The 230,686-nt window shown below is 69.5% G+C and carries 208 protein-coding genes, 1 tRNA gene, 1 rRNA gene, 1 pseudogene and 3 riboswitches (1 of these 214 cut by a window edge); of the genes and pseudogenes, 91 read left to right on the top strand and 120 right to left on the bottom strand.

What is annotated here, in order from left to right; all coding sequences use genetic code 11:
- A protein-coding gene (locus ACXVUM_RS16935) for a cobalt-precorrin-6A reductase (RefSeq protein ID WP_458523098.1) crosses the window boundary here: on the top strand, positions 1 to 70 show its final stretch. The gene continues 698 nt to the left of window position 1, outside the view; the window shows 70 of its 768 coding nt (coding positions 699-768); the start codon falls outside the window, past its left edge; its stop codon occupies positions 68 to 70.
- Here ACXVUM_RS16935 and ACXVUM_RS16930 read toward each other — a convergent pair.
- The 3 genes from ACXVUM_RS16930 to cobG form a co-directional block, all read right to left on the bottom strand.
- Positions 21 to 1,550 carry a precorrin-2 C(20)-methyltransferase gene (locus tag ACXVUM_RS16930; protein ID WP_458523097.1) on the bottom strand — a complete coding sequence of 510 codons (1,530 nt, stop codon included), beginning with the start codon at positions 1,548 to 1,550 and terminating at the stop codon, positions 21 to 23. The genes ACXVUM_RS16935 and ACXVUM_RS16930 overlap by 50 nt on opposite strands.
- A complete protein-coding gene (locus ACXVUM_RS16925) occupies positions 1,547 to 2,170 on the bottom strand; it encodes a precorrin-8X methylmutase (RefSeq protein ID WP_458523096.1) in 624 nt (207 codons plus the stop codon). Before ACXVUM_RS16925 ends, ACXVUM_RS16930 begins: the two co-directional genes overlap by 4 nt.
- A 13-nt stretch (positions 2,171 to 2,183) precedes the next feature.
- The gene (gene cobG, locus ACXVUM_RS16920) at positions 2,184 to 3,353 is read right to left on the bottom strand and encodes a precorrin-3B synthase (protein WP_458523095.1); all 1,170 of its coding nucleotides are present in this window, start codon (positions 3,351 to 3,353) and stop codon (positions 2,184 to 2,186) included.
- Positions 3,349 to 3,483: riboswitch (cobalamin riboswitch) on the top strand. (Overlaps the previous gene by 5 nt.)
- A 30-nt stretch (positions 3,484 to 3,513) precedes the next feature.
- Between cobG and cobN the strand changes: the two genes are divergently transcribed.
- The 5 genes from cobN (at position 3,514) to ACXVUM_RS16895 (ending at position 11,814) form a co-directional block, all read left to right on the top strand.
- Entirely contained in the window at positions 3,514 to 7,116 is a 3,603-nt protein-coding gene (cobN, locus tag ACXVUM_RS16915) for a cobaltochelatase subunit CobN (protein ID WP_458523094.1), read from the top strand.
- A 75-nt stretch (positions 7,117 to 7,191) separates the two neighbouring features.
- On the top strand, positions 7,192 to 7,662 hold the full coding sequence (locus ACXVUM_RS16910) for an FxsA family protein (RefSeq protein WP_458523093.1): 471 nt from the start codon (positions 7,192 to 7,194) through the stop codon (positions 7,660 to 7,662).
- A 36-nt stretch (positions 7,663 to 7,698) separates the two neighbouring features.
- The gene (locus ACXVUM_RS16905; protein WP_458523092.1) at positions 7,699 to 9,309 is read left to right on the top strand and encodes an amidohydrolase; all 1,611 of its coding nucleotides are present in this window, start codon (positions 7,699 to 7,701) and stop codon (positions 9,307 to 9,309) included.
- A 104-nt stretch (positions 9,310 to 9,413) separates the two neighbouring features.
- Positions 9,414 to 11,000, top strand: coding sequence for an apolipoprotein N-acyltransferase (gene lnt, locus ACXVUM_RS16900; RefSeq protein ID WP_458523539.1), 1,587 nt, complete (start codon positions 9,414 to 9,416; stop codon positions 10,998 to 11,000).
- Positions 10,981 to 11,814, top strand: a complete 834-nt coding sequence (locus ACXVUM_RS16895) for a polyprenol monophosphomannose synthase (RefSeq protein ID WP_458523091.1) — start codon at positions 10,981 to 10,983, stop codon at positions 11,812 to 11,814. The genes lnt and ACXVUM_RS16895 overlap by 20 nt, the downstream gene beginning before the upstream one ends.
- A gap of 65 nt (positions 11,815 to 11,879) precedes the next feature.
- Here the strand turns inward: ACXVUM_RS16895 and ACXVUM_RS16890 are convergent, their stop codons facing one another.
- On the bottom strand, positions 11,880 to 12,227 hold the full coding sequence (locus ACXVUM_RS16890; protein WP_253648109.1) for an RNA polymerase-binding protein RbpA: 348 nt from the start codon (positions 12,225 to 12,227) through the stop codon (positions 11,880 to 11,882).
- 187 nt (positions 12,228 to 12,414) lie between these two features.
- Between ACXVUM_RS16890 and ACXVUM_RS16885 the strand changes: the two genes are divergently transcribed.
- Positions 12,415 to 12,750: a hypothetical protein gene (locus ACXVUM_RS16885; protein ID WP_458523090.1), complete on the top strand. Its 336-nt coding sequence runs from the start codon at positions 12,415 to 12,417 to the stop codon at positions 12,748 to 12,750.
- Positions 12,751 to 12,760: 10 nt separating this feature from the next.
- On the opposite strand, the gene ACXVUM_RS16880 is transcribed toward ACXVUM_RS16885, so the two are convergent.
- From ACXVUM_RS16880 to ACXVUM_RS16855, 6 genes are read right to left on the bottom strand one after another with little or no spacing between them, the layout of a single operon-like run.
- Complete coding sequence (locus ACXVUM_RS16880) at positions 12,761 to 14,005, bottom strand: TerD family protein (RefSeq protein ID WP_458523089.1); 1,245 nt, start codon at positions 14,003 to 14,005, stop codon at positions 12,761 to 12,763.
- Positions 14,002 to 14,859, bottom strand: coding sequence for an HAD hydrolase family protein (locus tag ACXVUM_RS16875; protein ID WP_458523088.1), 858 nt, complete (start codon positions 14,857 to 14,859; stop codon positions 14,002 to 14,004). The genes ACXVUM_RS16880 and ACXVUM_RS16875 overlap by 4 nt, the downstream gene beginning before the upstream one ends.
- Positions 14,856 to 15,971 (bottom strand): cysteine protease StiP family protein, encoded by a 1,116-nt coding sequence (locus ACXVUM_RS16870; protein ID WP_458523087.1) that lies wholly within the window; start codon positions 15,969 to 15,971, stop codon positions 14,856 to 14,858. The genes ACXVUM_RS16875 and ACXVUM_RS16870 overlap by 4 nt, the downstream gene beginning before the upstream one ends.
- Positions 15,968 to 17,236 (bottom strand): phosphoribosyltransferase family protein, encoded by a 1,269-nt coding sequence (locus tag ACXVUM_RS16865; protein WP_458523086.1) that lies wholly within the window; start codon positions 17,234 to 17,236, stop codon positions 15,968 to 15,970. Before ACXVUM_RS16865 ends, ACXVUM_RS16870 begins: the two co-directional genes overlap by 4 nt.
- Complete coding sequence (locus ACXVUM_RS16860) at positions 17,233 to 18,465, bottom strand: HpcH/HpaI aldolase/citrate lyase family protein (RefSeq protein ID WP_458523085.1); 1,233 nt, start codon at positions 18,463 to 18,465, stop codon at positions 17,233 to 17,235. Before ACXVUM_RS16860 ends, ACXVUM_RS16865 begins: the two co-directional genes overlap by 4 nt.
- Positions 18,462 to 19,667: a hypothetical protein gene (locus ACXVUM_RS16855; protein WP_458523084.1), complete on the bottom strand. Its 1,206-nt coding sequence runs from the start codon at positions 19,665 to 19,667 to the stop codon at positions 18,462 to 18,464. The genes ACXVUM_RS16860 and ACXVUM_RS16855 overlap by 4 nt, the downstream gene beginning before the upstream one ends.
- Positions 19,668 to 19,855: 188 nt before the next feature.
- On the opposite strand from ACXVUM_RS16855, the gene ACXVUM_RS16850 reads away from it, so the two are divergent.
- From ACXVUM_RS16850 to ACXVUM_RS16835, 4 genes are all read left to right on the top strand, one after another.
- Positions 19,856 to 20,431 (top strand): TerD family protein, encoded by a 576-nt coding sequence (locus tag ACXVUM_RS16850; RefSeq protein ID WP_458523083.1) that lies wholly within the window; start codon positions 19,856 to 19,858, stop codon positions 20,429 to 20,431.
- A 95-nt stretch (positions 20,432 to 20,526) separates the two neighbouring features.
- Positions 20,527 to 21,645: a DUF475 domain-containing protein gene (locus ACXVUM_RS16845; RefSeq protein ID WP_458523082.1), complete on the top strand. Its 1,119-nt coding sequence runs from the start codon at positions 20,527 to 20,529 to the stop codon at positions 21,643 to 21,645.
- 21 nt (positions 21,646 to 21,666) lie between these two features.
- Entirely contained in the window at positions 21,667 to 22,779 is a 1,113-nt protein-coding gene (locus tag ACXVUM_RS16840; RefSeq protein ID WP_458523081.1) for a ferredoxin reductase, read from the top strand.
- Between the two features lie 13 nt (positions 22,780 to 22,792).
- Complete coding sequence (locus tag ACXVUM_RS16835; RefSeq protein WP_458523080.1) at positions 22,793 to 23,635, top strand: adenylate/guanylate cyclase domain-containing protein; 843 nt, start codon at positions 22,793 to 22,795, stop codon at positions 23,633 to 23,635.
- A 19-nt stretch (positions 23,636 to 23,654) separates the two neighbouring features.
- Here the strand turns inward: ACXVUM_RS16835 and ACXVUM_RS16830 are convergent, their stop codons facing one another.
- Positions 23,655 to 24,338: a YoaK family protein gene (locus tag ACXVUM_RS16830; protein WP_458523079.1), complete on the bottom strand. Its 684-nt coding sequence runs from the start codon at positions 24,336 to 24,338 to the stop codon at positions 23,655 to 23,657.
- A 176-nt stretch (positions 24,339 to 24,514) separates the two neighbouring features.
- On the opposite strand from ACXVUM_RS16830, the gene ACXVUM_RS16825 reads away from it, so the two are divergent.
- Positions 24,515 to 25,612 carry a glycosyltransferase gene (locus tag ACXVUM_RS16825; RefSeq protein ID WP_458523078.1) on the top strand — a complete coding sequence of 366 codons (1,098 nt, stop codon included), beginning with the start codon at positions 24,515 to 24,517 and terminating at the stop codon, positions 25,610 to 25,612.
- Positions 25,613 to 25,615: 3 nt separating this feature from the next.
- On the opposite strand, the gene ACXVUM_RS16820 is transcribed toward ACXVUM_RS16825, so the two are convergent.
- Entirely contained in the window at positions 25,616 to 26,479 is an 864-nt protein-coding gene (locus ACXVUM_RS16820) for a cyclopropane mycolic acid synthase family methyltransferase (protein ID WP_458523077.1), read from the bottom strand.
- Between the two features lie 162 nt (positions 26,480 to 26,641).
- On the opposite strand from ACXVUM_RS16820, the gene ACXVUM_RS16815 reads away from it, so the two are divergent.
- The 3 genes from ACXVUM_RS16815 to ACXVUM_RS16805 are packed head-to-tail and all read left to right on the top strand — an operon-like array spanning position 26,642 to position 29,028.
- Entirely contained in the window at positions 26,642 to 27,070 is a 429-nt protein-coding gene (locus tag ACXVUM_RS16815) for a type II toxin-antitoxin system Rv0910 family toxin (protein ID WP_458523076.1), read from the top strand.
- A gap of 49 nt (positions 27,071 to 27,119) precedes the next feature.
- The gene (locus ACXVUM_RS16810; RefSeq protein WP_458523075.1) at positions 27,120 to 27,590 is read left to right on the top strand and encodes a nitroreductase family deazaflavin-dependent oxidoreductase; all 471 of its coding nucleotides are present in this window, start codon (positions 27,120 to 27,122) and stop codon (positions 27,588 to 27,590) included.
- 25 nt (positions 27,591 to 27,615) lie between these two features.
- The gene (locus tag ACXVUM_RS16805) at positions 27,616 to 29,028 is read left to right on the top strand and encodes a glucose-6-phosphate dehydrogenase (RefSeq protein WP_458523074.1); all 1,413 of its coding nucleotides are present in this window, start codon (positions 27,616 to 27,618) and stop codon (positions 29,026 to 29,028) included.
- 236 nt (positions 29,029 to 29,264) lie between these two features.
- Here ACXVUM_RS16805 and cynS read toward each other — a convergent pair whose 3' ends face one another.
- From cynS to ACXVUM_RS16785, 4 genes are all read right to left on the bottom strand, one after another.
- Positions 29,265 to 29,717 (bottom strand): cyanase, encoded by a 453-nt coding sequence (cynS, locus tag ACXVUM_RS16800; RefSeq protein ID WP_458523073.1) that lies wholly within the window; start codon positions 29,715 to 29,717, stop codon positions 29,265 to 29,267.
- A 42-nt stretch (positions 29,718 to 29,759) separates the two neighbouring features.
- Complete coding sequence (locus ACXVUM_RS16795; RefSeq protein WP_458523072.1) at positions 29,760 to 31,577, bottom strand: glycoside hydrolase family 15 protein; 1,818 nt, start codon at positions 31,575 to 31,577, stop codon at positions 29,760 to 29,762.
- 65 nt (positions 31,578 to 31,642) lie between these two features.
- A complete protein-coding gene (locus ACXVUM_RS16790; protein WP_458523071.1) occupies positions 31,643 to 32,143 on the bottom strand; it encodes a CoA-binding protein in 501 nt (166 codons plus the stop codon).
- Complete coding sequence (locus tag ACXVUM_RS16785) at positions 32,133 to 33,437, bottom strand: O-acetylhomoserine aminocarboxypropyltransferase/cysteine synthase family protein (RefSeq protein WP_458523070.1); 1,305 nt, start codon at positions 33,435 to 33,437, stop codon at positions 32,133 to 32,135. Before ACXVUM_RS16785 ends, ACXVUM_RS16790 begins: the two co-directional genes overlap by 11 nt.
- A gap of 149 nt (positions 33,438 to 33,586) precedes the next feature.
- Between ACXVUM_RS16785 and ACXVUM_RS16780 the strand changes: the two genes are divergently transcribed.
- The 3 genes from ACXVUM_RS16780 to car all read left to right on the top strand — a co-directional run bounded on the left by ACXVUM_RS16780 (position 33,587) and on the right by car (position 41,890).
- Positions 33,587 to 37,660 (top strand): molybdopterin-dependent oxidoreductase, encoded by a 4,074-nt coding sequence (locus tag ACXVUM_RS16780; protein ID WP_458523069.1) that lies wholly within the window; start codon positions 33,587 to 33,589, stop codon positions 37,658 to 37,660.
- A gap of 61 nt (positions 37,661 to 37,721) precedes the next feature.
- A complete protein-coding gene (locus ACXVUM_RS16775; protein WP_458523068.1) occupies positions 37,722 to 38,126 on the top strand; it encodes a hypothetical protein in 405 nt (134 codons plus the stop codon).
- Between the two features lie 209 nt (positions 38,127 to 38,335).
- Positions 38,336 to 41,890, top strand: a complete 3,555-nt coding sequence (gene car, locus ACXVUM_RS16770; protein ID WP_458523067.1) for a carboxylic acid reductase — start codon at positions 38,336 to 38,338, stop codon at positions 41,888 to 41,890.
- 59 nt (positions 41,891 to 41,949) lie between these two features.
- On the opposite strand, the gene ACXVUM_RS16765 is transcribed toward car, so the two are convergent.
- From ACXVUM_RS16765 to ACXVUM_RS16745, 5 genes are all read right to left on the bottom strand, one after another.
- Complete coding sequence (locus ACXVUM_RS16765) at positions 41,950 to 43,254, bottom strand: cytochrome P450 (protein WP_458523066.1); 1,305 nt, start codon at positions 43,252 to 43,254, stop codon at positions 41,950 to 41,952.
- Positions 43,255 to 43,474: 220 nt separating this feature from the next.
- Complete coding sequence (locus ACXVUM_RS16760) at positions 43,475 to 44,485, bottom strand: fumarylacetoacetate hydrolase family protein (RefSeq protein ID WP_458523065.1); 1,011 nt, start codon at positions 44,483 to 44,485, stop codon at positions 43,475 to 43,477.
- 128 nt (positions 44,486 to 44,613) lie between these two features.
- Positions 44,614 to 44,775 (bottom strand): hypothetical protein, encoded by a 162-nt coding sequence (locus ACXVUM_RS16755; RefSeq protein ID WP_458523064.1) that lies wholly within the window; start codon positions 44,773 to 44,775, stop codon positions 44,614 to 44,616.
- 80 nt (positions 44,776 to 44,855) lie between these two features.
- Positions 44,856 to 45,989: a nitronate monooxygenase gene (locus tag ACXVUM_RS16750; protein WP_458523063.1), complete on the bottom strand. Its 1,134-nt coding sequence runs from the start codon at positions 45,987 to 45,989 to the stop codon at positions 44,856 to 44,858.
- Positions 45,990 to 46,065: 76 nt separating this feature from the next.
- Positions 46,066 to 46,809 carry a dienelactone hydrolase family protein gene (locus ACXVUM_RS16745; protein WP_458523062.1) on the bottom strand — a complete coding sequence of 248 codons (744 nt, stop codon included), beginning with the start codon at positions 46,807 to 46,809 and terminating at the stop codon, positions 46,066 to 46,068.
- 133 nt (positions 46,810 to 46,942) lie between these two features.
- On the opposite strand from ACXVUM_RS16745, the gene ACXVUM_RS16740 reads away from it, so the two are divergent.
- Positions 46,943 to 47,599, top strand: coding sequence for an ANTAR domain-containing protein (locus tag ACXVUM_RS16740; protein WP_458523061.1), 657 nt, complete (start codon positions 46,943 to 46,945; stop codon positions 47,597 to 47,599).
- Positions 47,600 to 47,612: 13 nt separating this feature from the next.
- Here the strand turns inward: ACXVUM_RS16740 and ACXVUM_RS16735 are convergent, their stop codons facing one another.
- Together ACXVUM_RS16735 and ACXVUM_RS16730 are read right to left on the bottom strand one after the other, a co-directional pair.
- A complete protein-coding gene (locus tag ACXVUM_RS16735; RefSeq protein ID WP_458523060.1) occupies positions 47,613 to 49,169 on the bottom strand; it encodes an AMP-binding protein in 1,557 nt (518 codons plus the stop codon).
- A 67-nt stretch (positions 49,170 to 49,236) separates the two neighbouring features.
- Positions 49,237 to 50,157 carry an AurF N-oxygenase family protein gene (locus ACXVUM_RS16730; RefSeq protein WP_458523538.1) on the bottom strand — a complete coding sequence of 307 codons (921 nt, stop codon included), beginning with the start codon at positions 50,155 to 50,157 and terminating at the stop codon, positions 49,237 to 49,239.
- A gap of 131 nt (positions 50,158 to 50,288) precedes the next feature.
- On the opposite strand from ACXVUM_RS16730, the gene ACXVUM_RS16725 reads away from it, so the two are divergent.
- Together ACXVUM_RS16725 and ACXVUM_RS16720 are read left to right on the top strand one after the other, a co-directional pair.
- Positions 50,289 to 51,137 (top strand): sigma factor, encoded by an 849-nt coding sequence (locus tag ACXVUM_RS16725; RefSeq protein WP_458523059.1) that lies wholly within the window; start codon positions 50,289 to 50,291, stop codon positions 51,135 to 51,137.
- Positions 51,131 to 51,763 (top strand): GyrI-like domain-containing protein, encoded by a 633-nt coding sequence (locus tag ACXVUM_RS16720; protein ID WP_458523537.1) that lies wholly within the window; start codon positions 51,131 to 51,133, stop codon positions 51,761 to 51,763. The genes ACXVUM_RS16725 and ACXVUM_RS16720 overlap by 7 nt, the downstream gene beginning before the upstream one ends.
- Positions 51,764 to 51,947: 184 nt before the next feature.
- Here ACXVUM_RS16720 and ACXVUM_RS16715 read toward each other — a convergent pair whose 3' ends face one another.
- The 4 genes from ACXVUM_RS16715 to ACXVUM_RS16700 form a co-directional block, all read right to left on the bottom strand.
- Entirely contained in the window at positions 51,948 to 53,144 is a 1,197-nt protein-coding gene (locus ACXVUM_RS16715; protein WP_458523058.1) for a CoA transferase, read from the bottom strand.
- A 237-nt stretch (positions 53,145 to 53,381) separates the two neighbouring features.
- Positions 53,382 to 54,089, bottom strand: a complete 708-nt coding sequence (locus ACXVUM_RS16710; RefSeq protein WP_458523536.1) for a cutinase family protein — start codon at positions 54,087 to 54,089, stop codon at positions 53,382 to 53,384.
- 101 nt (positions 54,090 to 54,190) lie between these two features.
- Positions 54,191 to 55,666 carry an MFS transporter gene (locus ACXVUM_RS16705; protein WP_458523057.1) on the bottom strand — a complete coding sequence of 492 codons (1,476 nt, stop codon included), beginning with the start codon at positions 55,664 to 55,666 and terminating at the stop codon, positions 54,191 to 54,193.
- 82 nt (positions 55,667 to 55,748) lie between these two features.
- Positions 55,749 to 56,492 carry an aquaporin gene (locus tag ACXVUM_RS16700; protein WP_458523056.1) on the bottom strand — a complete coding sequence of 248 codons (744 nt, stop codon included), beginning with the start codon at positions 56,490 to 56,492 and terminating at the stop codon, positions 55,749 to 55,751.
- A 198-nt stretch (positions 56,493 to 56,690) separates the two neighbouring features.
- On the opposite strand from ACXVUM_RS16700, the gene ACXVUM_RS16695 reads away from it, so the two are divergent.
- Positions 56,691 to 57,152: a nuclear transport factor 2 family protein gene (locus ACXVUM_RS16695; protein WP_458523055.1), complete on the top strand. Its 462-nt coding sequence runs from the start codon at positions 56,691 to 56,693 to the stop codon at positions 57,150 to 57,152.
- Positions 57,153 to 57,252: 100 nt separating this feature from the next.
- A complete protein-coding gene (locus tag ACXVUM_RS16690; RefSeq protein WP_458523054.1) occupies positions 57,253 to 57,717 on the top strand; it encodes an SRPBCC family protein in 465 nt (154 codons plus the stop codon).
- 73 nt (positions 57,718 to 57,790) lie between these two features.
- On the opposite strand, the gene ACXVUM_RS16685 is transcribed toward ACXVUM_RS16690, so the two are convergent.
- Complete coding sequence (locus ACXVUM_RS16685; RefSeq protein WP_458523053.1) at positions 57,791 to 58,087, bottom strand: DUF503 domain-containing protein; 297 nt, start codon at positions 58,085 to 58,087, stop codon at positions 57,791 to 57,793.
- Between the two features lie 183 nt (positions 58,088 to 58,270).
- Between ACXVUM_RS16685 and ACXVUM_RS16680 the strand changes: the two genes are divergently transcribed.
- The 6 genes from ACXVUM_RS16680 (at position 58,271) to ACXVUM_RS16655 (ending at position 63,518) form a co-directional block, all read left to right on the top strand.
- Positions 58,271 to 59,305, top strand: coding sequence for an LLM class flavin-dependent oxidoreductase (locus tag ACXVUM_RS16680; protein ID WP_458523052.1), 1,035 nt, complete (start codon positions 58,271 to 58,273; stop codon positions 59,303 to 59,305).
- Positions 59,306 to 59,328: 23 nt separating this feature from the next.
- Positions 59,329 to 59,877 (top strand): nucleoside kinase, encoded by a 549-nt coding sequence (locus ACXVUM_RS16675; protein WP_458523051.1) that lies wholly within the window; start codon positions 59,329 to 59,331, stop codon positions 59,875 to 59,877.
- A gap of 117 nt (positions 59,878 to 59,994) precedes the next feature.
- On the top strand, positions 59,995 to 60,609 hold the full coding sequence (locus tag ACXVUM_RS16670) for a class I SAM-dependent methyltransferase (RefSeq protein ID WP_458523050.1): 615 nt from the start codon (positions 59,995 to 59,997) through the stop codon (positions 60,607 to 60,609).
- Positions 60,610 to 60,681: 72 nt separating this feature from the next.
- Positions 60,682 to 62,139, top strand: coding sequence for a glutaminase A (gene glsA / locus ACXVUM_RS16665; RefSeq protein ID WP_458523049.1), 1,458 nt, complete (start codon positions 60,682 to 60,684; stop codon positions 62,137 to 62,139).
- Positions 62,140 to 62,285: 146 nt separating this feature from the next.
- The gene (locus ACXVUM_RS16660; protein WP_458523048.1) at positions 62,286 to 62,591 is read left to right on the top strand and encodes a GlsB/YeaQ/YmgE family stress response membrane protein; all 306 of its coding nucleotides are present in this window, start codon (positions 62,286 to 62,288) and stop codon (positions 62,589 to 62,591) included.
- A gap of 231 nt (positions 62,592 to 62,822) precedes the next feature.
- Complete coding sequence (locus ACXVUM_RS16655; RefSeq protein ID WP_458523047.1) at positions 62,823 to 63,518, top strand: hypothetical protein; 696 nt, start codon at positions 62,823 to 62,825, stop codon at positions 63,516 to 63,518.
- 55 nt (positions 63,519 to 63,573) lie between these two features.
- Here the strand turns inward: ACXVUM_RS16655 and ACXVUM_RS16650 are convergent, their stop codons facing one another.
- The 7 genes from ACXVUM_RS16650 to ACXVUM_RS16620 form a co-directional block, all read right to left on the bottom strand.
- Positions 63,574 to 64,620 (bottom strand): Acg family FMN-binding oxidoreductase, encoded by a 1,047-nt coding sequence (locus ACXVUM_RS16650; RefSeq protein WP_458523046.1) that lies wholly within the window; start codon positions 64,618 to 64,620, stop codon positions 63,574 to 63,576.
- Positions 64,617 to 65,639: an Acg family FMN-binding oxidoreductase gene (locus ACXVUM_RS16645; protein ID WP_458523045.1), complete on the bottom strand. Its 1,023-nt coding sequence runs from the start codon at positions 65,637 to 65,639 to the stop codon at positions 64,617 to 64,619. Before ACXVUM_RS16645 ends, ACXVUM_RS16650 begins: the two co-directional genes overlap by 4 nt.
- Entirely contained in the window at positions 65,593 to 66,192 is a 600-nt protein-coding gene (locus ACXVUM_RS16640) for an Rv1733c family protein (protein ID WP_458523044.1), read from the bottom strand. The genes ACXVUM_RS16645 and ACXVUM_RS16640 overlap by 47 nt, the downstream gene beginning before the upstream one ends.
- The gene (locus ACXVUM_RS16635; protein ID WP_458523043.1) at positions 66,192 to 67,061 is read right to left on the bottom strand and encodes a universal stress protein; all 870 of its coding nucleotides are present in this window, start codon (positions 67,059 to 67,061) and stop codon (positions 66,192 to 66,194) included. The genes ACXVUM_RS16640 and ACXVUM_RS16635 overlap by 1 nt, the downstream gene beginning before the upstream one ends.
- On the bottom strand, positions 67,058 to 68,605 hold the full coding sequence (locus ACXVUM_RS16630) for a bifunctional aminoglycoside phosphotransferase/ATP-binding protein (RefSeq protein WP_458523042.1): 1,548 nt from the start codon (positions 68,603 to 68,605) through the stop codon (positions 67,058 to 67,060). Before ACXVUM_RS16630 ends, ACXVUM_RS16635 begins: the two co-directional genes overlap by 4 nt.
- Positions 68,606 to 68,701: 96 nt before the next feature.
- The gene (locus ACXVUM_RS16625; protein ID WP_458523041.1) at positions 68,702 to 70,441 is read right to left on the bottom strand and encodes a sensor histidine kinase; all 1,740 of its coding nucleotides are present in this window, start codon (positions 70,439 to 70,441) and stop codon (positions 68,702 to 68,704) included.
- Positions 70,442 to 70,452: 11 nt separating this feature from the next.
- Positions 70,453 to 71,091, bottom strand: coding sequence for a response regulator (locus ACXVUM_RS16620; RefSeq protein ID WP_458523040.1), 639 nt, complete (start codon positions 71,089 to 71,091; stop codon positions 70,453 to 70,455).
- 173 nt (positions 71,092 to 71,264) lie between these two features.
- Here ACXVUM_RS16620 and ACXVUM_RS16615 point away from each other — a divergent pair, with 173 nt between their 5' ends.
- The 4 genes from ACXVUM_RS16615 to ACXVUM_RS16600 are packed head-to-tail and all read left to right on the top strand — an operon-like array spanning position 71,265 to position 74,725.
- On the top strand, positions 71,265 to 71,768 hold the full coding sequence (locus ACXVUM_RS16615; protein WP_458523039.1) for a hypothetical protein: 504 nt from the start codon (positions 71,265 to 71,267) through the stop codon (positions 71,766 to 71,768).
- Positions 71,768 to 72,763 (top strand): zinc-binding alcohol dehydrogenase family protein, encoded by a 996-nt coding sequence (locus ACXVUM_RS16610; RefSeq protein WP_458523038.1) that lies wholly within the window; start codon positions 71,768 to 71,770, stop codon positions 72,761 to 72,763. The genes ACXVUM_RS16615 and ACXVUM_RS16610 overlap by 1 nt, the downstream gene beginning before the upstream one ends.
- A 40-nt stretch (positions 72,764 to 72,803) precedes the next feature.
- Positions 72,804 to 73,790 carry a universal stress protein gene (locus ACXVUM_RS16605; RefSeq protein WP_458523037.1) on the top strand — a complete coding sequence of 329 codons (987 nt, stop codon included), beginning with the start codon at positions 72,804 to 72,806 and terminating at the stop codon, positions 73,788 to 73,790.
- Positions 73,787 to 74,725 (top strand): universal stress protein, encoded by a 939-nt coding sequence (locus ACXVUM_RS16600; protein ID WP_458523036.1) that lies wholly within the window; start codon positions 73,787 to 73,789, stop codon positions 74,723 to 74,725. Before ACXVUM_RS16605 ends, ACXVUM_RS16600 begins: the two co-directional genes overlap by 4 nt.
- 47 nt (positions 74,726 to 74,772) lie before the next feature.
- Here the strand turns inward: ACXVUM_RS16600 and ACXVUM_RS16595 are convergent, their stop codons facing one another.
- Positions 74,773 to 75,093, bottom strand: a complete 321-nt coding sequence (locus tag ACXVUM_RS16595) for a hypothetical protein (protein WP_458523035.1) — start codon at positions 75,091 to 75,093, stop codon at positions 74,773 to 74,775.
- Between the two features lie 307 nt (positions 75,094 to 75,400).
- On the opposite strand from ACXVUM_RS16595, the gene ACXVUM_RS16590 reads away from it, so the two are divergent.
- A complete protein-coding gene (locus ACXVUM_RS16590) occupies positions 75,401 to 76,411 on the top strand; it encodes an alcohol dehydrogenase catalytic domain-containing protein (protein WP_458523034.1) in 1,011 nt (336 codons plus the stop codon).
- Between the two features lie 93 nt (positions 76,412 to 76,504).
- Here ACXVUM_RS16590 and ACXVUM_RS16585 read toward each other — a convergent pair whose 3' ends face one another.
- From ACXVUM_RS16585 to ACXVUM_RS16575, 3 genes are all read right to left on the bottom strand, one after another.
- The gene (locus ACXVUM_RS16585) at positions 76,505 to 77,542 is read right to left on the bottom strand and encodes an Acg family FMN-binding oxidoreductase (protein ID WP_458523033.1); all 1,038 of its coding nucleotides are present in this window, start codon (positions 77,540 to 77,542) and stop codon (positions 76,505 to 76,507) included.
- Positions 77,535 to 78,449 (bottom strand): universal stress protein, encoded by a 915-nt coding sequence (locus tag ACXVUM_RS16580; RefSeq protein ID WP_458523032.1) that lies wholly within the window; start codon positions 78,447 to 78,449, stop codon positions 77,535 to 77,537. Before ACXVUM_RS16580 ends, ACXVUM_RS16585 begins: the two co-directional genes overlap by 8 nt.
- A 164-nt stretch (positions 78,450 to 78,613) precedes the next feature.
- Positions 78,614 to 79,081 (bottom strand): hypothetical protein, encoded by a 468-nt coding sequence (locus tag ACXVUM_RS16575; RefSeq protein ID WP_458523031.1) that lies wholly within the window; start codon positions 79,079 to 79,081, stop codon positions 78,614 to 78,616.
- 134 nt (positions 79,082 to 79,215) lie between these two features.
- Between ACXVUM_RS16575 and ACXVUM_RS16570 the strand changes: the two genes are divergently transcribed.
- From ACXVUM_RS16570 to ACXVUM_RS16540, 7 genes are all read left to right on the top strand, one after another.
- Positions 79,216 to 79,620: a nuclear transport factor 2 family protein gene (locus ACXVUM_RS16570; protein WP_458523030.1), complete on the top strand. Its 405-nt coding sequence runs from the start codon at positions 79,216 to 79,218 to the stop codon at positions 79,618 to 79,620.
- 22 nt (positions 79,621 to 79,642) lie between these two features.
- Positions 79,643 to 80,338 carry a helix-turn-helix transcriptional regulator gene (locus ACXVUM_RS16565; RefSeq protein WP_458523029.1) on the top strand — a complete coding sequence of 232 codons (696 nt, stop codon included), beginning with the start codon at positions 79,643 to 79,645 and terminating at the stop codon, positions 80,336 to 80,338.
- A 1,082-nt stretch (positions 80,339 to 81,420) separates the two neighbouring features.
- Entirely contained in the window at positions 81,421 to 81,996 is a 576-nt protein-coding gene (locus ACXVUM_RS16560; protein WP_458523028.1) for a DUF6924 domain-containing protein, read from the top strand.
- A 214-nt stretch (positions 81,997 to 82,210) separates the two neighbouring features.
- Complete coding sequence (locus ACXVUM_RS16555; protein WP_458523027.1) at positions 82,211 to 82,849, top strand: SMI1/KNR4 family protein; 639 nt, start codon at positions 82,211 to 82,213, stop codon at positions 82,847 to 82,849.
- A 490-nt stretch (positions 82,850 to 83,339) separates the two neighbouring features.
- On the top strand, positions 83,340 to 83,963 hold the full coding sequence (locus ACXVUM_RS16550; protein WP_458523026.1) for a DUF6461 domain-containing protein: 624 nt from the start codon (positions 83,340 to 83,342) through the stop codon (positions 83,961 to 83,963).
- Positions 83,964 to 84,192: 229 nt separating this feature from the next.
- A complete protein-coding gene (locus ACXVUM_RS16545) occupies positions 84,193 to 84,702 on the top strand; it encodes a hypothetical protein (protein ID WP_458523025.1) in 510 nt (169 codons plus the stop codon).
- A gap of 36 nt (positions 84,703 to 84,738) precedes the next feature.
- Positions 84,739 to 85,290: a hypothetical protein gene (locus ACXVUM_RS16540; protein WP_458523024.1), complete on the top strand. Its 552-nt coding sequence runs from the start codon at positions 84,739 to 84,741 to the stop codon at positions 85,288 to 85,290.
- Between the two features lie 334 nt (positions 85,291 to 85,624).
- Here ACXVUM_RS16540 and ACXVUM_RS16535 read toward each other — a convergent pair whose 3' ends face one another.
- The 6 genes from ACXVUM_RS16535 to ACXVUM_RS16510 all read right to left on the bottom strand — a co-directional run bounded on the left by ACXVUM_RS16535 (position 85,625) and on the right by ACXVUM_RS16510 (position 92,301).
- Positions 85,625 to 86,977 (bottom strand): hypothetical protein, encoded by a 1,353-nt coding sequence (locus ACXVUM_RS16535; RefSeq protein WP_458523023.1) that lies wholly within the window; start codon positions 86,975 to 86,977, stop codon positions 85,625 to 85,627.
- A 137-nt stretch (positions 86,978 to 87,114) separates the two neighbouring features.
- Positions 87,115 to 88,509 (bottom strand): MFS transporter, encoded by a 1,395-nt coding sequence (locus ACXVUM_RS16530; RefSeq protein ID WP_458523022.1) that lies wholly within the window; start codon positions 88,507 to 88,509, stop codon positions 87,115 to 87,117.
- Positions 88,506 to 89,090, bottom strand: a complete 585-nt coding sequence (locus tag ACXVUM_RS16525; protein ID WP_458523021.1) for a TetR/AcrR family transcriptional regulator — start codon at positions 89,088 to 89,090, stop codon at positions 88,506 to 88,508. Before ACXVUM_RS16525 ends, ACXVUM_RS16530 begins: the two co-directional genes overlap by 4 nt.
- Positions 89,091 to 89,264: 174 nt before the next feature.
- Complete coding sequence (locus ACXVUM_RS16520) at positions 89,265 to 89,570, bottom strand: hypothetical protein (RefSeq protein ID WP_458523020.1); 306 nt, start codon at positions 89,568 to 89,570, stop codon at positions 89,265 to 89,267.
- Between the two features lie 151 nt (positions 89,571 to 89,721).
- Positions 89,722 to 90,777, bottom strand: a complete 1,056-nt coding sequence (cydB, locus tag ACXVUM_RS16515; protein ID WP_458523019.1) for a cytochrome d ubiquinol oxidase subunit II — start codon at positions 90,775 to 90,777, stop codon at positions 89,722 to 89,724.
- 18 nt (positions 90,778 to 90,795) lie between these two features.
- The gene (locus tag ACXVUM_RS16510) at positions 90,796 to 92,301 is read right to left on the bottom strand and encodes a cytochrome ubiquinol oxidase subunit I (RefSeq protein WP_458523018.1); all 1,506 of its coding nucleotides are present in this window, start codon (positions 92,299 to 92,301) and stop codon (positions 90,796 to 90,798) included.
- A gap of 234 nt (positions 92,302 to 92,535) precedes the next feature.
- On the opposite strand from ACXVUM_RS16510, the gene ACXVUM_RS16505 reads away from it, so the two are divergent.
- The 6 genes from ACXVUM_RS16505 to ACXVUM_RS16480 all read left to right on the top strand — a co-directional run bounded on the left by ACXVUM_RS16505 (position 92,536) and on the right by ACXVUM_RS16480 (position 99,141).
- A complete protein-coding gene (locus ACXVUM_RS16505) occupies positions 92,536 to 92,976 on the top strand; it encodes a TIGR03618 family F420-dependent PPOX class oxidoreductase (RefSeq protein ID WP_458523017.1) in 441 nt (146 codons plus the stop codon).
- A gap of 234 nt (positions 92,977 to 93,210) precedes the next feature.
- A complete protein-coding gene (locus ACXVUM_RS16500) occupies positions 93,211 to 94,404 on the top strand; it encodes a cytochrome P450 (RefSeq protein ID WP_458523016.1) in 1,194 nt (397 codons plus the stop codon).
- A gap of 52 nt (positions 94,405 to 94,456) precedes the next feature.
- Positions 94,457 to 96,130, top strand: coding sequence for an FAD-dependent oxidoreductase (locus ACXVUM_RS16495; RefSeq protein ID WP_458523015.1), 1,674 nt, complete (start codon positions 94,457 to 94,459; stop codon positions 96,128 to 96,130).
- A gap of 47 nt (positions 96,131 to 96,177) precedes the next feature.
- Positions 96,178 to 96,594: a hypothetical protein gene (locus ACXVUM_RS16490; RefSeq protein WP_458523014.1), complete on the top strand. Its 417-nt coding sequence runs from the start codon at positions 96,178 to 96,180 to the stop codon at positions 96,592 to 96,594.
- 59 nt (positions 96,595 to 96,653) lie between these two features.
- A complete protein-coding gene (locus tag ACXVUM_RS16485; RefSeq protein ID WP_458523535.1) occupies positions 96,654 to 98,540 on the top strand; it encodes an acyl-CoA synthetase in 1,887 nt (628 codons plus the stop codon).
- Between the two features lie 109 nt (positions 98,541 to 98,649).
- Positions 98,650 to 99,141, top strand: a complete 492-nt coding sequence (locus ACXVUM_RS16480; RefSeq protein WP_458523013.1) for a YceI family protein — start codon at positions 98,650 to 98,652, stop codon at positions 99,139 to 99,141.
- Positions 99,142 to 99,149: 8 nt separating this feature from the next.
- On the opposite strand, the gene ACXVUM_RS16475 is transcribed toward ACXVUM_RS16480, so the two are convergent.
- The 3 genes from ACXVUM_RS16475 to ACXVUM_RS16465 form a co-directional block, all read right to left on the bottom strand.
- On the bottom strand, positions 99,150 to 99,659 hold the full coding sequence (locus ACXVUM_RS16475) for a hemerythrin domain-containing protein (protein WP_458523012.1): 510 nt from the start codon (positions 99,657 to 99,659) through the stop codon (positions 99,150 to 99,152).
- Positions 99,660 to 99,796: 137 nt separating this feature from the next.
- Entirely contained in the window at positions 99,797 to 100,207 is a 411-nt protein-coding gene (locus ACXVUM_RS16470) for a hypothetical protein (protein WP_458523011.1), read from the bottom strand.
- Between the two features lie 102 nt (positions 100,208 to 100,309).
- Positions 100,310 to 101,260 (bottom strand): SDR family oxidoreductase, encoded by a 951-nt coding sequence (locus ACXVUM_RS16465; RefSeq protein ID WP_458523010.1) that lies wholly within the window; start codon positions 101,258 to 101,260, stop codon positions 100,310 to 100,312.
- A gap of 186 nt (positions 101,261 to 101,446) precedes the next feature.
- Here ACXVUM_RS16465 and ACXVUM_RS16460 point away from each other — a divergent pair, with 186 nt between their 5' ends.
- Positions 101,447 to 102,280, top strand: a complete 834-nt coding sequence (locus ACXVUM_RS16460; RefSeq protein ID WP_458523009.1) for a helix-turn-helix transcriptional regulator — start codon at positions 101,447 to 101,449, stop codon at positions 102,278 to 102,280.
- Positions 102,281 to 102,316: 36 nt separating this feature from the next.
- Here ACXVUM_RS16460 and ACXVUM_RS16455 read toward each other — a convergent pair whose 3' ends face one another.
- Genes ACXVUM_RS16455 through ACXVUM_RS16445 form a run of 3 tightly spaced genes read right to left on the bottom strand, consistent with a single transcriptional unit; the run spans position 102,317 to position 106,029 of the window.
- Entirely contained in the window at positions 102,317 to 102,583 is a 267-nt protein-coding gene (locus ACXVUM_RS16455) for a hypothetical protein (RefSeq protein WP_458523008.1), read from the bottom strand.
- Positions 102,574 to 104,496, bottom strand: coding sequence for a primary-amine oxidase (locus tag ACXVUM_RS16450; protein WP_458523007.1), 1,923 nt, complete (start codon positions 104,494 to 104,496; stop codon positions 102,574 to 102,576). Before ACXVUM_RS16450 ends, ACXVUM_RS16455 begins: the two co-directional genes overlap by 10 nt.
- Positions 104,497 to 104,541: 45 nt before the next feature.
- The gene (locus tag ACXVUM_RS16445) at positions 104,542 to 106,029 is read right to left on the bottom strand and encodes an APC family permease (RefSeq protein WP_458523006.1); all 1,488 of its coding nucleotides are present in this window, start codon (positions 106,027 to 106,029) and stop codon (positions 104,542 to 104,544) included.
- A 207-nt stretch (positions 106,030 to 106,236) separates the two neighbouring features.
- Between ACXVUM_RS16445 and ACXVUM_RS16440 the strand changes: the two genes are divergently transcribed.
- The 4 genes from ACXVUM_RS16440 to ACXVUM_RS16425 all read left to right on the top strand — a co-directional run bounded on the left by ACXVUM_RS16440 (position 106,237) and on the right by ACXVUM_RS16425 (position 109,720).
- A complete protein-coding gene (locus ACXVUM_RS16440) occupies positions 106,237 to 107,709 on the top strand; it encodes an APC family permease (RefSeq protein WP_458523005.1) in 1,473 nt (490 codons plus the stop codon).
- Positions 107,706 to 108,389: a helix-turn-helix domain-containing protein gene (locus ACXVUM_RS16435; protein WP_458523004.1), complete on the top strand. Its 684-nt coding sequence runs from the start codon at positions 107,706 to 107,708 to the stop codon at positions 108,387 to 108,389. Before ACXVUM_RS16440 ends, ACXVUM_RS16435 begins: the two co-directional genes overlap by 4 nt.
- An 82-nt stretch (positions 108,390 to 108,471) precedes the next feature.
- On the top strand, positions 108,472 to 108,831 hold the full coding sequence (locus ACXVUM_RS16430) for a UBP-type zinc finger domain-containing protein (RefSeq protein ID WP_458523003.1): 360 nt from the start codon (positions 108,472 to 108,474) through the stop codon (positions 108,829 to 108,831).
- Between the two features lie 109 nt (positions 108,832 to 108,940).
- The gene (locus tag ACXVUM_RS16425; protein ID WP_458523002.1) at positions 108,941 to 109,720 is read left to right on the top strand and encodes a sulfite exporter TauE/SafE family protein; all 780 of its coding nucleotides are present in this window, start codon (positions 108,941 to 108,943) and stop codon (positions 109,718 to 109,720) included.
- A gap of 122 nt (positions 109,721 to 109,842) precedes the next feature.
- Here ACXVUM_RS16425 and ACXVUM_RS16420 read toward each other — a convergent pair whose 3' ends face one another.
- Positions 109,843 to 110,325, bottom strand: a complete 483-nt coding sequence (locus ACXVUM_RS16420) for a MarR family winged helix-turn-helix transcriptional regulator (RefSeq protein ID WP_458523001.1) — start codon at positions 110,323 to 110,325, stop codon at positions 109,843 to 109,845.
- 35 nt (positions 110,326 to 110,360) lie between these two features.
- On the opposite strand from ACXVUM_RS16420, the gene ACXVUM_RS16415 reads away from it, so the two are divergent.
- Positions 110,361 to 110,891: a phenolic acid decarboxylase gene (locus tag ACXVUM_RS16415; protein WP_458523000.1), complete on the top strand. Its 531-nt coding sequence runs from the start codon at positions 110,361 to 110,363 to the stop codon at positions 110,889 to 110,891.
- Between the two features lie 29 nt (positions 110,892 to 110,920).
- On the opposite strand, the gene ACXVUM_RS16410 is transcribed toward ACXVUM_RS16415, so the two are convergent.
- Positions 110,921 to 111,616 (bottom strand): TetR/AcrR family transcriptional regulator, encoded by a 696-nt coding sequence (locus ACXVUM_RS16410; RefSeq protein ID WP_458522999.1) that lies wholly within the window; start codon positions 111,614 to 111,616, stop codon positions 110,921 to 110,923.
- A gap of 116 nt (positions 111,617 to 111,732) precedes the next feature.
- On the opposite strand from ACXVUM_RS16410, the gene ACXVUM_RS16405 reads away from it, so the two are divergent.
- The 4 genes from ACXVUM_RS16405 to ACXVUM_RS16390 are packed head-to-tail and all read left to right on the top strand — an operon-like array spanning position 111,733 to position 117,470.
- Positions 111,733 to 112,710 carry a fumarylacetoacetate hydrolase family protein gene (locus tag ACXVUM_RS16405; protein WP_458522998.1) on the top strand — a complete coding sequence of 326 codons (978 nt, stop codon included), beginning with the start codon at positions 111,733 to 111,735 and terminating at the stop codon, positions 112,708 to 112,710.
- Positions 112,707 to 113,333, top strand: coding sequence for a VOC family protein (locus ACXVUM_RS16400; protein WP_458522997.1), 627 nt, complete (start codon positions 112,707 to 112,709; stop codon positions 113,331 to 113,333). Before ACXVUM_RS16405 ends, ACXVUM_RS16400 begins: the two co-directional genes overlap by 4 nt.
- Positions 113,330 to 115,165, top strand: coding sequence for an FAD-dependent monooxygenase (locus ACXVUM_RS16395; protein WP_458522996.1), 1,836 nt, complete (start codon positions 113,330 to 113,332; stop codon positions 115,163 to 115,165). The genes ACXVUM_RS16400 and ACXVUM_RS16395 overlap by 4 nt, the downstream gene beginning before the upstream one ends.
- The gene (locus tag ACXVUM_RS16390) at positions 115,146 to 117,470 is read left to right on the top strand and encodes a transketolase-like TK C-terminal-containing protein (RefSeq protein WP_458522995.1); all 2,325 of its coding nucleotides are present in this window, start codon (positions 115,146 to 115,148) and stop codon (positions 117,468 to 117,470) included. The genes ACXVUM_RS16395 and ACXVUM_RS16390 overlap by 20 nt, the downstream gene beginning before the upstream one ends.
- Here the strand turns inward: ACXVUM_RS16390 and ACXVUM_RS16385 are convergent.
- Positions 117,463 to 118,419, bottom strand: a complete 957-nt coding sequence (locus ACXVUM_RS16385; RefSeq protein ID WP_458522994.1) for an NAD(P)/FAD-dependent oxidoreductase — start codon at positions 118,417 to 118,419, stop codon at positions 117,463 to 117,465. The two genes, ACXVUM_RS16390 and ACXVUM_RS16385, sit on opposite strands and share 8 nt — an antisense overlap.
- Positions 118,420 to 118,526: 107 nt before the next feature.
- On the opposite strand from ACXVUM_RS16385, the gene ACXVUM_RS16380 reads away from it, so the two are divergent.
- Complete coding sequence (locus ACXVUM_RS16380) at positions 118,527 to 119,120, top strand: helix-turn-helix domain-containing protein (protein WP_458522993.1); 594 nt, start codon at positions 118,527 to 118,529, stop codon at positions 119,118 to 119,120.
- On the opposite strand, the gene ACXVUM_RS16375 is transcribed toward ACXVUM_RS16380, so the two are convergent.
- Positions 119,105 to 121,471, bottom strand: coding sequence for an ATP-binding cassette domain-containing protein (locus ACXVUM_RS16375; protein WP_458522992.1), 2,367 nt, complete (start codon positions 121,469 to 121,471; stop codon positions 119,105 to 119,107). The genes ACXVUM_RS16380 and ACXVUM_RS16375 overlap by 16 nt on opposite strands.
- Before the next feature lie 10 nt (positions 121,472 to 121,481).
- Complete coding sequence (locus ACXVUM_RS16370) at positions 121,482 to 122,228, bottom strand: acetoacetate decarboxylase family protein (RefSeq protein WP_458522991.1); 747 nt, start codon at positions 122,226 to 122,228, stop codon at positions 121,482 to 121,484.
- Positions 122,229 to 122,373: 145 nt separating this feature from the next.
- Between ACXVUM_RS16370 and ACXVUM_RS16365 the strand changes: the two genes are divergently transcribed.
- Together ACXVUM_RS16365 and ACXVUM_RS16360 are read left to right on the top strand one after the other, a co-directional pair.
- Entirely contained in the window at positions 122,374 to 123,258 is an 885-nt protein-coding gene (locus tag ACXVUM_RS16365) for a DUF1295 domain-containing protein (protein WP_458522990.1), read from the top strand.
- Positions 123,255 to 124,367 carry an FAD-dependent oxidoreductase gene (locus ACXVUM_RS16360; RefSeq protein ID WP_458522989.1) on the top strand — a complete coding sequence of 371 codons (1,113 nt, stop codon included), beginning with the start codon at positions 123,255 to 123,257 and terminating at the stop codon, positions 124,365 to 124,367. The genes ACXVUM_RS16365 and ACXVUM_RS16360 overlap by 4 nt, the downstream gene beginning before the upstream one ends.
- A gap of 162 nt (positions 124,368 to 124,529) precedes the next feature.
- Here ACXVUM_RS16360 and ACXVUM_RS16355 read toward each other — a convergent pair whose 3' ends face one another.
- Entirely contained in the window at positions 124,530 to 124,949 is a 420-nt protein-coding gene (locus tag ACXVUM_RS16355; RefSeq protein WP_458522988.1) for a VOC family protein, read from the bottom strand.
- A gap of 54 nt (positions 124,950 to 125,003) precedes the next feature.
- Here ACXVUM_RS16355 and ACXVUM_RS16350 point away from each other — a divergent pair, with 54 nt between their 5' ends.
- The gene (locus ACXVUM_RS16350) at positions 125,004 to 126,059 is read left to right on the top strand and encodes a hypothetical protein (protein ID WP_458522987.1); all 1,056 of its coding nucleotides are present in this window, start codon (positions 125,004 to 125,006) and stop codon (positions 126,057 to 126,059) included.
- A 54-nt stretch (positions 126,060 to 126,113) separates the two neighbouring features.
- Here the strand turns inward: ACXVUM_RS16350 and ACXVUM_RS16345 are convergent, their stop codons facing one another.
- The 4 genes from ACXVUM_RS16345 to htpG form a co-directional block, all read right to left on the bottom strand.
- Positions 126,114 to 126,794 (bottom strand): MspA family porin, encoded by a 681-nt coding sequence (locus ACXVUM_RS16345; protein WP_458522986.1) that lies wholly within the window; start codon positions 126,792 to 126,794, stop codon positions 126,114 to 126,116.
- A gap of 42 nt (positions 126,795 to 126,836) precedes the next feature.
- Complete coding sequence (locus tag ACXVUM_RS16340) at positions 126,837 to 127,553, bottom strand: MspA family porin (RefSeq protein ID WP_458522985.1); 717 nt, start codon at positions 127,551 to 127,553, stop codon at positions 126,837 to 126,839.
- A 320-nt stretch (positions 127,554 to 127,873) separates the two neighbouring features.
- The gene (locus tag ACXVUM_RS16335; RefSeq protein WP_458523534.1) at positions 127,874 to 129,151 is read right to left on the bottom strand and encodes an ammonium transporter; all 1,278 of its coding nucleotides are present in this window, start codon (positions 129,149 to 129,151) and stop codon (positions 127,874 to 127,876) included.
- Positions 129,152 to 129,221: 70 nt separating this feature from the next.
- Positions 129,222 to 131,231: a molecular chaperone HtpG gene (gene htpG, locus ACXVUM_RS16330; RefSeq protein WP_458522984.1), complete on the bottom strand. Its 2,010-nt coding sequence runs from the start codon at positions 131,229 to 131,231 to the stop codon at positions 129,222 to 129,224.
- Between the two features lie 167 nt (positions 131,232 to 131,398).
- Between htpG and ACXVUM_RS16325 the strand changes: the two genes are divergently transcribed.
- Complete coding sequence (locus ACXVUM_RS16325) at positions 131,399 to 132,784, top strand: glutamate decarboxylase (RefSeq protein ID WP_458522983.1); 1,386 nt, start codon at positions 131,399 to 131,401, stop codon at positions 132,782 to 132,784.
- Positions 132,785 to 132,893: 109 nt separating this feature from the next.
- Entirely contained in the window at positions 132,894 to 133,652 is a 759-nt protein-coding gene (locus tag ACXVUM_RS16320) for a PIG-L family deacetylase (protein ID WP_458522982.1), read from the top strand.
- On the opposite strand, the gene recD is transcribed toward ACXVUM_RS16320, so the two are convergent.
- From recD to ACXVUM_RS16285, 7 genes are all read right to left on the bottom strand, one after another.
- Complete coding sequence (gene recD / locus ACXVUM_RS16315) at positions 133,649 to 135,472, bottom strand: exodeoxyribonuclease V subunit alpha (protein WP_458522981.1); 1,824 nt, start codon at positions 135,470 to 135,472, stop codon at positions 133,649 to 133,651. The genes ACXVUM_RS16320 and recD overlap by 4 nt on opposite strands.
- Positions 135,469 to 138,825, bottom strand: a complete 3,357-nt coding sequence (locus tag ACXVUM_RS16310; protein ID WP_458522980.1) for a UvrD-helicase domain-containing protein — start codon at positions 138,823 to 138,825, stop codon at positions 135,469 to 135,471. The genes recD and ACXVUM_RS16310 overlap by 4 nt, the downstream gene beginning before the upstream one ends.
- Complete coding sequence (gene recC, locus ACXVUM_RS16305; RefSeq protein WP_458522979.1) at positions 138,822 to 142,130, bottom strand: exodeoxyribonuclease V subunit gamma; 3,309 nt, start codon at positions 142,128 to 142,130, stop codon at positions 138,822 to 138,824. The genes ACXVUM_RS16310 and recC overlap by 4 nt, the downstream gene beginning before the upstream one ends.
- Before the next feature lie 3 nt (positions 142,131 to 142,133).
- A complete protein-coding gene (locus ACXVUM_RS16300) occupies positions 142,134 to 142,598 on the bottom strand; it encodes an acyl-CoA thioesterase (RefSeq protein WP_458522978.1) in 465 nt (154 codons plus the stop codon).
- A 113-nt stretch (positions 142,599 to 142,711) separates the two neighbouring features.
- Positions 142,712 to 143,956: a class I SAM-dependent methyltransferase gene (locus ACXVUM_RS16295; protein ID WP_458522977.1), complete on the bottom strand. Its 1,245-nt coding sequence runs from the start codon at positions 143,954 to 143,956 to the stop codon at positions 142,712 to 142,714.
- The gene (locus ACXVUM_RS16290; RefSeq protein ID WP_458522976.1) at positions 143,953 to 144,720 is read right to left on the bottom strand and encodes a DUF1365 domain-containing protein; all 768 of its coding nucleotides are present in this window, start codon (positions 144,718 to 144,720) and stop codon (positions 143,953 to 143,955) included. Before ACXVUM_RS16290 ends, ACXVUM_RS16295 begins: the two co-directional genes overlap by 4 nt.
- Positions 144,717 to 146,012, bottom strand: coding sequence for an NAD(P)/FAD-dependent oxidoreductase (locus ACXVUM_RS16285; RefSeq protein WP_458522975.1), 1,296 nt, complete (start codon positions 146,010 to 146,012; stop codon positions 144,717 to 144,719). The genes ACXVUM_RS16290 and ACXVUM_RS16285 overlap by 4 nt, the downstream gene beginning before the upstream one ends.
- A gap of 175 nt (positions 146,013 to 146,187) precedes the next feature.
- Here ACXVUM_RS16285 and ACXVUM_RS16280 point away from each other — a divergent pair, with 175 nt between their 5' ends.
- From ACXVUM_RS16280 to ACXVUM_RS16270, 3 genes are all read left to right on the top strand, one after another.
- Entirely contained in the window at positions 146,188 to 147,531 is a 1,344-nt protein-coding gene (locus tag ACXVUM_RS16280) for a TIGR01777 family oxidoreductase (protein ID WP_458522974.1), read from the top strand.
- Positions 147,532 to 147,676: 145 nt separating this feature from the next.
- Positions 147,677 to 148,273: a GNAT family N-acetyltransferase gene (locus ACXVUM_RS16275; protein ID WP_458523533.1), complete on the top strand. Its 597-nt coding sequence runs from the start codon at positions 147,677 to 147,679 to the stop codon at positions 148,271 to 148,273.
- 161 nt (positions 148,274 to 148,434) lie between these two features.
- Positions 148,435 to 149,916: an NAD(P)/FAD-dependent oxidoreductase gene (locus ACXVUM_RS16270; RefSeq protein WP_458522973.1), complete on the top strand. Its 1,482-nt coding sequence runs from the start codon at positions 148,435 to 148,437 to the stop codon at positions 149,914 to 149,916.
- 12 nt (positions 149,917 to 149,928) lie between these two features.
- Here the strand turns inward: ACXVUM_RS16270 and ACXVUM_RS16265 are convergent, their stop codons facing one another.
- The 7 genes from ACXVUM_RS16265 to ACXVUM_RS16235 all read right to left on the bottom strand — a co-directional run bounded on the left by ACXVUM_RS16265 (position 149,929) and on the right by ACXVUM_RS16235 (position 154,881).
- Entirely contained in the window at positions 149,929 to 150,603 is a 675-nt protein-coding gene (locus tag ACXVUM_RS16265; protein WP_458522972.1) for an urease accessory protein UreD, read from the bottom strand.
- A gap of 12 nt (positions 150,604 to 150,615) precedes the next feature.
- A complete protein-coding gene (gene ureG / locus ACXVUM_RS16260; protein ID WP_458522971.1) occupies positions 150,616 to 151,293 on the bottom strand; it encodes an urease accessory protein UreG in 678 nt (225 codons plus the stop codon).
- A 67-nt stretch (positions 151,294 to 151,360) separates the two neighbouring features.
- Complete coding sequence (locus tag ACXVUM_RS16255) at positions 151,361 to 152,017, bottom strand: urease accessory protein UreF (RefSeq protein ID WP_458522970.1); 657 nt, start codon at positions 152,015 to 152,017, stop codon at positions 151,361 to 151,363.
- Positions 152,017 to 153,738: an urease subunit alpha gene (locus ACXVUM_RS16250; protein WP_458522969.1), complete on the bottom strand. Its 1,722-nt coding sequence runs from the start codon at positions 153,736 to 153,738 to the stop codon at positions 152,017 to 152,019. Before ACXVUM_RS16250 ends, ACXVUM_RS16255 begins: the two co-directional genes overlap by 1 nt.
- Positions 153,735 to 154,046 (bottom strand): urease subunit beta, encoded by a 312-nt coding sequence (locus ACXVUM_RS16245; RefSeq protein WP_458522968.1) that lies wholly within the window; start codon positions 154,044 to 154,046, stop codon positions 153,735 to 153,737. Before ACXVUM_RS16245 ends, ACXVUM_RS16250 begins: the two co-directional genes overlap by 4 nt.
- Complete coding sequence (locus tag ACXVUM_RS16240) at positions 154,043 to 154,345, bottom strand: urease subunit gamma (protein WP_458522967.1); 303 nt, start codon at positions 154,343 to 154,345, stop codon at positions 154,043 to 154,045. Before ACXVUM_RS16240 ends, ACXVUM_RS16245 begins: the two co-directional genes overlap by 4 nt.
- A 119-nt stretch (positions 154,346 to 154,464) precedes the next feature.
- The gene (locus ACXVUM_RS16235; RefSeq protein WP_458522966.1) at positions 154,465 to 154,881 is read right to left on the bottom strand and encodes a PaaI family thioesterase; all 417 of its coding nucleotides are present in this window, start codon (positions 154,879 to 154,881) and stop codon (positions 154,465 to 154,467) included.
- 287 nt (positions 154,882 to 155,168) lie between these two features.
- Here ACXVUM_RS16235 and ACXVUM_RS16230 point away from each other — a divergent pair, with 287 nt between their 5' ends.
- The 9 genes from ACXVUM_RS16230 (at position 155,169) to ACXVUM_RS16190 (ending at position 166,377) form a co-directional block, all read left to right on the top strand.
- Positions 155,169 to 155,558 carry a BlaI/MecI/CopY family transcriptional regulator gene (locus tag ACXVUM_RS16230; RefSeq protein WP_458522965.1) on the top strand — a complete coding sequence of 130 codons (390 nt, stop codon included), beginning with the start codon at positions 155,169 to 155,171 and terminating at the stop codon, positions 155,556 to 155,558.
- Positions 155,559 to 155,684: 126 nt separating this feature from the next.
- Positions 155,685 to 156,632 (top strand): M56 family metallopeptidase, encoded by a 948-nt coding sequence (locus ACXVUM_RS16225; protein ID WP_458522964.1) that lies wholly within the window; start codon positions 155,685 to 155,687, stop codon positions 156,630 to 156,632.
- Positions 156,633 to 156,692: 60 nt separating this feature from the next.
- Positions 156,693 to 158,153 carry an NADP-dependent phosphogluconate dehydrogenase gene (gene gndA, locus ACXVUM_RS16220; protein ID WP_458522963.1) on the top strand — a complete coding sequence of 487 codons (1,461 nt, stop codon included), beginning with the start codon at positions 156,693 to 156,695 and terminating at the stop codon, positions 158,151 to 158,153.
- 9 nt (positions 158,154 to 158,162) lie between these two features.
- A complete protein-coding gene (guaB1, locus tag ACXVUM_RS16215; protein WP_458522962.1) occupies positions 158,163 to 159,602 on the top strand; it encodes a GMP reductase in 1,440 nt (479 codons plus the stop codon).
- Positions 159,603 to 159,609: 7 nt separating this feature from the next.
- Positions 159,610 to 161,016, top strand: coding sequence for a hemolysin family protein (locus ACXVUM_RS16210; protein ID WP_458522961.1), 1,407 nt, complete (start codon positions 159,610 to 159,612; stop codon positions 161,014 to 161,016).
- Complete coding sequence (locus ACXVUM_RS16205; protein ID WP_458522960.1) at positions 161,013 to 162,089, top strand: hemolysin family protein; 1,077 nt, start codon at positions 161,013 to 161,015, stop codon at positions 162,087 to 162,089. Before ACXVUM_RS16210 ends, ACXVUM_RS16205 begins: the two co-directional genes overlap by 4 nt.
- On the top strand, positions 162,086 to 162,970 hold the full coding sequence (locus ACXVUM_RS16200) for a 3-methyladenine DNA glycosylase (RefSeq protein ID WP_458522959.1): 885 nt from the start codon (positions 162,086 to 162,088) through the stop codon (positions 162,968 to 162,970). Before ACXVUM_RS16205 ends, ACXVUM_RS16200 begins: the two co-directional genes overlap by 4 nt.
- A 61-nt stretch (positions 162,971 to 163,031) precedes the next feature.
- Positions 163,032 to 165,194, top strand: coding sequence for a malate synthase G (locus ACXVUM_RS16195; protein ID WP_458522958.1), 2,163 nt, complete (start codon positions 163,032 to 163,034; stop codon positions 165,192 to 165,194).
- 10 nt (positions 165,195 to 165,204) lie between these two features.
- Entirely contained in the window at positions 165,205 to 166,377 is a 1,173-nt protein-coding gene (locus ACXVUM_RS16190) for a hypothetical protein (protein ID WP_458522957.1), read from the top strand.
- Between the two features lie 33 nt (positions 166,378 to 166,410).
- On the opposite strand, the gene gcvP is transcribed toward ACXVUM_RS16190, so the two are convergent.
- The 11 genes from gcvP to ACXVUM_RS16135 all read right to left on the bottom strand — a co-directional run bounded on the left by gcvP (position 166,411) and on the right by ACXVUM_RS16135 (position 178,261).
- Entirely contained in the window at positions 166,411 to 169,293 is a 2,883-nt protein-coding gene (gcvP, locus tag ACXVUM_RS16185) for an aminomethyl-transferring glycine dehydrogenase (protein ID WP_458522956.1), read from the bottom strand.
- Between the two features lie 161 nt (positions 169,294 to 169,454).
- Positions 169,455 to 169,554, bottom strand: a riboswitch (glycine riboswitch).
- 14 nt (positions 169,555 to 169,568) lie between these two features.
- A complete protein-coding gene (locus ACXVUM_RS16180) occupies positions 169,569 to 170,210 on the bottom strand; it encodes a MerR family transcriptional regulator (RefSeq protein WP_458522955.1) in 642 nt (213 codons plus the stop codon).
- 291 nt (positions 170,211 to 170,501) lie between these two features.
- Positions 170,502 to 171,002: a bifunctional nuclease family protein gene (locus ACXVUM_RS16175; protein ID WP_458522954.1), complete on the bottom strand. Its 501-nt coding sequence runs from the start codon at positions 171,000 to 171,002 to the stop codon at positions 170,502 to 170,504.
- 127 nt (positions 171,003 to 171,129) lie between these two features.
- Positions 171,130 to 171,813 (bottom strand): transcriptional regulator FtsR, encoded by a 684-nt coding sequence (gene ftsR / locus ACXVUM_RS16170; protein WP_458522953.1) that lies wholly within the window; start codon positions 171,811 to 171,813, stop codon positions 171,130 to 171,132.
- A gap of 81 nt (positions 171,814 to 171,894) precedes the next feature.
- Positions 171,895 to 172,353 carry a glycogen accumulation regulator GarA gene (garA, locus tag ACXVUM_RS16165; RefSeq protein ID WP_458522952.1) on the bottom strand — a complete coding sequence of 153 codons (459 nt, stop codon included), beginning with the start codon at positions 172,351 to 172,353 and terminating at the stop codon, positions 171,895 to 171,897.
- Positions 172,354 to 172,551: 198 nt separating this feature from the next.
- Positions 172,552 to 172,956 carry a glycine cleavage system protein GcvH gene (gene gcvH / locus ACXVUM_RS16160; protein WP_458522951.1) on the bottom strand — a complete coding sequence of 135 codons (405 nt, stop codon included), beginning with the start codon at positions 172,954 to 172,956 and terminating at the stop codon, positions 172,552 to 172,554.
- A 10-nt stretch (positions 172,957 to 172,966) separates the two neighbouring features.
- Positions 172,967 to 173,584, bottom strand: a complete 618-nt coding sequence (locus tag ACXVUM_RS16155; protein WP_458522950.1) for a CDP-alcohol phosphatidyltransferase family protein — start codon at positions 173,582 to 173,584, stop codon at positions 172,967 to 172,969.
- A 36-nt stretch (positions 173,585 to 173,620) separates the two neighbouring features.
- Positions 173,621 to 176,050 (bottom strand): accessory Sec system translocase SecA2, encoded by a 2,430-nt coding sequence (secA2, locus tag ACXVUM_RS16150; protein ID WP_458523532.1) that lies wholly within the window; start codon positions 176,048 to 176,050, stop codon positions 173,621 to 173,623.
- A gap of 137 nt (positions 176,051 to 176,187) precedes the next feature.
- Positions 176,188 to 177,093, bottom strand: a complete 906-nt coding sequence (locus tag ACXVUM_RS16145; protein WP_458522949.1) for an alpha/beta hydrolase — start codon at positions 177,091 to 177,093, stop codon at positions 176,188 to 176,190.
- An 8-nt stretch (positions 177,094 to 177,101) separates the two neighbouring features.
- Positions 177,102 to 177,674: a DUF1990 family protein gene (locus ACXVUM_RS16140; RefSeq protein WP_458522948.1), complete on the bottom strand. Its 573-nt coding sequence runs from the start codon at positions 177,672 to 177,674 to the stop codon at positions 177,102 to 177,104.
- Positions 177,671 to 178,261 carry a mismatch-specific DNA-glycosylase gene (locus tag ACXVUM_RS16135; RefSeq protein ID WP_458523531.1) on the bottom strand — a complete coding sequence of 197 codons (591 nt, stop codon included), beginning with the start codon at positions 178,259 to 178,261 and terminating at the stop codon, positions 177,671 to 177,673. Before ACXVUM_RS16135 ends, ACXVUM_RS16140 begins: the two co-directional genes overlap by 4 nt.
- Before the next feature lie 28 nt (positions 178,262 to 178,289).
- Between ACXVUM_RS16135 and ACXVUM_RS16130 the strand changes: the two genes are divergently transcribed.
- Positions 178,290 to 178,733 (top strand): VOC family protein, encoded by a 444-nt coding sequence (locus ACXVUM_RS16130; RefSeq protein WP_458522947.1) that lies wholly within the window; start codon positions 178,290 to 178,292, stop codon positions 178,731 to 178,733.
- Between the two features lie 8 nt (positions 178,734 to 178,741).
- Here the strand turns inward: ACXVUM_RS16130 and ACXVUM_RS16125 are convergent, their stop codons facing one another.
- From ACXVUM_RS16125 to ACXVUM_RS16105, 5 genes are all read right to left on the bottom strand, one after another.
- Positions 178,742 to 179,899 (bottom strand): endonuclease/exonuclease/phosphatase family protein, encoded by a 1,158-nt coding sequence (locus ACXVUM_RS16125; RefSeq protein ID WP_458522946.1) that lies wholly within the window; start codon positions 179,897 to 179,899, stop codon positions 178,742 to 178,744.
- A gap of 13 nt (positions 179,900 to 179,912) precedes the next feature.
- Positions 179,913 to 180,218: a Dabb family protein gene (locus tag ACXVUM_RS16120; protein WP_458522945.1), complete on the bottom strand. Its 306-nt coding sequence runs from the start codon at positions 180,216 to 180,218 to the stop codon at positions 179,913 to 179,915.
- Between the two features lie 23 nt (positions 180,219 to 180,241).
- The gene (locus ACXVUM_RS16115; protein WP_458522944.1) at positions 180,242 to 180,736 is read right to left on the bottom strand and encodes a phospholipase A2; all 495 of its coding nucleotides are present in this window, start codon (positions 180,734 to 180,736) and stop codon (positions 180,242 to 180,244) included.
- A gap of 74 nt (positions 180,737 to 180,810) precedes the next feature.
- Complete coding sequence (locus ACXVUM_RS16110) at positions 180,811 to 181,818, bottom strand: zinc-dependent alcohol dehydrogenase family protein (protein ID WP_458522943.1); 1,008 nt, start codon at positions 181,816 to 181,818, stop codon at positions 180,811 to 180,813.
- Between the two features lie 28 nt (positions 181,819 to 181,846).
- Positions 181,847 to 182,818, bottom strand: coding sequence for an aldo/keto reductase (locus ACXVUM_RS16105; RefSeq protein WP_458522942.1), 972 nt, complete (start codon positions 182,816 to 182,818; stop codon positions 181,847 to 181,849).
- 85 nt (positions 182,819 to 182,903) lie between these two features.
- Here ACXVUM_RS16105 and ACXVUM_RS16100 point away from each other — a divergent pair, with 85 nt between their 5' ends.
- Both ACXVUM_RS16100 and ACXVUM_RS16095 read left to right on the top strand, forming a co-directional pair.
- Positions 182,904 to 183,278, top strand: a complete 375-nt coding sequence (locus ACXVUM_RS16100; protein WP_458522941.1) for an NTP pyrophosphohydrolase — start codon at positions 182,904 to 182,906, stop codon at positions 183,276 to 183,278.
- 43 nt (positions 183,279 to 183,321) lie between these two features.
- Positions 183,322 to 184,146, top strand: coding sequence for an SDR family oxidoreductase (locus tag ACXVUM_RS16095; RefSeq protein ID WP_458522940.1), 825 nt, complete (start codon positions 183,322 to 183,324; stop codon positions 184,144 to 184,146).
- A gap of 7 nt (positions 184,147 to 184,153) precedes the next feature.
- On the opposite strand, the gene ACXVUM_RS16090 is transcribed toward ACXVUM_RS16095, so the two are convergent.
- Entirely contained in the window at positions 184,154 to 185,698 is a 1,545-nt protein-coding gene (locus ACXVUM_RS16090) for a carboxylesterase/lipase family protein (protein WP_458522939.1), read from the bottom strand.
- Positions 185,699 to 185,720: 22 nt separating this feature from the next.
- The gene (locus tag ACXVUM_RS16085) at positions 185,721 to 187,469 is read right to left on the bottom strand and encodes a DUF3556 domain-containing protein (RefSeq protein WP_458522938.1); all 1,749 of its coding nucleotides are present in this window, start codon (positions 187,467 to 187,469) and stop codon (positions 185,721 to 185,723) included.
- A gap of 141 nt (positions 187,470 to 187,610) precedes the next feature.
- A riboswitch (cobalamin riboswitch) is annotated at positions 187,611 to 187,748 on the top strand.
- A 153-nt stretch (positions 187,749 to 187,901) separates the two neighbouring features.
- Here ACXVUM_RS16085 and ACXVUM_RS16080 point away from each other — a divergent pair.
- From ACXVUM_RS16080 to ACXVUM_RS16070, 3 genes are read left to right on the top strand one after another with little or no spacing between them, the layout of a single operon-like run.
- Positions 187,902 to 188,942 carry a FecCD family ABC transporter permease gene (locus ACXVUM_RS16080; protein ID WP_458522937.1) on the top strand — a complete coding sequence of 347 codons (1,041 nt, stop codon included), beginning with the start codon at positions 187,902 to 187,904 and terminating at the stop codon, positions 188,940 to 188,942.
- The gene (locus ACXVUM_RS16075) at positions 188,939 to 189,721 is read left to right on the top strand and encodes an ABC transporter ATP-binding protein (protein ID WP_458522936.1); all 783 of its coding nucleotides are present in this window, start codon (positions 188,939 to 188,941) and stop codon (positions 189,719 to 189,721) included. The genes ACXVUM_RS16080 and ACXVUM_RS16075 overlap by 4 nt, the downstream gene beginning before the upstream one ends.
- Entirely contained in the window at positions 189,718 to 190,737 is a 1,020-nt protein-coding gene (locus ACXVUM_RS16070; RefSeq protein ID WP_458522935.1) for an ABC transporter substrate-binding protein, read from the top strand. The genes ACXVUM_RS16075 and ACXVUM_RS16070 overlap by 4 nt, the downstream gene beginning before the upstream one ends.
- Here ACXVUM_RS16070 and ACXVUM_RS16065 read toward each other — a convergent pair.
- The 3 genes from ACXVUM_RS16065 to ACXVUM_RS16055 form a co-directional block, all read right to left on the bottom strand.
- The gene (locus ACXVUM_RS16065) at positions 190,734 to 191,756 is read right to left on the bottom strand and encodes an LLM class flavin-dependent oxidoreductase (RefSeq protein ID WP_458522934.1); all 1,023 of its coding nucleotides are present in this window, start codon (positions 191,754 to 191,756) and stop codon (positions 190,734 to 190,736) included. The two genes, ACXVUM_RS16070 and ACXVUM_RS16065, sit on opposite strands and share 4 nt — an antisense overlap.
- A gap of 69 nt (positions 191,757 to 191,825) precedes the next feature.
- Positions 191,826 to 194,216, bottom strand: coding sequence for a Tex family protein (locus ACXVUM_RS16060; RefSeq protein ID WP_458522933.1), 2,391 nt, complete (start codon positions 194,214 to 194,216; stop codon positions 191,826 to 191,828).
- Positions 194,217 to 194,242: 26 nt separating this feature from the next.
- Positions 194,243 to 194,551, bottom strand: a complete 309-nt coding sequence (locus ACXVUM_RS16055) for a hypothetical protein (protein WP_458522932.1) — start codon at positions 194,549 to 194,551, stop codon at positions 194,243 to 194,245.
- A gap of 204 nt (positions 194,552 to 194,755) precedes the next feature.
- On the opposite strand from ACXVUM_RS16055, the gene ACXVUM_RS16050 reads away from it, so the two are divergent.
- Together ACXVUM_RS16050 and ACXVUM_RS16045 are read left to right on the top strand one after the other, a co-directional pair.
- Positions 194,756 to 196,123: an ABC1 kinase family protein gene (locus ACXVUM_RS16050; protein WP_458522931.1), complete on the top strand. Its 1,368-nt coding sequence runs from the start codon at positions 194,756 to 194,758 to the stop codon at positions 196,121 to 196,123.
- 73 nt (positions 196,124 to 196,196) lie between these two features.
- A complete protein-coding gene (locus ACXVUM_RS16045; protein ID WP_458522930.1) occupies positions 196,197 to 196,883 on the top strand; it encodes a DedA family protein in 687 nt (228 codons plus the stop codon).
- 81 nt (positions 196,884 to 196,964) lie between these two features.
- Here the strand turns inward: ACXVUM_RS16045 and ACXVUM_RS16040 are convergent, their stop codons facing one another.
- Positions 196,965 to 198,704, bottom strand: a complete 1,740-nt coding sequence (locus tag ACXVUM_RS16040; protein WP_458522929.1) for an alpha/beta hydrolase — start codon at positions 198,702 to 198,704, stop codon at positions 196,965 to 196,967.
- A 266-nt stretch (positions 198,705 to 198,970) separates the two neighbouring features.
- On the opposite strand from ACXVUM_RS16040, the gene ACXVUM_RS16035 reads away from it, so the two are divergent.
- Positions 198,971 to 199,792 (top strand): Fpg/Nei family DNA glycosylase, encoded by an 822-nt coding sequence (locus tag ACXVUM_RS16035; protein WP_458522928.1) that lies wholly within the window; start codon positions 198,971 to 198,973, stop codon positions 199,790 to 199,792.
- A 54-nt stretch (positions 199,793 to 199,846) separates the two neighbouring features.
- Here the strand turns inward: ACXVUM_RS16035 and ACXVUM_RS16030 are convergent, their stop codons facing one another.
- Complete coding sequence (locus ACXVUM_RS16030; protein ID WP_458522927.1) at positions 199,847 to 201,160, bottom strand: PQQ-dependent sugar dehydrogenase; 1,314 nt, start codon at positions 201,158 to 201,160, stop codon at positions 199,847 to 199,849.
- 191 nt (positions 201,161 to 201,351) lie between these two features.
- On the opposite strand from ACXVUM_RS16030, the gene ACXVUM_RS16025 reads away from it, so the two are divergent.
- The 4 genes from ACXVUM_RS16025 to ACXVUM_RS16010 all read left to right on the top strand — a co-directional run bounded on the left by ACXVUM_RS16025 (position 201,352) and on the right by ACXVUM_RS16010 (position 204,365).
- Positions 201,352 to 202,248, top strand: a complete 897-nt coding sequence (locus ACXVUM_RS16025) for a hypothetical protein (protein WP_458522926.1) — start codon at positions 201,352 to 201,354, stop codon at positions 202,246 to 202,248.
- A gap of 317 nt (positions 202,249 to 202,565) precedes the next feature.
- Complete coding sequence (locus ACXVUM_RS16020) at positions 202,566 to 202,853, top strand: hypothetical protein (protein WP_458522925.1); 288 nt, start codon at positions 202,566 to 202,568, stop codon at positions 202,851 to 202,853.
- A gap of 130 nt (positions 202,854 to 202,983) precedes the next feature.
- Entirely contained in the window at positions 202,984 to 203,604 is a 621-nt protein-coding gene (locus ACXVUM_RS16015) for a hypothetical protein (protein ID WP_458522924.1), read from the top strand.
- Complete coding sequence (locus tag ACXVUM_RS16010; protein ID WP_458522923.1) at positions 203,601 to 204,365, top strand: hypothetical protein; 765 nt, start codon at positions 203,601 to 203,603, stop codon at positions 204,363 to 204,365. Before ACXVUM_RS16015 ends, ACXVUM_RS16010 begins: the two co-directional genes overlap by 4 nt.
- A gap of 81 nt (positions 204,366 to 204,446) precedes the next feature.
- Here the strand turns inward: ACXVUM_RS16010 and ACXVUM_RS16005 are convergent.
- The 19 genes and pseudogenes from ACXVUM_RS16005 to ACXVUM_RS15915 all read right to left on the bottom strand — a co-directional run bounded on the left by ACXVUM_RS16005 (position 204,447) and on the right by ACXVUM_RS15915 (position 225,049).
- Positions 204,447 to 205,425: pseudogene (locus ACXVUM_RS16005) on the bottom strand (IS481 family transposase).
- A gap of 284 nt (positions 205,426 to 205,709) precedes the next feature.
- Positions 205,710 to 207,257 (bottom strand): RNA-directed DNA polymerase, encoded by a 1,548-nt coding sequence (locus ACXVUM_RS16000; protein ID WP_458522922.1) that lies wholly within the window; start codon positions 207,255 to 207,257, stop codon positions 205,710 to 205,712.
- Between the two features lie 106 nt (positions 207,258 to 207,363).
- A tRNA-Pro gene (locus tag ACXVUM_RS15995) sits at positions 207,364 to 207,437 on the bottom strand.
- 71 nt (positions 207,438 to 207,508) lie between these two features.
- The gene (gene der / locus ACXVUM_RS15990) at positions 207,509 to 208,936 is read right to left on the bottom strand and encodes a ribosome biogenesis GTPase Der (RefSeq protein WP_458522921.1); all 1,428 of its coding nucleotides are present in this window, start codon (positions 208,934 to 208,936) and stop codon (positions 207,509 to 207,511) included.
- A complete protein-coding gene (gene cmk / locus ACXVUM_RS15985) occupies positions 208,933 to 209,625 on the bottom strand; it encodes a (d)CMP kinase (protein ID WP_458522920.1) in 693 nt (230 codons plus the stop codon). The genes der and cmk overlap by 4 nt, the downstream gene beginning before the upstream one ends.
- Positions 209,622 to 210,587: a pseudouridine synthase gene (locus ACXVUM_RS15980; protein WP_458522919.1), complete on the bottom strand. Its 966-nt coding sequence runs from the start codon at positions 210,585 to 210,587 to the stop codon at positions 209,622 to 209,624. The genes cmk and ACXVUM_RS15980 overlap by 4 nt, the downstream gene beginning before the upstream one ends.
- Before the next feature lie 21 nt (positions 210,588 to 210,608).
- Entirely contained in the window at positions 210,609 to 211,409 is an 801-nt protein-coding gene (gene scpB / locus ACXVUM_RS15975) for an SMC-Scp complex subunit ScpB (protein WP_458522918.1), read from the bottom strand.
- Positions 211,406 to 212,299 (bottom strand): segregation and condensation protein A, encoded by an 894-nt coding sequence (locus tag ACXVUM_RS15970; protein WP_458522917.1) that lies wholly within the window; start codon positions 212,297 to 212,299, stop codon positions 211,406 to 211,408. The genes scpB and ACXVUM_RS15970 overlap by 4 nt, the downstream gene beginning before the upstream one ends.
- Positions 212,296 to 213,201: a ParA family protein gene (locus ACXVUM_RS15965; protein ID WP_458523530.1), complete on the bottom strand. Its 906-nt coding sequence runs from the start codon at positions 213,199 to 213,201 to the stop codon at positions 212,296 to 212,298. The genes ACXVUM_RS15970 and ACXVUM_RS15965 overlap by 4 nt, the downstream gene beginning before the upstream one ends.
- A gap of 173 nt (positions 213,202 to 213,374) precedes the next feature.
- The gene (gene xerD / locus ACXVUM_RS15960; RefSeq protein ID WP_458522916.1) at positions 213,375 to 214,319 is read right to left on the bottom strand and encodes a site-specific tyrosine recombinase XerD; all 945 of its coding nucleotides are present in this window, start codon (positions 214,317 to 214,319) and stop codon (positions 213,375 to 213,377) included.
- Positions 214,320 to 214,329: 10 nt separating this feature from the next.
- Complete coding sequence (locus ACXVUM_RS15955; protein WP_458522915.1) at positions 214,330 to 214,992, bottom strand: NUDIX domain-containing protein; 663 nt, start codon at positions 214,990 to 214,992, stop codon at positions 214,330 to 214,332.
- Complete coding sequence (locus ACXVUM_RS15950) at positions 214,989 to 216,743, bottom strand: CTP synthase (protein ID WP_458522914.1); 1,755 nt, start codon at positions 216,741 to 216,743, stop codon at positions 214,989 to 214,991. The genes ACXVUM_RS15955 and ACXVUM_RS15950 overlap by 4 nt, the downstream gene beginning before the upstream one ends.
- Positions 216,744 to 216,854: 111 nt before the next feature.
- Positions 216,855 to 217,766, bottom strand: a complete 912-nt coding sequence (locus tag ACXVUM_RS15945; protein WP_458522913.1) for a copper transporter — start codon at positions 217,764 to 217,766, stop codon at positions 216,855 to 216,857.
- Between the two features lie 3 nt (positions 217,767 to 217,769).
- Positions 217,770 to 218,957, bottom strand: a complete 1,188-nt coding sequence (steA, locus tag ACXVUM_RS15940) for a putative cytokinetic ring protein SteA (protein ID WP_458523529.1) — start codon at positions 218,955 to 218,957, stop codon at positions 217,770 to 217,772.
- 107 nt (positions 218,958 to 219,064) lie between these two features.
- Positions 219,065 to 220,831, bottom strand: a complete 1,767-nt coding sequence (gene recN / locus ACXVUM_RS15935) for a DNA repair protein RecN (RefSeq protein ID WP_458522912.1) — start codon at positions 220,829 to 220,831, stop codon at positions 219,065 to 219,067.
- Position 220,832: 1 nt separating this feature from the next.
- Positions 220,833 to 221,798: an NAD kinase gene (locus ACXVUM_RS15930; protein WP_458522911.1), complete on the bottom strand. Its 966-nt coding sequence runs from the start codon at positions 221,796 to 221,798 to the stop codon at positions 220,833 to 220,835.
- On the bottom strand, positions 221,795 to 222,622 hold the full coding sequence (locus ACXVUM_RS15925; RefSeq protein ID WP_458522910.1) for a TlyA family RNA methyltransferase: 828 nt from the start codon (positions 222,620 to 222,622) through the stop codon (positions 221,795 to 221,797). Before ACXVUM_RS15925 ends, ACXVUM_RS15930 begins: the two co-directional genes overlap by 4 nt.
- A 22-nt stretch (positions 222,623 to 222,644) precedes the next feature.
- Complete coding sequence (locus ACXVUM_RS15920; protein WP_458522909.1) at positions 222,645 to 222,932, bottom strand: hypothetical protein; 288 nt, start codon at positions 222,930 to 222,932, stop codon at positions 222,645 to 222,647.
- The gene (locus tag ACXVUM_RS15915; protein ID WP_458522908.1) at positions 222,929 to 225,049 is read right to left on the bottom strand and encodes an HAD-IIA family hydrolase; all 2,121 of its coding nucleotides are present in this window, start codon (positions 225,047 to 225,049) and stop codon (positions 222,929 to 222,931) included. The genes ACXVUM_RS15920 and ACXVUM_RS15915 overlap by 4 nt, the downstream gene beginning before the upstream one ends.
- Before the next feature lie 153 nt (positions 225,050 to 225,202).
- Between ACXVUM_RS15915 and ACXVUM_RS15910 the strand changes: the two genes are divergently transcribed.
- Positions 225,203 to 226,396 (top strand): molybdopterin-dependent oxidoreductase, encoded by a 1,194-nt coding sequence (locus ACXVUM_RS15910; protein ID WP_458522907.1) that lies wholly within the window; start codon positions 225,203 to 225,205, stop codon positions 226,394 to 226,396.
- Positions 226,393 to 226,845, top strand: a complete 453-nt coding sequence (locus ACXVUM_RS15905; RefSeq protein WP_458522906.1) for a hypothetical protein — start codon at positions 226,393 to 226,395, stop codon at positions 226,843 to 226,845. Before ACXVUM_RS15910 ends, ACXVUM_RS15905 begins: the two co-directional genes overlap by 4 nt.
- A gap of 3 nt (positions 226,846 to 226,848) precedes the next feature.
- Here ACXVUM_RS15905 and ACXVUM_RS15900 read toward each other — a convergent pair whose 3' ends face one another.
- Positions 226,849 to 228,156: a GAF domain-containing protein gene (locus ACXVUM_RS15900; RefSeq protein ID WP_458522905.1), complete on the bottom strand. Its 1,308-nt coding sequence runs from the start codon at positions 228,154 to 228,156 to the stop codon at positions 226,849 to 226,851.
- Between the two features lie 132 nt (positions 228,157 to 228,288).
- Between ACXVUM_RS15900 and ACXVUM_RS15895 the strand changes: the two genes are divergently transcribed.
- Entirely contained in the window at positions 228,289 to 230,133 is a 1,845-nt protein-coding gene (locus ACXVUM_RS15895; RefSeq protein ID WP_458522904.1) for a flavin-containing monooxygenase, read from the top strand.
- A gap of 15 nt (positions 230,134 to 230,148) precedes the next feature.
- Here ACXVUM_RS15895 and ACXVUM_RS15890 read toward each other — a convergent pair whose 3' ends face one another.
- A complete protein-coding gene (locus tag ACXVUM_RS15890; RefSeq protein WP_458522903.1) occupies positions 230,149 to 230,499 on the bottom strand; it encodes a hypothetical protein in 351 nt (116 codons plus the stop codon).
- Positions 230,500 to 230,589: 90 nt separating this feature from the next.
- Positions 230,590 to 230,686, bottom strand: a 5S ribosomal RNA gene (rrf, locus tag ACXVUM_RS15885); the annotation flags it as partial.

Genomic DNA, 230,686 nt, shown 5'->3' with positions numbered 1-230,686 from the left:
CGTCTCCACCCCGGCCGACGTCATGCCGGTGCTGGATCGGCTCCTGCGGGGTCGTACCGACGCGAGGTGAACACAGCCTGCCCGGCGGTGCGGTCGACGACCGTGGTGGTCGACGAGCCGATGACGAGCAGGGTGCGCATGTCGACCACGGTCGGGTCCATCGTCCCGGCGGTGGTGACGGTCACCGTCTCCGTGGGGCCGCCGACGTCGCGACCGAGGACGACGACGCGGTCGGGCCCGGCGAGCTCGACGACGATGTCCCGCAGGGCCGAGACCTGCCAGGTCCGTTCCCGCGAGGCGGGGTTGTAGACGGCGATCACGAGGTCGGCGGCCAGTGCGGCGCGAACGCGGTGCTCCACCGTCTCCCAGGACTTGAGCCGGTCCGACAGCGAGAGGACCGCGAAGTCGTGTCCGAGCGGCGCTCCGACCGCGGCGGCGACCGCGCTGGCCGCGGTCACACCCGGCACCACCCGGACGGGTACATGCGACCACATGGGGTCGGCGGCCATCTCGACCACCGCCGACGCCATGGCGAACACGCCGGGGTCTCCCGAGGAGACCACCACCACCTGTCCGCCCCGTGCGGCGAGATCCAGTGCCATACAGGCTCGTTCGGACTCGACCTTGTTGTCGCTGGCATGTACCCGTTGGCCCGGGCGTGCCGTGACACGTCGAAGGTAGGTGGTGTAGCCGACGAGGTCGGTGGCGCGCGCGAGTTCCTCGGTCACCTCGGGTGTCGTCCATCGGTCGGCGCCCGGCCCGAGACCGACGACGACCACCTCGCCGACGGCGACCTCCGGCGGCGCGACCGCAGACGTGGTGACGGCGTTGAGGTCACCGGGCACGACGATCATGGAGAAGTACGGGACCGACGACGGGTCGACGTCGCGGACGGGCAGGACACGCTGCCGGTCCGTCGACGCCCGCTCGACGTACCAGGCCCGGTCCGCGACACCGGCGATCTCCAGCGCCTCGCGCACGGTCTCGAAAGTGCGTCCCAGCTTCATGATCGCGACGGCGTCCGCGTCGCGGAGGCGTCGGACCAGCTCGTCGCGGGGGAGTGTGCCGGGCAGGATGGTCGTGGTCTCGTCGGCCTCGACCCACGGCAGGCCCACGGCGGCGACTGCGGCACTCGGCGAGGTGACACCCGGGATGATCTCGGTGGGGAAGCGGTCGACGAGCCGCTTGTGCATGTGCATGAAGCTCGAGTAGAAGAGCGGATCGCCCTCGGCGAGAAGGGCGACCGACCTCCCCGCCTCCAGGTGCGCCGCGAGCCGGGCGGCGGCGTCGGCGTAGAAGTCGTCGAGGGCCCCGCGGTAGCCACCGGGGTGGTCGGTGGTCTCGGTGGTGACCGGATACCGCAGTTCCTCGCGGAGCTGCCCGTCTCGCAGATACGGCTCGGCGACACCCAGTGCGATCGACTTCCCGTGCTGGGCACAGTGATACGCGACCACGTCGGCCTCGCCGACGATCCGGGCGGCCTTCACCGTGACCAGCTCGCTGTCCCCGGGACCGAGACCGACACCCCAGAGCGTTCCGGGCGCGGTCATTCGACCGGGCTCGCCAGGGCGTTGATCGCGGCCGCGGTGATCGCAGACCCGCCGCGTCGTCCCAGGACGGTGACGTAGTCGAGATCGTCCCGATCGGCGAGCGCGGCAGCCGATTCCGCGGCACCGATGAACCCGACGGGCGCGCCGACGACGACCGCGGGACGGGGCGCCCCGGAATCGATGAGCTCGAGCAGGGCGAACAGCGCGGTGGGCGCGTTCCCGATCGCGACCACCGCCCCCTCGAGCATCGGCTGCCACAGGTGCACCGCCGCCGCGGTGCGGGTGGTCTGGAGTTCGAGGGCCAGATCGGGGGTCCGGGGATCACCCAGGAGGCACACCACGTCGTTGTCGACGGGGAGCCGTCGACGCGTGACCCCGGAGGCGACCATCGTGGCGTCACACAGGATGGGCGCACCCGCCTGCAGCGCGGCACGGGCACGGGTCACGGCGTCGGGGGTGATCCGTACGTCGTCGACGAGATCGACCTGGCCGCACGCGTGGATCATGCGGACGACCACCTTCTCGGTCTCCGCGTCGTACCCGTCGAGCCGGGACTCGCGGCGGATGGTGGCGAACGACTGCCGGTAGATCTCGGCGCCGTCGTGGATGTAGTCGTACATGTCGGGCCTCACCCTAGAGGGGCCCCGACGACGGCTTCTCACCCGTCCGGCGGCGGGTGTAGCCGTCCGGGCCGGCGACGACCCGCAGGTGGGGGCCGTGCGGGCTTCCGCAGCCCCGGTCGCAGCCGACCCAGTGTTCGCGGTCGTCGAGCGAGTCGGGGTCGGCCGACGCCACGTGATCCACCAGGTCGCCCCGGACGTCGGCATGCGAGCGGGAGCAGCCGGGTGCCCCCGCGCAGGCGCTCACCCGCGCCCACGGTGAGGTCGCGTCGTAGATGACGCCCATCGGCGCGAGAACCCTCACCACCGTCTCCGCGACCCCGTCGGCGAGATCACAGACCAGCACCTCGCGGTCGGGGGTGATGACGATCGGGTGGTCGACGGCGGCGAGGAACTCGGCCGTGCGGGCCGGGATCCGGGCGAGTTCGACGACCGCGCCGAGCATCACCGCGCCGTCGTCCTGGTCCATCCAGCCGACCAGCGGGCCGTCGTGCGGGACCACGGGGAGGGGCTCACCGACCGCCGGCCGGGTCGCGTCGTCCACCGATCCGATCAGCACGTCCAGCTCGACGGCGTCGAGGTCGGCGATCCGCCAGCGGTCACCCCGCAGGCCGACGAACCGGCGGGCGACGTCGAGGAGCGCCGCCACCGCCCCGTCCGAGGCGACGAGCCGGCCGGTGCGCACGCCGCCGAGGATCACCTCGACCGTCGACGGGTCGACGGCGAGCACCCCCACGTCCGGACGGTGCGCGAGGACGTCGCCGTGACCGTCGTCGAGTCCGAAGAGGAAGCGACCGGGCAACTGCGCGAGCGCGAGGTCGTCGAGGAGCGCCGTGTCGAGGTCGCGGGCCAGGCCGCGGACGTCGCCGCGACCACCGATACGTCCGGAGAGCGGCGAGACCATCGTGTTGCGCACCCGGTCGTGTGCGCCCGACGGGAGCAGCCCCGCGTCGCGTAGTCCGGCGATGGCCTGGTCGTCGACATCCGCGAGGCCGCGGACCTGGATGTTCGCCCGCCCGGTCAGCTCGAGGTGACCGTCACCGTGGTCCGCCGCGAACTGCGCCAGTGCCTGCATCTGCGGCGGGGTCACCGCACCCCCGGGCAGCCGGATCCGTGCCACGAGACCGTCGGCCGCCGGGTGCGGATCGAGCACGCCGGGGCAGCGGTCGCTCGGTCGGGACATCACTCCAGGCTAGGGTGATGCCATCCGAACGGGTATTCGGGAAGCCGGTGGGACTCCGGCACGGTCGCGCCACTGTGTGATGTCGCCGGACGACATCGAGTCAGACCCCTGCCCGGTCACCGTCGAGCATCGGGCGCGAGAACCCGGTCGGGAGGCTTCGTTGATCGTCCTGCTGTCCACCTCGGACACCGACCTCATCACCGCGAAGGCGTCGGGCGCCGACTATCGGGTCGCCAACCCCGCGCGCCTGCTGCCCGAGTCCGACATCCCGGTGGTGCTCGACGGCGCCGACCTCGTCGTCGTCCGCATCCTCGGTGGTCGTCGCGCCTGGGAGGAGGGCCTCGACGCCGTCCTCGCCCAGGGTCTGCCGACGGTGGTCCTGTCCGGTGAGCAGTTGCCCGACCCCGACCTGATGTCGCTGTCGACGGTGCCGGGCGGCGTCGCCGCGGAGGCGCACAACTACCTCGCTCAGGGCGGTGTCGACAACCTCGTCTCGCTGCACGGCTTCCTCTCCGACACCGTCCTGATGACCGGCGCCGTCTTCGCGCCGCCGACGGTCACCCCGCACTGGGGTGTGCTCGAGCGCCCCGCGTCCGACGACACCCACGACGGCCCGACCGTCGCGGTGCTCTTCTACCGGGCCCAGCATCTCGCCGGGAACGTCGGCTACATCCATGCACTGTGCGATGCGATCGAGGCCCGCGGCGCCCGCTCGTTGCCGATCTTCTGTGCCTCGCTGCGTACCGCACCCGACGACCTGATCGACACCCTCGGTCAGGCCGACGCGCTGGTCGTCACCGTTCTCGCCGCCGGTGGCGCGGTCCCCGCGACCGCCTCGGCGGGGGAGGACGACGACGCCTGGAACATCGAGCGGCTCGCCTCCCTGGACGTGCCGATCCTGCAGGGGCTGTGTCTGACGTCGTCGCGGGCAGCGTGGGACGAGAACGACGACGGACTCTCGCCGCTCGACGTCGCCACCCAGGTCGCCGTCCCGGAGTTCGACGGTCGGATCATCACCGTCCCGTTCTCGTTCAAGGAGTTCGGTGACGACGGCCTGCCCTGGTATGCCCCCGACCACGAACGGTGCGCGCGCGTCGCCGGCATCGCGACGTCCTACGCCCGTCTGCGGTCCACACCGCCGCAGCAGCGGCGGATCGCGATCATGTTGTCCGCGTATCCCACCAAGCACGCGCGCATAGGCAACGCCGTCGGGCTCGACACACCCGCGAGCGTGCTCGCGCTGCTGCGGGCGATGCGCGACGCCGGTTACGACATCGGACCGGAGTCCGGCCCGGACGCCATCCCCGGCCTCGCCGAGAACGACTCGGATGCGCTGATCCACTCCCTGATCGCCGCCGGTGGGCAGGACCCCGACTGGCTCACCGAGGACGCCCTCGCGGCCAATCCCGTCCGTCTGTCGGCGCAGCACTACCGGCCGTGGTTCGACTCCCTCGATCCCGGTTTGCGGGACGCCGTCGCCGAGCACTGGGGCGCGGCACCGGGGCAGCTGTACGTCGACCGCACCGCGAACGCCGACGGCGACGTCGTCATCGCGGCGAAGACCTTCGGCAACGTCGTGCTGATGGTCCAGCCGCCCCGTGGCTTCGGTGAGAACCCGGTCGCGATCTACCACGATCCGGACCTGCCGCCCTCGCATCACTATCTGGCGTGCTATCGCTGGGTAGCCGACCGCGACAACGGGTTCGGCGCCGACGCGGTCGTACATGTCGGCAAGCACGGCAACCTGGAATGGCTGCCCGGCAAGACCCTCGGGATGTCCGCTGCGTGCGGGACCGACGCGGCGATCGGTGATCTGCCGCTGATCTACCCGTTCCTCGTCAACGACCCCGGCGAGGGGACCCAGGCGAAGCGACGTGCACACGCGACCCTCGTCGACCACCTCATCCCGCCGATGGCGCGGGCCGAGAGCTACGGCGACATCGCACGCCTGGAGCAACTGCTCGACGAGCACGCCAACATCTCCACCCTCGACCCGTCGAAGCTGCCCGCGATCCGCCAGCAGATCTGGACGCTGCTGCAGGCGGCGAAGATGGACTCCGACCTCGGCCTCACCGAACGCCCCGACGAGGACGTGTTCGACGACATGCTGCTGCACGTCGACGGCTGGCTCTGTGAGATCAAGGACGTGCAGATCCGCGACGGTCTGCACGTGCTGGGGTCCCCGCCGGCCGACGACGTCGAGGTCGACCTCGTCCTGGCGATGCTGCGCGCCCGACAGCTGTGGGGCGGCACCCGCAGCCTGCCGGGTCTGCGTGAGGCCCTCGGGCTCGCCGAGGGGGAGGCGTCCCGCGACGACACCGACCGCGTCGAGACAGTCGCCCGCGAACTCGTCGCCGCCTGCGGTAAGGCCGACTGGTCCCGGGAGGAGGTCGCGACCGTCGCGGCCGATCACCCCGCCGCCGTCGGTGAGATCCTCGACTTCGCGGCGACCGAGGTGGTGCCGCGACTGCGTCAGACCGACCAGGAGGTGGCGCGCGTCCTGCACGCCCTCGACGGCGGGTTCATCCCCGCCGGACCCAGCGGGTCACCGCTGCGCGGCCTGATCAACGTCCTGCCGACCGGTCGAAACTTCTACTCCGTCGACCCCAAGGCGGTGCCGTCCCGCCTGGCGTGGGAGACCGGTCGCGCCATGGCCGACTCCCTGCTGGAGCGATACCTCGCCGACCACGGCGAGTACCCCCGGTCGGTGGGCCTGTCGGTGTGGGGGACCAGCGCCATGCGCACGTCAGGCGACGACATCGCCGAGGTCCTCGCCCTGATGGGTGTCATGCCGATCTGGGACGAGGCGTCGCGCCGGGTCCGCGACCTCGAGGTGATCGGGCTCGACGAGCTCGGACGCCCTCGCATCGACGTGACCGTCCGCATCTCCGGGTTCTTCCGGGACGCCTTCCCGCACGTGGTGACCATGCTCGACGACGCGGTACAGCTCGTGTCGGACCTCGAGGAGCCCGACGAGCAGAACTTCGTCGCCGCGCACACCCGTGCCGACGTCGCCGACCACGGCGACCACCGTCGGGCCACGACGCGTGTGTTCGGGTCGAAGCCGGGGACCTACGGCGCCGGCCTCCTGCAACTCATCGACTCCAAGCAGTGGCGTACCGACGAGGACATGGCGCAGGTCTACACCGCGTGGGGTGGCTACGCCTACGGACGCGGTCTCGACGGCGTCGCCGCCGTCGACGACATGCGCTCGGCATATCGACGTATCGCGGTGGCCGCGAAGAACACCGACACCCGCGAACACGACATCGCCGACTCCGACGACTACTTCCAGTACCACGGCGGCATGGTGGCCACGGTGCGCGCGCTGACCGGCCGATCGCCGGAGGCCTACATCGGGGACAGCACGCGTCCCGACACCGTGAAGACCCGCACGCTCTCGGAGGAGACGTCCCGCGTCTTCCGTGCGCGTGTCGTCAACCCGCGGTGGATCGCCGCGATGCAGCGCCACGGGTACAAGGGTGCGTTCGAGATGGCGGCCACCGTCGACTACCTGTTCGGCTACGACGCGACCACCGACGTGGTGGCCGACTGGATGTACGAGCAACTCGCGGAGTCCTACGTCTTCGACGAGACCAACCGGGAGTTCATGGCGAAATCCAACCCGTGGGCGCTGCACGGCATCGCCGAGCGTCTGCTCGAGGCGTCCGGACGTGAGATGTGGAAGAACCCCGACCCGGAGACCCTGGGGCGGCTGCAGCAGGTCTTCCTCGAGACCGAAGGCGACATCGAGGGCGGCTGACCGCCGATCGAGCCCGTCCGGGTACGAATTCGTCGACGACGGGAGAAAATCGGGCGTCCCGGTCGTTGGAGGGACATGAAGCTCGCAGTGTTCGTCGGATACCTGGCCGTGGAGATCGCGGCTTTCGTCGGTCTGGTCTGGGCCATCGGATTCTGGTGGACGCTGTTGCTCACCCTGGTCGCGATCGTCGTCGGCTTCGCGTTGCTGAGACGTCAGGGTGCCAAGGTGTTCGCCGATCTGCGTCTCGCGCAGGCGGGGTCCGCGGCATCGGCCCGATCTCTCACCGACGCTGCGCTGCTCGCCTTCGCCACGGTCCTGTTGTTCGTCCCGGGCCTGGTGAGCACGGTCGCGGGGATCCTGCTCCTGCTTCCCCCGGTGCGCGCGGTCGCGCGTCCCGCGGTCGCCGCCGTCGGTGCACGACGGATGGCCCGCGTCGTCGAGCGTTTCGGGCCGATGACCGGCGGCGGGGTCACCGTCGTCGAGGGCGAGGTGGTAGACCCGACCGGTCCCGCCGGCCCGACCGACCCCCGGTACCGCCTGCGCTGACGAACGCCCGGACGTCGCAGGGCAGACTGGTCCCTCGTGGGAACGCAACTGTTCGTCGGGGGGCACGTCTACACGCCCGCGGCCCCGGATGCCACCGCCATCGCGGTCACCGACGGTGTCGTGTCATGGGTGGGTACCGACGACGTCGGACGGGCGCTGCACCCCGGTGTGGACGTCGACGACCTCGGTGGGGCGTTCGTCGCACCGGCGTTCGTGGACTCACACGTCCACCTCACCTCGACCGGTCTGGCACTCGACGGGCTCGACCTCGACGACGCCCGGGACCGTCACGAGTGCCTCGACCGGTTGCGACGGCACGTCGCCACCGTCGACCCCGGTGAACTGGTGTGGGGCCTGGGGTGGGACTCGTCCCGCTGGGCCGACGACACCCCACCGTCGACCGACGAGATCGACGCCGTCGTCGGCGATCGGCCGGTGTATCTCGCGCGCATCGACGAGCACTCCGCCGTCGCGTCGTCGGCGCTGCGGCTCATCGCCGGCGGTCTCGCCGACGCGGCCGGATTCCACCCGCAGCTGCCGCTGACCGCGGAGGCCCACCATCTCGTCCGTGCGGCAGCGCGCGAACTCCTCAGCTCGGGACACCGCAGACGGGCACAGCGCCGGGCCCTCGACGACGCGCTCGCCCACGGTGTCGTGGCCGTCCACGAGAACGGCGGCCCCGACATCAGCGGTCTCAACGACCTCGCCGCTCTGGCCGACCTCGACCATCCGGTCGAGGTGCGCCGCTACTGGGGTCAGGCCGTCACCGATGCCGACGACGCACGATCCCTCCTGCACGCGACCGGTGCGCACGGCCTCGCCGGTGACCTGTTCATCGACGGGGCGATCGGCTCGCACACGGCCTGGCTCTGCGCGCCCTACACCGACGACCCTGCCAACGTCGGCGTCTCCTACCTCGACGACGACGCCGTGCACGCGCACCTGCGGGCGTGCACCGAGGCCGGTGTGCAGGCCGGGTTCCACCTCATCGGCGACGCCGCGACCCGAAGCCTCGTGCGAGCGGTGGACCTCGTCGCCGCGGAGTTCGGCTCGGTGGCGGTGGCCCGGTGCTCGCATCGCGTCGAACACGCCGAGATGGTCGACGCCGAGGGTGCCCGCATCCTCGCGCAGGCCGGGATCACGGCGAGCATGCAACCGCTCTTCGACGCGCTCTGGGGAGGGCCGGGCGAGCTGTACGAGCAGCGCCTCGGCGTACCGCGGGGGACCGAGCTGAACGACTTCGCGGCGCTGGCCCGCGCAGGTGTGGCGCTCGCCTTCAGCTCCGACTCCCCGGTCACCGCCATCGACCCCTGGTCCCAGATCCGAGCGTCGGTGCACCATCACAACCCGCTCAGCGCCGTGTCGCCGCGCGCGGCGTTCGCGGCCTGTACCCGCGGTGGATGGCGTGCCGCCGGGCAGCGCGACCCGATGCTGGGGACACTCGTCCCCGGGGCACCCGCCGACATCGCCATCTGGGAGGTCGGCGACCTCGTGACCGCGGGCTCGGCGGAATCGGTCCAGCGCTGGTCGACCGACCCCCGCTCGCGGACACCTCCACTGCCCGACGTCACCCCGGGCGTCGATCTCCCGACGTGCCTGCGCGTGCTGCGCGGCGGAGTCGAGATCTACCGACGGTCGGGATCGTGACCGCGACGTCCACGCGACCGGAGGCGACGACGCCGCCCGCGTCCCGCCGCCCCGCGGTGACGGTGCTGGTGCGGCTGGCGGCGTCGGCGGCCGGCGGCGTCGCGATGTGGGGAGCGTTCCCGCCCCGCAACCTGTGGTGGCTCGCCATCGTCAGCCTGGCCGCGTTGTACGCGGCCTTGGCCTGCGGTCGACCCCGAGCACGGGTCGGGGCGCTCTGCGGTCTGGTGTTCGGCCTCTGTTTCTGGCTGCCGTTGTTGCCGTGGATCGGTGTCTACGTGGGTCCGCTGCCGTGGATCGCGCTCGCCGTCGCCCTCGCGATCTATTGCGCCGGGTTCGGGGCCCTGGCCACCGTCACGATGCGGCTCCCGCTCGCCCCACTGTGGTTCGGGGTGACGTGGATCGCGGTCGAGTGGGCACGGTCGTCGTTCCCGTTCGGTGGGTTCCCCTGGGGTGCGACAGCTTTCGGTCAGGTCGGCAGTCCGCTGCTGCCCGTCGCGGCACTCGGCGGTGTACCGCTGCTCGGTCTGGCGGTCGCGATGACCGCAGCCGGTCTCGCCGAGATCGTCCGTGCCGTGGTGACCCGCGGTCGCCGTTCGTGGCCGTCGGTGATCCGGATGTCGGCGGCCGCCGCGCTGTGCGCCGTCGCGGGACCCGTCGTCGCGGCCGCGATGTGGCCGTCGGTGCACGCCGCGGACCGGACCGGTCCGGCCTCGTCGCGCATCACCGTGGCAGCCGTGCAGGGCAACGTCCCGCGTCTCGGGCTCGACTTCGCGGCCCAGCGACGCGCCGTGCTCGACAACCATGTCCGGGAGACGCTGCGTCTCGCCGACGCGGTCCGTGCGGGCCGGGTCGCCCGCCCCGACGTCGTCCTGTGGCCGGAGAACGCCTCCGACGTCGACCCGTTGAGCAACGACGACGCGGCGACGGAGATCACGGCAGCCTCCGAGGCGGTCGGGGCGCCGATCCTCGTCGGAACCCTGATCATGAACCCCGACGGCCGACCCACCAACACCGTGCTGACCTGGGACGGCGATCGTGGTCCCGTCGGTCGCTACGACAAGCACATCGTGCAGCCGTTCGGGGAGTACCTGCCGTGGCGGTCGTTCTTCCGTCACTTCTCCTCATACGCCGACCAGGCGGGCAACTTCCGCGCCGGCACGGGGCGGTCGGTACTCGACGTGCCGGTGGCCGGGCGCGCCGCTGCCGTCCCGATCGGCGTGTCGACGTGCTGGGAGATCGCGTTCGACCGCTCACCGCGCTCGGCGGTCGACGAGGGTGCGCAGATGCTCTACGTGCCGACCAACAACGCCACCTTCGGCCGCACGCAGATGACCTACCAGCAGCTCGCGATGTCGCAGGTCCGCGCGGTGGAGCTCGGTCGGAGCGTGGTGGTGGCCGCCACGACCGGGGTCAGCGCGGTCGTCGCACCCGACGGACGCCTCGAGCAGCGCTCGCGGTTCTTCACCCCGGCGGTGCTGTCCGCCGACATCACCCTGCGCACACAGATGACACCGGCCGCGCGGCTGGGGGCCGCGCCGCAGGCGACGATCGTCGTGATCGCGATCGGCGGATTTTTGGTGGCACTCGCCTGCCGTACTAAGTTGGGGAAACGTTTGCGCCGGGCCCCCCGCGCCGACGGCACATCCGGTGCCCACATTGCCGAGGAGATCGATGACACCACGGACCCCTGACACGTCGGAGCCGGCGGACCCGTCGGCATCGGCCGGGGCGCCCGCGACGGTCGGACCCGACGGGTCCGGCGCGCTGGTCATCATCCCGACCTACAACGAACGTGAGAACCTTCCCCTCATCGTCGAGCGCCTGCAGGGCGCGTTGACGGGAGTGCACATCCTCGTCGTCGACGACGGCAGCCCCGACGGCACCGGCCGACTCGCCGACGACCTCGCCGAGGCCGACGGCCGCGACCGACCGGCCACCCGCATCCACGTCATGCACCGCGCGGAGAAGAGCGGCCTGGGTGGTGCGTACATCGCCGGGTTCGGGTGGGGACTGGAGCGCGACTACGCGGTGCTGGTCGAGATGGACGCCGACGGCAGCCACGCGCCCGAGCAACTGCACCGGCTGCTGGAGGGGATCAACGGCGGCAGCGACCTCGTGATCGGCTCGCGGTACGTGCCCGGAGGTGCGCTGGTCAACTGGCCGCTGCGTCGCAAGTTGCTGTCCCAGGGCGCGAACACCTACTCCCGTCTGGCGCTGGGTGTGCAGGTCCGAGACATCACCGCGGGATACCGGGCCTATCGCCGTGAGGTGCTGCAGAAGATCGACCTCGAGTCGGTCGACTCGCACGGCTACTGCTTCCAGATCGACCTCGCGTGGCGCGCGATCCAGGCCGGTTTCCGTGTGTCCGAGGTGCCCATCACCTTCACCGAACGCGAGATCGGTGAGTCGAAGATGAGCGGCGAGGTCATCGGCGAGGCGTTCATGAAGGTCCTCGAGTGGGGGATGGCGCACCGCGTCGAGAAGTTCCGTCGCCGCACACGCTGATCCGATGACGCGAGAAGGGCCCCGGCGTGTGCCGGGGCCCTTCTCGTCGTCTCAGGTGCGGTGTGTCAGCTCGCGGACACACCCCGACGGCGCTGCTTCAGCAGCTCCAGGCGCTCGTTGAGCAGTTCTTCCAACTCGGCCTCACTGCGGCGCTCGAGCAGCATGTCCCAGTGGGTGCGCGGCGGCTTGACCTTCTTCTCCTCGGGCTCGGCGCCCTCGAGGATGGTGCCCTCCATACCGTTCTTGCACGGCCAGGTGGACGGGATCTCCGCGTCGTCGGCGAACGGCACGTCGAAGATCTCGCCGTTGTCGGTGCGGTACTGCACGATGCGACGCGGCGCGAGGTCGTGGTCGCGGTCGGTCTCGTAGCTGACGGCTCCGAGTCGGCTGCCGCGGAGTACTCGATCTGCCATGGGAAGGTCCTTCCTGCGATGTGCTCGTGATGGTGTCGGGGCGGGTGATCGGACGCTCGGGCGTCGGACCCGACGACCCGTCGGGGGTCATCGTGGCCGGACACGACTGTCACAGAGCAGAACAGGGACATACTACGCTTCCGCGCCGTCGCATCCCACCCGGCGCAGCACCGGTATCGTGCGCCCGGTGGAGACACGCACCCGACGTCGCCCGCAGGCCTGCGGATGGTGCGGTCAGCCCGTCCCGGACTCCGGGGTGGGGCGACGGCGGCGCTACTGCAAGCAGTCCTGCCGCCAACGTGCCTACGAGCAGCGATCGGTCACCCAGGGGACCTCGGTTCCCGAGGACGCCCTCATCCTGAGTCGCACCGAGGCGGACGACCTGGTCGACCGGCTGTTCACGCTGCGGTGCGCGGCCGAGGACGTCGCGACCGCCGTCGCCGAGGACGCGCCGCACACCGAACTGGCCCAGCTGTGCGCCGCGTTGCTCGACCGTGCCGCCGAGGCCGAACGCCTGCGCTGACCCTCCGGGATCAGAGGAAGCGTTCCACCTGCTTGGCGGCCTCGCCCGGATGGCGGGCCTGGATTCCGTCGCCGATCGCCTGCAGTGACCAACCGGACTCCGAGCGTGCGACCTTGGCCATCACGATGCCGGTGAACGGCATCCCACCGGCGAGGGTGTAGCGGGCGAGTTCGTGACCGGTCGTCTCGTCGACGAGACGGCAGAACGCGTTCTCGACCTGTTCGAACGTGTGGCCCTGGTAGGAGGTGACCACGAACAGCAGCTGCGTGACCGCCGGCGGGACGCGCGTCAGGTCGACGTCGATCACCTCGTCGTCGCCCTCACCCTCACCGGTCAGGTTGTCGCCGTGGTGTCGGATCGAGCCGTCCTTGCTGACGAGCTGCCCGTAGTACGCCAGATCTCCGAGCCGGGTCCCCGCGTACATCATCGCCGAGGCGTCGAGGTCGATGTTCTGGCCGCGTCCGCCGCCGAACAACCCGCGCTTGGTGACCACGGGGTCCCAGCCCAACCCCATCCGGATGTGTGTGAGTGCGACCCCGCCGTCCTTCTTCAACGAGACCCGCTGGCCCTTGGCCAGGCTCACCGGTCGGTCCTTGCTCAGGCTGACCTCGCCGCTCGATGCCGTCGGCCAGGGCTGCGATCCGTTCGGTGCCGCGGGAGCCGGTGCGGGAGGAGGCGGGGTCGGTGTCGGGGGTGGGGTCGGTGTCGGGGGTGGGGTCGCGGCAGCCGGTCTGGCGGGGGCGGGAGTGGGCGTGGACGCAGGGGTGGGGGCGTCGTCGACGGACACGCCGTGGTCGGTGACCAGCGCCGCGAAGCCACCGGCATATCCCTGACCGACAGCGCGGATCTTCCAGGCGTCGCCGCGGCGGTACACCTCGGCGGCGATGACGATCGACTCGGTCGCCAGACCGTCGATGCGGTACTCGTAGGTCTCCGGCCCCGAGACGATCCGGGTGACCGGCGGGGCGATCGCGCCGAACGTCCCCGCGTCGAGGGTGATCACCGCGCGGATCTGGTCGATGTCGGAGGGGATCGCACCGAGATCGATCCGCAGGCTGCCGCCACCGCCGGGCGTCAGCGTCACGCCGGGCGCCGACGGCTGGTTGTAGAACACGAAGTCGGCGTCGGAGCGGACCTTGCCGGTGGAGGTCACCAGCAGCGCGGAGAGGTCGGCCGCGGCCGCCACCTGCACCGTGATCTCCACACCGGCCGCCGGGAGCGGCCCGTTCTGTCCCTTGGTCAACGCGGTCGTCATCGGTCCCCATCTCGGTCGTCGTCGTCGGCGGGTGGGTGGTGGTCCGTGCGGACGCACGGGTCGGCGCTCCAGGCGAGCAGTGCGGTGACGATCTCCTCGGAGGCCGTCACACCGGCACTGCTCGAAACGGACAACGTCGAATGGTGCCACGAGAGTTCCTCGAGCTCACCGTGGCGCGGTCGGATCGCCCGATGCGCGTGCTCCAGCATGGGCCGGTCGAGTGCACCGTCACCGGCCGCGAACACCCGGTCAGCCGGGACACCGGTCCGTTGCGCGATCTCGGCCACCGCCGACCACTTGGTCACCGCGTCGGGCATCAGGTAGACCTTGCGGCCCTGGCGGGAGACGTTCCAGCCGCCGCTCGACGCCCAGGATCCCCACCGCTCGACGAGGTCGTCGGGTGCGGCCGTCGGGTCGATCACCGCGTAGCAGAACAGGTCGTCGGCGATCCGCGCGCTGCGCAGCCACGTCGGGTCCGCGTCCGCGGTCATCCTGCCGTGGACGACGGCTGTCGGCAGGGCATCGGCGACGGACGCGTCGATCCGGCTGCGCCACGTCGGATCCGGTGTGCCGTCGACGAGGATCTCGCCGCCGTTCGCGGCGACGGCGAACGGCTTCGGGGGGCCGGGCAGCCGCACCCGGTGGTACTGCGTCACGGTCCTGGTGGTCACGGGGACCACGGTGGCGTGGTCGTCGAGGCGCGCGAGCAACTCCACGGTCCTGGGGCTCATGTACGAGATGGACCGTCCGTCCAGGCGTTCGACGCAGAGCAGGTCGGCGGTGGGCGTGCCCGCCGCTGCCGGGGAGAAGATCAGTGTGCGGTCGAGGTCGACGGCGGCGAGCGCGCGCGTCACTGCGTCGACTCCCGGATGAGCCCCACCGCGGCGTAGGCCAGGTCGGGGACGGACTCGACGGGGACGTCGCGCGCGGCGGCGAGGACCAGGATGTGCCGCAGCGCGGGATCCTCGGGGTCGCGGACGAGGACGCGCCACGGCACCCGTCGGAGCAGGACCCTCGTCGTCTCGCCGACCCCGGGCTTGACGAAGTTCACCGACGAGATGCCGTAGCGGTCACGGATGTGTTCCACCGATCGCCACCCGCTGAACGTGGGGGTGCGGTCGGAGCCGCGGACCGCCGCGACCCGGTCGTCGACACCGCCCGCGACCGCGGGGAACCGCGCGGAGACGGTGTCGAGCAGGTGGTTCGACACGTCGTCGGCGGCGAGTTCGCGGTAGAACTTCGCACCGTGGAACGCGCCGGGCGCGAGCAGCCGGTCGTTCAGGACGGTCCGCGACACCAGACCCGACACGGTGGAGTTCAGGCACGCGGATGCGATCAGGAAGTCGTCGCGGGTCCCGAAGGTGCGTACGCAGTGGCCGGGGTCGGCGAGGACGGCCAGATCGGGATCGCATCGCGGACCGCCGGCGCGCGCGAGCTCGTCGAGTGCCGCGGCCAGCTCGCGCGCGATCGCACCCTTGCCCGTCCACCCGTCGACGAACACGATGTCCGACGGCCGGTGTCGCGCCGCGAGCCACCGCACGGCGGCCGCGTCGATGCCGCGGTCGCGGACGATGGACAACGCGAGGTGCGGCAGATCGACCCCGTGGCGGAACCGGGCCCATCGGCGCATCAGGATGCCGATCGGGGTGCCCGCCCGGGCCAACGAGGCGAGCACGATCCGCTCCCCGCGCTCGGCGAGGACGAGATCGGTGACCGTCGCCACCGCCGCCGCGAGAACGTCGGCCGTCTCCTGCAGCACGTCCTCGAACAGGGCGCGGTAGGCGGCGTCGGGCTGGAACTCGTGGGGGAGCGACTCGGCGTAGTGGGCCGTTCCGGCCTGGATGGCCGCCTCCCGCTCGGCGATGTCGGCCTCGAGGTCGACGTCGGACAGATCGGTGAGCAACCAGCCCACCTCGTCGGGGGCGTAGCTGCCGAAACCGGCGCCGCGCAACGGCTCCTGTGTCATCGGCCTGCCGCCGACCGTGCGCGTGCCAGGCCGTCGAACGACGCGCCTCCCGCGACCAGCACCAGCAGGTCGCGCCCGTCGGCGGTGAGGGCGTCCGCGACACCGCCGGGTGCGACGAGCGTCGGGGTGTCGGCGGGCGGGTCCACCACGAGGACCCGCTGGGTCGCGGGATCGTCGGCTGCGGCGTTGTAGAGGTGCCGGGTGCCGTGACGGCCCCGCGCCCGATCGGGTTCCGGCGCGGTGAAACGGAACCCGCGACGCAACGGGTACCCCTCGTGGAGGCTGACGTAGGCGGGGGAGCGGGTCGTGGTCTGCGAGGTCACCGCCATCCCGCGCCGCTCCAGGTCGGCCGCGATGCGCTGCGGCAGGTACATGAACTCCTCGTGACCGATCACGAGAACCGGGCGCGCCGGGTCGAGGTGCTCCGCGACGGCGTCGGCCACGGCGCCTGTCGCACGGTCGAACTCGTCCGCCTCGTCCTCGAGCATCCCGTGGCGCCCGCTGTCGGGGACGTGGGCAGGCCACGGTGTGCCGATGCGGGTGAGGCGTCCCGGCCCGCCCGGATGTGGTGCGGTGCGGGGCGGGTCGGGCAGGTGCGTGACGCGGTCGACGAGGTCTGCCGGGATGATCGCGGATCCGGTTGCCAACGAGACGAACTCGACGCGGACCCCGGCCCGATGGGCCAGCTCGGCGCAGCGTGCACGATCGGCGTCGGTGCGCAGGTCCACCAACGCCGCCACCACCCACGACGACGCGCGGACGGTCGCCTGCAGAGCGGCGACCGCAGCGATCGCGGTGGTGCCCGAGGAGATCTCGTCGTCGACCAGCACACACGGCGCGCCCGGAGGGACGAGTGTGCGGGACGTGGGTTGGACGAGATGGTCGGTGGCGTGCGAGTGGCCCTCGACGAACCGGGCCGTCGTGGGCACGGCCGGTACCGCCCGACGGGTCGACTGGAGGTACACCTGTGCGCGCATCCGACGAGCGACACCGTGGCCCAGGCCGGTCGCGGTCTCGGCGAATCCGAAGACCGCCGGCGAACCCTCGCCCGGGTCGAGCACACCGGCCGCGTGGTCGGCGAGGGCAGCGGCGGCCACGGCGATCCGCGACGGCGAGACGGGGATGTGTTTGCCCAGGACGGTCGACACCCAGAGGTGGGCACGGCGCGGGTTGCGGCGCAGGCCCGGTCGTACGAGGTCGGCAACCGACCACCCGGGCAGCGCGCCGACGGGGGTGACCGTCAGGCCCCGAACCGGGTCGGTCACCGGTCGACCACCGCGGTGAGCACCTCGATGATGCCCACCTCGGGCCGCGTCACGCCGAACGCCTCTGCCCGCAGCAGTGTTCGCACCGCCCAGTTCCGGTGCGGGCGGCGCTCGTTCATCTTGTTGCGATAGCTCGACGCGAGCACGCCACCCTCGACGTCGTCCGTGCCGAACGGGTCGCCGTCCTCGGCCCGCCCGAGCACGGCCAGGGCGTCGACGTACTCCTCGTGACTCACGGTGCTCGTGGCGTTCACGACGTTGACATGCGTGGGGTGGATGACGGTCTTGCCCAGCAGTCCGTTCGCCCGGTCGAGGACGATCTCGCGGAGCATGCCGTCGAGGTCGCGACTGACGAGGTGCCGACGGAACCGCACCGCGTCGAGTTCCTCGAACGGGGTGTTGCGCAACAACGGTCGGAACATGCGCTCGTGGGCGTTGTAGTACTCCCAGACGGGGCCGGTGATGGTGAACCCCGTGCCGTCGTGCCGCCCGAGGACGGTGACGACCTCGGCGATGACCGACGCGACGGGGTGGACGTCGTAGATCGTCAGATCGGGGTCGCGACGGATCCCGAAGGTACCGCTGAGATCGGTCGCCCCGATGCGGACGGCGAGGATCCGCTCGCGGTGCTCGGCGAGGAGGCCCGCGATGCCGGCAAGCTCCTGGGCACGGGTGTCGGGGTGCACCACACGCGCGGACTCGATGATCGGCATCGCGTAGAGCGGCCCGTGCGGGGTCGGTGGGGCGGCGGCGATCCGCTCGAGATGCGCCGGGCCGTTGTCGGTGCCGAACTTCGGGAGGGCGAATCCGCTGAGCGCATCGGCCCCCGCGCCGACACCGGCGAGCACGGCGTCGATCTGCTCGGCCGAGCGCACGCGGACGAAGACCATCGGCGCCCCGGCGGTCTGAGCGAGGTCGTCGAGGGTGGCGATCACAGACGCGAGTCCGGCCGCGACCTCGTCGTCGGGGACCGCGTCCTCCAGATCGAGGACGACCGACGTCGTCCCGGCCTCGGCCGCGCGTGTCACCGACCCGGTGAGGTCCGCACGGACGGCCGGGATGTACAGCGTCGCACCCAGCGCGGCGGCAACCTGGTCACGCGGCCCGCCGAGCGCGACCGGGCGGGGTCGACGGTGGAAGAGACGGTCGCGTTCGGTGTCCCCGAGCAGGGGGAAGTGGGTGACCGTACGCGCCGACGGCACCCGGTCCCGGCGGGCCTCGACGGTCATCGCGCGCCGGACTTGATCTTGGTGACGACGTCGGCGACGAACTCGGCGACGGAGTCCAGTTCCTCGACATAGGCGAGATAGTCGGGATGGCGCCCGGTCAGACCGGCGACCGCGAGGTCGACGCGACGGGCGGCGGCGTCGATCACCGACCCCCAGCGCGGCACCACACGTCGGTCCACCGCGAGGAGCTGCGCGTCGCGGATGGCGAAGCGTGTCCGTTGCTCGACCGCCCCGGGGTCGTCGCGCACCGAGCGCAACAGCTCGAGGCGGTCGGTGACACCGTCGACGTAGGCTTCCGCACGAGCCAGATCCTCACGGGCGGCGGCGATCTCGACGGACGCTGCGTCGGGGTGCGACGCGGCCTTCGCCGCGGCGGCACGGATGTGCTCGTCGGCCACGTCGAGCGCCTCCCGACCGCGACGGTCGTCGCCGACGACGTCCTCGGAGCACGCGGCGGAGAACTCGCGCAGGAGTGCCGAGTACGCATCCGGCAGACGTTCGGCGCGGGTGGCCGCGGCCGATCGTCGTGTCCGGACCGACGCCAGGGCACGGGTCACCTCTCCGGCGCGCCCCGGTGCGCGCTCGATCGCGGTACGCAGCGCCTGGGTCGCGGCGACGAGACGCTCGGTCGCACCGGCCGTCTCGGCGTCGGTGCCCTGCGTGCGCGCCCGGGCGAGCCCGTCGCGGGCGGCCTCGGTGTCGGCGACGGCCGACCGCACCGACGCGTAGTCCTGCGCCTCGGCAGGAAGTCCCGTGACGGCGGCGAGCGCCTCGTCGGCGGACCGGGACGCCTGCGTCGCGCGGGTGGGCACCGCCGCGGCCGCGGACCGCGAGTGCTCGATGGCGGTCGCGTACCGGTCGTAGAAGCTGTCCAGGCGGGTGGCCTGCTCCCGCAGTGCGGCGGTGCACCGGTCGATGTCGACCTGCGACGGCTGCGGGGCCGGTGCCCCGACGTCGGGTTCGGCGCTCAGGCGCAGATAGTCGTCGATGGTGGCGTAGACCTCGTCCCGCACCGGGCCGAAGGCGTCGACGAGGTCGGGGTGCAGGCGGAGAGCGCGGGCGGCGTCGACACCGTCGTCGATCACCGACAGCCGACGGTCGAGATCCAGGAACACCCGCACCATCTCGGCGCGAGCGGCCGCCGCCGGACCATCGGACGGGCCGGCGGTGCGTGCGTCGCGCCGGAACCACCCACTGACCACCCTGCAGATCGTACTGGTGCCCACCCGTGGCACGTCGGGCCGCGCCCGCAGGTCAGTCGGTCGGGTGATGACCCGGATGTCGGGTTCCCGCGTACCGTGGTGGCGTCGATGGGGGTGACCGGAACCGGACACCCCGCCGCACAGTGACCCCGCCCCGGGGGAGTCCCGGACGGCGAGAAAGGACCGACATGGGCGTCAGTTTGAGCAAGGGCGGCAACGTCTCCCTCACCAAGGAGGCACCGAACATGACCGCGGTGACGGTGGGCCTCGGGTGGGACATCCGCACCACCACCGGAGCCGACTTCGACCTCGACGCGAGTGCGATCGCGGTCGGCACCGACAAGAAGGTGCTGTCGGACAAGCACTTCGTCTTCTTCAACAACCTGACGTCCCCGGACGGCTCCATCGAGCACACCGGCGACAACCTCACCGGAGAGGGCGAGGGCGACGACGAGGCCATCAAGGTCAACCTCGCGGCCGTGCCGCCGGAGGTCGACTCGATCGTCTTCCCCGTCTCCATCTACGACGCCGACTCGCGCTCGCAGTCGTTCGGTCAGGTCCGCAACGCGTTCATCCGCGTCGTCGACCAGTCGAACAACTCCGAGATCGCGCGCTACGACCTGTCGGAGGACGCGTCCACCGAGACGGCCATGGTGTTCGGTGAGCTCTACCGCAACGGTTCGGAGTGGAAGTTCCGTGCGGTCGGTCAGGGGTACGCCTCCGGTTTGGCGGGAATCGCCCGCGACTACGGTGTGAACGTCTGACGACCAGCACCACCCAACTCGTCGGCACAGCCCGGGGGAGGCACCGCATCCGGTGTCCCCCGGGCTGTGCCGCGCCATCGGAAAGGCCCACATCCGTGGTAGTCCGCATCTTCGGGATCTCGGTCGCCGTGACCGTCGTGTCCCTCGTCGTGGCGTTCGTCTACGGCAGTTGGGAAGCCGTCGCCCTCTGCGCCATCCTCGGCGTGTTGGAGGTGTCGCTGTCCTTCGACAACGCCGTCATCAACGCCACCGTGTTGGAACGGATGAGCGAGTTCTGGCAGAAGATCTTCCTCACCGTGGGCATCCTGATCGCGGTCTTCGGCATGCGCCTGCTCTTCCCGCTCGTGATCGTCTGGATCACGGCCGGCCTCAACCCCGTCCGCGCCTTCGATCTCGCGATGAACCCGCCGGCGGCGGGGTCGGGGCAGGAGTCCTACGAGCAGATCCTGACCGACGCGCATCCGCAGATCGCGGCGTTCGGCGGGATGTTCCTGTTCATGCTCTTCCTCAACTTCATCCTCTCCGAGCGGGAGACGACCTGGCTGAACTGGCTGGAGAAGCCGCTGCTGGCCGTCGGCCGCCTCGACCAGCTCGCCGTCGTCATCGCCGGGGGCACGCTGGTCCTGGTCGCGGAGTTCCTCGCCGACGACACCCACCGCGCCACCATCCTCATCGCGGGGACGTTGGGCATGATCACCTACATCACCGTCGACGGTCTGGGTTCGCTGTTCCACACCGAACAGATCGACGAGGTCGCGGGAGAGGACGGCGCAGCCGGTGCGACTGCCGCCCGGGGCCCGTCGGCGGCGGTGAAGGCGACCGGGAAGGCCGCGTTCTTCCTGTTCCTCTACCTCGAGGTGCTCGACGCGTCGTTCTCGTTCGACGGAGTCATCGGCGCGTTCGCGATCACCGCGGATCCGATCATCATCGCCCTGGGTCTGGGCTTCATCGGCGCGATGTTCGTCCGGTCGATCACCATCTACCTGGTCCGCACCGGCACGCTCGCGGAGTACCGGTACCTCGAACACGGGGCGCACTGGGCGATCGGTGCGCTGGCCGTCATCCTGTTCGTGTCGATCGAGTACCACATCAACGAGATCATCACCGGCCTCGTCGGTGTCGCCTTCATCGGCGCCGCGTTGATCAGCAGCATCGCGGCGAACCGGCGCGAGAGCGCCGAGGAGCCCACCCCCGACCGGACCCCGGTCGGCTAGGACGACGAGGAGACCGCGACGATGGACCTGCTCAGATGGAGTCGACGTCCGGCCGAAGGGATCGCAGCGACCACCTCGCACGCCCCGGTGATCCGAGGGCTGCTGGCGCGCGCGACGACACCGCTGTTGCCCGACGACTACCTGCACCTGCTGAACCCGTTGTGGTCGGCGCGGGAACTGCGCGGTCGGGTGATCTCGGTCCGCAAGGAGACCGCGGATTCGGCGACGGTCGAGATCGAGACCGGATGGGGCTTCTCGCACGACTATCACGCAGGTCAGTACGTGGGGATCGGGATCCAGATCGGCGGACGCTGGCATTGGCGGTCGTACTCGCTCACGTCGATCGGCACCGCGAAGCACAAGCGGATCACCGTGACGGTGAAGGCCAACCCCGACGGATTCCTGTCGTCGCACCTCGTCGACGGCCTGGCGGAGGGCACCGTCATCCGACTGGCCCCGCCGCGCGGTGACTTCGTCCTGCCGAACCCGCCGCCCGAGCGGCTGCTCTTCATCACCGCAGGAAGCGGGATCACACCGGTGATGGCGATGCTGCGGAGCCTGCGCGACCGCGGCACGCTCCCCGACGTCGTGCACGTCCACTCCGCGCCGACCCGCGACGAGGTGATCTTCGCCGACGAGCTGGACGAGCTCACGCGCACAGCCGACTCGTACACGCTGCACCTGCAGTTGACCCGCGAGATGGGCAAGGTCGATCTCGGGGCACTCGACGAGATCGTGCCCGACTGGCGAGAACGGTCGGCCTGGGCGTGCGGGCCGGTCCGCATGCTCGACGACGTCGAACGCACCTTCGGCGAGGCCGGTGTGGCGGACAACCTGCACATCGAACGATTCGCCATCGACCGCGGCGACGTGCGCGGTGAGGGCGGCACACTCACCTTCACCCGATCGGAGCGCTCCACCGAGATCGACGGCGCCACGACCATCCTCGAGGCGGGTGAATCCCTCGGTGTGGCAATGCCGTTCGGATGCCGGATGGGTATCTGCCAGTCCTGCGTCGTACCGCTCGCGCAGGGACACACGCGGGACCTCCGCTCCGGCGAGGAGCATCGCGAGGGGGAACGCATCCAGACGTGCGTGTCGACCGTGTCCGGCGCATGCGCCATCGATCTGTGACCGGACCACGGCGATGAACGACGACGACCGCGAGGATCGTGCCCGGCGTGCCGGTCGTGTCGTCGTCGACGGTGTGACCCGAGCGCGGGAGTGGGCATCTCGGGTCAACCGGACCGACGCGGTCATCCGGGCCGCCCGCTCGGCACGCACCCGCGCCCCGGGCGACCTGCCGGTCCTGGACTTCTCGCGACCCGCGGCCCGATACAGCGATCGTCTTGCGCGACTCATCGAGTCGGCGGGCGACGACCAGCCCACGGCGGTACGCGAACTGGGTCTCACCGCGGTGCAGATGTGGCAGGCACTCGGCGAACGTCGTCACCCGTCCGGCGGAGCGGAGGTCGACGGTGAGCCGCAGGCGGTCACGATCCTGTTCACCGATCTGGTCAACTTCTCGACGTGGGCGCTGCACGCGGGCGACGACCACGTCCTCGAACTCGTCCGGCGGGTCAACGCGGCGACGACCGAGGTGGTGGGTCGGCGCGGCGGACGCGTCGTCAAGTCGCTCGGCGACGGCGTGATGGCGGTGTTCCGGGACGGCGCCCACGCTATCGAGGCGGCGCACGAGGCCGGTGTCGCGGTCAGCGCCATCGTCGTCGACGGGTATCGGCCCGCTCTGCGTGCCGGACTCCACACCGGGACACCGCGCCGCGACGGCGACGACTACCTCGGTGTCGACGTGAACATCGCGGCCCGGGTGGCCGACGCGGCCGGCGCGGGGGAGGTGCTCGCCACCAGCGCGACGCTCGACGCCACGCGCGCCGACAGGTATGTCACCCGTCGCCGACGGTTCCGCGCCAAGGGGACACCGCGAGACCTCGTGGTGTACGCGGTGGTGCCCCGGTACGACGGCGAGTGACGACGCACACCGATCGATCTCAGCCCAGGATCCCCGCGCGGTCGTCCAGGCGGTAGGTGTAGACGGCTACCGCCCCGCAGATCACGGTGGCGGTCAACAACATCTGGCCACCGGTGATGGTCAGGCCGAGGAGCCCGCCCAACACACCCCCGACGACGAACGACAGGTACAGCACGAAGTAGCCGTTCCACTCCGTGGCCCGGCCGCCGCTGATGTGGCGCTCGATGCCCTGACCGAGCTTGACGAGTGTGCCCGTGACGTAGCTGAGGGGGACCGACACCTCACCCTTCTTGTCGTCACAGAACGACGTGTTCAACGCGCCGATGCCGAACGCGACGAAGAGGATCGGGGTGAAGGTGACGGCGGGGGCGTTGAACCCTGCGGTCCAGAAATCGACACCCGTGGCGATGGCGAGGCTGATGGTGGTCAGCATGGTCGCGCCGTGCGGGTGGCTGACCCATACGTGCCTGCGCAGCAGAGACGCGACCACCACGCCCGCGATGAAGGTGGCGGTGATCAGGATCGCGGCCGTCGCCATCGCCGGACGTCCCACCAGGAAGCCGAGAGCGGCGCGCTCGGCGTTGCCCGTCATGAACGTGACGAAGTATCCCGTCGTCTGGATGAATGCCGCCGCGCCCACCAGGCCGGCCATGGCGGCGAGCACCCAGGACACCACCGCTTCTGGATCCCCGATTGGTTTCATGCCCTCCGAGGTTAGCGACGCATGTCCGATATCGCCGTTTCGTGCGTGTTACATAGGAACTTCTCAGGTGTTGGTTGTGCCACATCACTTTTGGTTCTCCGACAGTTGTGACGACGTTGAGGACGGCGTCACCTGCGCGACACCTCCTGGGCAGCAGCGTGATCGACACTCCCGTCGTGCGCATCACGCAGGTCGCCAACTTCTACGGTCCACGATCCGGGGGTCTGCGCACGGCGGTCGATCAGCTCGGGCATGGTTATGTGCAGCGCGGACACCAGGTCTCGCTCGTCGTCCCCGGTCGACACCCGGCCGAGGAGATGCTGCCGTCGGGCGTGCACCGGATCACGGTCGCCGCGCCCTCGATCCCGGGGACGGGCGGCTACCGGGTCGCCGACCCGCGGCGGGTGACCGATGTCCTGCGCGGACTCCGCCCCGACGTCGTGGAGGTCTCGGATCGCCTGACACTGCGCGGACTCGGACCGTGGGCCCGACGCCGCGGCGCGGTCGCGGTGATGATCTCACACGAGCGGCTCGATCGTCTTCTCGCGCAAGCGATGCCACGCGCGATGGCGAGGGCCGCGGCGGATGTCGCCAACGCACGGTCGGCGGCTGCCTACGACGCGGTGGTGTGCACGACCGGTTTCGCGCGAGCCGAGTTCGACCGCATCGGTGCCCGCAACGTCCACCGCGTGCCCCTGGGTGTCGATCTCGACCTCTTCCACCCCCGGCGACGTGACTCCGCTGCCGGGAGCCGTTGGCGCGGCGTCGACGGGCCGCTGCTGGTGCACTGCGGTCGGCTCTCGGTGGAGAAGCACGTCGAGCGGAGCATCGACGCGTGCGCCGGGCTGCTGGACGCCGGCGTCGACGCACGCCTGGTGATCGCGGGCGACGGACCTCGGCGCCCCGCGCTGGTCCGCCGCGCCGCGGGGCTGCCCGTCGAGTTCACCGGTTTCCTGCGGACGCGCGACGCCGTCGCCGACCTGCTCGCGGCCGCCGACGTGGCGATGGCGCCGGGTCCGCACGAGACGTTCTGCCTGTCCGCGCTGGAGTCGTTGGCGGTCGGGACACCCGTCGTCGCATCACGGACGTCGGCCGTCGCGGAGATCGTGACCGCGGACTGCGGAGCGGTCGCACCGAACACCGCCGAGGCGTTCACCGCGGGCGTCCGGACCGTGCTCGACCTGGCCGGTGCCCGCGGTCGGGCGCGGGCCCGGGCCGAGACGTTCGGGTGGCCTGCAGCGGTCCAGCAGATGCTCGACGTACTCAGCGCCTGACGGTCACTTCTGCAGCGTGAACTGCATGACGTCGATGTAGCCGTTCCGGAAGTAGTCGGCGCAACCGGTCAGGTACTTCATGTAGGTGTCGAACACCTCCCGGCTGGCGATGCGCACCGCGTCGTCCTCCCGCTTCTGGAGCGCCGCGGCCCAGTGGTCGAGGGTGCGGGCGTAGTGCTGCTGCAGCGGCTGGATGCGCTCGACGCTGAAGCCGACGCGGGTGCTCTCACGTTCCACGTCGTGCGGTTCGGGCAGCTGACCGCCGGGGAAGATCTCGTTGGCGATGAAGCGGGCGAACGCCAGGACGTCACGGGTGATGGGCAGGCCCTTCTCCCGGATGACATGCCGGTTGAAGGCGACGATGGTGTGCAACAGCATCACCCCGTCGTCGGGCAGGAGACCGTAGGTCTTCTCGAAGAACGCCGGGTAGCGCTCGGCGCGGAAGTGTTCGAACGCGCCGATGCTGACGATGCGGTCGACGGGCTCGTCGAACTCCTCCCACCCCTGCAGTCGCACTTCCGCGGTGCGACCGGCCGGTGTGGCGGCGGCGAGCGAGGAGTTGACGAGTTCGTACTGGTTCTTGCTCAGTGTCAGGCCGATGACGTCGACGTCGTAGACCTCCATCGCGCGTTTGATGGTGGTTCCCCACCCGCAGCCGATGTCCAGCAGGCGCATCCCCGGCTGCAGTCCGAGCTTGCCCAGCGAGAGGTCGATCTTGGCGTACTGCGCCTGCTCGAGGGTGTAGTCGTCCTCTTTGAAGTAGGCGCAGCTGTACATGCGGGAGGGGTCGAGGAACAGGTCGAAGAAATCGTTGGACAGGTCGTAGTGGGCCTGTACGTCGTCGTAGAACGGATCGAGCTCGGTCATGGGCGACACCTTCCGGTCGGGATCCATCGCGGGTTCGAGGCGTCGCATCGGAAGCGGGACGCAGCGGCCCAACAGTACCCGTGTCACACGTCACAACGATGCGTGGCCTGGGCCTGTGTGGGTACGCCGGTAGCGTCGGCACGACAACGCGGAGGAGCAGTGGTGGCAGATCTGGACGTGACGGTCCGCAGTGATGTGGACCCGGACACGGCGTGGGCGCTCGCGTCCGATCTTCGTCGGTTCGACGAGTGGCTCACCATCTTCGGCGGGTGGCGCTCCGACGTCCCCGACACGATCACGGAGGGGACGACGGTCACGTCGTTGATCCGGGTGAAGGGGTTCCGCAACACCATCACCTGGGAGGTCACGAAGTACGACGAGCCCACGCGCATCGGGCTCGTCGGCAGTGGCCGCGGCGGCGTGCAGATCACGCTCGACCTGACGGTCGGGGCCGACGGCGGCGGGTCGCGGTTCCGCGTCGCCGCCGAGCTCTCGGGAGGGCTGCTGAGCGGGCCGGTGGGTCGGATAGTCGCGAAGGTGATCGAGGGCGATGTGCGCCGGTCGGTCGACAACCTGGCCGCCTTGCGCTGAGAACTCCCGGCGTAGCGTCAGGACCCTGGTACCGCACGGGAGGAACACCATGGGCCTGTTGACCCCACTCGCCGTCCGCATCGGGGCGGTCAGCTGGATGCCGCGGCTGTTGCCGGTGATCGAGAAGACCGACATGCGTCTGCAACAGATCTCGCGCGGTCGTGTGAGCGTGCTCGACGTCGCCGGCCTGCCGAACCTCGTGTTGCGGGTCCCGGGACGCAAGTCGGGGGTCGTGCGGTCGACGCCGCTGCTGTGCGTCCCCCGCTCGGACGACTGGCTGATCGCGGGGTCCTATTTCGGGAATCCGAAGATGCCTGCGTGGGTCCACAACCTGCGGGCGACCGAGACCGCCGAGATCGTGCGCGACGGAACGACCGTCACGGTCCGGTGGCGCGAGCTCGAGGGCGACGAGCGGTCTCGCGCGTGGCAGGCCCTGCTCGAGACCTGGCCCAACTTCCGTCTCTACGAGCAGCGCACCGATCGCCTGATACCGGTCTTCTCGCTCACGGCCGCCGTCTGACCCGGCCGTCTGGCATGGTGGAACCATGCCCGACACCCCCACGGTCTTCGTGTTGTTCGGCGCCACCGGCGATCTCGCCAAGCGGATGGTGCTGCCCGCCTTCTACGAGTTGGAGCGCCGCGGCTTGCTCCCCGAGCGGTGGCGACTCGTCGGCAACGGTCGGGGCCGGCGCACCGACGACGAGTTCCGCGAGCACGTCCGTTCGGCGATCGAGGAGTTCGGCGGCGGCGTCGAGGACTCGTGGGATGCGTTCGCCGCGAACCTGCGGTTCGCGGGCGGAGGGTTCGCCGTCGACGATCCGGGTCAACTGCCCGACGTGATCGACGAGATCCGCAACTCCGACGACCTCGGCGGCGACGACGTCCAGCTGGTCCACTACATCGCCCTGCCGCCGAGCACCTTCACCGCGTACACGCGAGCGTTGGGGGAGCACGGTCTGGCCGAGGGATCGCGGGTGGTCTACGAGAAGCCGTTCGGCACCTCGCAGAAGACCTTCACCGAACTCGACGAGGCGGTGCACGCCGTCTTCGACGAGTCGCAGGTCTATCGGATCGACCATTTCCTGGGCAAGGAGAGCACGCAGAACCTGCACATCCTCCGGTTCGCGAACGGCATGTTCGCGGGGCTGTGGAACCGGGAGCACGTGCAGCAGGTGCAGATCGACGTCCCCGAGACGCTCGACATCGACGACCGCGCCGAGTTCTACGACGCCACCGGCGCCGTGCTCGACATGGTGGTCACCCACCTCTTCCAGGTGGCCGCCGAGGTGGCGATGGAGCCGCCGCTCAGCCTGAAGGCGGACGACCTGCAGTCGGCGCGCGAGTCGGTCATCGCGGCGTTCCGTCCGATCGATCCCGCCGAGGTGGTTCTCGGCCAGTTCGACGGCTACCGCCAGACACAGGGTGTCGCCGACGACTCGACCACGGACACGTTCGTCGCCGCACGCCTCTGGGTCGACACCGACCGGTGGCGCGACGTGCCGTTCGTCCTCCGGACGGGCAAGAAACTCGGCGTCTCCGCGCAGCGGGTGACGTTGGTGTTCCGTCGACCCGAGGACGGGCCGATCACCCACATCCCCGAGGACGGTGCAGCACTCACGTTCGACCTCTCCGGGGACGGCAGCATCGACATCACCATGACGGTGAAGGAACCCGGCCCCGGTGAGGACCTGGCCGTCGCGCACGTCGGCCTGCCGCTCGGGACCGTCGACTCCGACAACGGTGGCGCGCTGTCACCGTATTCGCGGTTGCTGAACGACGTGCTCGACGGCGACCGGTCGCTGTTCACCCGGCCAGACGGTCTCGCCCACGTCTGGACCGTGGCGGCACCGCTGCTCGACGATCCGCCGAAGGTCCAGCCCTATCCCGCCGGCTCCATGGGGCCGGGCGCTGCCGACGAATTGGCTTCTCCCGTCGGGTGGTTCGTCACCGACCACTGACCCCGGACCCGTTCGTTGGGCGGTAGAAACCGTTCGGTGGGCGGTAGGAACCGTTCGGTGGGCGCTGGGGACCAGTCGTCGGTCCCCGGCGCCCGACGACAGGTCCCAGCCGCCCAACAGATGGTTCCAGCCGCCCAACAGACGGTTCCGGGCGCCCAACAGACGGTTTCGGGCGCCCAACAGACGGGGTGCGACGGGCGGCCGGGCCTCTCGGACGCCCCCGATCGAGCGCCGGGTCAGTCGGCGGACACCCAGTCGTAGGGGAGGAATTTCCCGTCGAAGGTGATGACGACGCGGTCGCCGGACGGGTGGGGGCGCTTGTCGACGTCGACGCTGAAGTTGATGGCGCTCATGATCCCGTCGCCGAACTGCTCGTGGATCAACTCCTTCAGAGCCGGACCGTAGACGGCGAGGGCCTCGTACAGCCGATAGATCGTCGGGTCCTGGCTCACCACGTCCCGGTCGGTGCCGCGCACCGGGACGGCGCCGAGCACAGGCACCAGGTCGGTCGACAAGCCGAGCTTCTCCACCAGCACCTCCGCCTCGGGGCGGGGGATCGGGTGCTGGCCCAACAGCGCCGACGTCGTCCACACGACCGGGCGATCGATCGCATCCGCCAACGACTGCCAGGTGAGGCCCAGTTCGACTCGTCGGGCGGCGATGGTCCGGGTCACGTCATCTCGTGTCATGGTCCAGGCTTACCCCAGGACACGCTCCGCCGCGCGTCGTGATCAGTCGCCGAGCTCGCGATCGAGGTTGAAGGCGGCGCTGATGAGGGCGAGGTGGGTGAACGCCTGCGGGAAGTTGCCCAACTGCTCACCGGTGAGGCCCACCTGTTCGGCGTAGAGACCGAGATGGCTGGCGTGGGTGAACATCTTCTCCATCGCCAGACGGGCGTCCGCGCGACGACCCACCCGGGTGAGCGCCTCGACGTACCAGAACGAGCACAGGGAGAACGTTCCCTCGGTACCGCTCAGACCGTCGTCGTGATCGGTGGCGTCGTAGCGGAACACCAGCGAATCGCTCACCAACTGGCCCTCGATGGCCTCCAGCGTCGACAGGAATCGCGGATCGGTGGGGGAGAGGAGCTTCACCGCCGGGATGAGCAGCATCGACGCGTCGAGGCGGTCGGACTCGAAGGTCTGCGTGAACGACTGCCGCTTCTCGTTCCAGCCCTTGGTCATGATCTGGTCGAAGATCTCGTCGCGGGTCTTCATCCATGACCCGACATCGCCGGGCAGTCCACGCTGACGGCTCATCCGGATCATGCGCTCGAAGGCGACCCAGCACATGAGTCGGGAGTAGACGAAGTCCTGCGACTCCGACCGCACCTCCCAGATGCTCTCGTCGGACCGGTCCCAGTTGTCGGTCAGCCAGTCGAGGACGCCGCACAGATCGTTCCAGGCGGTCCACGAGATCCCGGCCCCGTACTTGTTGAACAGGTACACGGAGTCGATCAACTCGCCGTAGATGTCGAGCTGCAGCTGGTTGCTCGCCTCGTTGCCGACGTTGACCGGCGTCGAGCCCCGATACCCCTCCCAGTGCGTCAACGGCTGCTCGGCGGGCGGCGCCTCACCGTCGATGGTGTACATCAGGTGCAACGGACGGCCGTCGTCGTGACCACCGTCGCCGAAGCGACGGGTCAGCCACCCCATGAACGCGGCGGCCTCCTCGTTGAAGCCGAGACGCAACAGCCCGTACAGGGAGAACGCCGCGTCGCGGATCCAGACGTAGCGGTAGTCCCAGTTGCGTTCGCCCCCGATCTGCTCGGGCAGCGCGGTCGTCACCGACGCGACGATGGCGCCCGTCGGCTCGTGCGTCATCAGCTTGAGTGCCAGCGCCGAGCGGTGGACCATCTCGCGCCACCGGCCGCGGTAGTTGGACTGCGCGAGCCACGACTGCCAGAACCGGACGGTTCCGTGGATGAGGTGCTCCGACGCGTCGGACGCGACCTCCTCCTCGGGTACCTCGTCGGCACCGAGGGTGTACGTCGCGGCCTCGCCCACCCCGAGTTGCACCTGGGAGACGACCACCCCGTCGTCGACCTCGAGCGGCACGTCGGCCGCGAGGTACAGCGTCAGATCTCCGCCGGAGAGCGTGACGTGGGTGTCGTCGACGGCCGACATCGTGTGCTCGGCGCGTCCGTAGTCGAACGCGGGGTCGAGGCGCATGGCCATCGTGACGTTCCCGCGCACGCACTCGATCCGTCGGATGATACGGGTCCGGTGCTCGGCGTCCCTCGGCTTCGCCAGCGGCATGAGGTCCTGCACCTCGGCGACGCCGTCCTCGCTCATGAAGCGGGTGACGAGCACGTTGGAATCGGGCAGGTAGAACTGCTTGGTCGAGACCAGTCCGTCGACCATCGACATGTCCCATGACCCGCCCTTGTCCGCGTCCAGCAGCGAGCCGAACACACTCGGCGAATCGAACCGCGGGCAGCAGAACCAGTCGATGCGTCCGTCGACGCCGACGAGTGCCGCGGTACGCAGGTCACCGATGACCCCGTGGTCGGCGATGGGCAGGTACCGGGGCGTGTTGTCGTCGGTCACGCCCCCATCGTGTCACCGCCGCGGGACTGCACCGTCCGGGACACCGCTGACCTGGGCCGATCGCTCTACAGACCGCTGCGACGCCGGGAATCGATGACGCCGGTGTCGAAGCCGGCGAGATGCAGGCCGCCGTGGAAACGCGCGTGCTCGATCTTCACGCACCGGTCCATGACGACGTCGAGACCGGCTTCCTCGGCCCGTCGCGCGACGTCCTCGTGCCACAGACCCAACTGCAGCCACAGGGTCCGGGCACCGACGGCGAGGGTGTCGTCGAGCACCGACGGCAGGTCGTCGTGTCGCCGGAAGACGTCGACCATGTCCGGCACCCCGGGGAGCTCGGCCAGGCTGGGGTACACCGGCGTGCCGTCCACCTCGTCGATGGTCGGGTTCACCAGCCAGACGGTGTAGTCCGATGTCGACGCCAGGTAGCGGTTGACGAAGTAGCTGGCCCGGGCGGGGTTCGCGGACGCACCGACGATGGCGATCGTCCTGGTGCGCAACAGGATCTCGCGTCGGTGAGCCGCCGACGGCCCCTGCCAGGTGCGGGGGGCGGTCTCAGTGGACACCGTCGGCCTCCTGGGTTGCCGCGGTCAGTGCCTGATCCAGATCCCAGAGTATGTCCGCCAGGTCCTCGATCCCCACGCTGATCCGGACCAGGTCGTCGGGTACGCCGGCGGCCTGGAGCTGCTCGGCGGTCAGCTGCCGGTGTGTGGTGCTGCCCGGGTGGATCACCAGGGTGCGGACGTCGCCGATGTTCGCGACATGACTTGCCAGACGGACGTTCTCGACGAACGCGCGGCCGGCGCGATGGCCGCCGTGCACCCGGAACGCGAAGACCGCGCCCGGCCCCGCGGGGAGATACCGCGCGGCCCGCTCGTGGTGCGGGTGACCGGGCAGTCCGGCGTAGGCGACCGACGCGACGCGGGGGTCGGCGTCGAGCCATTCGGCGACCGCCCGGGCGTTGGCGACGTGGGCGTCCATACGCTGCGGCAAGGTCTCCACACCCTGCAACAACTGGAACGCCGAGGTGGGGGACAGGCTGGCACCGAGATCACGGACCTGTTCGCTGCGGACCTTCGTGAGGAAACCGTATTCGCCGAAGTTGCCCCACCAGCTGAGCCCGCCGTACGAGGCGACGGGTTCGGTCATCGCGGGGAATCGCCCGTTGCCCCAGTCGAATCGACCCGATTCCACGATGACACCGCCCAGTGTGGTCCCGTGGCCGCCGAGGAACTTCGTCGCCGAGTGCACGACGACGTCCGCACCGAACTCGATCGGCCTGCAGAGCCAGGGCGTGGCCATCGTGGCGTCGACGACGAGCGGGAGACCGCGTTCGTGGGCCACGGCCGCCAACCCCTCCAGGTCGGCGATCTCCCCGGAAGGATTGCCGATCACCTCGGCGTAGATCAGCTTCGTCCGGTCGGTGACGGCGGCGGCATAGTCGGCCGGGTCGGTCCCGGGGACGAACGTCGTCTCGATCCCGAACCGCCGCAGCGTCACGTCGAGCTGCGTCACGGTCCCGCCGTAGAGGCCAGCGGCGGCGACGACGTGGTCCCCGCTCTCGCACAGGGTCGCGAAGACCGCGAATTCCGCCGACAGGCCGCTCGCCGTGGCCACCGCGCCGATGCCACCGTCGAGGCTGGCGATGCGCTCCTCGAACACCGCCACCGTCGGGTTGCCGATCCTCGAGTAGACGTTGCCGTACTTCTGCAACGCGAAGAGGTCGCCGGCGTCGTCGGCGTCGCTGAACACGTAGCCGGCGGTCTGGTAGATCGGGACGGCACGCGCACCGGTCGTCGGATCGACCCGTGCCCCTGCATGGATGGCCCGGGTTCTCAGCCCGAATGCATGTTCGCTCACCTGCCGAGTTCTACCAGCCGACGGGCAGGCGGGGGTGAGCGGACCGACCGGCGCCTCACGCCCGACGTCGGGGCACGGTGAGGAAAAGGTCACGCCCGACTCACAGCACCGCAACCGCGCGGACCGCGCCGACCGACACAGTGACTGCCATGGTCTCGACGGGTGGCGTGCGATCGGTGTGCGGGTACTGCGGTGTCGGGTGCGGCATCGTCCTGCAGCCGGCCGCGCGTACCGACGCACCGGGCCCCGCTCTCACCGTCGTCGGCGACCGCGACCACACCGCCAACCGTGGCCGGTTGTGCACCAAAGGTGCCACGACGGGGGACATGCTCGCGGCGCCCGGACGGCTGACCACCGCCCTGATCCGCTCCGAGCGTGGCGGTGTCGCGCAGCCCGCCACCGCCGTCGACGCGATCGAGGAGACCGCGACCCGCCTGCGGGCGATCATCGACGAGCACGGCCCGGAGGCGGTCGCCGTGTACGTGTCGGGACAGATGACGACCGAGGCGCAGTACCTGGCCACGAAGTTGGTGAAGGGATGCCTCGGGACCAACGCCATCGAGTCGAACTCGCGCCTGTGCATGGCCAGCGCCGGGACGGGCTACAAGCAGTCGCTGGGCGCCGACGGCCCACCGGGGTCCTACGACGATCTCGATCACGCGGACGTCTTCCTCGTCATCGGCTCGAACATGGCCGACTGCCACCCGATCCTGCATCTGCGGATGCTCGATCGCGCGCGAGCGGGCGCCAAGGTCATCGTGGTGGACCCTCGCCGGACCGCCACCGCGGACAAGGCCGACCTGCATCTGCAGGTGCGCCCGGGATCTGATCTCTGGCTGCTGAACGGCCTGCTGCACCTTCTCGTCGCGGACGGTCACATCGACGAGGACTTCATCGCGGAGTCCACCGAGGGGTGGGCGGACGTGGCGGCGATGGTCGAGGACTGTCCGCCCGAGGTCGTCGCGGCGCGGTGCGGCATCGACGAGGCCGATCTGCGCACCGCGGCGTCGTGGATCGGTGCCGCCGACGAGTGGATGAGCCTGTGGACGATGGGGCTCAACCAGTCGACGCACGGCACGTGGAACACCACGGCCCTGTGCAACCTGCACCTCGCGACCGGCGCCATCTGCCGCACGGGCAGCGGACCGTTCTCGCTCACCGGGCAGCCGAACGCCATGGGCGGCCGCGAGATGGGGTACATGGGTCCGGGGCTGCCCGGGCAGCGATCGGTCCTCGACGCCGACGACCGCGCCACCGTGGAGGACCTGTGGGGCATGCCGCGCGGGTCCATCTCCTCGCGCGTCGGTGCCGGGACGATCGACATGTTCGAGCGGATGGCCGCCGGCGAGATCCGCGCCGCATGGATCATCTGCACCAACCCCGTGGCGAGTGTCGCCAACCGGTCGACCGTCGTCGAGGCCCTGCGCACCGCGGATCTCGTCGTCGTCCAGGACGTCTACGGCGACACCGAGACCACGGAGTTCGCCGACATCGTCCTGCCGGCCGCGATGTGGTCGGAGACCGACGGGGTGATGGTGAACTCGGAGCGATCGGTGACGCTCTGCCGTCCCGCGTCGTCACCGCCAGGGGAGGCGATGCCCGACTGGCAGATCATCGCCGAGGTGGGCCGGCGGCTCGGATTCGGCGAGCACTTCGCCCACGCCGACGCCGAGGCGGTCTTCGACGAGCTCCGGCGATTCCACAACCCGCGTACCGGGTGGGACCTGCGGGGCGTCTCCTACCGACGTCTCGCCGACGGGCCGGTGCAGTGGCCGTGCCCGCCCGATGCCGTTGCGCGCCGGAACCCGATCCGCTACCTCGACCCCGACGCCGCGTCCGCCCACGACCGTCCCCGCCCCACGTTCCCGACACCGAGCGGCCGGGCGCGGTTCCTCGCCCGCCCCGCGATCGACCCCGCCGAGATGCCCGACGACGACCACCCGTTCGTGCTCAACACCGGGCGACTCGCGCATCAGTGGCACACCATGACTAAGACCGGTCGGGTCGCGAAGCTGACCAAGCTCAACCCGGCGCCGTTCGTCGAGATCCATCCGACCGACGCGGCGGAACTCGGGGTGTCGGAGGGTGATCGAGTGGAGATCGCGTCCCGACGGGGACGCGCGGTGCTGCCTGCGACGGTCAGCGACCGTGTGCTGCCCGGCGGGTGCTTCGTGCCGTTCCACTTCGCCGACCGTTTCGCCGCCGACGTGGCCGTCAACGCGGTCACCAACGACGCGGTCGACCCCGATTCGCGGCAACCGGAGTTCAAGGCGTGCGCAGTCCGGCTCACCAGGGTCGGCACGACGACACCCGATCCGGCACCCGCGGCGCCGACGACGGCGACGGTCGACTCCCGGCCCGAGATGCTGACGGGACTGCTCGGACTGTCCTCGACGGCGGGCGCGGCGGGATCCCTCGACACGATCGAGAGCGAGTGGTTGGCCGGATTCGTCGCCGGGCTCAGCTCGCACGGTGTCGCGGTGGGCGAGATCCCGACCGTCCCTGCGACGGCGCCGTTGCGCCCGGCGCTGCGCGCGCGGGTCGACGGCCTGCTCGCGGGGATGTACTCGCGCATGCCGCAGCCCACCGCCGGCGATGCCGACATGACCGACGGCCGGCAGCCCGTGAGCGTGCTCTGGGCGTCGCAGACGGGCACCGCGGAAGAGGTGGTCGACTCGCTGACGGCCCGGTTGTCCACGGCCGGCATCCCGGTGGTGTGCCGGGCGATGGACGACGTCGGGCCGGACCATCTCGCCGAGGTGTCGACCGCGGTGATCGTCAGTTCCACGACCGGCGACGGCGACGCCCCGGACAACGGGGCGACGTTCTGGTCGGCGCTCGCCGAGGCCGACGTCGATCTGTCGGGTCTGCGGTACTCGGTGTTCGCGCTCGGGGATTCGACGTACGCGGACTTCTGCGGGCACGGGCGTCGACTCGACGAGCGCCTCGCCGAGCTCGGGGCGAGCCGGATGGTCGACAGGGTCGACTGCGAGCCGGAGTACGAGGACGCCGCACGGCGGTGGATCGACGCGATCGTCACGACGATCGGGACGACCACCGGGTCGACTGCCGGGCCGGTGGCCGATGACACGTCGTCGACGCGGCGCCGCCACGACCGGACCTCACCGCTCGTCTCGTCGGTGGTCCGCAACCACCGGGTGACGCTCGACGGGTCACGCAAGGACGTGCGCACGGTCGGGGTGGCACTGCCGCCGGGCACCCTCACCTATGAGACCGGTGACGCCCTGGGGGTCTGGCCGCGCAACGGCGATGCGGTGGTCGAGGAGTGGCTCGACCGGACCGGCCTCGACGGGTCGGCGCGCGTCGAGCTCCCGTCGGTCGGCGGCATCGTCCTGCGCGACGCACTCCGCGAGCACCTCGAGATCGCCAAGATCACCCCCGCTCTGATGCGCTTCGTCATCGACCGCACCGGTGACGTCGACCTCGAGGCGATGATGCTGCCCGACAACCGGGAGAACTTCGCGTCGTGGGCGTGGGGCCGGCAGTCGGTCGACCTGCTCGCCGAGCACCCCGTCCGCGCGACGACCGAGGAGTGGCTCGCGGTGCTCACGCCGCTGCGCCCGCGCCTCTACTCGATCTCCTCGAGTCCGCGCGTGCATCCCGACGAGGTGCAGCTGACCGTGTCGGCCGTCCGCTACAACGTCCACGGCACACCACGCCGCGGCGTCTGTTCGACCTATCTCGCCGACCATGCCGGCGAGGACGTGCGGATCTTCGTGCGCCGGTCGTCGTCGTTCCGCCCTCCCGAGGATCCGACGACCCCGCTCGTCATGGTCGGGCCGGGGACCGGCGTCGCACCGTTCCGCGCCTTCCTGCAGGACCGGCAGGCCCGTGGACACACGGGGCCGAACTGGCTGTTCTTCGGCGAGCAGCACGAGGCCACCGACTTCTACTACCGCGACGAACTCGCCGCACTCCGGGACGACGGGGTGCTGACGCGGCTCGACGTCGCGTTCTCCCGTGACCAGTCCGAGAAGGTCTACGTGCAGGACCGCATGCGTGAACACGGCGCCGAGCTGTTCCGCTGGCTCCAGCGTGGTGCGGTGTTCTGTGTGTGCGGCGACGCCGAACGCATGGCCCCCGACGTCCACGACGCCCTCGTGGGGGTGGTCGCCGAGCACGGACGCCTGTCGCCGCAGAGCGCCGAGGCGTACGTGCAGGCTCTCGCCGCGGAGCGGCGCTACCTGCGCGACGTGTACTGATCGCGCAGGTCGGGCCCCTCGACCGCCTCGTCGACGCCACGGCCGACGATACGATCGCCGGGTGACGGTCGTCGGAGCGGTGCTGCTCACGATCGTCGACGTGGCGATCGTCCTCGGTTGGGTCTGGTCGGCGCTGCGCGCATGGCGGGCCCCGGACGATCCCGATCTCGCGTTGGCGATCGAGGCGTCCCGCCACCACGGCGCCGGCACGCGCGACCAGGCCCGCCGCGACGCCGTCGCATGGAAGGCACGTCTGGAGAACCGGGCGGGGTACCCGGCGTTCGGGTCGACCATCCTCAGTGGCATCGCCGTCGGCTTCAGCGGCAACGCGGTCGGCGTCGTCACGACCCGGTTCGACGCGTGGATCGTCGAGGCCCTGATGTTCGTCGTGTCGCCGGCCGTGGCGTTCACCGCCCGGCTCGTGGCCGCGAAACGCATCGAGCGACGTCTCGCCGTGCAGCGCTGAATCGACCGCGAACAGCGGATCACGCACCCGGTCGAAAACGACCAATCGCCCGAAAAGCGCTGCGCCTGACCAGGTGTGATCGCCACCGAGAGCTTCATCACATGTTTGTGGCGAAATATCTTCGGCGGGGTTAGTACTTAGTTGTACTAAGCTCACGACCACGGTGAGCGTCTGGTCTCTGCACCAGGGGAGTGACAGGAGGACGCCTGATGACCGCACACGAAGTCGCCGCCACCGATCGGGACGACACGGGGGATCCGCGCCTCGACGCCGACACAGCGCGTGACGAGCGCACTTCTCAGCGTCGTCGCCGGCTCGAGGAGACAGACGAGCAGTTCCGTGCAGCGGCACCCGATCCGGCACTCGCCGAGCGCATCCTCGCCGATGACCTCCCGCTCGCCCAGGTCGTCGAGGAGATCCTGTCGGCATACGCCGACCGCCCCGCGCTCGGCCGTCGTGCGACCGAGGTCGTCACCGACGCCGACGGTCACGACGCGGTGCGCCTCGTGGAGCGGTTCGACACCGTGTCGTACGGCGAGCTGCGTGATCGCGTGCACGCGGTGGCAGCGGCCTGGCACGCCGACGGGGTGCGGCCCGGCGAGTTCGTCGCCACGCTGGGCTTCACCAGCGTCGACTACACGACGCTCGACCTCGCCTGCATCCGACTCGGACTGGTGACGGTTCCCCTCCAGACCAGTTCCGTGCCGGCGCAGCTCCTGCCCATCCTCGCCGAGACCGAGCCGACCGTCCTCGCCGTCGCCACCGACCATCTCGACGATGTCGTCGAACTCGCCACCTCCGGCCACCGCCCACGCAGGGTGGTCGTCTTCGACCACGACGCTCGCGACGACACGCAGCGCGCCGCGGTGCAACGGGCGCGCTCCGCGCTGACCGACGCCGGCATCGAGGTCGAGACGATCGGGGAGATGCTCGAGCGCGGCTCGTCGCTGCCTGCCGCGCCGCTGTTCGGCAGCGACGGCGCCGACCACGCCGACGACCTCGCGAACCTGATCTACACCTCGGGCAGCACCGGAGCACCCAAGGGTGCGATGTACCCGCTGAGCGGGGTGCGGCGGTTGTGGACCAGATTCTGGTTCGTCGGCGACCCCACACTGCCCAGCATCACCGTCAACTACATGCCGATGAGCCACGTGGCCGGCCGGGCGTTGCTCGCCAAGACCATCGCGACCGGTGGCACCGCGTACTTCGTCGCATCCAGCGACCTGTCCACCCTCATGGACGACATCGCACTCGCCCGTCCCACCGATCTCACGCTGGTCCCGCGTGTGTGCGACATGATCCACCAGCGCTACATCACCGAGCTCGACCGTCGCGGAGACTCCGCCGACGCCGCCGTGAAGCAGATGATCCGGGACGAGCTTCTCGGCGGGCGTGTACTGGCCGCGCTCTGCGGGACCGCGCCCCTCGCACCGGAGATGGCCGAGTTCATCAGTGACTGCCTCGACGTGCACCTCGTCGACGGGTACGGGTCCACCGAGGCCGGTTCGGTCCTCGTCGACGGACACATCACCCGGCCACCGGTGACCGAGTACAAGCTCATCGACGTGCCCGAACTCGGATACCACGTCGACGACGTCCCCCATCCGCGCGGCGAACTGCTGATCAGGTCCGAGTCACTCTTCCCCGGCTACTACAAGCGGCCCGAGACCACCGCCGAGGTGTTCGACGAGGACGGGTTCTACAAGACCGGCGACATCATGGCGGAGCTCGGCCCGGATCACCTCGTCTACCTCGACCGGCGCAAGAACGTGCTGAAGCTGGCCCAGGGCGAGTTCGTCGCGCTGTCGCGGGTGGAGGCGGTGTTCGCGGCCGCCGACACGGTGCGGCAGATCTTCGTCTACGGCAACAGCGCCCGGTCGTTCCTCCTGGCGGTGGTCGTCCCGACCACGGAGGCCGTCGAGGCCGCGGCCGGTGACGATGCGGCGCTGCACGATTCGATCGTGTCCGCCCTCAAGCGGACCGGACGCGCAGCTCAACTCAACTCCTACGAGATCCCGCGCGACGTCCTCGTCGAGCGCACCCCGTTCAGCCGCGAGAACGGACTGCTCTCGGGTGTCGGCAAGGTGCTGCGTCCCAAGCTGATCGAGCACTACGGCGACCGGCTGGAGCAGCTCTACCGCGATCTCGCCGACACCCAGACCGACGAGCTGCGGCAACTCCGCCGCGGTGCCGGTGACCGGCCGGTGGTCGAGACCGTGGGCCGCGCCGCGGCCGCCGTCATCGGCGGCGGGACGAGCGCGCTCGCCCCGGACGCGCGCTTCGCCGACCTCGGTGGGGACTCGTTGTCAGCGTTGAGCTTCTCCACACTGCTCACCGAGATCTTCGACGTCGAGGTGCCCGTCGGCCTCCTGATGAGTGCGGCCACCGACATGCAGGCCCTCGCCGACCACGTCGAGTCCGTGCGATCGGGCGGCGGTACGACACCCACGTTCTCCTCGGTCCACGGATCCGGGGCCACCTCGGTCCGTGCCGCGGACCTGACCCTCGACAAGTTCCTCGACGCGGACCTGCTCGACGGCGCGACGTCCCTGCCCGAGGCCCCGGAACAACCGACCACGGTGCTGCTCACCGGCGCGAACGGCTACCTCGGTCGCTTCCTCTGCCTCGAATGGCTCGAACGGCTCGACGCCGTCGACGGGACGCTCGTCTGCATCGTGCGCGGGCGGGACACCGCCGACGCCCGCCGGCGTCTCGAGTCCGTGTTCGACTCGGGCGACGCAGCGCTGATCGCGCGGTTCGCCGAACTCGCCGACCGACGTCTCGAGGTGCTCGCCGGTGACATCTCCAGCCCGCGACTGGGACTCGACGAGACGACATGGAACCGCCTGGCCGAGGTGGTCGACCGCATCGTGCATCCCGCCGCCCTGGTCAACCACGTCCTGCCCTACGACCAGCTCTTCGCGCCGAACGTCGTCGGCACCGCCGAGGTGATCCGCCTGGCGCTCACCACTCGGCGCAAGCCGGTGACGTACCTGTCCACGGTCGGTGTCGCCGCCGAGGGTGGACCGTCGGTGCTCGACGAGGATCTCGACATCCGCGAGGCGAGCAGCGAACGCGCGGTGCGGGATTCGTACGCCAACGGCTACGGGACCAGCAAGTGGGCGGGCGAGGTGCTGCTGCGCGAGGCCCACGATCTGTGTGAGCTCCCGGTCGGCGTGTTCCGGTCGGACATGATCCTGGCCCACAGCACGTTCACCGGCCAGCTGAACGTGCCCGACGTCTTCTCCCGGCTGCTCCTGACGATCGTCGGGACCGGCCTGGCCCCGGCGACGTTCTACCGCCGTGAGGAGGACGGCTCGCGCGCACGGTCCCACTACGACGGGCTGCCTGCCGATTTCACCGCCCGGGCGATCACCGAACTCGGTGTCGCCGTGGCGAAGGGTTTCGAGACCTTCAACGTCGTCAACCCCCACGACGACGGCATCTCGCTCGACACCGCCGTCGACTGGATGCAGGAGGACGGTGTGGCGATCACGCGCATCGACGACCACGGCGCGTGGGTGGACCGCTTCGAGACGGCCATCCGTGGTCTGCCCGAACGGATCCGTCAGGCATCGGTGGCGCCGGTCATGGACGCATACCGCGAGCCGCTGCCCGCGGAGCTCGGGTCGGCGATCCCGTCGGCGCGTTTCGTCTCCGCCGTCGCCGACGCGCGCCTCGGTGACGACGGCGAGATCCCGCACCTCTCGCACGCACTGATCTCGAAGTATGTGTCCGATCTGCGGACACTGCGTCTGGCCTGATCTGCCGGATGACGCCCCGGGCCGACGATCGTCGGTGCGGGGTGTCGTCGTGCGTCGACTCAGGCGTGTGCGCCGCTGCGTTCGCCCAGGAACACCGGCATGGCCGAATAGCCGTGCAGCACACGGGTCTCGCGGCGCACCGGAGGTCCCGCCTCGCGGATGTCGGGGTAGCGGTCGAAGAGCGCCCGCAGACCCACCTCGGTCTCGGCGCGTGCCAGGGCGGCGCCCAGGCAGTAGTGGCGTCCACCGGAGAACGAGTGGTGCTTGTTCGCGTTGGGCCGGGTCACGTCGAGACGATCCGGGTCGGTGAACACCGCAGGATCGCGGTTCGCGCCGGCGATGACGAGCACGATCAGCTCACCCCGGTCGAACGAGACACCGCCGATCTCGGTGGGGCGCAACGCCGATCGGGCGGTCAACTGAACAGGTGCGCGCAGTCGCAGCATCTCGTCGGCGGCATTGGGCCACAGCGACGGGTCCTCGCGGAGGAGTGCGAGTTGGTCGGGATGTCGGGTGAGCAGATCGATCCCGCTCCCGAGGATGTTGACCGTCGTCTCGAACCCCGCCGCGAGCACCAGGCCCGCGATACCGCGCAGTTCCTCGTCGGTCAGGGACACCCCGTCGTCCGTGGCGGCGATCAACTGGCTCATCAGGTCGTCACCGGGCGAGCGGCGGAGCGTGGCGAGGTGGTCGGCGAGCCACTCGTTGAAGCCCTCGATGCCCTGCTCGACACGACGGAACTGACCCCAGGGGAGCCCCAGATCCAGGCTGGGGGCGGCCAGTTCGCCGAAGTGCAGCACCTGTCCTCGCTCGGACTCGGGTACGCCGAGGATGTCACCGATGACGGTGACCGGGAGCTTGGCGCAGTACTGCTCGACGATGTCGACCGTGCCGGTCGCGCCGTCGAGATCGTCGAGGAGGCGCGCCGTGGTCTGCTCGACGTTGTCCCGCATCGCGGCCACCGCTCGGGCGGTGAACACCGAGGAGACCATCTTGCGGTAGCTGGTGTGCTCCGGGGGCTCGGTCGCCAGCAGTGACGGCGGGCGCAGTGGGTGCAGTGCCGCGGACCGGGTGTGGCGTTCGATCGCGCCGAGCGGACCCGGGAGGCGCGATCCGAGGATGATCGTCCGGAAGTCGTCCGATCGGAGCACCTCGTGCACGATCGCGTGGTCGACGGTGACCGCGGCGAGGCGGCCCTTGGCGACCGGCCCGCGGGCCCGGATGTCGGCGAAGAGTCCGGTCGGGTCCTCCCGGACCCGGGGATCGCCGATGAGGCGTGCCTGCAGGTCACCGGCCGCCGCGGCGCGACCCGCGACCAATCGGAGAAAGCCGTGCATCGCGAACCATCGCAGCATCAGTCGCATCGTCGGATCCCGTCTGTCGTCTCGGGTGAACTCGTCGCGCTGACCGCCATGATGCCCCAGGACGGGCGTGCGTTCATTCGTCGCACGGGCGACACGCGACACCTGCACCATCGCAAGCGAATCGGCGTCCGACGGTTCGTGGTGACTGCCGGGACGTCGGCAAGGTCGAGGTGATCAGAGGCGTCGACGGGCCGGGCGCCGATGGCAGCGGTTCCGGGCGTCACGCCGTGGTCTCGGCGGACGTCGGCGCGCCGACACGGTTGCTGACCGTGCCGATCCGGTCGATCGACAGGGTCACGGTCTGGCCCGGCCGGATCCACCGGTCGATCTCCAGCCCCGACCCCGAGGGCAGGGTGCCGGAGGTGAAGAGCTCACCGGGCCCGATCTGCTCGCCGCGACTCGCCCAGGCCACCCAGTCGGCGGGCGACCAGCGCATGCCCGCGGTGCTCGTCGTCGCCCAGGTCTCCCCGTCGACGACGACGGACCCGGCGAGATCGTCGAGGTGGGGGAGGACCTCGTCGGCGGTCACCACCACGGAACCCATCGCGCTGGCGAAGGTCTTGGTCTTGACGACCGGGCCGAACGAGCTGCGTCGCTGCTCCTCCCACTGCACGTCACGGGCGCTGATGTCGTTGAAGACCACGAACCCGCCGATCGCCGCGACGGCCTGCGCAGGTGTCGCGTCGCAGACGGGTCGGTCGACGATCGCGCCGAACTCCAGTTCGTAGTCGAGGAGGTCGGTGTAGTCGGGCCAGGGCAGGTCCGCGCCGTCGGGCCGGATCGTGCGGTGGTTGCCCGTGTAGTAGACGGGATGATCGGCGAACGCCGGACCGGGGCGCAGCGCCGGGAACGTCCGGCGGCTCAGCGCCTCGTAGGTGCGGATGAACGGCCAGGCCGCCGGGAGGTTGCGGCGGACGAGGCTGTGGGCCGCCTGGACCCAGTGCTCCTCCCAGCCGAGGAAGCAGCGCAGTGACACCGCCTCGACGGGCACCGCAGACGGCGGGTCGACGATCGCCACACCGTCCGCGACCACACGATCGGCAAGACGATCGGCGAGTTCCCGTCCGCGCTCGCGGGCCGCGAGCAGCGCGAGGAGATCCTGCGTGAGTGGACCGCGTGCGGCCGGGTCGACGACTGCCGCGGCGGCGTCGAGGTCGACCCAGGAGCCGCTCGCGGCGTGGTGCACGGCGACCCCCGTCCGGTCCCCGTCCCAGATCCGTCGTACGCGCATCGATCCGCCCTCCACCGCCGGGGGCGAGACCCCGATGACCCGCCCGCACCCCCGAATCTACAGGCGTTGAGGAGTGCGTGACGCGACGACGGGCGGCGTCGGCGACGCCGCCGGTCGATCCCGGTCGATCACTCGTCGTCGATCTCGCCCACGTGGGGGTAGGCGTCGTCGTCGACCTCGACCTCGAACTCCTGCTCCAGGACATCCGCCTCGGCACCCTCCGGCACCGGCTTGTCCGGGACGGCGCCGACAGGCGTCGCACCCGTGTCAGTCACGTCGGGATCGATCATCGATGGGCCTCCTTCCGTCGGACTGCAAGGGAGGCCCAGGGTAACGACCTCCCCGGGGGTCGTCACACCACCGGCCGGGATCAGACCCCCGCACCCGCTGCGTTGATGTCGTCGAGAGTGCTTGTCGCCTCGAGGTATTCCTGTACCCACCGCTCGATCACCGCGGAGGTCTTCTCCACCTTGCGGAACTGACCGACGACCTGCCCGACCGGGTTGAACGCCACGTCGACCGTCTGATCCGGGTACTTGTGCGTGGCGGCCACCGCCATGCCCGACACCATGTACTGCAGCGGCATGCCCAACGGTTCCGGGTTCTCCGGCTTCTCCCAGGCCTCGGTCCAGTCGTTGCGGAGCATCCGGCAGGGCTTGCCGGTGAACGACCGACTGCGCACGGTGTCGCGGCTGGACGCGTCGATGTACGCCTGCTGCTGACGAGCGGTGTTGGCCGACTCCTCGACGATGAGCCACTGCGATCCCGACCAGGCGCCCTGCGCACCGAGCGCGAGTGCGGCGGCGATCTGCTGGCCGCTTCCGATCCCGCCGGCCGCGAGGACCGGGATCGGTGCGACCTCGCGCACCACCTGGGGCCACAGCACGATGGAACCGACCTCGCCGCAGTGGCCGCCACCCTCGCCGCCCTGGGCGATGATGATGTCGATCCCGGCGTCGGCGTGCTTACGTGCCTGATACGGCGACCCACACAGCGCGGCCACCTTGCGGCCGGTGGACTGGATCCGCTGGATCATCTCGGTCGGGGGCGTGCCCAACGCGTTCGCGATGAGTCGGACCTTCTCGTGCTGCAGCGCGATCTCCACCTGCGGGGTCGCGGTCGCCTCGGTCCAGCCGAGGAGTTGCAGGCTGTTGTCGTCGCCCTCGGCCAGCGGGACGCCGTGGTCGGTCAGCAGCGTGCGGCCGAACTCCAGTGTCTCCTTCGGCACCATCGACCGCAGCATCTCGGCGAGCTCGTCGCCGGAGAGGTTCGAGTCCATCCCCTCGTACTTGTTGGGGATGACGATGTCGACGCCGTAGGGGCGATCACCGATGTGGTCGTCGATCCACCGCAGCTCGACCTCGAGTTCCTCCGGGGTGTACCCGACGGCGCCCAACACGCCGAACCCTCCTGCCTTGCTCACCGCGACGACGACGTCACGGCAGTGGGTGAAGGCGAAGATGGGGTACTCGATCCCCAGGGTGTCGCAGAGCGGTGTGTGCACGGTCGTCCTCTCGGGCCGAAAGTTAGAACGTGTTCTAGTTTAGGCCACACCGCCCGTCGGGGGAACCCGGACGCCCTCAGCGCAGGGTGCGGGCGAACAACGCCTCGAGTTCGGTGAACGCGCGTTCGGCTCCCCGCTCCTGGTACATCGAGGTGTCGGGCATCGTGTAGCCGTGCGGGGCGTCGGGGAAGATCTCGTTGCTCGCGGTCAGGCCGGCCTCCGAGAGCGCCCGACCCAACTCGGCGACTGCCTCGGGGGGCATGGACGAGTCGTTGTCGGCGTGGCCGAAGACGAACTCGGCCGAGGCCGACGACAGGCGGCGGTGTGGACTCGACGGGTCGTCGGTGACGAGACCGCCACCGTGGAACCCGGCGGCAGCCGCCACGACGTCGGGGTGTCGGCAGGCGAAGAACGTCGCCATCCGCGCCCCCATGCAGTAACCGACGGTCCCGACAGCCGACCCGGTCACGCCGTCGATGCGCAGCACCGCGTCCCGGTAGGCGTCCAGATCACCACCGAGGTCCTGGTCGAAGAGTGACCGCACGCGTGGCATCGCGGAGGCGAAGAACGCATCCCGCGCACCGTCGACCCGGAGATCGACGTGCGGACGCACGTCGTCGACGGAGCCGTCGCGATAGAACAGGTTCGGCGTGAGCACCACGTATCCCCACGACGCGATGCGATCGGCCATGTCGGTCAGGGCGGGACGGACGCCGATCGCGTCCATGAACAGCACCACCCCCGGTCCGGACCCGGACTGCGGTCGTGCGATGTGGGCCTCGGTGTCCCCGTCACCCGCGGGGATCGTCGTGAGCTGCATACCCCCGACGGTAGCGCCGCCCCCCGGGTGCACGGTGTCGACGGATGCGCCGAACACGATCGGTAAGGTGTTCCCTCGGCGGTAGAGGAGCTCGGCGCCGGTGATCGTTCTCCCGCGCGCGAAGGACCAGCCGTTGGCCGACTCAGCCCCTGTCACATCCGGTGCCCATCCGGACATCCCGCCTGCTGCGGGCGGGTTCCGCTACCTGTTCGACGGCCCCGACTGGCAGCTCACGCCTGAGCTCACGGTGATGCTCGACGGCGGCGCGAGCGCGGACGGTCGGTCCGAGAACCCCTCGGCTGCAGCACCTCTCGCGGACGGCGGCCCGCTCGACGTCGACCACGTCCGTGCGGCGATGGACGCCGTCCGCGCGGACGCACGGGTGAGCGCCTCACGACACCGCATCACCGACCGGTCCGGGCGGGAGCGGCACGTGGTGATGGTCGGGGAGCCACTGCGCTCACGCGACGGCGGTGTCGTCGGGGTGGCCGGCCACGTCGTGGACGTGACGCCCGTGGTCGTCGAGACGCAGGACCGCCTCGATCTCGCGGTGCGCGACTTCGTCGAGCACCGATCGGTCATCGAGCAGGCCAAGGGGATGATGATGCTGGCCTACGGATTCGGTGAGACGCACGCCTACGACGTCCTGGCGTGGCGGTCACAGCACACGAACACGAAGGTCCGGGCCCTGGCCGCCGCGGTGGTCCGCGAGGCGCCCTCGACGGTGTCGCTGGGCGACGCCGACCGGGCGGCGTTCGACCGCATCCTGCTCACCGCGCACGAGAACTGACCGGCCCGACGCCTCAGGACCGCTTCTCGGCGTCACGCAGCGCGTTCTTGCGCACCTTGCCCGTCGAGGTACGTGGCAGCGCATCGGTGAAGACCACCTCCCGAGGAGCCTTGAAGGCGGCGAGCCGGGAGCGGACATGCGCGACGAGGTCGGCCTCCTGGACCGATTCGCCGTCGCGGGTGACGACGAACGCCTTCGGTCGTTCACCCCATTTCTCGTCGGGCACACCGATCACCACGACGTCGGCGACCGCCGGATGTGCGGCGAGAGCCTGCTCGACCTCGATGGTCGAGATGTTCTCGCCACCGGAGATCACGATGTCCTTCGCCCGGTCCACCAGCTGCACGTAGCCGTCGTCGTGCATCACGCCCAGGTCGCCCGAATGGAACCAGCCGCCGGAGAATGCCTCTGCCGTGGCGTCGGGATCGTCGAGATACCCCTTCATGACCCCGTTCCCGCGCATGACGATCTCGCCCATCTCGACCCCGTCGGACTCCACGTCGACGAGGGTCCCGTCCGCGGCGGGCTCGCGCCGTACCACCCGCAGACGGTCGGTGGTGATCATCCCGGCGCCCTGGCGTGCCATCTGCACGTTCAGTTCGTCGCGACCGAGCGCGGACCAGGAGTCCCGCGGTTCGCAGATCGAGTACGGCCCGTAGGTCTCGGTGAGGCCGTAGACGTGGACGAGATCGGCACCGAGGTCACGGATCTGGCCGACAACCGTCGGACTCGGGGGCGCACCGGCGGTCACGACGGTGAGCGGCCGGTCGAGGTGGTGGGCCTCGGGCGCCGTCGCCAGGGTGGTGAGGACGGTCGGCGCGCCGCAGAGGTGGTCGACCCGCTCCCGGTCCACGAGGTCCCAGATCTCCGCACCGCGAACCGCCCGCAGACAGATGTGCACCCCGGCCGCCGCGGTGACCGCCCAGGTGGTGCACCAGCCGTTGCAGTGGAACATCGGCAGCGTCCAGAGGTACCGGGTGTCGTGCGCGAACCCCTGGTGGTGCATCTCGCCGAGTGCGTTGAGGTGTGCACCGCGGTGGGTGTACATCACGCCCTTGGGCCGGCCGGTGGTCCCCGACGTGTAGTTCACGGTGATCGTCGCGGTCTCGTCGGCGACCTCCCAGGCGAACCGCTCGTCACCACCACGCTCGAGGAACGCCTCGTAGCCGCGATCCAGGTCCACGATCTCGGCCACCGGCAGGTCGACGCCCTCCAGGCCGGCCAGCAGGTCGCTGTCGCCGAACATCATTCGCGACGACGAGTGCTCGCAGATGTAGGCGACCTCGGTCGGCGACAGTCGCGTGTTGACCGCGACGAGGACGGCACCCGCGAGCGGCACCCCGTAGTGGGCGACGAGCAGTTCCAGACGATTGGTCGCGAGGAAGGCCACGCGCTCACCCGGGCCGACGCCGGACGCTCGCACCGCGGATGCCATGCGCTGCGCCGCATCGGCGAACTCCCGGTAGGTGATACGGCGGTCGCCGTCGACGACGGCCTCGGAGTCGGGGTGGACCTCGGCGGCGCGTTCCAGGAACCGCAGGGGAGTCAGTGGCGTGTCCAGTCCGGCCATGCGCAGAGGGTAGACGCGAGCGGCCTCGCCGATCGGGGTTTCGTCTCTGCTGCGGCCGCGTGCCACCTCAGAGGAGGTGGCACCGCCGGTAGATCGTCGCGGCCGCCGGGGTGAGGAGGCCGACCTCGTCCAGGAACTGCATCAGATGGACACAACTCCCGCGCAGCATGGCGTGGCGGTGCTCGTTGCCGAGCATCTCCCCGACGGCGCGCCGCTTGTCGAGCCCGGCGTCGGCGAACACCTGCGGCCGGACGAGGTTGATGACGATCATCTCCGCGCCCAGCGCGACCAGGACAGCGCCGGCAGCACGGCGCGCCCGTCCCGCCCCGACCATCGCCTCACGCACCTGCTCCCGCGCGAACCGCATGTGCCGGGACTCCTCGAGGACGTGGATCTCGTTGACCGTCTGCATGAGTGGCAGCACCCGGGGGTCGCCGAGCGACCCTCGCTGCAGGACGTCGAGGATCTCCTCCGCGACGAGGATCCCCGCGTAGGCGACCTCACCGCGGGCGGTGTTCATGAAGACACGGCCCATCCGCGCGACACGCGGGGACGGGCGATACGTCCGCCCGACCAGCCGTTGGGACGCAGCCGAGAACATCAGCGAGTGTCGACACTCGTCGGCGACCTCGGTCATCGCGAACCGGAACTCGGCCGAGTGCGCGGGTACCGCACGCTGGTCGCGCAGGACGAGTTGCTGCAGCATCATCTCGAACCAGACGCCGATGGTCATGACCGACGCGATCTCGTGCCGGGTCAACCGGACCCGCTGCTCGTCGGACATCTCGTCCCAGATGCTCGTCCCGTACAAGGCCGACCATTCCGGACTCAGCCCGTGCAGGACCGGGTCGAGGGGTGCGGTCCAGTCGATCTCGGTCATCGCATTGCGTGACGCCAGCAGGGACGAGTCGACCAGGCGCTGCGAGACCTCGTCCATCCCGGCGTCGACCCTGCTGACATGCCGTTCCCGCTCGACCGTCGTCGACATCGTGACTCCCATCGGTAACCGTGCCATTCGTCGATGTCAGCGTACCGGGTGTGTGTGACTCATGGGAACACCTATCTCCCGCGCGTCGGGACTGTCGCGTCGGGATCCGTCCGCGCTCTACCCTTCTGCCCGTGGACCGGGTGACGGTGTTCGACGCCGAGCGGCCTCGGCTCGTGGCCATCGCGACTCGCGTGCTCGGCGACCCCGACGAGGCACAGGACGTCGTCCAGCAGGCATGGATCCGGGTGCAGGCCACGCCGTCCACGATCGACAACCTGCCCGCGTGGCTGACGACCGTGGTGACGCATCTGTGCATCGACAGGCTCCGCGTCGCGGTCCCCATGCCGATCGCCGAGATCGACGACCGGACCGCGGGCGGCGACCCGGCCGACGAGACCGCACTCGCCGACTCCGTCGGCCACGCCCTACAGGCCGTCCGCACGAACCTCACACCCGGGGAACGGGTCGCGTTCGTCCTGCACGACAGCTTCGGTGTGGGGTTCGACGCCGTGGCGCAGATCCTCGGCACCAGCACGGCCGCCGCACGCAAGGCCGCGTCGCGCGGTCGGAGAAAGGTCACCGCACCCGTCGCCGACCGCCGTACCGACTGGCAGATTGTGGATGCGTTCCTGCACGCCGCCAGGGAGGGGGAGTTCGATCGGCTGCTCGCACTCCTGGCCCCCGGATGCGTGGTCGCCGGCGACGCCGACGCGGTCGCGACGGGCACCCCCGAACGCATCGAGGGCGCGGACGCGGTCGCCGCGATGTTCGACGGCGCAGCACGCTCGGCCCTGGCGGTGTTCATCGGATCCCGGCCGGGGGCAGCGTGGTACCTGCGGGGTGAGCCGAGAGTCGCGTTCGACTTCACCGTCGCCGACGGGGTCGTCACCCGCATCGACTTCCGGGCCGACCCCGCCGTGCTCGCCTCGATCGTCCGTCGCCGCGACGACAGGCCCGCCCCGTCGGTGCGCCGATCGTGACGGCCGCCGACCTGACCCGACAGATCGGGTCGTACTCCGCTCGAAAAGGGATGTTCTCGCTGGTGGAGGTCCCGCCGCTGCGGTACCTCATGATCGACGGCGAGGGCGACCCGAACAGCGCGAGGTCGTATTCCGACGCGGTGGCGACCCTGTATCCGGTGGCCTACACCCTGAAGGCCGACAGCCGGGACGTCCACGGGCGTGATGTCCGCGTGATGCCCCTGGAGGCCCTCTGGTGGGCCGATGATCCGTCGGCCTTCACGACCCGTCGCGACAAGTCACTGTGGCGGTGGACGGTGATGATCGTCGTCCCGCCGTGGCTCGGTGACGACAACGTGACGCGAGCGTCCGCGCGGGTGGCCGAGAAGGGCCGTGGTCCACGGCTGGACGACCTGCGGTGCGAGGTCCTCGACGAGGGCCTGTCGGTGCAGACGCTGCATGTCGGACCCTACGAGGCCGAGGGTCCGGTCCTCGCGCGCATGCACGACGACTTCATCCCCGCTCACGATCTCGAGATGACGGGACGCCATCACGGAATCTATCTCGGCGACCCCCGTCGGGCCGCGCCCGAACGACTGCGCACGATCCTGCGGCAGCCGGTGCGGCGACAACCGGTGCGGCGGTGAGGGTCACCGGGCCGTGCGGACGACAGTGCGCGTCATGCCGTCCTCTCCCGAACTGGTGAGTTGCTCACCGTTGCGCCGGCGTCACCGTGGGATGCCTCGCCGCAACCCCCTGTCCAGGACTCTGCGCAGATCTGGTCACACCGTTCGTCCGGCCCAGCTGTCGCCGTGGTGAAGCGCTGTGCGGTCATCCGGAGTCGGTGACGCGTACGAGGAGCTGTTCGACGCGGCGGTCATCGGCCCCGAGCGCGGCCGCCGGCGGTGTGCGCGCAGGGCGCACGGCCGGCTCGGGTGACCGGACATCAGCGAGGTGGTCGGCGGTCCCGAGAGCTGCGTATCGAGCCGCGACCGTCGCCAACGCGACGTCGATCACCTCCCCGCCACCGCGGGCGAGGCTCTCCGTCACCGCCCGAGCTGCCTCGAGCCCCGTCAGCGGGTCGGCGACGGCATCGGCACAGAACACCGGACCACGCGGACCGGCCGCGACGAGTCCGCCTGCCACGGCGGCGTCGTCGCCGAACCCGACGCGTTCGGGGCGGTCGGGCCCGTGTCCGGTGATGCGCACCCACACCTGTCCCGGACGGGCCGGCACCGACGACGCGTCGAGCCCGAGTCGACGGAGCGCTCGGGGCCGCGATCCCTCGACGACCACGTCGGCGACCTCCAGCAGGTCGCGGACGCGTCGAGCCGATCTCACGAGATCGACCGCCCACGACAGCTTGCCGTGGTTCATCCAGTCGAAGAACCGGATGTCACCACGGCGTGCCCCGTCCGGCCGCGCAGGACTCTCGACCTTGACGACGGTCGCGCCGGCGTCGGCGAGGACACGAGTGCAGAGCGGTCCGGCCCACAGGGAGGAGAGGTCGGCCACCAGCAGGGACCTGCCGAGCGGATCGCGCGATGCCGCGCGACGGCTGACGATCGGCGTCCCGGGTGAGGTCTCGCCGAGTGCCGCGACCGGCAGTCCGAGCTCGACGCCCCGGGCCACCCATTCCGCCGTCGACATGGCGGGGGCTGCGGCAGACAGCGCTGTCCACGTGTCGCCACGATCCAGATCACGGCGCAGGAACGCCGGCACGAGGTCGATGTCGTCCTCGCGTGACAGCGTGAGGGCGACGTGCCCGTCGGCCACCGACAGCAGTCGAGACGCCCCGCCCACGGAGACGGTCCCCGCGCGAGTCCGCTCCGACAGCGCCGCGCGGCCCCCGAGCAGGACCGCGGCATCGTCGACCGTCGCCGTCGGGTCCAGACGAGCCAACACCCGATGTGCCTCGACGAGAACACGGGCGCGGCTGCTGTCCCCGGGGCCGGTCGGGTCCCCGCACAGTGACGCCAGGCCGCACCGTGTCCAGTCCGACGTGGCGCGCTCTGTCGTCGAATCCACCGCACCCGTCCCGATCGGCCACCCTGGCCTGCGGCGACAGCTTAACGGTCGTGGCCGTCCGATCGTGTGTCATCGTCGGCGGCGACATCGGCGTCGCGGAAGCGATCGACGTCCGGGTGGTTTGGCGACACTCGGGTCACGCGATCGTGGCCGCCGTCGCGCCTCGCCTGACATGAACACCCGTTCACTGCATCCCGGTGCGCGGTGGTCGGTACCGCGGCGGTCACCCCTGTGGGCTCAGCGGCGCACGGCGTTCGCGGCGAACGTCGCGCCGCGGATGACATCTCCGTTCAACGCATAGAGCACGTGCACGGGTCCTGGTCCGGCCAGCGGAGCGCCGTTGCAGATGTTGTCGGTCGGGATGCAGTACCGGACGGTGCGCGAGGTGAGTGCCGGCTGGACGACGACCGGCGGGGCGCCGGCGTCGCCGAGGAACCGCGCCGACGGCGGCGCGAACAAGACCACGGCCGCGATCTTGTCGACCAGTGCCGGTGACAGCGGCCGGGGGGTGAAGGTGCGGTACTCCGGCGGCAGGACCACGCTCGGACTGGTGGCGTATCCGGCCACGACGGCGCCCTGGGAGTAGCCGCCGAGCACGACACGCGTGCCCGGGCACGCCGAGGCGAGATAGGCGATCCGGCGCTGCACGTCGTCGACGCCGGTGATCACCGACCGGGCGGTCCCGATGCGGTCGGTGAAGCTCGCCGAGGCGGGGTAGTTGACGCCGTACTGGGCCACCGACTTCCCCGGGAGCTGCGCTCGCAGCGAGGCCAGGAACGCCGTCCCGGTGAGACCGACGGGAGCGGCCGGCTCGGCTGTCCCTCGGGCGAAGATCACCTCGACGTTCGAGCAGGTCGCCGCCGCGGCGGGCGCGGCACCACCGATGACGGCTCCGGTCGCGGCGACTGCCGCGACGACGGACAGGGACGCGAAGAGTCGCTTCATCACTCGAAGGATCCTACGGGAGTTGCCCGCATGGGGGACCGTCTCGACGCCGACCCGATCCCGCAGACCGCCGGTCGGTGGATCGGGTCGGCGTTCTCCCCTCAGATGCCCACGGGGGCCGGATCGGACTCGACGGCCGTTCGTGCGGGCATGGTCTGCGCGACGACGGCGCCGGCGGCGATCAGACCGATCATGAGGACGAAGGACGCTCGATAGCCCCATTCGAGTCCATGGTCCTCCGACACCGAGGTGTAGACGGTCCCGACGACCGCCGCACCGACGGCGACCGCGAGCGCTTGAGCGGTGTTGAAGACCCCCGATGCAGCGCCTGCCAGCCGAACCGGCACGTCGTGCAACACCAGCAGTCCCGCCGACCCGACTATCGCCCCGAAGCCCAGTCCGGCCACCGTCAGCGACACCGCGAACCACACACCCGGGTGCGTCGACCCCTCGGCGACGATCATGAGAACCATCCCGATCACCAGAACGCCTGCCCCGAGGTGCAGGACGTACTTGCCGATACGCGCCGCCAGCACCGTCGCGGCGAGACCGGCGGACACCGGGACGGCGAGGGAGAAGGGGATCCACATCAGTCCGGTGTGCAGCACCGACCACCCGAGCGCGGTCTGGACATGCAGCGACTGCACCAGGAAGTACCCGCCGGTCGGGACCATCAGCAGAGCGAACGCGCCGAGCCCGCGGGCGAAGGAGGGCGAGGTGAACAGTGCGGGCGGGACCATCGGTTCGGCTCCGGAACGGGACACCGCCGCCTGCTGTCGGGCGAACACGGTGAGTCCGACGGCCCCCGCCACCATGACGACGAAACCCCATACCGGCCAGTCGTTGTCCGGACCGAGGGTGATCGGCAGCATGATCGCGACGAGCGATACCGCCAGGAGGAGAGCGGATCCGGCCGTGATCGGCGCGCGCTTCTCCGCTCGCGTCTCCGGGATGAAGAGCAGTGCCGCGACGATCGCCACGGCCGCGAGCGGGACGTTGACGAGGAAGATGGGCCGCCAGCTCAGACCGAACCAGTCCCCACTCGTGATCACCGCACCGAGAACGGGGCCGACGACGGCGGCGAGGCCGATCACCGAGGTGAACATCCCCATCGCCCGGCCCCGCTCGGCCGGGGGATAGAGCACCTGGATGTTGCTCAACACCTGCGGCACCATCAGGGCGGCCGCCGCGCCCTGCGCGAGCCTGAACACGACCAGTTCGGTCGGACCGGACGCGAGTCCACAAGCGAGAGAGGCGATCCCGAAAGCGGCCAGTCCCGCGACGAACACACGCCGACGACCGATGCCGTCACCGAGACGGGCACCGAGGATCAGGCCCACCGCATAGGCGAGGGGATAGCCCGCGACGATCCACTGCAGGCTCGCCGCCGACGCGCCGAGGTCGTCCTGGAGCGTGCGCAGGGCGACGTTCACCACCGTCGCGTCCATCAACTCCATGAACGACGCCGCCAGCAGACAGATCAGGGCCACGGTGCGGACGCGACCTGTGGGGGACACCTGCCGCGTCGCCGACGCGGCAGGCTCCCCTCGGGTGGGATCGAACGAGGTGGTGGTCATCGGGGGTCTCCTCCGTGCGGGCGAGTGGAACTCGAACGCCGATGACGGTAGGGAGCAATGCGGACAGTCGCGGTCCGCTGGTTCAGACCTCCGCGATCACGGGTGTCTCGGGGTGCTCCGATCGACCCGAGGCGATCACGAGGTGCAGCAGCGCTCCCACGACGCCGCCGACGAGCGGGAAGACGATGAACACCCACAGCTGCGACAGTGCTGTGTCGCCCGCCAGCACGGCAGGCCCGAGCGAGCGTGCCGGGTTGACCGACGTCGAGTCGAGACCGATACCGATCAGGTGCGCAACGGTCAGGGTCGCGCCGATCGCGACACCCGCGCCGCCGGGTGTCGCGATCGCATCGGTCGCAGCGAACACGACGAGGACGAGTACGGCGGTGAGGACGATCTCGGCAACGGCGACCGGGAACAATCCGTACCCGCCCGTCGACTCCGAGCCGTATCCATTGGTACCCAGTCCGTCGGTGGTGAGGGAGTACCCCGGTCGTCCGCTCGCGATGACGAGCACGATCGCGGCACCGACCAGCGCCCCCACGACCTGCGCCAGGACGTAGCCGACGGCGACCAGGGGCGAGATCCGTCGTCGGAGCGCCATCGCGAGGGTGACGGCGGGGTTCACGTGGCACCCGGAGACCGGACCGATCGCGTAGACCAGTGCCGCCAGCACGAGACCGAACGCGAGGGCGATGCCGACCGTTCCGACGGTCGTGCCTGCCAGTACAGCCGTTCCGACGCCACCGACGACGAGGACCATGGTCCCGATCCCCTCGGCGACGATCGGGGTGAACGAGCTCTGTCGCGTATGTGTGTCCGGCATGGGGTCGTCTTCTTCCTGTATGTCCGGTCGAAGTCCGGCTCGACGATGTAGTCGTGACGCGGCCGCGATCTACACGTCCCGAGGTCGTGTGACACCCGACACACACCCGCCGCGGGCACGGCGGTCCCGCTCGCGCCATGCCTGCGGGACGGGGAGAATCGGCGGACAACACCGTCGTCGCGTCGTATCGGAGTGGTCATGACCGAGTCCCGTCCGCCCATGCCGCCGTTCGACGTCACCACCGCGGCGACCAAGGTGCAGGCAGCCGAAGACGCCTGGAACACCAGGGATCCCGAGAAGGTCTCGCTCGCGTACACGCCGGATTCCCTGTGGCGCAACCGCGACACGTTCCTGCGCGGTCGCGACGAGATCGTCGAGTTCCTGACCACCAAGTGGGCGCGCGAACAGGACTACGCGTTACGAAAAGGTCTGTGGGCCTTCGGTGACGATCACATCGCCGTGCGCTTCCAGTACGAATGGCACGACGCGGACGGTCGGTGGTGGCGCAGCTACGGCAACGAACTGTGGGAATTCGCGCCGTCAGGTCTGATGAGCCGTCGTGAGGCCTCGATCAACGACGTCCCCATCACAGCGGACGAGCGTCGGATCCTGGGCCCACGCCCGGCGTCCGAGCACGGACTGGACTTTCCCCTCCACTAACGTCGGTCTCGCGAGCCTGCCGGTGCTCGACCGCGTCGACGCGTTCGGCGTTGTCGTGCCGTCATTGCCGATCCGACGATCTTTCGGCAGTGTTGGGGGCATGAGCGACGACACGAAGATCACAGTGGAACGCACCGTCGAAGCACCGGTGGACGCCGTCTTCGACGTCCTGTCCAACCCGGAGCGTCACCAGGAGCTCGACGATTCGGGTTTCATCCGTGGCGTCGACCACGCGGACCGCATCCAGAAGGTCGGGCAGGTCTTCACGATGAACATGTCGGGCGATCACATGGGTGGGGACTACCAGACCGACAATCACGTGACCGGCTTCGCGAAGGACAAACTGGTCGCGTGGAAGACGGCGCCGGCCGGGACCGAGCCCCCCGGGTGGGAGTGGGTCTGGGAACTCGAGTCGCAGGGGCCGAACGAGACTCTCGTGCGCCACACCTACGACTGGTCGAAGGTCACCGACAAGAAGCTCCTGGAGCAGGTCGGCTTCCCACTCGTCTCCGAGGAACAGTTGCAGGCCACCCTCGGCCGTCTCGCCGCCGCCGCGGTCGCCTGACTCCCACCCCGTCCGACGCCCGTCCTCGCCGTCGCGGGGGCGGGCGTCGTCGTCCGTGGCAGAAGTCAGGCGGTCAGATCTCGTCGCCGCGGAGCACCCGTCGACGAACCGAGAGCAGTTGCAGCTCAGGACGACTCGCCGCGTGCCGTTCGAGCTGATCGAGGATGTCGGTGACGTGAGCGCTGTCGGGAGCGACGACCGACGCCGCGATCGCCGCGCGACGGTGGAGATCGAGGTGGTCGACCTCGGCGGCGGACACCGAGAACCGCCGTCTCATCTCCGCCACGATCGGCCGCACCACCGAGCGCTTCTCCTTGAGGGAGTGCACGTCACCGAGCAGGAACTCCGCCTCGATCCATCCGATCCACATCGGTGATCACGCTACGCGGATCCTGCCGCGGTGGAACGGGCGGTCTGCGATGGTGACGCCCCCCGGCCGACCTGTCGGGCGACCGCACCGCCGCCCCGCGGAGAGCACACTCGGAGGTCGGCTGCACCCCAAGGGCAGAATCGGGGCACGCCGCATGCACCACGACGAAACGGATCGAGAACCATGCAGATCGGGATCGACAATTTCGTGTCGGCGGTCGTCGAGTACGACACCGGGCGCGAGATCGGGGCGCGACAGCGCATCGCGCACCTGATGGAGGAGGTGGAGTTCGCGGATCGGTGCGGTGTCGACGTCTACGGGATCGGTGAGCACCATCGTCCTGACTTCTACGACTCGGCCCCGACTGTCCTTCTCGCCGCCGCGGCCGCCCGCACCGAGCGGATTCGTCTGACCAGTGCGGTGTCGGTCCTGTCCGCGGACGACCCGGTCCGTCTGCACCAGCAGTTCGCGACCATCGACCTGATCTCCGGGGGCCGTGCGGAGATGGTCGTCGGACGGGGCTCGTTCACCGAGGCGTTCCCGCTCTTCGGGCTCGACTTCGACGACTACGACTCCTTGTTCGCGAACAAACTCGACCTGATGATGCGCATCCGCGAGAACCCTGCATCGGTCACCTGGGCCGGTCGGCACCGACCACCGCTGCGCGGGATGGGCGTGCACCCGCAACCGATCCAGAGCCCGATCCCGATGTGGCTGGGAGCCGGTGGGAGTCCGGAGTCGTTCGTCCGCGCCGGTCGGCTCGGACTGCCGCTGATGGTCGCGATCATCGGTGGCGAACCGCGCCGCTTCCGCGGTCTCGTCGACCTCTACCGCGAGGCCGGTGCGCAGTCGGGGTTCTCTCCGGACCAGCTGTCCGTCGGGATCCACGCGCCCGGCCTCGTCGCCGACACCGACGACGAGGCCGTCGACGCCGCCTACCCCGGATGGGCAGACCTGTTCGGTCGGATCGGCCGCGAACGCGGGTTCGGTGAACCCGGCCGCGCCGAGTTCGACGCCATGGCCGGCCCGCACGGCGCGATGTTCGTCGGATCGCCGCAGACCGTCGCCGAGAAGATCGTCCGCGTCTCCGACGATCTGGGTGGTCTCGTCCGACTCACGGTGCAGATGACGAACACGAAGCTTCCGCATGACGCGATGCTTCGTGGCATCGAACTCCTGGGTACCGATGTGCGATCTCGGGTCGCGGAGTTCGCCTGACCGACCGTCGAGGGGAGTTCGTCGTGGACAGGTATGTCGTGCTGGTGACAGGCGGCTCGTGCACCGGGAAGAGTGCTGTCGCCGCGGAGTTGCGACGTCGGGGAGCGTCGGTCATCGACGGCGACCGCGACATCGCGTACCAGGGAGATCCCCTCACCGGGAAGCGACTGGCATCCAGTCCGGCCGGCCGGCCGTCGCACTGGAATCACATCTGGGACGTCGAGGCAGCGCGCGAACTCGTCGCGACGGCTGCGCCGGGATGCGTGTACCTGTGTGGCGACGCGCGGAACCTGAACGACCTCGTACCATTCGTAGACGCGGTCGTGGTGCTGCAGATCGACGTGAGGACACTCCGTCGGCGTCTCGATGCCCGGCCGATCGACGAGTTCGGTGCCACACCCGACGAGCGCGAACTCGTCCTGCGCCTGCATGATCGGCCCGGTCGGTGGCCCGACTGTGCGGTCCACGTCGACGCGACGCGGACCGTCGACGCCGTCGTCGACGATCTGGACGCTCTCGTCGCCCGATTCACCGACGACGGGGGCGTCGAGGGCGGGAACCCACACCGCTGACGGGCCGATCTCCGCGCAGGCCGTTCACGGGTGAGGCGATCGAGGTCGGCGGGGACGCCAACCCTAGGATGGGAGCGTCGAGGCCGGCGAGGCGCCTCACGCGTCGGAAAGTGGCACATGGGTTTTCAGCAGTTGCAGGACATCGTCGCCGACGCGCGGTCGCACGGTCAGTACGTCGAGGGGTCGGCCGACGCGACGGAACTCGCGTCCCTGACCGCGCTCGCCGAGCGCCCGGGTGTCCGTCGGGTGGTGGAGATCGGGTTCAACGCCGGCTTCTCGAGTCATGCCTTCCTGAGCGCGTCACCGGAGATCGAGGTGACGTCCTTCGATCTCGGTGAGCACGGCTACGGCGCGCGGGCGAAGGAGCAGATCGACGCGGATTTCCCCGGCCGACACACGCTGATCGTCGGCGACTCGTCGACGACGGTGCCGCAGTTCGCCGATGCACACCCGGGCGAGACGTTCGATCTGATCTTCATCGACGGAGGGCACACCTACGAGGTCGCGGCCGCCGACATCCGCAACATGCGTCGACTGGCCGACGACGCGTCCGTGGTCGTCATCGACGATCTGTTGCCGCACCGCCCATGGGGTGACGGCGTCATCCGCGCCTGGGACGAGGCGACCCGGACCGGACTGGTGGTCCAGACCGGTCTGTTCGCGGACGGGGTCGAGGTCGACGTGGTGGGACCCGACGCCGCGCGTGCATGGGCTGTGGGCCGGTACGTCTGACCATCACGGCGACGACGGCGGGCGTGCCTCGGACGTGCCGTCGAGGCCGACCCCGTCTGCTTGGATCATCTCGTGACATCGGTCGTCGAGCGGTACCTCCAGCGGATCGAGACCGGCTGCGTCTCGCTGGGCGAGGGGAAGGTCGCCGACTACATCCCCGAACTCGCCTCCGTCGATCCCAACACCTTCGCGGTATCCCTCGTCGCCCACGACGGGCACATCTACTCGGTGGGCGACACCACCACCGAGTTCACCATCCAGTCCATCTCCAAGGCGCTGACCTACGCGCTCGCGCTCCGCGACCGCGGAGTCGACGTGGTCGACGACCACATCGGTGTCGAGCCCACCGGGGAGGCGTTCAACGAGATCAGCGTCGACCACACGACACGACGACCGCGGAACCCCATGATCAACGCCGGTGCGCTGACCGCCACGGCCCTGCTGATCCAGCCCGAGCTGATGACCGCACCGCCGGCGACACGGCAGGAATGGGCGCCCCACCTCGACGCCGCGTTCTCCGGCATCCTCGACTTCTACTCCGGGTGCGCGGGTCGCCAGCTGTCGATGGACGAGGCGGTCTACCGATCGGAGATGGCGACGGGTTCACGCAATCGCGCCATCGCATACATGCTGCAGAGCTTCGGGGTCTTCCCGTCGCACCCGCAGGCTGCGGTCGACCTGTACGTCCGGCAGTGCTCGGTGCGCATCACCTCCGACGACCTGGCGGTGATCGGGTCGACGTTCGCCAACGGGGGAGTGAACCCACGGACCGGGCGGCGGATGGTCGACAGTCAGATCGCCCGCCGCGTCCTCAGCGTGATGACGACATGCGGGATGTACGACGGCGCTGGGGACTGGGTCACCACCGTCGGCCTCCCTGCCAAGAGCGGCGTCGGCGGAGGAATTCTGGCGGTTCTCCCGGGCCAGCTGGGTATCGGGGTGTTCTCCCCCCGACTCGACGAGCACGGCAACAGCGTGCGAGGCGTCCGCGCGTGCCGCCTGCTCTCGGAGGATCTCGGTCTGCACATGTTCACCGTCGCGCGGGAGAGTCGCGTGACGATCCGATCGATGTACGACGGCACGGAGCTCGAGGCCGGTGCGCGAACCCGTCCCGACCGCGAGTCGACCCATCTCCGCGCCCATCGGGACCGTATCCGCGTCCTCGAACTCCAGGGCGATCTCACCTTCTCCGGCGTGGAGAGCGTGGTCCGGCGCGTCGAGTCGTTGCGCGACCGCGCCGACGTCGTCCTCTTCGACATGAGACGCGTCGGTGTCGTGGACGGCGTGTCGCGTCGCCTGCTCGTCGCCCTTCTGCGCACCCGCCGACCAGATGGGGCCGGATGGGTCGTCGCCGATCCCGACGGTGTTCTCACCCAGACGCACGAGGGCGACACGACCCCCGATGATGTGCTCGACCGCGACGACGCGTCGATCACGTCGTCGTGGGCGGAGGCGATCGCGCATGCAGAGGACATGCTCCTCCGGAAGGCGGGGGTTGCCGACGCCCGTCGCGGTCCGCGCGGATCGTGATCTCACCGAGTCCGAATTGCCCGGCCCGGTCCGACCCGGGGGAGCCCCACGAGCACCCATACTGAGGTCGAACCGACCGGCACTGCCAACGAGGGAGCACACCGCTTCATCGACGGTTGGATGACCATCTCGGAAGGACGCGTCACATGAGCACCACCGCAGCAGCCATCGAGGTCCTGGCGGAACGTTCCACCACGACCACCAGCGTCGGCGTCATCGGCTACATCATCATCGGCGGACTCGCCGGATGGATCGCGAGCAAGATCATGGGCACCGACAAGCAGATGGGCATCGGGCTCAACATCGTCGTCGGTGTCATCGGGGCCTTCCTCGGTGGGTTCTTGCTCAGCTTCGCCTTCGACACGGCGAGCGGTGGCTGGTTCTTCACCTTCCTCACCGCGTTGTTGGGGGCCGTCATCCTCCTGTGGATCGTCAAACTCGGTCGGCGCTAGCGAGGGATTGCTGCGGTTCGGATCGCGGCGAGACACCACCGCGACACCCCTCCCGTCGGGGTCCCGGCGTGCGCGGCGTGGCAGCGGGAACACACCGATGTGGCGGCGCGGCCAATCCGCGAGGCCCGCGCCGTCGAATGAACCATGACGCCCGCCCACAACGAGCGCGCACGGCGTCACCAGGTCGTGGCGTACTCGCCATGACAGTCGAAACGCTAAGGAACCCGTCTCATGAAGATCTCGTACCGCAAGGCAGTGGTGGCCTCAGCTATCGCCGCCGTGGCAATCCTGCCCGCCGCCGCCTGCTCGAGTGACGACTCGTCGTCCAACTCGGGATCGTCGACGTCCGCCTCCGCACCCGCATCGTCACCCGCAGACAGCACCCCGGCACCGGTCGCGACCGTGCCGAACCTGACCGGCCGTGACACCGCCGTGGCACTGGACTCCGGCTTCCTGGATGCGCTGACCAGCCTGAAGCTGACCCCCGGCGTCGTCGGGCCGGCCAAGCTGGAGAACGGGTCGCTGATCTTCCCGATCACCGGCGGCAACGTGACGTACTACAAGCCCGGATCGATCCAGCCCTACGTTCAGGGCATCATCGACCACAAGGGTGCGGGCTTCTCGCTCACCGGTGGCGGCAAGACCGTCGACATCACCAACCTGACGATCGATCCCGGCACGTCCAAGCTGATGGCCGACGTCAGCGTCGACGGCACGGTGGCCGCCACCCAGGCGGTCGTCTTCGATCTCGACGGCAGCACGCTGAAGCCGCTGCAGACCAATCCGGATGGCACCGCGGTGCTCGAGGGCACCCGCGTGCTGATCTCGCCCACCGCTGCAGGGCTGCTGAACCAGACCTTCAACACCGACGCCGTGAAGGCCGGACTGTTGGTCGGGATCGCGAAGATCACCATCAACACGAACTGACATCCGCTGCCGGCTCTGTCGGCTCCGTGTCACATCGCACCGACGGTCACCGGGTTCACCCCCGGTGGCCGTCGGTCTTTCGTCGTCCCGCTCGTCGATCGGACACATCGGGAGAGCAGGGGATGGAGCGGGTGTCGGTCACGATCTCGTCGACCGGGCGGCGTTCGGTTCGGGGGAGCGCGATCTCGTCGCACGCCGTCCCGACCCGCACAAGGATCTGCGGGACCCACCCGGGCTCGATCACGGCGGCCAGCTCCGCACGGCTCCGCGGTGACTCGGTCAGATGGGACACAGCGCAGGTCGCAGATCCCCACGCGGTCGCCTCGACGAGCAGTGTGGACAGCGCCCTCCCGCAGGCCACGTGGTCGCGGGGGGTGTCGGCCGCCGTCGAGATCGCGACGATCTCCGCGGCGTCGTCGGCACCTGCACCGTGAATCAGCCGCACTGCTGCGGGAAAATCCCGCGCGACAGCGACGTGTTCCGCCTCGACGGAGGTGGGCAGGACCTCTGGCGGTATCCCCACCGCGGACGACTGCGGTGATGCTGTCCACCATGACAACTCGGTGAAGTATCGCCAGTCGTAGGTCCGAGCCAGGTTCGCCCCCCGGGCAGCTCTGCGCACCACCGGCATGTCCGCCGCGTCGAACGTGGTGACCTCGACGTCGCGGTCACTCAGGACGCCACAGACGAAGGGCAGGAACACCTTCCAATCGCGGGGCGGTCCCATCGGCATGCGGTGGGAGTAGCGACGGGCCACTGCCTCGGCGCGCTGCAGATGTGCCTGTGTCACCCCGTCCGCCCGGTCGAGATCGACCGTCGCGACGTGGTCGGGATGGTTCGGGTCGGGCAGAACGGTGACCTGGCTCCGCCACCCGAGTGCGCCGAGCGCGATCTCCAGATGATCGAGAACAGCTCCGACACCGATCAGCCTCTGCCGCCCCGTCGGGTCCGCCTCCGACAGACGGACTGCGGGATCGGCGAACAGGCGAAGCCCGTTGTCGCTCAGCACGAACTGCCAGGGCTGGCTGTTGTGCAGCGATGGTGCGCGGCGCGCGAGGTCGACTGCCTGCCGGATCACCTCGATGTCCGGCCGGGTGGTCATGGCGCGTCGTCGACGACGAGGACCTCGTCGACCGGCCGGCGGGGAGTCCATGCCGGCAGGGATGGATGAGGCGCGGCCCCGACCCGGACGAGGATCTGCGGATGGAGGTGGGGGACGATGCCGTGCTCGGTCATCAGCCGCCGGAGGGTCGAACGTGCCGCGACGTCCTGGATGCCGTGGCTCACAGGGCACGTCGCGAGTCCGAGAACCGTCGCCGACAGGAGGACGACGGACAACGCCTCGCCGCAGCGCAGCCAGTCTGTCGGTGAGTCGCCGCGGGTCGCGAGGACGATCCACTGGGCCTCGTCGGGACGGTCGTCGTGCAGCAGGCCCGGCGGGAACGCCCGGCCACCGGTCGCCGACACGGTCGTCTCGTCGGGGAGCAGCGCAGGCGGCACTCCCTCGTAGGGCCGATCGTGACCCGTCCACCAGTGGATCTCGTTGTGCTGGGCAGCGTCGTAGCGCCGCGACGAGTTGCTCGCATCCGCGATCGCGACCAGGTCGGCGCGTGCGGCCTCGCCGAACACCGCCGGAGTCACGCAATAGGCCGCGCAGAGACGATCGATGTCGCGGATCATCGATGCGATGTGAGCGCGCCGGAATGGACGTCGGTCCGAGCGCCGCCGGTCGGCGGCGCTCGCCAGTGCGATGTCCCGAGGTGTGGCGGGAGCCGCAGTCCGCAGGGTCACCGTCGCGAGGGGAGCGGACGGATCGCCGACGTCACTCCGGACGATGTCGGGTACACATCCGTCGTGACGGATGGCTGTCTCGAGATGGTGCAGTGCGGCACCGCAACTCATGAGGAGTTCGCGCCCCTGGGGATCGGAGTGGAGCACTCGTGCGGCGTCTGCGTGCAGAACGAGCTCGTGTCGCCGGAAGGTGAAGGTCCAGGGCTGCGTGTTGTGCACCGATGGTGCACGGGTCGCGGCCTCGACCCAGTGCCGCACTGGTTCCCAGTCGGTGACCCCGCAGTCACCGAGCGTCGAGCCGGACCATCGACCATTCGCTGTCCCATGCATGGAACCGCCTCCTGTTCGTCATCACCGTGAGCAGGCGCAGAGCGATCGCCCCCACGCCGACGATCCCTGCCGCGGTCACGCACCCGATGAGGATTCCCTGCACCACAGCAGTTCCCGGTCGCGCCGGCGGCGCGGTCGGCTGGTTCGTCTGATCGACCCAGATCGGTCGCACCGTTCCTCGGTGATCGGCGTCGAGGCTCGGGATGTCCTGGGGCACCGGGTGGGTGGAGCCGTCGTCCCACGTCGCGCGGACGGTCGTCGCGTCGTCCGGGGGCGTCGTCAGCACCGTGGCCGCGACGAGGTGCCGTTCGGCGCGCTGGTGCGCGATCGTGTTCTGGGCGCTCGCGTGCGCTGCGTCGCCGGCGGCGAACGCGAACGGCAGCAGCGCGACGATCACGATCGCGACAAGCAGGCGGGCCGCGGACTCCCATCGGTCGACGGACCGCACCAGCGGGTTGCGCGTGAGGTGATGTAGTCGCCACACGCCGAGTTCGGAGGCGACGACGGTGAGGGTCGAGGGACCCCGTCGCCGCGGTCCGGGGGCTGTGTCCATCACGGCACCACCAGTACCGAGCAATCCGCGTGGTGGATCATGTTCTGGCTCACCGAGCCCAGCAGGAGACCGGCGATGGCGCCCCGCCCCCGGGAACCGACCACGAGCATCTGGGCCGTCGACGAGAGGGCCCGCAGTCCGGCGGCTGCGGTGCACATCGTGGAGACTGTCGTGACCGAGACGCCGTGACGGTCGGTGAGGTGTCGGTCCACCCACTGCGCCAGTGTCGCCGACTCACTGTCTTCCAGACCGCGCCAATCGATGACACCCACCGCCGACGCCACCCCGATCGGCGGCTGCCAGAATCGCGCGACGACCAGATCGGTTCCCAGGTCACAGGCCATCTGCAGGGCACGCTCCGCGGCCCGGGCGGAGTTGTCGCTCTGGTCGACGCCGACGACGACCGGGTCGTGGGTCGGTGCCGTGGCATCGCCCTCACGGTGCAGCAACACGGGGGCATGGGAGCGTCGGGTGATGCGGATCGCGTCGCTCCCGACGACGAGGTCGTGGACTGCGCTCGCCCGGCGGCTTCCGAGCACCACCAGTGACGCTGTCTCCGATGCACGGGTGACGACGTCTGCGACGGTGCCCTCCGGCATCGACATCGTCACCTGCACCCCCGGATGGTCACGTCGGACGAGCTGTCGGGCGTCGCGCAGGACCTGACGTCCCCGCTCGTCTCGTTCCTCACGGATGGCCCGGGAGTTCATCACCATCGCCTCACCCAGGTAGAGGTCGAGGGCTGCCACCGCGTGGACGAGGGTGAGGGGGACACAGACACTCGCCGCATGGTGGGCCGCCCAGTGGATCGCGGCGGTCGCGGCGTCGCTGCCGTCGACCCCGACGACGACCGTCTTCTCGTCACTCATCGTCGGACCTCCTGGGTGTCGGGCGCTTCTGTCGCGGGGTGGAGCCGGTGTTCGATGACGTCGACAGCTGCGCGCACCGCAGACCCCGGGAGACCGGAGGTGTCGATCGGGGTCGCCGAATGCCATCGTGGCCACGTTCTGGCCATCGCCGCGTGGACGTCCGTGTCGGCGTCCGATGCGGTGGCCGCCCGGGTCGCCAGTCGTGCCCGCGACATCGATTCCGGCGCCACACATTCCAGTTCGACCAGCAGCGCGCCGGTCTCGTGGGCGAGGTGGCGTGCGCGGATTCGCTCGTCCTCGTCGCGCCAGGTGGCGTCCATCACCACCGACCGCCCCAGGTCGAGGCCGATGTGGGCGCGACGGAACATCACGTCGTAGGTGCGTTCGGTCATCTCCGGCGTGTAGAGACCAGTCGAGAACGCCGCCCTGGCACTGTGCAGGGGATCGAGTCCCGCGAGCTGCTTGCGGACCACGTCGCTGGACAACAGCGTGCAGTGCAGAGCGTCGGCGATCCCCTGCGCCACCGTCGATTTCCCGGTTCCCGGGAGTCCGCCGACGATGACGAGGCGGACCTGGCCGGCGCGGAGGTGGTCCACCGCCTGCGCTGTGTAGGCGCGGGCGTCTGCCGCGGCGGTGACGTCGCCCTGGGCCGATCGGATCGACGCGACCTCCGCACGCACGAAGGCCCGGTAGGCGATGAAGTGGTGGCGCAGCGATGTCGGGGGTGCGTCCCCGGTCTCCTCCTCGTGTGCACGGAGGAACTCCGCCGCGAGGTCCGTGCGACCGTGGTGTTCGAGGTCCATCGCCAGAAAGCAGGCGTCGTCGAGTGCGTCGACATGGCGGAGGCTGTCGTCGAAGTCGAGGCAGTCGAGGATGGTGACGTCGTCTCCGTGACAGAAGATGTCATCCGCGATGAGGTCACCGTGCCCGTCCACGATCATCCCGGCGGCGACGCGTGAGTCGAACAGCGCGGATCGTCCCGTGACGTACGTGTCGGCCAGAGCCGCGACCCGATCGATCGTCTCGCGGTCGATGACGCCAGGGCGACAGGCGCGCGCCGTCGCGATGTTGCGTCGCCATCGGGCGCGGAGCGCCTCGGCACTCCCGGTCGCGCCGGGATCGGCCGGCGCCGGCGTCGTGCGGTGCACCCTCGTCACGATGCGGGCGATCGACCGCATCTGCGATCGGAGATCGGCCCCGGAGCGCGCAAGGGTGCTGAGACGGTCGTCGTCGCTCTGACGACGCATCTGCAGCAGGGGTTCGGGGGTTCCGTCGGCCGCGTCGGCCAAGTACGCGATCCCCACGTACGCGTCGGGTGCGAAGCGTGCGTTGAGCTCCCACTCCCGGTGCAGCGCTGCGTGGCGGCGGCGGGCGGTGGTGAAGTCGAGGAAGCCCATGTCGACGGGCTTCTTGAGCTTGTACGCCGTGTCGCCGAGCAGGATGACACACCCGCTGTGGGTCTCGCGGACCTGCGCCGTCCACGTCAGGGGCGACGGTGCGGCAGGGATCGTCTCGGGTGCCGGTGCCTGCAGAGAGCTGTTCACAGACGTGACATTAGGAAGGCCCGGGACCCGGCACAGCTGTCCGAGGTCACCGCGGCGGGTGACATTCGACCCCTCGGGCCACCGGCGATTCGGCGATCAGATCAGCGGGACGGTCCAGATCAGTTCGGTGCCGCCGCCCTCGTCGGGACGTGTCACGGACAGATTCCCACCGACCTGCGTGGCGCGAGCGCGCAGGTTGCGGAGCCCGTGGTGGCGCTCGCCGTGATCGTCGACGGTGGGATCGATACCGACGCCGTCGTCGCGCACCGACACGATCACCTCGTCGGACACGGTGATCGTCACCACGCCACGCGATCCGCCCGAATGGCGTACCGCGTTGCTGACCGCTTCGCGGACGACGGCGACGACGTTGTCGGCGGTGAGAGGCTCGACTGCGGACAGGGGTCCCGATGCCCGGACACTGAAGTGCATCGGCCCGTCGTCGGCGATCTCCGCCACGGCGGATCGGATCCGTGCCAGAAGACCGTCGCCGCGCACGGGGGACGCGGAATGGAGATCGAAGATGGCGGCGCGGATGTCCTCGATCACGTCCTGCAGGTCGTCGATGACCGTCGACACGCGCGCTGCCGCCTCGGGGCGTGTGATGCTCTGGGTCGTGGCCCGCAGCGACAACCCCGCCGCGAAGATGCGCTGGATGACGTGATCATGCAGATCGCGGGCGATGCGGTCGCGGTCCGCGAGGACGTGGAACTCGTGCTCGCGTGTGCGTGCGGCGTTCAACGACATCGCGAGTGCTGCGTGATCGGCGAAACTGGTGACCAGGTCGGCGAGTTCGCTGTCGAACGGTGTCGCCCCGCGACGTCGCAGTCCGACGAGCACCCCGGAGACGCTGTCGCCTGTCCGCAGCGGCGCGACGAGCGCCGGACCGAACTCCGCCGCCTGCGTGGTGGGGGTGTACTCGAGGGACTCGACGTGCAGTGTGCGGCGTTCTCGCACCGCACGACCCGAGGTCGAGTCGGCCATCGGGATGGTCGCGCCTGTCATCGTGTCGGCGGTCGGGCCCGACGCGACTCGCACGGTCATCGTGCTGTCGTCCCCGTCGTCGAAGAGAGCCACGAACGTCAGGTCGGCGGAGGTCAGTTCACGGACGGCGGTGGTGAGCCGTCGCATCGTGCCCGCGGTCTCGGAGCCGGCCAGCAGATCGGTGAGGAGGTCGCGGGTGGCCTCGATCCAGCGCACGCGCGACTGCAACTGTGCGTAGAGGCGCGCGTTGTCGACGGCTGTACCGGCCGCCGACGCGAGCGCGCGGATGATCGCCACGTCGTCCTCGGTGAACGGGGCACCGTCGGCCTTGTCCGTCAGGTAGATGTTGCCGAAGATCACCCCGCGCACCGCGATGGGCGCACCGAGGAAGGTGGTCATGGGTGGGTGGTTCTCGGGGAAGCCCACCGATGCCGAGTGGTCGGAGATCCGACGCAGTCGGATGATCTCGGGGTGGTCGAGCAGCACACCCAGCACCCCGTCACCGAGCGGGAGGTGGCCGATGCGTTCGCGGGTGGCGTCGTCGATCCCCTCGTGGACGAACGCGCTGAGGCGACCGTCTTCGCCGACCACGCCGAGAGCACCGTAGCGGGCGTCGACGAGGCCCATCGCCGAACGCACGATGGACCGCAAGGTGTCCTGGAGGTCGAGGCCCGAGCTGATCACCAGCATCGACTCGAGGAGACCCGCGAACTGCCGCCGGCTGTCGGAGATCCGCGCGAAGCGATCCTGGACCTCACTCATCAACTCGTCGAGCCGCAGATGCGGCAGGAGGTCGGCGAAGTCGTCGCCGGGGGTGTCCCGGTCGTCGTGATCGGCGGGCGGCGGGGTCATCTGCTCCGGCGTCAGCCTGCACCGTTGAGGCGGGTGGCGAGGACAGCGGCCTGCGTGCGCCGCTCCAGACCGAGCTTCGCCAGCAGCCGAGAGACGTAGTTCTTCACGGTCTTCTCGGCGAGGAACATCCGTTCGGCGATCTGTCGGTTGGTCAGCCCCTCGCCGATGAGATCGAGCAGTGTGCGCTCCTGGTCGGTGAGGGTGTCGACCACCGTCCCGGTCGACGTCTGCTCGTCACGCAGGCGTTGCATCAGCACCGCGGCCGCACGGCTGTCGAGGAGTGACCGGCCCGCACCGACCTCGCTGATGGCGGAGGTCAACTGCATGCCCGTGATGTCCTTGACCACGTAACCGCTCGCGCCGGCGAGGATGGCGTCGAGCATCGCCTGATCCTCGGTGAACGAGGTGAGTATCAGGCACCGGGTGCCGTCGGTTCGCGACAGGATCTCGCGACACAGCTCGATCCCGTTCCCGTCGGGTAGACGGACGTCGAGGACCGCGACGTCGGGCCGGAGCGCAGGGATACGGGCCAGGGCATGCGAGCAATCGCCTGCCTCGCCGATCACCTGCAGGTCCGGGTCGGCATCGATCAGCTCGGTCAGACCGCGACGGACGATCTCGTGGTCGTCGACCAGGAACACCGTGATCATCGGAGGGCACCCACTTCCTCAGCGCAGACAAAGATACCGCCGCTCCCGCGCCGACGGTATCGAGACATCTCATGGTGGGCTGCCGATCGGCCCGTCCGCAGCGGTCGGACGTACCCGGTCGAAGTGACCTTGTGCCCTGCCGGAGCACGAGGGTGTGGACGATCGTCGACCGCATGATGATCTCCGTGCCGGCGCCCGCCGACGACAGCCGCGTCGGTGGCCGGCGCGCGCGGCGTCGACCGGCGGCCACGGCCGGCCAGGGACGTCCGACAGCGCCGTGGAACGTCTGGATGCTGGCCGTGACTACCGGCATCGCCATCGTCGCCGCCGCAGACGGGATCGCGATCATCACGGGGGCCGCTCACCTCGACCCCGCGACCTTGCGTGCCGTTCCCGGGAACAGTCCTGTGCTGCTGGGCATCGGGGTACTCCTGGCCGTGGCGCTCCCGATGGCCTCCGCGGCGTACGCCGTCCATCAGAAGTCGCCGAGCGCGGGTGTCGACGTCGTCGTCGCAGGTGCGGGGCTCATCGGGTGGACCGTCATCATGGTCGAGGCGACCGGGAGCATCGGGTGGTTGCCGGTGCTCGCATTCGTGACCGGCGCACTGGTGGCGCTCGTCGCCGCCGTACACACCTGGTCGGCGCCGCCGTCGACGCTCGACGGGAGCCCCCTCTGATGCGCGCCTGGCGGCTGCGCGGCAGCGGGGGCCGACGCCGGCTGACATCGGGCGTCGAGGCCGATCCGACACCAGGTGAGGGCGAACTGTTGGTGGGTGTCGACGCATGCGGCGTGTGTCGCACCGATCTGCACCTGCTCGACGGAGACCTCCCGCTTCATCGCCACGATGTGGTCCCGGGACACGAGATCGTCGGAACCGTCATCGACGTCGGTGCCGGCGACACCGGGGGATGGTTGCCGGGCGAGCGGGTGGGCGTCCCGTGGCTGCGACACACCTGCGGGGACTGTCGATACTGTCGCTCCGGACGCGAGAACCTCTGTCGCGGATCGCGATACACCTCCTGGGATGCCGACGGGGGTTTCGCGGACATGACAGTGGTCCCGGCCGCGTACGCGCTCCGGCTGCCCGGGGGATACCGGGATACGGAGCTGGCTCCTCTGCTCTGCGCCGGGATCATCGGCCATCGAGCGCTGTCCCGGGCGAATGTGCCCGACGGTGGCCTGCTGGGGATCTACGGTTTCGGCGCGAGCGCGCATCTCACCGCACAGGTGGCGATCGCCCGCGGTGCAACAGTGCACGTCATGACCCGGGACAGGGCCGCCGCCGAACTCGCCGAGGAGATCGGCGCCGAATCCGTCCAGGGGTTCTACGCGACACCCGAGGAACCGCTCGACGCGGCCGTCGTCTTCGCGCCCGTCGGCGACGTCATCCCCCGAGCCCTCGGTGCGATCCGCCCCGGCGGCACCGTCGTCTCGGCGGGGATCCACATGTCGCAGATCCCCGCACTGAACTATCGACGAGACCTGTTCCACGAGAAGGACCTGCGGTCGGTGGAGGCCAACACCCGCGAGGACGCCCACCGTTTCCTGGAGTTCGCCGAGACCCACCGGCTCCGCGTGCACGTGACCGAGTACCCGCTGGACAAGGCAACCGTTGCGCTCGACGACCTCCGGGACGGCGCCGTCACCGGTGCAGCTGTCCTGACCACCTGATCCGTCCGATGCGCCGCCCACAGGAAGCGAGAACCCCGAGATGACACCACCCCGCACGGTCGTCTACGTCGACGAATCCGACGCTGCGCTCCACGCGGTGCGGTGGGCGGCGGACGAAGCCGTCACCGCCGGCACCGACCTGCTCATCGTCGCCGTGTACGACGACGGGCCCTCTCTGCTGTCGTGGACCTTTCCCGACGCCGCGGGCCCGGACATCCTCCGTGCGCTGGAGACCCGGCTGGACACCGCCGAGATCGTCGCCCGGAACTCGGTGGACCCGCTGCTCCGCAACGAATTCGTGGTCGACACAGAGCTGTTCGGGGGCTCGACCGTCGAGGTACTGCTCGAGACGTCACGCACCGCGGAGATGATCGTCGTCCCGACGCCCGGATTCGCCCGCCACGATCCGATGTCGCAGTACGCGCGCGTGCTCACCGAAGCGCTCTGCCCTGTGGTGGTGGTCGACGAGGCGGTGACCACTCCGATGTCACCGTTGGGGGCGGAGGTGGTGGTCGGGGTCGACGGGCTCGCGGCATCCTCCGCCGCGATCGCGCGGGGGTTCGTCGAAGCCGACCGTCGGGGCGCGCTCCTCCACGCCGTACACGTCTGGGACGTCGACCATCGCGCATCGATGTTCGCGCAGGACGCGGAGGCCGGGGCGGATCAGACCGCCGAGCGGGCGGTGCTCGCGGAGAGTCTGGCCGGATATCGGACGGACTTCCCCGATGTCCCCGTGGTGATGTCGACGGTGTACGACGACGCGGTCGAGTGCCTCACCCGGATGTCGATGCGTGCCGACCTCATGATCGTCGGCAGTCGCGCACGCGGCCGCCTCATGACAGCGCTCACCGGGTCGGCCGGACGCGAACTGTCGATGACTGCGGGTTGTCCGCTCATGATCGTCCGACCGATCTCCGACCGGGCACCGGGGGAGTCGCCGACGAGATCGTGGTCGTTGCCCGCTGTGCTCCGCACCTGGCGGGAACGCCGCCACGCCGTCGGCGCCGGGTCGGGTGAGAACCGATGACCCGGACGGAGACCGAGGACCAGCGGGTCTCGGTCGCGCAGGCATCCGAGGACGGCGATCGGACGGGGTGGCCCGTCGTGGTCGGCATCGACGGGTCCGCTGCCGCCGTCGACGCGGCTCAGTGGGCCGCGCAGATTGCCTCGGCAACCGGCACCACCGAACGGCTCGTGCACGCGCTGGTCGTCCCGGAATGGATCGCCGACTTCATCTACACACCTGCTCCGACCGAGGACACGCTCGACCACGAGTTGACCGTCCGCGGCGAGAACCTGTTGGCCGCGGCGGCAGCGGCTGCGTCGGCGACCGCGCCCGACGTCCGCCTCTCGACGCACGTCGTACACGGCTCCGTGAGCGGCACTCTCGCTCACGAGTCACGACACGCGCGCATGGTGGTGGTCGGTGCGCCGCCTGCAGGTGCACCCGCACCGGGGTCGATCGCCGGCAGCATGAACCGCCTGATCCGACAGGCGGGATGTCCGGTCGTGATCCATCGCCGCGGCGCCGGACACGGTGGGGCGGGCTCTGTCGTGGTGGGGGTCGACGGTTCGTCGCACGCTGACGAGGCACTCGGGCGCGCACTCGAGGTGGCACGTCTTCTGCACATGCCGGTTCGCGTTCTCCACGCGTTCCGGGTCTCCGCACTCACCCTGTTGGACGCCAAGGGCGGATTCGTGGACTGGGACAAGATGCAGGCGGCTCGTACCCACTGGCTGGAGCGACACATCGAACCCCTCCGGGTTTCAGCGCCCGACGTGGACGTGTCGGTCGAGTGTGTCGAGGGCAGCGCGGCGAGCGTCTTGGCGTCGGCGGCCTCCGACCGGGACCTGGTGGTCGTGGGTGCGCGAGGACTCAACCGGGCCACCGGGTTGCTCGTCGGTTCGGTCAGTCAGTCGGTCATCCATCACGCGAGATGTTCGGTGATGGTGGTCCCCTGACCCGAGGCCACGCGTTGCGGCCGCGGAGAGCACCCGCGGCCGGGAGTTCACCCGTGGCTCAGACGCATTCCTCGACGAAGGAGGGCGTCATGGTCGACCGGGAGATGGCCACCGTCGGCGGTCAGCTGCACGTAGTCGACGACTTCTGAGCGCGGGTCCGCCATCGGCTGCGTACCGCGCGGTCGCCTCATCACCACGGTCGACGACGGCCACCTGGATCGGATCCCGTCGACGGTCTGAGCGGCGTCGATCACCGCGCCGTGTTCCACCCCCATCGCGGAGACCATCACCACGGTCCCGCCGTCCTCGAGGCGCCACGCCGCGACCGGCAGCTCCCGATCGGCGGTGGTACCGTCCGGTCGCCGCACACGTACGGTGACGGTATCCGAGATCCCCGACAGCAGAACAGGTTGCGACGGGGTGTCCGGTACGCTCACGGTGTCGAACCGGCCGGATTCGGTTGTGTGTCCCTGCATGATGCGCTCCTGGGGTGTGTCGGTGTCGACGATCATGCGGCGCTCGACGAACGTGGTCCAGGGTCGTAGGTCCCTCGTCTCCCGCGAACACTACGAAGGCCTGCCTCCCGGGGACTTTCGACACTGGGGGACCGCTCGGCGACCGAGCATCGTCAGACGGGACCGGCGCTGGGCCGGCACACACACATCAGGAGGTCCGATGCGCGCCGCCGTCGTCACCGAGTTCGGCTCACCACTGCAGGTCGAGGAGGTGCCCGATCCGTCGCCCGGACCCGGCCAGGTCCTCGTACGCATGGAGACCTGCGGGGTCTGCCACACCGACATCCATGCCGCCCATGGTGATTGGCCTGCGAAGCCGACGCCGCCGTTCATCCCCGGCCACGAGGGAGTAGGCATCATCGAGTCCGTGGGCTCGGGAGTCGGTGACGAACGGATCGGGCAGCGGGTCGCGATGCCGTGGCTCGGCTACGCCTGCGGATCCTGCCGCCACTGCGTGTCGGGCTGGGAGACCCTGTGCGAGAGCCAACTCAACACGGGCTACTCGATCGACGGCGGATACGCCGAACTCGCAGTGGCTGCTGCGGATTTCGTGGTTCCGGTACCGGAAGCGGTGTCGTCGATCGATGCGTCGCCGCTGACGTGCGCCGGGGTGACGACCTACAAGGCGGTCGCGGTGGGCGGCGTGGGACCCGCGGACCGGGTCGCCGTCTTCGGGATCGGGGGACTGGGCCACCTCGCCGTCCAGTACGCCCGCATCGCCGGCGGCTTCGTCACCGCTGTCGACGTCGACGACACCAAACTCGCGCTCGCGACCGAGCTCGGGGCGGACCACGTCGTCAACAGCACGCGCACGGACCCGGTGGAGGCCATCACCTCCCGCGGCGGGGCAGATGTGGCGATCGTTCTCGCGGTCGTCCCCGCGGTCTTCGAACAGGCATTCCGATCGCTTCGTCGCGGTGGGCGCCTCATCTGTGTCTCGATGCCCGCCCACGGGGCCTTCCCGGTCCCCATCTTCGAGACCGTGGTCGGCGGGATCACCGTCACCGGCTCGATCGTCGGTACTCGCAACGACCTCCGGGATGTGTTCGATCTGCACGCGGCCGGTCGGACACGGGTCATCGCCGAGACCCGCAAACTCGACGAGATCAACGACTGCTTCGCCGACGTGCTCGCCGGCCGCGTGCCCGCTCGCCTCGTCATCGAGTACTGACTGCACCTGACGCGGTGGCCGACCACGACAATGGTCGGTCACCGCCTCGATGCGACCCCGCGCGCTGCTCGCCTCGAGTGGTCCGGGTGGTGCTCAACTGATGTCGAGCTCTCTCACCACGTCGTCGATCGGTCGGCGTGGTGTGGCCGGGAGCGGTGGTGAGCCCGGAACCGGCCAGCCGAGACGGATCATGACCTGCGGGAACAGCGAGTCGGCGGCGAGTCGGTCGCGAATGACCCGACGGGTGTCACGCACCTCCAGGATCTCGGTCATGACGCATGTCGACAGGCCGTGTGTGGTCGCCTCCAGCAGTACGGAGCCGGCGGCCTCGCCGGCGCGCAGCCTGCTCATGGTGTCGTCGCCCGCGGTGCTGAGCACCAACAGTTCGCCTGCGGCACGATCGTCGGGCGGCGCGCCGGGAACGCGGTGCGCTCCGCCTGTCATCTCGAAGCGTCGCGCCATCAGCGGATCGCTCGTCGCGGTCTGACGGTTCGCGGCAGGGATGCCGTCGTCGCGGCGACGGCCCCGTGTCCACGCCGACAACTCCGCGCGATACTCCTCGTCGCGCGCGTGCCTGTCCGCGGCCAGCCACGCCGCGGCGGCGAGGTCTGCCGACGGTGGCAGCAGGCGCGCGATGACACCCGCGGTACGAGCGGTTCGGACGAATCCGTCGAGGATCGACTCGTGCACCGGCCACGACGAGTATCGCCGGCGATCAGACCTCCGACGAGTGATCGCAGCGGCGAGCGCGGAATCGTGGGTGGTGAGGCGGTGCGGGAGGAACTGCATGGATGCGACGTGGTCCGGCGCAGCCGGATCCGGCAGGCGGTGGACGCGGAGATCCCAGCCCAGGGCACGGAGTGCCACCCGCATGTGTGCCAGGCAGATTCCCAGGCTGACCCAGAGATCTCTGTCGTCTGGATCGGTCACCGGCAGATGGCGTTCGGTGGCACAGAACAGGTGCAGACTCGCATCGCCCACGCGCCACTCCCACGGCTGGCTGTTGTGGATCGATGGTGCCATGGACGCGAGCGCGACTGCTGTACGGACAGTGGAGCGATCGGGGCCGTGCCCGACGAGATCACCGGTGGTGACACGCAGGTCGTCGGGGGTGATCGGCAACTCAGACATGCAGGACGCCCAGTAGCCGGTGTGCGATGGAGTCGACGACTCCGCTCGGGGTGGGCACGATCATGACGGGACACTCCGCCGCGTGGACGATGATCTCCCCGTCGTGGTCGTCGAGATGACGATCGTGACGGCGGTGACGCGAGAGATCCTGGGCCCGAACGACGATCAGCTGCGCGGTCTCCGACGCCGTCACCAGCGCCTTGATGAACGCGGAGGGGTGGACGCGACGCTCGGTCACCGCCGACGGCTCGGTGACCCCGGGCAGGGCACAGATTCGGTCGTGCGCGCCGCGGCCGTGGTCCGCGTCGGCTCTGATCACCAGGAGTGAGGTGTCCCGTGCGACGGCCTCGGCGCACGCGACGGCCTCGTGGTGCTTCTGGTCGCCGACCGGGACGGCCATCACGACCGGCGGGCGGGACAGCGAGGCCCACCGGCGCGGTCGAACGGCGTAGAGGATCGGGCACTTCGTCGCCTCGACCAGTCCCGCCCGCGCCCCGCCCCGTCGACCGGGGTGTTCCTCGTCGACCCCGAGACGGCCGATCACCATGATCTCGGCGTCCGCCGTCATCGCGACGAGAGTGCGGACGAACGGCCCACGATGCTGCTGCACACCGATCGACATCGTCGGATGTCCCTGAGCGCGTGCGACGTCTTGCGCCACCGCCCGTGCCTCGGCGAGGAGCATCTCGGGCCCGACATCGGCGTCATGCAGTCCGCGACGGCGTCCTGTCGGCCCGGCCACCGAGCCATCGGGCCGGATCACCGCGACGAGGTTGAGGTCGGCGCGTCGGAGTGCCGCTTCCTCTGCCGCCCACCGAACCGCGTGGGCGGCGTCGTCGTCCTCGGTGACGATCGCGACGACCGTTCGCGCGGCGGCGATCTCGACGTGCTCTGGCGACTTCGTCATGGGACAAGTCAACTGAAGCGTCGACCGGGCGTCGACGGCCTTTGGTCGCGATGACGAGGGAACTAAGACATCCCTGGCGGTCCGCGGCGGGGGAGCGCTGTTCCTGCGGAGGTCCGCCTGCAGGGAGGTCTGCGGAGTGGGAGCTCGTCGGCGCCCCTGTGGTGCTAGACCACCCCCGTGAAGTCTCCGACCAACAGTCGCAGACCGGTGGCCGTGTTGTTCGCCGGATGGGCATCGGCTTCGGCCTCCTCGGCAGACACCGTCGCGAGCCCGAGATAGACGGTGCCCGTGTTCTCGCCGAGCGAGAGGGTCGCACTCCCTCCCGCGTCGACGGTGGCCAGCACGGTGTGAACCGCGAACCGGCCGGGCACCGTGGAGGCATTCACGGTGACGTCGTGAGCTGCCGCCTGACCGACGTTCTTCACGGTCACGACCACCTCGGATCGTCCGGGGTCGAGCCCGAACCCAGGGATCTCGAGCACTCGAACCGTCGGAAGGGTCACCGTGAGGTCCGGCATCTGGGCCGGCGTCGCCGCCGCAGCGACGGACACGCCTCCGATCGTCGAACACACACAGGCGACGACGGACGTCGCCACACCACGGGCCAGAGCTGTTCGAGAGGTGATCGTCATCGGTGACTCCTGTTCGTCCTGACTTCCTCGGATCACTACCCCTCCCACTGTCGCACAAATGTGCAGTGCTCGGCAGGGGTCGTCTTCAGGAACACCGACACACTGTTGTCGCGGTGGCCGCCGACGCTGGTCTCATGACCACGAACAAGAACACGACGGATACGACCACGGCTGTTGCGGATTCGGCGCTGGCGGTGTGGTTGCAGATGTGGAACAGGGATGGAGAGATCGCTCGTCGGATCTGCAGCGAGGACTTCCGAATCCATTTCCTGGTGTCGGAGCAGGACGGGTCGAATCCGGGGGACGACGTCCGCGGCGCGGACAGCTTCGCCGAGTTCCTGGGCCACTATCACCGGCGCCATCGGGATGTGGTGTTCACCGAGGTGGCGCGAGAAGTGGACGGCGCCCACGGGCGGATGCTGTGGAACATGCAGGTCGGCCAGATCGCCGCGGGCGGGATAGATGTCTTCGACTTCACGGAAGATGGTCTGATCCGTGAGGTGTGGTCGGTGAACGGGACCCGCACGCACCCCATCTGAGACCGGGGGAGGGCGGGACGTCGTGAAGAGAGCCGAACGGTTGTACGCGCTGGTCGATCTGCTCAGGGCTGCGCGGCGGCCGTTGTCGGCTTCTCGGCTCTCGGCGGAGTTCGAGGTGTCGACACGCACGATCGAGCGTGACATCCAGTCGCTGCAGCTCGCCGGGGTGCCTGTCTACGCCGACCACGGGGTGTCAGGTGGGTACTCGATCCTGCGGGAACACTCGCTACCTCCGCTGAACCTGTCGGTGCCCGAGTCGCTGGCCGTGCTCGCGGGCCTGGGACTGCTGGAGAACTCGCCGTACGGAGCGGCCGCGCGACGGGCGCGGGCAAAGATCCTCGCGATCAGTCGTGAGGATCAGCTCGCCCCGGTCGACGAGGCACTGGCGTCGATGTTCGTCATCGATGCCGAGGCGCCGTCCGACGCCGCGGTGTCGCTGATCCCGGAGGCCGTCGCCGCGCGTCGAGTCGTACGGCTGGACTATGCCTCGGAGGGCGACGACGGTGCCCACACCATCCGCGACGTCGAGGCGATGGGCCTGCTGCGGGGCGGCGACTCGTGGATGTTCGTCGGATGGTGCCGTCTGCGCGAGGGGATCCGCGGCTTCCATCTCGACCGCATCCGACACCTGGAGATCACCGGGGAGGTGTTTCCCGAACGCGATCCGGCAGTGCTCGACGCGGATCTGTCGCGCTGGCGCACACGGCGTCTCGGGTGAGGCAAGGAGGCGTCTGCGGGGTTCGTCGAGGTGGTCGTGCGGAACCGTTTCTGCTCGTGGCGGGAGTTCGACCTGATAGACCTCGAAGGCCGTGACGTTCAGAGCGTCGCTGATGCGCCGGTCGAACGGACTCGCCGCTGGGTGTGGGCCGTGCCCTGCGGGGATCGACGTGGCGTCGACGATGACGTGCGACATGAATTCGAAAGTAGCGCCGTTGCGCGAGTATTGCACTCGGATCGATGGTCGCCCACACGCCGGAACCCGATGACCCTGTGGTGGCGGATGGTGGCCCGCGTCCGCGAGAGGGGAGCGCTTCCGGGGCCACCACCCGCCGGCGACCACGCGGGGGACGCGGTCGTTACCGAGTCTAATCTTATTCCAGCCCCATCAGACGAAATGGCGCGTCGAATCGTCGGACCGATTCGGCGCAGCGATGCCACGGAGACCCGGAAGGTGTTTCACTCTCGCACGTGGCTCAAAGCGAAGCACCAGCAGCTCCATCGTTCTTCACAGTCGGCGTCGGCGAGGTACTGCGGCCCGAACCGTTGGCGGCGGCTTGTGCAATATCGGTGCCGTCCCGGACTACTTGACATAATGTATCTTATCGGCGCAGAGCTGGCCGAGTTCAAACTAGGCGAGAGGACTCGTTTCACCATGACAGGACCACGCCGCAGAGCCGTCCTCACAGTTCCCGAAATCGAGTGAGTCGTCGACCAGCTCCGGTTCTGACTGTCCACACTAAGGCCGGTCGGACACCCAGCCAGAACCCAACTACGCCGACCCAACTAGTGCATCAACAGCATCCCGCCCAGCTTCTCTACACACCCGGGCTTATGTGCTCGACGTCAGCCGCGACCGCAATCAACTCCGCTCGATTTTTGGCAGCCGACAGCACCAATATGTCACAGTGACGAATCCATGCGCATACCGACAAGACCTGTCACCCCAACTTCGCCACGATCGCCACGGCCTCAGGCATCAGGCATCAGGCATCAGGCATTTGGTCTTGACCGGAGAACTTCTTTCGCCTTGCCTTAGCCAAGCGTAGGAATACAGCACGTCCGTCCAGTAGCGTTTGGCGTATGCGCCGCGACCCGTACCGAATGCTGATCATGATCAGCATTTGCCTATTAGCGGCCGCACTTACAGCCTGCTCGAGCAACTCCGACAACTCACACCAGCCGGCGCCCAGCAACGCACGCCCGTCATCAATTAGCGGAAAGAACTCTATTTCTAAGCCGCCGCTCCCCGCGGGCGCATCTGTGTTGATTCGGACCGACTTCAGCGACGACCGCGCCTGGGGGCAGGTCGTAGCCGACGCTCAGGCACCGCAGACGCCGAACGGCTTTACTGCGAACTTCATCCCGATCGACAACACTGCCCGGCAAGGGACTACCCCCGAACAGTTTCTAGCGGAGGTAGGGCCTCCCCCGCCCTTCTATGTGTTTCTCGCCGACCGAACCACCATCGAAGACCCAGAGCACCCAATCCTGGCGGTCGACACGGGGCCTCGCGAGACCGGTCACGAGCCAGGCCGCACAGTTCGGGTAATCCCCTCAGAAATGTGGTCGATCGAGAACAACCTAAGCCTCTCCAATCTGGATTTCCGCGACTTCGCCGACCACGCCGGACCGGACGGCGTTTTTCGCGGATTCTGACGGTCAGGCACGCCTCGAATCTGCCGCCACTCTCGCCTGCAGGGGCTCTGACCTGCGCAAATCTTTTCGTCTCAACGTGACACGTCCCAGCACCAGTGAAATGGCACGAGCAGGAATAGATGAGAGATGTTGTCCGCCAGATGTTTTGACGGGTCCTGATCTCGTCCCGCTCCACTTTTGCATGGCACACCCGGGACTTGGGTACGTTCTCTTCATGGGTGTGACTGACGAGTGGCTCGAACTTCTCCGGGTACTGCGGGAAATGTCACCCGAGTCGCTGAGATTCCGCCCACCGGCCACCCAAACCGAAATTGAACACGCGGAAGAGTCAACCACGGGGAACTGGCCAGACGAACTGAAAGAGTTTTTCACTGTCCAGAACGGTCAGGATATGGACGAACGGACGGACCACCCAGGCGAGTTGTTGCCGATGACTGACTTCTTCAGCCTGCCCCGGCTCGAAACCGAGTATCGCAGGCTCTGGCAGTACGGCCAGGACGAGATGACCAACGAAGAATGGCTACGAAGCGAGAACGAGAACTCGCAAGCCGGCGAATTCGCGCACGTCTGGCTGCCCGAGTACATACCTCTCAGCGGTCTCGACTCTTACTACTATTTCATCGACACCCGGCCTGGGTCTCACTCGGGATGCATCCGCTACTGGGCTAAAGACGACGGCGACAACGGGCAGGAGCCGCTGTATACCTCCATCGCCGGAATGCTCGCTGCCGTCCGGCACAGCATCGCCACGGGGTCCCCGCTTCAAAACCAGTGGACCCCTTTCATTGACGACGGTTCTGACGAACCAAACGCCCTCGGCAAGCTCGGCTGGAAGCTCGACCACACGAACTAGCGTCCCGGATCGGAAGCGGCTGGCCCTTACCGCGGCGGTCTCGATACGACCCTGACCCTGAATACGTGGAGGTCAGCTCTTGCACACCCGCGGCACTGAGACACCGCCGAGCAGCCGACCGACGGCAGTGTCTTGCTCCCCCACCGCCGTGACCTGCAGGAACCATTCGTCTCAACGTGACACGTCTCAGTAGCAGTAACCTGAGACGAGTTCAAACTGTAAATGTCGTTGTGCAACAACGTCTTTCGTGCGTCGATAGCTACTTTTCGCCTGGCGGACCGGCCGCGTTGGCCTCGGCCGCCAAGCCACCAAGTCGTTGCTCGACTCACCGCACCCTTCCGCGAAACGATCTGCGGCCACCCGGCCCGTACCAGTGTACGGGAACGCGGCGCGCCAGGAGGCCGCCCCGTTCTTCGATCGCCGTAGGCGGCCCGCGTGCCTCGTACTAGTGTGCAGGAATGCTGGTTTGCGCCGAAGCGAAGTCCCCGCAATGACCACGATCCGGTGGAGTGATTTTGCGTGGGTGCGGGATCCAGGGATGGTGTTCCTCGCCGAGGCCTGCTGTATCTCGGTGATCACCGCCACGACCGTCGAGGCCGTGTTCGATGACTTGCCCCCCACGAGTGAGCGGTTCGAGGCAACCCTGGACGACCTGGACGACCGCATGATGGAAGACGGGATGGCGTTTGGTCTGCTGCAGCACGGTAGCGACGTCATCATGGTCGAACCCAACGGTTATCAGGCCAACCTGCCCGAAGTCATAGGCCCTGTCGCGGCCGGCAGGACTGTCGCGACGTTCTACCGAGGCGGCCATGGCGTCTCCGCATTTCGCTGGTACTCAGACGGTGAGCTCGTCGTCGACATCGAGCCGGGGATCCCTGTACCGCCAACCGAGCTGCCACCCGACCTGTACACCGACATGCAGAGTATCGGTGGATTCCTGTTCGACGACGACAGCGTGGTGTACCCCGACGACCACGACTGGGAGTCGCTGCACACCATGGAGGCCTCACTCGCCCTTATCCAGAAGACGACCGGCCTGCAACTCACGAAAGAGCTGCTGCACGACTCCGTTTATGCCGGAGCGGTATTCAGTCCTGACCCCAGTGATTGAGCGAGCTCGGACCTACACGAAACTATTCGTCCCAACGTGACACGTCTCAGTACCAGTGACCCGGGACGGGTTGACTTGATAAGAGACGTTGCACAACAACGGCTTACACACGATGTAGCGCTTCGCCACGCCAGGCGAGACTGCGACAAAGCTCCCCCGCACCAGCCGGCGCACCCACGTCGGACATCACCAACGACATGTTGGTCGTCCTCGTGTTAGACGAGCCGTCATGAGCAAGTTGTGGCTCCTGGAGGACCTAGAACCGTTCCCGGACCGGCCTGACCCCGGAGAGGTATTCGCACCCACCACGTACTGGGTCGATGCAACCGCCGACATAATCGACCGACAGCCGGTACCAGCCGCCGTGTGTTCTCACATCCCCGCGACGATCAGGCCCGTCGAAGTCGGCAGCGACCAGCTCGAGTGGGTCGCCGATCTCGGTGGCGGATTCACCACACTCCTGCATGGCGACCACATCGCCGGCGATACCGTCTTGTGTGGCTGCTTGATGTGGGACCGCTATCTCTGGGTCGACTTTCGTACCCAGCCCACCGGGCACCTGCGCCTGCTAGACCGGGCAGGCCATGTCACCCAGCACCGCCACCTATCCCCCACAACGCATCTCGGGTGGTTCGACGTGCACTACGACGGACCGCCCACCTATGCCTCGACCGGCGACGTACCTAGCGAATACGAGATTCGCCTCAATGCGCTGGAAGTGGCTGTTCTCCCCACCTAGGCGCGAAGGCGATCCCCGCCATGGTTGAGTGGTCGGATGGTGTTGCAGCTCTCGACTGACCGCTCCCTCGCCGACTGGGTGACCCTGGCCAAAGTGCCGTGGGACGAGTTGACCAAATTCGGGCCACACAACACCTTCGAAGCCCACGCCCGCCTCCGCTACGAACCAGACGAAGGCGAACTTCTACGGCCCGAGATCCCAACACGGCCAGTCGACGAGCGCAGCGACGCCCCAGTCGTAGCCGAACTGTGCGACCTACTCGCAACAGAAACGACAATGCCAGACAAGTGCTTCTTCTGCTTGTGGGACGGCTGGCCCGACATCAACCCCGGCCCCACAACGGTGCACCTCCCCCACCGCAGCTACCACCTATTCACCGGCCCGCTGAGCGACGTCGGCCAGTGGAGCACAAGACCCACCCCATCCATGCCACCGGCCGCGTTCATCTGGCCGGCTGATCACGCCTGGATCATCGCCGCCGACGTCGACCCATCCTGGGCCGGAATCAGCGCCAGCGCCGACACCATCGAACGGTTAGTCGGCCAGACCCAGCTCGACATCGTCCCCGCTGACCCCACCCACTGGTAAAACTGCCACTTCCCCGCCGTGACCTGCAGCGACTATTCGTCTCAACGTGACACATCTCGGTACCAGCAAACTGGGACGAGTTCAAACTAGATGAGAGGACTGCGGTCACTCCCGGACGACGCAGCTTTAGTCGGCGAGAACTGCGGATGCCACACCGACCGATCGGCAACCTCCGCGAAATTGAGGCGGTAGCGGACCTGTGGACCCGTCCTCGGGGTACCTGTGCGCACTGTCCTGAAGGATCCACGCGGGAAGGAAAACCGGGAGCGTGTCACCCGATTGTGTGTCGGTCCGCTTCTGAACTGTGTCGGCCATCATCGCGCGTCGCGCGTCATTAATCCGATCCGCTGACGTCGAGGATCCCCTCGACGGCGTGGGTGCTCGCTGGGTATGCGCAGGTGCCGGCCTTCTCGAAGAGCCAATCGGTTGGGTCGTAGGTGTCTTGGTTGAAGCGACGTCCGACCGCGTCGTAGAGCGGCAACCGGTCACGCAACAGCAACCCCGGGTAGCCGTCATGACGGAAAGTCAGTTCGATGTGGCCGTCGGGCCAGTCCCCCACCCATCTGGCCGACACCTCGGACACGTGCTCACTGAAGCTGGACCCGTCCAACCGGGACACCCAGTGGTCGACATAGGACGCGTGATCCGCCGGGCGGTGCACGAGCGGCCAACGGTGCGCGGACACATCCAGGCCCTCGACGGAGTCGACGACCGTGACGCTGCGGTCGCGAGCATCCCACACCTCGAGCCGAGTGCCGCCACCAGCTTTCGTAAACAGCTTCAGCACGACCCACAGACGTGTGCCCGCCGCAGTAGCCCGCATGACCCAGCCGTCGACCGTCCGGTTCTCCCACGTCAGTTCACCGGTGACGACATCGAAGGCGCGGACCACCATCGCCTCATTCCACCGATCTTCACGTCCCCAGTGCCACCGCAATGTCGTGCTGTCGGCCCGCTTCCGTAGATGTTCAGGGTTGTAGGACTGGTCGGCGTAATGCTGCAGGTAGCTCGTGTCCGTCGGAAGCCACGACGCCGCGTGGTGTTCCCGGTCGAGCGCCGCAGGCGCCGGGTCGTCCAAAGCAACCGTCAGCGTCGATTGCGCCCACGCGACTCGGTATCGGGCCGCACGATCCGTCCCGTCGCCAGTGCCGTCGACCAGGACCCGTTCCCACGGTTGCTGCATCACATAGACGAACAGGACGCCGTGCTCGTGACGAACGTTCCACACCCACCCATCGACGGGAACCAGCGACAAGACACCGTCAAGTCCGATGCGCAGCAACGATGACGTGGGCTCGTATCGCGGCGGAACGTTCGGTGACGTCGACAGGTCGCGAGGCAACTTCGACGGTCGCTTCAGCCACGCTCCGTCGACACCGGCCGCGGCAAGCTCGGCACCCGCCGCATAGCTCACCGACCGCACGCCCTCCAGGTCTATGAGCGCGACCTCATCGCTGTCCCCATTCTGGATCCAGAACCCTTCATTGGTGGCGGCTGTCCGAGGAGGCCGACCACGGGGCTCACCAGGCGTCACCTCCGGCCACGACACCAACCGTTCCGGTTTCATTCCGTCCGGGCTGAACACCGCCGCAACAGGATGGCGAGCATCCCGGACCCACACCCGGCCGCAACTCACCACAACGTCGAACGGGCGGAACGCGTCACGCCCGAGCAAACCCGCGCTCACGCGCCTTTCTCGTAAGTCATGCCGGAACAATAACTCGACTCGACTCGACTCGCCTCAAGGACAGCAAAAACTGCGGCGTTTTCAAGACGGCCTTATGTCGCTGCGTTGGAACAAGTCTCGGTGGTCCAGCGGTGCGCCTAGACTTCCTTCCTCTGCGTTCGCGCCAAGGACGCGCACGCGGCGGTCGCGGTGGCTGCGATGGCGACTCCGACCCATGCGGCGGTGGTGTAGCTGGCGTCGGTGGGGAATGCTGCGGTGGTTCCGGCGGCAAGGGTGAGGCCGCCGACGGCGCTGCCGAGGGAGAATCCGACACTGCGGACGACCTGGTTGACGCTCATCGCGCTCGAGGTCTCCTCGTCGGGTGTGACGGCAAGGATGGTGGCGGGCATGGCGGAAGAGAAGCTGCCGACACCGAATCCGAGGATCGCCATGGCCATCAGCAGTTCGGCGATGGACGTGCGGCTGGTGGCGAACAGGATGAACGCCACGAGCACGATGAGTGCGCTGACCGCGAGAACTGCCGGTGCGCTGAGCTTCTCGCGAAGACGAGGGGTGAGTTTGCCTGCGACGAAGCCCAGCGCGGAGAACGGGACGAGGATCAGTCCGGCGACGAAGGTGGAGAGTCCGAAGCCGTAGCCGGTGGAGCTCGGTGTCTGTGCGTAGCGGGTGATCAGGGTCAGCAGCAGGTACATGCCGATCCCCGCAATGAACATGGCGAGGTTGGCGCCGGCCACGGCGGGATTGCGCAGCAGCCGCAGATCGACGAGCGGGTGGGTGACGCGTCGTTCGACGAGCACCCACGCAGTGAGTTGGACCGCGGCAACGACGGCGAGGGCCACCGCGACCGCGAGATGCTTGGTCCACAGCGTGGTCTCACCGGCCAGGTACAGAATCGCGAGCAGGGCAGGGGCGAGCAACACCGCTCCGGGGAGGTCTACCTGCGCGGACCGACCGGGTGGGGCGGCCGGGATACTGCGCCACGCGGCCGCGAGGGCGAGAATGGTGACCACGACGCCGAGTCCGTAGGCGGCACGCAGTCCGCCCAGGTCGGTCAGCAGCCCCGCCAGCGGGTACCCGACGCCGATCCCGATCGTGGAGGCCACCGAGACGAGCGCGATCGTCGACGACGCCCGGTCGGCGCAGAGGTGGTCGCGCGCAACCCCCATCATCAACGCGGTGAGCCCGAGCCCTACCCCTTGCGCGGCCCTGCCGACCAGAAGCGACCAGAACGGCAGCGGAAGAACCGTGAGGACGCTACCTGCGACCACCACGACCAGCGTCGCCAGAATCGTGGCCCGGCGGTGTGGTCCGGCACCCAGACGACCCAGGACAGGGGTGGCGACGGCCCCGGCGAGCAGGGTGATGGTCAGGGTCCACTGAGCGCTGGCCAGCGAAACGTGCACCGTTGTGGCCACACTGGTGATCAACGGCGCACCCAGGCTGCCGACCGCCGCGACAACCAGAGCGACGAACACCAGCGACGGCACCAACAATCGCGGCGTGACGGCCTCGGCCGGGACGGTTCGACTCATCGGTTCGTCTCACTGGTGATGTGGTCGAACAATCCAGCCTCGATACGGGTCTGCACACCCTTCGCCCACGGGTCGTCGAGGTCGGACACCTCCAGCGCCGCAGCATTGTTCAGCAACATCCCGAACGCCAGGAACGACTTGATCGTGACCGGATCCAGCCCGGTGACGTCGGCGATCGTCTGCCACATGCGCCCGAAACTCTCGCGTACAGCATCACGAACCACTGGATCACCGCATGCCGCGAATCCCTGCAATTGCAGCAGCAACGCGGTGCGGTCACCCAGGAGCTCGTAGTAGCGCGCACCCATCAATCCCAGCGCCGCACGCCCGGTCGACTCCCCCGCCGCCTCCCGCATGCTCTCCGTCAGCCGATCGAACGACGCGGCCATCACCTCGAGGAACAGCGCCTGCTTCGTGCCGAAAATCCGGAACACATACGGCTGAGTGATCCCGGCATCACGAGCGATCGACTCGACCGACGCCCCGTGCAGCCCACTCCGCGCGAACTCCTCCGCTGCGATCGACAGCACCTGCGCTCGCCGCGCCGACCCGCTCATCTTCTGCATGCTCGACCCGCTCACGCTAGTAGTAAGTAACCACTAACAAGTGTAGGGCAGGTGGTCGGCCTCAACCCCTCACCAATGATTCCGGCCGTCGTCAGCCGAGGTGACCGTCCCTGTCGCTGATCGACGACCAGCTCCTCCCCCGGGCAGCCGCAGCAGACGAATCCTGACCCCGGTCGGCCACCGAGACCGTCACGCCCCGGGATGCGTGCGCGGGTGGGCCTTCAGGTACGCAACCCTCCTGCTTCTCGCGATGTCATGCGCGAGCACGGGATCGTGCAGGAGTCGCTTGTCGACGCAGTACAGAGCCACGGCCACCGCGAAGAGGAGCACCGTCGTGCCGGCGATCGCCGCAGCAACGGTGCCGTCACCACTCGCGAAGTTCACCAGCGAGAGTGCCGCGGTGGTGACGCCGGCGAGGACCAGCACATACGCCGCCCACATGGCGACCATGGCGATTCGTGCCTGTACCGCGACCCGACCGAACCTTCTTCTCATCGCTGACCTCCGATGTGAGGGATGACGTGCTGACTTCTCGACCGTATGAATGGTCGACTCTGGTCCGTAGATGCCGAGTTCCCCTCGTGCAAGGACGTTGTGCCTCGTGCGGGTGGACCGAGGTCGACCGGTCGGCGGCCGGTGCCGATCCTCATCGCCGAGCGGGTCTGCGCAGCGGCAAGCCGATGGACTCGGGGATGCTCGACGTCGAGATTCGGTGGCGGAACACCCAGTAGGTCCACGCCTGGTAGCAGATGACCACCGGGACAAGCACGAGTGCCGCCCAGCTCATGACTGTCAGCGTGTAATGCGTCGACGACGCATTGGCGATGGTGAGGTCGAAGGCGCTGTCGGTGCTCGACGGGAGCACCGCCGGCCACAGCGAGCCGAAGAGCATGACGACGACGGCGACGATGGTGAGGCTGGTGCACACGAAGGCCAGCAGTTCGCGATGCAGGACCGTACCCACCGCCGCGGTCACGGCTGCCACCGCAGCGACCACCAGCGCGATCACCGTCCACGCGGCGCCGTGCGCGATCTGTGTCCAGACACCGAAGACGGCAACCACCAGCACCATCGGCACGGCGACCAGCTGGGCGGCCGCCATGGCCGACGTGCGGATCTCGCCACTGGTCTTGAGTGCGAGGAAGGCTGCTCCGTGGGTGAGGAACAGCAGCAGGGTGGCGAGCCCTCCCAGCAACGCGTACGGGTTGAGAAGATCAAGGAAGTCGCCGGTGTACTGGTGGTCGGCGTCGATGGGCAACCCACGCAGCACGTTCGCGAACGCCACGCCCCACAGCAACGCAGGCAACCAGGAGCCGAGGCCGATCCCGATGTCGCACCACCGGCGCCATCGCGGATCGTCGATTTTCCCACGCCACTCGATGGCGACCACCCGGGTGATCAGCCCGAGGAGTATCGCGAGCAGGGGGACGTAGAACGCGCTGAACATCGTTGCGTACCAGCCCGGGAAGGCCGCGAACAACGCCCCTCCCCCGGTCAGCAACCACACCTCGTTCCCGTCCCACACAGGTCCGATGGTGTTGAGCAGGACCCGGCGACGTACGTCCCCTGTCTCGGCGGATTCCTTTCGGGCACGGCCGAGGAACGGCATCAGCATCCCGACCCCGAAGTCGAAACCCTCGAGGAGGAAGTAGCCGGCGAACAGCACGGCGACGACGATGAACCAGACCTCTGCAAGCGTCATCTGTCTCTACCTCTGATCTCAGTAGGCGAACGAAAGGTGTTCGGGTTCATCGCGCGTGGCGCGATCATCCGGTTCGGGCCCGTCACCGGACGGGGGAACCGCGTCGTGCTCCGACGGTCCCTCGGTCGTGTAGCGCCGTATCAGGGTGAACCAGACGACGGCGAGGGCACCGTAGACGGCGGTGAAGGCGATCAGCGACGCGAGCACGAGTCCTGCACTGTGCGTGGAGACGCCTTGCTGCACCGTGAGGTGGAGGTTCTGATCCCCGGTGGGGTTGGGCGCCACCATCCAGGGTTGACGCCCCATCTCCGTGAACACCCATCCGGCACTGTTGGCCAGGAACGGGGTCGGGATCGCCGCGATGGCAAGACGTCCCAGCCATATCGAACTCGGCACACGGCCCCTGCGGGTGAACCAGAGGCCCACCACCGCCAGCAACGTCGACCCGAGGGCCCAGCCGATCATCGCGCGGAAAGCCCAGTAGGTGACGAACAGGTTCGGTCGGTAGTCCCCAGGACCCACCGTCTCGGCGTAGCGCTGCTGCATCTCGGCGACACCCGGCAAGGTCGAGTCGAGGGTGTTGGTCGCCAGGAACGACGTCAGACCGGGCAGTTCGATTACTCGGGTGATGGAGTCGCAATTGTTGTGGGTACCGATCGTCAACACCGAGAACGACGCACCGGTCTCGGTGTGGCAGAGCGACTCGGCCGAGGCCATCTTCATCGGCTGCTGTTCGAACATCAGCTTGCCCTGCACGTCACCGGTGACCGCCAACGCGATACCCGAGACGACGATGACCCACAGCGCGAAGCGGGTGACCGGGCGGAACATCGTGCCGGCCTCGAGCCGCTGGGCCGACGCGAGCGCCGCATCCGACGTCGTCGCCGCTCGACGTGAGGTGCGCACCATCCACCAGATGCCGATCCCCGCGACGAATGTCCCTGCGGTGAGGAAGGACCCGGCGACGGTGTGCGGGAACGCCGCCAACGTCGTGTTGTTGGTCATCAGAGCCCAGAAGTCGGTCAGCTCGGCGCGCTTGGTCTCGGGGTTGTAGCCGGCGCCCACCGGGTGCTGCATCCACGAGTTGGCGGCGATGATGAAGTAGGCGGACGCGTTCACGCCGACGGCGACCAGCCAGATGCACGCGAGGTGCACCTTCTTCGGCAGCCTGCCCCAACCGAAGATCCACAGTCCGAGGAAGGTCGACTCCAGGAAGAACGCGACGAGCCCCTCGAGGGCCAGCGGCGCACCGAACACATCACCGACGAAGCGGCTGTAGGCACTCCAGTTCATGCCGAACTGGAATTCCTGGACGATGCCGGTCGCGACACCGAGCGCGAAATTGATGAGGAACAGCTTCCCGAAGAACTTCGTCGCGCGGTACCACTGCTCGTTGCCGGTGACGGTCCACACCGTCTGCATCATCGCGATCATCGGCGCCAAACCGATCGTCAGCGGGACGAGGATGAAGTGGTAGACCGTCGTGATCCCGAACTGCCAACGCGACACATCGAGCGCGTTCATATGAGCCTCGCCATCGTGGACACACGTCGACATGCGTGCGGGCGTGCTCATTGCGCGCCGGAGTCAGCCTGATCGAAACGGCCGTCGCGCCACATGGACTTTCGTCACCGAACGCCAGGCGAGTGGTCACCTCCGTTCACCGCTGAACGGCGACGCCACTCTGGCACCCTCGATCGCAGGCCCCTGGCGCTGCCGAGCCCCGGCGAACCGCCACGACCCGAAGGAGGACGCGTCATGACCACCCTTGACGAAGCAGCAGCGCTGTCGCGTGACGAGCAGGGCCTGGTGGTGGTGGCGACGCTACGAGCGAACGGCACCATCCAGTCCTCGTTGGTCAACGCCGGCGTCCTCGCCCATCCCGTCACCGGAGAGACCGTCCTGGCCTTCGTCGCGGCGGGCCGCGTCAAGCTGGCCAACCTGCGGGAGCGACCCCAGGTCACCGCCACCTTCCGCAGCGGGTGGCAATGGGCGGCGGTCGAGGGAAGAGCCGAGCTCGCGGGACCGGATGACCCCCGACCATGGTTGGACGCCGACAGGTTGCGAGTGCTTCTCCGAGACATCTTCACTGCAGCGGGCGGCGACCACGACGACTGGGACGAGTACGACCGCGTGATGGCCGAGCAGCGTCGAACGGCGGTACTCATCAGCCCCGACCGCGTCTACAGCAACGGATGATCCTGCGACGGCTTCGGTGTCACGAACCGTTCCTCGACCAGCGCGACCACCGCGTGAACCGTGGTCACCGCTGCACAGTCGGTCGGCTCGTGCCGGCCGCTCACTGACCTCCCCCGTCACACGACGGATCCACACTTGACCCCGCGCGCCTTCGTAGGTGATGATTTCGTCAGTATTGACGACTTCGTTCACAGCTCCACGTCGGTGTGGACTGGTCGTCGGAGGGAGTGACGCATGGCGCCGAGCCTCATCGGTTCGCGATCGACGCATCGCGGAGCACCCGTGGTCGACCTCGATCTGTACGGCGACGAGGTGGTCGACGACGGGCCGGCCGCGTACCGCCGGATCCGCGATGCCGGTCCCGTGGTCTGGTTGCCCCGACACCGGATGTTCGCGATCGGACGTTTCGACGATGTGCGGGCGGTACTCCGAGACGACACGACGTTCCGCAGCGGCAAGGGTGTGGCGGCCAATCCCGTCGCCAACACGCTCGGGCAGTTCACCACCCTGTCCAGCGACGACGACACCCACATGACACGACGCATGATCTTGATGCAGTCGTTGACCTCTCGGGCCATCCGACCCTCGCTGCCGACCTTCGAGCAGGAGGCGGCGGCGACCGTCGACAGACTCCTGGAGCGCCCCGACTTCGACGGTATCGCCGACTTCGCGACACGACTTCCGGTACAGGCGGTCGCCGAACTGGTGGGTCTGAACGTGACCGCCGACCAGATGTTGACGTGGGGGCGCGCCACCTTCGACGGGCTGGGGCCGACGAATCGTCGAGCGACACAGTCCCTTCGAGGGTCGCTGGGGCTGTTCGCCTACACCTTGAAGGTGAGCCGCCGGCACGTCACGCCCGACGGATGGGCCTCGACCATCCTCGATGCCGCGGACCGCGGGGAGATCGGGCGCCTCGAGGCGAAGAACATGATCATCGATTTCGTGGCCCCGAGTCTCGACACCACCATCCTGTCGACCGGACAGCTGCTGTGGAGTCTCGGCACCAACCCGCACATCTGGCAGCAACTCCGCGACGATCCCGAGCTGATCCCGGCCGCGGTGGTCGAGGCGGTCCGGTTGGCGTCGCCGGTGCGTTCGTTCACGCGGTCGGTCGCCGCGCCCACCGACATCGGTGATGTGCACCTGCGTCCCGGCGACCGCGTCGCGGTGGTGTTCGCCGCCGCGAACACCGACGAACGCCAGTTCCATCACCCCGATGAGTTCTCGCTGCTCCGCCAGGGTGGGAACGTCGGATGGGGGCACGGGATGCACACCTGCGTGGGTATGCAGTTGGCCAAGCTCGAGATGCAGACGCTGCTCCGCGCGATGGTGCCGCGCGTCGAATCCATCACCGTCGGTGACGCGGAGAGGTTGCGGAACAACTGTCTGCAGGGCTTCGAGTCGTTCCGCGCCGCGTTCGCGTGACCGAACAGCCGAGGAGATACGCACGGCGTCGTGCGGAGAGGTGTGTCTGCCTGTGTCCCATGTGATCACCCGACCGTGCTGCAACGACGCCAGCTGCGTGACCGTGTGCCCGGTCAACTGCATCCACCCGACCCCGGGCGAGCCGGACTTCGCCACAGCCGAGATGCTCTACATCGACCCGATCGCGTGCATCGACTGCGGCGCCTGCGTCGACGAGTGTCCGGTCGACGCGATCGTCCCGGACGACCTGCTCCCCGCCGACTCCGTGTACCCCGCGATCAACGCGGAGTACTACCGCGGTCGCGAGATCACCCGCGAGTGGACTCCACCACGGCCGGCAGCAACCGTGACCGGGCCTGCGCCGCTACGGGTCGCGGTCGTCGGGGCGGGCCCTGCGGCGTTCTACACCGCCGGCGAACTGCTGCGCCACCGCGATGTGGGCGTCGACATGTTCGACCGGCTCCCCACGCCCCACGGGCTGGTGCGTGCGGGGGTCGCCCCCGACCACGCGTCGACGAAGGGCGTCGAACGGTCGTTCGCCGCCGTCGCCGCGCACGACGGATTCCGCTTCTTCCTGAACGTCGAGGTGGGAACCGACATCACCATCGACGAACTGCGTGAGCGCTACGACGCAGTGGTGATCGCCTGCGGCGCAGCGCGAGACCGGCGGCTCGACATCCCCGGCGAGGACCTGACCGGATCGCTGGCGGTCACCGATGTCGTGGCCTGGTACAACGGGCACCCCGACCACGCCGACGACGTCGTCGACCTCTCCGCCGAATCGGTGATCATCGTCGGCAACGGCAACGTGGCCCTCGACGCAGCGCGGATCCTGCTGACCCACCCGGACGATCTGGCTCGCACCGACATCGCCGACCACGCGCTCGATGTCCTGCGTGCGTCCCGGGTGCGTGAGGTGACCGTGCTCGGCAGACGCGGCCCCGCACACGCCGCGTACACCAATTCCGAGTTCGAGGCGTTCGGGTCCATCACGGGCGTCGACGTGCACATCGACCCTGCCGACCTCATCCTCGACGCAGCCACACATCGCGCCGAGCAGTCCGGGTCGCTGGACCCGACGACGGCGATGAAACTGCACCTCGCCCGTCAGTTCGCCGCGCGTGAGCCGACCGGCGCAGCACGCACCGCGGTGTTCCGATACCTCTTCTCCCCCACCGCGATCACCGGCGGTTCCGGCACCGTGGAGGCGGTGACGTGCGTGCGGAACGCGTACGTCGCCGACGACCCCGCCCGGGTCGCCCCCACCTCGGCCACGGTGATCTTCGGCGCCGGGGCGGTCATCCGGTCGATCGGATACCAGGCACACCCCGTTCCGGGACTGCCGTTCGACGACTCCCGCGCCGTCATCCCCAACGAGCGAGGACGCGTCGTCGACGGCGACGCACCTGTTCCCGGTCTCTATGTCGCCGGGTGGATCAAACGCGGCGCACGCGGTGGGATCGGCGCGAACCGCCAGTGCGGCAGGGAGACCGCGGAGGCGATCCTGAGCGATTGGTCGGAACGTCGCCTGCCGCCCCCGAGCGTGTCCAGTGCAGACACGGAGGCCCTGCTCGACTCACGCGGCACTCGACGCGTCGACGCCGCCGGCTGGGCCGCCATCGACATGCACGAACGCGCCGCGGGCCGCGTCGACGGTCGTCGTCGACGCAAGCTGACCTCCACCGAGGACATGCTCCGGGTCGCGTCCCCGACCGCCACGCCCTGACCGCCGCTCACCGACATCGAACAGCCACACCACATCCCGGGAGAACCATGATCACTGCAGCCCGCTCCTCCTACCTGATCGGTGTCGCGCGCGCCGCGATCGGAGTGGGATACATGATCGCACCGACGCGTGCCCACACCCTTCTCGCCGGCCGCGATGCGCGACTACCCAGCACTCGCGCGGCCAGCCGCACGTTCGGGATCCGAGAGATCTACGTCGGTGGGAGTGTCGTGGCAGCGCAGACGCGGGCCCCACGTGCGGTCCTGCCCCTGTTGATCGCAGGTGTCGTCGTCGACGTCTGGGACACCGCCGCTTTCGCGAGGACAGCTGATCTCCCGCCGTCGATGCGGCGATCCGGTGTCGCGGTCGCCGGCGGGTTCACCATCGGTGGTGTCGCGGCCGCACTCGCTGCCGCTCGCAGTAGGCGCGCTGCCACCCCCACCCCGGCAGCGGGAGCGCGGTGAGCGCCGCGATGACGTCGACGACGAACGGAGATCCGGTGTCTGCACCGCCGACCAGCGCGATGTGGCCCGCCTACGACACCCCCGCGGACATCACCGCGATCGAAGCAGTTCCTCTGAACGATCGTGGACTACCGGCCACCACCGACGAAGCTCTCACCCGCGCCGCGAGGCTCTGGCCCGACCGTCCCGCGATACGTGTCATGCCCGATGCGGAGCGGTGGCAGTACCCGACGGAACGCAGCTATGCGGAGTTGCTCGCCGCTGTCGACCGGCACGCGGCGGTACTCCGTGACGCAGGCGTCGCGCGTGGCGACGCGGTCACCCTGTTGTCACCGAACTGCTGCGAGCTCGTCGAGGTGTTCCTCGCCGCTCAACGGGTGGGAGTCGCGGCGCCGATCAATCCGGCCATGGACAGTTCGCACGTCGTCGATCTCATCGCACGCACGCGCTCGCGGGTCCTGGTCGCCGCGGGTCCGACGCTGGACGAGGACGTCTTCGACCGCATCGACGACATCGTCGCCGCGACCACCATCGACACGGTGCTGCTCCTGCAGCCCACGGGCGCCGGAGAGCCCACCGAACTCCCGACGTTGCGCACCGGGGCGACGGTTCGGCACCTCAGCGGTCCGGCGTCGGACATCGCTGCGGCCGAGACGGACACATCAGTGCCCGAGGGATCGGATTCACCGGCCGGAGATGATCTGGCGTCGCTGTTCCACACCGGCGGCACCACCGGCACCCCCAAACTGGCGGCCCACACCCACGGCAACGAGATGTCCAACGCGTGGATGATCGCGGCGAACAGTGTCCTGGACGACGACTCCGTGGTGTTCGCCGCATTGCCGCTGTTCCACGTCAACGCCCTCATCGTCACCGTGCTGGCCCCGATGCTCCGCGGGCAGACCGTGGTCTGGGCGGGCCCGCTCGGCTACCGCGACGTGGCCCTGTACGGCGTCTACTGGAAGGTGGTGGAGGCGGAACGGATCTCGGCCATGAGCGCGGTGCCGACGGTGTATTCGGTACTCGCGCAGTGTCCGGTCGACGCCGACATCTCCAGCCTTCGCGCTTGTCTGGTCGGAGCGTCGATGCTGCCGCCGGCGGTGCGGACTGCGTTCGAGACCCATACCGGCGTACCGCTGCTCGAGGGGTACGGGTTGACCGAGGCGACGTGCGCCAGCGTGCGCAGCTTCCTGGCGGGTCAGCCCGCGGGATCGGTGGGTCAGAGAATGCCGTACCAGAAGGTCAGGGCCGTCGACGACGTCGGTGACGACGTTCCTCCGGGACGTGCGGGGCGGTTGCTGATCGCGGGCCCGACCGTGTTCGCCGGCTATGTCCGCGGCCGCACCGACAGCGGCTTCGTCGTCGATCCCGGAGACAGTGTCCGTGACGGCTGGCTCGACACCGGCGACCTGGGGTCGGTGGACGACGACGGCTTCGTCACCCTCACCGGCCGAGCCAAGGACCTGATCATCCGCGGGGGTCACAACATCGACCCCGGTGCCGTGGAGGACGCGCTGCTGACCCATCCCGACGTCACGGGTGCCGGCGTCGTCGGCCGTCCCGATGTCCACGCCGGGGAGGTTCCGGTCGCGTTCATCACGATCCGTGACGGCGCGACGGTGACCGCCGACGAGGTGCGGTCGTTCGCCGCGCACCACGTGTCGGAGGCAGCGGCGGCCCCCAAGTCGGTGACGATCGTCGACGCCCTGCCCGTCACCGATGTCGGCAAGCCCTACAAGGTGGCGTTGCGTGCCGAGGCGACCCGCACCGCGCTCGAGGCAGCACTCGTCGACGCGGCGGTCATCACCCGGGTGACGACCCGGATCGACGACGGTGCCGTCGTGGCGGTCGTCGACCGACCTGACGACGTCGATCGAGCGACCCGTGTCCTCGACACCTTCCCGGTGCGGTGGGAGTGGGCGACGTCGAGACCGCCGACCTCGTGAGCGTCGGTGACGGCCCCGCCTCCCCGGTCGATGTAGCGTCGCACCGATGGGCGACCCGCAGTGGACTCTCACACCGTCCGACGGCGCGATCCTCGAGATCTGCACCGGCGTGACCGGCAAGGCCGCCGCGATGGGCCACAGGTTGACCATCGCGGTCACCAGGTGGCGCGGGACCGTCGACTTCGACGGTGGGCAACCCGCCGCCGTGGTGCTGACGGCCGATGTCGATTCACTAGACGTGGTTCACGGTGAGGGTGGCGTCACTCCGTTCTTGGCGCCGGAGAGGGTGGTGGCGCGGTCGAACGCTCTGAAGACCATGGACGCGAAACACTGGCCCCACATCGTCTTTCGCGCTCAGACGATCCAGGGCACCGATGAGGGATTCCACCTGGCCGGAGAACTCGAGATCCACGGTACGACTCGCGGCCACTCGGTCGAGCTGACAGTCGTCGGGGACGACGGCCACCGGCGGATCGCTGCCGAATCCACCGTGCGCCAGTCCGATTTCGGCATCACACCGTATTCACAACTACTGGGAACGATGAAGGTCGTCGACGAGGTCACCGTCCGGTTCGCGGCGACGGTTCCCGGCGAGGGATGACCTGCAGGTCATGAGTTCTGGTCGATGTAGGTGTCGGCATCCTTGTCCGGAACGTCGATCCCCTGTCGGTGAGCAGCCTCGTAGGCCGCGAAGGCCACGGCGAGATCATGACGGCGCTGCAGGTCGGCGTTCTGTCTGATGTCGGCGATCGCCCCCCGCTCCTCTTCGGCCATGTGGTCGCTGTTCGCGATCCTCGCGTCGACCACCGCCTTACGCCACTCCGCGCTGCCCACGGGGTGATCGGCAGCGGCGCGGACGGCGTCGCGGATCTCGTTGTGGTCATGGATCGCGTCGCGCGTCTCCGCCTCCGGGCCGTCCTCGCGGCTCGCGCCGTGACCGATGTCCAGGAGCGCCGGATAGAAGATCTCCTCCTCGGCGGCGGCGTGGACCTCGAGCAGATCGGCGAGTTGGCCCCACAGCAGTTCGAGCACCCTCGGATCGTCGCCCGCCTCGTCGAGGAGGGCGAACTGACGTCGCTGCTCGTGGTGGTCCTGAAGTATCAACTCGGCGATGTCCATCGGTCTCCTCGGAGTTAGAGCCGTTCCCTGACAGACTCCAGTATCCGACTCTCCGCGCCCTCGACAACCACCACCCACCTCGTCGACGATCTCGCCGCCGACTGCGCCGTCGCGGCGCGCTCCACGAACCGATCGGGTCAGTCGCCGCTGGGCGTCAACAACGCCACCGGCGGCTTGTAGTCGCCGTGGTCCCGGGACACCGACGACGCGCCCGCCGGGTAGGTCCGGCGGTAGCGCTGACGCTTCACCCGGGCGATGTGCTCCTGCAGTGTCCGATCACCTCTGGCCATCGCTCGGGCGCGGATCGAGTAGATGACGACGCCGTAGGCGACGACCCACACGGCCAGACCGATGATCCCCGGCGTCGTGAGACCGGTCGCGAGTCCGGCCAATCCGAGCGCGAGAGCGGCCGACCCCAGCATGAACGTCGCCCAGCCGATCTGTCCCCAGAGGAGTGCGCGTCGCAATCGCGCGCGGCGCATGCGAGCGGCACTCAGCGGCGCCCGGTGATGTAGGTGCGGTGCGTGAACACCCATCGTGACGGCCATGACGCGAACCTCCTGCTGATGTGATCTGGACCACATGTTCAACAATCCGCCTCACCAGGTATTTCCGCAAGTGCGCTCACGGCCGGGGCGACGCCGCGCGGGTCAGCCGATCCCCGCGGTCGGGAACGTCACCCCGGCCAGTCGCTCCGACGTCTCCCACACACGCGTCGCCTCGTCGGACGAACGCAGACGGGAGTAGAGCGACTGCGGCGCGGGCGCACCCCCGAGGTGGCCGATCCCCTTCGGTCCGTAGAGGGTGCCGTCGACGGCGTCGGGCGTCGTGGCCGCGAGGACGGCGGGCAGGGCAGCCGTCTCGGCGGTCCCGACGACCAGTCCGCGGGCGGAGAGCCACCGGATGAGCCGCACCGACCGGGTGTCGTCGGCGCGCCCGACCTCCGGTCGTGCGGCCAGCAGGCTCGTGGGCGCGACCCCCGGATGCGCGAGCACACTCGTCACTCCCCATCCGAACCGCTCGCTGCGGCGCCCGAGCTCGATCCCGAACAACCCGAGTGCGATCTTCGACTGGCTGTAGGCACCCATCCCGTCGTAGTCCTTCTCCCATGCGAGGTCGTCCCAGTTGATCGACCCACGGTTCGCCGCGACGCTGATCTGCGACACCACCCGCGCCCGACCCGCCTGCAACAGCGGCAGAAGACCGGCGACGAGCGCCACGTGGCCGAGGTGGTTCGTCGCGAACTGCACCTCGGCGCCGTCGTCGGTCACCTGACGCTCCGGCGGCGTCATCAGTCCCGCGTTGTTTACCAGCATGTGGATCGGTTTTCCCTCGTCGCGGAGTCCGGCCGTGAGTTCTGCGACCGACGCGAGAGACGAGAGATCCATGATGCGCAGGGACACAGCGGCATCCGGCTGCCCGGCACGGATGGCGTCGACCGCGGCTCGGCCCTTGGTGCTGTTGCGGACAGGGAGGACCACCTCAGCGCCGGCCTGTGCCAGCCTGCGGGCGATGCGGAGTCCGATCCCGTCGCTACCGCCGGTCACGACGGCTCGGCGGCCCGTGAGGTCGGGGACGGTGATGTCGATCGTGCGTGGCATGTCTGCTCCTTCGGTGCGGTCTGCACCACTGTGGCCGTCCCGGTGGCACGCATCCAGGACCTGTCGGTCCACCTCATCGACAACACGCCCTCGGGGGTCGATCACCCGAGGGGTGGATCACCGAGGCGTGGCTGCCGGGGCGACGGGGCACTACAACGGGATCATGACCACCGAGGGGATCCGACCGTGATCGACCGCACCGGCCTCGCCGACTTCCTGGGGCGACGTCGCCGAGCACTGCAGCCGGAAGACGTCGGGCTGCCGCGCGGATCACGCCGACGGACCGAGGGCCTCCGCCGCGAGGAGGTCGCCGGCCTCTGCCACATGTCGACGGACTACTACGCGCGCCTCGAGCGGGGCACCGGGCCCTCGCCGTCGGAGCAGATGATCGCGGCCATCGCCCAGGGACTCCACCTCTCACTCGTCGAACGCGATCATCTCTTCCGTCTGGCCGGCCACCGACCACCCGCGCACGTCGCCTCCGGTGACCACATCGGGCCGGGGCTGCTCCGCATCCTCGACCGCCTCGACGACACCCCCGCCGAGATCGTCACGGAGCTCGGCGAGACATTGCGACAGAGTCCGCTGGGCGTAGCGCTGACGGGTGACACCACACGGTTCACCGGTCCCGCGCGCAGCCTGGGCTACCGGTGGTTCACCGATCCCGCGACGCGGGCGCTCTACGCCGAGGAGGAACACGACTTCCTCGCCCGGATGTTCGCCTCGGGCCTCCGGGAGAACATCACGCTCCGCGGCCGCCCGTCGCGTGGTTCCGAGCTCGCCGACCTCCTGCTCGCCGAGAGCGACGAGTTCCGTCGGGTGTGGGATGCGCATGAGGTCGGGGTCCGGCCACGCGACGTGAAGCACTTCGTCCACCCGGAACTCGGGCCGCTCGAGCTGGCCTGTCAGACGCTCATCGACCCCCTGCAGTCCCACTTCCTGCTGGTGTACACCGCGATCCCGGGTTCGCGGTCCCACGAGATGCTGCAGATGCTGCCCGCACTCGTACCGACAGGCTGACCACGAGCCTGCAGACCACCTGTGCGGCGGTGGGTCTCAGTCGCCGATGGAGACTGCGCCGTCCTCGCCCGGTCCCCGATCGCCGGATGTCAGACACCAGATGACGACGACCGCGAAGGCGAGACCCACCGCGGCAAGACCCGTCGAGATCGACATGATCGGCCCTGCCGCCGGGGCCGTGCCCATCGTCATCCGGTGTGTCGTGTGGTCGGCGTCGCCGGCCACTCCCCCTGCGAGTCGGTGCACGCCACGACCGACGCGCACCGCCTCCCTCGCACGGCCGGCCACGATCGTCACGAGCACCCGTGATCACAGTGCGCCGCAGTCGACGCCGGGACGTTGAGGACCGGGTTCGCGTCGAAGAAGTTGTAGGGCTTCAGCGTGAACCCGGCGTAGTCGGTCGGCATCACCGGCCAGTCCTCCGAGCGTGGGAAATGGGTGAGACCGAACGTGTGCCAGACGACGATGTCCTCGCCGTCGAGCGGCCGGTCGGCCGCCATGTAGGCGGCCACGCCCTGCGAGCCGTCGCTCTGGTTCACGTGATCGCCTGCGGCGTACCGCTCGTCCTTGTCGTACCGCGACACCCAGACCTGATTGGTCGTGAACGGCGCACGTCGGGCGATCGACGACGACGGGTCGGCCAGCAGCGTCGGCGTCTGCTGGGCGTGCAGCGCGTAGCCGGTGGCCGCCCCCATCCTGTTCGTCTTCTCGGTGTTCACGATGTGCCACGTCCTGCCCACCTCCGCGTTCGCGCGACGTGCGCCGTCGCGTTCGGAGCCGATCCGGGTGGAGGTGAAGGTGAACGCGTTCCCCCACGGGTTGCCGTCCCCGATCGGCACAGTCGCGGCGTCGATCTCGTCGACGGCGTTGCTCAGCCCGTCGACGGTCATGTCGAGGCGCGCGTTGAACAGGTGCTGATGGAACGGCAGCCCGAGACCCGGTGCGACGTGACTCTGGTACGACGACCCCTCGGGCGGATACGCCGCGGTGAACGCGACGCCGGTCAGCTTCGCCTCGAGTTCGATGGTGCCGTCGAGATAGAGGTACCAGTAGAACCCGTAGTCGTAGTTGCCGACGGTCGTGAAGAAGCTGATCACGAGTCGTCGCTGGCGACGGACCTCACTCGACCCCGTGAACACGTCGCTGTGCTTCCACAGCGTCCCGTAGTCCTCCTCGTGCATGCAGATGGCGTTCTCGACAACCCGTGGGCTGCCCTGCTCGTCCGCGAGGACGACGTCGAAGTAGTGGATCTCGCCGAGGCAGTCGCACCCCAACGTCAGCGAGTTGGCGTACCGCCCGTACACGTACTCCCCGGTGTCGAAGTAGTTCTGCCAGAAACGATTCGGTGACGGATCGCCGTACGGGACGACCATCTCGTCGATCGAGGCGCGATACATCACCGGACGGTCGAGGTAGCTCAGGCGCCGCAGGATCAGGCCCTCGCGGGCGTCGAAGGAGATGTCGAGCGACCAGTTGGCCCACTCGATGTGCTCGCCGTCGACGGTGAAGCTCGGCCCCTCCGGCTGCGTGATCTCGATCGGCGTCAGTCCCTCGAGCGGTGGTCCGGCCACGGCCGGGTCGTCGAAGTTCCCCGATTCCGCCGGTACGTCGTAGGTGCGGTAGTCGACCAGGTCGACGAGTTCGTGGCCGATGATGTCGACGTAGGCACACAGCCCGTCGACCGGGTGCGCCCACGGGTGGTCCTTGGGGTGCTCCTGTACGAACGCGAACGACCGCACGATCCGCTTGCCCGCCTCACCGGGCAGGTCGTACGAGCCTGCGGACAGCGGCACCACGACAACGCTGGCCGGGTCGATCCCCCGCTTCTCCAGCGCCGCGATCCAGCGTGGCTCCGTGGCGAGGAACTCCGCGACGATCTCGAACTCACCGTCGAGGATCGGCACCTGGCCGGCCCGGACGTCGATCGCGCGGTGCTCGACCCGACCGGAGTCGAGGTCGACGAGAACATCGCTCGAGGCGCCGTCGGCGATGTCCAGCAGAAGGGCGCGCACGATCCGTGCGGGTGCGGGCGCCTGCCCGGCGGCGTGGGCGAGAACCTCTGCCTTGTCGGGTTCGTCGAGCCCCACGTAGACGAACCGTGTCGTCGGCGTCAGCGCGCCGGCCTCTCCGAGGAGTTCTCGCGCGCGCCGGATCTCGTCGGCGCTGAGACTGCCGAGAACCGCAGACGTGGTGGGTGTCGCGTCGATCGTTGTCATCAGATGGGTTCTCCTGGGTTGATGTGGGAGTCGTTGATGTGGGAATCAGCGTGCGATGGCGTCGGTGAGCGTGCGGTACGCCGCGGGATCCCGGCGGGCGATCATCCTGGCCTGGACGACGCCCACCACGAGAGTCGCGGCGACGACCAGCATGAGGATCACCGCGAGGGTGGACGAACCACCGATGAGCGTCGCGAAGTTCGTCACGACGACGACGAGGATGGCGAGCAGGCCGACGAGTCCGAGCACCGGCGCGATGACCGACTGCCACACCCCGGGGCGGACTGTGCTGCGCCGGAAGTAGACGACGACCGCGACACACGTCAGCGCCATCAACGCGACGATGCCGAGGGTCGCCGCACCGGAGAACCATGCGAACACCTGTAGCTCGGGATCGAGGCGACACAACGCGAACACCACGACCAGCGTTGCGGCCGTGGCGGTCTGCACCATCGACGACACATGGGGGGAGCCGTGGGTCGGGTGCACCGCTGCGAACCGTCCGGGCATGGCCGTGGCCGAGGCCATGGCGTGCTGATACCGGGTCAGGACGTTGTGGAAGCTCAACACACACGCGAAGAGGCTGGTGAGCAGCAGGACGTGCACGGTGACGCCACCCCACTCGCCGAGGTAGCGGCGCGCGGTCGTCATGATCATCCCGGCGGGGTCCGCCGCGGCGACCTCCACCACCCGCGCCGATCCCCACGCCTGGACCAGGCACCACGACGAGACGGTGTAGAACACACCGATGACGACGACGGCGGCGTACGTCGCCCGGGGGATCGTGCGGTCCGGGTCGCGGGCCTCGTCCCGGAAGATGGCCGTAGCCTCGAAACCGATGAACCCGGCGACCGCGAACATCAGGCCGATCCCCGGTGAGCCCGAGAGGAACTGATCGGGCGTGAACGAGTCCGCCGAGAGCCCGGCATCGCCGCCCCGGATCATCACGGCGACGTCGAGGGCGACGACGATGCCCACCTCGGCGGCCAACAGGATCCCCAGAACCCGTCCGCTGAGCTCGATGTGGCGGTATCCGAGCAGGCCCGTGACGCCGACGACGGCGAGGCTCCACACCCACCACGGGATCGACGGCCCGCCGAGCTCGACGATCGACGACCTCAGCGCTCCCCCGATGTAGCCGTACACGGCGGCCTGCACCAACGTGTAGGTCATCAGGGCCAGGTGCGCCGCACCCAGACCGAGCGGCCGACCGATCCCGTATCCGACGTAGGTGAAGAACGCCCCGGGACGGGGTACGTGACGCGCCATCGCGCTCAGACCGACGGAGAACAGCAGCAGGACGACGGCCGCGACGAGGAACATCATCGGCACACCGGCACCGTTGCCGAGCAGGATGCCGATCGGTACCCCGCCGCCCACGACGGTCAGCGGTGCGGCCGCCGCGACGACCATGAACACGATCGCCCCCGCACCGAGGGTCCCGCGGAGCGGCGCGGCGCGGGTCGCCGACGACATGGACGGGCCGGCGACCGCCGGGGCCGGTGGGCCGGTGGGAACGAATTCGGTGGCCATGGGTACTCCCCAGTCCGGGCGGTCGCGACGGGACGGCGACCGGTGTGGAACCCACGGTGGACGGTGGACGCGGCACCGCCGTTGCCCTCCGGTAACACCTTCGTGTGGCCGCCGGGACGTCCCGCCGTCCGCGGTCCCACACCGCGACACAGCCACCTCACGAGTGGGTAACGCCACCGAAACCCGGTGTCTCTAGCGTCCGGCGCCATGGCGACAGTCCCCTCGGAGCGACAGCGCGGTCCGGTGTCGCTGCACGCGCGGAGCCGCCTGGCCGGCCTCGACCGTCGGTCGCTGGGGCGCGCCGACGTCGCCGCCCAGTCCGTCGCGGTGATGGCGCCGTGCGCGGCGGGCGCGACGGTGCCGTTGCTCATCGCGGAGTCCGGCGCCGCGCTGATCGGCAGCATCGTGGTCGCGGTCCTGTTGGCGGGCCTGGTCTCCCGCGTCCTCACCGAGTTCGCCTCGCGACTCGCCGCCCCGGGTGCCCTCTACACCTACGCGGCCAAGGGGCTGGGCCCCGCGGCGGGATTCGCGACGGCGGCCGCGATGATCCTCGGGTACGGCGCCTTGGCGATGTTCACCCTCACCGAGACGTCGGTCTACCTGCTGCGGGTGGTCGGGGTCGATCGGCCTTCCGCGACGGTCGTGGTCGCGGCGATCGCGACCGTCGGTCTGGTCAGCACGGTGGTTCTCCTGCGCGGCATCCGGGCATCGGCGCGGGTGGGTCTGGTGGTGGAGATGGTGGCGGTGACCATCCTGATCGCCGTCGCCGTCACGGTCGTCGCGACGGTGCACGGGCGGATCGACCTCTCCGCGCTCACCGCCGCCCCCACCGGTCTCGCGGACTTCGCGACCGGGGTCGCGCTGGCCACCTGCGCTCTCATCGGTTTCGAGAGCGCCGCCTCGCTGTCCGTGGAGGCCCGGACACCGTTGCGCTCGGTTCCCTCCGCGATCCGCGACTCCCTCGTCCTCGGCGCCGTCGTGGTGCTCGTCGTCGCCGTGGCCCAGGGCATCGGGCGCGCTTCGGCGCCGGCGCCCCTCGTCGTCGACGGAAACCTCGACAGCCTCGTGGGGCGCGTCGGCGAGGGGTGGTTGGCGCCGGTCGTCGACCTCGGCGTGGTCGCGTCCTTCCTCGCCTGCACGATCGCCTGTGTGACCGCCCTCGCGCGATTGCTCCTCTCCCTGTCCCGCGAGGGTGTGCTGCCCACCGGGTTCGGCAGCACACACGTCCGACACAAGACGCCGGTCGTCGCGATCACCGCGTCGATGACGGTGATCGTCGCGATCCCGGTGGTGGTCGCGGCATCCGGCGCGACCCTGACGGCGATGGTCGGGTCGCTGGCCGCAGCGCCGGTGATCGGGTTCATCGCCTCCTATGTGATCGTCAGTGTGGCCGCCCCGGTGTTCCTGCACCGGCTGGGCGAGCTACGGGCTCCGATCGTCGCCGTCTCCGTCGCCGCGGCCGCCGCTTTCGGGGTGGTCGGGGTCGTGTTCGTCGCCACGATCGTCGACACCGCGTGGGGCCTGGGGGCGGTCGGGGCGCTGATCTGGTTCCTGGCCGCGGCGATGACCTATGCGGTCCTGCGGCGACGGCAACCGGAGAGGCTGCGACTGATCGGGGTCCACGACACCCCGACGCGGGCCGATCTGTGGAGCGGCCACCTCCGCCGCACACCCCGGTGAGCGGTTTCGGCGGCGACGGGGCGTCCCGATCGGTCATCTCCGCGCTCGAGCTCATCGAGGAGGTCGCCGCGAGCGGGCCGGGCGTCAGCGCCAACGACCTGGCCCGGAGTCTCGGGTTGCCACGGTCGACCACCTACCGTCTGGTCAATCTCCTGGCCCAGGAGGAGTATCTCGTCCGCACACCGGATCTCGGTGGCTTCGCTCTGGGCCGCAAGGTCGATCGGCTGATCGGAACGGCCACCGCGACGACCGTTCCCGATCGGGTCCGGTCCGTCCTGGACGAGGCCCGCGCCGGCATGCGCTTCGGCCTGCACCTGTTCGGCTATCTGCGGGTGGGCACTCCCCGTGCCCGCATCACGCCGATGGACCTCGACCCCGACTACCCCCTGTCCGACGCCTCCCGGATCCTGCGTGACCACCGGGTGTCCGCGGTCGGACGGCTGCTGCTGGCGCACGACTCGGGACACCGTTCGCAGCAACTGGTCCCGGCGACACAGGTGGGCTCCCTGACCCCCGGTTTCGGGTGCGTGGCCGTCCCCATCGTGTGCTCGGACGGGACCCTGCGGGGCGCACTGGCGATCGCCGCGCCCGAACACCGGGTCCGCAACCCGGACGCGTTGATCGCCTCCGTGGAGTCGACCCGGGACGCTCTGTGCGACCTCATCGGCACGACGGCGTGACGGGAACACCAACCGACGCCGCACTGCTCTGCTGACGACGACGCCGTGTGACAGGCTCGGTCGAGCGCATCGAGGAGGCACTGTGAGCGAGACCGGCATCGATCCGTCCCGACCGCCCAGCGGTACCGGCTGTGTCGACTGCGACGCCGAGAGCGGGTGGTGGTTCCACCTGCGCCGGTGCGCGCAGTGTGGGCACGTCGGCTGCTGTGACGATTCGCTGGGCACGCACGCGACGAGGCACGCACAGGAGTCCGGGCACCCGGTCGTGCAGAGCTTCGAGCCCGGGGAGGACTGGTTCTACAGCTACACGACGAACGAGATGCTCTCCGGTCCGGAACTCGCACCGCCTCATGCCCGTCCGTCGGACCAGCCGACGCCGGGGCCGGCCGATCGCGTCCCGGGCGACTGGCAGGAACTGCTGATGCGGCATCGCCGACGGTGAGACCGGCGTGACGAGCGGGTGTGGCGGGCAGGGCCGTCCGGTCGACTGAGTCATCGACGCATCCCGGGGCCCCGACGGAGCTCTGCCGGCGGCACGTAGCGTCGACCGCGTGTCCGCCGTCGAAGCCCTCGTCATCCTCGTCGCGGGGTTCGGTGCAGGCGCCATCAACGCAGTGGTGGGATCGGGCACGTTGGTGACGTTCCCGACCCTCGTGGCGTTCGGGTACGCGCCGCAGATCGCGACCATGTCGAACGCCATCGGTCTCGTCGCCGGCGGCGTCTCGGGCACGTGGGGGTATCGGCGGGAGCTGCGCGGTCAGGGCCGCCGCCTCATGTGGCAGGCGCCCGCGTCGTTGGTCGGAGCGTTGATCGGCGCCTGGCTGCTCCTGCATCTGCCTCCGTCGGTGTTCGAGGCGGTCGTCCCCGTGCTGCTCATCTCGGCGCTGGTCCTGCTCGTGCTCCAACCCCGGATCCAGACCTGGGTGCGGTCCCGCTCCGACGCCGCCGGACGAGCCGGTGGACAGATCACGCGTCCACGGATGGCTGTCCTGACGATCGCCACCTTCGCGGTCGGCGTCTACGGCGGCTATTTCACCGCGGCACAGGGGATCCTGCTGATGGCGGCGATGGGAATCCTTCTCCCCGAGTCGATGCAGCGGATGAACGCGACGAAGAACCTGCTCTCGTTGATCGTCAACGTGGTCGCGGCCGTCTCGTTCACCGTCGTCGCATACGACCGGATCAGCTGGGAGGCAGCCGGTCTCATCGCGGTCGGATCGCTGCTCGGCGGATCGGTCGGGGCGCGATACGGACGACGCCTGTCTCCGACTGCCCTGCGCGCGATCATCGTCGTCGTCGGGATCGTCGGGCTGTGGCGCCTGCTGGCCTGAACACTTCCGAGAGGACATCCGGTCCGACTGTCACCGTCGACGTCGAGACGGGCCGCGCGGATGGCGCATCCGGGCGTGTCCAGCCACGGCCCTCTGGGCTCGGGCGGGTGATCCGCCGACTCCTACGGTGCGGGGTGATCCGCCGTCGACGTGGACATCTCGACCAGTACGGCGGTGAGCGCCTCCAACGCGGGGAGTGCCGCGACGACCGCTTCACGCTCATCGGGATCGAGGGATGCGAGAGCGTCGGAGAGCACCTGCCGGCCGGCGCGGTCGTACCGCGTCAGCAGTTCGAGAGCGTGGGCGGTCGGCCGGATGACGACGCGGCGCAGATCGCCGCCGGAGGGTTCGCGTTCCACGAGCCCCTGTCGCACCATCGTCGTCACGAGGTTGCTCGTCGTCGGACGGGCCATGCGCAACCGGGTCGCGAGATCGCCGGAGCTGATCTGCGGCTCGACCGCGAGCACGCGCAACACCTCGATCTGAGCCTCGGGCAGATCGGGCAGATCGGCAGCGACACGCACGGCCCGCAGCATCGCCCGTCGCAGCGGGCCGGACATCCGGCCCAGGCGGGTCGCGTCGTCGGTCGTCGTCGTCTTCGGCATCTGCCCCCACTTTAGTTTTGTGGCAAAATGATCTCATGACCGAGATCACCACGTCCGTCGCGCACCCCGTCCCGCCCCAGAACCTCGACGGCATCGTCGGCCACCGGTTCATCTACACCTACGCCAACGGATGGCAGTACGAGATGTACGTCAAGAACGCGACGACGATCGACTATCGCATCCACACCGGCATGGTGGGTGGCCGCTGGGTGAAGGATCAGGAGGTCGATCTCGTCGCTCTCGACGACGACGTCTACAAGGTGTCGTGGAACGAGCCCACCGGCACCTCGGTCGTCGTGAACGTGCTGCCCGGCCGGCGTCGGCTGCACGGCACCATCTTCTTCCCGAAGTGGGTGGAGGACGACGGCGCGAAGACCGTGCTGTACCAGAACGACCACCTCGACGACATGCGCCGGTTCCGCGACGAGGGGCCGACCCACCCGATCTACGTCGTCCCGGAGTTCGCGTACATCACCCTCTTCGAGCACGTCGGTGCCGACGACGAGTCGGTGATCTCGGTGGCGCCGGGGGATCTCTCGGACGGCTTCGCCGACCGCACGAACTGACACCCCCGGTCGCAGCCCGCCGTCGTGGGTCAGGCGTCGTCGAGCCCGGCTGACCACTCACCCTCCCCGAGGGCGGCGAGAACAGAACGGACGTCTGCGTCGGGGTCGAGTGTCGTCGCTCCGCCGATGGCGGCGAGACCGATGGCCAGGAGCCACTCGACGAGGTCGTCGACGGGCGTGCTGCAGCCGCGACGCACCCATTGCACGGAGGCCTCGTCCACCGCCGCGACGACCGTGCTCGCGACGAACGCGACCACATCGCCATCCGCGTCCACCCCCAGCTGATCGGTCAGCAACCGCAGGACGCGGTCACGGCCGACCTGTGAGGCACCCCGCACGTCGACGTCCGTCGACGCCCCGCCGGCGATGAGCCGCGTCGCCAGCGCCGGGTGCTCGGCGATGTACCCGAGGTGGGCGCGCAGGCCCTTCCGGATGGCGACGAACGGCGGATCGTCGTCGTCGGGGACGAACGCGGCGTCCATCTCCTCGACCACACCGTCGAGGACCGCACGGTAGATCGCCTGTTTCGATCCGAAGTGATGGAACAGCAAGCCATGCGCCACCCCTGCTCGACCTGCGATGTCGGCAACCGTCACCTCGCCGAACTCACGCTCTGCGAACAACTCCGACGCCGCGGACAGAAGACGTTCGCGCGTGGCCGCCTTCTGCTCCGCGCGCGTCGTCGACACGGCGGTGTCGGGCGGGTCGTCCGCGGGCGTTCGCACACCGCTGATCCTAGGAGACGTCGACAGCAACTGTTGACCGGTGTTCATTGACTTGCAGTCAACGTAATCGATACAGTCTGCGGACGACCAGGTTCCGACCACGAAGGGGGCCGCCGGTGGCGACCAGACTGATCCGCTACGTCGTCGAGGGGTCGACGTATTGGGGTGTGGTGCGCGGCGACGACGTGTTCGCCCTCGACGACGACTACCCGACCACGGGTGCGCTGCTGGAGTCCGGCAGGGACGACTGGCAGAACGCACAGAACCGCGCCCCGGCACATTTCCTGTCCGAGGTCTCGGTGCTCTCACCGGTGACGGTGCCGTGCCGGGTGATGTGTCAGGGCGCGAACTACCGGCAGCATGCGATCGAGTCGGGGATGAACCCGGACAAGCGCACCTTCAACCTGTTCTTCGACAAGACCGACGCCGCCGTGACAGGTCCGTACGACCCCGTCACCCGCCCGAGTCACGTCCGCCTCCTCGACTACGAGATCGAACTCGGCCTGGTCATCGGCACGACGATCGACGGCCCGGTCACCGTCACCGACGAGGACCTCCCCCGGTACGTCGCGGCGGTCACCATCGGCAACGACCTGTCGGCGCGGGACGTCCAGCTGCCGCAGGGTCAGTACCTGAAGGGCAAGAGCTACCGCGGATTCTGTCCGCTGGGACCCGAACTCCTCGTCCTCGACGAGTCGGACTACGCCCGTCTCGACGACCTCACGCTGGAGCTGCGCGTCGACGGCGATCTGCGACAGACCGACAGCACGGCGAACATGGTCCATCGACCGGCCGAGACCCTCACCGAGCTCAGCACGTTCTGCAACCTCTCGCCGGGCGACGTCGTGCTGACCGGCACGCCGCACGGCACCGCGGCGAGGTCCCCGCACCCCGTCGTCCGCCACCTCGCGACCGCCCTCCTCCCGGAGGACCTGATGTGGCGGCTGTTCATCCGCCGCAACCTCGACGGCCCGTTCCTGCGGGCCGGGAGCACGGTCACCGCGTCGATCCGGACCCCGGACGGCGCACTGGATCTCGGGATGCAACGCACCCCGATCGTCGACGCCGAACCCGTCGGAGGAGGACGACCATGACGGACACCGCACCCACGTCGCAGGCCCTCGCGCCCGAGCTGCTCGCCCACTACGTCGTGAAAACGCCTCGGGCGGCGGAGATGATCGAGTGGTACCGACAGGTGTTCGGTGCCCGCGTGGTCCACGAGGACGACCAGATCGCCTTCCTCACCTGGGACGAGGAGAGCCATCGACTGGCGCTCGTCAAGATCCCCGCGATCGTGCGACGCGTGTTCCCCCTGGCGCGGTTGCGCAGGAAGATCCTCGGCGTCGATCACCTCGCCTTCACCTACGGCTCGCTGGAACGGTTGTTGCTCAACCACGAACGGCTCGCCGCACTCGGGATCCACCCGGTGTGGTCGATCAACCACGGTCCGACCACCTCGCTCTACTACGAGGACCCCGACGGGATCCGGCTGGAGTTCCAGGTCGAGAACTTCCGCACCCCGGAAGAGACCGCCGCGTTCTTCGACAGCGAGGAGTTCGCCGAGAACCCGATCGGGGTGACGATCGATCCGACGTACCTGTTGGAGCGACTTCGCGCCGGCGAGCCCGCCGAGACGCTCACCCACCGTCACGCCGGCGTGCGCCCCGGCACGAAGCCGCGGGTGAACAAGCGCGCGATCACCTTTCGCACCCTGTGACCGCCCGCGACGTCCCAGTGCTCATCAGCGGCGCGGGCGCGAGCGGCGCCACCCTCGCACTGCTGCTGTCCGCACGGGGCATCCCGTCGACGGTCGTCGACCGTCGACGTGCACCGCTCACGCACCCTGCCGCGCACGTCATCAACGCTCGGACGCTGGAGATCTGGCGGGAGGTCGGATCCGGCCTCGCCCAGGAGGTGGCCGCACTCTCCCCGCCGATCGACGAGGTGAACCTCATCCGATGGACGTCGGGGCCCGGCCGGCCGCCTCTCGGAGAGATCGACCTGCTGTCCCGTCCCGATCAGCTCGATCGGGTGCGATCCCACAGCGACTTCCTGCTCTCGCACGTCGGACAGCATCTGCTGATGCCGATCCTCTGGCGGCGACTCGACGAGGACCCACTCGTCGACTTCCGCCGCGGCACATCGGCGACCGGGGTGGAGACGAGTGCCGACGGCATCACGACCACCACGACGAACGGCCCGCTGCGCAGTGATCTCCTCGTCGCGGCCGACGGCGCGAACAGCACCATCCGCGACGACCTCGGGATCGCGCTGCACGGGCCCGTCCTCGCCCGGATGGGCAGCGTCTTCTTCCGCTCGCCCGACCTGCATCCGGCCGAGCGCCCGCTGCTCACCTGGATCTACCGACCGACGTTTGCCGGTGTCCTCATCGCTCACGCGGACCACCACTACGTCCTGATGGGCACGTATCTCCATCCGCGTCAGACGATCGCCGCCGACCCCGAGACCCATTGGCGTCGCACGCTGCCCGAGGTCCTCGGCGGCGACGTCACGACGGAGATCGTGTCCACCGGGACGTGGACGATGACGTCGCAGACGGCGTCGACCTTCCGGTCCGGTCGTGTCCTGCTGATCGGCGACGCGGCGCACCGCTTCCCACACACGGGGGGATACGGACTCAACAGCGGTGTGCAGGACGCACACAACCTGGCGTGGAAGATCGACGCGGTGCTGACCCGGGACGTCGACGACGACCTCCTCGACACCTATGAGATCGAACGCCGCCCGGTGGTGGAGAGGTTCGCCCACCACAGCGTGAGCAACCACTTCCAGCTCGACGACGTCACCCGACACTTCGGGGCGACGAACCGGGCACTGCACCGGGCGACGGCGCTGATGTCCCGGCCACCGCTGCGGTGGTTGCCCGACTCCATGGGCGCCGCACTCGCCGACCGTGTCGTGCGCGCGGGGCTGGCCCGTACCGCCGTGCTCGACAGCGAGTCGTCGCGGGGTCGTCGCGCTCGCGACCGCGCGGCCGCGGCGATACCGGATCAGCTCCCCCATTTCATCTCGTCGGGTCTGGAGTTCGGCTTCCGCCACGGCGGACCCCTGTTCGCCGAGACCTCGCCGCCGCCGGGTCCCGACGACGTCGTCGAGTACGTGCCCGCCGCACTCGTCGGCGGTCGACTCCCCCACCTGCCGGTCGCGGTCGGCGACGACCGGACGTCACTGCTGCAGATGGTCGATCCCGACCCGACCGCCATCACGCTCGTCACGTCCTCGCCGAACTCCTGGCGAACCGTGCTCGGTGACCGCGTCCCCGCCGGCCTCCACCTCGACGTCGTCGACGTGACCTCGTCCTGCGTCGACCCCGACCGGGCAGCACGCATACTGGGGACCATGCGAGGCGGAGCCGTCGCCGTCCGCTGCGACGGGCATGTCATCTGGTGTTCCGACGACGCCGCGGACGTGGCGGCGGACACGCTCGTCACCCTGCTCGCGACGCACTGGGCTCCCCTGGTCACCGCCGCGACACAGCCTCGAGACCGCAGACCGGAGGGCACCCACCATGACCATCAGCGCTCCTGACGCCGCGCCCAGCACACCCGACCAGGCGACGCTCGACACGATCGCGCGCCGCGTCCTGTGGACCGCGACGGCGATGATCCATCACGCCAACCGGGTGCGGCCGAATCCGAGCGGTCTCAAGGTCGGCGGCCACCAGGCGTCGTGCGCGTCGATGGTCCACATCATGACGTCACTGTGGTTCGGGCAGCTCCGGGCCGGTGACCGGGTGTCGGTCAAACCGCACGCCTCGCCGGTCCTGCACGCCATCAACCATCTCCTCGGCGACCTCGACGAACGGTGGCTGACCACCCTGCGGGAGTACGGCGGCCTGCAGTCCTACCCCAGCCGGAGCAAGGATCCCGACCGGGTCGACTACTCCACGGGATCCGTCGGCATCGGCGCGACGGCACCGCTGTGGGGCGCGATCGCACGCCGGTACGTCGACACGTCCTTCGGCACGACGGGCACCGGTCGGCAGTACTCGCTCGTCGGTGACGCCGAACTCGACGAGGGCGCGGTGTGGGAGGCCATCCTCGACCCGTCGGTCGCCGACCTCGGCGAGATCGTGTGGATCGTCGACATGAACCGGCAGTCGCTCGACCGGGTGGTGCCGAACATCGCGGCCCGCCGGCTGGAGGACATGTTCGCCGCGGCGGGCTGGCAGGTCCTCACGGTCGCATTCGGCCGGACACTGGAGCGACTGTTCGCCCGCGAGGGCGGCGAGGCGCTGCGTCGCCGCATCCTCGAGATGCCCAACCCGGAGTACCAACGTCTGCTGCGCTGTTCGGGTTCGGAGTTGCGTGAGCGGCTGCCCGGCGACGGACCGGAGGCGCAGACGGTGGCGTCGGTCGTGGCCGACCTCGACGACGACGCGTTGGTCGCCGCGATCGCGAACCTCGGCGGACACGACATCGAGGCGCTCCGTGACGCCTACGCGCGCATCGACGATCACCGTCCGACGGTCATCCTCGCCTACACGGTGAAGGGTTTCGGGCTCCCGATCCAGGGCCACCCGCAGAACCACTCGTCGCTGCTGACCGTCGAGCAGTTCGCCGACCTCGCGGCCTCGATGGGCGAGGACGTCGACCACCCCTGGCAGCGGTTCGATCCCGACTCCCCCGAGGGGCGGCTGTGCGCGGAGACCGCACGACGACTCGAACGCCCGCCCGTGCCCGCCCTCCCGGACCTCACCGTGCCCCGCGACGTCGACCGGACGCCGTCGGCCACCTCGACCACACAGGCGGCACTGGGTCGCGTACTGCTCGACCTGTCCCGTGAGGCACCGGAGATCGCCGAGCGCGTGGTCACGGTCAGCCCCGACGTCAGTTCGACGACGAACCTCGCCGGATGGTTGAACAAGGTGGGTGTGTGGTCGGCCGCCGAGCGTCGGGACTGGTTCGCCGACGACGCCGAGACGATCATGCACTGGCGCGAACGGCCCACCGGCCAACACATGGAACTCGGGATCGCCGAGACCAACCTCGTGGGTCTGCTCGGCGAGCTCGGAGCCACCTGGAGCCGGTGGGGGCAGCCGCTCCTGCCGATCGGTGTCCTCTACGACCCGTTCGTCGAACGTGCGCTGGAGCCGTGGTCCTTCGGGGTCTACGCCGGCGGCCAGTCGATCCTCGTCGGAACGCCGTCGGGGGTCAGCTTGGCCGCCGAAGGCGGTGCACACCAGTCGATCACGACACCGTCGGTGGGCCTCGAGCAGCCCGGGTGCATCACCTACGAGCCTGCGTTCGCGATCGAGGTGCAGTGGATCCTGCTGGATTGTCTGGCGCATCTCGGGCGCCCCGACGGCCGATCGGCGTACCTGCGCCTGTCCACACGTCCCGTCGAACAGCAACTGGCCGACGTCCCGCCGGACCCGGCGGCCCGCGAACGACGACGCCGGCACGTCGTCGCCGGTGCCTACGCGCTGCGGTCCGTGGACACCCCGGCCGCGACGCTGGTGACGATGGGCGCGATGGCGACCGAGGCCGTGGAGGCCGCAGATCGCCTGGCGGCCATGGACATCGCCGTCGACGTGATCTGCGTGACCAGCCCGGGGCTGCTCTTCGCCGCTCTGCAGGCCCGGGACGGTCGCCACGAGGCGCCGACCTGGATCCTCGACAGCGTCTTCCCGGCGGACCGCGCGGCACCCATGGTCACCGTCCTCGACGGGCATCCGCACACGCTGGCGTTCCTGGCCACCATCCACCGGGTCCCCCTGCGCGCGTTGGGTGTCGCCAGCTTCGGTCAGGCCGGGGCGCTCGACGACACCTATCGCCACCACGGCATCGACACCGACAGCATCATCCGCGCGACGCTCGACGTCGTCAGCTGACCGACGCCCCCGACCGCGCCGCGACCGCGTCGCGGGTGTCCTCGGCGACGAGGTCGCCGTTGATGTGGGCTCCGGCCAGCGCACCCTGCGACGCCGACGCGCCGACCTGCGCCATCAGGTCACCGGCGTTGCCGGCCACCCACACCCCGGGGATGTCGGTGGCGCCGGTCGGACCGGCCGGGAGATGTGTGCCGACGCCCATCGGGTGCTCGACGGCCCGGAGTCCGACACCAGCGGCGAAGTCGACTCGGGCTTCCAGACGTGGGGCCACCGCGACCGCCGCACGCTCGATCACCGACCCGTCGGCCAACCGGACGGCGCGCAACCGTCCGTCGTCGGTGTCGAGCGCGGCGACCGGACCCTCCACGACACGGATGTCCCTGGCCGCCAGCTCATCGCGCACCTGGTCGTCGAGCGCGAGGTCGTTCGCGAAGAAGACGACGTCGGCGGAGAGCTGTCGGAACAGCAGGGCGTGGTGGGTCGACGCCGGCCCGGTGGACACGATGCCGATCGCCCGGTCGCGCACCTCCCATCCGTGGCAGTACGGGCAGTGCAGCACGTCGATCCCCCACAACTCGGTCATCCCGGGGATCGCCGGGAGGATGTCCGTCAGACCGGTCGCCACCAGGACGCGCCGTGCGCGCACGGTGGATCCGTCGTCCACACGGATGCCGAACCCGCTCGTCAGGTCACCGGACAGCTCGAGCACGCGCCCGTCGACGATCCGCGCGCCGTATCCGGACACCTCGCGACGCCCGATCGCGAGCAATTCGCGCGGTGACATGCCCTCCCGCCCGAGCAGACCGTGCACCGCATGCGCCGGGGCGTTACGCGGTTCGCCCGCGTCGACGACGACGACGGACCTCCTCGACCGCGCCAGCATCAGCGCCCCGTTCAATCCGGCGGCCCCGCCACCGATCACCACCACGTCCACCGTCTCGTCGTGCACGTCCTGCTCCTCTCGTCGTGGGGTCCCGCGTCCGGACCGCGAGGACCAGAGTCCACAGAAAGCACGATATCGGCAATGTTGTTCCCGGTTATGGCACACTGCTGGCCATGGACGACGAGACCGATCAGGCGATCGCCGCGGCGGGCCCGCGGCTGCGGGAGCTGCGTCAGCACCGTGAGTTGACGCTCGAGGAGGTCTCGACGCAGACCGGGATCTCGCGGAGCACGCTGTCACGCCTGGAGTCCGGCGGTCGGCGCGCGAGTCTCGAACTCCTGCTACCGCTGGCCCGCCTCTACGGTGTGACGCTCGACGAACTCGTGGACGCCCCCTTCACCGGCGACCCGCGCGTCGCTTTGCGCGCGACGCGTGCCGGCGACCGGACGGTCCTGCCCCTGACCCGCCGTCCCGGTGGCATCCAGGCGTTCAAGATCGTCCTCGACCCGTCCGATCCCGGGATGGCACCGAGTCCGCGGACGCACACCGGGTACGAGTGGCTGTACGTGCTCGACGGCCGTCTGCGCCTGGTGCTCGGTGAGCACGACATCGTGCTCACCGCCGGCGAGGCGGCCGAGTTCGACACCCGACTCCCCCACTGGTTCGGATCCGCCGACGGCCGGGCCGTCGAGTTCCTCAGTCTCTTCGGCAAGCAGGGCGAGCGGGCGCACCTGCGGGCCGCACCACCTCGTCAGGCGCCGACGTAGGCGGCCAGGTGCTCACCGGTCAGCGTCGCCCGGGTGGCGACGAGATCGGCGGGCGTGCCCTCGAACACGATGCGTCCGCCGTCGTGCCCCGCACCCGGGCCCAGGTCGACGATCCAGTCGGCGTGGGCCATCACCGCCTGGTGGTGTTCGATCACGATGACGCTGCGTCCGCCGTCCACCAGCCGGTCGAGCAGGCCGAGGAGTTGTTCCACGTCCGCCAGGTGCAGGCCCGTGGTGGGTTCGTCGAGGACGTAGACGTCGCCCGCGGAGCCCATCTGCGACGCCAACTTCAGCCTCTGGCGTTCGCCACCCGACAGCGTCGTGAGCGGTTGTCCGAGCCGCAGGTAGGCGAGGCCGACGTCCTCGAGCCTGGTCAGGATCTTCAGCGCGGCAGGGACCTTCGACTCGCCCTCGGCGAAGAACACGGCGGCCTGCGCCACCGACATCGCGAGCACCTCGCTGATGTCGCGGCCGTTCAGGGTCAGTTCGAGCACCTCGGCGAGGAACCGTCGGCCCTCGCACACCTCGCAGGTGGTCGCGATACCCGCCATGATCGCGAGGTCGGAGTAGACGACGCCGGCACCGTTGCACGCCGGGCACGCACCCTCCGAATTGGGTGAGAACAGTGCGGGTTTGACCCCGTTGGCCTTCGCGAACGCCTTGCGGATCGGCTCGAGCAGCCCGGTGTAGGTCGCCGGATTGCTCCGTCGGGATCCCTTGATGGCCGCCTGGTCGACGGTCACCACGCCGTCACGCCGCGCGACCGACCCGGCGATCAGCGAACTCTTGCCCGATCCCGCGACCCCGGTGACGACCACGAGCACACCCAGGGGGATGTCGACGTCGACGTCCTTCAGGTTGTGGGTGGATGCGCCGCGGACCTCGAGCGCTCCGGTCGGCGTACGGACCGTGGGTTTCACGGAGGACCGGTCGTCGAGGTGACGGCCGGTGACGGTGTCACTCGCGCGCAGTTCCTCGACCGATCCGGTGAAGGTGACGGTCCCGCCCTCGGTCCCCGCACCGGGCCCGAGATCGACGACATGGTCGGCGATCGCGATCGCTTCGGGCTTGTGCTCGACGACCAGGACGGTGTTCCCCTTGTCCCGCAACGCGATCAGCAGGTCGTTCATGCGCGCGATGTCGTGGGGGTGCAGTCCGATCGTCGGCTCGTCGAAGACGTAGGTGATGTCGGTGAGCGACGACCCGAGGTGCCGGATGAGTTTGGTGCGCTGCGCCTCCCCACCGGACAGCGTCCCGGCCGGCCTGTCGAGTGAGAGGTAGCCGAGCCCGATCTCGACGAACGAGTCGAGTGTCTGCCGCAGGGTCGTGAGCAGTGGTGCGACGGAGGGCTCGTCGAGGTCGGCGACCCAGGTGGCGAGGTCACTGATCTGCATGGCACAGACGTCGGCGATGCTCACGCCCCGGATGAGTGAGGACCGGGCGAGGTCGCTGAGTCTCGTCCCGTCGCAGTCGGGGCAGGTGTCGAACGTGATGGCACGGTCGACGAAAGCCCGGATGTGCGGCTGCATCGCCTCACGGTCCTTGCTGAGCATCGACTTCTGGATCTTGGGGATCAGTCCCTCGTAGGTGACGTTGATCCCGTCGACCTTGATCCGCGTGGGTTCCTTGTACAGCAGCGCCTCCAGTTCGCGCTTGGTGAACCGGGCGATCGGCTTGTCGGGGTCGAAGAATCCGCAGCCCCGGAAGATCCGGCCGTACCAGCCGTCCATCGTGTAGCCGGGGATCGTCAAGGCCCCCTCCGACAACGACTTCGAGTCGTCGTAGAGCGCCGTGAGGTCGAAGTCGGAGACGGCGCCGCGCCCCTCGCAGCGCGGACACATGCCGCCGGTGACCTCGAAGGACGCTCGCTGCTTCACCGTCCGACCGGCCTTCTCGACCGTCACCGCCCCCGCGCCGCTCACCGACGCCACGTTGAACGAGAATGCCTGCGGCGAACCGACATACGGGGTGCCCAACCTGCTGAACAGGATGCGGAGCATGGCGTTGGCGTCGGTGGCCGTCCCGACCGTCGACCGGACGTTGGCGCCCATGCGTTCCTGGTCGACGATGATCGCGGTCGTCAGGTTCTCCAGGACGTCGACGTCGGGGCGCGCGAGGGTGGGCATGAAGCCCTGCACGAACGCGCTGTAGGTCTCGTTGATCATCCGCTGCGACTCGGCGGCGATCGTGCCGAACACCAGCGAGCTCTTGCCCGACCCGGACACCCCGGTGAAGACCGTGAGGCGACGCTTGGGCAGATCGAGGTCGACGTCGCGCAGATTGTTCACGCGCGCACCACGTACGCGGATGACGTCATGGGAGTCGGCCACAGGCGTTCGAGCGGCGGGCATGCACCGAACCCTAGTCGGCGGGTGTCGTCACCACCTCGGCGTCGCCGAAGGTCATGGACAGATGACCGATGGACGACGACATGAGCGTCGCCCCCATGTCGAGGCCTCGGAGCTCGTCGGCGATCGCGTGATCGCCCAGCGTGATCATGGCCCCGCCCGGCCGGGTGCGCACCGACGCCGCCCGCATCGTCCACGGGGTGGCCCGCAGGGTGCCGTCCAGGAACGAGTAGGCGGTCAGCGTCGTCTCCGACGCGGTGTCGGGGACCGACACCCCGCGTCCCAGCCGGAGGTCGACGATGTCGTGTCCGTCGGCGCGCACACGGCCCTGCGGGCGGACCGATCGGTGCCGGCAGTCGAAGTCGGCGAGTGTCTTGGGGAACCCCCAGATCTCCCGTCCCGCGGCGAGGGTGAAATCACCGTCGACGGGCAGGTGGTGGATGTACGCACACACCTCCCCGCGCATCAGCGCACGCATCCCACTCGCGCCGGCGTCGGGGCGGTGGTGGCGCACCAGGAAGCACACGCCGAACTCGTTGTAGGGCCCGAGGTCGCCGTCGACGTAGTCGACGAACACCAGCGCACATGCCGCGCGACCCGGGCGCCAGGTCATCGGTTGCAACCCGGTCGGTGCGATCAGACGCGAGACGGCATCGGCGGACACCGAGACCATCGCGGTGAACGCCGTCGCATGGCGGATCTCCACCGGTGCCGGAACGGCCCGCCCCAGGACCGTGTGGCCGATCGTCTCACCCGACACGCGTCGCCTCCTGTGTCTCGTCGTGCGTCCCGCCTCGTCGTGCGTCCCGCGGAGTACACAGCAGACCATCCCGCCCCCGGGACTGTCACGGATCCCGCGCGCGAACACGCCGGCACCGGGTGCTCGCTGTGACAGCATCACGCCCATGAGCAGGTCTGCGTCCTTCGCCCGCGTCGGTGTCGCATACGTGGTCGCGATCGCGGCGGCCGCGCTGTGGCTCTGGCTGGGCCCCCGCACCGCGTCCGCGCTGTGGGATGCCGCGATCGCCGACGCCATCGCGACGGTCGTGGTGTTCGCCTTCAGCCGGATCCATGGCAACTCGAGCTTCTACGACGCCTACTGGAGCGTCGTCCCGCCCCTGCTGGTCGGCTGGTGGTGGTGGCGATCGGAGGTCGATGCCGACGACCTGACGGCATGGGTGGTGACCGTCGTCGTGCTGATCTGGGCCGTGCGGCTGACCGCGAACTGGGCGATCGGGTTCCCCGGTCTGCACCACGAGGACTGGCGGTACCCGATGCTGCGGGCCCGGGCCGGTCGCCTCGAGGCGATCGCCGACCTCGTCGCGATCCACCTGATCCCGTCCGTGCAGGTGTTCCTCGGATGCATCCCCGCCTATCTGGCGGTCTCACGGCGCCCGGTGGAGCTGCCCTGGCTCGTCGTCGTCGCTGCAGTGGTCGCTCTGGCAGCGGTCGTCCTGGAGTGGGCCGCCGATCACCAGATGCGGCGGTTCGTCGCCACCAAGCAGCCGGGTCAGGCCATGGATCGCGGTCTCTGGTCGTGGTCGCGGCACCCGAACTACTTCGGCGAGTTCGGGTTCTGGGTGGGCTTGTTCCTGTTCGGCGTGGCCGTCGTGCCCGGCGACGCGTGGTGGTCGTGGATCGGGGCGGCGGCGATGCTCGCCATGTTCCTGGGCGCCAGCATCCCGATGATGGAGGAGCGCAGCCTCGCCTCACGCCCCGCCTACGGCGACGTCGTCGCCCGCGTGTCGCGTTTCGTCCCCCGGCCGCCGCGGGCCGCGGCTGCGCGATGAGTCGACCCACCGTCCTCGTGGCGGGGATGGGTGACGTCGGGGTGCTCACCGCGATGCACCTCGCCCGCCACGTCGACGTCGTCGGGGTGGGGCCCACCCCCGGCCTCGTCAGCGGGCAGGAACTGGGACTGCGGTTGTCCGACCCGGCGCGCTGGGCCGACGACTACTGGGTGGACTACGGCCGGTATCGGCGCCTGGACGCGGTCGAGATCGTGCAGGGCACGGTCGACGGGATCGATCCGGAGGCGCAGACGGCGACCGTCACCACCGCCGACGGCCGATCGACGGACAGGTCGTGGGATGCACTGGTCGTCGCCACCGGGGTGACCAACGGCTTCTGGCGCTCCCCCGCCGTCGTCGACGCCGCAGCGGTCGCCGACGGCCTCCGGACGCACCACGACGCGATCGCCCGTGCGCGGAGGGTCGCCGTCGTCGGAGGCGGCGCTGCCGCCGTCGCAGCGGCGGCCGGGATCGCCGCGAGGATCCCCGGTGCGCAGGTCGATCTCTATTTCCCCCGCGACCGACCACTCGCCCAGCACCACCCGCGGACGTGGAGGAGGGTGCGGCGGCGGCTCGAGCGACTCGGGGTCGAGATGCACCCGGGACACCGCGCCCGCACACCCGCAGACGTCGAGGTCCGCGGGGTCGGTGCCGGCGTCATCGCGTGGCAGACCGGCCAGCCGGACGTGGCGGCCGATGCGATCGTGTGGGCCATCGGGCGCGCCGTGCCGCACACCGCCTGGTTGCCCGATGCCGTGCTGGACGGCGACGGGTTCGTCCGCGTGGACGAGACCCTGCGGGTGCCCGGGCTGCCGCACACCTTCGCGGTGGGCGACGTCGCGGCGTCCGATCCGCTGCGCGGGTCGGCACGGAACCGCGCCGATCGGCTGGTGGCCCGCAACGTCCTGGCCGACCTGGCCGGTGGGTCACCGAAGCGATATCGCCCCCGGTCGACGCGGTGGGGATCGGTACTGGGCCCCCAGGACGACGGGCTGGAGGTGTTCACCCCCAACGGACTCCCGTTCCCGATCCCGCGCCCGGTGTACGACCGCGTGTTGCGGCCGTGGATCGTCGACCGAGGGATCTACGGCGGCATCCGCCCACGCTGACCCCCGTCTGTTGGGCAGTCGGAACCGTTCGTTGGGCAGTCGGAGCCGTTCGTCGGGCAGTGGGAGCCGTTCGTTGGGCACGTGGAGCGACGTATGGCTCCCGGTCGCCCAACAGACGGTTCCTACCGCCCAACAGACGGTTCCTACCGCCCAACAGACGGGTCATGCCTTCGACGGCGCGGTCAGCTCCAGAGCGATGTTGTCGGGATCGCGGAACTCCACGATGGAGATCCCGCCGGCATCCTTGATCGGTTCGTGCTCGATGCCGAGTCGGTCGAGGGTGGCGACGGCGTCCTCGAGTTCCGCGTAGGAGTCCATCAGGAAGCTGAGATGGTCGAGACCCGTCCGGTCCTCGTCGAACGAGTCGTCACCGACGGGCCGCAGACCGAACAATCCTCCGGGGAACTGGTAGATCACCCCGCCGAAGAGGAACGACAACTGCTCCCGGGTCTTCTCGTCGGCGTCGTCGGGAAGTTCGTAGGCGACCTCGAACCCGAACACGTCGTCATAGAACTTCCGGGACACCGCGATGTCGCGCACGGTGATGCGAACGTGGTGGTACGCCTTTGGTGAGATGCTCACGCCTGATCCTCCTCGTCAGCTCCGCTGCGCGCACGGAGTCGGCACACTGGTGTCATGTTCAAGTCGCGCACGGTGGCCCTGCATTCCCTCGCGGTCCTGACCTGCATCGGACTGGTGTCCGCATGTGGCGACGACTCCCCGTCCCCGTCGGCGGCGAGCTCGTCGTCGACGCCGATCGCCGCGGAGCCCGCGGTCGCCCCCGCCCCCACCACCCGGCCCGTGGGGACCGTCATCGAGGTCGGCAACGAGCCCGAGGGTGTGCAGGTCGGCACCTCCGGCATCGCCGCGGTCGGGGTTCGCCGGCCTGACGGGATCGCACTTGTCGACGTCGCGCGGGCCCGACTGATCCGGACCGTTCCCACGCAGGGCGCTCCACGGCACCTCGAACTCGCCGGACCCGACGGCCCGGTCATCCTGCCGCTCGAGACCGCCGACATCGTCACCACGATGACCTTCGACGGCAAGTTCGGCCCCATCGCACGCAACGTCGGCAACCTGCCCCATGACGTCGTGCTCACGTCCGACGGCACCTATGTGGGCACCAACGAGCACGGCGGCGGCGCCCTGTTCATCAAGGACGGCTCGGTGGTCGCATCGCTTCCGGCCCCGCCACCGCAGCCGGGCGGGGTCGCGGCGGTCGGCCGGTACGCGGCGATGGCGGACGTCCAGGGCAACGGCGTGTACATCTACGACGGCACGACGCGGAAAGAGGTGGCCCACAAGCAGATCGGCGTGCGTCTCACCCACGCGCAGGCGATGTCGGACGGTCTGGTCGCCTTCGCCGACACCGACGGCAGCGCGGTGCTCGTCGAGCGGATCACCCCGCAGGTCGTCGACGTCGCCCGGATCCCCACCGCGGGCAAGCCCTACGGGCTCGGGTATCAGGCGTCGACGAAGACCCTCTTCGTCACCTCCACGGCGACCAACACACTCCAGGTGATCGACATGAGCGATCCCACACGTCCGAGGGTCCGTGGCACGGTTCCGACGGTGCAGCAACCGAATTCGGTCGCCGCCGACCCGACGACGGGAACGGTCGTCGTGACCGGCAGCGCCGGCGGTGACGCGAGTTCGTTGCAGATCATCCCGGCCGACCTGCTCCCCCGCTGACGCGGCGGCACCCCCGGCCCACAGGCCGGGGGTGCCGCGACGTGTCCACCTGACTCAGCCGATGCTGAACGGCTTGCCGTAAAAGGTGACCTGCTTGTCGACGTTCGAGGTGCGAACGCGCACGACTGCGACCGAGCGGGCCTGGGCGTAGCCCGCACAGCCCGTGACCTGGAGCTGCGAGTTGACGTAACCCAGCTTCGCCTTCGTGCCCTCGTAGTCCACGTTGTTGGTGTACTGCTGCGAGCCGAAGTCGTCGGCCTTCTCCACCTGGTTGATGAAGTAGGACGTGGCCTGACCCGGCGCGAGCGTGATCGAGCCGACGGATCCGGCGGCGTTGCCGACACTGGTGGTCGTCCCGGCCTTGTCGGTGAAGCCCTCGCTGACGGAGCCACCGACGCTCGGGAACGACGCGATGTTGACCTGGCATCCGACCACGTAGCCGGCCTGGATCCGGATCTTGGCCTTCTTGCTGGTGGTGACCTGGTACTGCGCAGAGACCTGCGCGGCACGGTGCAGCGGCGTGGCGCCGAGCGACGGGGCGATGATGGCGGATTCGCTCGTACGGGCGATGGTGACCGACGTCCCGTCCGGGAGCGTGGTCACCTGGTTCTGGGTGGGGAGTCTGAGGACGACGTCCGCGTTCGCCGAACCCTGCGCCAGCAGAGCGGCTGCCGCTGTCAGTGCGGCGGCCGAGCCGGCCATCCCGAGTGCGCGGCGAGAAACCGTGTGCGACATGTGAGATCTTCCTTGTTTCCGATGAAGAGTGGGTGGGGTGGATCAGCCGAGGGAGAACGGCTTGCCGTACAGGGTCACCTTCTGGTGGTCGTCTCCCGTGGTCTCGAGTACGGCGAACGACCGCGCCTGCGCGTACCCGGCGCAGTTCGGGACCTGGATCTGAGCACGGTCGTAGGACACGTAATAGGTGCCCGGCTTCTCGAGGTTCTTGTAGTTGAGGAGTGAGAACGTGACCTGTCCCGGGCTGAGCGCGGGAGTCAGACCACCGGTCAGGCTCAGCGTGTTGGTGGCGCCGGCGGAACCGATGCCGCCGAGGCCGAGCGACAGCGGCGAGTTGATCGTGAGGCCGGTGAAGCTCACCTGGCAACCGATCACGTAGCCGACCGACATCGTCGCGGCAGCACCGTTCGTCTCGGTGCTGTTGGTGCCGAGGGTCCCCGAGGTCGACGTGCTCTCGGACTGCGGACCACGGTTCGGTCCGGCCTTCTTGGCCTTGATACCCGGCGCGTACACCGTGAAATCGGCAGACACCCACGCGTTGCGGGCGACACCGTTGGCCGCGAGGGACGGGGAGATCTGCACCTTCTCGTTGGACCGCGTGATCACGAGATCGCCGTCGCGTTGTGCGCCGTTCGGCAGCTTGACGAAGGTGTCGGCGTTCGCCGCGCCCTGCGACACGAGGCCGACGGCGGTCGCGCCGATCACGGCCATCGTCCCCAGCGAGGCAGCTCGCCGGAGCGCGGTGGAGTTCTTGCTCATCTGATCCTCTTTCGGATACTCGGCCCGCCCGAAGGGCGTGGAGTTCGTGACATGAACGGAACCGACAGCGTGGCCAGGTCGCTCGCCGCACCGTGTCGATCGGCAGAATCGTGATCGATGCAGGCGAACATCCGGTGAACGACGACCGGTGTTCCGATGACATGCCTGCCGGGTTCCCGTGAACGAGCACCGATCTCGGCCACGAATACGGTCAAACCGCAATGCTAAGCGCTGCTTACTATTTGGGCGCACCGATCGGACATCGACGGTTCACCACGAGGTCGCGAGCGAGTCGGCGACACGAGCCGGCCGCCGGGGTACTAGAGCTCTCGCCGCCCGCCGCGGGTCATGAGCATGTCGTAGGCCGTCTCGGCATGTTCTCCGTCGTCGATCCCGTCGAGCTCGTGCTGAGGATCAGCCCGTACCCCGATGGTCGCCTTGAGAACGAGCGCGATGATCGCCGTGACGACCATCGCGTACGCCGCCACGGCGAGCACCGCGACGATCTGTCGCCACAGCTGATCGACGCCACCGCCGTAGAAGAGGCCGTCGACACCCGCCGGCGCCGACGCGCTCGCGACCAGGCCGATCATCACCGTGCCGACGACGCCGGCGACCAGGTGCACACCCACCACGTCGAGTGAGTCGTCGTAGCCCATGCGGTATTTGACCTCGATCGCCAGCGAACTGACCGCACCGGCGACGATGCCGATCGCGATGGCACCGATGGGGGTCACCGACGAGCACGAGGGTGTGATCGCCACGAGTCCCGCGACCACACCCGACGCGGCGCCGAACGAGGTCGGCTTGCCGTGACGCATCTTCTCGACGACGAGCCAGCTGAGCAGGGACACGGCACCGGCACCGAGGGTGTTCACGAGTGCCACCGCGGCGGTTCCGTCGGCGGCGAGGGCCGATCCGGCGTTGAACCCGAACCACCCGAGCCACAGCAGGCCCGCGCCGAGCATGACGGCAGGAAGGTTGTGCGGGCGCATCGGATCTCGCGGCCATCCGCGTCGCCGACCGACGATGATCGCCAACACGAGCGCCGACGCGCCCGAGTTCACCTCCACCGCCGTGCCGCCGGCGAAGTCGATCGCCTTCAGGTGGTTCACGATCCAGCCGCCATGTGCGGACGCGAGCCCGTCGACCGCGAAGACCCAGTGCGCCACCGGGAAATAGACGAATGTGGCCCACAGCGCGGCGAACACCAGCCACGCGGTGTACTTCATGCGATCGGCCACGGCGCCGGCGATGAGGGCGACGGTCACCATCGCGAAACCGGCCTGAAACATGACGAAGACGACCGCGGGGATGGTCCCCACGAGCGGGATCGACACCGTCGCACCGTTCGTCGCGAGATACGTCCCCGACACCAGACCTCGCAGGCCCGCGAACTCGGCGGGGTCACCGATGACCCCGCCGAGGTCGTCGCCGAAGGTCATGGAGTACCCGAACACCACCCAGAGCACCCACACGACGCCGACGGCCGACAGGCACATCATCATCATGTTGAGCACCGACTTGGCGCGGACCATGCCGCCGTAGAAGAACGCCAGGGCAGGGGTCATCACGAGCACCAGTGCGGCGCTGGTCATCACCCAGGCGGTGTTGGCGGCATCCGGCGCCCCGAGCAGGGGGTATCCCACAGTCGTCCTCCGGCCCGGCTCAGACCGTCGCCGTCAGCCGGGCGGCCAACAGCTTGGCGAACTGTGCCGGGTCGTCGAGTTCACCCCCTTCGGCGATCACCGCCATCCCGTACAGCAGCCGGGCGGTGTCGGCGAGCGACTCGTCGTCCTTCTTCTCGGCGCGAGCCTCACGCAGAGCTGTGACCAGCGCGTGGTCCGGGTTGAGTTCGAGAATCCGCTTCGACGGCGGCAGGAACTGTCCCGACGCCCGGTACAGCTTCTCCAGCTGCGGCGAGAAGCTGAACGTGTCCCCGACGAGGCAGGCCGGCGAGTCGGTGAGACGTGTCGACAGCCGGGTCTGCGAGACGTTCTCCGAGAGCGTCTCGGTCAGCCACGTCGTCAGGTCGGCGAACTGCTCCTCGCGCTCGGCACGCTCCTTCTCGGCGGCGTCCTTCTCCTCCTGGGTCTTGCCCTCGTCGTCGTCGAGATCGACCTCACCCTTGGCGATCGACCGCAGCGGCTTGCCGTCGAAGTCGGGGACGTTGCCCGTCCAGACCTCGTCGACGGGGTCGCCGAGCAACAAGACCTCGATCCCGCGGGCGCGGAACGCCTCCATGTGCGGGGAGTTCTCCATCGCCGACCGCGATTCACCGGTGATGTAGTAGATCTCGGTCTGATTCGGCTTCATCCGTGCGACGTAGTCGTCGAGTGAGGTCGCCTTCTCCGGGTCGTGGGTCGACTCGAAGGCGGAGATGCCCAGGATCGCGTCGCGGTTGTCCGCGTCGGCGATCAGGCCCTCCTTGATCGCGCGACCGAATTGGTTCCACAGCGTCGTGTAGTCGTCGGGACGTTCGGTGCGGATGTCCTTGATCGTCGACAACACCTTCTTGGTGAGGCGACGACGGATCGCGCGGATCTGCCGGTCCTGCTGGAGGATCTCGCGGGAGACGTTCAGCGACAGGTCCGCCGCGTCGACGACACCCTTGACGAACCGCAGGTACTCGGGGATCAGCTCCTCGCAGTCGTCCATGATGAACACGCGCTTGACGTACAGGTGGATGCCGTGTGAGCGCTCGCGCATGAACAGGTCGAACGGCGCCTGCGACGGGATGAACAACAGCGCCTGGTACTCGAAGGTGCCCTCGGCACGCAGCGCGATGGTCTCCAGCGGCTCGTCCCATGCGTGGCTGACGTGCCGGTAGAACTGGGTGTACTCCTCGGCGTCGACCTCGTCCTTCGGTCGCGCCCACACCGCCTTCATCGAGTTGAGGGTCTGCGTCTCGACGACGGTCTTCTCCGTCGGCTCCGCGTCCTCGTCGCCCTCTGCCGGTTCGACCTTCTCGGTCCGCTCGACGTCCATCCGGATCGGCCAGGCGATGAAGTCGGAGTAGCGCTTGACGAGTTCGCGGATCTTCGACTCGGAGACGTAGTCGTAGAGGTGGTCGTCGGTGTCGACCGGCTTGAGGTCGAGGATGACCGACGTGCCCTGCGGGGCGTCCTCGACGGTCTCGATCGTGTACGTGCCCTCGCCCGACGAGCGCCACCGCGTGCCCTCGGACTCGCCGGCCTTGCGGGTGACGAGGGTGACGGCGTCGGCGACCATGAACGTCGAGTAGAAGCCGATGCCGAACTGGCCGATGAGGTCGGCCGACGCCGCCGCGTCCTTCGCCTCGGTGAGCTTGGCCCGCAGCTCGGCGGTGCCCGACCGCGCCAGGGTCCCGATCAGTCCGACGACGTCCTCGCGGGACATGCCGATGCCGTTGTCCCGGATGGTGAGACGACGGTTCTCGACGTCACGGTCGACGGTGATGTGCAGGTCCGAGACGTCGACCTCGAGGTCCTTGTCCTGGAACGAGGCCAGCCGGAGCTTGTCCAGGGCGTCGGAGGCGTTCGAGATCAGTTCGCGGAGGAAGCTGTCCTTGTTCGAGTACACCGAGTGCACCATGAGGTCGAGCAGCTGGCGGGTCTCGGCCTGGAACTCGCGTTCTTCGACGGGGGCGTTCACGACTGCGGTCTCCTGTGTCACCTCGGCCGGCGGTGCCGGCGCCATCGATACCGTGCGTCCGGACATCCGGTCCGGCGCAGGAATTTTACCGATGGGTCCGACCTCGCCGGGACCGCCCCCGCGCAGGGCCCTCGATCGTGTATGCCGGTGTCGAACAGTCCCCACGCAACCGCGTGGGGACCTCGTACACCCGACCGACACGGAGGACCGCAGTGACCGAGACGTCTGGATCCCGTCATGACAGCGACACCCACCTCGCCCCGGCCTACACCGGACGCCTCTCCCAGGACCGCATCCCGGCCCTGCGGATGCCGGAGAACTCGATGGACCCCGACGCGGCGTACCGCTTCATCCACGACGAGATGATGTTCGACGGCGCCTCGCGGATGAACCTCGCGACCTTCGTGACGACGTGGATGGACCCGCAGGCCGAGAAGTTGATGGCCGAGACCTTCGACAAGAACATGATCGACAAGGACGAGTACCCCGCGACCTCGGCGATCGAGTCCCGCTGCGTGTCGATGGTCGCCGCCCTGTTCAACGCTCCCGACCTCGACCCGGCCGACCCGTCGAGTGCCACCGGCGTCACGACGATCGGGTCGAGCGAGGCCGTCATGCTCGCGGGCCTGGCGATGAAGTGGCGGTGGCGCGCATCAGGTCGGGGTACGGGCACCCCGAACCTGGTCCTGGGGTCGAACGTGCAGGTGGTGTGGGAGAAGTTCTGCCGCTACTTCGACGTGGAGCCGAAGTACCTCCCGGTCGAACGTGGCCGCTACGTGATCACCCCGGAGCAGGTCACCGCTGCCGTCGACGAGAACACGATCGGCGTCGTCGCGATCCTGGGCACCACCTACACCGGGGAACTCGAACCGGTCGCCGACGTGGTCGCCGCCCTCGACGAGCTGGCCTCGTCCGGCGGGCCGGACGTCCCGGTGCACGTGGACGCGGCCAGCGGCGGGTTCGTCGTGCCGTTCCTGGACCCCGATCTGGTCTGGGATTTCCGGCTGCCCCGGGTCGTCTCCATCAACGCCAGCGGCCACAAGTACGGACTGACCTACCCGGGCATCGGCTTCGCCGTGTGGCGTACCCACGACGACCTGCCCGAGGATCTCGTCTTCCACGTCAACTACCTCGGCGGCGACATGCCGACGTTCACGCTGAACTTCTCCCGCCCGGGCAACCAGGTGGTCGGCCAGTACTACAACTTCCTCCGCCTCGGCCGTGAGGGATACCGGCAGATCATGGAGGCGCTCGCGGACACCGCGCAGTGGCTGGCCCGCCAGATCGGTGAGATGGACGTCTTCGAGGTCGTCACGGACGGGAGCGGTATCCCGGTGCTGACATTCACCACCGCGCCGGACGTCGGCTTCACCGTGTTCGACGTGTCCCGTGCGCTGTCGTCCTTCGGGTGGCAGGTCCCCGCGTACACGATGCCCGACGACGCGACCGACGTCGCCGTGCTGCGGATCGTCGTGCGGGAGGGTTTCTCCGGGGACATGGCACGCCATCTCGCCGACAACCTGCGGACCGTCGTCGACGGGCTGCATCAGGCGCACACGACCGGACATCTGCCCCAGCGCAAGCACTTCGCGCACTGACCGGCCCGGGCCGGGCGGGCGCGGCAGGTCGTCGGCGGGACGATCCCCCTACTCTGGTGGGCGACCGCCCGCCGACGGCGCCGTGTCGTGCCCTTCTGTGAGGAGGACCGTGCTCCCAGGGTCAGTGATGTTCGTCCACGCCCACCCCGACGACGAGTCGTTGTGGACCGGCGGGACCATCGCGCGCCTGGCCGACGCCGGGGTCGCACTCTCGGTGATCACCTGCACCTGGGCCGAGGGCACCAGACGCCACGCCGAGCTCCAGCGGGCGCTGACGACGCTGGGTGCCCCGCACGCGAGTGCGCTCGGCTACGCCGACGGCGGTTTCCCCGACTCCGCCCCCGGCGCTCCGCGTCTGTGCGACGCCGACTTCGACGACGAGGTCGCGCGCGTGACCGCGCACATCCGCGCGGCCCGACCCGACGTGGTCGTCACCTACGACGGGTTCGGGATCTACGGCCACCCCGATCACATCCACACCACCCGGATCACCCTGGCCGCCGTCGAGGCGGCCGCCACCGCGGCCATCTACCCCGACGCCGGACCCCCGTGGCAGGTGCGGGCCGCCTTCCTCACCACGGTTCCCACGTCGATCATGGCCGCCATCCGACTCCGTGTCGGCGACGCCGACCCCGACGCCCCGCCGGCCGGGACGCCCGACGACGACATCGACCTGGCCGTCGACGTCGCGGACTGGGTCGACCGCAAGTGGGCGGCGATCATGGAACACACCACCGAGCTGGACCGCAGCACAGCCCTCAAGGCACTCCTCGCCCTCGACGACGCGACACGATTCCGGCTCCTGCGGACGGAGTACTACCTGCGGCGCGACATCGTCCCCGGTGGGTGTGCCCTGCTCCCGGACTAGTCGACCGGCGTCAGTGTCGTGCGCAACCCGCTCGCGCGCAGCACCTTCCGCCGGACCCCGGCCTGCAGGTCCTCGGCGGTACCGACGAGCGTCACCCGATCCGTGGCGCGCGTGATCGCGGTGTAGAGGAGCTCACGCGTCAGCAGCGCCGAACGTCCGGGCGGGATGATCACGGTCACCGCGCCGTACTGGCTGCCCTGGCTGCGGTGGATCGTCGTCGCGTAGGCCGACACCGTCCCCCGCAGTGTCCGGGGCCGGACCAGGCGCGGCGGCGAGCCGGGGTCGACCCCGGGGAACGCCACGTACATCTCGCCGTCGAGGCGCACCACCACGCCGGTGTCCCCGTTGTACAGACCGGCGCGCCTGTCGGTCTCGGTGAGCAGGATGGGCCGACCGGGGAACCACGGCCGCGCGGGGAAGTCGTCGACGCCGGCCGCACGGGTGACCGTCGCCGACCAGTGGGCCACGCCCGCCGGACCGCGGCGGTGGGCGCAGAGCACACGATGACCGTCCAACGCGGACAGGGCGGCCGCCGCGTCTCCTGCCTCGGCCGCGACGGTCATGTCGTGGACCCATCGGGTGGTCGCGGTGAGCACGTCGTGTGTCGCGTCGACGTCGACGAGCCGTACGGCCGCCGCGCCGCCCGTCGTCGGTGCGGCGGTGACGGACTCGACGACGTCGTCGACCGCGCCGGCGCGCACCGCATCGGCCAGTCGACCGATCTCGCCGCCGAACCGACGTCGACGGCGCAGCGACACCACCGCACCCGACTGCCCCGTCGGTGCGAGCGCGCCGTTCGAGGCGACGGCGTCCGCGGCGACGCTGTGCACGAGATCGGCGAGGACGGCCCCGGCATCGACGGAGGCCAGCTGGTCGGGGTCACCGACGAGCACGAGACGCGTCGCCGGTCGCAGCGCGTCGAGCAGGTGGAACATCATCGTCAGCGACACCATCGACGCCTCGTCGACGATCACCACGTCGTAGGGCAGGCGATGTGACGCGGTGTGACGGAACCGCCGGCCACCGGGCAGCGGGCCGAGCAGCCGGTTGATCGTGACCGCGCGCACCGGTGGGAGCGTCAGGTCGGACTGGCTGTTCACCGCTGCCTGCAGTGCTGCCGCCGCGCGGCCGGTCGGGGCGGCCAGACCCACCCGCAGGCCGGGGCCCTCGAGTTCTTCGAGGAGGGCGACGATCCGGGCGACGGTGTGCGTCTTGCCGGTGCCCGGTCCCCCGGCGAGGACCGTCGTCCGGTGTGTGGCCGCCGCGCGGGCGGCGAGTGCCTGCAGGTCGGGGGTGTCACCGTCGTCGGAGGTCTCGGGGAACAGCTGACGCAGACGGGTGTCGACCTCGTCCTCGTCGATCGTCGGGGGGTCGACGGCGCGCTCGGCGAGCACCTCGCGAACACGGGACTCCTGTCGGAAGTACTTGTCGAGATAGACCAGGACCTCCCCCTCGGCGGTGCGCACCAGACGCAGTGGCGCCAACACACCGGCCTCCGGCGACACCAACGGCGACGACCGGAGCGCGTCGACCGTGCGGGCCGGATCGGGCCAGGCCAGGGCGGCGACATCGAGGCCCTCCGGGGCGTCGCGGTCGGGTGGGATGTCAGGCAGTCGGGCGAGGTCCACACACACCGATCCCGCGCGCAGCGCTCGGACGGTCAGGGCGACGACCAGTTCGAGCGGCTCGTCCACGCCGCCGGCGAGATCGACGATGCGGTGGGCGACCTGCAGGTCGGCGACACCGAGGATCCCGGCGTCGTGGAACGTCGTGACGAGCTCCGCCGCACCGTCGACCGCGGGTGTGCGCGGGGCGGTCACGATCGGCCACCGAGCAGGTCCGACAGCGCCACCACGAGCCGCCCCGGGAGATCCCACCGCACCACGCCGATGCCCGCCGGCGTCTGCGGACCGGCCATCCCCCGCACGAACAGGTAGAGGATCGGCCCGAGCCGGTCCTGGGCGTTCGCGTCGGACAGGCGCCACCGCAGGTAGCGGTACAGCGCGACCGCGTAGAGCATCGCCTGCAGCGGGTAGTGCGACCGGATCATCTCTGCGGTCATCGCGTCGGCGTCGTAGTCGAGCGCGGACGCCTCACCCGGGCCCATCCGGTTGGTCTTGTAGTCGACGACCAGGAACCGCAGCTCGGAGCCGACGGGTACGCCGAGGACCCCGTCGATGCTGCCGGTGAGGAACCCGCGGAGCTCGGGATCGCCGATCTCCCGGAGCACCGGTGCGTAGTCGCGCATCGGGTCGTCGTGCGGCAGATGGTGATCCATCAGATCGGCGATCGCCTCGATCGCCCCGTCGCCCGCGCTGAGGGGGAACTCGAACTCCACCTCGGCGAGACGCCGACGCATCGGGATGTCGGCGAGTCGGATCCCGGGGGGATCCGCCTCGGCGAGATGGAGAGGTGTAAGCATCACCGCGGTCAACGCGTCGACGAGCCGGTCGAGGTCGGCGTCGAGTCCGGATGCGGCGATCGCGGGGACGGTGACCCTGTGCACCTCGGCACGCAGGTCGGCGGCATCGACGTCGACCGACTCGAGCACCGCGTGGACCAACGTCCCGAACGCGGCCCCGTAGGGCAGTCCGTTCATCGGCGAGGGCAGTGCGAGATCGTCGGGCGCAGAGCCGGTCTCGGCCGGTGACAGACCGTCGGGGTCCGATGCGTCCTCGGCCGGCTCGTCGGCGACCGTGAGGGGATCCGGCTCGGTGGCGACACCCGGCTCGGCGGTGTGGACGGCATCGTGAGCGTCGGCCACCAGCGCGGTGTACGAGGTCCGACGCCATCCCACGTCGATGGTCCGGTCGAGGCGGGCGGCACGCAGTGTCACCGACGCCGCGCCCGCGGGGACCTCGGCGACGACCGGCCCGTCGCCGGAACCGGCGTGCGACACGGTGATCGGGACCCCCGCACGCGCGGCCCAGGCGCTCAGCGCATCGATGACCTCGGCGTCGGCGGGGATGGGGGCCGACGGGCCCGGGTCGGCACCGGACGCGCGGTCGCCGGGGCGCGCGAACAGCAGACGGTGCAGGGGTGATCGCCTCGCAGAGGATCCCGGCGCCCACCACAGTGTGACGGCCGACCGGGCCCGGGTGACCGCGACGTAGAACAGGCGCAGCTCCTCACCGAAGTCCTCCGCGTCGGCCTCGGTCTGACGGCGGGCGTATCCCGGCGCATCGGGTCCGCCGACGTCGAGGACGCGACGGTTCTCGTCGTCGTGGAACTCCAGTGTCTGCGGCTTGGGGACCTTCGCCGAGTCCCAGCCGAACGGCACATGGACGATCGGGAACTCCAGGCCCTTGCTGCCGTGCACGGTCATGATCGTCACCGCGTGCGCATCGCGGTCGAGCCGGCGACTCTGCTCCGCCTGGTCCCCGACACCGGGGTCCTCCAGACGTTCGGAGAACCACCGCGACAGGCCGGCCAACCCGGCGCGCTCGGTCACCATGTGTCGGTGGCAGAGCGAGGCGAGATGGAGGTGGTCGGTCATCGCACGCTCGCCGTCATGGGTCGCCAACACACGCCCGTAGAGATCGCGACGCAGGGTGAGTCGCTCGACCATCGCCGCGAAGCCGGAGCGCTCCACCGTCTCGGCGAGGTCGACGACGAGATCGGTCGCCTCGGGGGGTGGGCCGTCGGACGCGGCGACCTCCGCGGGCGACCACCCGAGGAGCGGGGTCAGGGCGGCCAGCGCGACACGATCGGCGCGCGTCGGCTGTTCGAGCGCACGGATGAGGTGGAACCAGTCGCGGGCGGCGTCCGTGGTGAACACGCTCACCCCTGCGCCCACGACCGACGCGACGCCGTGCGTGCGCAGCGCTGCCTGCAGCGGTTCGATCACCTTGCGTGTCCGCACCAGGACCGCGATGTCGGACGGGCGCACCGGCCGGTCACCCTCCGGGGTGGACAGCATCGGCGGATCGGCGAGCAGCGCGGCGATGTCGTCGGCGACGTCGCGGACCACGGCCGATCGCAGCGCGTCCAGCGACGGCAGCCCCGACGACGAACTCATCGGCCCATGTCCGGTGCGGCGCAGCAGCTTCAGTCGCAACGGCGCCACGCCGTCGATCCGCGACGTCTCGTGTCGGGCGTCGACGCCGCGCACGACGATCTCGCGGTGGCCCAGTTCGGCGCCGCCGTAGAGGTGGTGCAGCGCGGCGACGAGGTCGGCGTCGGTGCGCCAGTTCGTGGTCAACCGGCGGTTCTCGTCGGCGACGCGCGACGCCTCGAGGTAGGCCAGGACCTCGGCGCCACGGAACTTGTAGATCGACTGCTTCGGGTCGCCGACGAGGGTGAGCGCGACATGCCCGTGGAAGCAGCGTCGCAGTATCTCCCACTGGACGGGGTCGGTGTCCTGGAACTCGTCGACCAGGACGGCGCGGAAGTGTCGTCGGATCCGGGCGCGGGCCGCCTCACCGTGCACGGGATCGCACACCACGTCGCGCAGCAGTGACTGCAGCTCGTCGTAGTCCCGGACACGGCTCATCCGTTTGCGGCGCAGCACCTCTCGTCGCACGACGGCGACGAACCGCGCCCGCAGCGCCTCCGGTGAGTCCGCATCCGCGTCGTCGGGGAGGATGCGCGCCGCGGACTGACGGACACCCGCCCGGCCGATGAGACGGGCGGTCTCCGACGAGAACGGCGGCGGTGTGGTCGCGAACCACTTGAGGTACACGTCGCCGACGACCTCGTCGACGAGGTCGTCGACCTCCTCCACGAGGGTCAGCCCCTCCTCCCGGTCGCCGGCGATGCCGAGTGCGTCGAGCATGCGGGAACAGAAGGTGTGGGTGGTGCTCACCGTCGCGGCGTCGAAGTCGGAGAGGGCCCCGGCGATCCGCTCCCGTCGGCGTCGGAGTTCGGCGGCGTCGACAGCGGCCACGACGGCGACCAGGTCGTCGTCGGAGCCATCGGGGTCGGCGAGACCGACTGCGAGGGACCGCAGCCGCTCGCGTGTGCGCTCCCGCAACTCCGCGGTGGCCATGCGACTGAACGTGACCAGCAGCAGCGACTCCACCGGCACGCCCTCGGCGATGTAGCGGGCGGCGAGGGCCACGATGGCGTGGGTCTTGCCGGTCCCGGCGGATGCCTCGAGCACCGTCGTCCCGGTGGGGAGCGGATCGGTGAGGGTGAAGGGCAGACCGCTCTCGTGTGGTGCGCGTCTGCTCATCGGACCGTCGTCGTCTCGTGGGCCGTCAGCGGCTGCCAGATGCGGGCTGCGATGTCGCGCAGGTCCGCATCCGCGGCGGCGATGTCGTCGAAGCCGCGCGGGAAGACGTACTGCTCGAACCGGTCGGTGTGTTCACCGAACCGGCTGTCGTACTCGGCGCGGGCGGCCTGCATCGCCTCGCCGTGGTCGGCGCCGGACCCGCGACGCTCGGCGTAGACGGCGGTCGCCGCGACCGGAGCGGGCAGCGGCTCCTGCAGTCCGCGGTCACGCAAGGCGACCAGGTCACTCAGGAGCGCGACGGGGTCCTCGGGCACCGACAGGTCGGCGACACCGATCCGGCTGCCGCGTCCGCGTCCGACCGTGCGTGCGCCGATGACTTCGGGGACGGATGCCGCCACCGCGACCAGCGTGACCCACGCCGCGATCCGCCGCTTGGCCGACAACCGCGAGAACGACGCGGTGACGGCGCGCAGGCCGCCCTCGCCCTTCCGCAGGGAGTCGACCGTGCCGGTGAGCCGACGGCCGTCGGGAAGGGCCACGTCGACGTCGACGGTGACACGGGGGGTCTGCGCCTCGGGGCCCGCCGCCGCGACGATGCGGTCGACGAGATCGACGATGTCGTCGAGGGCACGTCTGCCGAAGGCGAAGGGCGGCAACATCCCTCGACGGATCTCGATGTTGCGCAGTGTCGCGGGGTCCACGCCGTCGAGACGGCGGGACAGGATGCGGTCGCCGATCCCCCACCGGTCCAGTGAGTCGAGGTCGGCGGACATGGCGTCGGGCAGGACGTCGTCGGCCTCGGGCACACCGGTGTGCAGTCGCTGCCGCAGGAACCCGCGTGCGGGGTGTTCGAGGAACGCGACGAGATCGGTGAGGTCGACGTCGGCGTCCCGGACATCGGCCGGGAGCGGGATGGGGGTGCGGTCGAAACCGAGCGTCCCCACCGGCGGCGTCGTCAGCGCACGGGCTCCGGCGAGCGCGACGGTGTCGTAGGAGAACGGTCGGGGCGCCGCGGGGTCGGCCTCGACCTCGTCGTCGACGGCGAACGCCGCGGGGTCGAAGGCGTGCAGGGGGTGGCGCTGGACCACCCCGTCGGGGCCATCGGCCCCCACCAGCGTCACCAGGGTGTCGACCACCTCGCTGACCGGCACCGACGGGGGCCGACGCAGTCCGGACACGGGGTCGGTGCCGGTGAAGCAGATGGCGAGTCGGTCGGTGGCGGACATGATCGTGTCCATCAACAACTGCCGGTCCTCGGCGCGCGGATCGCGCTCCCCCACGACGGGGTCGCGCCCCAGGACGTCGTCGCCGTCGGCGCGGGTCGCCCGGGGGTAGGTGTCGTCGTCGAGGCCGAGGAGGACGACGGCCCGGTGCGGGACCGATCGCATGGGCACCAGGGAACACACCGTCAGCTCACCGGTGCGGAAGTTGGCGCGGGTGGGCCGGGCTGCGACCATCTCGTCGAGCAGTGCGGTGACGTCGGCCCTGCGCAGGGTGAGGGTGTCGCCGTGCTCGAAGGCGGCGTCGATCTCGGCGATCGCGCGGGCGGTCTGCCAGGCCTGTGTGGGGTCGCTCGCCGTGAGGTCGGTGACGACGCGGGTCAGGGCATCGCGCCACTCCCGGGCGGTGTGGACACCGGAGAGGGCGTCGACGCATCGGTCGAGGTGGTCGACGAAATCGATGAACCGACCGACCAGGTCGACATCGGTGCTCTCGATGTCCGACAGCGGCAGCGCACGGTCGATCCACCCGTCCATCTCGTCGGCGGCGACGCCGAGCGCGAGCCGGTCGATGCCGGTCTCCACGGTGTTCTGCGGGAAACCCTCCAACCCGAACGCCGTGCGCTGCGATGCACCCAGCCCCCACCGCACGCCGCTGCGCTCGAGCCAGTCGTCGATACGCTCGAGGGCGTCGTCGTCGAAGGCGAAACGCCGCGAGACCGGCTCGCGCGCAGCCAGATCCGCGATGTCCCCGGCCGTGATGCGCGCACCTGCCAGCGCCACGACGGAGACCACCGTGTCCAGGACGGCGTTCGTGGCGGTGAGTCCGCGATCGGCCAGGCGGACACGGAGCTGGTGCGCGGGGTGGGTCGTGGCGTCCTGACCGAACGAGGCGGCGACCAGCGGGGCGAACTGGTCGATGTCGGGGCACATCACGATGACGTCGCGCGGGGTGAGGGTGGGGTCCTCGGCGAACATCCGCACGATGACGTCCCGGGCCACCTCCACCTGTCGCGCCGGGCCGTGACAGGCGTGGACGGTCACCGTGCCGTCGGCGGTCGCCGACCCCGCCCGCGGCGCCTCGTCGGCCTCGACACCCGCCTGCAGGCGGCCGAGCAGGGTGGTCGGTCGGGCCTGCTCCAGCGGATGGTGCACATCGACGTCGACCACGTCGCCGAGTCGGTGGCGCGTCTCGCGGACCTCACGGGACAGGCTCGCCACCAACGGATGTGGTGAGACGGCACGACGCAGGGATCTCCGCCGGACCGTCGCCCCGGCAGGCTCCGATCGCCACAGGTGATCGGAGGGGTGCGGGAGGAACACATGGACGTCGCGATGCGCGGCGACCGCCGACAGCACCGACAGTTGCTGGGTGGTCAGCCGTGTGGGGCCGAACAGCGACAGCCGCTCGGGGAGGTCGAGGACGGTCGGGGCGTCACGGACACGACCGCACAGCTCCTCGATCATCTCGGCGGGAGACGGGACGCCGACGCGGTCGCGCAGCGCACGCCACACCACGGGCTGCCACCGCAGGTCGTCGTCGATCGGCCGTGTCGCCCCGTCGGCGTCGACGATCCCGTCGTGATCGTCGCCGCGGGTCCAGGCGGCCAACATCGCCGGCCGGGACGCCGCGTACGACCGGAACAGACGCGCGAGATGGTCTGCGGTCGTCCAGCGTCGACCCGCCCGGTGGGCGTCGGTCTGCCCGTCCGCGACACCGAGATGTCGCGCCAGCACGCCACATCCGGGGAGTGACACACAGTCGTCGAGCACGTCCACGAGGTGCCACCGCACCCGTCCCGTCGCCCACGGGTCGTCGGGCATGCGGTGGCCGCGGACGGCGGCGAGGATCCCCTCGACCAGGTCCGACGCCGAGCGGAAGTCGATGTTGGCCGCCACCCCGTCCCCGGCGTCGGGGGCGGCCCCGAGGCGCAGCGCGAGGCGCTGCGCCAGCCACCGCTCGACGCCTTTCGCCGGTACCGCGACGATCTCGGCCGCGAACGGGTCGGCCGGGGGCTGCAGCAGGATCGTCCCGAGCGTATCGGCGAGGACGTCGGTCCGTGGCGATCGGTGCAGCGTCAGCACGGGTCAGGCTCGGGCGCTCGATCGGCTGCGCAGTGCGAGGGGTTCGCGGACGCGACCGGTCATCGCGGAGACCACGGCCGCCGGCAGCGGCGCCGGGCGGCCGGAGTCGTCGACGCGGACCAGTGTCGTCTCGGCCTGCGCATACGCGGTGCCGTCGACGCCGGTCAGTCGCGCGGAGAAGTCGAACGAGGAACGTCCGACCCGACTGAGCCACACCGAGCAGGTGACGTCGTCCTCGGTGTACGGCATGGTCGCGAGGTATTCGACCTCCTGCCGCACCACCACGAGCCCGCCCTCGAGGAGATCGCGGCCGTCGCGCCCGCCCGGATCGCTCGCCAGGAGTGTCCGCGAGGCGCGCACACGCGACTCCTCGAAGAGCCGCGTGATCATCACGTTGTTCACGTGGTTGTTGCCGTCCATGTCGCCCCAGCGCAGCTGCAGGGACACGGTCGCGACGTCGCTGGGCATGTCGACACCCTATCGACGGTCGCCGACACCCCCGCCCCTGCCGTCGACCGTGCCGGACCTGGCCGCCCGGCGTGCCGCGACCACCCGACGGGTGGGTCCCGGCCCAGTCGGGGTCAGCGGCGGGTGAACTGCAACTGGCTGACCTGGAGGTAGCCCGAGGCGAACCCGGCCTCGCAGTAGGCGAGGTAGTACTCCCACATCCGACGGAAGGTCTCGTCGAAGCCGCTGTGCGCCGTGCCCGCGGCCTCCCACGACGCGATGAAGCGGTGGCGCCAGCGCCGCAGGGTCTCGGCGTAGTGCTGGCCGAGGTCACTGCGGTCGGTGCGGACCAGTCCGGTGTGGGCGGCGATGGTGTCGTCGATCGCCTGCAGCGACGGGATCAACCCGCCGGGGAAGATGTACTTCTGGATCCACCCGAACGAACGGCGCGTCGCCCGCATCCGGTTGTGGTCCATGAGGATGGCCTGGATGGCCACCTGCCCGTCGGGAGCGAGCAGCGAGTCGATGGCCGCGAAGTAGGTGGGCCAGTACTCCTCGCCGACGGCCTCGATCATCTCGACGCTGACGATCGCGTCGAACTCACCGCGGACGTCGCGGTAGTCCTGCAGCCGGATGTCGATCCGTTCGGTGAGACCGGCGTCGGCGATGCGTTTGCGCGCGAGGTCGAGTTGTTCGGTCGACAGCGTGACCGTGGTGACGTGTGCACCCCGCTGCGCGGCGCGGATGGCGAGTGCACCCCAGCCCGTGCCGATCTCGAGCATGCGCGTGCCCTCACCGACGGACGCCATGTCGAGCACGGCGTCGATCTTGCGCAACTGCGCCGCCTCGAGATCCTGGTCGGCGAACGGCTGCGCCTCGTCGAACTTCGCCGAGCTGTAGGACATCGTGGGGTCGAGGAACGAGGCGAACATCTCGTTGCTCAGGTCGTAGTGCGCCCCGATGTTCCGGCGCGATCCCTCGAGCGAGTTCTGCGTGGTGGCCGGGATCCGCTTGTCGACGACGGCCCGCAGCTTCCAGATCGGCTCGGGCACCAGGGATGTCATCCGCTCGGCGAACGGCGTGAGCGCCGCGCCGAGATCACTGCCCGGGGCCGCCCGCCAGTCACCGGCCATGTAGGCCTCCCCGAGACCGATCTTCGGGTTGTGGCTGATCCGATCGTAGAAGGCCTTGGGCCGCACGATCTCCAGCGCCTGACTGTCGGGTCCTCCCGCACCACGGACCGTGCCGTCGGGGAAACGGACCAGTACGGGCGCCTTGCCGATCGCGTAGTCCATCAGCCACCGGGCGATGGGCACCTTGACCCAGGTCCCGGCGAGGAACGGACGTCGGACGGCGAACGGGTCTGCGAGTCCGGTCATCTCTGGACCTCCTGGGGTGGTGTGTGCACCGGTCGGGCCACGACCGGCAGTCGGCGGAGCCACAGCCACACCCCGTGCACCGTGATGAGGGTGCGGGCGCGCTGCGGCATGACGGGCATGGTGACCACGGCGCGCAGGATCTGCGACGTCGTGGCTCGTCGGGGCGTTCCCGTGAAGGACGCGTGGAACGGCGCGTGGCCGTCGCGGTCGAGTCGGATGGAGACCGCGACGGTGCCGCGATCGAGTTCGAAGCGCATCCGGTACGAGCCGGAGACGTCGTTGAAGGGCGAGACGTAGAAGGTCTTCTCGGTCTGCGCGACACCGTGGTCGTCGGGGTGCAGGAGGTAGGCCGTCCGCTCGCCGTAGGTGTTGTGCACCTCCGCGACGAGGCACCGCAGCGACCCGTCGGGGTCGATGCACCAGAACACCGAGAGCGGGTCGAAGACATAGCCGAGCACGCGGGCGTTGGCGAGCATCACGATCCGGGACCCGGCGGGCAGATCGACCCCCTGGGCGGCGAGGTAGCGCTCGACGTTCGCACGGATACTCGCCGGTCCGCCGCCGTCGTCACGGCCGAGGTGGTCGGCGGAACGGAAACGGGCGAACGGGCGCAGCGCGGTCGGTGGCCGCGGCGGGTCGTCGAGATCGATCAGCCACTGGTACGCGCGGTGGGCGAACCGGTGTGCGATCGGGCTGCGACGCTCGTGTGCGACCTCTCCGACGACCAGAGCCGGCAGGTCGGGAAGGGTGGGATACGCGGTCACCAGTGCCCACCGAGCCGCCGCGCGGCCGCGACCCCGGACCGGCAGCCGTCCTCATGGAAGCCCCAACCGTGATAGGCGCCGGCGTACACCGTTGTGTCCGTGGCGATCTGCGGCAGCCTGGTCTGTGCGGCCACGGCGGCCGGCGTGTACACCGGGTGTGCGTAGTCCATCACGGCGATCACGCGCTCCGGGTCGATGCGCTCGGTCGCGTTCAGGGTCACCAGGTAGTCGGTGTCGCCGGGCAGGGATTGCAGTCGGTTCATCCAGTAGGTGACGACAGGGGGGTCGTCGGAGGCGTCGACGTCGTCGGGGACCAGATAGTTCCACGACGCCCGCGCCCGCGGCGTGCGGGGCAGCAGAGACGAATCGGTGTGCAGCACCGCCTCGTTCGGCGAGTAGTGGAATGCCGACAGCACGGCCTTCTCGTCCGGTGTCGGGTCCGCCAGCATCGACAGGGCCTGGTCCGGGTGGACCGCGACGACCACGGAGTCGAACCGGTGCCGCCCGCCGAGGCCGTCGGTGATCAGGACACCGCCCTGCGCCTCGGGATCGGTGCGGCTGATGCGCGTGACCGGGCACGAGACCCGCACGTCCTCGAGACCGGCGGCGATCCTGTGCACGTACTCGCCGGACCCGCCGGTGACCGTGTACCACTGGGGCGACCCGGTCACCGACAGCATCCCGTGGTTGCGCAGGAACGCGAACAGGTAGCGGGCCGGGTAGTCCATGGCGGTCGCGCTGCCCGACGACCAGACACACGAGACCAGCGGGACCGCGTAGTGACGTCGGAAGAACTCCCCGAAGCGATGTCCGGCGAGGAACTCCCCGAAGGTGGTGAGGTCCTCGTCGTCGCTGTCGTCGAGGAAACGGGCGGCCGCGCGGTGGAACTGCTTGACCTGGACGAGCATGCCGAGGAATCGGGGATCGGCGAGACGCCAGGGCTGGGCGAGGATCCCGCCGGCACCGCGACCGCCGGCGTACTCGAAACCCCCGGACGCGTCGCGGATGCTCATGCTCATCTCGGTCGGCTGTGTGGCCACGCCGAGTTCGTCGAACAACCGACGCAGCAGCGGATAGGTGTGCTCGTTGTGGACGATGAATCCCGTGTCGACGGCCATGTCGCCGTCGGGTCCGGGTACGCGGTGGGTGTGCGCATGACCGCCGAGGCGGTCGTCGGCCTCGAACAGCGTCACGCGATGGGAGCGGCCGAGGATGTGGGCGGCGGTGAGTCCGGAGACCCCCGAGCCGACCACCGCGACACTCGTCCCGCCCGGGCGCTGGATGTCGGCCATCATCGCCTCCTCACCGTCGTCTCGATCGAGTGCCGGATCGCCGATGCGGCGGTGCGGCCACGTCCATTATCGGCACGCGTGCCCTCACCCCCTTGTTCGGAGTGTCGGGGCATGCGGATGGGGTGACGGTCTTCACGTCCGGGGTGTGCCACGGCCCCCGCCTAGTGTGGGTTCGGTGAGCATCCACCGCACGTCGGTCGTCCGGGGCGCCGTCGACGAGGTCTTCGCATGGCACGAGCGACCGGGCGCGTTCCGGCGACTCACCCCACCCGGCTCGCCCATCGGGTTGAGGTCGGAGGCGAGTTCGATCCGGGACGGTCGCGCGATCCTCGCGCTGCCGGGCGGGCTGCGGTGGGTCGCCGCTCACCAACCGTCCGGGTACCGCCCGCCGCATCAGTTCGTCGACCGCCTCAGCAACCTGCCGCTGAGCCTCATCACGCCCTGGACGCACACGCACCGGTTCGAGGCGGTCGACGAGACGCACACCCGCATCATCGACCATGTCGACACCCGGGTGCCGGGCTTCGCACTGGCCCCGATGTTCGACTACCGCCACCGACAGCTCGCCGACGACATGGTGACGCAGGCATGGGCACGAGAACTCGCCCCCGCGCCGCTGGCGATCGGCATGACCGGAACCTCCGGGACCATCGGTCGGAGCCTGTCGGCGCTGATGACGACGGGTGGACACCGCGTGGTGTCGCTCGTGCGTCGCGAACCGTCCGGTCCCGACGAGCGGCGCTGGGATCCCGACGCGCCGGACGCCGACCTGCTCGACGGCCTCGACGTGGTCGTGCACCTCGCCGGCGCGTCGATCGCGGGCCGGTTCACCGAATCGCACGTCGCAGCGGTCCGTGACAGCCGCGTCGGGCCGACGCGGCTGCTGGCCGAGGTCGCGGCCGCTGCCCACACCGAGGGGCGCGGTCCGTCGGTGTTCGTGTCCGGCTCGGCCATCGGCTGGTACGGCGACATCCGGGGCGACGAGGAACTCGACGAGGACGCTCCGCCCGGGACCGGCGTCGTCGCCGAGATCGTGCGTGACTGGGAGGCCGCCACCGAACCCGCCCGCGCGGCCGGGCTCCGGGTGCCCGTCATCCGCACCGGCGTGGTGCAGTCCGCGTCCGGCGGGATGCTGGCCCTGCTGCGCCCGCTGTTCACCGCCGGACTCGGCGGACGCATCGGGAGCGGACGTCAGTGGCTCGCGTGGATCGGTGTCGACGACGTCTGCGACGTCTTCTTCCGCGCCGCCCTCGACCGGCGGGTCGACGGTCCGCTGAACGCGGTCGCGCCCCGACCGGTCCGCAACAGCGAGTACACCGCGACACTCGGGCACGTGCTGCACCGCCCGACGGTGCTGCCCGTTCCCGCGGTCGCGCCCGAACTCCTGTTGACCAGTGCCGGCGCCCGGTCGCTCGCGCTGGCCGACCAGCGGGTGGTCCCCTCTCGACTGCGCGAACTGGGCCACACGTTCCGCATGCCCGATCTCGAGCAGGTGTTGCGCCACCAGCTCGGCCGCTGACCCTTCGCTCGCTCCACCCGGCCGTACGTCACCCGACCGCGCGACACGACGTGCGGAGACACACGTCGTCGACGCAGCGCGGCCCTAGGATGGGTGCACTCGTCGGGCGAACGGTCAGCGCCCGCGCCGCTGCGGGAGGTGCCTCATCGACATCGACACCCCGCATCTGTCCCTGCGGCCCGTGACCGCGGCCGACGTGGCGGACCTGGTCGACCTCGACAGCGATCCGGCGGTGATGCGGTACGTCTCCGGCGGCGCGCCCACCCCGGTCGAGACGATCGCCGACTGGGTCGTACCTCGGGCCGTCGCAGCGATGGCCGGGGGCACCGGTGCAGGGATGTGGACGGCGCACGACCTCGGCGGACTCCGGTTCGTCGGGTGGTTCGCGCTCCGCGCACCACGGCACAGCGCCGCGCCCGAGCTCGAACTCGCCTATCGGCTGCGTCGTACGGCGTGGGGTCTGGGATACGGCACCGACGGGTCACGGGCGCTGCTGCGCCACGCGTTCGAGACCGCCCCCACGGACCGCGTGTTCGCAGGGACGATGGCGGTCAACGCGGCGTCACGACGGGTGATGGAGAAGACGGGCATGCGCCTGGTCGCCGTGCACCAGGCCGACGACCCCGCGGTCGACGGTTACGAGCGCGGTGAGGTCGAGTACGAGATCCTCCGCGAACACTGGGAATCCGGGGAGTTGCCCTGGGCGCGCCGCCGAGCCCGCCACGCGCATCTGACGGCCTGAGGAGATCCGTCGGGTCCGGTCTGCCCTCGGCCGCGTGGGCAGCGCGTCGATTGACTACCGTTGGGGCGAGAGCGGACGGCATCGACGCCGTGGCACCACCCCCGTCACGGCACCACCGAACCGCCCGGAAGCCACCAGCGACCAGTCACAGAGGAGCAGGCATGAACGCGTCCACCGAGGAACGGCGTCCGCATCGCGTGGTGATCATCGGGTCGGGGTTCGGCGGCCTGTTCGGTGCGCAGCGCCTGCGCAAGGCAGACGTCGAGGTCACGCTGATCGCCCGCACCACTCATCATCTGTTCCAGCCGATGCTGTACCAGGTCGCGACGGGCATCGTCAGCGAGGGTGAGATCGCGCCGGCCACCCGTCAGGTGCTGCGGCGACAGAAGAACGCGACCGTCCTGCTCGGCGACGTCGAGAAGATCGACATCGAGCGCAAGGTGGTCACGTCGCGGCTGCTCACCCGCATGACCGAGACCCCGTACGACAGCCTGATCATCGCCGCGGGCGCCGCTCAGTCGTACTTCGGCAACGACCACTTCGCCGAGTTCGCCCCCGGCATGAAGACCATCGACGACGCACTCGAGCTGCGCGGTCGGATCCTCGGTGCGTTCGAGCAGGCGGAACTCTCCGACGACCCCGAGGAACGTGCGCGTCTGCTGACCTTCGTCGTCGTCGGGGCCGGACCGACCGGTGTCGAGTTGGCGGGTCAGATCGCCGAGATGTCCGACAAGACGCTCAAGGACACGTTCCGCAACATCGACCCGACGCAGGCGCGGGTGATCCTGCTGGACGCGGCGCCCAGCGTCCTGCCCCCGATGGGTGAGAACCTCGGCACCAAGGCGGCGCGCCGCCTCGAGAAGCTGGGGGTCGAGATCCAGCTCAACGCGATGGTCGTCGACCTCGACTACGACGGCCTGACCGTCAAGGAGAAGGACGGCACCACCCGTCGCATCGAGTCGCAGTGCAAGGTGTGGTCGGCCGGTGTGGCCGCCAGCCCGTTGGGCAAGCAGCTCGCCGAGCAGAGCGAGGTCGAGCTCGACCGTGCCGGACGGGTCAAGGTGAACCCCGACCTGTCGGTCCCCGGCCACCCCGAGGTGTTCGTCGTCGGCGACATGATGTCGGTGGACGACGTCCCGGGCATGGCGCAGGGAGCGATCCAGGGTGGCCGCTACGCCGCTGACGCCATCGTGGCCGGCCTCAAGGGCCAGACGCCCGAGGAACGCACCCCGTTCAAGTACAAGGACAAGGGCTCGATGGCCACGGTGTCGCGGTTCAGCGCCGTGATGAGCGTCCCGATCCCGTTCACGGAGAGGCGATTCGAGACCGAGGGCTTCTTCGCGTGGGTCGGGTGGCTGGCCCTGCACCTGGTGTACATCGTCGGGTTCCGCAGCCGCCTGAGCACGATCATCGACTGGGCCGTGGCGTTCAGCACCTGGGGTCGGTCACAGCTCACCGTCACCGAGCAGCAGGTGTACGCGCGCACCGCGATGGACCACCTGCAGCATCTGGAGTCGGAGAACAAGCTCGACGACGAGCCGCCCATCCCGGCGATCGCCGAGCCCGATCCCGAGCCGACGACACCCGCCGCGGACTCCACCACCGAGGCCGACGCCAAGGACACCGCCAGGGCGACCGGGTAGGCCCGGGCCGGGTCACCGGCCGATCGTCGCCTCCGCGGCGCACGCCTGCGCGACCGTGTGACCCACCGCTGTCGTCAGGCTCGCACCCCCGACCAGCGCCATCCGCGTCGCGAGGGCGACCGCCGACACGTCGCCGGTGCGTGCGTCGGGGTGGACGAACCGACTGACGACAGCGCGGTGGTCGTCGCCGAGGACCGATCCCGCCCCCAGGTCGAGACGGTGTCGGAGCATCGGCCTGTCGTCGACGTCGACCCACAGTCGACCCGACCACGCGCCGCCGGTCTCGTCGTGTCTGCCGATCTGCGCGCTCTCCTCCACCAGTGCGGTCGCGGAGCCCGCCACCCGCACCCGCGTCGTCGTCTCGTGCTGTGCGGCCGCCGCGACGACGGTCGGCTGGGGCGCCAGGTGCAACTCCCCGTCCTCGGCGACGTCGACTGTCCACGCCGCGGTCGATCGGGGTTCACCGCGGGCGGGCAGCGCGATGGTGGCCGCGACCGTGCCGAGCCACAGCCGGGCACCGGGCTCGACCTCGACGCGGATGTCGATGTGGTCCCCGCCCAGCGGTGTCGCCGCGGTCGAGATCAGGTGGAGGGTGTCGACACCCGTACGCCGCACGGCGAGTCCGCCGACGGCGCACGAGAACGGGGCGCGGCCCGCTCGCGCGACCACATGGACGACGGTCCTCATCGCATGCGCCGCTCAGGCGACCTCGGCGAGCCGGTCGCGGACCCACGACAGGACGGTCGTCGCCGCCGGGTCCTCGGTCAGCGAGATCAGCGCGGTGGGTCGATCGCCCCGCACCGCGGCCGCATCGCGTTCCATCACCGACAGGTCGGCGCCGACCAACGGCGCGAGGTCGGTCTTGTTGACCACCAACAGGTCCGAGAAGGTCACCCCCGGTCCACCCTTGCGGGGGACCTTGTCCCCGCCGGCGACGTCGATCACGAAGATCTGGACGTCGATGAGGCCGGTGGAGAACGTGGCGGTGAGGTTGTCGCCGCCGGACTCGACGAGGATCAGGTCCAGCGGCGGGTTGCTCTCCACGAGGTCGTCGATGGCGTCGAGGTTGGCGGTGATGTCGTCACGGATCGCCGTGTGCGGACACCCACCCGTCTGCACCGCGGTGATGCGTTCGTCGGGCAGGACGGCGTTGCGGCGCAGGAAGTCCGCGTCCTCGGTGGTGTAGATGTCGTTGGTCAGCACCGCCACCGAGAGCTCGTCGCGCAACTGACGGCACAACGCGGCGACGAGGGCCGTCTTGCCCGAGCCGACGGGTCCGCCGATGCCGACGCGCAGCGCCTCCCCCGGCTGCCGGGTCCGTCGCGGCCGGTCCGGCGCGTGGCTGTGGGGTTGTCCGTCGATGAGATGCGGGGGCATCGGTGTCACCGTCCTCTGGGTCGGATGTCTCGGATGGGGATGTCGAGAAGTGTTCTCCGCGCCGGTCTCACGAGGCGAACAGGGGCATGTCGCGACGTTCGTGCCGTTCGGCGAACACGTCGTAGAGGGGGTCGGACAGGTCGGCCAGGCCCGCGGACGCCTCTGCGGCGGTCTGCTCGCACAGTCCCGCCAGGTCCATGGTGATCATCGCGACGTCGGCGGGGTCCATGGCGAGCAGCCGTTGCCCGGCTGTCGCCGATCCCGTCATCGCGGTGTACACCTGCGCCACCGCGACCTGGTGCCCCGACATCCCGCACAGGGCGCCGACGGTCCCGGCGATCACCGGGAGGTGCGACCGCGGTGTGTGCGCGGACAGATCGTGGTCGGGCCAGCGCCTGCGGGCCAGTCGGACCATCCCCCGGCCCTGCGCGAGCGAGGCGCCCCGCGCCGCGGACGACGGGGTCCGCACATCGGTCTCGACCTGGGCCTGTTCGGCGGTCAGCCGTCCGTCGGCGACGGCCGCGGCGATCGACGCCGCCACCAGCGCACCGGTCGCGATACGGCGCCGCAGGTAGGCCTCCAGGCTTGCGGCGTCGACGATCGCGCCGTCGGCGATCGCCTGTTCGACGCCACCCGAGTGCACGTGGCCGCCGACGGGCAGCCGCGAGTCGGCCAGCGTCAGGAGCAGCGCGAGGGTCCCGTCGGTCGTGGTGGGATCGTCCATCAGAAGAAGAAGTACCGCTGCGCCATGGGCAGGGTGTCCGCGGGCGCCTCGGTCCAGACCTCCCCGTCGATGCTGACGGTGAACGTGTCGGGGTCGACCCGGATGTCGGGGGTCGCGTCGTTGCGGGGCATGTCCGCCTTGCCGATCGACCGGACGTTCCTCACCGCCGAGAGCCGTCTGCGCACACCGAGTCGGTCGGCGAGACCGTCGTCGAGCGCCTGCTGCGCGACGAACGTCACCGAGGTCGCCGCGGCGACGGGTGGGGCCGCCCCGAACATCGGACGGTTGAGCACCGGCTGCGGCGTCGGGATCGATGCGTTGGCGTCGCCCATCGCCGCCCAGGCGATCGCGCCGCCCTTGACCACGACATGCGGGCGGATCCCGAAGAAGGCCGGTTCCCACAGCACGAGGTCGGCCATCTTGCCCACCTCGATCGACCCGATCTCGTGGTCGAGTCCGTGCGCGACGGCCGGGCAGATCGTGTACTTCGCGACGTAGCGCTGCGCGCGGTTGTTGTCGGCGCGGTCGTCGCCGGCCAGGCTCCCACGGCGTGCCTTCATGGCGTGCGCGGTCTGCCACGTACGCAGCACCACCTCGCCGATCCGGCCCATGGCCTGTGCGTCGGAGCCGATCATCGAGATGGCGCCCATGTCGTGCAGGAGGTCCTCGGCGGCGATCGTCGACGGCCGGATCCGGCTCTCGGCGAAGGCGAGGTCCTCGGGGACGCTCGGGTTGAGGTGGTGGCACACCATCAGCATGTCGAGATGCTCGTCGAGGGTGTTGACGGTGTGCGGCCGGGTGGGGTTGGTCGAACTGGGCAGGACGTTGGGATGGCTTGCGACGGTGATGATGTCGGGTGCGTGACCGCCGCCGGCACCCTCCGTGTGATAGGCGTGGATGCCGCGCCCTGCGATCGCTCCGAGCGTCTGCTCGACGTAGCCGGCCTCGTTGAGGGTGTCGGAGTGCAGCGCGACCTGCACACCCATCTCGTCGGCCACGCGCAGGGCCGCGTCGATCGCCGCCGGGGTGCTGCCCCAGTCCTCGTGGACCTTGAACCCCGATGCGCCGGCGAGGATCTGCTCGCGCATCGCGTCCTCGCCGGTGGTGTTGCCCTTGCCCAGCAGCGCGATGTTCAGCGGCCAGTGGTCGGTCGCGGCGATCATCGACGCCAGGTGCCATGCCCCCGGGGTGACGGTGGTGGCCTTGCTGCCCTCGGCCGGTCCGGTGCCGCCGCCGACGAGTGTGGTGACGCCGTTGGACAACGCCTCGTCCATGATCTGCGGGCAGATGAAGTGCACGTGGCAGTCGATCGCACCGGCGGTGACGATCTTGCCGTTGCCGGCGATGATCTCGGTGCTCGGCCCGATCACCAGGTCGGGATGGACACCGTCCATGGTGTCGGGGTTGCCTGCCTTGCCCAGTGCGACGATCCGACCGTCGCGGATCCCGATGTCGGCCTTGATGATCCCCCAGTGGTCGAGCACGACGACACCGGTGATGACGGTGTCGGGTGTGCCCTGCGCGCGAGTTGCACGCGACTGCCCCATCGACTCGCGGATGACCTTGCCGCCGCCGAAGACGGCCTCCTCCCCCGCCAGACCGGGTCCGCCACAACGGTCCTCGGTGATCTCTACGAGGAGGTCGGTGTCGGCCAGTCGGATGCGATCGCCCGTGGTCGGGCCGAACAGCTGCGCGTAGCGCTCCCGGCTCAGCGAGCTCATCGGTCCAACTCCCCCGGCGTGTCCAGCGAGAGACCGGGGACGACGCGCGCCCCGGCGAGCGGGACGAGTGACACCGTCATCTCGATGCCCGGCTCGAACCGCACCGCGGTCCCGGCAGGGATGTCGAGGCGGAGTCCGTGTGCGGCGTCACGGTCGAAGCGCAACGCGGAGTTGGCCTGCGGGAAGTGGTAGTGACTGCCGACCTGGACGGGACGGTCACCGGCGTTGACCACCGACATCTGCATGACGGGGGCACCCGCGTTGATCGCGATGTCGCCCTCGGCGCACAGGATCTCGCCGGGGATCACGAGATCGGCTCGTGAACGGTGACCAGCTTGGTGCCGTCGGGGAAGGTGGCCTCCACCTGTACGTCGTGGATCATCTCGGGCACCCCGTCCATCACGTCGGAGCGGGCGAGCACCTCGCGTCCGCTGGTCATCAGATCCGCCACCGACCGGCCGTCGCGGGCCCCCTCGAGGACGTGGTCGGTGATGACCGCGACCGCCTCGGGGTGGTTGAGCTTGAGTCCGCGACCCTGCCGTCGTCGCGCGAGTTCGGCTGCGTAGGAGATCATCAGCCGTTCCTGCTCGTGCGGCGTCAGCCTCATCGCATCACTCTTCCCTCACGCAGTCCCGACCGGTCGGTGACGGTCATCGTGCCACGGCCCCGCCGGACCGTCGCGGCGAACGGATCGGGCCGCCCGCGGACGACGACCCGACGGACGGGTCAGCGCCCGGGCTGGTCGAGGTTCTGCAACCGCACCCGACCCTGCGCGACGAGGCGGCCGTCGCCGTCGGTGACGTCGACCTGCCACAGCTGCTGCGACCGGCCGCGATGGATCGGGGTCGCCTGACCGGTGATCTCGCCCTCGCCGACCGCCTTGAGGAAGTCGGTGGAGTTGTTGACCCCCACGACGCGGGCGGGCAGGCCCTGGTCCTGCAACCACTGCGCCGCCGACATGCTGGCAAGGCTCTCCACCAGCGCGCAGTGCACACCGCCGTGGACGATGCCGAACGGCTGGTGGTGTTCCGGCGCGACGGTGAACGAGGCGCGGGAGCCGTCACCGCTGACGCGCTCCCAGCGGAAGGACAGGTGGCCGTCGAGGCCGGCGCCGACGAGGTCGGGATCGAGCGAGTTGGTCATCACCGGAGCCTAGCCAGCGCGCCGCGCGCGACCCGGCGACACCGACAGGCCCCGCACCGGGTGGGTACGGGGCCTGTCGTGGCGTGGACCGGGGGTCTCTGCAGCCCTCAGGACGCTCGCGCGGTCCGACGTGATGATGAAGATAGGCTATCCTTACCAACATGGTCAACCCCACCGCCCCGATCACGTCGGCGCCCCGTCGTCCCGGTCGTGGCGTCCGCGATGTCGGACAATCTGGCCGCATGGCCGGAACGCGTCTCGCACGTCCGGTCGGTAGAGTCAAGAGGATGAGCGGTCTGGGAGATCTCGAGCGCGCGGTGATGGACAACCTGTGGTCCAGCGAATCGCCGCTGACTGTGCGACAGGTGCACGCTGCGCTGTCCCGCGACCGCGATCTCGCCTACACGACGGTCATGACGGTGCTGCAGCGTCTGGCCAAGAAGAACCTGGTCACCCAGATCCGCGACGACCGCGCGCACCGCTACTCCCCGACCCACCCCCGCGAGGACCTCGTCGCCAGCCTCATGGTCGACGCCCTCAGCGAGGCGGACGAGTCGACCTCACGACATGCGGCACTCGTGTCGTTCGTCGGTCGTGTCGGTGCCGACGAAGCCGCGGCCCTGCGCCGCGCCCTCGACGAGTTGGAAGCGGCCCGTGGAGACTCCGACCGCTCCTGACGGCAGCCCCGTGATCTGCCGGTCGACCACCGACCGGCAGGTATCCTCGGTGTCGTCCGGACCGACGAACCGGGCCGCCCCGACGCGACATCCGGGGCGATGTCGACCCCGCAGTGAGGACGGCCGATGACCGCCGCGGCGTTCGGACTGATGGCCCTCGTCCTCGTCGGCCCCGTCCCGGACCGCCTGTCCCGTGCCACCTGGCCGCTGCACGCGCCCCGCGCGGCGATGGCGCTCTGGCAGGCCATCGCTCTCGCCGCGGTCCTGTCGGCGTTCAGCTGCGGACTGGCGATCGCCGCCGGCCTGCTCGTCCCGGGCCCCGACGGCCGACCGACGACCAACCCGCTCGACGAGATCGACTCCCTGGGCGTCGTCCTGTGGTCGGTGTACGTGGCCGTGTTCCTGTTGACGCTGTGCATCGGCGCGCGACTGATGTACACCGTGGTGCGCGTGGGTGTCCGCACCCGCGCCCGCCGGGCCGCGCACCGCACCCTGATCGACATCCTCGACCGCCTCGACCGGCGCGAGTGCGACGGTGCACTCCGCGGACGGGACGTGCGGATGCTCGCGGTCCAGCAGCCGATCGCCTACTGCCTGCCGGGTCTGCGGCAGCGTGTGGTGCTCAGCGAGGGCGTCGTCGCCCGCCTCTCGCACGACGAGCTCGCCGCGGTCATCACCCACGAGCGTGCGCACCTGCGCGCACGGCACGACCTGATCCTCGAGGCGTTCATCGCGGTCCACGAGGCATTCCCGCGCTTCATCCGCAGCCGGTCCGCACTCGGCGCGGTCCAACTGCTCGTCGAGGTCCTCGCCGACGACCACGCCGTGCGTGCGACCGGCCCCACACCGCTGGGGCGTGCTCTGGTCGCCTGCGCCGACTCCGTCGCACCGCGCGGAGCGCTCGCGGTCGGCGGGCCGACGACCCTCACCCGGGTCCGCCGGCTCACCCGCGACTCCCCTGCCCGGTGGCCCTCCCTGGCCGCCTACGCCGCCGCCGCGGGCATCCTCGTCCTGCCCACCCTGGCGGTGGCGATCCCCTGGCTGACCGAGTTGAGCCGCCTGGTCACGGCGTGACGGACCGATCCCACCCTCCTCGGAGAAGTCCGCACCGACGACACGTCCTAGGCTGAGGACATGACACAGACCTCGGGTGACTCCTCGACGACCGCACGCGCCCAGATCGGCGTGACAGGACTGGCCGTCATGGGGTCCAACATCGCCCGTAACCTCGCCCGCCACGGACACACGGTGGCCCTGCACAACAGGACCACCGCGAAGACCGACGCCCTGCTCGAGAAGCACGGCGACGAGGGTGATTTCGTCCGCACCGAGACGATGGAGGAGTTCGTCGCGGCGCTGGAGAAGCCGCGTCGGGTGCTCATCATGGTCAAGGCCGGCGACCCGACCGACTCCGTGATCGGCGAACTGGCCGATCTGATGGAGGACGGCGACGTCATCATCGACGGCGGCAACTCGCTCTACACCGACACGATCCGTCGGGAGAAGGAGTGCAGCGAGCGCAACCTCAACTTCGTCGGCGCCGGCATCTCCGGTGGCGAGGTGGGCGCGCTCGAGGGCCCGTCGATCATGCCGGGCGGCCCGAAGGAGGCCTACGAGTCCCTCGGCCCGCTGCTGGAGTCCATTTCGGCCCACGTCGACGGTGAGCCCTGCTGCACCCACATCGGTCCCGACGGTTCCGGGCACTTCGTGAAGATGGTGCACAACGGCATCGAGTACGCCGACATGCAGCTCATCGGCGAGGCCTACGACCTCCTGCGCCGCGTCCTGGACCTGGACACCGACAAGATCGCCGACGTGTTCCGCGAGTGGAACTCGGGCGACCTCGAGAGCTACCTCGTCGAGATCACCGCCGACGTGCTGTCGCAGAAGGACGCCGAGACCGGCAAGCCCCTCGTCGACGTCATCGTCGACGCGGCCGGCCAGAAGGGCACGGGCCGCTGGACGGTGAAGTCCGCCCTCGACCTCGGCGTGCCGGTGACCGGCATCGGCGAGGCCGTGTTCGCCCGTGCGCTGTCGAGCTCGCTCGACCAGCGCGCCGCCGCCACCGACCTCAAGGCGGGCACCATCGGGGAGAAGCCCACCGATGCCGACGCGTTCGTCGCCGACGTCCGTGCCGCGCTCTACGCGTCGAAGGTGGTCGCCTACGCCCAGGGGTTCGACCAGATCCGCGCGGGCAGCGAGGAGTACGGCTGGGACGTGCACCCCGGCTCGATGGCCACCATCTGGCGCGGCGGGTGCATCATCCGCGCGCAGTTCCTCAACCGGATCCGCGACGCCTACGACGAGGACCCCGACCTGAAGAGCCTCCTGCTGGCGCCCTACTTCCGGGACGCCGTCGAGGAGGGCGTGGAGAGCTGGCGTCGCGTCGTCACCACGGCGGCCGGTCTCGGCATCCCGGTGCCGGCGTTCGCGTCGTCGCTGTCGTACTACGACGGCCTGCGGTCGGAGCGGCTCCCGGCCGCCCTCACCCAGGGACTGCGCGACTACTTCGGCGCGCACACCTACCAGCGGATCGACAAGGAGGGCACGTTCCACACACTGTGGAGCGAGGACCGCTCCGAGGTGGAGGCCTGAGACACCGCCGTGCGTTTCCTCGACGGACACAGCAGCACAACCGACCTGACCTATGACGACGTCTTCGTCGTCCCGGGTCGCAGCGACGTCGCCTCCCGGTTCGACGTCGATCTGACGACCTCGGACGGTTCGGGGTCCACCATCCCCATCGTCGTCGCCAACATGACGGCCGTCGCGGGCAAGCGGATGGCCGAGACGGTCGCGCGGCGCGGCGGCATCGTCGTCCTGCCGCAGGACCTGCCCGCCGCGGCGGCCGCGGAGTCGATCGCGACGGTCAAGAGTCGCGACCTCGTCGCGGACACCCCCGTGACCCTCGGACCCGACGACGCGGTGTCCGACGCCCTCGCACTGCTGCCCAAGCGGTCACACGGAGCGGTCGTCGTCGTGGGCGGGGACGGACGTCCGATGGGTGTCGTGACCGCCGAGGCGTGCGTCGGCGTCGACCGGTTCGCCCGACTGTCGGAGATCCTCGACCCGGCGATCGTGTCGCTCCCCGTCGACACGGACCCGCGCGCCGTCTTCGACGCCCTGTCCGACCAGCACCTCGGGCTCGCCGTGCTGACAGCGCCGGACGGTGCGATGGTGGGCGTGCTCACCCGCACCGGTGCCGTGCGCGCGGGCATCTACACCCCCAACACCGACGGCCACGGCCGGTTGCGGGTCGCCGCGGCGATCGGCATCAACGGTGACGTCGCGGGCAAGGCTGCCGCGCTCGCCCACGCGGGTGCCGACCTGCTCGTCGTCGACACCGCACACGGCCACCAGGAGAAGATGATCGCGGCCGTGCGAGCCGTCGCCGAGGCGGATCTGGGTCTGCCCATCGCCGCCGGCAACGTCGTGTCGGCGCAGGGCACGATCGACCTGCTCGACGCGGGGGCGTCCATCATCAAGGTCGGCGTCGGACCGGGTGCCATGTGCACCACCCGCATGATGACCGGCGTCGGCCGGCCGCAGTTCTCCGCCGTCGCCGAGTGCGCGGCGGTCGCCCGTGAGCGGGGTGCGCACGTCTGGGCCGACGGCGGCGTCCGCCATCCCCGTGACGTGGCGCTCGCACTGGCCGCCGGCGCCTCGAACGTCATGATCGGGTCCTGGTTCGCCGGGACCCACGAGTCACCCGGCGACCTGCACCACGACACGACGGGACGCGCCTACAAGGAGAGCTTCGGCATGGCCTCGAAGCGGGCGGTCGCCGCCCGCACCGTCGGCGACGGCGCGTTCGACCGTGCTCGCAAGGGACTGTTCGAGGAGGGCATCTCGAGTTCGCGGATCCTCCTCGACCCGGCCCGCCCGGGCGTGGAGGACCTCATCGACCACATCTGCTCCGGCGTGCGCAGCACCGCGACGTACGTCGGTGCGCGCACCCTCGACGAGCTGCACGAGCGCGTCGTGCTGGGGGTGCAGTCGGCCGCCGGATTCGCCGAGGGACGCCCGCTGCCCACCGGATGGTGACGGCGACGTGCAGATCCTGATCCTCGTCGCGAGCCTGGTCGGGTTCCTCGCACTCACCCTGGGGACGGCACTCTTCGTCGCGGCCGAGTTCTCCCTCACCGCGCTCGAACGGTCCACCGTCGACGCCGACCTGGAGTCCCGCGACGACCGGCGCGCCCGGCAGGTCGCGCGGGCGCATCGGACGCTGTCCTTCCAGCTGTCCGGCGCGCAGCTCGGCATCACCATCACCACCCTGGTCACCGGCTACATCGCCGAGCCGGTCCTCAAGCAGCTCTTCGATCCGGCGTTGAGCGCACTCGGTGCGTCCGACCATCTCACCGGTGTGCTGTCGGTGGTGCTGGCCCTGGTGATCGCGACGTCTCTGTCGATGGTGATCGGCGAGTTGATCCCCAAGAACGCCGCGATCGCGCGACCCCTGCCGACCGCGCGCGCCACCGCGGGTCCGATGGTCGGGTTCTCCACGGTGTTCTCCTGGGCCATCAAGGGCACGAACGGCACCGCCAACTGGGTGGTGCGACGACTCGGGATCGAACCCGCCGAGGAGTTGCGGTCGGCGCGCTCCCCCGAGGAACTGGGGTCGCTGGTGCGCAACTCGGCCCGGGAGGGGGCCCTCGACCAGGGCACCGCGATCCTGGTCGGCCGATCCCTGCGTTTCGGCGAGCGCACCGCGGAGGAGCTGATGACCCCGCGCTCGACCGTCGAGGCGCTCGACGAGACCGCCGACGTCCGCGACCTCATCGTGGCCGCCTCACAGACCGGTTTCTCCCGCTTCCCGATCGTCGTCGACGGCGATCTCGACAACATCCGCGGCTTCGTCCACATCAAGCAGGCGTTCACGCTCCCGGTCGCACAGCGCCGCTCGACGACCCTCGGCGAGATCGCCCGCCCGGTGCCCGTCGTCCCCGACAGCCTCGACGGCGACACGCTGATGGCCCGCATCCGGGGCGACGGCATGCAGGTCGCCGTCGTCGTCGACGAGTACGGCGGCACTGCGGGCATCGTCACCACCGAGGACCTCATCGAGGAGATCGTCGGCGACGTCACCGACGAACACGACGACGAACAGGCCGACGTCCAGCGCTCCGACGACGGGTGGATCTGTTCGGGACTGCTGCGGATCGACGAACTCGCCGCGGCGACCGGCTACAGCGCACCCGAGGGCGACTACGACACCCTCGGCGGCCTGGTCGTGGCACTGCTCGGCCGTATCGCCGTGGAAGGAGACGTCGTGGCGCTGCCCGAGCGCCACGAGCTCGAGGAGGAGTCGGGTCCCGATCCGGCCCCGCCCGCACCTCGCCTGCAGGCCCGGGTGGTGCGCATGGACGGACGTCGTGTCGACGTGGTGGCCATCGCCGCGCTCGCCGACGACGCCCTCCCCGCCGAGGACGCATCCGCCGAGGGGGACCGACGATGAACGACTGGCTCGGGGTCGTCGCCGCCGTGGCGCTGCTCGCCGGCAACGCGTTCTTCGTCGGCGCCGAGTTCTCCCTCATCTCCGCACGCCGCGATCGCCTCGAGACCCTCGTCGACCAGGGCAAACGACGGGCACAGACGGTGATCCGAGCAGGTCAGGACCTGTCGCTGATGCTGGCCGGCGCGCAGCTGGGCATCACGATCTGCTCGATCCTGCTGGGCCGGGTCGGTGAACCCGCGATCGCGCACCTCATCGAGTCGCCGATGGATCTGCTGGGTGTCCCCGACGCCCTGCTGCACCCCATCGGCTTCACGATCGCGCTGATCCTGGTGGTGGCGCTGCACATCCTGCTCGGCGAGATGGTCCCGAAGAACATCGCGCTGGCCGGCCCGGAGACCTCGGCGATGCTGCTGGTGCCGGTGCACCTGGCGTGGATACGCCTCGCGAAGCCGTTCATCGCCTTCTACAACCTCGCCGCGAACCTGTCGCTGCGGCTGCTGCGGATCGAGCCCCGCGACGAACTCGACGCGACCGTGTCGGCGGGCGAGCTGGCCCAGATGATCGGCGAGTCCCGCGAGGAGGGACTCATCGACGCCCAGGAGCACGAACGGCTGACCCGCGCACTGCGCACGGCCGGTCGCACGGTCTCGGAGGTCGCGATCCCCCTGCAGGACCTGCGCAGTGTCCGCGCCACCGTCGACCCCGCCACGGGCCGATCCGGCCCGACGCTGGGATCGGTGGAGCGTGCGGTGTCGGAGACGGGCTTCTCCCGGTTCCCGGTCCGCGGCGCCGACGGCACCTACACCGGATACCTGCACCTCAAGGACGTGCTCGACGAGATCCTCGACGAGAGCGTCGGACCGGACACGATCATCGGGGCCGACACCATCCGGCCGCTGCCGGTCATCTCCGGTGACACCTCCCTGGACGAGGCGACCGCCGCGCTGCGCCGCACGAGCGCCCACCTCGGGACCGTCGTCGACGGCAACGGCCGGACCACGGGTGTCGTCGCGCTCGAGGACCTCGTGGAGGAGTTCGTCGGCACCGTCCGAGACGAGACCCACCGGATATGACGGTGCTGCGCATCGAGGAGTGGACGGCACGCGCGACGGCGCACATCGCCCGCGTCGACGCCCTGCTGCAGGCACATCCCCGCCATCTCCCCGACGGGTCCGACCATCCGGTGTGGCAGTTCCTGTTCCGCTACTACAGCCACAAGCCCGCCCGTCTGCGTCGGTGGCATCCGGGTTTCGGCGTCACGCTCCCGGCCGCGGCCGAGCACCGCGGATGGCCGCACTACGTGTCGACCGACGAAGGCGTCACCGTCGGCGACGAGCACCTCCACGCGCGGCAGGACACCATCGCCCACGTCGCCCGCCTGCTCTCCGCCACCGCGGCGCGCACACCCCGGTGGGACTGCCTCGGCCTGCACGAGTGGGCGATGGTGTACCGCGACAGCGATCTGCGACGCCACCGGATCCCGCTGCGGCTGTCCCCCGACGAGACGGACCGCGTCGTCGAACGGCAGGGGCTCCGGTGCACCCACTTCGACGCCTTCCGGTTCTTCACCGACGACGCCCGCGGGCGCAACACACGGGAACTGACGCGGGCGACGCAGGTGGCGACCGAGCAACCGGGCTGTGTGCACGCCGGGATGGACCTCTACAAGTGGGCGACCAAACTCGAGGTGCTCGTCGGGTCCGCGGTCGTCGTCGACGCCCTCGCGGTCGCGTTCGACCTCCGCGAGCTGGACATGCGGGCGAGCCCCTACGACCTCGCCGACCTCGGGTTCGCCCCGATCGCGATCGAGACACCGCGGGGTCGTGCCGACTACGTCGCCCGCCAGCGTTCCCTGGCCGACCGCGCGGCCGTGGTCCGTCGTGACCTGCTGGCGCGATGCGAGGAGCTGACGTCAGCCGCCACCACGGGCGACCGCCTCCCTACCGCTGAGTAGCATGGATGCCCGGATCACAGCGAGGGCACCAACGGTGTCGGCAACCAACGAAAGAGGAGCCATGACCGAACGCGTCACCGTCGGCGGGGTGCAGGTCGCCACCGTCCTGCACGACTTCATCACCACCGAGGCCCTGCCCGGCACCGGTGTGGACGCCGACGCGTTCTGGGACGGCGTGGGCCGCATCATCACCGATCTCACCCCGCGCAACCGGGAACTCCTCGCCGTCCGCGACGAGATGCAGAGCAAGATCGACGACTGGCATCACCGGAACCCGGAGATCGACGCCGCCGCCTACAAGGCGTTCCTGCAGGAGATCGGGTACCTCGTCCCGGTTCCCGAGGACTTCCAGATCGGCACCGAGAACGTCGACACCGAGATCACCAGCACCGCCGGTCCGCAGCTGGTGGTGCCGGTCCTCAACGCGCGCTTCGCGCTCAACGCGTCCAACGCGCGGTGGGGATCGCTCTACGACGCGCTCTACGGCACCGACGTCATCCCCGAGACCGACGGCGCCGAGAAGGGCAGCTCGTACAACAAGGTCCGCGGCGACAAGGTCATCGCCTACGCCAAGGACTTCCTCGACGGCGCCGTCCCGCTGGAGAGCGGTGCGTGGTCCGAGGTCACCCGCCTCTCGGTCGACGGCTCCGCCCTCGTCCTGACCCTCGGCGACGGTTCCACCTCGCTCGCCGACCCGTCGGCGTTCGCGGGATACCTCGGCGACGCCGGCTCCCCCACCGGGATCCTCCTGCGGCACAACGGTCTGCACCTCGAGGTACAGATCGACGCCGAGTCGCCCATCGGATCCACCGACCCCGCCGGGATCAAGGACGTCCTCGTCGAGTCCGCGATCACCACGATCATGGACTTCGAGGACTCGGTCGCGGCGGTCGACGCCGAGGACAAGGTGCTCGGCTACCGGAACTGGCTGGGCCTGAACAAGGGTGACCTCTCCGAGGACGTCACCAAGGGCGGCACGACCTTCACGCGCACCCTCAACCCGGATCGGGTGTACACCACCCCCGACGGCGGGGAGCTGACCCTGCCCGGTCGGTCGTTGCTGTTCGTGCGCAACGTCGGTCACCTGATGACGAACGACGCGATCCTCGACGCCGACGGCGACGAGGTGCCCGAGGGCATCCTCGACGCGATCTTCACCTCGGTGATCGGCATCCACGGGATGTCGGGTGACGGACGCCAGAACTCCCGCACCGGATCGATCTACATCGTCAAGCCGAAGATGCACGGCCCCGACGAGGTCGCGTTCACCGTCGAGTTGTTCGGCCGGGTGGAGGAGATCCTGGGCCTGCCCGCCAACACGCTAAAGGTCGGCATCATGGACGAGGAGCGGCGCACCACGGTGAACCTCAAGGCCTGCATCAAGGCCGCAGCCGACCGCGTCGTGTTCATCAACACCGGCTTCCTCGACCGCACCGGCGACGAGATCCACACCTCGATGGAGGCGGGCGCGGTCATCCGCAAGGCGGAGATGAAGTCGCAGACGTGGATCAAGGCCTACGAGGACTCCAACGTCGACATCGGCCTGCACGCCGGCCTGGCGCACCACGCGCAGATCGGCAAGGGCATGTGGGCCATGCCCGACCTCATGGCCGACATGCTCGAGCAGAAGATCGGCCACCCGCGCTCGGGCGCGACCACCGCGTGGGTCCCGTCCCCGACGGCGGCGACCCTGCACGCGCTGCACTACCACCAGGTCGACGTCTTCGAGCGTCAGGACGAGATCGCCAAGCGCGACCCGGCCTCCGTCGACGACATCCTGCAGATCCCCCTGGCCTCGGACACCACCTGGTCCGACGAGGAGCGCAAGCAGGAACTCGACAACAACTGCCAGTCGATCCTCGGCTACGTCGTCCGCTGGATCGACCAGGGCGTCGGTTGCTCGAAGGTCCCCGACATCCACGACGTGGCCCTCATGGAGGACCGTGCCACGCTGCGGATCTCGAGCCAGCTGCTGGCGAACTGGGTGCGCCACGGGATCATCACCGAGGAGCAGGTGGTCGAGTCGCTGCAACGGATGGCCGAGGTCGTCGACGAGCAGAACTCCGGTGACAGCGCCTACCGGCCGATGGCTCCGGACTTCGACTCCAGCATCGCCTTCCAGGCGGCCAAGGAACTCATCCTGTCGGGGACGTCGCAGCCCAGCGGCTACACCGAGCCGATCCTGCACCGGCGTCGCCGGGAGTTCAAGGCCGCGAACGCCTGAGGCCTGACCCATGGCCCGGCACCGCACGGACATCGCCCGCCGACGCGGCATCAGCCGCGGGTTGGCGGTGTCCGTCGCGGTGCTCGTCGTCGTGGTGGTGCTGGTCGTCGTCTGGGTCGTCCTGGGCCGCAACCTCCGCGACGACTCGACGGCCGCGGCGCGCACCTGCGTCGAGGGACCGGAGACCGTGTCCGTCGTCGCCGACGCCGGGATCGCCGAGCCGTTGTCCCGGATCGCCGCGGCCTACACCGCGACCCGCCCCGTCGTGCGCGACAAGTGCATCACCGTGCAGGTGCGTCCCGTCGACCCCAAGACGACACTCGACGGTCTGACGGGCACCTGGGACACCGCCTCGATGGGCGCCTACCCCGCGGCCTGGGTGCCGGCCTCGTCGGTGTGGAGTGCACAGCTGCTGACCGAGAAGTCGTCGGTGATCGACGGTGACCCCGAGTCGTTGGTGAGCTCCCCGGTGGTGCTCGCCGTGGCGCCGGAGTTCGCGCGGGCCGCCACCGGGAAGCTGTCCTGGATCGAGGTGCCGTCCCTCTCCCGCGACGACGACGGGCTCGCCCGGATCGGCCTGCCGGGGTGGGGTCCACTGCGGATGGCGCTGCCCGCGGGCCCACAGACCGATGCGACGGTGCTCGCGGCGCAGGCCGTGGCGACCGAGGTGAGTCGGGTGGGCACCGCCGGGATGACGGCCGAGGACGCGCGGTCGGCGCAGGTCACGTCGACGATCTCGGCACTGCGCGCGGCCGCCCCCACGTCGGTGGACGGCAGTGCGACACGGACCCTGCCGGAGATCGTCGACGGCGACGCGGCTCGCGCGCGGGTGCACGCCGTCCCGATCACCGAGCAGTCGTTGTACGCCGCGACCCAGGGCACCGGCGCGCCGCGGGTCGTCGAGTTCGTCCCGACCGGGTACACGGCGTCGGCCGACTACCCCGTCGTCGATCTCACCGGCCCACAGGTCTCGGCGTCGGCCGCCGAGACCGTCACCGCGTTCTTCCGGTTCGCCCGCACCCCCGACCGACTCCGCACGTTGACCCTGATGGGGTTCCGTGGTGCGGCCGAGCAGGCGCCACCGACGGCGGCGGTGGGATTCCCCGCCATCGAGACCCCCATGCCCGCGGGGGATCCCGCCGCGACCGCCGAGATCGCGCGGCAGGTCTACGCCGCCCGCTGAGCCCGGCCGGTGGGCCCGCGGACGGCCCGGCCGTCAGGCCTCGCTGAAGGCCGAGATCGGCGGGCAGCTGCACACCAGGTTCCGGTCACCGTAGACGCCGTCGATACGACGGACCGACGGCCACACCTTGTCCCGGGCGCCGCCGGAGGGGCGGCCGTTCGGGAACGCCGCCTGCTCACGGGAGTAGGGGTGTTCCCACTCCGACACCAGGCACTCCGACGTGTGCGGCGCGCCGCGCAACGGGTTGTCGTCGACGGTGAAGGTGCCGTCGGCGACCTGCTCGATCTCGGCACGGATGGAGACCATCGCCTCACAGAAGGCGTCGATCTCGTCGAGGTTCTCGCTCTCGGTGGGCTCCACCATGAGAGTGCCGCTCACCGGGAAGCTCATCGTCGGTGCGTGGAACCCGTAGTCCGCCAGTCGCTTCGCGACATCGTCCACCGTCACGCCGGTCGCCTTGGTGATGGGACGCAGGTCCAGGATGCACTCGTGGGCGACCCACCCGTTCTCGCCGGTGTAGAGCACCGGGAAGTGATCGGCGAGGCGGCGTGCGATGTAGTTGGCGGAGGCGATCGCCGTGAGCGTCGCCCGACGCAACCCCGCCGCCCCCATCATGCGGATGTAGGCATAGGTGATCGGCAGGATCGACGCCGAGCCGTACGGCGCGGCCGAGATGGTCATCGACCCGGGCAGCGCGTCGTCGAGAGGGTGTCCGGGCAGGAACTCCGCGAGGTGCTCCCGGACACCGATCGGCCCGACGCCGGGTCCACCGCCGCCGTGGGGGATGCAGAAGGTCTTGTGCAGGTTCAGGTGGCTGACGTCCCCGCCGAACCGGCCGGGCCGCGCGACCCCGACCAGGGCGTTGAGGTTCGCGCCGTCGACGTACACCTGGCCGCCGGCGTCGTGCACGGCACCGCAGATCTCGGCGACCTCGTGTTCGAACACGCCGTGCGTGGACGGGTAGGTGATCATGATCGCCGCCAGCGACTCGGCGTGCGTGGCGATCTTCTCCTTGAGGTCGGCGGTGTCGACGTCGCCGTTGGCGCGGCAGGCCACCACCACCACGCGCATCCCGGCCATGACGGCCGACGCGGCGTTGGTGCCGTGGGCACTCGAGGGGATGAGGCACACGTCCCGTGACTCGTCGCCGCGGCTCAGGTGGTACTTGCGGATGGCCAGGAGCCCCGCGTACTCACCCTGGGATCCGGCGTTGGGCTGCAGGCTGATCCGGTCGTAGCCGGTGATGTCGGCCAGCCACCCCTCGAGACGCCCGATCATGGTGCGCATGCCGACGGTGTCGTCGGCGGGCGCGAACGGGTGCAGGTCGGCGATGCCCGGCCACGTGATGGGCTCCATCTCCGCGGCCGCGTTCAGCTTCATCGTGCACGAGCCCAGCGGGATCATGCTGCGGTCGAGCGCGATGTCCTTGTCGGCCAGGCGACGCAGGTACCGCAGCATCGAGGTCTCGGTGCGGTACCGGTGGAACGCCGGATGGGTGAGGAACTCGCTGGTGCGCGACGGCCCGGCGGGCGACACGGTGACCGCCCATCCCCCATCGGCGTCGACCCCGAACGCGGCGAGCACCCCTGCGACGTCCCCCGCGGTGGTGGTCTCGTCACAGGCGATGCCGACGTGGTCGTCGTCGACGCGGCGCAGATTGATCCCCGCGTCGCGCTTGGCCGCCTCGACGACCTCGTCCGCACGGCCGGGGACCCCGGCCAGAACGGTGTCGAAGAAGGTGTCGTGGACGATCTCCACGCCGCCGCCGGCGAGGCGCCCGGCGATGATCGCGGCCAGTCGGTGCACGCGCTGCGCGATCGCGGTCAGCCCCTCCGGGCCGTGGTAGCTCGCGTACATGGCGGCGAGAACGGCGAGCAGCACCTGCGCCGTACAGATGTTGCTGGTCGCCTTCTCGCGGCGGATGTGCTGCTCGCGGGTCTGCAGCGACAGGCGATAGGCCAGGTTGCCGTCGGCGTCCTTCGAGACGCCGCCGAGACGGCCCGGCAACTGCCGGGCGTGCTGGGTGTGCACCGCCAGGTAGCCGGCATGCGGCCCGCCGAAGCCCATGGGGACCCCGAAACGCTGTGTGGTGCCGAAGCAGGCGTCGGCACCCTGCTCCCCCGGCGGGGTGATCAGCGTCAGCGCCAGCAGATCGGCACCGACCGCCACGAGGGCATCGCGGTCGTGGGCGGCGGCGATGATCGGGGCGAGGTCGACGACGCGACCGGACGCGCCCGGGACCTGCGTCAGCACACCGAAGAAGTCACCGTCGGGCAGGCCCTGCGTGAGGTCGGCACGGACCACCTCGATGCCCAGCGGCTCGGCGCGGGTCTCGATGATCGCCAGCGTCTGCGGGAACACGTCGGCGTCGACGACGAACCGCGGTGAGCGGTTCTTCGTGGCGCGACGCAGCAACGTCATGGCCTCCGCCGCCGCCGTGCCCTCGTCGAGCATCGATGCGTTGGCGACGTCCATCCCGGTGAGGTCCGAGACCATCGTCTGGAAGTTGAGCAGCGCCTCGAGACGCCCCTGGCTGATCTCCGGCTGGTACGGCGTGTACGCGGTGTACCAGGCGGGGTTCTCGACGATGTTGCGGCGCAGCACGGCCGGGGTGTGGGTGCCGTAGTAGCCCAGCCCGATCATCGAGGTCGCGGCGGTGTTCTGCGACGCCAGGTCGGCGAGTTCGGCGAGCGCCTCGACCTCGGTCGCGGCGGGAGGCAGCGCCTCCAGGCCGGTCGCGTCGGCCGGATCGGCGATGGACGAGGGCACCACGCGAGTGGCGAGGTCCTCGAGGGTGTCGATGTCGAGCGCCGTCAGGATGCGGTCGAGATCATGCGCGTCGGGACCGATGTGACGGTCGGCGAAGCGATCGGCGACGTCGTCGAAGCGGTGGGTGGCGGACAGACGATCGGACACGGGTGGACCTCCCCTGGGCGCGTCCGGAGCACGCCGGACAGCGATCGGTCCTCCCCCTCTGTCCTGCCCGGTCGAGACGGGCGCCTGAGAGATTGAGCCGCGGGGAGCGGCCTTTCACCGTGGGCGGACGACGCGGACGTCGTCACTTTCCAGAGACGTCGGGATGCGGCACGGTCCCTGGTGCCTGAGAGATTGACGGAGAGGTGTTGCTCCTTCGGCGGACGCGACCGGTGGGTCGCGACACTCTCCCATGCCGCTGCGACGTGGTGGCGAGTTTACCCCGTGCGACGTGCGCGGGTCTTCCGGCGGGCGGCGAGCTCGTCCTCGGGGGCCGTCTCGCTGACCGCGCCGTCGGCCCGTTCACCCGGGAAGTCGGCGATCGTCCCGGACAGCTCACGCATCGCGCCGGCGACGGCGATGCCGAAGACTCCCTGCCCGCCCTGCAGGAGGTCGACGACCTCCTCGGCCGAGGTGCACTCGTACACGGTGGTGCCGTCGGAGAAGAGGGTGATCCGAGCCAGGTCCTCGACACCGCGTTGCCGCAGGTGATCGACCGCGACGCGGATGTTCTGCAGCGAGATGCCGGTGTCCAGCAGACGCTTGACGATCTTCAGGACCAGGATGTCCTTGAACGAGTAGAGCCGCTGGCTGCCGCTGCCCGCCGCGCCGCGGATCGACGGGACGACCAGCGACGTGCGCGCCCAGTAGTCGAGCTGTCGGTACGTGATGCCGGCGATCTGGCAGGCACTCGGCACGCGGTAGCCGACGAGGTCGTCGGGGACGGTGTCGTTCGGGAAGACGCCGGGGGCGACGTCGTCGAGGGTCCCCTGCTGCGGCCGCATGACCGGTGCCGACTCGGGCCGGGTCGCGACATCTGCGGCGGTGTCCGGGCCCTGCGTGTGTGGCTCGTCGCCCACGGCGTGCTCCTGGAGATGACGGGGTCTGTCCTCGGTGCGGTCTGAGAGGACGGATGGCGTCGGTGAACACCATCGGTGCAACTCAGGGTACCCCTGCGACCCGACCCTGGGTGGCGTCCCGCGATGTGCGGGATTCGAGGGGAACGCTATGGCGCCGCGACGCGCCGATCAACGCGACTCGCCCGTCCGGAAAGTCTCGATCTCAGGTCGAGGGTGAACCGTGACCGCGGGGTGACGCTCCCGTGACCGAGCACGCCTGAATCGACGGTCAGGCTCCGCCTGCATCGACGGTCAGGCTCCGCCTGAGGCCTTGAAGTCGTCGGGCGAGATCGTGTCGAGGAACTCCTTGAACTTCTCGACCTCGTCCTCCTTGACCTCCTCGGAGTCCGCGGACTCCTCGTCGGGGATCACCAGACCGGCCTCGGTGAGGACGCCCTCCTCGGCGATGATCGGCACCTCGGCGCGCATGGCGACGGCCACCGCGTCCGACGGCCGCGCCGACACGCGCAACTCGCCACCGAAGATCATCTCCGCGTAGAACGTGCCCTCCTGCATGTCGACGATCCGCACCTCGACGAGTTCCTGGCCGAACGCCGCGACGAGGTTGACGATCAGGTCGTGGGTGAGCGGGCGGGGCGGTTCGACACCCTTCTGCTTCAGGGCGATCGACGCGGCCTCGCTCTGGCCGATCCAGATGGGCAGGTACCGCTCGCCGTCCACCTCGCGCAGCAGGAGGACGGGCTGTCCCTGCGGTGGTTCCACACGGATCCCGACGACGTGCATCTCACCCATGGTCATTCTCCCGCCTGACGAACGACGCGCCTGTCGAACAGCAGCGACCGGCACGTGGTTCCGCATGCCGGCCGATCACGATCGACGCTACACCTCGCGGGCGCGACCCACCGGGTGCTCGCGGGCCTCAGTCGAGGGCATCGCGCACAGCGGCTTTCACCAACTGCGTGTGCAGGGTCACCGTCAGCGCGGCCACCTCGCGGGTGAGTTCCTCGGCACGATCGCGGGCGCCGGCACCCTTGCTCTTGGCGATGGGGTTGGCGATCTGGGCGACCAGACCGGCCTCCCGGTCGGCGGAGACCTTGAACGCCCGCAGGTGTCGCGCCTCGAGTCCGTAGTCGGCCAGGGCCGCGGCCGCCTCCACCAGACGCACCGCGTCCTCGTCGAAGAAGCCACCCGGTCCGGGCGTGAGCAGTCCCGCCGACAGCAGCTCGGTCACGAACTCGGCATCTGCCCCGGTGCGCTCGATCAGCGACTCCCGCGAGACACGACCGCCCGAACTCTCGAAGTCCATCGCAGGGGCGACCCACGATCGCGCCGTCGACAGCAGCCGTGGCGTGCCGGGGTCGACCCGTTCACCGCGGTCGATCGCGTCGAGCTGGTCCTTGATCACCTTCAGCGGCAGGTACCGGTCGCGCTGGGCGGTGAGGACGAAGCGCAAGCGCTCGCAGTCGTCACCGGTGAACCGCCGGTATCCCGACGGGGACCGCTGCGGCGTGATCAGCCCCTCGGCCTCGAGGAAACGGATCTTGGAGATGGTGACGTCGGGGAAGTCCGGCCGGAGCCGGTCGAGGACGGTGCCGATCGACATCGACCCCTCCTGTGCTCCCGACCTGCCGCCCGCAGCGGGACGGCCGGCCCCGTCACCCGTGGACGGCGCGGTCACGGCGGACTATCCGGCCGCCGACGATCCGTCGCCGGAGGGGCCGCTGAGGAACACGAGACGGAACTTGCCGATCTGCACCTCGTCGCCGTTGGCCAGGACCGCCGAGTCGACGGGCTCCCGGTTCACGTAGGTGCCGTTGAGGCTGCCCACGTCGACGACCTGGAACTCGTTGTCGGCGAGGCGGAACTCGGCGTGACGACGGCTGACGGTGACGTCGTCGAGGAAGATGTCACTGTCGGGGTGACGCCCGGCCGACGTGGTGCTCTGGTCGAGCAGGAACCGCGAACCCGCGTTCGGTCCACGCTTGACGACGAGCAGTGCGGTCCCGGGCGAGAGACGTTCGACGGCGGCCTCGGCGGTCTCGGTCGTCGTCCCACCGGACGCGTCGAGTTCCTTGATGAAATCGGCGCGGAAGACCGACGTCGTCTCCACCGGCGCGTCGTAGTCCTTCTCGTTGTCGCTCACCAACCACTCCTTCTCGAGTCTCTCGTGACCCAACGGTGCAGGTCGCGCGTGTCGTGTCGACAGCGGTGCGCATGTCGAACCATGTGTTGTGGTGATCCCCGGCGGCACACCGCGGCGACCCCCGGGGTCGTCGCCTGTCCCGGCAGCGTCGGCGTCCGCTCGTGCTCACTGACCGTACCCTGCCGGGCGGCGCTCAGATCAGCTGTCGATCACCTTGCGGTAGCCCTCGGCGTCGAGGAGGTCGGCGAGCACCGCGTCGAGGTCGACACTGTCGGCGACGGCGATCTCGATGAGCCACCCGTCGCCGTAGGGGGCCGAGTTCACCAGCTCGGGGGTGCCGTCCAGCGCGTCGTTGACGGCCGCGACCGAACCCTCGAGCGGACCGTAGATGTCCGACACGCTCTTGGTCGACTCCACCTCGGCGAACGACTCCCCGGCGGTGACCTCGTCATCCACCGCGGGCAACTGCACGAACACCACGTCGCCGAGCTGATCCTGCGCGTACGCGGTGATCCCGACCCGGACCCGACCCGGTCCGACCTGCTCGATCCACTCGTGCTCGACGGTGTAGCGCAGGTTCCCGGGGACCTCGATCTCACTCACGTCGAGAACCCTATCGTGCCCGCGGCACGTGTCGGACGACGAGCACCACCTGCCACCAGTACTGCGCGAAGGACCACACGTACATGCCCGTCCCCCAGATGAGGAACGCCCAGCCGATGGGGTGACAGACGTCGCCGACGGCGTTGTCGATCTGCCCGCCGAGCACGAACGGGAACCCGTACATCAACGAGAACGTCGCCGCCTTGCCCACGTAGGTGACCGGCAGTGCGGTCAACCCGCGGGTGCGCAGGATCGGTACGGCCACCAGCAGCAGCAGATCTCGGCCGATGAGGATGCCGATGAGCCACCACGGGACGATGTCGCGCAGTCCCAGACAGATCGGGACCACGATCATGTAGATGCGGTCGGCGGCCGGGTCCAGCAGGGCACCCAGCGACGACGACTGGTTCAGCAGTCGCGCCAGCTTGCCGTCGGCCCAGTCCGACGCACCGGACACCAACAGGATCGCGAACGACCACGCGTAGGCGTGCTCGAACACCAACAGCCACACGAAGACCGGGACCAGCGCCAGCCGCAGGAGGCTCAACGCGTTGGGCACCGTGAGGACCCGGTCGGTCACGACCGGTTCGGTCGATCCCGGTGCCCGCACGGAGCCGTCGGATTCCATGGCGCCCAGCCTGTCACACGGGTGGCCCGGACGGGGTCAGCGGAAGATGCCGATGATCCCCTGCAGCGTCTTCGCCCCACCGGAGGCGAACGGGTTGTCGTGGACCATGTAGGTCCACGTCGTCGTCGACCGACGCAGGTCCGCCGCCTCGAGGTCCACCCCGTCGGCGGTGATGGTCGCCTCGCGGAAGGTGGTGCGCGCCTTGTCCACCGCCTCCTCGGGCAGTGCGGCGAACGCGTCGAGGATCAGTTTGTGGAACTCGTCGAGCGGGCTCTCCCGCCCGATCGAACGCAGGTGGATGCTGGCCCGTACGTCGGCGACGAACGCCAGGTGATCGGCCCACGCGCGGTCGAGGTGGTAGAGCGCGATCTCCCGCGCCGCCTGCACCAGCACCTCACGCGGGACGGGCTCGGTCGCGACCGCCACCGTCGACGTCGCGGGTTCGGCCTCCCCGTCCGCCGCGTCGGCGCTCTCGACCTTCTTCTCGTCCGACGCGGTCTCGGCATCCGACGCGTCGGCGGTGCCGGTCAGCTCGGCGTACCGCGCGGGTTCGCTCTTCTCGAGCTCCTCGAGGGCGATCTCGGTGGTCAGCAGCTCCATCCGACGCTTGACGACGATGTCGCGCTGCTGGTTCACCAGTTTGTTGTAGCGCCAGGTGTTGGCGTGCAGCTCGAGCATGATGCCCTCGGCGACGCGCTGCGCCTGTTCGATCAGCTCGACGCCCCGCTCCCCCATGGAGCCGTCCTCGTTCTCCGACACCGGGTCCCGCTTGAACGACAGGTTCCTGGTGACCACGGGGTCCTGGAGCGAGGAGAAGAACACCGATCGACCGGGGTCGCCCTGACGTCCGGCGCGGCCGCGGAGCTGGTTGTCCAGGCGCTCGGTGTCGTGGCGACCGGTCCCGACGACGCACAGCCCACCGAGTTCGACGATCTGGTCGCGGGCGCCGGTGGACTTGCCGTCCTTCTCGCCGCGGCTCCCGCCGAGCTTGATGTCGGTGCCACGACCGGCCATCTGCGTCGAGACCGTGACCGCGTCGAGCGCGCCGGCCTCGGCGATGATGACCGCCTCCTCGGCGTCGTTCTTCGCGTTCAGCACGACGGTCGACACGCCCGCACGCTCGAGCAGCAGCGCGAGCTCCTCGGACTCCGCCACGTCGTGGGTGCCGATGAGGACCGGCTGGCCGGTCTCGTGGACCTCCTTGACGTACTCGACGATCGCCTCGGCCTTGTGGAACTTGGAGTCGTACACGCGGTCGGGCTCGTCGACGCGGATGTTGTCGGTGTTCGGCGGGATCTGGGACACCGCGAGGTCGTAGAACTGGCGGAACTGCTCGCCGGCGGCGAGCGCGGTACCGGTCATGCCACACACCGTGGGGTACCGGCCGATCAGCGCCTGCACGGTCATCGTGTCGATGACCTCACCCGAATCGGTCTGCGCGAGGCCCTCTTTCATCTCCACCGCGGCCTGCAGCCCGTCGGGCCACCGCTGCAGCTGCGCGACGCGTCCGCGCGAGGAGTTGATGAGGTGCACCCCACCGTCACGGACGATGTAGTGGACGTCGCGCTCGACGAGGATGTGCGCGTGCATCGCGATGTTCACGTGGACCAGCGTCGTCCCGACGTGTTCCTCGGAGTACAGGTCGATGTCGCCGAGTTCTGCCTCGACGAATTCCGCGCCCTCGTCGGTGAGGAAGACGTTGCGGCCATCGGCGTCGATCTCGTAGTGGTTCTTGCGCAGCTTCGCCACCGTGTCGTGGATCAGCCTGTCCGGCACCTCGCCGGTGGTCGCGCCGGCCAGGATGAGCGGCACCAGAGCCTCGTCGACGAGCACCGAGTCGGCCTCGTCGATGATCGCCACATCCGGCGTCGGGCTGACCAGGTCCTCCTCGCGGGTGACCAGCTGATCGCGGAGCACGTCGAAGCCGATCTCGTTCACCGAGGCGTAGGTGACGTCGGCGGCGTACGCGGCGCGACGCTCCTCACGCGTCGACGCCTCCGACACCGAACCGGACGTCATGTCGAACAGGTCGAACAGCGGCTTCATCCACTGCGCGTCGCGGGTGGCGAGGTAGTCGTTGACGGAGATGACGTGCACGCGACGTCCGAGGAGCACGTACCCGATCGCCGCGACCGCACCCGAGAGCGTCTTGCCCTCACCGGTCGCCATCTCGACGATGTCCGCCTCCAGCAGACGCAACGCGCCCTGGAGCTGCACGTCGAACGGCCGCATGTCCAGCGACCGGTCGGCGCCCTCACGGACCAGGGCGATGAACTTCGCCCGGTCGGCGCCGGCGGGATCGGTGATGTCGAGCTTCTCGGCCGCCGCCGCGAACTCGTCGTCGGAGAGGCCTGCGGCCCAGTCGTCGTGTGTGGAGGCCTGCGAGATCAGCGCGACCGACTTCGACTGGTTGCGCGTCGACTGCGCGCCCAGCATCCGCCACATCCTGTTGGAGAGCTTGCCCACCTGCCCGATCACTCCTGTCTTGGTGCGCGGAGACCTGCCCGCCCCACGCCACGCGGCGGTCCCCACCGTACGCGGGGGACCCTGCATCCCTGCGGGACCTCGGACACCGGTCCGTCAGACCCCGACGACTTCGCCTCTCACACCCCGACGACTTCGTCGAGGAAGTCGACATAGTCGGCGACCGCCGTCTCGAACGGATCACCCAGGTAGATGTCGAAGTGACCGACCGGGTACCGCTTGATCACCGCGTTCGGCATCTTCTCGGCGTGTGCGACCGTCGCGGCCGCCGGAGCGACCGAGTCGGCGTCGCACACGGCCACCAGGACCGGCGCCGTCACCGACCGTGCGACCCGGCCCGGACGCTCCCGGGGGATCCGCAGCGCCACGGCCGCGGCGACCTCGTCGGAGAAGGTCATGCCCTCGGGCACCAACCCGAGGTAGCCGTCCATCGCGTCGGGGGTGTTCATCAGCGCGGTCTGCCCGGGGCGACCGGCGAGGGGCACCATCACACGTGGGCGGTGCCGGGCGGCGGCGACCGCGTCGGCCAGCGCACGTGCCATCACGGCCACCGAGGACGGACCCATGCTCGCCCGCGCCGAGGCGATGCCGTCGGTGAAGGGGCACTGGGCGATCGCCGCGGCGACCCTGGGGTCCTGGGCCGCGACGACCAGCACGTGTCCACCACCGAACGACGAACCGAAGACGACCACGCGCTCGGGATCGACCCCGGGCAGCGATCGCGCGTAGGCGATGGCGGCATGCCAGTCCTGCCGCTGTCGATCGATGTCGAGCAGTTGCCGCGGCTCGCCTCCGCTCGCCCCGAAGTGGCGGTAGTCGAAGGCCAGCGCGTGGTAGCCGGCGTCGACGAAGCGTTCGGCGTAGGCGTCCAGACGCATCTCCTTGACCGCGCCGAGACCGTGACCGAGCACCACGATCGGTCGCTTCCCGTCACCCTCGGCGCGGTACAGCCAGGCCGCGCAGCGTGTCCCGCCCGAGTCGAACGTGACGTCCTCGCGTGGATAGGTCTCGGGCCCCGTCGTCATGAGGACGATTATGTCGTGGGCCACACCTCGGGACGCAGGGACCTGATGCCCGCGACGTAGCGGCGGGCCATGACACGCTGCGCCACCCGGGCGAACGGCCCGCCCAGCCGGGTCAGCGTGGAGCCCGGTCGGGAGAACGCCGTGACCGACAGACGCACGGTTCCGTCGTCGTCGAGGTGCACCAGGAACGACTCCTCGCCGTTCTCCGGATGCCCCGGCAGGGTGCCGTAGACGAATCCCGCACGGCGCGGTTCGTCGACCACGCGGACGATGCGCACCGGAGCCCGCAGACCCAGCCGTCCCGGTCCGAGCACGACGTCGGCGACCGCACCCTCGACCAGCGGATCGTCGGAGGCGGCGACCCGCGCCCCCGACAGCAGCTGCACCTGCCACGACAGGACCGCGGCGGTGCACTGCGCGAACCGGTCGTCGCCGCTGCCCACGACGCCCTCGTGGTGCAGGTGGTGGTAGCCGCCGGGCAGATCGGCGAGCGTGGCGCCGACCTCGCCGTAGGTCAGCTCCGCCGCGCGGAGTTCGACAGCTCGCTGCGGGGCGATCGCGGTGGCGCGGCGCTCGGTCATGCCCCACCGTATCGCCGCGGCCCGACCGCGAGACCGGCCGCGACGGCGGCTGTGCGGTAGTGCTCGGCGAGGCTGTCGACGGTCTCGTGTGCGTTGAGGCCGCTCGGGTTCGGGACCACCCACAGACGCGCACCGGCGAGGTCGTCGGGTTGTCCGCCCGTCGACGCGTCCCGGCGTCCGAAACCCGTGCGGTAGGCCGTGATCCCGGCCACCGCGACGACCGCGGGCCTCGCCCGGCGGACCGTGGCCGCGAGTCGCGCCGCCCCCTCGCGCAGTTCGGTGGCGTCGAGTTCGTCGGCGCGCGCGGTGGCCCGGGCGACGATGTTGGTGATGCCGATGCCGGCCGCGAGAAGCGCCTCGGCGTCCTCGGGTCGCATGCCCGCGGACGCGTCGACGAGACGGTCGACGAGCCCACCGCGGTGCAGCGCCGGGTAGAAGCGGTTGCCGGGGCGGGCGAAGTGCGCGCCGGTCGCGGCGGTCCAGAGGCTCGGGTTGATGCCCACGACGAGCAGTCGACATCGGTCGTCGAGCAGGTCGGGAACCGTGGCGTCGCGGAACGCGAGCAGATCCTCACGGGAGAACCCCATCGCGGCCTCCTCCCCGTACGGTTCTCCCATGACCGGCGATCCCCTCGACCGCAGCGTGCACTTCGTGACCATCGCGACCCCGGACCTCGACGCGGCACGGCGTTTCTACGTCGACGGGCTCGGGTGGGAGCCGTTGCTCGACGTCGCCGACGAGATCGTCTTCTTCCAGGTCGCCGCGGGCATGGTGCTGGGGCTGTTCGAGGCCGACAAGTTCGCCGCGGACGTCGCGGGGGCGATCCCGGCGACGCTCGGCGGGTTCACGCTCGCCCACAACGTGGACAGTCCCGAGGCGGTGCACACCGTCGTCGACCGCATGCGCGCATCCGGCGGGACGGTGGTCACCCCACCCGAGGACGGCGCGTTCGGCGGCATCTTCCACGCCGTGGTCCGCGACCCGAACGGCGTGGTCTGGGAGGTGGCGCACAATTCCGGGTGGCACGTCGACGCCGACGGGACGGTGCATCTCGGCTGAGGCCGACGTCACGGGTGGAGGTCGAGGTCGACCACGACCGGTGAGTGGTCGCTGACGGCGCGCTCCCCCTCCGGACCGTCGACGACACGGGCGTCACGCACGACGAACTGCCCGGAGACGAGCACCCGATCGCTGGTCGGCCGGGTGGTCACCCCGGCGTCGGTCAGCCCGACCGTCGCGGCGAGACGCGACTCCTCGGCGTACTCGCCCGAACCACGCTGGGTGTTGAAGTCCGCACCGACGATGGTCGGGCCGGGCCACAGACGGACGGTGTCGAGTATCGGTGCCACCTGACGGGTGACCTCGTCGACACCGTCGTGCGGCGAACTGAGGTGGCCCGACAGGATCCGCAGCGCGGTCCCCTGCGCGGTGACGGCCATCGCGTCCGTCGCCCCGCGGGGTTGGTGTTCGGTCGTCGTGGGGAACCAGCGGCGACGGAGTCCCCAGCGTCCGCCCGCGACGTCGGCCCACGCCGCCAGGGCCGATCGCGCACGTCGCGCCCAGTCGTCGCCGAAGGCGTCGTCGATCCGCAGTCCCCGGGCGTCGGTCAGCGCGATCCCGTGGAAGGTCAGGATGCCGGGACCCTCCTGACGGCCGTAGACCTTCTCGGCGCTGACCGTCATCACCGCGCCGGTCGGGTGCAGACGGCGGGCGAGTGCGCGCAGGGTGTCGCTGAGTGTCGATCGCAGGGCGAACCGGTCCAGTTCCTGCAGCAGCACGATGTCGGGGTCGAGGGCGGCGATGGACTGCGCCAGCCGGTCGAGCTTCGCGGGGGTCGCGAGGAACTCGCCCGAGCCACCCATCCCGCCGTGCACGTTGAACTCCACGACCCGCAGACGTTCCGGCGCACGCACCTGCGGGTCGGCGACGGCACTGACGGGTACGACGGGTGTGCGCGGACCGATCGCGGTGAGGGCCGTCGCGGAGACGGCTGCCGTCACCGCACCGAGGGCGGCGCCGGCGACGGGTCGTGCGAGACGGGATCCGACGACGGCGCCCATCGCGGACCCCGGGACGACCCACCATCCGCGGTCACGGATCGTGGTGCCGACCGTCTCGACGAGTCCCGGTCGATGCCGGGGCGCCGGGATGGGTGGCAGCGCGGCGCCGCGCCCGACGGGGGTGCGCCGGGGTGTGCGGCAGTCCGGGTCGACCGACAGCGCCATCGCGGTGGTCCGGTCAGATCTCGAACTGGACGCGGGCGAGCTGCTCGGCGACGGCCGCGATCTCCGCGCGGTGCACGTTGTGCTCGGCGTCGACGTCGTATCCGCGGTAGTCCTCGACGCTCGCCCAGTCGTTGGTGATCGCGAAGTCCCAGCCGCCGTCGCGGAGACCGGCGTCGAACCCGGTGTGGTTCGCGAGGCATCCCGGTAGGTCGAGCGCCGCGATACCGGCGAGTGCTGTCTGCAGGCGGGCTCGGTCGTCGGCGGCCCGGGCCTCGTCCTCGGCGGCACGCAGCCGCCCCATCACGACGTTGCGGATCATGGCGCCGAGTATGCGCCAGGGCCTCAGAGGTGTGCTGCGGTGACCGCCGCCCAGTAGATGTCGGCCGTGGCCACGCAGGTGGAGTACGCGGTGCCGCTGGTGCCGTATGCGTAGGCGCAGTTGGTGATCAGGTCGGTGCGCAGGGCGGAGTTGCACGCGGTGTAGGACGTGCCCGCGCGGTCGGCGGCGTCGTAGCAGAGGTCGTGACGGGCGCAGGGCCCGCGGAAGTCGGCCGCGAAGTAGCTGTCCGGTGACGACGTGCAGTAGTCGTGCCGCGCAACGGGTTCCAGGCTGGTGTTGTAGACGTAGTCGCTGGGCACCGTGACGAACGCCGTCGCGCGCAGTGTCGTGCGCGACTGCTGCGACAACGGCGGGCCCGGATACACCTGCGACGCGGCCTGGACCTGCGGCGAGATCGGGTACTGCTCGGTGGGCGTGGCGTGGGCGAGCGCTCCGTCACCGACGAGGGCGAACAGGGTCAGGGCGGCGGCGGCGAGGACGACGCGCAATCGAGTCATGAGCAGAGCGAAACATCTGCGGTGGGCCGGCCGCACCGATGTGGGTGAACTGCCGGTGAAGCGTGACTGTCGGATCAGAGGCGGATGACGGTGACGCCGCCAGCACCCGACCCCGGCGTGCCGAGATCGGCGAGGCGGTCCGGTGTCTCGTCGAGTCCGATGACGTCGCGCAGCAGCGGCCGCGGATCGATCACACCGTCGGCGATGTCGGCCAGCATGGCCGGGTACTCGTGGGCGGCCATGCCGTGACTGCCGAGGAGCTGCAGTTCACGCGCGACGACGGCGCCCATCGGCACGGCGGGATCGGTGTCGGCGCCGAGCAGCCCCACCTGGACGTGTCTGCCCCGCGGTCGCAGCGTGCCGATGGAGGCGCGCATCGTCGCCGGCGACCCGAAGGCGTCCAGCGAGCAGTCGATGTCGCCGAGACCGTCCGCGGACGTCAGGACCTCGCCGGCGCCGAGTTCCCGCGCCATCTCCCGACTGCGATCGGAGGGATCGATCCCGACGACGACGGCGCCGCGGGCGGCCGCGATCATCACCGCGGCGAGGCCGACACCCCCGCACCCGTGCACGGCGACCCGCTCACCGGGTCGTACCGCGCCGACCGCGGTCACCGCGCGGTAGGCGGTGGCGAACCGGCAGCCGAGCGCGGCGGCCGCCTCGTCGCTCACCGCGTCGGGGACCGCGACGAGGTTGACGTCGGCGTGGCGCAGCGCCACCAGGTCGGCGAACGAACCGGCATGGGTGAAACCGGGCTGCTCCTGCCTTTCGCAGACCTGCTGATCACCCCGCCGACACGACGGGCAGGTCCCGCAGGCACACACGAACGGCGCTGTCACCCGATCGCCCGGTGACCACCGGGTCACCCCGGAACCGACCTCGACGACCGTGCCGACCAGCTCGTGACCGGGGATGTTCGGCAACGGGATGTCGGGGTCGTGACCCTGCCATCCGTGCCAGTCCGACCGGCACAGTCCGGTCGCGGCGACGGCGACGACCACACCGTCGGGCGGGCACACCGGTGGGGGCACCTCGCGCAGGTCGATCGGTCCGCCGAAGCGTTCGTAGACGACAGCTCTCACCCGCGACAGCCTGCCGCAGAGCAGTCGATCAGGAAAACCCGACGATCGGCCGCGGGCGGTAGTGCTGTTCCAGCGCGGCGATCTCGTCGTCGTCCAGCGACAGCTCGAGAGCCGCGAGAGCGTCGTCGACGTGGGAGATCTTGCCGGCGCCGATGATCGGGGCGGTGACGACGGGTTTGTGCAGCATCCACGCCAGCGCGACCTGGGCACGGGGTACACCGCGGCGCTCGGCGAGATCACCGACGGCGTCGACGGTCGCCTCGTCCCCCTCGTCGTAGAGCGACGTCCCGAACGCGTCGGTGCGGCTGCGGGTCGTCTCGGTGTCCCACGGGCGGGTGAGGCGACCACGCGCGAGCGGGCTCCACGGGATGACACCCACACCGCGGTCGGCGCACAGCGGATGCATCTCCCGCTCCTCCTCGCGGTAGAGCAGGTTGTAGTGGTCCTGCATGGAGATGAACGAACTCCACCCACGCAGTTCGGAGGTGTACAGCGCTTTCGAGAACTGCCAGGCGAACATCGACGACGCGCCGATGTAGCGGGCCTTGCCCGCCTTCACCACGTCGTGCAGCGCCTCGAGGGTCTCCTCGATCGGGGTCGTCGGGTCCCACCGGTGGATCTGGTACAGGTCGACGTGATCGGTGCCGAGGCGACGCAGGCTGCCCTCGATCTCGGTCATGATCGCCTTGCGCGACGAGCCGTGTTCGTTGGGATGCGGACGACCGTTGTTGTAGACCTTGGTCGCGATGACGACGTCGTCACGATCGGCGAAGTCGCGCAGCGCCCGCCCGACGATCTCCTCGCTGGAGCCCGCGGAGTACATGTTCGCGGTGTCGAAGAAGGTGATCCCCTGCTCGAGGGCGTGCCGGATGATCGACCGCGACTCCTCCTCGGGCAGCGTCCACTCGTGGGGCCCGCGATCGGGCTCACCGAAACTCATGCAGCCCAGGCAGATCCGCGACACACGCAGTCCGCTGCGGCCGACGTTCACATAGTCCACGACACACTCCTCATCCCGACGACGTCGCCCCCGACGGTAGCCACGCCCGTCGCCGCGGGCACGAAACGGACATAGGCTCACCCGGGTGAGCGACACCGTGATCGTGGTCGACGCGGCCAACGTCGTCGGCTCCCGCCCGGACGGGTGGTGGCGTGACCGGCGGGGTGCCGCCGAGCGCCTGCGTGACGAGATCGACGGGCTCGCCGCCTGCGGCGTCGACGGCAGCGGCCCGGCACGGGTCGTCCTCGTGGTGGAGGGTGCGGCCCGCGGGGTGGCGTCCTCGCCGACCGTCGAGGTGGTCGGGGCACGCGGGTCCGGTGACGACGCGATCGTGGCGGTGGTCGCCGAGCGGATCGCATCCGCGTCGTGCGTCGTGGTGACGGCCGATCGGGAACTGCGGCGCCGGGTCGCCGAGCTCGGGGCGCGCGTGGTGGGCCCGCGGGCGATCCGGGATCGGTGACCGGTCCGGGATTAGCGATCCGGACATCGTCGTTGCCACCCACATGGCTGAGAAGATCTGGTTCATCACAGGCACATCGCGCGGCTTCGGTCGCGAGTGGGCGATCGCCGCGCTCGACCGCGGGGACAAGGTCGCCGCGACGGCACGAGACACGTCGTCCCTCGACGATCTCGTCGAGCGGTACGGCGACGCGATCCTCCCGATCGAACTCGACGTCACCGATCACGACGCCGATGTCGCGGCCGTCGCGCGCGCCCACGACCATTTCGGCCGCCTCGATGTGGTGGTCAACAACGCCGGCTACGGGCAGTTCGGGTTCGTCGAGGAGGTCAGCGAGTCGCAGGCGCGGGCCCAGATCGAGACGAACGTGTTCGGCGCGCTGTGGGTGACGCAGGCCGCGTTGCCGTTCCTGCGGGAACAGCGGTCCGGGCACATCGTGCAGGTCTCGTCGATCGGCGGGATCAGCGCGTTCCCGAACGTCGGGCTGTACCACGCGAGCAAGTGGGCGCTGGAGGGCTTCTCGCAGTCACTGGCGCAGGAGGTCGAGTCGTTCGGCATCCACGTGACCCTGGTCGAGCCCGGCGGGTTCTCGACCGACTGGGCCGGGCCCTCGGCGAAGCACGCCGACACGATCGACGCCTACGACGAGGTGCGCGACGCCGCGGAGAAGGCTCGATCGCAGCGGTCCACCACCCCCGGCGACCCGACGGCGTCCGGCCGGGCGATCCTGCGGGTGGTCGACGCCGAGAAGCCCCCGCTGCGTGTCTTCTTCGGCGAGGCGCCGCTGGCGATCGCCAAGGCCGACTACGAGAAGCGCCTGGCGAACTGGGAGGAGTGGCAGCCCGTCGCCGTCGAGGCACAGGGCTGACCGGTCGTCAGCGGAAGCTGAGCGGCTCGTCGCCCCACGCGGCACGCAGCGGCGCGTCGACGTCGGCGACACGATCGGTCGCGTCGATGACGAGCACGCGGGGGTTCGCCGGGTCGTACGGCGGCCAGATCGGTTCCGCGCGGTCACCGTCCGGGCGGCCGGTCGCGGCGAACGCGGTCCAGCGCCGTTGGATGCGTTCGGCGACCCTCCGGGCGAGTGCATGCCCGCCGAGCAGGAATTCGACGCTGCGCTTGCGGGATCGGACGGTCCCGAAGACGTAGCCCAGTTCCGTCGCATGGGTGGCGCCGATGCCGAGGACCTTCAGCAGGCGTGAGGCCCAGTCGTAGCGGTACAGGTAGACCGGCGCGACGGTGCTGTGGCCGCCGGCGAGCCACACCGTCGGCATGCGGAAGGCGAGGTCTCGGGCGACCGCCAGACCCCGTGAGCGGACGCGGACGCGCGAATACGCGGACCGGACGTCCTCCTCGGCCGGGATCACCAGTTCCGGTCTCTCGACGGCGATCTGGGAGAACAGCGCTCGGATGGCGTCGGCCTTGATCGGGATGATCGACGACCGGATGAGTCGGAAGAGCGCCGCCTCGTGCTTGTTGGTGCCGATCACCAGCGGGACCGGCGTCGCACGGCCGGCGCGGAACGCGTCGACGGGCGGTTCGGGGACCAGGTCGCCGTCGACGACGGGTGCGAACGCCAGACGGCCCGGCGACTCGGTGGGGATCTCGTCGAACAGTCTCGTCGAGGCCTCGAGCAGGGTCCGTACACCGACCTCGCGGACACGGCCGATGTCGTCGGGGTCGACCCCGACCATGCCGAGGAATCGTTCCGCGACGACGCGCGCCCTGGCGCTGTCGTACATCGACGTCGACGGGGAGCTCTGCGCGATCGCCCGGTGGAAGAGGCCGCGCGCTGCAGGGACCGTCATGAGGGTGGTGACGATGCCGCCGCCTGCCGACTCGCCGAACACCGTGACCGATCCGGGGTCGCCCCCGAACGCACTGATGTTCTCCTGCACCCATCCGAGAGCGGCGATGACGTCGCGCAGGGCCAGGTTGCCGTCGAAGCGATGCTCGTCGGTGGAGAACGAACCGAGTTCGAGGAACCCGAACGGGCCCAGCCGGTGGTTGACCGTCACCAGGATCACGTCGCCGTCGCGGACCAGTCGTGTGCCGTCGTAGAGCGGCTGGCTCGCGGAGCCGATGATGTAGGCGCCGCCGTGGACCCAGACCATCACCGGCTTGGGTGTGTCCGGACCGGCCGAGCGGGGTGCGACGACGTTGAGGACGAGGCAGTCCTCGGAGACGGTCACGCCTTCCCCCAGATCGAACATGGGGAACCGCGGCTGCGGCGCAGCATGTCCGAAGCGGGTGGCGTCGCGGACGTCGGCCCACGGTTCGGGCGGGCGGGGCGCCCGCCACCGCAGGTCGTCCACCGGGGCGGCTGCGTAGGGGATGCCCTTCCAGCGACGCACACCGGTGTGGGGGTCGACGGCGCCGCGCACCGGTCCGTGAGCGGTCTGGATCTGGAGAGAACTCACGCACCCATTCTGGCCGAACGCCTCAGGGTGCCCCCACCGACGCCTCCCGCGACCAGGTGACGGTCACGGGCAGTTCGTCGTCCCAGGGCTGTCGGGTGGCCATGTCCGACACGCGCATCTCGCCGCGTTCGAACTCCCCGGTCGCGGCGTCGACGAGGCGGTAGCGCTGCCGCTGACGATGGATGGGCTGTGCCTCGAGCAGCACCACGCGGACCTCGCCGGGCTCGAAGTGGCACCGCTTCTGCAGTGCTGCGATGAGTTGTTCGTTCGACAGGTGACCGTCGCCGAAGTTCCATCCCATCGCCATGCTGCAGATCCGCTCCCCGTCGGTGAGGACGTATCCGGATTCGTCGAATCCCGCCATGGCGCGGTGGGCCAGGGTGAACAGGGCTCGACCGTGGGTGTTGAAGGCCCGGAACGCATATCCCTTGTACATGGCGATCTGTGCACCCTCGAGGCCCCCGTACACCCGCTCGAGCTGTGAGGCGGGCAGTGCCGAGATGGCCACGATCCCGGCTTCCAGCTTCGCCGACGCCGCGGGGGTGACACACCACAGGCCGGTGTCCCAGTTGCCGGCGTAGTAGCGCATCCCGGGCAGGAACGAGACCTTCTGCGGGGCAAGGTTCCCCACCACGACGGTGACGGCGGAGACGGCGACGAGGGCGATCACCCACCCGGGGTTCTCGATGTCACCGAGTCCGAGGTCGGCGTGTCCGACGAACAGCGCGAGCACGCCGAACATCATGAAGACGTTCCACTCCAGCGGCACCCCCATGGGGATCGCCGAGAGGATCGCGAAGTGGAAGATCAGCATGATCGCTGCCGCCACCCAGGTGAGCCACCCGCCGGTCGATGCGAACAGCACGAGCCCGACGCACATCTCGATCACGGTGCTGGCGTGCGCGATCCACCGCGCCGGCCGCCCGGGCCGCAGGTCGTCGGGGAAGTGCTCGAAGAACGACCGCTTGAGTCGCTTCGTCCGGATGATCGGGTTGTTCGACATCATCGTCGAGACCACGAACGGGAAGTGCTTGTTCAGCTTCGACGTCGCCGCGCCCATCCAGATGACGACGAACAGCAGCTTGGCGGCCACCACCATGTCGGGTGCGGCGAACAGGAACGTCACCGCGAACGCGCCGTACACCTCGCCGCGGGCGGCGAGGAAGATCGTCTTGTCCCGCAGCCCGATCACGGCGAGCAGGACGAGGATCGTCCACACCTGCCAGTGCGGCAGCAGCCCGACGGTGGTGCCCGCCGCCGGCTGCGGCCCCGTGCCCCCGCCGGCGAGTGCGACGACGAGCATCACGAGGAGCGCCGCGTAGACGGCGACGTCGACGAGCCCGCGCTCGTCGCCACGGGTCAGCGGCACCCGCCCCGGCCACGGCGGCTGCCGGATCGTGCGGGGCCGCAGCCAGTAGAGGATCGACCCCATCGGCGGGAAGAAGCGGTTGTTGAGCGGACCGAATCCGCACCCGAGACCGACGACCTCGAACAGCATCGTGAAGAAGACGACCTTCTGGAACACGATCGGCTCGTCGTACCACTGCGCGACGTCGGTGAACCCGCCGACGCCGGGTGTCGCGATCGCGATGCCCCAGGCCACGAGGACGTAGGCGGCGATCTTCAGGACGTAGAACAGGTGCAGAGCGACGGGCGTCCCGAAACCCACCTCGGCCCAGTGGTGGGCCATCGGACGGATCTTCTCCGCTCGCGTCCCTCGACTCCACTCGGCGAAATCGACCTGTGGGGAGTCCTGCGTGATGAATCCCATGGTGGTCGTCACAGTAGCAACCAAGCGCTCGCTTGGTACACCGCTTCGACGAGGACGCCCGCTCCGCCCTGTAGCCTCACCCGCGACGTCGGTGCGTCCGGCCGTGCACTCGCGAGAGAGGGCACGGCGGGACGCGGCAAGAGGGAATCCGGTGCGAGACCGGAACTGCCCCGCAGCGGTGATCGGGAACGACGCGACAACCATGCACTGGCTCAGGCCGGGAAGCAGTCGCAGGTAGGTGGCACCTCGCAGGTGCCGTGCCCGGGAGTCCGAAGACCTGCCGGTGTCGGCCGCGCCGGCGAGGTGCGGTCGCTCATCGGCCTCGTGGGACATGGCTGGTGCGGCACTGCCGTCGGCGAACCGTGGCCTCACGCCCGGTTCGCCCGGGAGTCTGCGCCCTCCGTCGACCGCGATCGACGGAAGGTCCCGCCCGTGGACGTCGGACGACGACGCGTCGCAGCGCTGGTCGCGCTGTCTGTGGTCGCCCTGGTCGTCGTCGGTGTGCTCGGGCTGATCGTCGGCAGCGTCGCGATCCCCGCCCGCGACGCCCTCGGATATCTGTGGGCCGACCTCGTCGGCGGACAGGTGCGCGCGTCCGGTGTGCCGGAGTACCGGATCGTCGTCGACTCCCGCCTGCCCCGTGTCCTCACCGGTGCCGCCGCCGGCGCGGGACTCGGTGTGGCCGGAGTCGTCGTCCAGGCGGTGGTGCGCAACGCACTCGCCGATCCCTACGTGTTGGGCATCTCGTCGGGCGCGTCGGTCGGCGCGACGGGCGTGGTCCTCTTCGGGGCGCTCGGCGGTCTGGGCATCTATGCGTTGCCGTCGGCGGCGTTCCTTGGCGCGGTGGTCGCGACGCTCATCGTGCTGGTGCTCGCACGCACCCCGTCCGGGCTGGAACCGCTGCGCCTGGTTCTCATGGGAACGGCTCTGGGGTACGGGTTCTCGGCGATCACCACCGTCCTGGTCTTCCTGGCGCCCGCCGGCGACGCGGCCCGCAGCGTCATGTTCTGGCTTCTGGGCAGTCTCGCCGCCTCGGACTGGCACTCCGTGTGGCTGGTGGGTGTGGCCGCCGTCGTCGGTTCGCTGGCGGCGCTGCTCGTGGCCCGTCACCTCGATGCGCTGGCGATGGGCGACGACGTCGCGGCCAGCCTGGGGGTGCATGCCGGTCGGTTCCGACTCGCGTTGTTCCTCGGTGCGGCCGCGGTCGTCGGGATCATCGTGTCGGTCTGCGGCGCCATCGGTTTCGTCGGACTGGTGCTCCCGCACGTGGCGCGTCTGCTCGTCGGTGCCGGACACCGGCGGGTGCTGCTGCTGACGCCCGTCCTCGGGGCGACGTTCCTGGTCGCCGCCGACATCGTCGCGCGCTCGGTGGTCCCGCCCTACGACCTCCCCATCGGGGCGATCACGGCGGCGGTCGGTGTCCCGGCATTCGTGCTGCTCATGCGGCGCCGCCACCGGGACGCGGTCCGATGAGCGGCCCCGCGGTCGACTACGACGACGTCGCCGTGACCGTCGGCGGCGCGTCCATCGTGCAGGACCTGCGGCTGCACATCGCCGGTGGCCGCTTCCTCGGCCTCGTCGGACCCAACGGCAGCGGCAAGACGACGGTGCTGCGGTGCCTGTACCGGGCACTCGTCCCCGCCGCCGGCCAGGTGACGGTCGCCGGCCGCGACGTCGGCGCGATCTCGGTGCGCGAGAACGCACGTCAGGTCGCCGCGCTGGCGCAGTCGGGCTCGATGTTCCTGGACTTCACCGCGGGTGAGGTCGTGCGCACGGGCCGGCTCCCGCACACCCACATGCTGCGGTCGTTGTCGGCGGCCGATCGTGCGGTGTGCGCGCAGGCGATGGAGGACGCCGGCGTGACACACCTCGAGCGGCGACGGTTCACCGAGTTGTCCGGGGGCGAGTCACAACGCGTGCTCATCGCCCGGGCGTTCGCGCAGGAGGCGCCGGTGTTGGTGCTCGACGAACCCACCAACCACCTCGACGTCGCCCACCAGTACGCGGTGTTGCGGGCGGCGCGGGACCGCGGGGTCACCGTCCTCGCGGCCCTGCACGACCTCAACATCGCCGCACAGTTCTGCACAGATCTCGCCGTCGTGTCGGGGGGTCGGATCGTCGCCACCGGCGTCCCCACCGAGGTGCTCACCGCCGACGCGGTGCTGCGGTGGTTCGGCGTCGCATGTCACATCGTCACGCATCCCCGACTCGGGGTGCCCCAGATCATCTTCGACGAAGGGACCACATCATGATCACCCCACGGCATCTCCGGGCGGGGCTCGCCGTCCTCGCCGCCACGCTGGTCGTCGCCGGGTGCGGCGCGCGCATCGACGACCCCGCCCCGTCGTCGTCCTCCGCCGAGGCCGTGCGGATCACCAACTGCGGTGCACCGCTGACGGTCCCGCGGACGCCCACCCGCGTGGTCACCAACGACACCGGTATCACCGAGATGATGTTCGCGCTCGGTCTCGCCGACCGGATGGCCGGATACACCACCTACGAGGGGAAGGAGCGCGACATCGCCTCGTCGCCGTGGCGATCGGAGTTCGCGTCGACCCGCTCGCTGGGGACCGCGTTCACCCGCGAGGTGATCCAGGCGGCAGATCCCGACTTCGTCTTCGCGGGATGGAACTACGGGTTCAAGGAGTCCACCGGTGTCACACCGGACTGGATCCGGACGATCGGCGCGACCCCGTATCAACTCACCGAGGCGTGCCGGCAGCCCGGCAGCACACGCCGGGGAATCGAACGCCCGCTGGACGCTCTCTACGACGATCTCGACAACCTGGGCGCGGTGTTCGGCGTCCGCGACCGCGCGGCGGCGCTGGTCGACGGGTACCGCGCGGAGGTCGCGCGCGCCGCGGCCGGTGCGCCGGCGGCCGATCGGCGCGCACGGGTGTTCCTCTTCGACAGCGCGGATCCCTCCCCCTTCACCTCCGGACGCAACGCCGGCCCCGACGAGATCATCGAGAAGGCGGGCGGCACCAACGTCTTCCACGGTCTCGACGACTCCTGGACGTCGGTGTCCTGGGAGGCGGCCGCCAAGGCCGACCCCCAGGTCATCGTCGTCGTCGACTACGGAGCGGGGCCGTCGAACACCGTGCAGGCGAAGATCGACGCCCTGCGCGCCCAGCCGCTGATGGCGGGGACGACCGCGGTGCGGGAGGGGAACTTCGTGTCGTTCCCCTATGCCGCGCTGGTGGAGAGCCCGCGCAATCCCGCGACCGTCACCTCCCTCGCCGCCTACCTCCGCAGCAAGGGTCTCTAGGACGCCGGGGTCCACCCCAGGGCGGGGCCCAGGCGCGTCGCCATGTCCTCGATGATCTGGGCGTAGTCGGCCTCGGCGAACGAGAAGGGCAGAGCGAACGCCACCTCGTCGGCGCGCTGGAATCCCGCATGCGCGTAGAGGTTCTCGGCGAGTTCGTCGGAGGAGCCGACGAGGTCGGGGGCGAACATCATCCCGCGCGGCCCCTGCGGTTCCCGCGTCCGCGCAAGGCGTGATGCGGCGTAGTCGCGGTATCTGCGGACCTGCTCGGGTGTCGCCGAGTCGGTGGGGATGACGACCAGCCCCTGCGACACCCGCGCCCGCGTCGGATCGGGATGGTGTGCCAGGTAGGCGTCGATCTGTTCGGCCTGGATGGTGGCGAAGTCACGCGAGGCGGTGCCCTCCGTGGTCACCACCGACGAGGTCAGGTAGTTCAGTCCCTGCTCGCCCGCCCAGATCGCCGACGACAGGCCGCCGCCGTACCAGACGCGGTCGGCCAGTCCGGGCGACTGGGGTTGCACCCGACGCGAGAACGTCTCGATGCCGACGACGCCCTCGAAGCCGCTGACCGGCTCGCCCCGAAGGCACCGGAGCAGGCGCATCACCCGCTCCTTGGAGAAGTCCTCGATGTCGTGGGTGTCGGGGTAGAGCGCATGCCGGTAGTCGTCGTAGCGCATCGGGGTGCCCACGGACACCCCGGGATTGACGCGTCCGCCCGACAGCACGTCGACGGTCGCGAGATCCTCCGCGAGCCGCATCGGGTTCTCGAGTCCGAGCGGGATGACCGCGGTGCCGAGTTCGATCCGACTCGTGCGCATCGCCGCCGCCGCCATCACCGCGACGGGTGAGGAGATCCCGTACTGCAGATGGCGGCACCGCAACCAGACGCTGTCGAAGCCCAAGGCCTCGGCACGTTCGATGGTGCGGATGGTCTCCAGATGGCCCTCGCGGGGTGCGTCACCGTCGAACCGCCCGATGGTGAGGAACCCGAGCTTGTCCAGTGGTCGTCCCGCTCGCGGCATCGCCAGATCTCCGTCCCGCCGTCACATCGGCAGCACCATCCTGCCGGTCACCGCGGCGCGGCGCTCCGCTCAGCGACCGAAACCGGCCTCCCGCAGGGCCTGGGCCATCGAACCCGACGGCGCGGGGGCGTCGCGGCGCGGACGGTCGCCGCCCCGCTGTCCCCCACGACGGCCGTCGCGCTGCCCGGACGGCCGCGCACCACCCGACGACGCGTTCGTCCGCGGCTTCTGGCCGCGAGTGCCCGACGTGCCCGCTCCCACCTCGTCGTCCAGGCGCAGCGTCAACGCGATCCGCTTGCGGTCGAGGTCGACCTCGAGCACCTTGACGCGCACGACCTGACCGGACCGCACCACCTCGTGCGGGTCGGAGACGAAGCGGTCCGACATCGCCGACACGTGCACCAGCCCGTCCTGGTGCACCCCGACGTCGACGAAGGCGCCGAACGCGGCGACGTTGGTGACGACACCCTCGAGGACCATCCCCGGGGTCAGGTCGGCGACCTTCTCGACGCCGGCGGCGAACGTCGCGGTCTCGAACGCCGGGCGCGGATCCCGCCCGGGCTTCTCCAGCTCGGCGAGGATGTCGGACACCGTCGGCACACCGAACCGCTCGTCGGCGAAGTCGGCGGGGCGCAGAGCCCGCAGCGCACTGCTGTTGCCGATGAGCTCGGCGAGCTCGACGCCGGTGCGGTCCAGGATCTTCCGGACGACCGGGTAGGACTCGGGGTGGACACCCGAGGCGTCGAGCGGGTCGACGCCGTCACGGATCCGGAGGAAGCCCGCACACTGCTCGAACGCCTTCGGCCCGAGCCGCGGCACCTGCAGCAGATCCGACCGGCTGGTGAACCGTCCCGCGCTGTCGCGGTGCCCGACGATCGCCTCGGCGAGCGCCGGCGTCACCCCCGACACACGCGCCAACAACGGGACCGATGCGGTGTTCAGGTCCACACCGACGGCGTTCACCGCATCTTCGACGACGGCATCGAGACTGCGCGACAACGTCACCGGGTTGACGTCGTGTTGGTACTGCCCGACGCCGATCGACTTCGGTTCGATCTTCACCAGCTCGGCGAGCGGATCCTGCAGCCGACGAGCGATCGACACCGCACCGCGCAGGGAGACGTCGAGCTCCGGCAGCTCCCTGCTCGCGTACTCCGACGCCGAGTAGACCGAGGCGCCCGCCTCACTCACGACGGCCTTGGCGGGTGCCGTCGCACCGGAGGCGCGGATGTCGGCGACGAGTTCGGCTGCCAGCGCATCGGTCTCGCGGGACGCCGTCCCGTTGCCGATGGCGATGAGGTCGACGCCGTGGCGCGCGACGAGTGCGCCGAGCGTCGCCTTCGCCGCGTCCCACTGCTTCTGCGGTTGATGTGGGTACACCGCGCAGGTGTCGAGCACCTTGCCGGTGCCGTCGACGACGGCGACCTTCACCCCGGTCCGGAAGCCGGGGTCGAGCCCGAGGGTCGGCCGGTTCCCGGCGGGCGCGGCCAGCAGGAGGTCCTTGAGGTTGGTGGCGAACACCCCGACGGCGTCCTCCTCGGCGCGACGCCGCAGCCGCAGCCGCGCATCGGTCTCGGCGCCGATGGTGAGCTTGATCTTCCACGCCCAGCGGACGGATCCGGCCAGCCACGCGGTGGCCGGGCCGGGATGCGACAGGTCGACACCGAGCGACCGCGCGACCATCGCCTGGTAGATCTCGTCCTCACCCCCGTCGAACGTGAGGGACAGCACCTCTTCCTTCTCACCGCGCAGCACGGCGAGCACACGGTGCGACGGCATCGACTCCAGCGGCTCGGAGAAGTCGAAGTAGTCCCGGAACTTCTGGCCGGCGGGGGTGCCCGCGACCTGATCGGTGCGGGGTGCGCTGCGCACCGCACCGTGGGCCCAGAAGTGTTCCCGGACAGCACCGACGAGATCGGCGTCCTCCGACGCCCGCTCCACGATGATGTGGCGCGCGCCCTCCAGGGCTGCAGCCGCGTCGGCGACATCGCCGGTGACGAACTCGGCGGCGGCGGACTCGGGGACCAGCGTGGGGTCACCGAGCAGCGTGTCCGCCAACGGTTCCAGGCCCGCCTCGCGGGCGATCTGCGCCTTGGTGCGCCGCTTCGGCTTGTAGGGGAGGTAGATGTCCTCGACGCGCGCCTTCGTGTCCGCGGCGATGAGCGCGACACGCAGATCGTCGGTCAGCCTGCCCTGCTCCTCGATGGAGGCGAGCACCGCAGTCCGACGCTCGTCCAACTCCCGCAGGTAGTGCAGCCGCTCGTCGAGCATGCGCAGCTGCGCGTCGTCGAGGCTGCCGGTGACCTCTTTCCGGTACCGCGCGATGAACGGCACCGTCGACCCCTCGTCGAGCAACCGGACGGCCGCGTCGACCTGGTTCTCGCGGACCGCCAGCTCCCGGGCGAGCCGGGTGGTGACGGATGGGACGGACACGGTCGTGGAGGTGGGGCTCGCAGTCACCCGCGGGACCCTACCGACGCCTGCCGTCAGCTCCCGTCAGGCGCGTCGTCGTCTCCCGGACGCGGGACGTGCGTCTCCCACCGGGCGCGGCGCTCGTCCTCGGACTGTTCCCACCACGGGGTGCCGCGCTCCCCCAGCGCGACCTTGGCCGCATGCACCCCGGACCGCGCGGCACGGGACCCGTCGGTGTCACGGACCGCCCGGCGCCAGGCCATCAGGATCGAGCGCAGCTCGGCACCCCGGTCCTCGGGGATGAGCGGGTCCGTGGCACGCCACTTCCGGCCGTGGACGACGATGTGATGCCCGTCGGGCGTGCGATCGGGCGGAGCAGCCATCGGTCGACCATGGCACGGACCAGTGGTAATTCGTCACAGAACACCCGTCTCGCGTTGACTCCGCCATCGCAGGACGGCACCCTCGCACAGTGGTCCGCACCGAGTACGTGTGGTGTGGATCACGAGTGACACCGACCGAACGGACCCCGACCCACGGAATCCACGATGACGACGACGCAGACAGAGACGACGACAGACGAGGCCATGACCACAGCTGACGAGCCACGGACGGCGATCCTCGCCGACGTCGACGAGACCGAGGGCGTGTTCAACCGCCTGCCGCAGGTCTCGCCGCTCTCCGAGGCACGGCGGATGGGCGTGACCGCGTTCCAGGTCGCCCGCGGCGGCGTCGAGTTCGCCGTCGGCCTGCGGCCCGGGTCCGCCCTGTCCCCGCGTGCGGCGCGTGAGGTCCGCGACGTCTTCGAGCGCCTGGGCCCGACGTACGTCAAGCTCGGGCAGCTCATCGCGTCGAGTCCCGGCGTCTTCACACCACTGCTGTCGCGCGAGTTCGAGTCTCTGCTCGACCGTGTCGCCCCCGCACCCGCCGAGGCGATCGAGAAGGTGCTGACCGAGGAGCTGGGGGCGCCGCCGTCGGAGGTGTTCGCCGAGTTCGACCGCACGCCGATCGCGTCGGCGTCGATCGCGCAGGTGCACACGGCCACCCTGCACACCGGTGAGAAGGTGGTGGTGAAGGTGCAACGGCCGGGGATCGCCCCCCGACTGGCCGCCGACGTGCAGATCCTGACCCACCTCGCCCGTGTCGCCGAGGTGTCGGAGTACGGCCGGATGCTCAGCGCGCGCGACGTCGTCGACGACTTCGCGGCCGGACTGAACGCGGAGATCGACTTCCGGAACGAGGCGGCGGCGATGGAGGACTTCGTCGCCGGACTCGCCGGGACCGCACTCGCCGACCGTGTCCGTGTGCCGCAGGTGCACCGCGAGTTCACGACCGCGGCAGTCCTGACGATGGAGTATGTCGACGCCGTCCGCATCGACGACGTGAAGGCCGTCCGCCAGGCCGGTCACGACGGCACCGAGCTCGTCCGCACCCTGCTGCTGTCGTTCCTGGAGTCGGCGTTCCACGGCGGCGTCTTCCACGGCGACCTGCATGCGGGCAACGTCCTCGTCGACCCGCGGGGACGGCTCGTGCTCATCGACTTCGGCATCGTCGGACGGTTCGACCCGCGCACCCGCCGCATCATGCGTCGGCTGGTGGGTGACCTGTTCCTGCGCAACGACTACGAGTCGGCAGGTCGAGCACTGTTCACCCTCGGCGCCGTGAAGAAGCCCGGCGGCACCCGCGACGGGGCCAAGGACATGCGACGCTTCGTCGCGCCGACCGCCGGCAAGGGCCTCGGCAGCATGTCGTACACCGACCTGGGCAAACAGCTCGCCGAGCTGGCCCGCGCCTATGATCTTCGTCTCCCCCGCGAGCTCGTCCTCGTCGGCAAGCAGCTGCTGTACGTCGAGAAGTACATGAAGCTCCTGGCCCCGAATTGGCGCGCTCTCACCGATCGTGAGCTCTTCACGTTCATGTCGGCCCTGCTGACCGAGGACGAGAAGACGCGCTGACCGTTTCGTCCGGATCTGGATGATGGTGGGAGGCGGCAACCCGGCCGCCTTCTGACCATGGGAGGTCGCCCGCGTGACCGCGCTGACGATCACGGCCACCGAGGGCCACGGGTTCACCGGGATCACCGGATTCGCCGCCGATGTGCTGGAGCGCTTCGGCAGTGTGGGGATCGGCTTCCTGGTCTTCCTGGAGACCGTCTTCCCGCCCATCCCCAGCGAGGTGATCCTGCCGTTCGCCGGCTACCTCAGTCACACCGGGACGTTGTCGTTGCCCGCGCTGATCCTGTGGAGCACCGTCGGCGCCTGGGTCGGAGCACTCGTCCTCTACGCACTCGGTCGGTGCGTCGGGCTGAACCGCACCGTCGACGTCGCGGTGTGGACGCGCGTCGTCAGTCGGCGTGACGCCGAACGCGGAGCGGACTGGTTCCGTCGGTTCGGGACGTGGTCGGTGTTCCTCGGCCGGATGATCCCGGGTGTGCGGTCGATCATCTCGCTACCCGCGGGTGCCGCCGCCATGAATCTCGTCGTGTTCAGCGTCCTGACGTTCCTGGGCTCGGTGCTGTGGAACGGACTCCTGCTCGGGGTCGGCGCGGCACTCGGCACCCAGCACGAACGCTTCCACGACTACCTCGGCTACTTCGACTACGTGGTCTACACCCTCATCGTCGCGGCGCTGGCAGTTCTCGTCATCCGCCGTCGTCGCCATCAGCGTGAGGATGCCCTGGACTCCGACGGCGACCGGCTACGAGCGGTGTCCTGAGTCGGTCCGCTGTTCCGAGAACACCGATGCCCCTCGCCGTGTCGGCGAGGGGCATCGGTGCCACGTGTGGTGGTGCCGGTCTTACGCGGCCGCGGTGGTCGCGGTCGACTCGGTCTTCGCGGCGGTCGAGCCCGTGGTGCCGGCCGAGCCCGTGGTGCCGGCCGAGCCCGTCGTGCCGGCCGAGCCCGTGGTGCCGGTCGACGTCGAGGAGGTGCCCGTCGACGACGTGCCGGTGGAGCTCGTCCCGGTCGAGGAGCCCGACGTCGACGTCGAACCCGAACCGGTCGGAGCCGCCTCGCTCGAGGTGGACGGCGAGGTCGACGGGGTCGACTCCGTCGTGGTCTCCGAGCTCGATCCACTGCTCTCCGACGACGAACCCGTCGCAGCGGAGGACGTCGCGGCACTCGACGTGGGCGCAGCCGACGTCGGGGCAGTCGACGTCGGGGCAGTCGATGTGCTCGGCGGCGTCGAGGTGCTCGGGGTGGTCGAGTCGGTCGTCGAGTCGGTCGACGTCGAATCAGCTGTGCTGGAGTCGGTTCCGGTGGTGTCGGCGCCGGTCGACGCAGAGGCCGATCCGGTCGCGACCTTCGCCGGCATGGTCACCGAGGTGGTGCCATCCGTCGAGGTGATCGCCGAGACCTGCTTCGCCAGGGCCACATTGGTCGCGGTCGCGGTCGACGACGGGCCGGCGGTGGCCACGAGTCCGGCGTTCGCCTTCTCCTTGGCCTGTGCGGCGGCCAGCGCCGCTTCGATCTCGGCCGCGTCCTGCGGTGCGGTCTGCGCCCACGAGTAGAAGTCGTGGCTGCCGAAGTTGTAGTGGAATCGCACCGGCAGGCCGGCCATGATCGCCTGCGCGTTCAGCATCGTGGTGGATGCCAGCGATGCCAGCTCGATCGCGACACCGGTGGCGAGCGTGAACGGCAGCGTGATGATGCCCGGGATTCCACCCGACGCGGCGAGCGCGAGGACCGTCTTGAGCGGCGGGATGCCGTTGCCGACCGAGATGATGATGGTCTGCCCGTTGGCCTTGGCCTCGGCGATGCGCTTGCTCACATCGTTTGCGCTCCAGGTGTTCCCGGGCTGGCCCGGGGTCCCCCACATCGCGGTTCCGCCGTTGGTGATGCCGGCGTACATGCTCTGGATGTACGGGATCGCCTGGTATCCGGCAGCGTTGTCGGTCTGGTAGAAGCCGGAGAACGAGCGGGCGACGGCGAACACGTCGGGGTGGTTGAGCGCCATGATGATCGCCGGACCGCCGGACATCGAGACGCCGACGATCGCGTTGTTCTGCTGCTGCACCGAGAAGTTCTCGTTGAGGTACTCGGGCAGTTCCTTGCTCATGAACGTGTCCCACTGAGGCGCAGGGACGCTCTGCCCGTTCTGGTTCGGGCTGGACTGCCAGTTGGTGGCCCACTCGCCGGCACCACCGGCAGGCAGAACCAGGTTGAGTCCGGTGCTGTACGCGTCGACCTCGCCCACGTCGGGGTTGGCCCAGGTGTTGGTCTGGTTGTTCGCACCGATGCCGTCGAGGAAGTACACGGCCTGTTCGGTGCCGCCCGCCTGCTGGTCCGACGGGCGGATCTGCACGTTGACCTGACGCCCGAGTGACTGGGAGTAGAAGCTGCAGGTCTGGATGTTGCGCTGCTCGTCGGCAGTACTGCCCCAGCTGCAGCCCTTCCGGAGCTGGGTCGGGTTGACGGCGAACGCGGGCCCGGCCACACCGAGTGCGACCGCCGCTGCGGTCACACCCGAGGTGATGAGAACCATCTGCGCGCGACGCTTGGTCGACGAGTTGATCGTTGACTTCGACGCAGTCGACATGGCGCAGTCGTTTTCGCGCTCATGGATATGTGCGGCCTTGGTATCGACGGCACGATGCCGCCCACGATTGTCCCCCACTGCAAAACCTTCCCCCAAAAGAAATCTGTCGCTGAAGTTGAAGCGACCCCCTGTGCGTAAACATACATTGAAGGACCGCTGTTTGTCGCTAGTGATCGAATATTCCGCGCGTTCACACGACACGGCGGGTTGAGATCCCGTTCTCGCAGGCCACTGCATCACCCGCCTGGACCCGGTAGACCGGAGTCATGCCCGAACTGCCCGAGGTCGAGAACGCCCGCCAGGTGGTCGAGAAAGCGCTGGATCGAACCATCAGCGACATCGACGATCACGACGAGTACGAGTGCCGGCCGCACCGCCCCGGCGAGATCAAGCACGCCCTCGTCGGCGGCCGGCTCGTCGACGCACATCGACGCGGCAAGGCGATGTGGTGCGAGACCGAGACGGCCGACGGATCCGAAGGTCCCACGCTCGGTATCCATCTCGGCATGGGTGGGCGGGTCATCGTCACTGCACCGGAGGGCGAGGAATCGTCGGACTACGGCGGCGGGAACGCCACGATCGGGGTCCGGGAGAAGGACAAGCCGGAATGGACGCGGTTCTCGATGACCTTCGACGACGGCGGGCAACTCCGACTGTTCGACAAGCGCCGGTTGGGGCGGGTGCGGCTCGAGCCCGACATCGACGCCCTCGGACCCGACGCGGGCGAGATCACCCGGGATGAGTTTCGCGACATGATCTCCGCGAGCAAGGCGCCACTGAAAGCACGCCTGCTCGACCAGAATGCGATCTCCGGCGTCGGCAATCTCCTCGCCGACGAGGTCCTCTGGCAGACAGCCCAGTCACCTTCCCGTCGCTCGAACACACTCACCATCGACGAGATCGACGAGCTGCGTCGAAATTTACGACGCTGCATCCGATCCGCCATCCGCAAGGGCGGCGTGCACACCGGTGAGATCATCCCTTTCCGCAATGCCGACTCGAACTGCCCGCGCTGTGGTTCGCCGATGAAACGCGGCACCGTCGGCGGCCGGACCACCTGGTTCTGCTCGAAGGAGCAAAGCGGATGACGCGCGCCGAGCGTAGGACCGCGCGACGGCCGACTCGCGCGGAGAGCCCGGCCGTCAGCGCGGGGGCGTGAGCCGATAGACCAGTCCGGCGACGTCGTCGGTGACGTAGAGGGATCCGTCCGGACCGGGCACCGCATCGACGCTTCTGCCCCACCGCGATCCGTCGGCGTTCTGGAACCCGGTGACGAGTGCGCGCAGTGGCCCGAGGGTGTTGGTGGCGTCGTTCCACGGTGTGTACGCGACGTACGGCTCGCGGGGTGGCTTGCGGTTCCACGATCCGTGGGCCGTCACGATCGCGCCGTCCGTGAGGCCGGCGGGAAGCGTTGTGCCGCGGGTGAACACGAACCCGACCGGCGCGCTGTGCGCCGGGAGACCCAGCATCGTCGTCCCGATACGCGAGCAGTCCAGCGTCGAACCGTCGGCGTTGAACTCCGGATCGTTCACGTAGCCGAGATTCAGCCCGTCGGGCTTGCCGCGCGAGTCCGGCACGCAGAGCGGCCAGCCCATGTCGGTTCCGGGCGTGATACGAGAGATCTGGTCGTTGGGGTGGTCGTTGATATACGACTGCACCTTCCCGCCGTACGGGTGGTCGTCGTGAAACGGATACGGCTGATTGTCGTCCTCGTTGATAGCCGTGAAGATCGAGCCGTCGGGTGCGATCGACAGCCCCTCGCCGTTGCGAACGCCGACCGCCAGTGTGCGGTTGCCAGTGCCGTCGAGGCCGATCTGCGCGATCGTGGCTCTGACCGGTGTGGCAGTCCTGTCTCCGACACTGCGGTTCGCCGCCGACCCGACGTTGTAGACGATCGTGTCGCCCTGGACCGCGACCATCTTGCTGTCGTGCCCGCCGGTGGGCAGGTTGTCGATGACGACCCGTCGGTCGGAGATCACCCCGTTCGCGTACGTCCACGTGGTGAGGCGCGAGTTCTCGCCGACGACGAGGATCTCGCGGCCGTTCTGTTGTGTCATGGCCACGCCCTGCGGATCCGACAGACCGCTCGCCAGTCGTGCGACACGCGGCCCCTGGCCCGAGTTGCCCGGCGTGATCACGTCGAGAGTCCCGCTTTTGCCGGTCGACACGATCAGCTTCCCGTCCGGCGTCCACACCGCCATCCGGGCGTTCGGCACATCCGCCCACACCTGCGCGGTCCAGCCCTGGGGAACGTCCAACGACCTCCCCGACGCGGCACCGGCATCAGTGCCGTCCGCGGTGGTCAGCTTCGTCGATGTCAGTTGGTCGGCACCGAGGCCGGCGGGCAGCGACGACGTGCCCGATGCCGGTGACGGTCCACCGGACGAGCACGCGACGAGACCGGCGCACAGGAGGACCAGGAGAGACGCGAATCCCGCGTACCGACGACGTGTCACTCCCTCGACGGTAGGTCGGATGCGGCAGGCGGGCCACATAGGCGAGCCACTAGTTGCTGCGGCAGGCGAGCAGGCGTCGCACGGGCGCGGGTGACACCGGGTAGACAAGCGGGTCCTGCGATCGCGGATGACGACGCTAGAACTCGGATCCTTGTCGAATGACCTCGGCCAGCGTGGTTACGCTTCGATCCATGCGGTCCAGTAGCCCAGGGAAGATCACGGTTCGGGTGGACCGCGGATCGGTTGCGATGGGTGATGACGTCGAGAGCCACGAGGAGTTCTGGGACTACGCGGGCAGCGCCACGGTCGACGACCTTCTGATCGACGTCGCCACGGGCTTCGTAGCGAGTGTCGCCGGCGATGTGGGTTGGGCGGTGTGCCTGACGAACGGCAGGAAGAAGTCCACCGAGACCCTTGGTCTCATCTACTGCACTCACGTGGGTGGCGCCACCACCGTGTGCAGACCCTCACGTGTCGCTGTGCCGTTGTCGACCCTCGCGTCACCGATCGGCATCGACGTGTACGTCGCGTACCTCCCTGGCGCTCGACCACATGCATTGTCAGACATGAGGCGATCTCGGTCGCGTGACAGTAGGCGACTCGGCCGACGCCTCACGCGCGACGGCGCTCCCGATGTACCGACGTGGAGACAAGTAAGCGATCTTCGTACTGCTGACCGCGCTGGAGCGCAGAGACGCCGAGAGTGGCTGCGCCGCCATCTTGTTCCGGGCGGCCCGCGCCTTCCTGGCGCGGAGGACTTCGTAGCGAACGCGATGCATCTCCTGTACGACAGCTTGTGCCCCGCGAGCCTCGCACTGACTGTGGACGTGTTCGGAATACCCCACCAGGGTCATGCGACCGAGCTCCCAGGATGGCAGGTCACCCAGTTCTTCGGCGATGCCCCGACCGCAGCCCTCGCGATGACGCTGTGCGCCTTCGAATGGCGGCTGACGAACCTCAGTTGGGAACACGGCCACAACGAACTCAGCGCCGCATACCTGCGGCAGCTCGCGTGGTGGGGTCATCCGCTGTCGGCTCCTGAGGAGGTCCTGGCGGGCGTTCGCGATATCCGCGATGTCGTCGAATGAGGTGTGTCGGGCTGACAGGATTTGAACCTGCGACCACTTGACCCCCAGTCATCGGACTGGCGTTCGGCTGCGCCCACTGACGCAGGTCAGAGGATGTTTCCTCCCTCGACGAACGTGCGCGTACGTCTGCGAAGGGACGTACGAAAGGACGTACGGTCCGCACATGTGTTCGGATCAAGGCCCCGAGTCTCTCAACGTCCTCACGTCACCACACTGAGCACGTACCTCGCGCAATGACGAAGGGCCACACCATGACTGCCTAGATCAGCGCCAGCGACCTCGCCGAACAGCTCAGCATCGACGCGAAGGCACTGCGCGTGTACGTCCGCGCGAACGCCGTCCCCAAAGACGACGAGACAGGTCGCTACCTGTTCACCGCAGCGCAGGTGAAGAAGCACCTCAAGGCGTACCCCGAGAGGGCGTCGCATCGCGCTGAGGCTCGCACCGACACTGCTCGTGCGCGTACTGCGCAGACGCCGCACCCTGACGACACCTGCATCCCTGTCGACCCCGAGCAGGCTGCACGTCAGGAACTGCTCGCCACACACGCGCCCGAGGACATCACCGACGAGATGGTCGAGGAGATGATGCGCCTGCAGTCCTGACGCAGCAGTCCCCCGACCCCAACAAACCCTTAGCGATCTTGCTGAGGGCCTGATCGGCGTCGTTACCGGAGAACGCATTGGAGATGCCCTAAAGTTCGTTCGTACTTACAGAAGGGGCCCGGGAGTGGACGTGAAGCAGTTCATCAGTGAGGCATGGGCCGCCGTGCGTGATGCAGGGGTCCCAGAGCCTCTTCAGGAGTTGGCGTTCACTGAGGCTTTGTCGCATTTGAAGTCTCAGGCGCTCGACCGTGAATCCAAGTCGCCCGAGGGCAAGGGCAAGCCAGCGCCCGCTGCGAAAGTCGGCGAGACGCCTCGTCCTCCCAAGGAGGATTCACCCCGGAAGCCGTTAGGCGACGACGAACGGTGGAGCAAGTTCGCGTCGGAATCCGGGATCCCAGAGGAGGATCTTCGAGATGTCTTCTACTTCGACGCCGAAGGACCTCGACTGAACGGGCCACGGTCAAAGTATGGGTTGACCGACCGCGAACAAGCACGAGCGATTGCACTCGCAATCACATCAGCAAGAAACTATGCCCTTGATGAAATCGAAACTCCGTCTGACACAGTGAAAGCCGAATGCACGAGGCTGAAACTAGACCTTGGGGGAAATTGGTCAACGGCCATGAACGCACTCACCACGATTAGTTATTCAGGCCCTGGACGCGCCAAAACTATGCACGTCAAGTCGACCACGCACGATGACCTGAAGAGATTCGTCGCGTCGGTACGTGGAGTGGAACCCACTGAATGAGCCTTAGCGAGTTTCTCGCTTCCCTAGCTCAGCACTCGCAACGAAAGCGGGTCCTTGCAGTTCTCTACTATTTGGAAGTAGTCAAGGGAAGAGATGCAGTCTCATCTACCGAGATCCGCGAAACGCTTGTTTCGGGTCGGGCGAAGGGCGCAAAAAGCTGGAATATCCCAGCCGTCCTGGGTCGCGCAGTTCCCAACGTGGAAACCACCGCTACGGACGCACAAGGTCGTCACCTGTGGCAACTGACCGCTAGCGGTCGATCTCATGTTGCCACCTACATCGATACGTCGCGATTGGCACAGGAGGGCGCGAAGCTTCAGCGGACTACAGAGTTCGACGCGATCCGTGAGGTCGTGGCCAAAATATCTAACGCTGACGCTCAGGAGTACGCGAGCGAAGCGTTGGACTGCTTGTCTGTAGACGCCGATAGAGCCGCGATAGTCTTCATGTGGGTTGCGGCAACGCATGAGCTGCAAGAAAGATGCTGGGCGAAGGCGAACCCTGCGACGATATCCACTGCCGCTCAGCGACACAATTCGAGAGCGAAGACCCTGAAAAAGCGCGACGACCTATCGGAGTACAACGAGGCACTTCTCTTGCAGGTTGCCCACGACATTGGAGTGCTGGATAAGAACGAAAAGTCCGAGCTGAACAAGGCGTTGGATCTTCGAAATTCCTGCGGTCACCCAAACAAATACCGCCCAGGGCGACACAAAACGTTGGCTCATATAGAGGACATAACGAAGGTGCTGTTCAGTTAGGTGCAGCTTGCACCAGCTCGTGTAGCCGATGCTCGCGCTCGAAGCGCAGCCGCGTGAAGGCCTCGCGCATGGCCGGTTCGCCTAGGTGTGGTGTTCAGGGAGGTTGGTCAGCCGGGTGATGGGTGGCTGGCCTGCGGTGGCTCTGTGGTGATTGTGGAAGTGCGGCCAGGGCTGTAGGGCGTCGTGCGGTTTCGGTGTCGTAGCGGCGGGCGCAGGCCCAGCCGTCGGTAAGGGTGCGGTGGAGTCGTTCGATCTTGCCGTTGGTCTGGGGTCGATAAGGGCGGGAGCGTTGGTGTACGACAGTGAGCTCGGCGCAGGTGTCGCGCCAGGCGTGTGACCGGTAGGCCGAGCCGTTGTCGGACAGGACTCGCTCGACGGTGAGCCCGCGTTCGACGAACCAGGCGACCGCTCGGCGTAGAACAGCGGTCGCGCTCGCCGCTGTCTCGCCGGGGCAGATCTCTGCACAGGCGACGCGGGAGTGATCGTCGATCACTGTGTGCACGAACGCATGCCTTAGCCGAGGTTGGTATTTGCCGTTGATGATCCCTGTTGGGTTGATCCCTGTTCGGTTACGGGTCGCGATGCGGTTGCGATCACCCTGCTGACGTCTCAGATAGCGCCATCCTCCACCATCGGGGATGTTGCCGAACTTGGTGACATCGACGTGGTTCAGCGACCCGGGGTGGGGATGCTCGTAGCGGCGGATCGGTTTACCGGTAACCCTGTCGACGTGGGAGAGTCGGTTGATCCGGCAGCGAGTGAGTACCGCGTGCACCGTGGAGGCCGGCAGCCCGGTCTGCGCGGCGATCTGCACCGGCACCCAGCGGTGCCGCCACCGCAACCGCACGATCTGTCGCACCACCGCCGACGAAGTTCTCGGCGGGCCTGTACGGGGCCGCGAACTGCGGTCGTTCATCCCGGCCGGGCCCTCGTCGCGGTAGTGGTCAGCCCATTTGGCCGCCGTACGCGGCGACACCATGAACATCTCCGCGGCCGTGACACGGGTCCAACCCTGGCCGATGATCAGCCGCGCCAGGCGTAGCCGGGCACGACGAGTCAGAGCAGCGCCTAGCGTGAGCGTGGACCACGAGGATCTCCGGTCTGATGAAGCAGTTCCTAGACAGCTCCACTTCACAACCAGGGGTCCTCGCCTGTCTCAACTACAGGCCGACATCACCACAACCCGACACAACGTCGCTGGACATCACAACTAGGCGTCGTCCTCGAGGTAGCCAGCCTCCGCCGAGCGACGAAAATACTCGCTGAACCGTAGTCCCGAATACGGAACTTGCGCACTCGGCTCTGCCGTTCCGGAAGCGGTAAAACCACGATCTTACGCACAGCCTATAGGTACGTTCCTTTAACCTTCGGCGCGATAAAGTTGCGCCGCTCAACCAAATCAAGGGTTACTCGATTGTCGGCTTGATTAAGCCATTTCCTAATTTTTGCTCGCTGAACCCCCACACCGAGACCCGCGAGGCTGACAATGCGTCGCTGCTGGGGATGATTCAAAGTGCTTTCGACTCCGTGGAAAACAGCGCGCGCCGCAGCAGCATCCCATGATGATAGCCGTTGCGCGCAAGCGCCTAGCAGCGCGACTGACGTGCGGCTATCGCCGATCTTGTCTACCGCGAATTCTCGGACCGATTTGCGTGGACGCGACGACGACGGAAACATCTGCAGGTAGTGGCCGACTGACCATTCAAAGGCCGCCCACTCGCCTGAAGCATAGTCGAGAAACCAGTCTTGCAGACTGCTTATTGTGTAGGCACTTGCAAACAACGGTGCCAGAATATCTGCAGCATGCGGCATCAGATGCGCGCTCAATAAGAGATCATCAATTCGGTATCGAGAGTTGGTGTTACGCATCCTTGTGACAGCAAATCGAAGACTTGTCCTGGAGGAAGCAGAGGGGTCCAGCAGTAGCCGGTCAATGAGTACCTCTAGAGGGCCGTGATCGCCATCTTCATCGATTGCCGAGTCAACAGCGCTGTGCTCCACTTGCAACGCCACTTCACTCAGAACGTCGCCCTCGAGGACGTCGGTTTTCGAAGAGTTCATGTACATTCCGAGTGAGGATACGGCTCTCTGCAGTTCCATCTGAGCCTGTCTGATTTGCGCAGGGTCGTGTCCGAAAAGCCAGATGTCGTCCATCCACCGCGTCCAACTTCGTCGCAGAGGAGCTGTCGATTTGTTCTTGCTAGGGAAAACCAGAAAGCCGGGTACTTCAAACGAAAACTGGTCGATAATATCGTCCAACTCTGACATGTACATGTTTGCTATTACCGCTGACGCTAAAGACCTTTGCGGCAAACCCGACCGCGAGGGGGTGTTATACATTTGACCAATAAAGTGATGTAGTCGGTCTCCGATTTTACCTTTAGGAATACGACCGTCGATAGCCCCCCGCAGGGGCTCGAGGGGTATACTTGCGAAACAAGAAACCAAATCCGTTCTGAGACCTACGTCGAAGAATGTGCTTGCGCTCTTGAGATGGTCCCGATAGAATTTCCATTGCATATCGTTGTGAGAATAAGCGCCACGCACCGTGGATCCAGGCACCATTCTCCATCCATAAGAACTTCGATGAAGATTCCCAATCAAATCAACGCTGAGCCGGTCGACTAGCGTCTGATAGAGCATGCGATCAATAATCGGCAAAACGACCGCTGGCCGCGTCATCCAGCCCTCTTTTGGTACATCGATCAAGGCTGGCGCATAAACTTCTTTCGAATCTAGGTGATCGAGAAGTATCTTCGGCGAATCCTTCAATAAGTGGTCGATCTCCGGCCAGCCCCAAGGGTCGCGGTACCAGTCACCCGGAAATTCCGAACGTACATTGGCCGCGGCCTGGTCGAAATCTAAAGCTCCGCGCCAATCGGTAGTAGCCATACAGACAGTCTCGCACCAATGCGAGACGGATCGGCTGACTAACCCACATAGAGCCCTAACGGCTGCATACCGCCGCAGGTCAAGCCGACAACTCACGGAGAATATGTCGGGCTGACAGGATTTGAACCTGCGACCACTTGACCCCCAGTCAAGTGCGCTACCAAACTGCGCCACAGCCCGTTGCCGCTCCGCGGAGCAGCGTCGATCAGCCTAGCGGACGGCGAGGTCCGCGAGCCAATCGCCTCGCACCCTCAGCGACGCTGCTGGCGCTTCTCCCGCACGCGCACGTTGATGCGCACCGGAGAGCCGTCGAAGCCGAACTGCTCGCGCAACCTCCGCTCCAGGAAGCGGCGATAACCGGCCTCCAGGAAACCGGTCGTGAACAGCACGAACGTCGGCGGACGCGTCGCGGCCTGGGTCGCGAACATGACCCGTGGCTGTCGACCACCGCGCACCGGCGGCGGCGTTGCGGCGATGACCTCCTTGAGCCAGTTGTTCAGCTGGCCGGTGGAGATGCGGCGATCCCACGAGTCCAGCGCGGTGTCGAGCTGCGGGACCAGCTTCTGCACCGATCGGCCCGTCGCCGCGGAGATGTTGACGCGCCGCGCCCACGGCACACGGGCCAGGTCGCGGTCGATCTCCTTCTCCAACGTGTAGCGGCGGTCCTCGTCGACGAGATCCCACTTGTTGAACGCGACGACGAGCGCGCGCCCGGCCTCGATCACCATGGTCAGCACCCGCTGATCCTGCTCGGTGATCGGCTGGGACGCGTCGATCAGCAGCACAGCCACCTCGGCGGCCTCGATCGCGCTGCGGGTGCGCAGCGACGCGTAGTACTCGTGCCCGCTGGCGGTGTTGACCTTCTTGCGCAGGCCGGCGGTGTCGACGAAGTTCCACACCTTGCCGCCCAGCTCGACGAGCTCGTCGACGGGGTCGACAGTGGTGCCGGCGACGTTGTCGACCACAGCCCGGTCGGATCCGGTGAGCTTGTTCAGCAGCGAACTCTTCCCGACGTTCGGCTTGCCGACCAGCGCCACACGACGCGGTCCGCCGGTCACCTCGGTCTCCCGCGGCGTATCGGGCAGCACCTCGAGGATGGCGTCCAGCAGGTCGCCCGCTCCCCGACCGTGCGCCGCCGACACCGTCCGCGGTTCGCCGAGTCCCAGCGACCACAGAGACGCCGCCTCGGCCTCGAGGCGCTCGCTGTCCGTCTTGTTGGCCGCCAACAGGACCGGCGCCTCGGATCGCCGCAGCACCCGCGCGACAGCCTCATCGGTGGCGGTGGCACCGACGGTCACGTCGACCACCAGCACCACGGCGTCGGCGGTCTTCATCGCGTGCTCGGCCTGACGGGCGATGGACTGACCCATCCCCTTCGCGTCCGGTTCCCAGCCGCCGGTGTCCTGCACCAGGAACCGTCGCCCGCTCCACGTCGCCGGGTACGAGACGCGGTCGCGCGTCACGCCCGGAACGTCCTCGACGACGGCCTCGCGGCGTCCGAGGATGCGGTTCACGAGGGTGGACTTGCCGACGTTCGGCCGACCGACGATGGCGACGGTCGGCATCGCCACCGCGCCGCCGTCGGGACCACCGTCGTCGCCGAATTCACCGACCTGCCAGTCGGATTCGTCCGACCACACACCGTCGACGACGCCGATGTCGAGATCCGACTCGCTCATGCCTGCACTCCGATCCGCTCGCGCACGAGCTCCGCCAGACGATCGATGACCTGCTCTATCCCCAGGTCGCTGGTGTCCACCTGGACCGCGTCGTCGGCGGCACGCAGCGGCGACACCGCGCGCGTCGAGTCGAGGTGGTCCCGGCGTTCGACGGCCGCCAGCACGGCAGCCAGATCGCTCTCGCGCCCCTGCGCGAGATTCTGGGCGTGCCGACGCTCGGCGCGCGCCTGCGCGGTCGCGGTGAGGAAGATCTTGCAGCCGGCCAGAGGGAACACGACGGTGCCGATGTCTCGACCCTCCACCACGGCGAACTCGCCGTCTGCCAGGTGTCGCTGCTTGTCGACCATCAGGGTCCGCACGTCGGCGACGGCAGACACCGCGGACACGGCCTCGTTCACGGCGTCGGTGCGGATCTCGGCGGACACGTCCTCGCCGCCGAGGAAGACGGTGTGCGACGACGGGTCATCGCTCAGCGACAGGTCCACGCCCTCGACCGCCGCGGCGATCGCGGCCGGGTCGTCGAGGTCGACGCCGGCGCGCAACGCGACGAGCGTCGCGACGCGGTACATGGCACCGGTGTCGAGGTAACGGGCCCCGACACGGTCGGCGAGGCGCCGCGACACGCTGGACTTGCCGGTCCCGGCCGGGCCGTCGATGGCGACGATCCGGTCCTGATCGGTCTCGCTCACATCCCCACCGCCTTGTACAACGCGCCGATCTCGTCGCGTCCGAGCACCCGCAGACTGCCGGGGCGCTGGTTGCCGAGATGAACGGCACCGATCGAGATCCGCGACAGCTCGATGACGGGGTGGCCGACGTGCTCCATGAGCCGGCGGACGATCCGCTTGCGTCCCTCGTGCAGGACGATCCGGACCAGCGACACCCCGTCCCCGATCTCCAGCACGGTGAAGTTGTCGACCGCGACAGGCCCGTCCTCGAGCTCGACGCCGGCCTTCAACGTGCGCCCCATCCCGCGGGGCGGCAGCCCCTTCACGGTCGCGAGGTAGGTCTTGGGGACCTCGAACGACGGGTGCATCAGACGGTGCGCCAGTTCGCCGTCGTTGGTGAGCAGCAGCAGACCGTCGGTGTCGGCGTCGAGACGCCCGACGTGGAACAGACGCTGTCCGGCCATCACACGCTCGGCGACCACGTCACCGACGCACGGCCGTCCCTGGTCGTCGGACATGGTCGACTGCCAGCCTTTCGGCTTGTTCAGCGCGAGGTACTGAAGGGTCTCGTCCATGACGACGCGGGCACCGTCGACGCGCACGACCGCGGTCGACGGGTCGATGCGCATACCCTGTTCGGTCACGATCTCGCCGTCGACGTCGACGCGGCCCGCCGCGATGAGTTCCTCGGCGCCACGTCGGGAGGCGACACCCGCCTGGGCGAGCACCTTCTGCAGCCGCACGCCGTCGGCGACGTACTGTGCGCCGTCCCCCTCGGGGGTGACGTTCTGCCGGGCGGCCGGCTTCGCGTTGTTGATGCGCACCGCGCCGCGATCGGCGCGAGGCTTGGACGGTCGGCGTCCACCCGAGGTGGGTGCGCCGCCCTTGCGGTGGGGTTTCTTCGACCGTTGCGCGGGGGTGGCGTCGCGGTGCGACGAGCCCTTCGAGCGGTCCGGTCTGCCATCTCGGCTAGCGGGGGTCATCTCTTCATCCAGTTCTGGGCGTCAGTCGGTGTCTGCGCGCCCGAGGTCGATGGTCGAGTCTGCCCGCTGACCACCGATCTTGGCGAATCTCGGGTCGGCGGCCAGCTCGTCGCCGATGTCGTCGATGACGTCGACGTCGGGCAGGAGCGGAGCGATGTCGGGCAGATCACTCAGCGAGGCCAGCCCGAGGCGCTCGAGGAACAACTCGGTGGTGGCGTACAGGATTCCCCCGCTGTCGGGATCGGTGCCCGCCTCGGTGATGAGACCCCGCGCGAGCAGCGTGCGCATGACGCCGTCGACGTTGACCCCGCGCACTGCGCTCACCCGGGTGCGGGTCACCGGCTGGCGGTAGGCGACGACCGCGAGGGTCTCCAGCGCTGCGCGGGTCAGCTTGCTCCGCGCGCCGTCGAGCAGGAGTTTCTCGACGTACGGCGCGAACTCCTGCCGGGTGTAGAACCGCCAGCCGTCGCCCGCGTACCGCAGATCGATGCCGCTGTTCCGGTCGGTGAACTCCGCGGCGAGCGCGGTGACGGTCGCCTCGATCCGCTCCTGCGGCTCCCCGATCGCCGAGGACAGCGCCTCGACACTCACCGGCGAGTCGACGACCAGCAGGATCGCCTCCAGCGCCGACCGCAGTTCGTCGTCGTCGAGCGGGTCGTGGATCTCGTCGGCGTCGACGACCGGCTGTTCGAACAGCCCGCCGTCCTCGGAAGCGGCCCCGTCGGCAGAGGTGTCGTCGGGAGAGGTGTCGTCGGCGCTGGCCTCGGCCGCGACGGTCTCGTCGGGCGCGCTGGCCTGCTCGTCGGGGTGCTCGTCGGTCATCCGTAGTCCTCCGCGGTGGTGGTCACGAGTTCCGCGGTGTCGCGTGCGCCCGACCACCGGATGTGCAGCATGCCCAGCGCCTCGGACTGTTCGAACTCGACGGCCTTCTGCCGGTAGAGCTCCAGCAGCGCGAGGAACCGGGCGACCACCTCCAGTCCGCTCCCGCACTCCGAGGCCAGCGTCCCGAAGTCGACCCAGCGCTGCGTACCGGCGCGGCGGAGGATGTCGCCGACGCGGGTGACCTGTTCGGGCACCGACACCGCATCCACGTCGTGCAGGTGCGAGAGCCCTACCTGCGGAACGGGTTTCGGCGCGAGCGCCGCGGCAGCCACCTGGGCGAACTGCCACGCGTCGACGCCGAGCGCGACCTCCGGCAACAGCTCCTCGTAGCGCGGTTCGAGCGCGACAGCCCGCGGATACCGTTGCAGCGCCGACGCTTCCAACTCCGCGAACAGTGCGGCGACCTGCTTGTACGCGCGGTACTGCAGCAGCCGCGCGAAGAGCAGGTCGCGCGCCTCCAGCAGTTCCAGGTCGCCGTCGTCCTCGACCTCACCGCGCGGCAGCAGACGCGCCGCCTTCAAGTCCAGCAGGGTGGCCGCGACGACGAGGAACTGGGTGGTCTGGTCCAGATCGGCGGCCGTGCCCAGGTTCTTCGTGTACGAGATGAAGTCGTCGGTGACCGCGTGCAGCGCCACCTCGGTGACATCCATCCGACGCTGGCTGATCAGGTCCAGCAGGAGATCGAACGGCCCGGAGAAGTTGGTCAACGAGACCGTGAACACCGACGGGTCGATCGCGGCGGACTCGGGCGTCTCGGCCTGGGGAGTCCCGGCCTGGGGATTCTCGGCCTGGGGGTTCTCGGCGTCGGCCGCAGTGTCGGTGACGGTCACGAGGACTTGCCGGTGCGGTGGATCACCTCACGCGCCAGCGCGCGGTAGGCGGTCGCCCCACCGGACTTCGGCGCCCAGGACGTGATGGGTTCCCCCGCCACGCTGGTCTCGGGGAAGCGCACCGTGCGGGCGATGACGGTGTCGTACACGGTGTCCCCGAACACCTCGACGACGCGCGCCATCACCTCCCGCGAGTGCAGTGTGCGGGCGTCGAACATCGTCATCAGGATGCCGCCGAGGGACAGGCGCGGGTTGAGCCGGTCGCGCACCTTGTCGATGGTGTCGGTGAGCAACGCCAGACCACGCAACGAGAAGTACTCGCACTCCATCGGGATGACGACGGTGTCGGCGCACGCCAGGGCGTTGACGGTGAGCAGCCCCAGCGACGGCTGGCAGTCGATGAGGACGTAGTCGTACCGATCGAGCACGGGGTGCAGGGCGCGCGCCAGGGTGTGTTCGCGGCCGACCTCGTTGACCAGCTGGATCTCCGCGGCGGACAGGTCGATGTTCGACGGCAGCAGATCCAGGCCGTCCACACGGGTGCTCATCAGCACGTCGTCGACCGACACCTGCGGCGGCACCAGCACGTTGTGGACGGTGAGTTCGAGTTCGTGGTGCGGGACACCGAGTCCCGCGGACAGCGCGCCCTGCGGGTCGAGGTCGACGAGGAGGACCCGCCGGCCGTACTCGGCGAGCGCCGCCCCCAGGTTGATCGTCGAGGTCGTCTTGCCGACGCCGCCCTTCTGGTTGCAGACGGCGATCACGATCGCCGGGCCGTGCCGGTCCAGCTGCGTCGGCTCCGGGACCGGGCGGTTCACGCGGCCGGTCGGGCCGAGGTCCTCGTCGGCGGGCGCGGCGGGCGCGGTGTCGGCCTGGGCGGTCGCGCGAGCGGGCGCGTCGATCGTGAGGTGGTACTGGCCGTTCACCGTGCCGGGAGCGCCGTCGGTCACACCCGGGGCCGGTGGCTGGGGTGTGGTCACGTGCGGCTGCTCCTTCTCGACGTGGGCTGCTCGGATGCCCTCACAGCCTAGTGCGTGGCGGGTCGCAGACCGCGGCGCATCGCCGGGTCACCGCGTCACCGCGCCCGGGGGTGCGCGGTGGCGTAGACCTCCCGCATCGCCGACACCGTGACCAGCGTGTACACCTGCGTCGTGGTCACCGAGGCGTGGCCGAGCAGTTCCTGCACGACGCGCACGTCGGCGCCGCCGTCGAGCAGGTGGGTGGCGAAACTGTGCCGCATCGTGTGCGGGGACACCGCTGTCTGCAGTCCCGCGCGTTCGGCGGCGTCGGAGAGCACCTGCCAGGCGCTCTGACGCGACAGGCGCCCGCCTCGGGCGTTGAGGAACAGGGCCGGGTTGTACCGGCTGACCAGCGCCGGCCGGCCCCGGACCAGGTAGGCGTCGAGCGCCTCGAGCGCGGGGCGGCCGATCGGGACGATCCGCTCCCGGCCACCTTTGCCGCGCAGCAGCACCGCGCCGGAGGTGGCGGTCATGTCGTCGATGTCGAGAGCGACGGCCTCGGAGATGCGGGCGCCGCAGCTGTAGAGCAACTCGACGAGCGCCCGGTCCCGCAGGCCGCGCGGGGTGTCGGAGGCGGCACCTCCCCCGGCGGCCTCGATGATCGCGACCACCTGGTCGACGGGAAGCGACTTGGGCAGGCGTCGCGCGGCCTTCGGTGGGCGGACCGCGTGCGCGACGTCGGTGGGGGTGATGCCCTCCGCGGCGGCGAACTTGTGCAGCCCCCGCGCGGCGACCAGGGTCCGGGCGACGGAACTGTCGGCCAGGGCGGGTTCGGCGCGGTCGGGGTCGCCGGTCCGCAACGCGACGAGGTACTCCCGGACGTCCTCCTCGGCGACCTCGGCGAGCGACGTGACGCCGCGGGATTCGAGGTACCGGCGGTAGCGGTCGAGGTCGCGACCGTACGAGCTGAGCGTGTTGGCCGCCGCGCCGCGTTCCACCGCGAGGTGGTCGAGGTAGCGACGGATCTCGTTCGCGAGATCCGTCGTCGACGCTGCCGTCATCGCGGCCTGCTCAGCGATCGGCGTGCCGGCGGTCGAGCGCGGTCGGCTGGTCCTGCCACGGCGCGTCCGGACCGCGCAGGTCGACCTCGGCCGAGAGTGCGTGGGCGTAGGCCAGGATCCCGCAGACGCTGGTCACGTTGACGATCTCGCCACGGAACACCATCGCGACGGCCTCGTCGACGTCGACCCAGTCGATCTGCATGTCGGCTTCCTCGTCATGCGCCTCCGGGCGGTCGACGGACCGGAGATCCTGAGCGAGGAACACCCGCAGCGCCTCGTCGGTGAAGCCCGGCGAGCTGGCCACGTCGACGAGCGAGTGCCACGTCTGGGCCTCGACGCCGACCTCTTCGACGAGTTCGCGTGCCGCCGCCTGCACCGGCGTCTCGTCACCTCCGGAGTCCATGAGTCCCGCAGGGAGTTCCCGCAGCGCGCGCTGCACGGGGTGGCGGTACTGCGTGACGGTGGCGATCCGGCCCCAGTTGTCGACGGCGACGATCGCGACGGCACCGTGGTGTTCGACGACCTCGCGGTGCGCGGTGGTCCCGCCGGGCATCGTCACCTCGTCGACGCGCAGCGCGAGGATCGCCCCGTCGTAGACGGTGCGGGAGTCGACGACCTCGTAGACGTGCGAGCCCGGTTCCCCGGCCCTCGGCTCGTCCCGGCTGTCGCTCATGCCCCTGCTTCGGCGACACCGGCGGCCGCGCCGGTCGGGACGTCGATCTCGTCGTCCTCCGGATCGCCGTGCACGTTGACCGGGAGTCGTTCTGCAGCCTTGTATCTCAGCGCAGCGAGAACGAACGCCGCGAACAGCGGATGCGGGCGGGTGGGGCGGCTCTTGAGTTCCGGGTGCGCCTGGGTGGCGACGAGGAACGGGTGGATCTCGCGCGGGTACTCGACGAACTCGACGAGATGCCCGTCGGGCGAGGTGCCGCTGAACTTCAGGCCGGTGCTCGCGATCTGCTCGCGGTAGGCGTTGTTCACCTCGTAGCGGTGACGGTGACGCTCGGAGACCTCGGTCGTCCCGTAGGCGTTCGCGACGATCGAACCACGTTCGAGCACCGCGGGATACGCGCCGAGACGCATCGTGCCGCCGAGGTCGGCCTCACCGGCGACGGCCTGCTCCTGGTCGGCCATCGTCGAGATCACGGGGTGCTCGGTGTCGGGGTCGAACTCGGCGGAGCTGGCGTCGGTGAGACCCGCCTCGCGGGCGGCCTCGATGACGATGCACTGCAGACCGAGACAGAGACCGAGCAGCGGGATCCCCCGGTGTCGGGCGTAGCGGATGGCGCCGACCTTGCCCTCGATGCCGCGGATCCCGAAACCGCCGGGGATGAGGATCGCGTCCACGTCACCGAGGTGCGCAGCGGCACCGGATTCGGTCGCACAGTCGTCGGACTGGACCCAACGGATCTCGGTCTTGGCCCGCGCGGCGAACCCGCCGGCACGGATCGCCTCGGTCACCGACAGGTAGGCGTCGGGGAGGTCGACGTACTTGCCCACCAGGGCGACGGCCACCGTCTCGCGCGGCTCGTGCACCCGGGTCAGGAGGTCACCCCAGACGGTCCAGTCGACGTCGCGGAACGGCAGCCCGAGCTTGCGCACCACGTACGCGTCGAGCTGTTCGCGGTGCAGCACCTTGGGGATGTCGTAGATCGACGGCGCGTCGGGGCAGGAGATGACGCCGTCGATCTCGACGTCGCACATCAGCGCGATCTTGTCCTTAAGCGGCTCCGGGACGTCGCGGTCACAGCGCAGGATCAGCGCGTCGGGCTGGATGCCGATGTTGCGCAGCGCGGCGACCGAGTGCTGGGTGGGCTTGGTCTTCAGCTCCCCCGACGGCGCGAGGTAGGGCACCAGGGACACGTGCAGGAACAGCACGTTGTCGCGGCCGACGTCGTGGCGGATCTGGCGTGCGGCCTCGATGAACGGTTGTGACTCGATGTCGCCGACGGTGCCGCCGATCTCGGTGATGACGACGTCGGGTTCGTTCCCGTCCGCGCCCGCGCGACGCATCGCCAGGACACGGTCCTTGATCTCGTCGGTGATGTGCGGGATCACCTGCACGGTGTCGCCGAGGTACTCGCCGCGCCGCTCCTTGGCGATGACGGTCGAATACACCTGCCCCGTGGTCACATTCGCGTCCTGCGAGAGGTCGCGGTCGAGGAAGCGTTCGTAGTGGCCGACGTCGAGGTCGGTCTCCGCACCGTCCTCGGTGACGAACACCTCGCCGTGTTGGAACGGGTTCATCGTCCCGGGATCCACGTTCAGATACGGATCCAACTTCTGCATCGTCACGCGGAGACCACGTGCGGTGAGGAGTTGACCGAGGCTCGACGCCGTCAACCCCTTACCGAGAGAGGACGCGACACCCCCGGTGACGAAGATGTGCTTGGTGCCCGAATGAGCGTGACGCAGTGGTCGCAAAGGTTCTCCCGTGGGGCCGGAGCAGGACCGAAACCTGCTCGCCTACGGGACTCAACCGTAACACCCCGGGGCGGCCTCGCGGCGCAACGGCGACGCGGGCCACGCCGTCGATCAGGTGGCGGGCGCCACAGCGGATGCGCCCGCACCCGTCCCGTAGGCGCCGGTACGTCCCCGCTGTGCCTCGGCGAGGGCCAACGCGGCGGCGATCCGACCTGCCGAGGTGTCGATGTCGTCGACGGTGGAGACCGTCTTCGCCAGCGAGCCGTCGGAGCGCACCACCGCGACCGGGGATCCACCGTCGGCGGATCCGTCGCGACCGGCGAGCACCGCTCCTGCCCCGCGTGCACCGAACGCCGCGGCTAAGCGGGCGACCAGCTGGCCGCGGGCACCGGAGTTCGGCGGTAGCGCTCCCCCGGTGACCACCACAGCGAGCTGACCCGGCGACACGGACCCGTCGACGTAGGAGATGTACCCGCCCTCGCGCAGTGCCTGCAGCCCCGCGGTCACGTCACCCGGGTTCACCGCGGCGGGTGACTGGACCTTGCGCAGCAGCAGCGCGCCGAGGAGGTCACCCACACGTCCGCCGGAGTCGGTGAGTTCGGGACGCAGCGTCGCGCCGGCGGGGATGGCCTGGTCGACGATGGTCGTCAGCTTCTGGGCGGAGGTGTCGCCGATGAGCTCGTCGGTCAGCCCGATCTGACCGGCGAAACCCGCCCCGGCCTGGTTGAGGATCTGCTTCATCGCGGTGACGTCGGCGTCGGCCGCGTCGGGGGTCGTCACCACCACCACGCTGCGATCGGCCAGCAGCCCGCGCAGCAGCCGCGGGGCGATGGCGGAGTTGAAGGAGTCCGACGCGTTCACCTGCGCGCTGAGCGCGTCGTTCTGCGAGCGCAGGGACGACGAGCCCGAGTCGTCGCCGGAGTTCACCCGGTCGCCGACGAAACCCGACCCGAGCGCGACACCGACGGCGAGCGCGAGGAAGACCGCGACCAGCGAGATCGCGTGCTGTCGCAGGGAGATCACCGGCTATCGGTTCCAGAGGTCCCGGGCCCACGCGTATCCGCGGTCCCACTCGGCGACCGCCCAGTCGGCGATCTCGGAGCCTGTGTTCGACATGACGATCGCGACGATGATCGCGGCCAGCGCGGCCAGGATCAGCAGCGCCACCGCCGCACCCGACACGCGGCTGCGGTACAGCGTCGCAACGGCTTTCGCGTCGACGAGCTTGTGACCGACCTTGAGGCGGGTGAGGAACGTCGACGGGTTCGACTCACGACGGCTGCGGTCGAAGAAGTCCTCGAGGGAGGCCGAGGCGCCCACGGTGACGACGAGCGCGGCGCCGTGGTGGTCGACGAGGAGCAGCGCGAGGTCGGTCGGCGACCCGACCGCCGGGAACGTCATCGCCCCGACACCGAGGTCCTGGATACGCTCGAGGCCGATCGCGTGACCGTCCGGATCGGCGGGGAGGACCACCTGCGCGCCCGACTTCAGTGTGGCCGAACGCATGACCTCCGGGTCGCCGACGATGAGGTCGGGCCGGTAGCCGGCGCGCATGAGGGTGTCCGCGCCTCCGTCGACACCGACCATGATCGGTGCGTACTCCTTGATGAACGGCTTGATCCGCTTGAGGTCCATCTCGTGGTCCGGGCCGTCACCGACCACGACGACGTGCCGACCCGCCATGTCGATGTCGACGTCGGGCACGCCGACGCCGTCGATGATGAGCGGCGACTCGCTGCGGATGTACTCGATGGTGTTGCCGGAGAACGCCTCGAGGTGGTCGACGAGTCCCGACTTGGCCTCGATCATCAGGCGTGCGACCTCACGCTCACCGAGTTCGGTTCCGCGGGCCAGCTTGTTGGAGCCGACGTGGACGTCGCCCTCGTCGAGGCGCACCTTCGCGCCGTCCTTGATGCGACGGAACACCTCGGGGCCCACGTCGTCGATCAGCGTGATGCCCGACGCCACGAGCACCTCAGGACCGAGGTTCGGGTACCGGCCCGAGATCGACGGTGAGGCGTTGACCACCGCCGTCACGTCCGCGGCGACGAGCGCGTCGGCGGTCCTGCGATCGAGGTCCTGTTCGTCGAGGAAGACGACGTCTCCCGGCCCGACCCGCTCGAGCAGCCGGGACGTGTTCTTGTCTATCCGGGCGATCCCGATGACGCCAGGAAGGGTGTCGGCGGTGCGCGAGAGAAGGGCAGGCATCTTCATGACGTCCATGGTCACCCTGACACCATGCGTCACATCGGCGCCACGCCGTAACTCATGAAACTTTTGTCACACGAGTAACACGCGCCACCGACAATCCCGCACCCGGGTCAGCCCGCGGCCTTCTCCCCCTCGGCGGTGTCCAGCAGTTCCTCGGCGTGCGCGCGACCGGTGTCGGAGTCACCGAGGCCGGCGAGCATGCGGGCGAGCTCGGCGACCCGACCGTCACGGTCGAGGGTGGTGACCGAACTCGTCACCGACGACTTCGCGGTGGTCTTGCCGATGACGATGTGGTGATCGGCGAAGGCCGCGACCTGCGGGAGATGGGTCACGACGATGACCTGGTGGTTGCGCGCCAAGGCGGCGAGTCGGCGACCGATCTCGACCGCGGCACGGCCGCCGACGCCGGCGTCGACCTCGTCGAACACCATGGTCGACCCGCCGCCCGGCCCGGCGAGGACGACCTCGAGGGCCAGCATCACCCGCGACAGCTCACCGCCCGACGCCGACCGCGCGATGGGCATCGGCGGGGCCGCGGCGTGTGCGGCCAGGGTGAACTCCACCCGGTCGACACCCGACGAACCCGCGTGGCACCGACGTCCGCCCACGTCCAACGCGCGGGAGTCGTTCTCGGCCGCCTCGTCGGGACCGACGGCGACGGCGAGCGTCGCGCCCGACATCGCGAGACCCTTCAGCTCGGCGCTCACCTTGCTGCCGAGGGTCGACGCCGCCTTGGTCCGCGCAGCGGTCAGCGCGGTCGCGGCGTCGCGCAGGGCGTCGGCGGCGGTGGCCGCGTCGGCCTCGAGCGACTCGACCGACACCGACGAGTCGTCGATCGCGGCGAGTCGTCGGCGGGCGTCGTCGCGCCACGAGATGACGCCGTCGATGTCGGGGGCGTACTTGCGGACGAGGTTCTTCAACTCGGCCTGTCGCGCGAGCACCTTCTCCAGCTCGCTGGCGTCGGCGGGCAGGCCGTGGAGGAAGCCGGCGAGCTCCTCCCCGATGTCACCGACCACCGAGAGCGCCTCCTCGACACGGGGCAACAGACCCTGCAGGGTCTGCTCGGAGGTCGACGACAGGTGCGAACGGACGTGTCCGAGCAGGTCGAGGACTGCGGGCACGTCGGGGTCACCGGCGTCGTCGGGCCCGGCCTCGCCGGTGATAGCGCCATGCGCCGCCGCGGCGATCGATCGCACCGCCTCCAGGTCGCCGAGGCGCGTGACCATCGCGGCCAGGTCCTCGTCCTCACCGGGTTGCGGTCCGACGGCGTCGATCTCGTCGAGGGCGTACCGCAAGCGGTCCGCCTCCTGGGCCCGCTCGCGTGAGTTGGCCCGACGTTCCTCCAGCAGGTCGACGGCGGTGACCCAGCGGCCACGCGCGGTCTCGTAGGCGGCGCGGGCCTTGGCGACGGGTTTGCCCGCGAACCGGTCGAGAGCGTCGCGCTGGTGGTCGGGGCGGACCAGTCGCAGCTGGTCGTTCTGACCGTGGATCGTGAGCAGTCCGCTGGTGAACCCGCCGAGAGTGCCGACGGGCACCGATCGGCCGCCGAGGTGGGCACGCGAGCGCCCCTCCGACGACACCGACCGCGCGGCGATGACGGTGTCGTCGTCGTCGAGCAGGGCACCGGTCGACTCGAGCAGCTCGGCGACGTCCGCGGGCGCCTCGCCGACACGGAATCGGCCCTCGACGACGGCCTTGTCCGCCCCGGAACGCACCCGCGCACCGTCCGCGCGGGCACCCGAGAGCAGGTGCAGGCTCGTCACCACCATCGTCTTGCCCGCACCGGTCTCACCGGTCAGCACCGTGAACCCGGCGTCGAACTCCGCCGACGCGTTCTCGATGACACCGAGCCCGCTGATCGTCAGTTCCTCGAGCACCTCACACCTGCCTCCCCCGCCAGCCGGTGACGGGCAGATCGAACTTGGTGACCAGTCGGTCGGCGAACGGATCGGAGTCGATCCGTACCCACCGCAGCGACTGCGCGCCCCGCACCACCTCGACGCGGGCGCCGGCCGGGACCTCGAGGGTCCGACGGCCGTCACACGACACGATGGCATGCTGCCGTGACCGTTCCACCTCGATGGCGATGACCGATTCGGGACTTGTCACCAGGGGTCGGGTGAACAATGCGTGCGCGTTCAGGGGTACGACGAGGATCGCCTCGAGGTCCGGCCACATCACCGGGCCGCCCGCGGAGAACGCGTACGCGGTGGAGCCGGTCGGGGTCGAGACGAGGATCCCGTCGGCGCCGTAGGAGGCCACCGGTCGGCCGTCGACCTCGGTGACCATCTCCAGCACGCCTTGATTGGTGGGGTTCTGGATGCTCGCCTCGTTGACCGCCCAGCTTCGTCCGATCACCTCGTCGTCGTCCACGATCGTCACGTCGAGGGTCATGCGTTCCTCGACGGCGTAGTCGCCGGCGATGAGCTGTTCCATCACCTCGTCGACGCGGTTCGCCTCGGCCTCGGCGAGGAACCCGATGTGGCCGAGGTTGATACCGAGAACGGGAGTGCCTGCGGGATAGGCGAGTTCGGCGGCACGCAGGAACGTTCCGTCCCCGCCGAGCACGATGACGAGCTCGCATCCGGCGGCCGACTCCTCGTCGCCGCTGGTCACCTCGACCTCGGCTCCCATGTCGCGCAGCTGGGCGGGGTCGACGGGGTGCGCGGTCGGGCCGATCCACCGGGCGCCGTGATAGCCACCGCTGATGTCGTGTTCGACGACGCGCAGTCCGACGCCCGCCGCCACGCAGTGGCGGGTGATGGCGGCGATCGTGTCGGTGACGATCTCGCGGCCGGTGTGGGCGACCACCAGGAACTCGCGGGCGCCGGATACCTCGGTCACTGGGGTCCCTTCTCGATCGCTGAGGTGATCGCCGCCCGGGTGGCGTCGGTGAGGGTGCCGTCACCCGCACCCGGCGGGGTGCGACGCAGCCACAGGAAGTATTCAACATTTCCCGACGGACCCGGCAGCGGGCTGGCCACGACGCCGAGCGTGGTCAGCGACAGGCCTGCGGCGGCCTCGGCGACCGCGGTCACCGCCTCGGCCCGCAACGACGGGTCGCGGACGACCCCGCCCGACCCGACACGGTCCTTGCCCACCTCGAACTGCGGCTTCACCATCGGGACGACGTCGCCGCCCTCGACGACGCACGCCGCGAAGGCGGGCAGGACCAGGCGCAACGAGATGAACGACAGATCGGCGACGACGAGGTCGACGGGACCGCCGATCGCGTCGGCGTCGAGATGGCGGACGTTGACGCGGTCCCGCACGTCCACGCGGTCGTCGGTCTGCAGCCGCCACACCAGTTGGCCGTAGCCGACGTCGGCGGCCACCACGGCACGCGCCCCGCGCCGCAGCAGGACGTCGGTGAACCCGCCGGTCGACGCACCGGCGTCGAGGCATCGGCGTCCGTCGACGACGAGACCCGCCGACGCGAACTCGTCGAGTGCACCGAGCAGTTTGTGGGCGCCGCGCGAGGCCCAGTCGTCGCCGTCGTCGGCGGTGACGAGGATGGGTGTGTCGCGTCCGACGTTGGTGGCGGCCTTGGTCGCGGCGACGCCGTTCACCGTCACCACGCCCTCGGCGATCAGCGCCTGCGCCTGCTCCCGCGAGCGGGCCAGCTTGCGGCGGACCAGTTCGGCGTCCAGCCGCGCACGGGGTGCCATCAGGGTGAGTCCACGCCGGGGCTCAGACCCGGTCGAGCCGGTCGAGTGCCGCGGTGAGCAGGCCGTGCGCGCCGTCGACGAGGTCGGCGGTGGCGTCGAGCGCGGCGATCTCACGACCGACCGCCTCGGTGTCGTCGGGGTCGGTGCTCCCCGGGTCGCGGACGACGTCACCGGCGATCTCGTCGAGGCGGTCGGTGATCTCACCGATCTGCGCGGCCAGTTCCGTCGGGTCGACCCCGGTCGTCTCCGGCGGCGCCGGCGACGGGGCAGGTCGGGAGCCCGGCATCTGCGCGGGCGACGGATGGCTCATCGACCGCCCACGCTATCCGAGGTCAGCCCGTGCCGTCGCGCTGCCGAGGCGGCCGTGTCGTCGTCAGTCACGACGGTCAGGTCCGACGGATCCGTGCCGGCCGGCAGATCGGCGGACCATGCGGCAGCGAGCACGGCCCCGGGGAACGCGGCGAGCGCAGCCTCGTCGTCCGCGCCTGCACCGGCGCCGATGCGGATCGTCGTGTCCTCGACGCGGATGTCCCAGTGGCTGTCGGGGCCGACGGCGACGGAATCCGCCTCGCCCAGCAGTCCGGTCAGGTCGGCCGCGACGTGGGTCGGTCGGGCGTCGGGCCCGGCGCAGATCGCGTCGGCGAGCGTGCTCACTCCGGTGAGGACGAACAGGCTGTCGAGTCCGACGGCGACGGCCCCGGCGATGTCGGTGTCGAGGCGGTCACCGACGACGATCGGTCGTGACGCGCCGCTGCGCGTGAGGACGTCCTGCATGTGCGGGGCGGCGGGTTTGCCGGCGACGAGTGGGGTGGCGCCGGTCGCCGAGGCGACCGCGGCCACCATCGAACCGTTGCCGACCAGCAGGCCCCGCTCCGACGGCAGGGTGGCATCGGTGTTGCACGCGATCCACAGGGCACCTGCGCGGATGGCGAGCGCGGCCTCGGAGAGCTGTGCCCACCCGGTCTCCGGGCTGTGGCCCTGCACCACCGCGACCGGACGGTCGTCGGCGCTGCGGGTGGTGGCGACACCGACCTCCCGGATCTCCTGCACGAGGCCGTCGGTGCCGACGACGAGCGCCCGCGAGCCCGGTTCGACGTGCTCGGCCAGCAGCCGTGCCGCGGTCTGCGCGCTCGTCACGACGTGGTCGGGCCGGGCCTCGAACCCGAGATCGGCGAGGTGGTCGGCGACCTCGGCGGGCCGACGACTGGCGTTGTTCGTGACGAAGTAGACGGGGACCGACAGCGCCTCGAGCGTCTCGCGGGCGTGGTCGATGGGGGCGCTGCCCGCGAAGAGCGTGCCGTCGAGGTCGGCGAAGACGGCGTCGTATCCGGCGACGAGGGCGGTCTCCGACACCTCGGCCGAGGGGGCGGGTTCGGTGGCCGGGGAGTCGTCCTCCGGCGGGGCGTCGGCCGTGTCCGTCTCGGCGACAACCGGTTCCGCGACCTCGTCGCGCGTGGGCGCGGGAGGAGCGACATCGTCGACCGGATCGGCGTGCTCGATCTCGTCGTGCTCGATCTCGTCGTGCTCGATCTCGTCGCCGTCGCCGTCGCCGTCGTCGGGGCCGTCGTCGCCGTCGTCGTCGTCGGGGGCGCCGTACGTGGCGGCGAACTGCTCGGGATCGGTGATCTCCATCAGACGCAGCTCGGCGTCGGTGACGTCGTCGACGTCCGCGGCGGCCGCGTTCATGAACCAGGTGACGGCGTCGTCCTCGCGGCCCGCCGCGTGCAGGGCGGTGGCGTAGGCGTAGAACAACCGCGCGGGGCCGGTGCCGTGCTGGGCGGGGTCGAGATTCGCCGATTGCAGTGTGACGACCGCCTTCTCGGGATCGCCGAGGTCGAGCCGCGCGCCGGACTCCACGATCGTCATCTCGACCGCCTCGTCGCCGGTGAGCCCGCGCCCCTCCTCGCTGCGGGCGATGTCGATGGCGCGATCGGGGTGGCCGAGGCCGCGCTCACAGTCGGCCATCAGGGGCAGCAGCACGTCGCTGCCCGACATCCGCCGCGCCGCACGCAGTTCGGAGAGCGCCTCGGCCCACTCCCCCGCGTTGTAGGCGGCGATGCCGGCGGTCTCGCGGACCACTGCGATGCGCCCGGCGCGACCGCGTGCGGCGCGTGCGTGCAGCAACGCCGCGGCGGGGTCGTCCTCGAGCAGCCGCGACACCATCACCAGATGCCGCGCGACGGCGTCGGCGTTGGTGCGATCGAGGGTCTTCAGATCCCGACGGACCTCACCGTCGAGGTCCTGCGGGGTGACATCGGCCGGAAGCGCCGGCTCGTCACGGCGGACGGTGCCGCGGCGGTCCGACTGGCCGCGATCCGTTCCGGGACGGTCACGACGGGAGGAGTCGGTGCGGGGTCGTTCGGTACGGGGGCGTTCGGTACGGGTGTGTTCGGTCCGGCGGTGCGGCCCGCGGCGGTCGTCGGTCATCTCGAATCCTCAACTCCTGACACACACGGACACCACGGAGACCGTGGACTCGTCCGGCACCCTGCTCGGACACACCCTGTGAAGTTCGCGCGATCAGCATATCGCCGAGCGCGAGTCGCCCCGACAGGCCCGGTGCGCACGTACGCTCGACCGATGCCCGTCGCAGACCGGATCGACCGAGCGCTCGAGACCATCGGGCTGGACGAGAAGCCCCACAGTCCGGTTCGCGGTGCACGCCTGACCGCGCGGGTCGGCGTCGCGCTCGGGGTCTGCTTCGCCATCTGTTTCATCACCGGGCTGCTCAGTCACTGGATCCAGCACCCGCCCGGCTGGTTCGCCTGGCCCACCAGTCCGGCCTGGCTGTACCGGTTCACCCAGGGCCTGCACGTCACGACGGGTGTCGCCGCGATCCCGCTGCTGCTGGTCAAACTCGGCACGGTCTACCCCAAGCTGTTCGCCCGACCGCGGATCGGTTCCCCCGTCCGCCTGCTCGAGCGTGCGTCGATCACCGTCCTCGTCGTCGCGAGCATCTTCCAGCTCTTCACCGGCCTGCTGAACATCGCGCAGTGGTACCCGTGGAAGTTCTTCTTCACCACCACCCACTATGCGACCGCCTGGATCGCCATCGGCGCGCTCGTCGTCCACATCGCGGTGAAGCTGCCGGTCATCCGCACCGCGCTCGGCGAACCGCTCGACGCTCCCGACGTCGAGCCCGACGGGTCACCTGCCCCCGAGCCGGACCGGCCCGACCATGCCGGCGTCCTCACCCGCCGCACCGTGCTCCGCAGCACCTGGGCGCTGAGCGGTCTCGCGGCCATCGCCGTCGTCGGCCAGTCGCTGCCGTTCGCGCGGTGGGTGTCGTTCCTCGCGCCGCGATCCGGCGAGGGCCCGCAGGGCCTCCCGGTCAACCGGACCGCACAGCAGGCCGGCATCACCGACGCGGTCCGCGGGGCCGACTACCGCCTGACGCTGGCCGTCGACGGACGTGAGACACCCCTGACGCTCGATCAGCTGCGTGCGATGCCGCAGAGCACCCGGGAACTGCCGATCGCGTGCGTCGAGGGCTGGAGCGCCTCCGCGACGTGGACGGGTGTTCGACTGTCCGACCTGCTGACCGTGGCCGGGCACCGGGGCGGTCGCGACACACGGATGGTGTCGCTGGACCGTGGTCTCTACGCGGTGTCGGTGCTGCCGGCGTCGTTCGCCGACGCCGACGACACCCTGATCGCCCTGCGCCTCAACGACGAGGAACTGAACCTCGACCACGGCTTCCCCTGCCGGCTGATCGCCCCGAACCGGCCCGGTGTGCTGCAGACGAAGTGGCTGACCCGGATCGAGGTGCTGTGATCACCGCGATCCGTGGCCTGCTCGTCCTCGCCGGTGTCGGCATGGCCGTCTACGGGGTCACCCTGATCACCGACTTCACCGCGCGCGATCAACTGTCCGTCGTGATCTGGGCCGTCGCCGGCCTGCTGGTGCACGACGGGATCCTCGCGCCGACCTACTCGGTGCTCGGCCACGCCGGGTCCCGCCTGCTCCCGTCCACGGTGTGGGCACCGGTCCTGGTGGCCACCGCGGCGACGCTGGTGCTGGTCGTGCTCGCCCTGCCCGTCCTGGCACCCCGCCCGGCCGGCGAGACACCGATGAACTCGTCGATCCTCGATCGCCCCTACGGACTCGGCCTGTCGATCGCCGTCGCCCTCATCTGGGTGCTCGCCGCGCTGGTCGCGGTCCGCAACCACCGGTCCGCCCGCCGTCGCGCAGTTTCGTCGGGACCGGCCGAGGCGACCGGATAGCAGCTACCAGCCCATGCGGACGCGGCGGATGGCCGGCGCACTCGACCGCGGCAGCAGATGCGCGGGGTCCGCGGGCGTCGACACCTCCACGTCGAGGCCGCCGACGAAGCGGTACGGGCTGCCCGCGACCAGACCGGGCAGCGCCCGCCGCAGCCGCGACATCTCGGCGCGCACGGTGACCACCCGGGTCGGATCCCCGAACAGGTCGGCCGCCAACTCCGCCGCCGTTCGACCGTCGGCCCCGTACGCCGACAGCAGGTAGAGGATCTCCGCGTGCCGGGGCGACACGGTCTGGGTCCAACTGCCCATCTCCCCCACGACACGCACCGACGGCTCACGGTCGGAGCACAACTCGACGACGAGACGCGTCGGCGCGTCGGTCAGGACACCGTCGGCGTCGGCGAGTCGGATCAGCCAACCGCCCGGCAGCGGGTCGAGATCGCATGACCCCAGCCCGGGGAGAAGTGCGCGGCCCGGCCCCACCTGGTGGGGCAGCGTCAGTCGGGCGCCCGAGTCGATGCCGTCGACCGCGGCGACCCAGCCGTGGTGGTCGACGGCGACGGCCCTGCCGGCCATGCGGGCCAGCATCGGTGCCGCCACCGTCCGGAGCCGATCGAGGCTGCGGCGGTGCACCTCTCGCAGGCGGGCCTCGGCGAGACGGGCGACGGTGTCGACGAGCGCGAGGGTCGTCGGATGGATCGTCGCCGCCGGCCCGCTGACGTCGACGACGCCGAGGACCTCCGCCGTGCGGGCGTCGCGGATCGGCGCGCCCGTGCAGGTCCAGGTGTGGTGCGTGCGGGTGAAGTGCTCGGCGGAGAACACCTGCACAGCCGAGCCGGCGACGAGGGCCGTGCCGATAGCGTTCGTACCGACGGCGCCCTCGGCCCAACTGGCGCCCTCGACGAACCCGAGGCGATCGGCCCGCGACAGCACACGCGGCGCGCCACTGCGCCACAGGACCCGTCCACCGCGGTCGGCGACGACGACGATGTTGTCGCCGTCGGTGGTCACCGCGTCGAGCCCTGCGGTCATCTCGGCGACGACGTCGTCGAGCCCGGACGCCCGGCGTTCCTGGTCGAGGTCGAGAACAGCCGGGTCCGGCGTCGCGCGGGCCATCCGGTCGGGATCGGCGCCGTCGGCCAGCAGTCGACTCCACGAGTCGTCGATGACGGTGCGAGGTCGTGCCGGCGCGCGGGTCCCCGACATCCGTGCGTCGTAGACAGCCGACAGGACCTCCGCGTGATGGCGCGGGTCGTCGCCCGCCATGATCGCGGGCTCGGGTGCGGTCGGGGTCGCGGAGGGTGTCGGCATGATGCGCACAGTGTGCTCCCGATCACATATCGGCGGCAACGATCACCGCGGGTGCAACGCGTCGCAACGGTTGCCCACCCACCGCCCCGGAGCGTGTGCTCTGCATCACACCACCCCCTCTGGAGGAGCACGATGACGCAGACGCTGGACCCCGCTCTCGACGACGCACACGAGCAGCACACACCGCAGGACCGGATGGATCGCTGGTTGGCGCGGTTCGAGTCGCGGCTCGCCGCACGCGATGTCGCCGGCGTGACGGAGCTGTTCCGGGTCGACTCCTTCTGGCGGGATCTCGTGTCCTTCACGTGGAACCTGCGCACATCGGAGGGACACGACGAGATCGGCCGGATGCTGGCCGCCCGTCTCGACGACACGGATCCGTCGGGCTTCGCGACGGTGGACGCGGCGACCGAGGACGGTGGCGTCGTCTCGGCGTTCATCGAGTTCCGCACCGCGGTCGGTACCGGCAAGGGCCACCTGCGCATCACCCGCGACGACGACGGCGAGGACCGTGCGTGGACGCTGCTGACGACGCTGCGGGAGCTGACCGGCCACGAGGAACCGCAGGGTGCCCGCCGGGTGATGGGGGCCGTTCACGGGCAGTCGGAGGATCCGCGGTCGTGGGCAGAGCGCCGCGAGGAGGAGGAGCGGGAGCTCGGCCGCTCCGTCCAGCCGCACACCCTCGTGATCGGTGGCGGCCAGGGGGGCATCGCGCTCGGCGCTCGTCTCCGGCAGCTCGGTGTCCCCGCGATCGTCGTCGACCGCCACGAACGACCCGGCGACCAGTGGCGGGGACGGTACAAGTCGCTGTGCCTGCACGATCCCGTCTGGTACGACCACCTGCCCTACCTGCCGTTCCCGGAGAACTGGCCGGTGTTCGCCCCGAAGGACAAGATCGGCGACTGGCTCGAGTTCTACACACGGGTCATGGAGGTGCCCTACTGGGGGTCCACCACGTGCCTGTCGGCATCGTTCGACGAGGAGTCGAAGCGATGGACGGTCGAGGTCGACCGTGACGGCGAGCGCCTCACCCTGCATCCCGAGCATCTCGTCCTCGCCACCGGGATGTCCGGCAAGCCGAACGTGCCGGACTTCCCCGGGATGGACGTGTTCACCGGCGACCAGCACCACTCCAGCGCCCACCCTGGCCCCGACGCATACGCCGGCAAGCGCGCGGTGGTCGTCGGGTCGAACAACTCGGCGCACGACATCTGCAAGGCACTCGTCGAACACGGCGCCGACGTGACGATGGTGCAGCGCTCCTCCACACACATCGTGAAGTCGGACTCCCTGATGGATCTCGGCCTCGGCGACCTCTACTCCGAACGTGCACTCGCCGGCGGGATGACCACCGAGAAGGCCGACCTGACGTTCGCGTCACTGCCCTACCGGATCATGCACGAGTTCCAGATCCCCATCTACGAAGCGATCCACGACCGCGACAAGGACTTCTACGACCGACTCGAGGCCGCCGGTTTCCGTCACGACTGGGGCGACGACGGCTCCGGCCTGTTCATGAAGTATCTGCGCCGCGGATCCGGGTACTACATCGACGTGGGCGCCTCCGAGATGGTCGCCGACGGCACCATCCATCTGGCCCACGGTCAGGTCGACCATCTCACCGAGGACACCGTCGTACTCTCCGACGGGACCGCGTTGCCGGCCGACGTCGTGGTCTACGCGACGGGATACGGATCGATGAACGGATGGGCCGCAGACCTCATCGGCCAGGATGTCGCCGACAAGGTGGGCAAGGTGTGGGGGCTCGGTTCGGACACGACCAAGGATCCCGGGCCGTGGGAGGGCGAGCAGCGCAACATGTGGAAGCCCACCCAGCAGGAGAACCTCTGGTTCCACGGCGGCAACCTTCACCAGTCACGGCACTACTCGCTGTACCTCGCACTGCAGTTGAAGGCGCGGTACGAGGGGTTGCCGACTCCGGTGTACGGGCTGCAGGAGGTGCACCACCTCAGCTGAGCGGGGCCGCCGCGACTACGAGGGTGGTGCCAGGTCGATGACGACCTGGCGCCGCCCTCTGTCGTCGGTGCGGGTGATCGCGTGTCCGTCGCGTCGACCACCACCGGGATGGTCGAGCGTGATGGGCGCCCCGTCACCGGAGAAGTTCTTCCACCATGACTTCTGCCCGGGCGCGGCGACCGTGACGGTCACCGTCTCACCCTTCTGCGTGTAGTTCACCGGCAGACGGATGGTCCGACCCGACTTCCGCCCCGTGTACTCGAGGACCACCATCGACCTGCCGAGCAGGCCGGCGACGCCCGGGACACGCAGCAGCGGGAAGACCGCCTTGTTGGCACCGTTGGCGATGCGTTGGAACAGGGTCATGCCGTGCGATCGTACGCGCCGGCGGCAATCGACCCCAGACATGCGACAAGGCCCCTGAACCGCAGTTCAGAGGCCTTGTCGTGATGTTGTGTTCGGCGGTGTCCTACTCTCCCACACTGGTTAGGGTGCAGTACCATCGGCGCTGGAGGGCTTAGCTTCCGGGTTCGGAATGGGGCCGGGCGTTTCC

This window comes from Williamsia sp. SKLECPSW1, from assembly GCF_054332755.1.
Note: the sequence above shows the minus strand (reverse complement) of the source record. Positions and strands in the feature narration are given on the sequence as shown.

Excerpts from the sequence above, each read along its gene's own strand:
- ACXVUM_RS16930 (WP_458523097.1), bottom strand. The coding sequence starts at position 1,550 with ATGACCGCGCCCGGAACGCTCTGGGGTGTCGGTCTCGGTCCCGGGGAC.
- ACXVUM_RS16925 (WP_458523096.1), bottom strand. The coding sequence starts at position 2,170 with ATGTACGACTACATCCACGACGGCGCCGAGATCTACCGGCAGTCGTTC.
- cobG (WP_458523095.1), bottom strand. The coding sequence starts at position 3,353 with ATGTCCCGACCGAGCGACCGCTGCCCCGGCGTGCTCGATCCGCACCCG.
- ACXVUM_RS16910 (WP_458523093.1), top strand. The coding sequence starts at position 7,192 with ATGAAGCTCGCAGTGTTCGTCGGATACCTGGCCGTGGAGATCGCGGCT.
- lnt (WP_458523539.1), top strand. The coding sequence starts at position 9,414 with ATGTGGGGAGCGTTCCCGCCCCGCAACCTGTGGTGGCTCGCCATCGTC.
- ACXVUM_RS16895 (WP_458523091.1), top strand. The coding sequence starts at position 10,981 with ATGACACCACGGACCCCTGACACGTCGGAGCCGGCGGACCCGTCGGCA.
- ACXVUM_RS16890 (WP_253648109.1), bottom strand. The coding sequence starts at position 12,227 with ATGGCAGATCGAGTACTCCGCGGCAGCCGACTCGGAGCCGTCAGCTAC.
- ACXVUM_RS16880 (WP_458523089.1), bottom strand. The coding sequence starts at position 14,005 with ATGACGACCGCGTTGACCAAGGGACAGAACGGGCCGCTCCCGGCGGCC.
- ACXVUM_RS16870 (WP_458523087.1), bottom strand. The coding sequence starts at position 15,971 with ATGACACAGGAGCCGTTGCGCGGCGCCGGTTTCGGCAGCTACGCCCCC.
- ACXVUM_RS16860 (WP_458523085.1), bottom strand. The coding sequence starts at position 18,465 with ATGACCGTCGAGGCCCGCCGGGACCGGGTGCCGTCGGCGCGTACGGTC.
- ACXVUM_RS16850 (WP_458523083.1), top strand. The coding sequence starts at position 19,856 with ATGGGCGTCAGTTTGAGCAAGGGCGGCAACGTCTCCCTCACCAAGGAG.
- ACXVUM_RS16840 (WP_458523081.1), top strand. The coding sequence starts at position 21,667 with ATGGACCTGCTCAGATGGAGTCGACGTCCGGCCGAAGGGATCGCAGCG.
- ACXVUM_RS16835 (WP_458523080.1), top strand. The coding sequence starts at position 22,793 with ATGAACGACGACGACCGCGAGGATCGTGCCCGGCGTGCCGGTCGTGTC.
- ACXVUM_RS16830 (WP_458523079.1), bottom strand. The coding sequence starts at position 24,338 with ATGAAACCAATCGGGGATCCAGAAGCGGTGGTGTCCTGGGTGCTCGCC.
- ACXVUM_RS16820 (WP_458523077.1), bottom strand. The coding sequence starts at position 26,479 with ATGACCGAGCTCGATCCGTTCTACGACGACGTACAGGCCCACTACGAC.
- ACXVUM_RS16810 (WP_458523075.1), top strand. The coding sequence starts at position 27,120 with ATGGGCCTGTTGACCCCACTCGCCGTCCGCATCGGGGCGGTCAGCTGG.
- ACXVUM_RS16805 (WP_458523074.1), top strand. The coding sequence starts at position 27,616 with ATGCCCGACACCCCCACGGTCTTCGTGTTGTTCGGCGCCACCGGCGAT.
- cynS (WP_458523073.1), bottom strand. The coding sequence starts at position 29,717 with ATGACACGAGATGACGTGACCCGGACCATCGCCGCCCGACGAGTCGAA.
- ACXVUM_RS16780 (WP_458523069.1), top strand. The coding sequence starts at position 33,587 with ATGGTCTCGACGGGTGGCGTGCGATCGGTGTGCGGGTACTGCGGTGTC.
- car (WP_458523067.1), top strand. The coding sequence starts at position 38,336 with ATGACCGCACACGAAGTCGCCGCCACCGATCGGGACGACACGGGGGAT.
- ACXVUM_RS16765 (WP_458523066.1), bottom strand. The coding sequence starts at position 43,254 with ATGCGACTGATGCTGCGATGGTTCGCGATGCACGGCTTTCTCCGATTG.
- ACXVUM_RS16760 (WP_458523065.1), bottom strand. The coding sequence starts at position 44,485 with ATGCGCGTACGACGGATCTGGGACGGGGACCGGACGGGGGTCGCCGTG.
- ACXVUM_RS16755 (WP_458523064.1), bottom strand. The coding sequence starts at position 44,775 with ATGATCGATCCCGACGTGACTGACACGGGTGCGACGCCTGTCGGCGCC.
- ACXVUM_RS16745 (WP_458523062.1), bottom strand. The coding sequence starts at position 46,809 with ATGCAGCTCACGACGATCCCCGCGGGTGACGGGGACACCGAGGCCCAC.
- ACXVUM_RS16735 (WP_458523060.1), bottom strand. The coding sequence starts at position 49,169 with ATGGCCGGACTGGACACGCCACTGACTCCCCTGCGGTTCCTGGAACGC.
- ACXVUM_RS16730 (WP_458523538.1), bottom strand. The coding sequence starts at position 50,157 with ATGTCGACGACGGTCGAGCGGGAACGGCATGTCAGCAGGGTCGACGCC.
- ACXVUM_RS16710 (WP_458523536.1), bottom strand. The coding sequence starts at position 54,089 with ATGAAGCGACTCTTCGCGTCCCTGTCCGTCGTCGCGGCAGTCGCCGCG.
- ACXVUM_RS16705 (WP_458523057.1), bottom strand. The coding sequence starts at position 55,666 with ATGACCACCACCTCGTTCGATCCCACCCGAGGGGAGCCTGCCGCGTCG.
- ACXVUM_RS16700 (WP_458523056.1), bottom strand. The coding sequence starts at position 56,492 with ATGCCGGACACACATACGCGACAGAGCTCGTTCACCCCGATCGTCGCC.
- ACXVUM_RS16695 (WP_458523055.1), top strand. The coding sequence starts at position 56,691 with ATGACCGAGTCCCGTCCGCCCATGCCGCCGTTCGACGTCACCACCGCG.
- ACXVUM_RS16690 (WP_458523054.1), top strand. The coding sequence starts at position 57,253 with ATGAGCGACGACACGAAGATCACAGTGGAACGCACCGTCGAAGCACCG.
- ACXVUM_RS16685 (WP_458523053.1), bottom strand. The coding sequence starts at position 58,087 with ATGTGGATCGGATGGATCGAGGCGGAGTTCCTGCTCGGTGACGTGCAC.
- ACXVUM_RS16680 (WP_458523052.1), top strand. The coding sequence starts at position 58,271 with ATGCAGATCGGGATCGACAATTTCGTGTCGGCGGTCGTCGAGTACGAC.
- ACXVUM_RS16670 (WP_458523050.1), top strand. The coding sequence starts at position 59,995 with ATGGGTTTTCAGCAGTTGCAGGACATCGTCGCCGACGCGCGGTCGCAC.
- ACXVUM_RS16660 (WP_458523048.1), top strand. The coding sequence starts at position 62,286 with ATGAGCACCACCGCAGCAGCCATCGAGGTCCTGGCGGAACGTTCCACC.
- ACXVUM_RS16655 (WP_458523047.1), top strand. The coding sequence starts at position 62,823 with ATGAAGATCTCGTACCGCAAGGCAGTGGTGGCCTCAGCTATCGCCGCC.
- ACXVUM_RS16650 (WP_458523046.1), bottom strand. The coding sequence starts at position 64,620 with ATGACCACCCGGCCGGACATCGAGGTGATCCGGCAGGCAGTCGACCTC.
- ACXVUM_RS16645 (WP_458523045.1), bottom strand. The coding sequence starts at position 65,639 with ATGCATGGGACAGCGAATGGTCGATGGTCCGGCTCGACGCTCGGTGAC.
- ACXVUM_RS16640 (WP_458523044.1), bottom strand. The coding sequence starts at position 66,192 with ATGGACACAGCCCCCGGACCGCGGCGACGGGGTCCCTCGACCCTCACC.
- ACXVUM_RS16635 (WP_458523043.1), bottom strand. The coding sequence starts at position 67,061 with ATGAGTGACGAGAAGACGGTCGTCGTCGGGGTCGACGGCAGCGACGCC.
- ACXVUM_RS16625 (WP_458523041.1), bottom strand. The coding sequence starts at position 70,441 with ATGACCCCGCCGCCCGCCGATCACGACGACCGGGACACCCCCGGCGAC.
- ACXVUM_RS16620 (WP_458523040.1), bottom strand. The coding sequence starts at position 71,091 with ATGATCACGGTGTTCCTGGTCGACGACCACGAGATCGTCCGTCGCGGT.
- ACXVUM_RS16615 (WP_458523039.1), top strand. The coding sequence starts at position 71,265 with ATGATGATCTCCGTGCCGGCGCCCGCCGACGACAGCCGCGTCGGTGGC.
- ACXVUM_RS16610 (WP_458523038.1), top strand. The coding sequence starts at position 71,768 with ATGCGCGCCTGGCGGCTGCGCGGCAGCGGGGGCCGACGCCGGCTGACA.
- ACXVUM_RS16605 (WP_458523037.1), top strand. The coding sequence starts at position 72,804 with ATGACACCACCCCGCACGGTCGTCTACGTCGACGAATCCGACGCTGCG.
- ACXVUM_RS16600 (WP_458523036.1), top strand. The coding sequence starts at position 73,787 with ATGACCCGGACGGAGACCGAGGACCAGCGGGTCTCGGTCGCGCAGGCA.
- ACXVUM_RS16590 (WP_458523034.1), top strand. The coding sequence starts at position 75,401 with ATGCGCGCCGCCGTCGTCACCGAGTTCGGCTCACCACTGCAGGTCGAG.
- ACXVUM_RS16585 (WP_458523033.1), bottom strand. The coding sequence starts at position 77,542 with ATGTCTGAGTTGCCGATCACCCCCGACGACCTGCGTGTCACCACCGGT.
- ACXVUM_RS16580 (WP_458523032.1), bottom strand. The coding sequence starts at position 78,449 with ATGACGAAGTCGCCAGAGCACGTCGAGATCGCCGCCGCGCGAACGGTC.
- ACXVUM_RS16575 (WP_458523031.1), bottom strand. The coding sequence starts at position 79,081 with ATGACGATCACCTCTCGAACAGCTCTGGCCCGTGGTGTGGCGACGTCC.
- ACXVUM_RS16570 (WP_458523030.1), top strand. The coding sequence starts at position 79,216 with ATGACCACGAACAAGAACACGACGGATACGACCACGGCTGTTGCGGAT.
- ACXVUM_RS16560 (WP_458523028.1), top strand. The coding sequence starts at position 81,421 with ATGCGCCGCGACCCGTACCGAATGCTGATCATGATCAGCATTTGCCTA.
- ACXVUM_RS16555 (WP_458523027.1), top strand. The coding sequence starts at position 82,211 with ATGGGTGTGACTGACGAGTGGCTCGAACTTCTCCGGGTACTGCGGGAA.
- ACXVUM_RS16550 (WP_458523026.1), top strand. The coding sequence starts at position 83,340 with ATGACCACGATCCGGTGGAGTGATTTTGCGTGGGTGCGGGATCCAGGG.
- ACXVUM_RS16545 (WP_458523025.1), top strand. The coding sequence starts at position 84,193 with ATGAGCAAGTTGTGGCTCCTGGAGGACCTAGAACCGTTCCCGGACCGG.
- ACXVUM_RS16540 (WP_458523024.1), top strand. The coding sequence starts at position 84,739 with ATGGTGTTGCAGCTCTCGACTGACCGCTCCCTCGCCGACTGGGTGACC.
- ACXVUM_RS16530 (WP_458523022.1), bottom strand. The coding sequence starts at position 88,509 with ATGAGTCGAACCGTCCCGGCCGAGGCCGTCACGCCGCGATTGTTGGTG.
- ACXVUM_RS16520 (WP_458523020.1), bottom strand. The coding sequence starts at position 89,570 with ATGAGAAGAAGGTTCGGTCGGGTCGCGGTACAGGCACGAATCGCCATG.
- cydB (WP_458523019.1), bottom strand. The coding sequence starts at position 90,777 with ATGACGCTTGCAGAGGTCTGGTTCATCGTCGTCGCCGTGCTGTTCGCC.
- ACXVUM_RS16510 (WP_458523018.1), bottom strand. The coding sequence starts at position 92,301 with ATGAACGCGCTCGATGTGTCGCGTTGGCAGTTCGGGATCACGACGGTC.
- ACXVUM_RS16505 (WP_458523017.1), top strand. The coding sequence starts at position 92,536 with ATGACCACCCTTGACGAAGCAGCAGCGCTGTCGCGTGACGAGCAGGGC.
- ACXVUM_RS16500 (WP_458523016.1), top strand. The coding sequence starts at position 93,211 with ATGGCGCCGAGCCTCATCGGTTCGCGATCGACGCATCGCGGAGCACCC.
- ACXVUM_RS16490 (WP_458523014.1), top strand. The coding sequence starts at position 96,178 with ATGATCACTGCAGCCCGCTCCTCCTACCTGATCGGTGTCGCGCGCGCC.
- ACXVUM_RS16485 (WP_458523535.1), top strand. The coding sequence starts at position 96,654 with ATGTGGCCCGCCTACGACACCCCCGCGGACATCACCGCGATCGAAGCA.
- ACXVUM_RS16475 (WP_458523012.1), bottom strand. The coding sequence starts at position 99,659 with ATGGACATCGCCGAGTTGATACTTCAGGACCACCACGAGCAGCGACGT.
- ACXVUM_RS16470 (WP_458523011.1), bottom strand. The coding sequence starts at position 100,207 with ATGGCCGTCACGATGGGTGTTCACGCACCGCACCTACATCACCGGGCG.
- ACXVUM_RS16465 (WP_458523010.1), bottom strand. The coding sequence starts at position 101,260 with ATGCCACGCACGATCGACATCACCGTCCCCGACCTCACGGGCCGCCGA.
- ACXVUM_RS16450 (WP_458523007.1), bottom strand. The coding sequence starts at position 104,496 with ATGACAACGATCGACGCGACACCCACCACGTCTGCGGTTCTCGGCAGT.
- ACXVUM_RS16445 (WP_458523006.1), bottom strand. The coding sequence starts at position 106,029 with ATGGCCACCGAATTCGTTCCCACCGGCCCACCGGCCCCGGCGGTCGCC.
- ACXVUM_RS16440 (WP_458523005.1), top strand. The coding sequence starts at position 106,237 with ATGGCGACAGTCCCCTCGGAGCGACAGCGCGGTCCGGTGTCGCTGCAC.
- ACXVUM_RS16420 (WP_458523001.1), bottom strand. The coding sequence starts at position 110,325 with ATGCCGAAGACGACGACGACCGACGACGCGACCCGCCTGGGCCGGATG.
- ACXVUM_RS16415 (WP_458523000.1), top strand. The coding sequence starts at position 110,361 with ATGACCGAGATCACCACGTCCGTCGCGCACCCCGTCCCGCCCCAGAAC.
- ACXVUM_RS16400 (WP_458522997.1), top strand. The coding sequence starts at position 112,707 with ATGACGGACACCGCACCCACGTCGCAGGCCCTCGCGCCCGAGCTGCTC.
- ACXVUM_RS16390 (WP_458522995.1), top strand. The coding sequence starts at position 115,146 with ATGACCATCAGCGCTCCTGACGCCGCGCCCAGCACACCCGACCAGGCG.
- ACXVUM_RS16380 (WP_458522993.1), top strand. The coding sequence starts at position 118,527 with ATGGACGACGAGACCGATCAGGCGATCGCCGCGGCGGGCCCGCGGCTG.
- ACXVUM_RS16375 (WP_458522992.1), bottom strand. The coding sequence starts at position 121,471 with ATGCCCGCCGCTCGAACGCCTGTGGCCGACTCCCATGACGTCATCCGC.
- ACXVUM_RS16365 (WP_458522990.1), top strand. The coding sequence starts at position 122,374 with ATGAGCAGGTCTGCGTCCTTCGCCCGCGTCGGTGTCGCATACGTGGTC.
- ACXVUM_RS16360 (WP_458522989.1), top strand. The coding sequence starts at position 123,255 with ATGAGTCGACCCACCGTCCTCGTGGCGGGGATGGGTGACGTCGGGGTG.
- ACXVUM_RS16350 (WP_458522987.1), top strand. The coding sequence starts at position 125,004 with ATGTTCAAGTCGCGCACGGTGGCCCTGCATTCCCTCGCGGTCCTGACC.
- ACXVUM_RS16345 (WP_458522986.1), bottom strand. The coding sequence starts at position 126,794 with ATGTCGCACACGGTTTCTCGCCGCGCACTCGGGATGGCCGGCTCGGCC.
- ACXVUM_RS16340 (WP_458522985.1), bottom strand. The coding sequence starts at position 127,553 with ATGAGCAAGAACTCCACCGCGCTCCGGCGAGCTGCCTCGCTGGGGACG.
- ACXVUM_RS16335 (WP_458523534.1), bottom strand. The coding sequence starts at position 129,151 with ATGACCAGCGCCGCACTGGTGCTCGTGATGACCCCTGCCCTGGCGTTC.
- htpG (WP_458522984.1), bottom strand. The coding sequence starts at position 131,231 with ATGGCGCCGGCACCGCCGGCCGAGGTGACACAGGAGACCGCAGTCGTG.
- ACXVUM_RS16310 (WP_458522980.1), bottom strand. The coding sequence starts at position 138,825 with ATGAGCAGACGCGCACCACACGAGAGCGGTCTGCCCTTCACCCTCACC.
- ACXVUM_RS16300 (WP_458522978.1), bottom strand. The coding sequence starts at position 142,598 with ATGCCCAGCGACGTCGCGACCGTGTCCCTGCAGCTGCGCTGGGGCGAC.
- ACXVUM_RS16295 (WP_458522977.1), bottom strand. The coding sequence starts at position 143,956 with ATGACCGGACTCGCAGACCCGTTCGCCGTCCGACGTCCGTTCCTCGCC.
- ACXVUM_RS16285 (WP_458522975.1), bottom strand. The coding sequence starts at position 146,012 with ATGGCCGACATCCAGCGCCCGGGCGGGACGAGTGTCGCGGTGGTCGGC.
- ACXVUM_RS16270 (WP_458522973.1), top strand. The coding sequence starts at position 148,435 with ATGAACGCGTCCACCGAGGAACGGCGTCCGCATCGCGTGGTGATCATC.
- ACXVUM_RS16265 (WP_458522972.1), bottom strand. The coding sequence starts at position 150,603 with ATGAGGACCGTCGTCCATGTGGTCGCGCGAGCGGGCCGCGCCCCGTTC.
- ureG (WP_458522971.1), bottom strand. The coding sequence starts at position 151,293 with ATGCCCCCGCATCTCATCGACGGACAACCCCACAGCCACGCGCCGGAC.
- ACXVUM_RS16255 (WP_458522970.1), bottom strand. The coding sequence starts at position 152,017 with ATGGACGATCCCACCACGACCGACGGGACCCTCGCGCTGCTCCTGACG.
- ACXVUM_RS16250 (WP_458522969.1), bottom strand. The coding sequence starts at position 153,738 with ATGAGCTCGCTGAGCCGGGAGCGCTACGCGCAGCTGTTCGGCCCGACC.
- ACXVUM_RS16240 (WP_458522967.1), bottom strand. The coding sequence starts at position 154,345 with ATGAGGCTGACGCCGCACGAGCAGGAACGGCTGATGATCTCCTACGCA.
- ACXVUM_RS16235 (WP_458522966.1), bottom strand. The coding sequence starts at position 154,881 with ATGACCAACTCGCTCGATCCCGACCTCGTCGGCGCCGGCCTCGACGGC.
- ACXVUM_RS16230 (WP_458522965.1), top strand. The coding sequence starts at position 155,169 with ATGAGCGGTCTGGGAGATCTCGAGCGCGCGGTGATGGACAACCTGTGG.
- ACXVUM_RS16225 (WP_458522964.1), top strand. The coding sequence starts at position 155,685 with ATGACCGCCGCGGCGTTCGGACTGATGGCCCTCGTCCTCGTCGGCCCC.
- gndA (WP_458522963.1), top strand. The coding sequence starts at position 156,693 with ATGACACAGACCTCGGGTGACTCCTCGACGACCGCACGCGCCCAGATC.
- ACXVUM_RS16205 (WP_458522960.1), top strand. The coding sequence starts at position 161,013 with ATGAACGACTGGCTCGGGGTCGTCGCCGCCGTGGCGCTGCTCGCCGGC.
- ACXVUM_RS16200 (WP_458522959.1), top strand. The coding sequence starts at position 162,086 with ATGACGGTGCTGCGCATCGAGGAGTGGACGGCACGCGCGACGGCGCAC.
- ACXVUM_RS16195 (WP_458522958.1), top strand. The coding sequence starts at position 163,032 with ATGACCGAACGCGTCACCGTCGGCGGGGTGCAGGTCGCCACCGTCCTG.
- ACXVUM_RS16190 (WP_458522957.1), top strand. The coding sequence starts at position 165,205 with ATGGCCCGGCACCGCACGGACATCGCCCGCCGACGCGGCATCAGCCGC.
- ACXVUM_RS16175 (WP_458522954.1), bottom strand. The coding sequence starts at position 171,002 with ATGGGTGAGATGCACGTCGTCGGGATCCGTGTGGAACCACCGCAGGGA.
- ftsR (WP_458522953.1), bottom strand. The coding sequence starts at position 171,813 with ATGTCGATCGGCACCGTCCTCGACCGGCTCCGGCCGGACTTCCCCGAC.
- ACXVUM_RS16155 (WP_458522950.1), bottom strand. The coding sequence starts at position 173,584 with ATGGAATCCGACGGCTCCGTGCGGGCACCGGGATCGACCGAACCGGTC.
- ACXVUM_RS16145 (WP_458522949.1), bottom strand. The coding sequence starts at position 177,093 with ATGACGACGGGGCCCGAGACCTATCCACGCGAGGACGTCACGTTCGAC.
- ACXVUM_RS16140 (WP_458522948.1), bottom strand. The coding sequence starts at position 177,674 with ATGACCGAGCGCCGCGCCACCGCGATCGCCCCGCAGCGAGCTGTCGAA.
- ACXVUM_RS16135 (WP_458523531.1), bottom strand. The coding sequence starts at position 178,261 with ATGGGGTTCTCCCGTGAGGATCTGCTCGCGTTCCGCGACGCCACGGTT.
- ACXVUM_RS16130 (WP_458522947.1), top strand. The coding sequence starts at position 178,290 with ATGACCGGCGATCCCCTCGACCGCAGCGTGCACTTCGTGACCATCGCG.
- ACXVUM_RS16125 (WP_458522946.1), bottom strand. The coding sequence starts at position 179,899 with ATGGCGCTGTCGGTCGACCCGGACTGCCGCACACCCCGGCGCACCCCC.
- ACXVUM_RS16120 (WP_458522945.1), bottom strand. The coding sequence starts at position 180,218 with ATGATCCGCAACGTCGTGATGGGGCGGCTGCGTGCCGCCGAGGACGAG.
- ACXVUM_RS16115 (WP_458522944.1), bottom strand. The coding sequence starts at position 180,736 with ATGACTCGATTGCGCGTCGTCCTCGCCGCCGCCGCCCTGACCCTGTTC.
- ACXVUM_RS16095 (WP_458522940.1), top strand. The coding sequence starts at position 183,322 with ATGGCTGAGAAGATCTGGTTCATCACAGGCACATCGCGCGGCTTCGGT.
- ACXVUM_RS16085 (WP_458522938.1), bottom strand. The coding sequence starts at position 187,469 with ATGGGATTCATCACGCAGGACTCCCCACAGGTCGATTTCGCCGAGTGG.
- ACXVUM_RS16075 (WP_458522936.1), top strand. The coding sequence starts at position 188,939 with ATGAGCGGCCCCGCGGTCGACTACGACGACGTCGCCGTGACCGTCGGC.
- ACXVUM_RS16070 (WP_458522935.1), top strand. The coding sequence starts at position 189,718 with ATGATCACCCCACGGCATCTCCGGGCGGGGCTCGCCGTCCTCGCCGCC.
- ACXVUM_RS16065 (WP_458522934.1), bottom strand. The coding sequence starts at position 191,756 with ATGCCGCGAGCGGGACGACCACTGGACAAGCTCGGGTTCCTCACCATC.
- ACXVUM_RS16055 (WP_458522932.1), bottom strand. The coding sequence starts at position 194,551 with ATGGCTGCTCCGCCCGATCGCACGCCCGACGGGCATCACATCGTCGTC.
- ACXVUM_RS16050 (WP_458522931.1), top strand. The coding sequence starts at position 194,756 with ATGACCACAGCTGACGAGCCACGGACGGCGATCCTCGCCGACGTCGAC.
- ACXVUM_RS16040 (WP_458522929.1), bottom strand. The coding sequence starts at position 198,704 with ATGTCGACTGCGTCGAAGTCAACGATCAACTCGTCGACCAAGCGTCGC.
- ACXVUM_RS16035 (WP_458522928.1), top strand. The coding sequence starts at position 198,971 with ATGCCCGAACTGCCCGAGGTCGAGAACGCCCGCCAGGTGGTCGAGAAA.
- ACXVUM_RS16025 (WP_458522926.1), top strand. The coding sequence starts at position 201,352 with ATGCGGTCCAGTAGCCCAGGGAAGATCACGGTTCGGGTGGACCGCGGA.
- ACXVUM_RS16010 (WP_458522923.1), top strand. The coding sequence starts at position 203,601 with ATGAGCCTTAGCGAGTTTCTCGCTTCCCTAGCTCAGCACTCGCAACGA.
- ACXVUM_RS16000 (WP_458522922.1), bottom strand. The coding sequence starts at position 207,257 with ATGGCTACTACCGATTGGCGCGGAGCTTTAGATTTCGACCAGGCCGCG.
- der (WP_458522921.1), bottom strand. The coding sequence starts at position 208,936 with ATGAGCGAGTCGGATCTCGACATCGGCGTCGTCGACGGTGTGTGGTCG.
- ACXVUM_RS15980 (WP_458522919.1), bottom strand. The coding sequence starts at position 210,587 with ATGACCCCCGCTAGCCGAGATGGCAGACCGGACCGCTCGAAGGGCTCG.
- scpB (WP_458522918.1), bottom strand. The coding sequence starts at position 211,409 with ATGACCGACGAGCACCCCGACGAGCAGGCCAGCGCGCCCGACGAGACC.
- xerD (WP_458522916.1), bottom strand. The coding sequence starts at position 214,319 with ATGACGGCAGCGTCGACGACGGATCTCGCGAACGAGATCCGTCGCTAC.
- ACXVUM_RS15955 (WP_458522915.1), bottom strand. The coding sequence starts at position 214,992 with ATGAGCGACAGCCGGGACGAGCCGAGGGCCGGGGAACCGGGCTCGCAC.
- steA (WP_458523529.1), bottom strand. The coding sequence starts at position 218,957 with ATGAAGATGCCTGCCCTTCTCTCGCGCACCGCCGACACCCTTCCTGGC.
- ACXVUM_RS15925 (WP_458522910.1), bottom strand. The coding sequence starts at position 222,622 with ATGGCACCCCGTGCGCGGCTGGACGCCGAACTGGTCCGCCGCAAGCTG.
- ACXVUM_RS15920 (WP_458522909.1), bottom strand. The coding sequence starts at position 222,932 with ATGAGCCATCCGTCGCCCGCGCAGATGCCGGGCTCCCGACCTGCCCCG.
- ACXVUM_RS15915 (WP_458522908.1), bottom strand. The coding sequence starts at position 225,049 with ATGACCGACGACCGCCGCGGGCCGCACCGCCGGACCGAACACACCCGT.
- ACXVUM_RS15910 (WP_458522907.1), top strand. The coding sequence starts at position 225,203 with ATGCCCGTCGCAGACCGGATCGACCGAGCGCTCGAGACCATCGGGCTG.
- ACXVUM_RS15900 (WP_458522905.1), bottom strand. The coding sequence starts at position 228,156 with ATGCCGACACCCTCCGCGACCCCGACCGCACCCGAGCCCGCGATCATG.
- ACXVUM_RS15895 (WP_458522904.1), top strand. The coding sequence starts at position 228,289 with ATGACGCAGACGCTGGACCCCGCTCTCGACGACGCACACGAGCAGCAC.
- ACXVUM_RS15890 (WP_458522903.1), bottom strand. The coding sequence starts at position 230,499 with ATGACCCTGTTCCAACGCATCGCCAACGGTGCCAACAAGGCGGTCTTC.